A 230,686-nucleotide genomic window follows, 5' to 3' on the forward strand; every position below is an offset into this window, starting at 1 on the left:
CACGGCACGCAGGCGGTGGATGGCAAACATCTCATATGGTGTTTTCTTTTCCAGTGCATCCAGTGCATTGATTTTTTCCAGTGCCTGCGTATATTGTTTGGCGTTCAGCAATTCCTGAATCTCATTGAGCGGCTTGCCCATTTCAGCGCGTACGGTTTGCTGTTTGGCGGCATCTGCAGGCGCAGCTGCCTGTGCTTGCGCGGTATCAGCGGTGACGGTAGAGAAGCCAGATCCGAAGGCTGCCAGCATCATGGCGGCGAACAGGTAAGAGATTTTTTTCATGAATGATCCAGATAAAAAAATGAAATTGCCGCATTAGGATGAGTACGACACAATGAAACACCTGCCGGGACCAGGCAAACTGGCAGGCTGGCATCGTCTCGCCAATTCATGCCGGAAAGTCTTTGCATCAGTCCTTTTCCGTTCTAATCCCGTTCACAGTGAAGCTGCGGAATTTCGCATTATAGCCGAGCATGAGCCAGCATTACCATTTGCACCCTGTGTCTACAACGGTGCTGACCGCCAATGGGATGACAGCCAATAAGCCCAGGCCCGAAAAGGCTTTCAGACATTCCTTCTTTTCAGCCCTTTTGGCTCCTTCACCCAGGCGCTTTTCCAGCGTGTCGCTGCGCCGGTGGCTGGCTTGCATCTGCTCTATCTCCCCGGGTTTGCGCTGACGGTCCATCGCCAGTGCGGAACTACGCAAGGCATCCAGATCAAGGCTGGGGGTATTGTTATTATTGTCAGTATTGCCCTGGTCAGTTTCAACAACCGGGGGCGGCGTGGTGGCCGGGCTGCTTGAAGGGCCTTTAGCTTCCGGTGTTTGCCGGGTATTGCGTGCAGCAGGCGGCTTGGCGAGTGTGGTAATCGTAACAACTTTGGCCGGTGGAGTGTCCGTGACCGGTGGCTTGGGGCGTGGCGGCATAATGTTCAGCACATCCAGATAGGCCACCACATCATCTCTGGTGTGTGCTCTGCCATACAAACCGGGATGGCGAATGGCTTGCCATAATGCTAAATGCATCAGCATGATCAACAGCAGCGTCAGCACATGCTTGCGCCCGGGTTTTGCCGATGCTGTCAAAAATTGCATAATGCTCCTTTGCTGGTTGCGACTACGCCTCGGACAAGCTGAGCTTGTTAAAAGTTCATCTCTTGTTCCTAAGCGTGGCTCACGCGATGTTGTACCAGGATCCAGGGTTTTACTACGACGGTCCAAAGTTGCCTGTCCTGTTCCAACCATTCGCTGGCCTGCGCATCGCTGACCCTGGCCAGTTGCCCACTGTTGAGAAGGGTCGCAATCTGTTCGGCACGGTCTTCAGCCATGTGCAGGGCGACCTCGACCAGATCCAGTTCGCCCGCCACCACCAGCACGGTGCCACCGGCAAAATGGCGTAATAGCTCGCTCCATGGAAAGCTGGCGGTTTCGAGATTGATTTTCGTGCGTAGATGATCGTTGTTCGACATAAATGATGTAGTTGAAATAAATAGGACTTACGCAAAACCGCCCCAGCTGCGTTGCAGCTCCCGCATTTAGTAAGATTCGGTACTAAAGTACTGTCTGCGTCGCTGACGGTGTAGTCGGTGTTTCAGACAACATGTTGTCTGCCGACGAAACGAACCTCCCCTGCAAGGGAGGTTTCCAAAAAGCGATAGGTGCAGTCGGGGTTTCAGGCAACATGTTGCCTGCCGACGAAACGAACCTCCCCTGCAAGGGAGGTTTCCAAAAAGCGATAGCCTTGCCGGGACAATTTTGCGTAAGTCCTATTATTGATGTGTGCCCTTTGACGCACTGCTTTGTTTCCATATCTCATACTCTGCCAGCGCTTTTTGGCTACTGCTGCCATACCAGGCATAACCGTTGCGGCGTTCAAGGGAAATCTCCATCACGTCGTCGTGTAAAGTCAGGTCACGGTCACCAAAAAGAGCTTTCCCATCGATCAGGCTGGTGTAGCGCGGCCATAACAAAGGGGCGCCTGGCTGTGTTAGCAGCAACTTGCCTTGTGTTGTTGCCCGCCATGACCTGTCCCGGATGGCATTCAACTTGAGCCAGGTGATACCGGCCTCAATGGCGTCGATGACTGGCGGTGCAGGATGTTCAATTTTCATCAAATATTCCAGCACGTTTGCACTTTCGGCACTGGATAAGGCAGCAGGCTCGTAGTTGCGTGCCCCAGTAGCCTGCAACGACAAGGGCTCATATTGTTGTGCCCACACGGTAAGCTTGCCGTTAACCACCACCTGCGTTTTCAGGATGCAGTCGATCGCTCGTTGCAATGCCTGCCCGGCCATGGCCCGCACATCTGGGGTAACAAAGACAAAATCACCTTTTTCTTTGACGACATCAGAAAGTAACTGGACGACGTTGATCATCGCGTTATCGTTATAGGTAATTGCATCGTGGTAGCCGCCCTGCAGAGGGTAAACTTGGGGCCAGCCACCATTAGGAAACTGGGCATTGAAGATATAGTTCAGACCGCGCAAAATACTGCTGCGATAGATATTGCCTGATGCACCAGTATCTTGAGCTGCTACGCGCGCAAGGAAATAAATTTCGGTAGTCGTCGCATCATTGTCAAATGTACCAACCCAGCCCCAGGCCATATCGTCAGGGTATTTTTTGTCCTGTGTCGCCACGAAATGCTGACCAGGTTGGCGCAGATCACCGTTGCGCATCATGTTTTTGCTCCAGCCGCCAGCAGGTGTCTGAAAGCTCACAATGACATCTGCGACATGATGGGCTTCTTTCGTGGCATACCAGACATCGCGCTGCTTAAGCGGCATGCTCTTGTCACTGGAGCCAGATTCCAGTACTACTGCAACCGTGTGGGGGGCATTGTTTTTTTCGGCTTCGAGAAATGCCTTGTCTGCTGCCATCAATGCGCGTGACCGGGCGAGGTAGCCTTGCCATTCGGGTTTGTCTGCGACACTGTTCTCAGTGATTGCCCTGGCTGGAACAGTCTGCCCGACGATTGCCGAATGGGCAGGCAAGCCAGGCACTACAATAGTCAACGCACTGATCAGAGCAATGGCCTTCAGAGGCATAACAGGTTTCCTTGTAAAACAAGACAATTTGTCACCAGCGCCATAGCAGGGGGAACTGGAGACGCTTATTTTACCTAAGCTTGCTCATTGCTTGACGTATAGTTGCAGGTGTTGGTATGTTTTTTTGGATTTCTTGAATTTCCTTGAGGATGGCAATGTAGCGCACTTGTTTACTAGAACTCATTTCATAAATAGGGGTGAGTGCGAGCAAGGCGATTCGGGATGCAGTGCAAGGCGTGACGCGTAGCCAAGGCTCGTGCCTTGGCAAGCGCAATGTCACCACCTTGCGCTGCAATGCGCCCGCGAAGTGTAAATGCGGTCAGCTCCCGAAGGGTTTGCCTCATAACGCGTGCTGGACTGCGTTGGACTCGTTGTCAATAGACCCGCTATTGACTGCCTCGTCCGCCTTGCCAGCCCGCGTTATGAGGCAAACGCATCTCATCCCTATTTATGAAATGAGTTCTAAGAGCACGTTTAAGTTAGTCTGCAAATTGATTTATACAAATATAGGGCTTACGCAAATAGATCAATAATGCTATTTTCTTGTTTAAGTTGCAAAAACACTTCAAGATGAAGTAGTGTAGGTATAGCGGAAAAATCGCACGAAAAATTCTGATCGATGCCAAATGAGATGACATGACATTAAGACGACAATTACTTATTGCAATTTCAGTCATATTTTTTGCTGTATTCATAGGCCTGCAAATCCTGTCGGTGCTGACCACCAAAGATTATCTGCAACAGCAGTTGGCATCTCATGCGCAAGATGCGGCAACCGCCTTGTCGCGGCCGCTGGAAGATGCCATGGCAAAAAATGACCAGACCCTGGCAGACATACAGATCACGACCCTGTTTGATCGCGGCTATTACAAAAAAATAATGGTGCTGGATCCGGCTGGCAAGGTCATCATCAGTAAAGAACTTCCCGCCAACAAAGAAAAAGTGCCGACCTGGATGCCGGTGCTGTTTGATTTGCAAACGCCTCCCGGCGAAGCCTTTATTTCATCCGGCTGGCGTCAACTGGGCAAGGTGGTGGTCATCAGCCATCCTGCCTATGCCTATGAATACCTGTGGCGGTCCATGCAGGAAATGGCGCTGTGGATGTTTGTCATGTACCTCATCATCTGGGGGCTGACGGTGGTGTTGTTGCGTATCATCCTGAGCCCGCTGGAAAAAATTGAAGAAGTCGCCATCGCCATCCAGGAAAAACGTTTTCAACGCATTGAGGTGCTGCCACAGGCGCGTGAATTACAGCGTGTGGTAATTGCCATGAACCATATGTCGGACCGTATCTCTGCCTTGCTTGATGAAGAAATCGCCAAGGCCGAAACCTATCGTCGTGATGCCTTTATGGATAAGGTCAGTGGCTTGGAAAACCGCCACGGTTTTGATCTGCGTTTCAATCACCTACTGTCAGAAGACGGGCGCTTCGATACCGCAGTGATCTTTGTGCTGGAATTTGATGGCCTGAAAGAATTCAATCACCAATACGGTTACCAGCAGGGCGATGCGTTGCTGGCGGACGTGTCTACCGTAGTACGGGAGGTCGTCAGCAAATATGCCAACATCGTGGGGCGCATAGGTGGTACCTCGATTGCTGCCGTCTGTATCGATGTTGACGAAAAAGGGATAGGCCAACTGGTCGATGTATTGCAATACCGCCTGAACCAGGTATTGCTGCGCGCATCCAGGCAAGTCAGCCTGGCGGCGGGGGCGGTGGTCTTTGGTCTTGCGCATACCCGTACCGATATTTTTTCGCGTGCTGATCTGGCCATAGAAACCATGCGCCAGTCCGGCACCGGGCAAATCAGTGTGGTTCATCTGGAAGAAAGCGAAACCCAAATCGCCGGTTCACATGGCTGGCGCATCCTGATCCGCAACGCACTGGCAGAAAACCGCTGGGTATTGTTTGCGCAACCTGTCATGCGTCTGCAATTGCGCCAGTTAGTACACCACGAAGTATTTTCCCGCCTGCTTGATACCCAGGGCAACCTGGTTCCTGCGAATAAATTCCTGCCCATGGCCTTGCGTCATCAACTGATGCCGGAAATTGATCAGGCCGTCATCACCCTGATCATCGACATGCTGCTGACACCCAATCCGGCATTCAAGCATATCGCCGTCAACGTGTCGCTACAATCGATGGAAAGCCAGGATTTCTGTGACTGGTTGCTGGCACGTTTAAAATTTTCACCCGAACTGGCAGGCCGTCTGTCGGTGGAAATCAGCGAATTCGGTTGTGCCAGAGATCATGCCGTCACCAAAAAATTTGTAGCACTGCTGCGTGAGGCCGGCATCCGTTTTGGGGTGGACCATTTTGGTCTTGACCCACATGCCTTGAACGTCATCCGCGAAATCCCGCCCGATTACATCAAGCTCGATGGCGGTTTGATACAGCAGATTGCCAGCAATGAAAGCAGCCACGCCCACCTGCGCGCCATCATCAAATTCGCCCAGTCCATGGGCATACCGTTGATCGCACAAAATGTAGAAAGCGAAGAATCGCTGCAATTGCTGATGACAGACCAGATCGATTGCGGCCAGGGTTTTTACTTTGGCGTGCCGGAAAAAATAGTAGTGAGCAAGCCGGACTGATCAATATCGGAAGAAGTATAAAAGCGCAGATGCAGGTGGATACATTGGATACCTGAATGTACGTACTGCTGTCCGGCCCAATGTATTGGGCAAAATAGTGACTCATAAATCCCCTCCCTTTCAAGGGGATGGCGTCGGGGTTTCACAAAGCATGCTTTGCGAATTCCCAGACATTCCTCTCGAAGGGAAAAGAGCTTGAAACACTTTTTCCAACGTAAGTATTACATGCGCTTTTCTTTGTCCATCTTGTCTATCATGTCCTTCCATAAACGCACGGTGGATGCACCACCCTTGCGTGCACCGCCACTGGCCAGCCACAGGTCTTCATCATTGAAGCTGTAGACCGGTACCAGGTCGCTGCGGGCCGATGCCAGCTGGATGTCATCCACCAGATTATCCATGATCCATGGCTCTGCTGTGGGCGTAGGGTAGTACGCCAGCACCATGTGGGTTTCGCCTATGCGTATCGCCCTGACATAGGTGATACGCAGCCTGTCCACAGGCACGCCCAGGTCTTTCAGCGTCATGTATTTGGCGATGGCATAGTCTTCACAGTCCCCGCCCCACGAGGCCACAAATTCTGCCGGGGTGGCCCAGTAATCGGCTACGCCCCAGTGTTCCTGGTCGCTGACATAGGGTACGCGATTATAAAAATCATTTACCTGGCGCAGCACCGGCATTTCATACTTGCCGTCGCTGGAGGCTGCAATGTTCCTGGCAAAGTCTTTGCCTGCTGCCGCGCTGATCTTGCGTACTGCATTTTGCATTTGTGTCAGGCGTCGTGGACCCTCAGCGCCAAAGCGCTTGTTCATCGATTCCAGTAAACCATACGAAAAATCCACCAGGCCGGAAAGTGCAACGGGGCTGGCGAAGGCAAGCAGGATACTGAAAACCAGGGCAATTTTTGCTACCGTACTTCGCATGTGCAAGTGATCCGGGCAACTGAACAGTGAGTCAGGATGCTGGCATATTCGTCTTTTCCCAGGCTTGCATGGCATCCCTCCTTTGCGTGTTAGTGTATCTGTTTATGGCAATAGCCTGATAGCAATCGTGCATATAAACATTGTTAAACAGCATACAATTCAACATTGCAGCAGCCCAAATGCACTACACCGATAGTAAAAAGGAAACCTCCATGTCAGTCAGACCACCCGTCCGCATCGATTTGCGCAGCGATACCGTTACCCGCCCCAGCAATGCTATGCGTGCCGTCATGCATACCGCCGAAGTCGGCGATGACGTGTATGGTGACGACCCCACCGTCAACCGCCTGCAAGCCTATGCCGCTGAACGCTTTGGCTATGCCGCCGCGCTATTTGCCCCGTCGGGTACACAAACCAATCTGCTGGCCTTGCTGGCGCATTGCGGGCGCGGTGATGAATACATCGTCGGGCAAGAAGCCCATACCTACAAATACGAAGGCGGTGGTGCCGCAGTCCTGGGTAGCATACAGCCGCAACCATTGAACAATCAGGCAGACGGCAGCATTGCCCTTGGCGACATTGCTGCTGCGATCAAGCCCGATGATTTTCATTTTGCCCGCAGTCGTTTGCTGGCGCTGGAAAATACCATTGGTGGCCGCGTGCTGCCACCCGCCTATGTACAAGCTGCCACAAGCCTGGCCCATGAACGTGGTCTAGCTACCCATCTGGATGGCGCACGCATCTGCAATGCTGCCGTCAAACTGGGTGTTGAGTTGAATGAGGTCGTGGCCGGTTTTGATAGCGTCTCGGTCTGCCTGTCCAAGGGGCTGGGTGCACCGGTCGGTTCGGTGTTATGTGGTGACAAGGATTTCATCAAAAGTGCGCTGCGCTGGCGCAAGATGCTGGGTGGCGGCATGCGTCAGGCGGGTGGTCTGGCAGCAGCAGGTCTGTATGCGCTGGAAAATAATATCCAGCGTCTGGCAGAAGACCATGCCAACGCACAAAGACTGGCTGCTGGTCTGCAACAGATCGCCGTCTTGCAGGTGCAGACACCCCAGACCAACATCCTGTATGCCGACATCCCCGCAGCCGCCTGCGCCGGGCTGGAAACGCATTTGCTGGCACAAGGCATACTGGCCCGTGTAACCCCGCACATGCGCATGGTCACCCATCTGGATGTATCCAGCGCAGATATTGATGAAGTCATTGCCGCCTTTCAGACTTACTTTGCAAGCTGGAAGGCGGCAAGCGACTAAGAGGCTAAGAAACTAAGCGACTAAATATCAGTCAGTATTAAAAATCGGGCTGTAGATGATGACGCGGTCAATACTGACCGTGGTCTGATCATCGCTGACTGCCAAGTTTTCAACGCAAGGCATACTCGCCATGTCCTGGCCCAGATTGCCTTGCGGATGCGCGACTTTGGCAACGATGTTAAACAGGCTGACGCTTTGACTCAGCGATGCCTGACCGGGGTTTTCCAGGCAAAAATAAGCGATATTCTGTTCTTGCGCTTGCCCGCCACCATCTGTTAGCTGCATGGGAAAACTGACACTGATCTTGTTGGCTATATTCAGTATGGTCTGGGTCCAGGTTTGTGTCGTTGCATCATAGACGATGCGACAGACCAGGATATCACCAGGCCGGACCGCCATGCGCGGCCCGCCAAAACAGCCAAACACCGGGCTGTCGGCATTTTCGGTATTCACATACTGGCCAGAAATCCACCATCCGCTTTCAGGCAATTGCGTAGGGTTGGGCGCGCATGAGGTGCTGTGCACACTGCAGTAAGTCAGCACTGGTTGCAATACACCACGGCCTACCGGTGCGAAATGCTCACCACCCGGCTGCAAGCCCGGCCAGATAAAGAGCACACCTTTGTCACTGGTAGCAAAGGGCACCTGCATGCTGGCCTGTAAAGAAACCCAGCCATTGCCCTGTGGTGCGCAAAGGCTGACTATGCGGCCTTTGGGGGCCGGTTTTTCATATACATCGGCACCTGCTTCGGTACCCAATACCGGTTTGCCAGAAAAAAATACCACGTCGCCCGCGTGCAAAATTCTTTGCCTGGCCAGTATCGTGAAATGCTTTACATAAAAAAAGAAAGTGATGCGGTCATTGTCGGCGGCAAATGCCTTGGCCTCGGCCAGGGTCATGCAGGGTTTGCGACATACTTCCTGTGTCCAGTCGGCCTCGTCATGCATGACCATGCCGGGAATTTTTACCCACTGCAGGCCAGCTTCTTCCTTGTAAAAATTGAAGGGCTTCCTGGCTTCCGGTATGGCGATGTCCCTGTCTGTTTTTCTCATTATCGGTCCTCTGCCTGACAGGCAGGCGATTGCTGGATCAGGTCGGCGTGTCTGATTTGATTTCTACGCTGCCATCACTCTTTCTGCGTCTGTCACTACTGACACGGCTGTTTTGCAAAATCCGTGACGGGTCCTGGCGACGGTCTGATTTTCTTCTGTCGAAACGTGGTTGTGTGTCACCAAATATTTCGCGCAGTTTGCTGGTATCGGCGGCATTGTCATCATCGGTCGGCGAACTTTGTCCAAACAGATGAGCCTGCAGCCTTAGCAGCGGCGGCAAGCGATCCTGGAAACCGGTGAAATCGCCGTAAGGATCGGCTTTCATGAGCATGTCTACAGTCGTGATTTTCTGCGCGAATTTCATGTCTGACTCCTGTTTCTAAGTTAAGACTTCCACCTGTCCCTGGTCCAGTCCATCATCAAGGCTGGCTGGCCGCTTTACTGAACATAGTCAAAATCCGTGCCAGCAAAAAAAGTGTGATATCGGGGCTTTGGGCGCTGGTTTACGCGTGTTGTTGCGTAAAAAGCCGCTATTTACATGTCAACGCAGCGTTTATCTACATGTAAATATCAATCACAAGCCACGGCTTGCCGCATCAACCCCAGGTTCAACAGATCAACCGCGCTCTTGCCTGGCCTGGCAGGCTTTTTTGCAACGCGCCTGGTGGATTGATTGGTCAGGTGATTCGTGGCCGCATTCGTGGCTGCATTAGTGACTGGACTCGTGACGTGATTAGCCACAGGCTGTGCCGGGCGGGTGACTTTTTCTTCATCCTTGACCAGACCGATAGTGGTAGACCAGGCCTTGTCTTTCGATGCCCAGGTGGTGGCCCACAGGTAAGGTTTTTCCATGATGGAAGGTGCAGGTTCTGGCTGCGAGCGCAGGCGTATGCGGGTTGAGGTGTGGATAGCTGCCGCCCATGCAGCCTGTGGATCATGGGTGGGCAGGCACATGGCGACCGTGCCGGTGCTGATACGGGTGCGGCCCAGGTAATGTGGCGCACGCTCTACGTTCTTTTGTATCAGGGCACTACGGGTTTCGTGGTAATACACATCATCCATCAGCAAACGCATGGCGATTTTACGTGCCAGCCTGGCCTTCAGCGTCATTCTGCTTAACAGGATAAACAGAATAAACAGCAGTACATTGGATAAAATCCATAACATTTCAGTTGGTAACATTTTCTCTCTCCCCAAATTGCAGGCCATCATCGCCTGCCGTATGTGGTGATAATTGCAAGCAGCGTGCCAGCTGCTTTCTACTGGGAGAGCAGGTATTTGTGATTGCAGGTTGACATGTCAAGCACACAAATTTACATTGAGGCTTTACATATGCTGTACACATGATGACCGATACCGATTACACGCTGACCTCGCCCCTCTCCAGGCTGTCTGACAATGCGTCAGCCTTGCTGGGCCTGACGGTTGTCTGGCATCCAGACAGCCAGCGCATAGGCGAACAGTTTATTGCCAGCAACCCTGATGGCCTGGTCGAAGTCAGCCGTTTCCTGCCCCTGTTCCGTCATCCGGCCAAAGAAGGCCTGGCCCTGGGCTATGGTGGCATTTCGCGTGACCCCGTACGCATTACGCGTGACGGCAATGACGGCATCGTCATCACACCGCCCGCCAGCCGCATGGTGGTGGAAGTCAATGGCACAGAAATCACCGCCCCGGTAGCGTTAAGCCGTGAACAGATCGAAGCGGGCGTCATCCTTGGTCTGGGGCGGGCCATCCTGATCTGCCTGCACTGGATGCGCTGCCTGCCCAAACACAATCCTGCCCACGGCTTTGTCGGCGTCGGCAGTGCTGCTATCGTCGCCCGCGACCAGATACGCCAGGTGGCCGGTACAGAGTTGCCCGTGCTGTTATTGGGTGAAACCGGCACCGGCAAAGAAATCGCCGCCCGCGCCATCCATGCCTACAGCAAGCGCGCCAATGCACAACTGGTCAGTGTCAACATGGCCGCATTGAACGAAGCTCTGGCCGCTGCCGATTTGTTTGGTGCTGTCAAAGGTGCCTACACCGGCGCACAAAATGCCCGCAAAGGCCTGTTTGCCGAGGCAGAAGGGGCAACACTCTTCCTCGATGAAATCGGCAATACCCCGGCCAGCATCCAGCCCATGCTGTTGCGCGTGCTGGAAAGCGGCGATTACCGGCCACTGGGTGCACAGAACGACCAAAAGTCCAGCGCCCGCCTGATCGCCGCGACCGACCAGGACCTGTACAGCGAAGGCTTCAACCAGGCCCTGCTGCGCCGCCTGGAAAGCTTCATCATCCACCTGCCACCCTTGCGTGCCAGGCGTGAAGATATAGGCGTGCTGCTGCTGCATCTGCTCAGCACCAGCAAAATGCCGAATGACCTGGGTACCAATCTGCCGGTGGCACTGGTCAGCGAATTTGCCAACTACGACTGGCCAGGCAATATCCGCCAGTTGTCGCACGTCTTGCGCCGCGCCTTGCTGGCCCTGCAGCTGGGCGAGGTGCCACAATTGGCCAGCCTGGTCAAAACCACCCACAAGCCTGCATCAGCAGGCGCAGAGCAAGCCACCATCACCGCCGACAGCAAAATCCCGCTGCCCGTCGTCCCGCGCAAGAAATTGACCGAACTCGGCGAAGACGATGTCTTGCGCGCCATGGAAAACAATGACTGGTATATACAGGGTGCCGCGCAAGAGCTGGGTATCTCACGCCCGTCGATGTACAAGCTGCTCGACAGCCACAGCCAGATACGCCGCGCCGAACAGATACCCATGGAAGAAATTCGCCAGACACTGGAAACCAGCGCTGGCGATATTGAAGCATGCGCCGCGTTATTGAAAACGCCTAGTGAGGCGTTGCGGCGGTATTTGAAGGTGGTGGGGGGGTAGGGGATATCAGCCGCCAGATTCAACATCTACTTCAGGACCACCCGCTACGCTCAAAATTTCGTTGTCGGTCAGAATACGCATTTCGTGTTCTTGGCCAGATTGATGTTGTTTGATTTCGACTTCGGATGTGTTTAATTCAGTGGTTTTCATGGATTTCCTTAACAATATGGATAAATGCAAAAAATTTCATGGATTTTGGTATGGCGTTTATTGCTTTAGCTCTGAGTTTATTAACCAGTGCCAGATTCAACATCTACTTCAGGTCCACCTGCCACGCTCAACACTTCGCTTTCAGTCAGCATACGTATCTCCATCTGCTGATCTGATGGATGCTGATTGATATCTGTATTGGACTTGTTCAATGTTGAATGGCTGTATTCGTTCCCGGCATTTTTCATATAGGTTCTTTCACTTAATCGTATATCGTTATGCGCTGTTGGGCTTGATTGCTCAAGCCCATGTTCCGGGCACTTGATAACTAGCCGCCGGTACCCGATTCAACGTCTACTTCAGGTCCGCCAGCAACAACCAAAACTTCACAGTCGGTCAGAACACGCATTTCCAGTTCTTGAGCGGATTGATGCAGCGCGTTTTCAACATCAGATTTGTTCATAGACGTAGTGATCTCTGTATTTCTCATGAATTTTCCTTTTGACATGAGTCGTTAATTGATAAGGACTGAACTTGAGCCAGGGCTAACGACGATTGTTAGCCACCACCCTGTGACTCTACATCCACTTCAGGTCCGCCAGCCACACCCAGCACTTCACTATCAGTCAGCACACGCATTTCCAGTTTTTGACCGGATTGATGCTGTGCGCTGTCAACATCGAATTTATTCAAGGATGTAGTGATTTCTGCATTTTTCATGGATTTTCCTTTGGGTATGAACCGCTAATTGATTACGACTGAGCGTGGATTGTGACTAATGAACCACCTCTTAACCGCCACCACCTTGTGACTCAACATCAACCTCAGGCCCACCACCCACGTTCAATATTTCACTATCAGTCAGCATACGCATTTCGATTTCCTGATCTGAGGGGCGCTGATTGATACCGGTATCAGATTTGTTCAATGTTGAATGACTGCATGTATTTCCAGTATTTTTCATATTGGCACTTTCAATAAATCGCATATCAATATAATTTATTTGGCTTGATTTTTCATGCCGATGTTATTAACGCTTGATAGTTTAGCCGCCACTACCAGATTCAACGTCTACTTCAGGTCCGCCAGCCACACCAAGCACTTCATGATCTGACAGAACGCGCATCGTGCTTACGGCGCTTGCGTCTTGAATATGGGTTTGGGATATAAGGGTTGATTCCTTGATTTGCGAAATCGATGTTTCGCCAGAGATATGATGCATTCTTCCTCCAGTATGTTGAGAGAATTCATCTTTCAGGGTTGCAATTCATGTGTCAGGAACACGATGGTTTGCCCGAATAAAGATATAGTCAAAGAATGTGAATTGCAAGTGCATTCATACATTTTTTATTTGATGATCTTTGCGGTATATTGTCAGTCTTACTTTGTTGACAGATTAAGGCGGGCAAAAATTATATGCCTGGCTTTGATGATTCTTCTTCGCGATTTTATGAAACCCAAGGCATGAGCAAACTGTTCCGCAAAGAAGCGCTCGACCATCAGTCGCAGCGGTATCATGGTGCGATACTGTTGACCCGTACCTGGTCGTATCCAGTGCTCAGTCTGTTTTTGTTCAGCCTGATTGTGCTGATCGTTATCTTTTCGCTGTTTTTTGGTTTTACCCGCAAAGAAACTGTCAGTGGCATGGTGGTGCCGGATCAAGGCTTGTACAGATTGGCGACGCCGCAGTCTGGTATCGTATCCATCATCCATGTCAAAGAAGGACAAGAAGTGCAGGCGGGTGATGCCCTGTTCACACTTTCGGGCGAGCGCAATAACGGTCACACTGACACGCAGGCATCGATCAAGCAAAGCCTGCAAGCGCGCATTGCGCAATTCAATCAAGAGCTTGATCAATTACAGCAACAAACAAAAAACAAACGCATGGACATGGATGGTCGCTATGCAAAGCTGCAAGCCAGTTTGCTGCATGTCGATAACGAACTGGTGTTACAACGCCGGCGTGTGCAATTGGTGCGTGATATATCAAACCGTATGGCCGACCTGGGTAAGTCGGGTAATGTGTCCAAAGTGGCGCTCAATGAAAAAGCAGCGGATGTGATAGAGCAAGAATCACGTCTGGCCAGTATAGAGCTGGAACAACTGGCCCTGCAACGTGAGGTCGCCACGCTGTCCGCCAGTCGGCTTGATCTGCCTTTACAGGCGGAGCGTGATGCATCACAACTCAAGCGCAATATCGAAGAGCTACAACAGCAAGTTACAGAAAGCGAAGCACGGCGGCAGCTGGTGATACGGGCAGACCAGCCTGGCCGTGTTGCCGGTATTGTTGTTAATCGTGGCCAGTCTGTGTTTGCTGACCAGCGCCTGGCAAACCTCATGCCTGCTGGCAGCAAGCTGGAAGTGGAATTGTATGCGCCCACCCGCGCTGCTGGCTTTGTCCGCCCCGGTACTGAAGTCATGCTGCGTTACGATGCTTTTCCTTACCAAAAATTTGGACAGTTTCGTGGTGTGGTCAAAGAAGTATCTATTGCCACCATTGCTTTGGATGATGTGCAGATAGGTATCAACAATTCAGTCCGGCAGGTGGCATCATCAGGCGGAGGTGAGCCTGTATATCGCTTGCGTGTGCAGCTTGACAGTACACAGGTACAAGCCTTTGGTCGTGATTATCAGCTCAAGCCAGGCATGCAACTGGCAGCAACATTAGTGCTGGAACATCGCACCCTGGCGCAATGGGTGCTTGAGCCTTTGTACGGCATGGCGAGCCAGTTATGAAATTTGGGCTTACACAAAAGTGTCGTGGATGCCTTACAGCATTTGCTTACGTTCTTCAAACGAACGTAGCCTTCAGACTGTCTTGCATCAATTTGCGACAGACCATGGAAGAAAGTGTTGAATGGATAGACTAGGACTACGTCGCCAACTCCCCGTATTTTTACAGACAGAAGCCACAGAGTGCGGTTTGTGCAGTGTGGCCATGGTAGCGAATTACCATGGTTATCTGACCGACCTGGCGACACTGCGCTTGCGATTCTCAATTTCCCGTAAAGGCGCAACCCTGCAAAGCCTGATCAGGATAGCCCGTGGCCTGAAGCTGGAAAGCCGTCCCTTAAAACTGGAATTGAACCATCTGTCGCAATTGCAATTACCTTGCATCCTGCATTGGGACATGGACCATTTTGTGGTGTTGAAATCCGTGTCGGCAAAAGAAGTGGTGATCCACGACCCCGCCATAGGCTTGCGCCGCTTTAGTTTGGATGAATTTTCCAAACATTTTACTGGCGTGGCGCTGGAACTAAGTCCGGCCAGCGACTTTGCACCGGCCACCAACAAACTGCAATTTACGCTGCGCAGCCTGATGGGGCGTATTACTGGTTTAAAGCGCGGCTTAAGCCAGATATTTTTACTGGCAATTGCGCTGGAATTTGTCTCGATAGCCTTGCCCTTTTATTTACAGTGGGTGGTTGATCATGCACTGGTGTCCATAGATCGCGATTTATTAAGCACCCTGGCACTGGGTTTTGGTTTGCTGGTGTTGATACAGTCTGCAATTAGTGCCGTGCGCAGTTGGTTTGTAGTGGCGCTCAGTACCCGGCTCAATTTCCAGTGGATGGGCAATGTCTTTGCCCATCTGGTTAAGCTACCGTTGGAGTTTTTTGAAAAAAGACATATCGGTAATATTCTTTCCCGTTTCGGTTCTATCACCACCATACAAAAAACACTGACGACAGGCTTTGTACAGGCGCTGGTGGATGGTGTCATGGTCATAGGCACTTTTAGCATGATGCTGTTTTACAGCCGCAGCTTGGCCTTGGTGGCTACGGCTGCCGTGTTGCTGTATGCCCTGATGCGCTGGAGTGTCTATAACGCTTTGCGAACAGCAACGGCGGAGCAGATTATTCACGCTGCCAAGCAGACTACGCATTTTCTGGAAACCGCTGGTGGTATACAAAGCGTGCGTCTGTTTGGCAAAGGCGAACAGCGACGTGCAGGCTGGTTGAATATTCTGGCAGAACAATTTAATGCAGATTTACGCATACAGCGTATTCGTGTCAGTTACGAAACGGCTCAAACCCTGTTGTTCGGTCTGGAAAGGGTAATCATTGTGTGGTTAGCTGCCCGTGCCGTGATGGACAATACTTTTACGGTAGGTATGTTGCTGGCTTTTATTGCTTACCGTGACCAGTTTTCTACCCGCCTGGCAGCCTTGATAGACAAAGTCATCGAATTCATGATGTTGAGCCTGCATGGTGAAAGAGTAGCTGATATCGTCATGGCAGAAACCGAACTGACCACGCAAGACCATGATCATGAACTGGATTTAAGCAAGGTCAAGCCCAGCATACAAATGCGCGATGTGTCTTTTCGCTATTCACCTACCGAACCGAATGTGATTGAAAATATCAATCTCAGCATAGCGGCGGGTGAATGCATTGCCATTACTGGCGTATCGGGGTGTGGCAAGACTACTCTGGTAAAGGTTATGCTGGGTTTGCTCACTCCCACGCAAGGCGAGGTCTTGCTGGATGGTGTACCCATCAAGCGCCTGGGTTTAAGCAATTACCGCGACATGATAGGCACCGTCATGCAGGAAGACCGTATGTTTTCGGGTTCTATTGCCGACAACATCTGCTTTTTTGACCCGCTGCCAGATTGGGATCGTATACACCACTGCGCCCAATTGGCAGCAGTGCATGATGAAATTACCGCCATGCCCATGGGTTATTACACCATCACCGGCGACAGTGGTATAGGCATCAGTGGCGGGCAAAAACAAAGGATATTACTGGCCCGCGCCCTTTACCGCCAGCCACGCATACTGGTATTGGATGAAGCTACCAGTCAACTGGATGTGGCAAACGAACGCAGTGTGAACGCGACCGTGACTGACCTGGGCTTGACCCGCATTATCGTCGCTCACAGGCCGGAGACGATAGCGATGGCGGATAGGGTGGTGGTGATTAAGACAGGGCGGTTAACAGATGAGCTTCTATAGAACCGTTCGGGTGAGCAAAGTAAATGAAAGAAGACATTCAACGAATTTGAAAGTAAAACATAGCCAAATTTGATTTGGCTATGTTTTTTTGCATCGTGTTCCGAAGTTTATGAATTACAAGAAAAAGATACTCATTTAGGAAATGACGTCTCTTTCTTCATATAAATTTCAACCACCGTTACCTGATTCAACATCTACTTCTGGTCCACCTGCAACGGCAAGAATTTCTTCGTTTGTCAAAACACGCATAGCTTGCTGGCTTTGCATATCGGAGTCATTATTTAAGGTGGCTGATAATGAAATCATTTTTGATATGGCTTGGTTTTGCATATAGTTCTCCTTGAAATAAATATCGTAAAAAACTGAATTTTTGCTGACACCCCGCTAATACTTAGCCGCCATTGCCCGTTTCAATATCCACTTCTGGGCCTCCAGCAACAGCGAGAATTTCTTCGTTCGTCAAGGTGTGCATATCTTGTTCATTATGCGCTTCGGAGTCATTATTTAATGATACCGTTATGTTTGATGCAATCAAATCTTTCATCTTATTTCCTTGAATGAGAAATTCCTTATATATGAATATTAAGGAATGCAGTGAACGGTTTCAACACTTTTCAACGCACAAAGATATGTACTGCATATCGGATGCTTGCGCAAAAAAAATCAACCTCCACCAATCTCAACATCAACTTCTGGGTCTGGCAGATAGAAAAATTCTGAACTTACTATGTTGCCAGAAGAGTCTTTGAAATCAGCTGAAAATGAGATCGTAAACCCCCAAAAACCAATACTGTCATCAGTCATGGTCATAGTTACGCCGTCAACTGGGCATGCTGTTACTGATGTACCAACTACGTTAGGTTGACCGTTGGGCTGCTCACCTTTACAAATTGCGATAAAAGCGCTGGCAGTAACTGTTACGGTATCTTGGGGATTGGTAGGCGTACCCGAAAAAGCGAAAGTTATAGTATCGCCAACGCAGAGGTAGCGGTGAGTTGTAGTGGTATTTATAGGGAGCGGGGGAGAGAATTTACCTGTCGCTGAAATAGTAGCCCGGCTTTGTGGGTTCCCCTGATTAAAGTAGGTCGTGAAGGTGTAATTTACTGGTGGGACTGGATCACTCATATTTAAACTTTCAATTAGTTAAACTAAACAAAAAGCATGTGTTTCCATGCTTGCCGCTTCAATAATCTTACACTACTGATTAAAGAATCCTTTGTATTGAAAATTCATCTGCAAAAACTGTTCCAGCCTATTTTGATTGATCATTAGTTATTTTTGTATAGCGATAATCGCGTCTTAAATTCAGTAAGTCAGGTTCAGATTCCAGTGCTTTCATTGAATAACCGAATTCAATGGCCTTACCTATCTCTTTAAGTGCTTCATCTCTTTGATTCAACAACTCATATGCTAAACCAACTCGAAAATGGACATTGGCATCTTTAGGCCCTAGTTTTAGCGCACGTTGTATGTACTCGTTCGCTTTAACCTTGTCGCCAACTCTGGCAGAATACAAGCCAAAACGTGAAACAAGCGCCACATCATTTGGTAGTGCTTGCAAGCGGGGGGCAAGTAATTCAAGTGCTTTTTCGTAAGCTTTTTGTGCCTCAACTTCTCGTCCTGGAATCCAGCGTAAACTGTCGCCTAGATTGGCCCATCCCAAATATTTGGCAGGATTACCTTTGTTGGGAGCAACTGCAAGCTCAAATGCTTCCGCGGCTCCAATGTAGTCACGTTTCTTGAAAAGTGCTGCCCCCAAACTTGAATACAGTAGAGCACTTGGCCGAATTAATAGTCCTTGTTGGAGAATTTGCATTCCTTCATCATTGCGATTTTGTTTGACTAAAGCATTGTTCAAATTTGCATACGCGATTACAGAGTCAGGTTGGATTTTTATACTCAATCTAAAGTAGTGTTCTGCTTCTGGGAAATTTCCTTGCTCAAAATATGCAACTCCCATTTCTTCGGCGAACAGTCTCTCATGAGGAAATTTTTCTAACCCTAGTAATGCATATTTGGTGGCATCTTGATAATGCTTCATAAATATTAATACTTTGATTTTTCCATAAAATGCGAAAATATTATCTGGGTCAAAAGTTAGCGCTTTTTCGTAGCTTGCTAATGCGGAATCATTTTTCCCAGACTGTACTAATACTCTTGCTAAAGCAATGTGACTCATTGCTAATTTATTGTTGAGCTTCAGAGCTTGTTGCGCACTTGCATCCGCTTTTTGTAACAAGACGTCATCTTGTTTGTCACTGTCATAGCGATAGGTATAAATGATCGACAAGCAAGCGACAGCACCGGCGTTTTCAGGATTGTGCTTCAATATAGTTCTAAAATTTAATTCCGCTACATCAAGACTGCCTGGCCTATCAAACTGCTTTAGAGCCTCCAATCCTTGTCTCATCGTCAATGATTCAGAGTATGGCTTCAACGAAATCTTGTTAATTTCAAGATAAGGCGCAGCCTGCCATGCTCCGTAACCTAGCGCTAAGATGGCAGTCAATAACAAGACTGCAAGCTTGGGTTTGCTGAGCTTTTGCCAGCCTTTGCCTGAGGCAGCAGGCTGGCTATTTACTACTGCCGTCTTAACTGCCATCACACTAAGCAAAGGCCGCAGTTTTTCACTTACCTCCTGCATGCTTCCCAAGCGCTTTTCAACCTGTTTCGCTGTCATCGCCAGCACCAGCTTGATCAGTGCGGGATTGGTATTGGCGGGGAATTCCCAGGTGTCGGAATTGGACTGCATCAGTGCTGCGGCCAGGGCCAGGCCGCTGGCGTTGGCGAAGGGGCGGGTGCCGCTGATGATTTCGTACAGGATCACGCCCAGGGCGTAGATGTCGCTCTGGGCATTGGCGGCGGCGCCCATCATGCGTTCTGGTGCCATGTAGGCGATGGTGCCCTGGGGGTCTACCTGGCTTAATGATGTGGTGGCCTGTACGTCGGCCTGCGATGCCAGGCCAAAGTCAAGGATGCGTACTCTGCCGTCTGGTTCCACCATCAGGTTGGATGGTTTCAGGTCGCCGTGGATGAGACCGGATGCATGTGCTTCCTGCATCGCTTCGGCCACCTGGTTGATGATGTTGATGGCTTGCTGTTCACTGACTTTTTCTTGTTGCAGCAATTGTTTCAGGGTGTGGCCGGGTACCAGTTCCATGACGATGGACTGGCTGTTGTCTTCTTCTTCAATTGCAAATACTTTGACAAATGCAGGGTGTTTCAGGGAGGCGGCAAGGCGTGCTTCTTTGATCAGGCTGGCGGGTTGGGCCATGCCTTCCAATGCTTTCAGCTGTTTGATGGCAACAGGGCGGCACAGCTTGGTATCCCAGGCTTCGTGGACTTGGCCAAAGCCGCCTTCACCAAGGCGTTGTTTAAATTCGTAATGCCTTAAGGTTGTGCTGTCCTGATTGGTATTTTGCATTGGTTTCTTGCATGGTTATTATTTTTTGCCGCATATTGTTCTAAGCAGCTATCCAACTACGCAAGATAGTTGCTAGTCGTAACAAGTTGTAACGGCAATACTGTAGAGAACTTTATTACAAAACTGTGTACTCATGGTGACAAGCAAAGATATTTTATATGTAAATGACATGTCAACAGCCAGGTATTTACATGTAATCGGGCATCAATTGTGAATTGAATAGTTTGCATACAATAATAATATGTATTTTACTAATGCAACATGCTTAAAAGCGTAGAACAATTGCTACGTGGGCTGTGCAGGTCAGTTTCAATCAGGTTTGATGATATTGACTTGCCCTTTTAGCATGCTCACAAGTTCTGTTTCAAACTGATCTGCCCATTTTTGTTTGATGCTGATCGTGATAGTGGCGGATTCGGTATAAACCAATTGCTGTACGGTGGCGGCAAATTTATCGCTCAGGCGGCGTACATGCGATTCATCGGCATAGGCACAGATGATATCCCACTCAACTACATATTCGACTTCTATCAGTTCTGCATTTTTGAAGGCGTCTGATATGGCCTGGCCATAAGCGCGGGTCAGGCCGCCAGCCCCCAGTTTGGTACCGCCCCAGTAGCGCACGACCACGGCCAGGACGTTGGTGACATCCTTGTGCACCAGTACGTTGTACATGGGTTTGGCGGCAGTGCCTGAAGGTTCGCCATCGTCATCGAGGCCAGAATCGCCGGTGCAGACCAATGCCCAGCAGACGTGTACGGCATCTGGATGCTGTGCGCGTATGCTGACCAGTTGCTGGCGTGCTTCGGCACGGCTGTTGAGCGGATAGAGCTGTCCCAGAAAACGGCTTTTCTTGATTTCGATTTCGGCAAAAGCGGGAGCAGCAAGCTGATACATGGATGGTCTGGTGGGGCAAAGTCGCTATTTTGGCGGCTTATTGAAGCTGGGTATACATAAAATGCTTGTGAGGCGTTGCGGCACGGCTGATGAGGTTCCCTTTCTTTCCGGGAATGGCGTAGGGAAGGGATGGGTTTCGCGGGATTACGCTGTAAGCAAATTGCCATGAAAATTCATTCCATCCAGGCTTGCTCATTGCACAGCTTGCAGGCTGTCCGGATTCTGTCGATACAAATGAACCCCGGGATTGAATATGCAGGGTCTATACGCCCTTGCTGCCAGTATCCAGCTACCTGGATACATGGGCAAAGCTGCAGCATGTCACCAGAAGACCGGCAGGGTCATTTGACACACATGACAACTGCCTGGCCCTGAGTGACTCTGAGCTGAGTGACACCACATACGGTAGCAGGCTTATTGGGCCTATTGAGCTTATTGGATCACGAAGTTTTCAAAGAACACGTCGGTCACGCCGTCATGCTCTTTCAGGTCCAGGGTTTTGTTGACGCCGTCCTTGATTTCTTCCATCAACTGATGCTTGCCCTCCAGGCTTTGCAATTGTTCGCTGTCTTTGCTGCTTAGTAGCAGGATCAGGGTGTGCCTGACCTTGGGCATGAGCATTTTGATTTTGTCATTGACTTCGGCATTGGCAATTTGCAGCGCCAGGCTGAGTTGCAGATAACGTTCTGTTGTCGATAGATTGACAACGAATGCCTCCAGTTTGGCTGTAGGCGCGCCGCTGGATGCACTGGCTTCCTTGCCGCCCGAATTGGCAGAGGCCGACCCTGCCATCATGCCAAGTGCAAGACAGAGGGCGAAGATGATTGCGGATTTTTTTCCCATTAGGTGTAATCTTTTATTAGATAAAATTGCCTGGCCTGATAATTTGCTAACAGCCGATGAGCGTTAGCTTAGCGCATCTTGCCGGAACACACTGTTAAAGAAACTTACTCAGCCAGGACTTACGCAGAACTGCCCAAGCTGTGTTGTCCATTATGACGGCCAGATGTGAAAAAGCCGGTTTCAAGTATTCTTGAAACCGGCTTATGCAAAAAACAGGCCCGATTTGAGACATTCAGCCCAGTTTCTTCCTGCTTACGCCCTCATTTACACAGCCAGGGGTTTGTAACGGATACGTTTTGGCTTGGCACCTTCTTCACCCAGACGTTTTTTCTTGTCGGCTTCATATTCCTGATAGTTACCATCAAAGAAGCTGACTTGCGAATTGCCTTCAAACGCCAGAATGTGGGTGGCGATACGGTCAAGGAACCAGCGATCATGTGAAATCACCATGACGCTGCCGGCAAATTCGAGCAAGGCATCTTCCAGCGCACGCAGGGTTTCCACGTCCAGATCGTTTGATGGTTCATCCAGCAGCAAGACATTGCCGCCTTGCAGCAGGGTTTTGGCCAGATGCAGGCGGCCACGTTCACCACCAGACAGGTTGCCAACGATCTTTTGCTGGTCTCCGCCTTTGAAGTTGAAGCGGCCCAGATAAGCGCGAGAAGGCATTTCAAAACGACCTACTGTCAAAATGTCGGCGCCATTGGCCACGTCTTCAAACACGGTCTTGGTATTGCCGAGGTCTTCACGTGACTGGTCCACCAGCGAAATCTTGGCAGTCTGGCCCAGCACGACTTCGCCGCTGTCCGGTGTTTCCAGACCCTTGATCATTTTGAACAAAGTCGATTTACCGGCACCGTTAGGGCCGATGATGCCGACAATCGCGCCAGGAGGAATCTTGAAGCTCAGGTTGTCGATCAGCAGACGGTCGCCAAAGGCTTTGCTGGCGTTCTTGAATTCGATGACTTCATTGCCCAGACGCTCGGCCACAGGGATGAAAATCTCCTGGGTTTCATTGCGCTTCTGGTATTCATGCTCGCTCATTTCATTGAAGCGGGCCAGACGTGCCTTGCTCTTGGCCTGACGCGCTTTCGGGTTCTGGCGTGACCATTCCAGTTCTTTTTGCAGGGCTTTCTGGCGTGCGGATTCGGTCGCTTCTTCTTGCTTCAGACGGGCTTGTTTCTGATCCAGCCAGGAAGAGTAATTACCTTTCCATGGGATGCCGTGGCCACGGTCCAGCTCCAGTATCCATTCAGCAGCATTGTCAAGGAAGTAGCGATCATGGGTAATCGCCACCACGGTGCCAGGGAAACGCAACAAAAACTGTTCCAGCCAGTCGACCGATTCAGCATCCAGATGGTTGGTTGGTTCGTCGAGCAAGAGCATGTCAGGCTTGGACAGCAACAATTGGCACAGGGCGACACGGCGTTTTTCACCGCCGGACAAAACGCCTATCTTGGCATCCCATGGTGGCAGGCGCAGCGCATCGGCAGCCATTTCCAATTGCAGTTCTACGTTGTCGCCGGAGGATGTGGAGATAATCGCTTCCAGACGTGCCTGCTCGTTGGCCAGCGCATCAAAGTCGGCGTTTTCTTCGGCATAGGCGGCATACACTTCTTCTAGCTTGGCCTTGGCTTCAAACACCTCGCCCAGGGCAGATTCAACTGCCTGGCGTACGGTTTGTTCCGGATCAAGCTGTGGTTCTTGCGGCAGATAGCCAATGTTCAGGTTGGGCATGGGTACGGCTTCGCCCTGTATGTCCTTGTCTATGCCTGCCATGATTTTCAGCAGGGAAGACTTGCCTGACCCGTTCAGACCCAGCACGCCAATTTTGGCACCCGGGAAGAAGGACAGGGAAATATCTTTCAGAATTTGACGCTTCGGCGGGACGATTTTGCCGACGCGATTCATGGTGTAGACGTAATTGGCCATTTTTCTTGATTTTTCATAGGGAATAAGAATGCCTGCAAGGATACCTCATGCAGGCGGGTGTCGTCATATTTTGCCAGATTTATGTGTCAGTGCTTGCAAGGCCGGTGCTGCGGCAATCAGATTTTGTGCCCTGCACCAAAGTTGATGTATCTCAAGACCCTGCTAATAGTGTGGATTTACACTTTATTCATCACTGTTGATAAAGGAAATGAAAATGAAGAAGCTAGTAATCGCACTCACCCTGGCAGCAATCGGCTTTACGGCAACCCAGGCAATGGCTCAAGAACAGAGCCCATGGCAAGTGCGTGCCCGTGTCGTTAACATCAGCCCTGCAAATAGTTCTGACCCTGTCGGTGGCGCTGGTGCCGCTGATCGTATTACTGTCAGCAGCAAAGAAATCCCCGAAGTCGATATCACGTATTTCTTCACACCAAACTGGTCTGCTGAACTGATACTGACTTACCCGCAAAAGCATGACGTGATGCTGGATGGCGCCGTTATCGGTACATTTAAACATTTGCCACCTACGCTGACTGCACAATACCATTTCGCACCTGACGCAAAAGTCAGTCCCTATGTTGGCGCTGGTGTGAACTACACCCGTATTTCTGACGTGAACCTGCTCAAAGGCGCAGGCGGTCTGGAAAACAGCAGTTTTGGTCTGGCAATACAGGCCGGCGTCGATTTCAAACTGGATAAAAACTGGTCCCTGAATCTGGACGTGAAAAAAGTACAGATACGCAGTGACGTCACCATCAGTGGCGCCAAGGTCAGCGCGGTCAAGATTGATCCCTGGCTGGTTGGCGTTGGTGTCGGTTATCGTTTCTAAAAGAAGGCAGAGCTAACGAATAAAGCACTGAATGTCGTGTTTTCCCCTTCCAGCCCGGGAGGGGATTTTTTATTGGGCGACGGCATTACCGTTTTGTCTCTTCTCCTGACATAGCTGCTATGCGATTTTGGCTAATTCGGCCATCCTGCCAATTGCGCTAACTGTGCAAATTCGCACACCAGCGTTCGGCAGCGAACAAATTCCCCTCTCTTTTTGACATCCTGCTTTGCCTGAAATAAGTCCAGGTCATTGATTTTAAATGACTTATTCATTGTGTTCGCGACGGGCACAGAGCTTGCAAACCTGATCTGGCAATTTAACCCATCAGGTTTCGATATGGATCAGGCTATCAGTCAGGGCACACTACTACAGCGTCGGCGCAAGATGATCTTGCTGATTCTTGCCGGGCTCATTGTTGTGATGCTTGCAGCCTGGATGTTGAACCGTGTCGTCAGCCCCGGTGTCAGCCTGGGTGAAATTCGGGTAGCACAAGTGCGCGTCGGCGCGGTTGACAATACCATCAATGCATCCGGCGTCGTCATACCGGTACATGAAGAGCAATTGTCCAGCCCGAACCAGTCGCGCATCAGCAAGGTTATCGCCAAGGCCGGGCAGCAAGTACGTGCCGGTGAATTGTTGATGGTGCTGGATGATCACACCATACGTCTGGCGATTGATAATTTGCGTGAACAGATTTCGCAGCAGCAAATTCGCGAACAGGTGCTGGCCATGGAAATGGATGCAGGCCTGAAAAAAATTGCCAGTGAAATCGAACTGATGGAACTGGATTTACAAAGTAACCAGGTCAAACTGGCGCGTTACCAGAAACTGGGGCCGGTAGGCATTACCTCGGCAGTTGATTTGCAGGCAGCAGAACTGGCCGTCAAACGCAATGAAGTGCAATTGCGCCAGCATAAAGAAACCCTGACAGATACGCGGCGTACCACCAGCAGCAATATTGAAGCAGCACGCCTGCAAAAATCCATCTTCCAGAAACAGATGGAATTGCAGCAAAGATTACTGGAACAAACCCAGGTCAAAGCCCCCTTCGATGGCTTGCTGACCTGGCTGCTGGCGGAAGAAGGGGCAAGCCTGAACACCGGGCAACTGATCGCCAAGGTATCTGAACTCAGCAATTTCAAGGTGGAAGCCACGGTATCCGACTTTTATGCACGCTATCTGAACGCCGGGCAGAAGGTCCGGGTTGAATACAGTGGCCAGATACTGAATGGCGAGGTGCAGACCATCTTGCCAGAAATACAGAATGGCACCGTGAAGCTGATCGTCACGCTGGCACAGCCGAATCATCCGGCACTCAGGCACCGGCTAAGGGTAGAGGCCAATATCATCACCGAACAAAAAGCCCGCAGCCTGATTGTTGACAGTGGCCCGGCCATCAATGGCAAGGGACGGCAGGATGTGTACATGCTGGAAGCAGGCAGGGCCGTGCGCAAGAGTGTAGAAATTGGCCTGGGCGACAGCAAGGTGGTGGAAGTAGTGCAGGGTGCCAAAGCAGGTGACCAACTGGTGATTTCCGATGTCAGCCAGTTCCGGCATCTGGAAAGTTTCAGGGTCACTCAGTAGGCATTCGCGTATTGGCGATGAAAACGCAAACAGAATCATCAATCAGAGGACGATGTAATGATCAAATTGGACAATATCAGCAAGACTTATCAGACCGATAAAGTGGAAACCCTGGCCTTGCGGAATATTAATCTGCATGTCAAAAAAGGCGAATTTGTTTCCATCATGGGCCCCAGTGGCTGCGGTAAGAGTACGCTGCTGAACCTGATCGGCCTGCTGGACCGGCCAGGCTCAGGAAAAATCGCCATCGAAGGCCATGAAATGAAAGTCTGGCGCGATAAAGAACTGGCTAGCCTGCGCAATCGTACCTTCGGTTTTATTTTTCAGAGTTTTCATCTGATCAATGACCTGCGTGTGATCGACAATGTGGAATTGCCCTTGCTGTACCGCTCATGCAGTGCCAAAGAGCGCCGTCGTCTGGCCGGGGAAGCCCTGGCAAGAGTCGGCTTGAGTGCCCGCATGGATCATTATCCCAATCAGTTGTCGGGTGGACAGCAGCAAAGGGTGGCGATTGCCCGCGCCATGGTGGGCCGTCCCAGTGTCTTGCTGGCGGATGAGCCTACCGGCAACCTGGATAGCCAGATGGGTGCCGAAGTCATGGATATCCTGCTCAAGCTCAGCGATGAAGGTACGACCGTGGTCATGGTGACGCATGATGAACGTCAGGCCAGACAGGGCGGTCGCATCATCAGGGTATTTGATGGCCAACTGGTGGCTTAGGAGCAGACGCCATGTTAAAGAATTATTTTCAGATTGCCTGCAAGGTGTATATGCGGCGCAAGCTGTTCACCGCCATCAACCTGCTGTGTATTGTATTGACCATGGTGGTGTTGCTGGTCGTGACGGCGATGTTGCAAACGGCTTTTTACCCTGTCGGTGTAGAGGGCAAGAGCGAGCGCTTCCTGCAAATTAACACCATGACACAGGTTACCAAGGATACCTCGATTAAAGGCCGGCTGGGCTATAAGGTGATAGACCAGTACATGCGAAAAATGAAGACCGTAGAAAAAGTCGCCGCAGTGACCCAGACGCAATCGGTATCCGTGTACCAGCAAGACCGGGCGAATGAATTCATGCTGCGCCGTACCGATGCCGAATACTGGCAGATACTGGATTTCAAAGTGCTGTCGGGGCGGGTACTGAATGACGATGATGTGAAGCAGGGGCGTTTTGTAGCCCTGGTCAACGCATCGACTGCGAGGAAATTGTTTGAGAAGGATGCAGCCACAGGCCAGAAAATCAATGTCGGTGGACAGCAGTTTGAGATCATCGGTGTCGTCGAGGATGAATTGCATTTGAATTCACTGGCAGAGATCTGGGTGCCGGTAACGACTTTTCCGACATCGGAATACCGCGACCAATATCGCGGTGATTTCAGTGTCTTGCTGATGGGTAAGAGTGCGGCGGATCTTCCTTTGATCCAGGATGAATTGCAGCAGGTCGTGAAACAGATCAATGCCGATGACCCAGCACATTGGGAACATACTTATTTATGGGCAGATGGCAAGCTGGATTTCTTTGCACGGACCATATTGAATCATGACGAAGTACCTGATTCAGGTGCGGTTCAACTGGTCAGCGGCATTTTGCTGGCGATGCTGTTGTTCATGCTGTTGCCGGCCCTGAACCTGGTTAACCTGAATTCGGGCCGCATCATGGAAAGGGCTGCGGAAATTGGCGTGCGCAAGGCCTTTGGGGCAAGCAATGGTGAACTGGTGGCGCAATTCGTCATGGAAAATATGTTGCTGTGCCTGTTTGGCGGGGTACTGGGCATCATCCTTACCAAGCTGACGCTGGTCTGGCTCAGCAGTTCCGGCATTGTTCCTTATATGAAGGTGGATTTGAGTTTCATGGTGCTTTTCTACGGCTTTGTTTTGTCACTGGTATTTGGTGTGTTATCCGGCGTGATACCGGCATGGAAAATGTCGCGTCTTGACCCTGTGCTTGCCCTGAAAGGAGCACCATGATGTTTTCCCATCTTTTGAAACCGATCTGGAAACGCAAGTTCAAAAACCTGTTGTTAAGCCTGGAGATTTTGCTGGCTTTCTTTGTGGTCTTCGGCCTGGTATTGATGAGTGTGCGCTATACCCAGCTGTATCATTTACCTTTAGGTTTTGCGTCTGACAATGTATGGTCCGTTCGCATGATGAGTGTGGGTGAAGCTGGCAAAAAAAATGATACGGCAACTGCAGAGAATTTCCAGCGCAGCCTGGCGGCCTTGCCCGAGATCGAGAGACTGGCCTACTTCAATTATTCACCGTATAGCAATTCCACCTGGAGTTCGGCGGTATATATGCCTGAAACCAAATTGCGGTTCAAGATCAATGTCATGGAAATGACGGATGACGGCCCTGGCGTATTGAATATGAAGTTGTTGGAAGGACGCTGGTTTTCAGCCGAAGATGAAGGCAAGGCTGAAAGAGCCGTTGTCATCAATAAGAAACTGGCAATGGAGATGTTTCCTGGGAAGAGCGCCCTGGGTCAAACCATTTATGATGGTGAACCCAGCTCCCAGGGTGCACAGTTATTGCGTGTTACCGGTGTATTTGAAGCCTTTCGCAATAAAGGTGAATTCATGGCGCCGACCAGCTTTGCCATCATGCGCCATTCCATTAATTCTTCCAAAGACAGGATGGAGTTTGCATTATTAAAAGTCAAGCCCGGTACGTCGCGTGCTTTTGAAGCAAAACTGAACCAGCAACTGAAATTGATACGCAATGACTGGAGTTATAGAATTGCACCGCTGGCAGATATGCGCAGAGCGAAACTGACTGAAGACACCATTCCCTTGATGATACTGGCGGTGATGGCTGCCTTTTTGCTGATCATGGTGGCATTTGGCCTGTTCGGCGTGCTTTGGCAAAATACCACGCAGCGCATACCTGAAATTGGCTTGCGTCGCGCGGTGGGGGCTAGTAGTGGCGATATTTATCGGCAAATCATGAGCGAACAATTGCTTCTTAGTTCGATCGCCATGCTGGTGGGCCTGATATTCCTGATACAGTTGCCGCTTACGGGGGTATTGGGCGAAGCTGCCAACTGGCCGGTGTTTATTGTGGCCTGCCTGATTTCCATGGCGGTCATTTATGTTATTTCCCTGCTTTGCTCGCTATATCCTGCCTGGCGTGCCAGCCGCTTAAGCCCTACGGAAGCACTGCATTATGAATAAGTTTAGCCTCTCACTTGACGACAACAGGCGACAACATGTCCTGAAGCGTCTAAGGACGTTTAAGATAGGCAGACTCTCAACCGATCAAAATTAGCCGTTACAGAAAACAGCATGCCAGAAGTGACACCTTTATCCCGTATCCTGATTATTGATGACGACAGTTCGGTACTGGTGTCGCTGGCCCTGCTGTTGAAGCAGGCTGGTTATGCCAGCATCAGTTGTGACGAACCACAACAGGCCATGCAGATTCTGGCGACACAGGATATTGCACTGGTGCTGCAAGACATGAATTTTTCTTTGCAGACCAGCGGTGAAGAAGGTCTGTCCCTGCTGGCTGACATCAAACAACTGTATCCGGCTTTGCCGGTGTTGCTGATGACGGCCTGGGGTTCGATTGCGCTGGCCGTACGTGGCGTCAAACAGGGGGCCGCCGATTTTTTTACCAAGCCCTGGGACAATACCCAATTACTGGAATTGATACGCACTACGCTCGATCTGGTGCCGGTGACAGCAGTCGGCAAGACAAACCGTCAGACGCTGGATAGCCAGTTCGATTTTGCCGACATTATTGGTGAACACCCGGAATTGCTGAAAGTGCTGGCGACCATAGGGCGTGTCGCCAGGACCGGTGCCTCGGTGCTGATATTGGGTGAGAGCGGTACCGGCAAAGAATTGATTGCCGATGCGATACACCGTAACAGCCCGCGTGCAAGCAAGCCCATCGTCAAGGTGAATATGGGCGCTGTTACGACTTCCCTGTTTGAAAGTGAAATGTTTGGCCATGTCAGGGGCGCATTTACCGATGCCAAAAGTGATCGCAAGGGACATATCGCCATGGCGCACCATGGCAGTCTGTTTCTCGATGAAATAGGTGAAATGAACCGTAATGACCAGGTGAAGCTGCTGCGAGTGCTGCAAAATCAAAGCTATCAGGCGGTTGGCGCCAGCAAGACCGAGCAGGCAGATGTACGCATCATTTCCGCCACCAACCGGGAACTGGCGGAACTGGTGGCGAGTGGCGATTTTCGTGAAGACCTTTATTACCGCCTGAACCTGATCACGATACGCCTGCCACCCTTGCGCGAACGTCGTACCGATATCCCGCTGCTGGCACATCGCCTGCTGGCCCGGCTGGTGCGCAGCTATGGCATGCAGGTGGTCAGCCTGGCGCCCTCTGCACTGAGCTGGCTGGCGGCGCGTGCCTGGCCAGGCAATATACGGCAGCTTAAACAATGTCTGGAACGTACTTTGCTGCTGGTGGACAAACCCTTGCTGGAACAAAGCGATTTTGTCTTTGCAGAGCAACATGAAGAAGCGCAGGAACAGGGTTTTCGCATTGATGGCATGACCCTGGAACAGGTTGAAAAGATAATGATAGAAAAGGCCATGGAGCAGCATCAGGGAAATATCACGCATGTCGCCAAAGCCCTGGGCCTGAGCCGCTTTTCTTTATACCGGCGGCTGGAAAAACATCAGATCGCCACCAGCGAAACCGATGATGATGGCGGGGCAGGCTGATGAGTTTGCGAAGACGCCTGCTGGCTTACCTGTTAGTTGTGCATACGGTGTTTCTGGCGCTTGCCTTTCATTCTTATCTGGCGGAACCATTGCTGCTGGTCTGCATTGAGGCTGGCTTGCTACTTAGCCTGACGCTGGGTATCTACCTTGTGAAGACCGCATTGCAGCCTTTGGAATTTGCCCATCAGTTTCATGAATTGCTGCAGGATGAAAATTACGCAGCGCGCCTGCGCAGTGGCAGCAATACCGAAGTTAACCAGCTGGTGCAATTGTTCAACCACATGCTGGAAGCCCTGTATCTGGAACGCCTGAAACTGGGCGAACAGCGAGGTTTCCTGGACAGGCTGCTGGAAGCCACGCCTACCGCTGTCGTGGTATTTGATTTTGACCAGCATATCAGTTTGATGAATGCCAGTGCCCAGCGCCTGTTGGGACTGTCTGATGTGGAAGGCCATAGTCTGCAACAACTTTTGAACAACAGTCAGACACCGCAAGGGATAGCATGGGCGGTCACGCTGGACAGTCTGGCCGTTGGCGAAACAACGGTCTATAGCGATATCGAAGGTCGCCGATATCGTTGCCAGAAAAATCAATTCATAGACCGTGGCTTCCGGCGTGATTTTTTGTTGGTCGATGAAATTACTGCAGAGCTGGCCAGTTCAGAAAAAGCCACTTATGAAAAACTGATACGCGTGCTGGCCCATGAGGTGAATAACACCGTTGCCGCCACTGGCTCGGTTTTGGAATCCCTGTTGTTTTATACCAGCCAACTGGCGAGTGAAGACAGCGCAGATTTTTGTACGGCGATTACCGCAGTAAAAAAACGCAATGGCAATCTGGGTGAATTCATAGAACGTTTTACCCGTGTCGTCAAAATGCCTGAACCAGAATTGAAGCCGCATGACCTGGCTGCCATGCTGGATGGTGTTATGTATCTGTATCGCCAGCAATGTAGTGAACTGGGTATCAGTTTTACCTGGATACAGCGTAATCAATTACCTGCGCTGATGCTGGATGCGCATTTAATGGAACAAGCCTTGCTGAACATCGTCAAAAATGCGATCGAGGCAGTAGAAGCTGCCATCCGTGCAGGGTCTGTCCTTGCTGGTCAGCCAGAACAGACCTATGTGCATATTGCCCTGAGTCATGATGCGGTCGCCCAAACCGTGCAATTGTCCATCATCGATTCTGCTGGTTTGCTGGCGGATGTACCGCATGGGCAATTATTCACCCCCTTCTTCACCACCAAGAAAGGCGGGCAGGGGATAGGCCTGATGTTTGTGCGTGAAGTGCTGAACCGGCATGGCTTCAGCCATAAGCTGAGCAGCAACCAAAAAGGCCAAACCTGCTTCGATATCGTGATGGCGGTTGCGCGCTGATGGTCGGATGCAGCCTTGGCGACGGACGGTAAAATAGGCTTTATGGCCTGTCTGTCATACGCAAAAAATACGCAAAAAATCCAGACGACCTATAATCTAGCTCCATTTTGCTCACTTATTGGAGATCTCTCATGTCTATTTCTATGTATGCCGCCTCTGTTCCTGTCATTAACCAGATGCTGGACAGTCTGAGTGATGTGCTGAAAAAGGCGGAAGATCACGCAACAGCCAAGAATATTCCCGCAGAAAACTATCTGCAGGCGCGTTTGTTCCCTGACATGTTAGCCCTGGTACGCCAGGTGCAGATCGCTGCCGATTTTGCCAAGGGCGTAACTGGCCGTCTGGCACAGGCAGAATTGCCAGCCTATGAAGATACTGAAACAAGTTTTGCTGACTTGCAGGCACGTATCGCCAAGACCAAGGCGTTTATTGCTACTCTGGATGCTGCTCAGTTTGAAGGCAGCGAAGGCCGCAATATTGTCCTGCGCCCTGGTACTCCGAAAGAACAGACATTTTCTGGCCAGGCCTATCTGCTGAACTATGGCTTGCCACAATTTTTCTTCCATGTCACTACTGCTTACGCCATCTTGCGTCATAACGGCATTGAAATCGGCAAGAAAGATTTCATGGGCCTGCGTTGATTTGAGCTTATGAAGGACCCTGGTGCTTTGATTAATTCATGATTAATTCATGATTTATGCATCAATGATCCAGCGAATGGCGTCCTGATATAAAAAGCTGGCATGGAGTGATCCATACCAGCTTTTTTGTTGCAATGCAGGCTTGCTGGCGAATGCAGCAAATTAATGCAGCAAATTGAAATAAGCCAATGCCGCAGCGGCGGCAAGACATAGCAGCAGTGCCAGTGTGTAGGACGGGGCATTGCTGTGGGTATTGCTGGTTTGGGCGATGCTGTGGCGGTTTTTGCCACGACCCAGGTCGCCAGCGAGTTTTTTCTTGTTGAAATCATCGGTAAACAAATCGATGATGGCGGCAGAGTCCAGTTTCAGCAATTTTGCATAGGCACGTATAAAGCCCCGGATGATGGCTGCTTCTGGCAGCAGTGCATAGTCATCTTTCTCAAGAGCATTGATCTGGCGCGGTGCCATCTTCAATTGCGCCGACACCTGTTCCACCGACAGACCCAGTGCGTTGCGGGCAGCAGCCAGTTTTGCACCTGGTGAAGCGGCCAGCCTTTGGCTCTCGGCATCGTTTAATTCGACAGCGATGGGTTGCCCAAGCCGGGATTCTATCAATTCCTGATATTGAAATGCGCCCGTGGCTTCAGGCAGGGGCTGCACAGTTGTTTCAGAATCTTTCATTACCGTGCCTTTTGTGAAAACGGGGTGCTGATTGCATAGTGGGGTTTTCTGTCTGGAGTCTCTGTACCGAGCCTGTTCGCAGTGCCTCATATAAAAAACGATAACATCATTCCCTGGCTGGAATTGCTCAGTTTACTTGAGCAATTGAGCCTCGAAGATCGGTTTGTATACTTAAAATGAGCTCAAAACGCGCTCAAAATGTACTCAAAGCGCGCCGGATTCGCCAGGCACAGATGTTCAATGGCGTATTTAAGCGCACTTTATAGCACTAAACATGCCAGCGTTGCTACTAAGCATTTTTCTAAATTTCTAAAATGAAAATTGAGATGGCGCCAGTCGCTGATTTAAAGATAATCGGGTAAGCTGCTGTAAACGTGGCAAGATTTCAATCTGTTTCAGAATTGTTGCTTTAAATGCAAATCATTTGTCCTGCCTGCAAGGGTATTTATTTGGGGCCAAATGATGAAAAAGCTGTTTTTTTAATATACGTGAAATATAAAAGCGTCATCGTAAGATTATCTCAAACTGCCTGCTCAGGATACTTATTTTCAGGCGTCACAAAATGGTTTTGGAGTGCCACTAATGATCAAAATAGCAGTTGTTTCCTACAACAATGAAGCACCCGCCACATCGATTTTTGCAGTATTTGGTACCGAACAAGAAACAATAGGGCGCAATGAAGAAAATTTTCTGAGTTTGCCTGATCCCAGGCACTTTGTTTCGCGTACCCAGGCCAAGGTATGGAGTACCGGGGGCAAGCACTTTCTTCACAACCTTAGTCTGGCAAACCCGATTCTGGTCAACGGCAAGGAAATCCAGGCAGAATTCGACCATGAAATTCATGATGGTGATGAGATACAGATAGGTCTGTATGCGTTGCAGGCAGAAACAATTGCCGAGATTCAGGAAGAAGATGTAGTTTCTTCCTTGTCCGCAATTGCTGAGGTGGCTGAGGTAGCTCAGGTAGCAGAAACAGAGGTCAATCCGGCAGTAGCTGACAATCTGGCACCCGGAGCGCAAACGGAAGAGCTGAAGCCAAATATCTCGTCGCCAGCCCGGACACCGTCCGGGAAACTGCTGCCTGATGTGCCGCTGCCGCAGTTTTTGCAGCGACCTGCTGATGCAGCGGAAGTTGCGGGCCAGCCCGGTGTACCGGTGACAGTCAGTGAATCACCTGCACCAGCGGTACAGACAGCGACTCCAGCCAAGCCCCAGGCTGCTCCCCGGGCAGAAAATAACAAGCCGCCAGCCAGCAATGCCGAGTTGATGCAGGCATTTTTGAATGGCGCCGGCCTTGCTGAGCTGAGTATCTCGTCGGGCCTGACGGTCGAGTTGATGGACACCCTGGGTAAGCTGATGGCCAGTTCGGTTCAGGGGGCCATGGACGAGCTGTCTCAGCGTGCACTTCTCAAGCGAGAAGTGAAAGCAGAAGTAACGATGGTTGTCTTAAGGGAAAATAATCCTTTAAAATTTTTCCCTGACAGTAAAACCGTGCTGACCCAGATGCTGCGTAAAAAGATGCCGGGCTTCATGGCACCAGCCGAAGCCATGGAAGATGCGTTTTTTGATATTCGTGCGCATCAGATGGGAGTGGCTGCTGGCACCCATGCAGTGACGGAGGCAATCCTCGAGGCTTTGCAGCCTTCCAGCGTGGAACAGCATCTGAACGCACCAGGTTTACTGGAGCAAGCCATGCCTGCACGTCGCAAAGCGGCATTGTGGGATCAGTTCAATACTTTGTTTGAAACCATCTACGCGGGCAGGAAAGATGAGTTTCAGGCTTTGTTTGGCAAAGAATTTTTAACGGCATACGAGAAGGAAGTTGAAAGAGCGGAAGCCAGTCATCTGACTTTCTAAGTAAGTACACACTTTACAACCATGCCCATGCATCTGGACACAGCGCAGATCACTGCGATAGGTAACAGGACTACGAATGAAGATGCGCTGGCCAGCGCCCTGCAAGACGACATCGTCTGCTTTGTTATGGCTGATGGTACAGGTGGGCATGTTGGCGGTGAGCTGGCAGCCCAGCTGGCGACCGATGCCATCATAGAAAAATTTCTCCAGGAAGCTTCGTTTAGCGCCCGTGCCTTGCGCTCTTACCTGGACTGGGCCACCGTGAAAGTGGCGCAGGGCAAACAGGAACATGTCAATCAGCGGCAGATGAGCACCACCATAGCCGCCATATTGATAGATCAGAGCAATCGCTGCGCTTTGTGGGCGCATCTGGGCGACACCCGGATTTACCAGTTTCGCCAGGGCAGAATCAAGACTGTCTCCAAAGACCATAGCCAGGCGCAGATGATGGTGGATGCCGGCTTTGCCGATTATGCACAGATACGTCGTCATCCCAGACGCAATGTGTTGTTCGCTGCGATTGGTTCGGAAGGAGGTTTTGCCGCTGAAGTGACTGCCGAAGCCATGGAATTGCAGCAGGGAGATGCTTTTTTGCTATGCACAGACGGTTTTTGGGAATGGGTTTATGAGCATGAAATGGAATATTGTCTGGCTGCATCAAAGACGAGTGATGAATGGTTAAGTAAAATGAACGCCATTGCAGAAAAAAATATTAATACGTCAAAAGCTGTTAACAGGGATAATTTCTCGGCTTTTGCTATTTGCTTGCATGACAATCCAGTGGGAAAATGATGGCCGGATCAGGGTGCAGCATGTGTACCTGTTCCTGCTGTGGTCCGCCCGGATACCTGAGTCATCATTGTGTGACCGTGTTTTGAACAATAGCAGCGCATATCAACATTACCTCTCCGAGTAAGCCTTGAACACAGAAAACATACTCGCTAACGAAGCACCAGTGGCATTGCATGCCGGTACCGAGAATTGCCTCGTTGCCGGCACGCGGCTGAATGACTTTGAAATTACCGGGGTATTGGGTGAGGGCGGCTTCGGAATCGTGTATCTGGCATTTGATCATTCCCTGCAACGCACGGTTGCCATCAAGGAATACATGCCCGGTGCCCTGGCTGGACGGGCGGCGGATACCAGTGTGGTGGTCAGGTCTGAACGTCACAAATCCACTTTTGATGCAGGTTTGAAGAGTTTTATCAATGAAGCGCGCTTGCTGGCGCAATTTGATCATCCCTCCCTGGTCAAGGTTTACCGCTTCTGGGAAGAAAACAAAACTGCTTACATGGTCATGCGTTATTACGATGGCCATACCTTGAAGGACATTGTCAATAAACGCCCGCAACTGGTGACGGAAGCCTGGCTACGTTTTATTTTCAAGCAGATACTGGAAGCACTTGATACCCTGTACAAATCCAAAATTCTGCACCGGGACATTTCACCAGACAATATCATCGTACAAAAGAATGGCGTGGCCGTTTTGCTGGATTTTGGTTCTGCCCGCCAGATCATTGGTGACATGACCCATGGCATGACCGTGATACTGAAGCCTGGCTATGCGCCGGTAGAACAGTATTCGGATGAAACCGATATGCCGCAGGGCGCTTTTACCGATATTTATGCGCTGGCAGCCGTGATGTATTTCGCCATCATGAAAACACCGCCACCGATGTCAGTAGCGCGAGTAGTCAAGGATTCGCTGGTGCCGCTGCAGGATGGCGAGCGCTCTGGATTCAGCACAAAATTCCTTAAAGGGGTCGATCAGGCCCTTGCCATACAACCGCAAGACAGGCCGCAATCGATTGATGAATTCCGCATTCTGCTGGGCATCAGCTCTTTTGCTTCCACCCGCAAATCACGTAAAAGCAAGCCCGAACATGGCGGTGATATGCCAGCATCACCCGCTGGTACGCCATCCGAAAAAGTCGTGACACTGGGAAAATCCAAGACTGCTGCCAAATCAGCTGTCACGGATGAAGTAACCGAAGCCGGGGTGATGACCCAGGTGAAATCCCACACCAAACTGTTGGTGGCTGGTGGTGTCGTGGTCGCGCTGCTGATTGCAGTGCTGACGATCACCTTGCGTAGTGGCCCGCCCCCACAGGCAGTACCTGCGCTCGCCAGCAAAACCGCGACGCCACCGGCTACAGCCAAAAAGGATGAAGCTACAGCTCTTGCAACGCCTGCTTCAGTTGCAATCGCTGCACTACCGACTGTTGCTGCACCAGCGGCAACCAGTGTGGCAGCGGCCAGCCCGGCACCCCTGTCCGCCCGGGAAGTACAGGAAAAGCAGGCATGGGACAAGTTGAAAGATGACGCCAGTGCCACGCCTGAGGCGATTAATGCATTTTTGCAGCAATTCCCGAACGGCAAGTTGACTGACGTAGCGCAATTGCGCCTGAAGGAAGCCAATAAGGCGGCAGCAGCCAAGGCCGCCAGCATGCAAGAAAAAGCAGCCGGCAAACTGACAGTCAAACTGGCTATCAGACCATGGGGGACGGTATTTGTTGATGGTATACAGCAAGGCGCCAGCCCACCGTTGAAACAATTGAGTCTGACTGCTGGCAAGCATAAGATCAGGGTGACGAACCCTGGCTTTCCTGATCTGGTTACCGAGATCGACGGCAGCAAGACGAATTCTGCTGCCATCGAACATGAGTTCAACAGTAAATAAATCCGGATAAAGATGAAGAAATTAATTCAACAGGTGTATATGACTGGCCTGGTGCTGGCATGTACGGCATTGCTGGGATGCGAGACTGCACCGCAGCAGGCACCGGCGCCCAAGCCTGCGGCCAAGCAAAAAGAAACGATAGTCACCCCGCCGTCACCGCCAGCAGATACGACACCGGCACCACCACCGGTCGCACCGGATGTCCAGGCCATGAAGGATGGCCTGGCTTTGTATGATGCCGGTGATTACAACGGTGCCATCAAAAGACTGGGATCGCCGGATATCTGGAATGGGCATAACAAGGATTTACAGGTGAACGCGCTGAAGATCATGGCATTCAGTTATTGCGTGACTTCCAGAGCGCAATTGTGCCGCCAGCAGTTTGATCGGGCACTGAAGCTGGATCCGACTTTTAATCTGTCACCTGGCGAAATCGGTCACCCTATCTGGGGCCCGGTATTTCTGAAGTCCAAGAACGCCATCAAGAAGAAGTAATCTTCCAGGCAGACGGTTTGAGTTGAAGACTTGCCTTGTATTGTCTCAAGCGGTCTGCCAGTTTCCCTCAGTTTTCAATGATCGCCAAATGGCGCATCGACGGCATGACTTTGCCCTGTGAACCAGCGCGGGCCCTGTTCCGTCATGTAGAAATGATCTTCCAGACGGATGCCAAATTCTCCCTCTATGCAGATCATGGGTTCATTGCTGAAACACATGCCGGCAGCCAGTGGGCGCTGATTGCCTTTGACCAGATAAGTCCATTCATGGATATCCAGACCGATGCCGTGGCCAGTGCGGTGCGGCAGGCCGGGTAACTGGTAATCGGGGCCAAAACCGGCGGCGGCCAATACCTTTCTGGCGGCTACATCAACCTGTTCACAGGGTACACCGGTCTGTGCCGCATCAAATGCAGCTGCCTGCGCGGTTTTTTCCAGTTCCCAGATATCGCGCTGGCGCTGGCTGGGCTTGCCGAATACATAGCTGCGGGTAATGTCGGAGTTGTAGGCATGCAGTTTGCAGCCGGTGTCGATCAGTACCATGTCGCCTTCGCGCAGGAATTGCTCGCCATCCGGGCCATGCGGCATGGCCGTAGCGGCACCAAAGCTGACGATGCAAAAAGTCGATGCACTGCCACCGTAGGCCCGGTGGGCCTGGTCGATAAACTGTGCAACTTCAAAAGAAGAAATGCCTTCATGCAAAATTCTGGCAGCCTTTTTTTGCACTTCCAGCGTGATGTTCTTCACCGCCTGCATGATGGCCAGCTCCGCCGCCGATTTGTGCATGCGGCATTCTGCCGTGATCGTGCTGGCGTTGATGATACGTGCCAAAGGCAGTGCATTGCGCAAGCCATCGAAGACAAAGAAGGGGGCTGCCTCATCCAGGGCGACGACATCGCTTTTGCAATGCAGGTCTTGCAGGCAGGTTTTAATCAGCAGACAGGGATCTTCTTCTTCCTGCCACAAACGGATATCGGCACCGGCACCCAGGGTTTCGCGCAGTTTGGATTCTTCAAAGCCGGGACAGACATAGATCAGCCTGGCATCCGGCGTCAGGATGGCGGCAGTCAGGCGTTCACTGGGATACCAGCGCAGGCCGGTAAAATAATACAGGCTGCTACCTGCTGGCAGGATCAGCGCATCGACCGCGTTGTCCTGCATCAGCCGGGCAGCTTTTTCCACGCGCGCACGGCGTTCCGCCGTACTGATGGGCTGCACGCTGCTGGTGTCAGCCTGTATGCCTGCCAATTCTTTGGCGGCTGTCGAACCGCCTATACCTGATGTCATGCTCATACTCCGTAGTAGCCAAAACGAGTGGACCGTTACAGTCCCTTAGCGGCAAGAGCTTAGTATATACAGCGACACGGGTCTTGCTGATTTACCCGTGCAGGCATGACGAAATTGGCATAGCAGGAAAGACGTGAAACTTGTTGCAAAATCAAGATAACCCGGCGTTCCCGGCAGAGCGACGTAACAACGCCAGGCCAGGTCAACACACCCTAGTTCCGCAACAGCCTCTTAGTAGCTGGCTGCCTTGGCTTTTCTTGGGATGGGCACAAAATCAAACTGCCATTTCACTGGCGGCGTCTGGTCACTGACTTTGATGGTCTGCACCAGCGGCTGTTTGACGCTACCCATGTTCGGATGCCAGGCCCTGATTTCGTAGTTGCCATCCGGCAGTTGATCCAGGCTGGTGGTGCCGGCCTGTTCAGTCTTGGCGAAGTAGGGGGTATCCACTGCCAGCACATAGGCGCGCATCCAGTTATGCAGCAGGCAGTAGACAATCACGATGCCGGGTTTGTCGAACATCACCGGCGGTGGTACCACACCGCGTTCATAGGTTTTGATTTCAAATTCCTTAGCGGCAGAGAAAGATTTCACATGATGTTCCATCTTGTCGTAGTTGGGGAATTTGACTTGCGTACCGACCCTGATCACCGTTACATACGGCGAAAACTGCATATCGCTTTGCGAAATCGTGGCTGTTTCGGCTTTGCCTGCTGGCGGCAGGGGTGTTCCTATGGGCGTGGCATACACGACCACGTCGGCCATGGCCGCGCCATTCTTGTCCACCGCCTGCACACTCACTTTGGCGGCCAATGCAAGGGAAGGCAAACCAGTGGCCAACGTGCAGGCCAGCATCAGTGGTCCGAGCTTACGCGCAGAGATGGATGACAACAAGTTTTTCATCGTGATTTTCTGTCCTGATTTATGTCCTGATAAATGCATCATCTTATTTGGTGACGATAGGTCGTTGCATAGGGGCCAGTTTGGCGATCAGCCGGTTCTGGACTGAAGATGGGACATTGTGTTTTTCCATGGCGATCTGCAAATCTTCGGCCAGTGCATTGAAGTGGGCATTGGTAACCTGCATGTCCTTGTGCGATTCTGCCATGCTGCGGCCACTGTATTTGCAAGGGCCACCGCTCAATTCGCAAAATTGTTCGGTGAGCAATTGTGCCAGTCTTTCGGTATCGGTGTCTTTGAACGCCTTGTTGATACGTGGATCTTCCAGCACGATGGCGACGAAGGAATTGACGAAGGTATTGATGCCTTGTTTGGCGCCCAAGCTTTGATACAGTTCATCGCTGGTGGATTGGCTTTGGGCATGCACAGACAGGCTGGCCAGCAGGAACAAGCCACATACGGCTTTGCTGAAACGGGAGATGGAAATCATGGTATTCGCTTTCGATGGTTTTTTAGTAGATATCTGCAAGTGTCGTGTCCAGAAAACAGGCGCTTAAAATCCGGCCTGTACTGACAGATACCAGCCACGCTGATTTTTGGGATTGAACACCGTGATGTCACCCAGCGTCGCATAGGCAGCGGTTACCGATACATTCTTGGTCGGGAACCAGGCTACAAAGACATCGTAATAATCCTTCTCATTGTCCACGCCCAGATTGCGCGGTTTCATGCGGTATTCGGCACCGACGGCCAGTTTGCGGTTGATGAGGTAGGCGACCGAAGTTTCCAGTTTGGCCTGATAACTATCTTTCTTGTCACCGCCAAAACCCAGTATGCCCATTTGATTGGCCTTGGTCATGCGCACTGTGCCGTTCAGCAGCAGGCTTTGTTCCAGCAATATCTTGGTGGCTGATACATAGTAATCAACACCACGGTCATCCTTGGCACCCAGTTGTTTGACATTGGTCACACCCAGCGCGCCCAGGCCGCCTATACCCTTGTTGCGTTTGGCCATGGCACCGACGGCGATTTGTGGCATCCAGCTATCCTGGTCGTACACAGCATCACCGGCGACCTTGACCTTGATACCGAAAATATCCTGTTTGATATTGAGTGCATTCAGTGGTGCGAGGCTACCGGTAAATTCCTGAGTCGCCAGGGATAATTCCACACGGTCAGCAATACCGACGGCAACACCGTAGGTTTTCAGGCTGTAATCCTGGGTATTCACCTGGGTCAGATGGGCATTGGCACCGTAACTGTCACGCGTGCCATAGCCAGTGATCAATGCCCAGGGAGTCAGTCCGCCACCACCAGCACCTTCAAGCTGGCTGACACCACCGGTAGCTGTCAGCTTGCCCATATCCGGTTTCAACATGTCTTGTGCCAGGCCGGTTTGCGACCATGCGGTGCAACTGCCAAACACGACAGTTGCCAAGATTTTTTTGGTAGTTTGCATCATGCTTCCTCTGTTTTATTTCGTTTTAGTTTGCTACAAGTCGCTTTTTTACCTGGAAAATTCCAGGCACCTGCTGCTTGTACGGTGTAAATCGAAAATCGGATTCAGATCAGATGCAAAATATCTAGAACTCATTTCATAAATAGGGGTGAGATGCGTTTGCCTCATAACGTGGGCTGGCAAGGCGGACGAGGCAGTCAATAGCGGTGCTATTGATAACGAGTCCAACGCAGTCCAGTACGCTTTATGAGGCAAACCCTTCGGGAGCTGGCGATTCGGGCGCATTGCAGCGTTGTGCCGCTTGCTAAGGCACCAGCCTTAGCTGCGCGTCACGCCTTGCACTGCATCCCGAATCGCCTTGCTCGCACTCATCCCTATTGATGAAATGAGTTCTTAAATTATTGTGGTTTGGGCTTGGGAAAGACGATGTCTTTTTTCATGGGAGACAGTTTGGCCATGAGCTTGTTTTGCGTGGAGGATGCAACGGCCAGTTTGTCCATGGCGATTTGCAAATCTTCGGCCAGCGCATAGAACTGGGCGGCGTTGATGCCCAGGTTTTCATGCACCACTTTCATGTCATCGCCAGTGTATTTGCAGGGGCCGCCACTGATGACGCAAAACTGTTCTTTGAGCAATTTGGCAAGCCGTGGCATATCGGTGTCCTTGAAAGAGGCTTTGATACGTTCATCCTGCATGACTTCAACCAGCATTTCATCCACGATCTTGCTGATGCCGGGTTCATTGCCCAGTGCCTGAAACAGGCTGTCTGGTGCAGTTTGTGCCATTGCCTGGCCGCTACATGCGAGTACCAGACACATGGCGATTGTGGTGTGACGTAATTTCATAGGTGTCTCCTGCTTATTTGTCAACTAAGTGTCGACTAATTACCGACCTGCAGCGACAGATACCATCCGCGCTGGGTTTTGGGATTGAAGACGGTAATATCTCCCAGATTGACATATGCGAGGGTCAGCGAAAATTCCTTGCTCGGGAACCAGGCAAGGAAGGCATCATAATAGGCTTTTTCGTTATCCACCCCAAGATTGCGCGGTTTGCCACGATATTCGACGCCGCCAACCAGCTTGCGGTTGAACAGATAAGCCACAGATATTTCTGGCTGCAACTGATACTGATTGCGTTTATCGCCACCAAAACCCAGCAAGCCCATCTGATTCGCCTTGGTCAGGCGCAGGGTACCATTTACCAACAGACTTTGATCCAGATAAAGCTTGGTGGCTGACACATAATAATCAATGCCGTGGTCATCAATAGCGCCCAATTGCTTGACGTTGGTGACCCCCAGTGCTTCCAGACCTTTGACAGCATGGTCGCGTTTGAACATGACGCCGACGGCAACTTGCGGTTGCCAGGTATCCTGGCCGCTGACCAGATCACCGGCAATCTTGAGTTTGATACCCAGCGTATCCTGGTTCAGTTCCAGCTTGTCGAGCGGTGCCTGGCTACCGGTGAATTTTTGAGTGGACAAGGACATTTCCAGGCGATCGGCAATTCCTACGGCAACACCGGCAGTCCGCAAGCGGTAATCCTGGGTGCTGATCTGGGTGATATGTGCATTCACACCATAGCTGTCTTCGCTGCCGTAACCAGTAATCGTGGCCCAGGGAGCCAGGCCACCACCACCTGCACCTTCGACCTGTTTGACGCCGCCGGTTGCCAGCAAGCGACCTTTGTCTGGTAAAGGCAGCTCTCGTGCAGAGGCGTAAGCAGATGTCAGCAGCATGCATGCTGCCATCAGTCCAGGGGCAAAATTCAGGGGAGTGTGCTTATTCAACATGGCAATGTCTCTTGTGCGCCGGGCGTCTTCAGTTAAACCAGAGAAAACTTCTATCGCGTTAATCATCAGCAAGATGTTGATGACAGGAACTTATTGCCAGCATACAACAGAACAAACCAGGATTAAACGCAAGTATCAACGTTTAACAAACAGAGTACCTGCGCCACTGCTGGCATCACGTCCCGGTGATTTCATTTTTGCATGTGCTTTGGCTTGCCCTTGAATGGCAAGCTGTTGCAAGTCAGCCTGTTCCTGAGCACCAGGCAACATGGCGAGTTGAGAGAATAAATTCTGTGCCAGGTGATAATCACGGCGATCCAGTGCAATATCGGCCAGCACACTGATGGTCAGGGCATAGTTGCGCGAATTGGTCAGCGTGGCCAGTTGTTCCAGCGATTCGTGCAGCATCTGTTCGGCTGCGTCCAGCGAACCCATTTTGCGCAGGGTATCGCCGATCTGCATCAGGCAGTTACCTATATTAGGCGACCAGCCTGCAGGTTTTGCCAGTTTCAATGCCTTTTGCTGCCATTCAAGAGCCGCTTCATAATTACTCATTTTGCTATAGGTGTACCCTATATTCGCCGCAGTCAGGATGCCACGGCGGATTTGCCCGGACTGCAGGCATAGCCGGTATGCCTTGTCCAGAAATACGATGGAATCGTCAAGCTCTTCGTTCAGACCGGCATATAAACCCAGGAAATCATTCATCAGCGCACCCAGTGCCGGATGCACATCTTTGGGTGGGTTTCTGACATCAAAATGACGGTCAAAATAGGATTTTGCCAGTTTGTGGTCACGCAAGACTGCGATGCGTGCCAGCGCTGCAGCGGTGCATTGACGGCGCAGTACATCATCAACCTTGCTGGCTTCGTCTATGGAAATGGCCATTTCGATGTCGCATTCCACATGCTTGCCCTGGTCGGAATAAATGAAGCCCAGCAAACGATGGGCATCGCTCAGACATATGGCATCCAGGTGTACTTCGGGATGTCTGAGTATGGCTTGCACGATGCCGGCCGCAGCGTCCAGATCGGCGTGCAGCCAGCGTTCTTCCGCGCGTATCAATTGCAGGCGCAGATATACCAGTGCCTTGTCGGCTTCCGAGCGACTGGATTTGTTGAGCAGTATGCTTACCTGATTACACAGGCCGAGTGCCTGGCGACTGTCGCGCTGTCGCAGGCCCCACGCCAGTGCCAGCATATCGTCCAGTTGTTCTTGCGCCACCATGTCGGCCAAACGCTGCTCTAACTGTTTAACTTCGCTATCGGTGGCGTATAAGTCCATAGTATGCTGCTTGCCCTGAGAGATTTTCTCTGGTAGGAAGCGATTCAATTGTTAAAATAAATGAATGAAAAAGTGAGCATTGATGTCAATCTTGTCTCGCGAACTACCACAATACGCAAGATTTAATTCCTGTGCTGCCGCAGAAGTTGGTTTTAACAATTTTTAACGGTATATACTGAAAAGCTTGATTTTTTCAGCCCCGAAAATCGAAATCAAGGCAGTATCCTGTTTTTGCAGTGTTGCGCATTTCCTTAATTCTTTCCTGAACTTGATATTGTCGTTTTTGAGCCCGAGTATGAGTCGTTCGTCGTTGCGTCGTGAATTGGTGATACCGATTACCGTGCTGGTGATCGGTGTGTCCGCTGCCATAGGTTGGGTCTCGATGAAGGCCGGGACGGATGCCGTGTATACCCTGACGCAGCGTATCCTGGTCGACATGGTGAACCGCATCAATCATGCGACAGAAAAACATCTGGACGGCGCGCTGATTGCGCTTGAATCGGTAGCACCCAGCGCCGGCAATGTGCCCAGGGAACAGGCTTTTTCCACTGACATGAAGGTGCTGGAAGAAAAATTCTGGGCGGCCAGCGGCCTGTTCATGGATGTCAATAATTATGTCTATTTTGGCGGTAGTGATGGCCGCTTTGTCGGCGTTTACCGTATCTCCAACGGCATGGTGCAATTGTTCTGGCGCGAGCCGGAATGGAACAAGCGGCTTGTCTACCGCGTCGGGCATGTTGGTGATCGTGCGGAATTACTGCGCAGTGATGCCTTCGATCCGCGATTGAGGCCGTGGTATCAGGCTGCCCGAGGATCGGAAAAACCCGTCTGGTCAAAGATCTATAATAATTTTTCCTTCCATTACCCTACCATCACCCTGGCCAAGGCGGTCTACCAAAAGAATCACGAATTTGCCGGTGTGGTGGCGACTGACCTCACGCTCAAGGAGCTATCCAACTTTTTGCGCAAGCTGGAAATCAGCAAGAATAGTGTGGCCTATATCGTCGATGCAGATGGTTATATCGTCGCTACTTCAGGCCAGGAAATACCGGAAAGAACAGTGAATGGCGTGCCGGAACGTATGCGTGCCATCGACATGAAGACACCGCTCATCAACCAGACTTTCCACAAGCTTGGAAATGCCACTGCGCTGACATCCGGCACGCAATCCATGGAACTCGGCTTAGGCACGGTAGATGTAGCTGTTTCACCTCTGGGTAACCGTCAGGGCTTGAACTGGCAGACGGTGGTGGCGGTGCCACGTTCGGATTTCATGAGCAGCATCAACCAGGGTTTTTTGCAGAGTATGGTGATTGCTTTTGCCTGCATCATCTTTGCATTGACCATAGGGTTGACGATAGTCGAGCGTGTGGTTCGGGATATCCGCAAGCTGACTGCTGCCGCAGAAAAATTCGGTAATGGCGAGCCCATGCCCAGTCTGCGCATTACCCGCACGGATGAAATTGGCAAGCTGGCACAGACCTTTACCGAAATGGAAAACAAGTTGCGCTTTGATAAGCTGACTCAGGTTGCCAATCGTGAATCACTGTTCGCCCAGATCAATTACCTGCAAAAGCAGGCTTTGGAACACCCGGGGAGGGTGGAAGGATTTACGTTGCTGTTTGTGGATCTTGACCGTTTTAAATCCATCAACGATAACCATGGGCACGATGCCGGTGACAAGGCATTGGTGATTATCGCGGCACGCCTGCGTTCAGCCGTACGCGATACGGATGAAGTCGCCAGATATGGCGGCGATGAATTTGTGTTGCTGCTCAGAGACACCAGGAATTCCATCGACATCAATAATATGGTGGAGAAAATTTGCAGCATCGTTGAACAGCCGATCGCACTGGACGATGTCATCGTCAGTGTCGGTGTTTCCATAGGCTGGGCCAGCTTCCCGGAAGATGGGGACGACTATGTGCGGCTGATCAAGATTGCCGATAGCCGTATGTACAATCGCAAGCGTGACCGGAAACTAGCGCAGTCTGTGCATCTGGTGTGATGCTGGACCGCCATGGCGGTATCAGGATGGCGGATTATTTTGCTGCCATTTTTCCAGCCATGCAGGCAAATCGGTCGAGGGCATGGGTTTGCTGATGAAATAACCCTGGGCCTGATCGCAACCCAATTCTTTCAGCAGGGCCATGACTTCGGTGTTTTCCACCCCTTCTGCTACCACCCGCAAACTCATATTGTGGCCAAGATCAATGGTGGATTTGACGATTTTGGTGTCATCAATATCTTTTTCCATTTTCAAGACAAAAGACTTGTCGATCTTGAGTTCATTGACCGGCAAACGTTTCAGATAGGCCAGCGAAGAGTAGCCGGTACCAAAATCGTCAATCGACAAATCCAGGCCCATGGCATGCAGACGATCCAGGGTGTGAAAGGCGCGGACTGGGTCATCCATGATGGCGCTCTCAGTAATTTCCAGGCAAAAGGAAGACGCATCCACCTGATGTTGTTGCAGGATATGAGCGAACTTGATGGGAAGATCCTGATCCATCAAATCCCTGGTGGAGATATTCACGGATATCTTCAGGTGCAGGCCCTGGCTATTCCAGAGGCTGCAAACGCGCGCAGCCTCATTCATGATCCAGTGCGTCAACTGGCGAATAAATCCGGTCTGTTCGGCGAAAGGGATGAACTGGTCGGGGAAGATAAAGCCACGCTCGGGGTGTATCCAGCGCACCAGTGCTTCCACCGCGATGACCTGGCCGTTATTCAGCCCGACCTTGGGTTGCACATACATGCGAAATGCCTGTTGTTCCAGCGCCGCCCGCAATTCACTCAGCAATGACAGGCTTTTCTGGCTGCTTTTATCAATATCCGGCGAGTAAATGACGGCGCCGCTTTTTCTCTGCTTGGCTGCGTACATGGCGACTTCGACCCGGCTCAACAGGTTCTGGGCATCGCTGGCATGTTCAGGAAAACCAGCGATACCTACACCGGCACCCAGGTCCACGGTCTGGTCTTCGATGGAAATCGGTTTTTCCAGCGCGCGCAAAATCCGGTCAGCCAGATTTTGTGCTTCTTCTTTTGTCGCATTTGGCAACAGGATGGCGAATTCATCACCGCCCAGGCGGGCGGGCTTGGTGCCGCCGCTACCCAGTTCATCTGACAGGCGAATGGCGACTTGATTTAACAGGACATCGCCAAAGCGATGCCCCATGACGTCATTCACATGCTTGAAACGGTCCAGATCCATCATCAGCACGTAACAGGATTTTTCATGCGAGCGGGCCATGACGATGGCTTCTTCCAGCATCTCTGTGAACAGGGCGCGGTTCGGCAGGTTGGTCAGGGTATCCCAGTACGCCATCCGCCTGATTTCCTTTTCACGCTGGGCGATGCCGTCACGCATGGTGGTGAAAGTGCGTGCAAGATCACCAATTTCATCTTTCTGTTTGACATCGATGGTCGCGGTATAGTCACCTGCACCCAGACGCCTGGCTGTTTCAGCCAGTTGCGTGACCGGGCCGGTAATGCGGCGTGCGGTAATGGCACTGAAGACGCTGGCGATGATGGCACCGAAGATCGTCAGTACCAGCAAATTCAGCTGTAGTTTCTTGTACGGTGCAACCGCCTGGCTGATAGACAGTTGCAGCACGGCGATGGTACTGACCTGTTCATTCTGTGCCAGTTGCATGATGCGGGTACTGTACTGGTCCTCATCGATCTGGATATTCGGCAGATAACTGACTTTTTTCTCTGGCGGTGGTATCAGTTGTGTCAGTTCAGCAGCCTGTTCATCACTGAGCGTGGATACATTCGATATCCAGCCACTATTTCCAGTCGCTTTTTTTTCTGCTGTCAACAGACTGATCTGCATCAGCGACAGCTCATGCATGTCGCTGACCAGGGTCTTGCCTATGGGAATAGCCATCACGACCCAACTGATCGTCACCGGTGCTTCAATCGGCACCACCACCATTTGATAAGGCTTGCCATCGACGATGGTGGTACTGGCTGCACTGCCTGATTTTTCTGCAGTTTGTATGAGCGCAGCAACAGATTGTTGCAGACTATGGCTTAGATCGTCACTGGCAGCAGTACTGGAAGATGCGGTGATTCTTCTATCCAGACCAACCAGCATGGTCAGGTCAGAGCCTATGCGTTTGCCGTGATTCGACAGGGTAGAGACGATGGTTTCTGTGTCATGCGTGCCTATCGCTTCACGGAAAGCATATTCCTTGGCAAGGACGATGGCACCCTGTATCAGTTTTTGGGCATTTTGATCCAGCAGGCGCAGCAGGATTTTTTCATTCAGCTTCAGGCTTTCTTCGATAGCATTGCGGGCATTGCTGTCTATGGTATTGCGAATGACAAAAAAACCGGCCAGTTGCAAGGTCAGCAGCAGACCGATGAACAGGGTGACGACACGGCTTTCCAGGCTATGCAAACGCATGAATTATCCTCAATGTACGCATGTAAACAATAATGTTGTTGATGTTTGCCGATATGTCCAGGCATGGCAAGCAACTGGGAACAGTGAACATGTCAACACGATCTGATTATCCTGCTTTGTAATTGAGTTTGACAATCACCGGTGTTGCGCTGCCATCAACTTGCAGGCTCTGTTCCTGAATCGCCGCACCGGACGCCTGTTTGGGGTGCCATACTTTCAACACATATTTACCGGATGGGATGGTCGTCAGGCGTGCTGTACCGCTGGCATCGGTCTTCGCAAAATAGGGGGTATCGACAATATGGATATAGGCCACCATCTGGTCATGGATATTGCAGCCCACCACCACTGTGCCAGCCTTGTCAAACACGACGGGTGCCGCCGGTTTGCCTGAATACAACTTGAGTTCAAAGGGCTTGGCCGGTGAAAACGAATAGGCATGGTGCCTGACCGTATCATTATTCGGGAAAGAGACCGAGGTACCAGTCTGTACCACTGTCACCAGAGGCATGAACTTTCTATCTTTTTGCTGGATTTCTGCCGTGGCCGATTTGGCAAGCTGTGGTCCGGTCGTCAACTCGGCATATACCACCGCATCCTGCACGGCCTGTCCACTGCTGTCGGTAACCTGGATAAGCGAAGCTGCTGCTGCCGGCCCCGCCAGCACTGCACTCATGGCACCCAGGCAGATCATGCCGGAGCAGAAAAAGAAGGTCTGTTTGTCTCGCATGATCTGCACCTTGCCAAAAAAATATGGTTGAAATGATGTCACCGTATATTACTGTAGTTCTGCGTATCACAGAATGCCAGTTGTGATTCGCCATGCCAGTCGCTGATCATTTTTACCCATGGCAAGATTGTTTGCAGATAATCAGGTGACGGTGCGCCTTGACTTGTTATACTATTGTAAAACGGCAATGTGTGTATGGCCGGTACTGACTTCGTACGTAGAACTCATTTCATAAATAGGGATGAGTGCGAGCAAGGCGATTCGGGATGCAGTGCAAGCGTTGTCGGGCAGCTAAGGCTGGCGCAATGTGACAACCTCGCGCAGCAATGCGCCCGAATCGGTAGCTCCCGGAGGGTTTGCCTCATAACGCGTGCTGGACGGCGTTGGACTCGTTATCAATAGCACCGCTATTGATTGCCTCGTCCGCCTTGCCAGCACGTGTTATGAGGCAAACGCATCTCACCCCTATTTATGAAATGAGTTCTAGTGTTAATGCTGTAAGGTGCAGGAATACGGGGCATGGAATCAATCATTAAACATCTGGTAGAAATTACCGGACATCGCGATCATGACTTACTGAATATTTCAGTGATTACGGCTTTGCGTCAATTGACCAATGCAGAGTCTGCACGTGTATTGGATGTCGTTTCCGTTGGCCATCAAGTCTTTATCAAACCCCAGATTACCATCCACGAAGGTTCGGTGGCCATGGCCGACGAATCGCACACGACGCCAACGGCGAACGATTCGATAGAGCATTATCCCCAGTTAAAAGAAGGCATTGCCCGGCAACAGCCTGTCATTGAACATCTGATCGAGGGCGGCAGGATAGTCTGGCTGCCGATCTGGATTAACGACAAGCTGCAGACCTGCCTGGAAATCTACAAGCCGGCTAACTACACAGCGAATGCCATGGAAGTGGTAAATGGCATGCTGATTGTGTACAGAAACTTTCAGAACCTGCTTGATTACAGTGAACGTGATTCGCTGACCGGTTTGCTGAACCGCAAGACCTTCGATGATAATTTTTCCAAGGTATTGCGCAATAGTGCACTGCAACAGCAAGCCAGTTCGGAAGCCGAACGCGAGGAAGAAGAGCGTCGTCGGCATGAACCAGAACGTCAGCACTGGCTGGCGGTGCTGGATATCGATCACTTCAAGCGCGTCAATGACCAGTTCGGTCATCTGTACGGGGACGAAGTCCTGATTCTGATTGCCAATCTGTTACGTAGTTCTTTCCGCCCTTCAGACCGCCTGTTCCGTTTTGGTGGTGAGGAATTTGTGATTTTATTGCGTTCGACATCGCAAGAAGATGCGCAGATGATCTTTGACCGATTCCGCCAGAATGTGGAGCTGCATCATTTTCCGCAGGTGGGTACCGTGACTATCAGCATAGGTTATGCACGTATAGATCCGTTCGAGCCTGCTGTTGCTATTGTCGGTCGCGCCGACCAGGCTCTGTATTTCGCCAAAACCAATGGCCGTAACCGCACCTGTTATTACGATGCACTGGTCACCAGCGGTGATTTGCAGACGGAAGTATCCAACGATACCGCCGAATTTTTCTAAGAACCTGTTCAAGAATCTATTTGTACAGCAGTGTCAGCTGACAGCCTGTTCGGTGCTTTTCTTGTGCGCACTGGTCAGCACGATGACACTGCCAAGAATGATACTCATCGCCAGCATGGCCCGCATGGACAGATGTTCTCCGCCAAACGCCACACCCAGAGCTACTGCAATGACAGGGTTGACATAGGCATAGCTGGCGGCCAGCCCGGCAGGGACCTTGGACAACAGATACATATACGCCGTAAATGCCAGCAATGAACCCGCAACCACCAGATACGCCCAGGCCGCAACCGCATTGAAGGTGATTTCGCCAGTCAGTTGCTCACCGCGGAACAGACTGACCAGAAACAGGAACAGACCGCCCACCAGCATTTCACTGGCAAAGCCCATACCGCCAGCAGCCATCTTGAGTTTCTTTTGCGACAGGATGGAACCTATATCCCAGCACAGTATGGCACCCAGCAAAAACAGTATGCCCAGCGGTTTGGCGGAAAACTGACCGTCCGAAGCCAGCAGCATGGCGCCGATAAAGCCGCAGACTATGCCCAGCCATTCGCGCCTTTTTGGCCAGTCACCGAACAGGCCAGACAGGCCGGACAGTATCATTGGTGAGCAGGCGATGAACACTGCAGTCAGACCCGATGAGACATATTGCTGCGCTACAGCAGTCAGGCCGGTGCCGCCACCCAGCATCAGGATGCCGACGATGCCGCCGTCCCGCCATTCACGCAAGGTCGGATTGGGCGCACCACGCCATTTTTGCCAAATATATAATATCGCACCGGCTACCAGAAAGCGCGTGCCTATCATCATGAAGGGCGGGAAGGCTGTCAGCGCGACCTGAATGGCGAAATAGGTGGAACCCCAGACGATATAGACGGTGAGCAGGGCAAACAGGACTTGGCGGGGCAGGTGGCGCATGAATTTCTCTTGAATAATGAATTGTCGCTCATCAGTGTATGTCAGTGAGATGTGATTTTGAATGGATAAACAAAGGTAAATCAGGTACATTTCTTTTAATCTCACAGAAAAAAGAGGTTTTTACCATGAAGCTGGAACTGGACCTGATGGACGGCAAGATCCTTGAGATTTTGCAGGCGGATGCCAGGGTTACGCTGGCCGAAATCGGCCGTCGCATCCATTTAAGTCAGCCCGCCGTGGCTGAAAGGGTAAAGCGCATGGAGGCGGCGAATGTCATCACTGGCTATCACGCCCGCGTCAATCCTGAAGCTCTGGGTTACGGGATTACTGCCTTTGTCCGCATTGCCAGCCGCGCGACCGATACGCCGGTACTGAAAATTGCCGAGCAAGTGCCGGAAGTCATTGAATGCCACGCGATTACCGGCGAAGATTGCGTCATCGTGAAAGTGGTTGCCCCGTCGGTACGTGAACTGGAACGTGTGATCACCAGTCTGGCGCGTTGTGGTGTGACATCGACTTCGCTGATCCTGTCGTCATCGATAGAACGCAGGGCGATCAAGCCTGTTGAATAGAAAAAGGGAACTGCGGGAAAAATGGAACTGCGCCAATTACGCTATTTTGTTGCCATCGTCGATCATGGCTCGCTGTCACGCGCTGCACGTGTACTGCATATCGTGCAGCCAGCCCTGACCCAGCAATTGCAACAACTGGAAGAAGAACTGGGGGCCATGCTCTTGCACCGCTCCGCCCAGGGCATGCAGGCCACCGATGCCGGCAAGGTATTTTACGAACATGCGCAGGCGATATTGAAACAGGTCAGCGACGCCAGGTCAGCGGTGGCACAGTCCACCGACAAGCCACGCGGCACAGTGGCTCTGGGCATACCGCAAAGCGCATCGGGGGCACTGGCGTTTCCGCTGCTGAAGGCGGTGCGGGCAGCTTACCCGGATATCGTGTTTCAACTGACAGAAGAACTGACCGGCAACCTGACCGAGCAGTTGCGGTCGGGACGGCTGAACCTGGCCATCCTGTTTGACGACGGGCAATTGGGCGGCTTTGCCACCAAACCCCTGGTCGAAGAAGAGATGATGTATATCACCCGCAGTGATTCGCAATTTGCCTGCAAGCGCAAATCCATTACCCTGGCGCAGGCCCTGAAAGCGACCCTGATACTGCCCAGTATCCAGCACGGAGTGCGGCCACGCATAGAGCAGGTGGTACGGCAGCAGGGTAAAAGCATAGAACAGGTGATCGACATTACTTCCATCGCGATTTTGAAATCAGCTCTGCTGGCGGATATGGGGGCCACGATCTTGCCGGTTTCCCCCATGCTGGCTGAAATCGAAAGAGGCGAGATGCGCGCCTGCCCCATTAGTGATGTGCAGCTTTCACGTACGGTTACCCTGTGTGCCTCCAAAAACATCCCGCTGACGAATGCCGCCATGGCAGTAGAAAAACTGGTGCTGGAATTGACCCGTGAATTAAGCCAGAGCGGCAAATGGCTGGGAACCAGAAACCTGGTGTCTGCCTGATATGCGCCATCAGCGATTCTGGAAGAAAATCAAACTGCCTCTGCTGGCCGGCTGGATATTGTTCTGGTTATTGATGATAGCGGTAGCAGTGCAGGACCATTTGAAGAGTGGCGGCAAACATATCTGGGAACCGATCTTCTGGGAAAGCTCATCTGCCTTCGTCGGTACGGCCCTGCTACTGCTGCAAAGACGCAAGCTGACTGACAGTATTTTGTTGCAGACGCCCGCGAAATGGTTTTGGCGACAGATTTTGCCGCTGCCGCTGATCAGCATTGCATTTGTCGTCCTCATTTACAGCCTGCGCCATCTGGTGTATGCCTTGCTGGGGCTGAGCTATAGCCATGCTGGCTGGGGCCAGGTGCTGGTGTATGAATGCAGCAAGATTTTCCTGTTCTTTGGCATATTCTATGTCGTCATCTTTGGCTTGCAAGCCTATGCATCGCTGCTGGAAGAAAAAGAAAATGCAGAAAAGGCCCAGGCTCTGTTGCGAGAGGCGCAGTTGCACAGGCTGACGCAACAAATGCAGCCGCATTTTTTGTTCAATGTGCTCAACACCATTTCATCCCTGATGTATACCGATGTCAAACTGGCCGATACCGCCCTGAGCCAGATTGCGGAACTTTTGCGTGCCAGCCTCGATCTGGGGCAGCAGCCGGAAACCGGATTGCGGCATGAGCTTGAGTTATTACATGCCTATGCGCGGCTCATGAGTCTGCGTTTTATCAACAGGGTAGAACTCAGCTGGGACATTGCCGACGATGTGCAGACTTGCCGGGTGCCGGTGATGAGCCTGCAAACCCTGCTGGAAAACAGCTTCAAGCATACGGTGGAAAAGCGTACGCAACTGACGCGCATCCATATCAGCGCCCGCGGCGAGCAGGGGCAACTGGTATTGCGTATCCAGGATGATGCTGGCTGCCTGACAGAAAAAGAAGATGGCAGCGGTGTCGGCATCAGCAATTTGCGTCAGCGCCTGCAAGTGCTGTATGCGGACAGGGCCAGCCTGACTTTAAGCGCCCTGATGCCCGCCGGTGTCATGACAGAACTGCGCTTGCCACTCTGAGACTACTTTGAGCACAGAATAGGACACCATGAAAATTCTCATCGTTGATGACGAAGCCTATGCCAGGGACAAGCTCAGACGGCTGGTAGCCGAGCATGTGGCCGGTGCCAGCGTGACCGAAGCCAGGGATGGCAGGGAAGCGCTGGACAGTATTGCGAAGCATAAGCCCGAACTGGTTTTCCTCGACATACAGATGCCGGAGCTGGACGGCATCAGCGTTGCCAGTCAGTTGACAGTACCCTTGCCACTGATCGTGTTCGTGACGGCGTATGACCAGTTCGCCTTACAGGCTTTCGATGCAAATGCCATCGACTATTTGCTCAAACCCTATGATGAAGCACGCTTCCTGCGTGCCATGCACAGAGTGGAAGAACGCAGATCAACGGCCAGAAAGACTGGCGCTGAGCAGCATTTGCTGTTGAGCGAAAAAGGCCGCGTCCTGGTCATTAAACTGGCTGACATTGTGCACGTGGAAGCGGCCGACAATTATGTGTTGATCTGTACCGCACAAGAACAGCATATGATGCGCCAGACCTTGTCCGGCCTGCACGAACGTCTGGGACACAGCTTTGTGCGTTGCCATCGCCGTCATATCGTACGTGTGGATCAGATCATCCAGGTATTGCCCGCGCAAAAGGGGGATGCCGAATTATTGCTGCGCAATGGACTCAGCCTGCCCTGTAGCCGCCAGTACAGGGAGGATGTGGTCCAGCAACTCGGCAGCATGTGTTGACAGATATCCCTGCTTTTGTCCAGTTCGCCCCGGCCAGCATCCAGTTGGTCCCATTTTCCTCGCGCGCAGGCGGGCCGCACTTTAATCTGGTCGTGTGTTCATAACGATGCCAATGCCACCATCATGCCGATCTCATCCACATCTGCCACCAGCTTGCCGTCGCAACGCCTGTACTTTCTTGACTGGGTCCGTATCATTGCCTTCTTCCTGCTGATCCTGTATCACGTCGGCATGTATTACGTGGAATGGGGCTGGCATGTCAAAAGTCCGCACGCCAGCTCCACCATACAGCCGCTGATGATGCTGACCAGTCCATGGCGTCTGAGTCTGCTGTTTTTTATTTCTGGTGTAGCATCGTCATTCATGCTGGAGAAAATCCGTCCGGGACAATTCCTGCGCAGCCGCAGCATCCGCCTTTTGCTGCCTTTGATCTTTGGCATGCTGGTGGTGGTGCCACCGCAAGCGTATCTGGAGGTGGTGGAAAAACTCGCCTATGCCGGCGGTTATGGCGATTTCATGCAATTGTATGTGCATGGCTATCATGGTTTCAAGATAGAGGGCAAGACTCTGGACCTGCCAACATGGAACCACCTGTGGTTTGTTGCCTATCTGTGGGTCTACAGTGTCTTGCTGTGGCTATGGCTGGCGGTCAAGCCAGCCTGGTTTCAGGCAGCCCGCACATGGCTGGAACAGCAGATGAAGGGCTGGCGCATACTGGTTTTGCCGATTGCGTATCTGGCCCTGGTACGCATGGCTTTATTGAGCAGCTTTCCGTCGAATCATGGCCTGGTTGCCGACTGGTATAACCATGCCAGCTATTTGTTTGTATTTGTGTTTGGCGCATTGATCGCTAATTCCACCACATTCTGGCAAGAGCTGGCAGCCGTGCGCTGGCTGGCACTGAGACTGGTCGCAGGCAGCTGGGTCTTGCTTATCGTTTATTTTGATCTGGCTACCGACGATATTCCAAAATGGCTGCTGATGGCACAGCGACTGGTATGGGTTTGCATGGCCTGGTCAGCGATCATCGCGGCATGTGCCTATGCGCGCCAGTACCTGAACTTTGACAGCCCGGCCCGGCGTTATCTGACACAGGCAGTGTTCCCCGTCTACATCCTGCATCAGACCTATATCGTCATCATGGCACATAGCCTGAAGCCGCTCGCCTTGCCTGCACTGAGCGAAGGTATCTTTTTGATTGCCTTGACGGCGCTGAGCTGTTTCCTCAGTTATGAAATCATACGCCGCGTGTTTTTCTTACGTCCCCTGTTTGGACTTGATATGGGTACTGTTTACAAACCCAGATCACTCAGCCCTGGGTGATTGTCTGGCCGGCGTCCCTGTGACCAGTGAAACAGGCGCTGGTCTGCGTCGATGCGCACATCATTGATGCTGGCCAGGCGTCTGTGCATCAGGCCGTTGTCGGCGAACTCCCAGTTTTCATTACCATAGGAACGTGTCCAATTACCGTCATGGTCACAACTTTCGTAGGCAAAGCGCACGGCGATACGGTTTTCGCGGAATGCCCATAATTCCTTGATCAGGCGGTATTCACGTTCTGCCGCCCATTTGCGTTGCAAAAATTCCCGGACTTCCTCGCGGCCTGTGGGGAATGCATGGCGATTGCGCCAGATCGTATCCACTGTATAGGCGAGGACGACACGGTCAGGATCACGGCTGTTCCAGGCATCTTCTGCCAGGCGTACTTTCTGTATGGCCGTTTCCAGTGTGAAGGGAGGGAAGGGTGGGCGTGCTTCTTCTTGTATGTTGTTCATCGGCTATTGATGTTGAAAGAACTGATTGAACCCTCCAATCTACGCAATATCGTTTGTAGACAGAATACGCATCACATACAATTGACTATTGTAAAAAGTGGAATAATCACCGGATGCGTCTATGGATAAACTGCATTTGATGACGGTGTTCGTTGCCGTTGCAGAAGAAGAGGGCTTTGCGGCTGCTGCGCGTCGCCTGGCAATGTCGCCACCGGCTGTGACCCGTGCCATTGCCGCACTAGAAGCCAGGCTGGGTGTCAAACTGCTGAATCGCAGTACGCGTTATGTCAGGGTGACGGAAGCAGGCCAGCGCTATATGGATGACGCACGACGCATCATTGCCGAAGTCGATGCGGCAGATGAAGCCACGGCCGGCATCAATGCCGAACCACGTGGTCACCTGACGGTGACGGCACCTGTGCTGTTTGGAAAAATGTTTGTGATGCCCGGCATCGTCGATTATCTGCAACGCTATCCGGCGATGGATGTGTCTGCCCTGTTTCTGGACCGGGTGGTGAATTTGCTGGAAGAGGGCGTCGATGTTGGCATACGCATAGGCGAATTACCCGATTCGAGCATGAAAGCCATACGTGTGGGCCAGATACGGCGCGTTTTATGTGCATCGCCAGCCTACCTTGCAAAGGCTGGCCAGCCACAGCATCCCGATCAATTGCGTGACCACTGCATGATTGCAGCATCAAGTGTGACGCCCATGATTGAGTGGCGTTTCAGCCATCAGGGACAGAACATGGCATTCAAGTTCAAGCCACGCCTGACCGTTAGCAGCATTGATGCAGCGATTGAAGCCAATCTGGCCGGGCTGGGTATCAGTCGGCTGTTGTCATATCAGGTGAATGCCTTGTTCAACACCGGGCAGTTGATACGCCTGCTGCCTGACTACGAAACAGCGCCCCTGCCGGTGCACGTGGTGCACAGGGAAAGCCGCTATGCATCCACCAGGGTCAGGAGCTTTGTTGATCTTATCGTGGCGCAGTTGCGGGAAAAAGTGGAGATACACTAATTTCAGTCATGCCGCGTGCGATGGAAATTTAATATACTGGCGATACTTTAATCATAGAAAAGAATCAAGTGGCGACCATCAAGGATGTAGCCCGCCTGGCGGGAGTAGGTCTGGGAACGGCTTCGCGTGTGGTGAGCGGCAAAGGTTCAGTCTCATTAAAGACACAGGAAAAAGTCAGGAAAGCCATCGCCGAACTGGATTTTCGTCCTTCGCATGCTGCGCGCTCCCTGTTGTCCGGTAATTCGCAAATGATAGGGGTGTATATCCCTGTACTCAAGGGCACCTTTTATATGCCCATCCTGCAAGCTATCGATACCGAACTGCGCGCTGCCGGTCTGCACATGGTGGTGGCTTTTGGTGTGAGTGGCGTTGACGAGCACCGTCAGGGTGTCGAAGGTATAAAGTTTTTGATGGAGCGCGGATGCGATGGCCTGATTGTCATGAGCAATGTCTTGAATGACGATGATTTTTCCACGCTAGGCCCCAAGCATGCACAACTGGTGATGCTGAATCATCATTCGGAACAATTTGCTGCACAGTGTTTTATTGCAGATCATGTGCTGGGTGGCGTATTGGCAGCAAAGGCCTTGCTTGCACACCAGCATAAAAAGATCGCTGTTATCGCTGGCCCCTCTGCGGCGGCAGACAATGTAGACCGCATCAATGGATTTTTGGGTGAGCTGACTCGTGCCGGTATCGATACGGCAGACATGTGGATAGCGGAAAGTGATTTTTCACCGGAAGGTGGCTGGAATGCAGCCAGGGAACTGGTTAATTCCAGCTATCCGTTCACCGCCCTGTTCTGTGCCAATGATGAAATGGCGCTGGGTGCGCTTTCCTATTTCCAGCAGGCCGGTATTGCCGTGCCACGCGATGTTTCGGTGATAGGTTATGACGACACCACTGGTGCCGCCTTTGCTGCGCCGCCACTGAGCTCGGTACGTATTCCCTGGCATGACGTCACCCTGAATGCCCTGAATGAATTGCTGAATCGTTGTTATGGTTGGACGCGTCCGGTCAACCGCGACTTTCAGGTTTCCGTTACCCTGCGTGCATCTCTGGCCAAGCGCCGTAAAGCTGCTTAAGGCTTATGAACCGATGTCATGGTGCGTATTGACATCATGCGACAGCAGTCAGGACATTCTCATTGACAAAAGAAACGCCAGCCAGCACTATCTTCTCAAACCAAAATGGGAAGCTTTCCAAAAATAAGGCATCGCTTAAAAAACCATCGCTCCATCATCAATAAAGAGACAAGGCGTATCGACAGATATGTTTAAAAACAAAGAGCACATCATGATGAAAATAAAGGCCCACAGTTGTACCCGCACCCTTACCCGCATTCATAACTGCATCCACGCCATTGCCCTGGGATCTGCCCTGACGCTGGCATGCAGCGCAGGCAGCCTGAGTATGGCTGCGACGGAGCTGCCCCAGCAAAACGGCCCTGCCAGCATGTCCGCCAGCAACCTGGCTGCCTGGCCAGCTATTCAGAGTGCCATCCGCAAAGACCCGGCGATGGAAACGAGGATAGCAGCCATCGTCGCCGGCATGACTCTGGAACAAAAGATAGGACAGATGACGCAGCCGGAAATCAAGTCGATTACACCGGATGATGTGCGTCAGTATTATCTTGGCTCAGTCCTTAATGGCGGCGGCAGTTGGCCCGACCGCAATAACAAACACGGTACCGCGGCTGACTGGGTAGCCCTGGCTGATCAATACCATGCAGCATCCATGGCGACCGACATGACAGTCAGGATACCCGTCATCTGGGGTATCGATGCCATACATGGACATAGCAATGTGTATGGTGCCACCCTGTTTCCACACAATATTGGTCTGGGGGCGGCGCATAATCCGCAACTGGCAGGGCAGATAGGTCGCGCCATGGGCAAGGCAGTTCGTGCCACCGGCATTGCCTGGGTGTTTGGCCCTACCCTGGCCGTGGTGCGCGATGACCGGTGGGGGCGCACTTATGAAAGTTTTTCTGAAGATAGCGCGCTGGTGCGCCAGTATGCGGGTGAATATGTCAAAGGTTTGCAGGGTGCTTTCAATGATGATGGCAATGTCGTGGCGACAGCCAAGCACTTCATGGGGGATGGCGGCACCGATCAGGGCAAGGACAGGGGCATCAACCTGTCGACCAATGCGCAGATGCTCAATATCCATGCGCAGGGGTATATGACCGCGCTGGCAGCAGGAGCACAAACAGTGATGGCGTCCTTCCACAGCTGGAACGACCAGGCAGCCGGTGCCAGCTACGGCAAGATACATGGCAGCAAGGCCCTGTTGACCGATGTGTTGAAAGAAAAAATGGGTTTTGACGGCTTTGTCATCAGCGACTGGGATGCCATAGGCGAAGTGCCCGGTTGCCGTACCGATAGCTGCCCGCAGGCTATCAATGCGGGTGTTGACATGATCATGGTGCCGGATGCGTGGAAGGCTTTTATTGCCAATACCATCGCCCAGGTCAGGGCTGGTGACATACCCATGGCCAGGATAGATGATGCGGTGACGCGCATCATCCGCGTCAAATTGCGTGCCGGCTTGTTTGGCAAAAAACCGTCTGAAAATAGCTACGCCGGCAAACAGGATGCGCTGGAGGACCGTCCACTGGCAAGGCAGGCAGTGCGTGAATCCCTGGTCTTGCTGAAGAACGATGCCTCAGTTTTGCCACTGGCCCGTAATGTGAAGAGTAACCGAAAAATCCTGGTCGTCGGTAAAACTGCCGATAATATTGGCAACCAGACCGGCGGCTGGTCGCTGACCTGGCAGGGTACAGATAATAGTAATGCCGACTTTCCGAATGCTGATTCGATATTGGCCGGCATCCGCGATGCGGTTGGCGCTGCCAATGTAGATTTCAGCATCGATGCCAGTGGTGTGGATGTCAGCCGCTATGATGCCGTGATTGCCGTCATTGGTGAAACACCGTATGCAGAAATGTTCGGTGATATCGGCCCTGCCGGCAGCCTGCGTCACAGCAGTCGTTTCCCTGAAGACCTGGCTGTCTTGCAGGCGGTGGCTGGCAAGGGCAAACCGGTGGTGACGGTGTTTGTGTCTGGCCGCCCTTTGTATGTGAATGATTTGCTGAACCTGTCTGACAGTTTTGTTGCTGCCTGGTTACCGGGCACAGAAGGCAAGGGGGTGGCTGATGTTTTGTTTCGGGCTGAGGATGGTACCGTAGCGCATGACTTCAAGGGGACGCTGTCATTTTCCTGGCCCAGGTCCGTGTGCCAGACCAGTTTGAATTTTGATGAACCCAATTACTCACCCTTGTTCAAAATTGGGTATGGTCTGAACTACTCCGGCACAGCCAAAATTGTTAAACGTGGAAAGCTAGGAAAGCTGGATAGCAAATATCCATCTGGTGGTTGTGGCGTGACAAACGCTTATCCGGTCTTCAACCAGGCTGACCGTGCGACTTATCCTCTGTATGTCATCAGTGGCAATGAGCAACAGGCAGTAGGTGCAGATTTGAACCGTATCCTTACCATGCCTGGCATCAGCGTACAGACATCCCAAGTGAATACCCAGCAGGACGCCAAGCTGCTGACCTGGAGCGGTGTAGCAAAAATAGGAGCACAGGTAGAAGCAAGGGTAGAAGCACGTGCGACCAGCGGCAAAGCCATACCTGCCTATGCCAGCAAGGATGGCGCACTGACATTCGATACCATGGTCGTGACAGCACCTGCCAGCAGCGTCAGTCTTTCCATGCATTGTGGCAAGGCGTGCGAGGCAAGTCTGGATATGACAGATACTTTCAGACGACTGGCGGGCAAGAAAGAAAAACAGACCATCAAGATTCCACTGTCCTGTTTTATCGCCAAGGGTATCAAGCTGGAAAACATCGATATTCCTTTCAGCCTCAGTACTTCGGCGGCGTTCAGTCTTGCCGTCACGAATATACAAGTCGTCGGCGGTGCGGCAAAAGACCAGGATGCATTGACATGTGCCGAGTTGAAATGAAATTGATGTGAAATTGAATTCAATTGAATTGAAGCAATAAGTTCATGCAAGTCAAATCAGGGCTATCATTTTTTATGATAGCCCTATTTTAATTCCATATTTTCCATGCCGGCGTATTCGCCCTACACTGTGAACACAGCAGATTTCAAAGGAAGTCGAAGAAGCGCTGCAGCGAAATTTCGAAAGCTTCTTTTGATGTCTCTTTGATTCGATATGAATGAACGTGCAGGCTTGGCAGTTTGTTATCGGGTAATGCCATGACAGAATGCATGATGTCTTGACATCGAATTTTGTATCGAATTCGAATAAAATGGTAGTTATCACTACCAACGCAACGAGAGCCTATCTCTGATACCTCGCTATAGGCTCTGAGCAAAATTGTGTCTTACCGGATACAACGCATGCTCCTTGCGATCTAAATCACAAATTTTGGAGCCACCTTATGTCATCCGACACCACCCTGGAGTCTGCTGGACTCTCGTCCCTGCCGTTCGAAAAAAATACTACAAAAACAGGTAATACAGCCCCTGCAAGCGCAGGCATCGATGCACTCGAAGCCAGTCAGATCACCAGTCCCCCGCAATTGAATGATGTGCAACTCGACGATAAATATACGTCGAACAGTGGCACCATCTTCCTGTCCGGCATACAAGCCCTGGTTCGCCTGCCCATGATGCAGCGCCAGCGTGATCTTGCTGCCGGGTTGAATACGGCGGGATTCATATCCGGCTATCGTGGTTCCCCTTTGGGTGGTCTGGATGAAACATTGTGGAAAACCAAAAAACTGCTGGAGCAAAACCATGTGCAGTTCGTGCCCGGCGTCAATGAAGACCTGGCAGCGACTGCAGTCTGGGGCTCGCAAACGGTAGACCTCATAGGCCCGGCTAAATACGATGGTGTATTTGGCATGTGGTATGGCAAAGGCCCTGGCGTCGATCGTAGTGCTGACGTATTCAAGCACATGAACCATGCAGGCACATCCAGGCACGGTGGCGTCTTGCTGGTGGCCGGTGATGACCATGGTGCCTATTCATCAACGCTGCCGCATCAGTCTGACCATATTTTCTCTGCCTGCATGATCCCCATGCTGTATCCCAGCAATGTGCAGGAATATCTGGACCTGGGCCTGCATGCCTGGGCCATGTCGCGCTTTTCTGGCTGTGCCGTTGGTTTCAAGGCGCTGGCAGATACCGTGGAATCCACCTCGTCGGTGGATGCCGATCCTTTCCGTCTGCAAATCACCATCCCGCAAGACTTTGTCATGCCCGAAGGTGGTCTGAACACCCGTTTATCTTTGGATACCCTGGGCATCCAGGCACGCAAGCAGGAAGCCCTGATGCAGGATTACAAAATCTATGCAGCCCTGGCTTATGCACGCGCCAACAAACTCAATCATGTGACTATAGACAGCCCGACTGCACGTCTGGGCATTGTCGCCTCTGGCAAGTCTTACCTCGATGTACTGGAAGCGCTGGAAGAACTGGGCATCGATGAAAAGTTCGCTGCCGAGATAGGCATACGCCTGTTCAAGGTATCCATGCCCTGGCCGCTGGAGCCGGACGGCGTGCGTGAATTCGCCCAGGGTCTGGATGAAATCCTGGTGGTCGAAGAAAAACGCCAGATGGTGGAGTACCAGCTTAAAGAACAACTGTATAACTGGCGCGACGATGTGCGCCCGCGCGTCATCGGCAAGTTCGATGAAAAAGGCGAATGGGTACACCCACGCGGTGAATGGCTGCTGACTTCGAAAGCCGATTTCTCGGTGGCACAGATTGCCCGCGTGATTTCTTCACGCATTGCCCGCTTTCATACCAGCGACCTCATCAAGGCACGCCTTGCATTTCTTGAAGCCAAGGATGTCGTGCTCAGCAAGCAGGTCAATACACCGGCACGCCCTGCATACTATTGCTCGGGTTGCCCGCACAATACCTCGACCAAGGTGCCGGAAGGCAGCCTGGCATTGGCTGGTATCGGTTGCCACGTCATGGCAACGGCGATTTACCCTGAATTCAATAAACTGACTACCCACATGGGCGGCGAAGGCGCACCGTGGATAGGGCAGGCCGCATTTTCGACTTTGCCGCATGTGTTCCAGAACCTCGGTGACGGTACTTATTTCCATTCTGGTTATCTGGCGATACGTGCTGCGGTGGCGGCCAAGGTCAATATCACCTACAAGATTCTGTATAACGATGCGGTAGCGATGACGGGTGGGCAACCCGTAGATGGCATCATCAGCGTACCAATGATGGCGCAACAGATGGCCGCAGAAGGCGTAAAGCGCATTGCCCTGGTGACTGAGGATTTGTCACGTTACACGGATCGTTCCAACTTGCCCGGCTTCCTGACCCTGCATGACCGCAAGGACATGGATGCCGTGCAACGTGAATTACGCGAGATACCTGGCGCGACCGTTCTTATTTACGACCAGACCTGCGCCGCCGAGAAGCGTCGTCGTCGCAAAAAAGGTGAATTCCCTGACCCCAATCAGCGTATGTTCATCAATGAAGCTGTCTGCGAAGGCTGTGGTGACTGCGGTGTGCAATCCAACTGTACGTCCATCATGCCGGTGGAAACAGAATTTGGCCGCAAGCGCAGCATAGATCAGTCGTCGTGCAACAAGGACTATTCCTGCGTTAAGGGTTTCTGCCCCAGCTTTGTCACGGTAGAAGGTGGCAAGCTGGTCAGGTCCAAAACCGGTACGGCAAAGACGGATGATTTCGGTGCCTTGCCTGATCCCGTATTGCCCGTCTGTGAAAGCTCATACAACATCTTGCTGAACGGCATAGGTGGTACCGGCGTCATCACCGTCGGTGCCTTGCTGGGCATGGCCGCACATCTGGAAGGCAAGGGCGCGTCTGTACTCGATATGACAGGCATGTCGCAAAAAAATGGCTCGGTGACTTCGCATATACGCATCGTCAACCAGGCGGGTAAATTGCGTGCACAGCGTATTGCGACCGGTGAAGCTGATCTTATACTGGGCTGCGATATTCTGACTGCCGGTGCCCATGACGCGATTTCCAAAATGCGTGCAGGCCGTACCCGTGCTGTCATCAACACCCATGAACAACCGACCGGCCCGTTTGCCAAAAATCCTGACTGGCAATTCCCGCTGGAATCGGTAGAGCACCTGATTTCTGAATCAGTCGGTGGCAATGTTGATTTCATCAATGCGACCAAACTGGCCACCGCCTTGATGGGCGACTCTATCGCCACCAATTTGTTCATGCTCGGCTTTGCTTATCAAAAGGGTGCAATACCGGTATCTGAAACAGCTTTGTTACGCGCGATAGAACTGAATGGCGTGGCGATCGAGGCCAACAAGAAAGCCTTCCTCTGGGGCCGCCGTGCTGCCGTGGATTTTGCCCGTGTCGAAAAAATCGCCATCCCTGGCCAGCCTGTCGTCATCCAGATGCCGCAAAGCCTGGATACGCTCGTCAAACGTCGCATTGCAGTATTGACGGATTACCAGAATGCCGCCTACGCCCAACAATATGCTGATCTGGTCGACAAGGTGCGCAAGGCAGAATCTGTATTGAATGCCGGTAACAAGTTCAGCATGGCAGTTGCCAAATACGCCTTCAAGCTCATGGCCTACAAGGATGAGTATGAAGTCGCACGTCTGTATACCAATGGTGATTTCACCGCAAAACTGAAGCAACAGTTTGAAGGCGATTTCAGCCTGAAATTCAATCTGGCTCCACCCATCTTCTCGCAGAAAGACGGGCAAGGGCATCTGGTCAAGGCGCAATACGGTTCCTGGGTCTGGCAGGCATTCAAGCTGCTGGCCAAACTCAAGGGCTTGCGTGGGACGGCACTGGATATTTTTGGTCGCACAGACGAACGCAAGGCTGAACGCGCTCTCATCGTTGAATACCGCGTACTGATGGAAAAACTGGCTGCCGGACTGAATGCGGATAATCTGGAGCAGGCGATTGCACTGGCCAGTTTGCCCGAGAAAATCCGTGGTTATGGTCATGTCAAAGAAAAGGCCATGCAGGCGTATCATGCAGAAAAAGCAGCTTTGCTGAATCCGCAAAAAACAACAGTCATCAAGGAAGTGACACGCGTGGCGTGATCCTGTTGATGGCATTGTGGCAAGGCCGACATGTTTGTCTGCCTTGCCTGACCGGTAAAACCAGTTTGCAGGCGGATTTTCTGTTGTGGACTTCACTGATATTAAGTACCCAGTATCCATGAGGCTTTCAAGACATTTTACTGCTGCAAGCCGCACGTAGTCGGGGTTTGCCGATTCACATAATCATATTGACGTTTACGTTAACGTCATATAACTTAGCTTAACCCAAACGCAGTGAGAATTTGCTAAAGAGCAATAGTCATTGTGATAAAACAAGACCGATGAGGAAGACATGACTGACCTGTCCGTTGCCCAGAACCTGACTGAATACAAACCTGCCAACAAAGTGCGCTTTGTGACTGCGGCTTCCCTTTTTGATGGGCACGATGCCTCGATCAACATCATGCGTCGCATCCTGATGGCGAATGGCGCAGAAGTGATCCATCTGGGCCATAACCGTTCGGTAGAAGAGATAGTCACTGCGGCCCTGCAGGAAGATGCCCAGGGTATTGCCATTTCCAGTTACCAGGGTGGCCATGTTGAATACTTCAAATACATGATAGACCTGCTCAGGCAACGTGGCGGTGCGCATATCAAGGTATTTGGCGGCGGCGGTGGTGTCATCGTGCCCGAAGAAATAGCCGACCTGCACGCTTATGGCGTGACCCGTATTTTCAGCCCCGAAGATGGTCAGCGCATGGGCCTGGTGGGCATGATACTGTCGATGATACAGGCTTGTGACAGTGACCTGTCCGGTTACGCACCGACCGCACTGAGCGTATTACAGGATGGCGATATCGCCGACAAACATCGTCCACTTGCACAATTGATTACCGCACTGGAAAACGACAAAGTTGCGCCAGAGTTGCGTACACAGTTGATCGATGCGGCCAAAGACTGCAAGGTACCGACCCTGGGTATTACCGGGACCGGTGGCGCTGGTAAATCTTCGCTGACAGACGAGCTGATACGCCGCATACGACTGGATCAGGATGATGAATTGAGCATTGCCCTGATATCCATCGACCCTTCACGCCGCAAATCAGGTGGTGCTTTGCTGGGTGACCGCATACGCATGAACGCCATTAACCCGTGGAAGGGCAAGCTCAAGGTTTTCATGCGTTCACTGGCAACCCGTGAAGCCGGTTCAGAAATTTCTCAGGCCTTGCCAGATGTCATCGCTGCCTGCAAGGTCGCCGGTTTTGATCTGGTGATTGTCGAGACTTCAGGCATAGGCCAGGGTGATGCGGCGATTGTGCCGCATGTGGATGTATCGATGTATGTCATGACACCAGAATTTGGTGCCGCATCGCAGTTGGAAAAAATCGATATGCTGGACTTTGCCGATTTTGTTGCCATCAATAAGTTCGACCGCAAAGGTGCACAGGATGCCCTGCGCGATGTCGCCAAACAATACCAGCGCAACCGCGAATTGTGGAGCCAGAAGCCGGACCAGATGCCGGTCTACGGTACCCAGGCATCACGCTTCAATGATGATGGCGTCACGGCCCTGTATCAGGGTATTTTGCCAGCACTGGTGCAGCGTGGCTTGCAGGCCAAGCCCAGCAAACTGACGGCTATTGACGTCAAATTTTCCAGCGGCAAGAATGTCATCGTGCCACCAGCACGCAGCCGTTACCTGGCCGAGATTGCGGATACGGTACGTGCCTATCACAAGAACACAGGCAAGCAGGTCTTGATTGCCCGTGAACGCCAGCAACTGCAAGAAAGCAAACGCATGCTGTCAGCCGTTGGTAAATCGGCCGATTTTGATGAACTGATTACCGAACGCGAACACCATCTGGATGGCGAATCCAAAAAACTTATCAACATGTGGCCCGACATGCAGGCTGCGTATGCAGGCGATGAATATGTCGTCAAGATTCGCGACAAGGAAATCCGTACCCGCCTGGTACAGCAATCCCTGTCTGGCACAAAGATACGCAAGGTGGCTTTGCCGCGCTTTGTCGATCACGGTGAAATCCTGCGCTGGCTGATGCTGGAAAACGTGCCTGGCTCTTTCCCTTTCACGGCCGGTGTATTCGCCTTCAAACGCGAGGGTGAAGACCCAACCCGCATGTTTGCCGGTGAGGGAGACCCTTTCCGTACCAATCGCCGTTTCAAGCTGGTGTCGCAAGGCATGGATGCGAAACGCCTGTCGACTGCTTTTGACTCTGTGACACTGTACGGTGCAGACCCGGCCATACGCCCTGATATTTACGGCAAGGTCGGCAATTCTGGTGTGTCCGTCGCGACGCTGGAAGACATGAAGGTCTTGTACGACGGTTTTGATCTGTGCGATCCGGCTACATCGGTATCCATGACCATCAATGGCCCGGCACCGACCATACTGGCCTTCTTCATGAACACCGCCATCGACCAGCAGATGGATAAATTCCGTGCCGATAACAAGCGTGAACCGACGGCGGATGAATCCGCCAAGATACGTGCCTGGGTATTGCAGAATGTGCGCGGCACGGTACAGGCAGATATCCTGAAAGAAGACCAGGGTCAGAATACCTGTATTTTCTCGACAGAATTCTCGCTGAAGGTCATGGGCGACATCCAGGAATATTTCGTCCATCATCAGGTGCGCAATTTCTATTCCGTCTCAATCAGCGGCTACCATATTGCCGAAGCGGGCGCGAATCCGATTTCACAACTGGCGTTCACGCTGTCAAATGGTTTCACTTTTGTTGAAGCCTATCTGGCACGTGGCATGCACATTGATGACTTTGCAGCCAACCTGTCCTTCTTCTTCAGCAATGGCATGGACCCTGAATACACGGTATTGGGTCGCGTGGCCCGCCGTATCTGGGCGGTGGCCATGCGTGACAAATATGCGGCAAATGACCGTAGCCAAAAACTCAAATACCATATCCAGACCAGTGGCCGCTCACTACATGCACAAGAGATAGACTTCAACGATATCCGCACCACACTGCAAGCCTTGATTGCGATCTACGATAACTGCAACAGCCTGCATACCAATGCCTATGATGAAGCAATCACTACGCCGACTGATGAATCAGTGCGTCGTGCCCTGGCGATCCAGCTCATCATCAACCGTGAATGGGGTCTGGCGAAGAATGAAAACCCTATCCAGGGCAGCTTCATCATCGAAGAACTGACTGACTTGGTAGAAGAAGCCGTCATGCAAGAATTCGAGCGTATCGCCGAACGCGGTGGTGTACTGGGTGCCATGGAAACCGGCTATCAGCGCGGCAAGATACAGGAAGAATCCATGCACTACGAACACCTGAAACATGATGGCACCCTGCCCATCGTCGGTGTCAATACCTTCCGTAATCCAAAAGCCAATGACACACCGCAAAAGATAGAACTGGCGCGTTCGACTGAAGAAGAAAAACAATCGCAGTTGCAACGCCTTGCGGATTTCCATGGCCGTCATGCGGATGTGGCTCCGAAGGTGCTGGCTGCCTTGCAACAGGCGGCTATCAATAATGAGAATGTGTTTGACAGATTGATGGAGGCGGCACGGGTTTGTTCGTTGGGGCAGATTACGACTGCACTTTTCGAGGTAGGTGGACAGTACAGACGCAACATGTGATGTGTGTCACGCTGATAAATCCAATTAGCGGGCGCATAGCTGCGTTGCAAATGCTCGCAATACCGACGTATTGCTGCGCTTTGCGCCTTGCTCTGCATCCCGCGAATTGAATTTCTCAGCGTGCCACGTACGGCTTCGGTAGAAATATAGCAAATTAATGAGCGCATCGCTGCGTTGGTTCTGTACTGAAGCCCGCTGAATGAATTTCTCAGCGTGTCATGTGCCGTGACGGTAGGGTGCGCCACGCGCACCGATTTTCTTGAACACATATCGATTGTATAAAATGGAGAACGGTGCGCGCGGCGCACCCTACTAGATCTGCGTTGTGTCCCGAAAAATGAATTTCTCAGCGTGTCATGTGCGGTTGTGGTGGGCGGCGCTGCGCGCGCCATTTGTCCCGGATTTTTCGGGACTTTCTTTTTCTGCGCTAGGCTGAGGGATTATTGCTAGAATGCCATATTGCTGCCCTGGCTTAATTTCTTTCGTGTGCGGCCGGAACTGTTAATTTGGAGTTTTACCATGCGTGCCTTATTCATACTGTTAGCTTGCGGCGTCATTTGTGCCTGTGGCAAGGCCAAGGAAGCCACGCCGGAGCCGGAGGCACCGCCACCGATCAAGATCATGGAAGACCAGCGCAAGCAACTGGAAAAAGCCAAGCAGGTGGAAGATACCGTGCAAAAAGCTGCTGATGCACAGAGAGATGTCATTGAAGTGCAGACCGGTGGTCAACCTGCAAAGAAGGCAGATAAATAAGTTTTAACAGACTGACTACCGAAATGGCAGGCTTTTCGCTGGCATGGCGGTAGTCGGTTTTTGCCGGGCTTGCCCGAGCTATACGTTTCTATCCCTCCTGCTTCCCGCATTTTTACTTGTTGATTGCGTCAGCAAGGTCTGGTCTTGCATGACCAGTATTTCAAAAACTTGAATCTCTGATCTTGCATTCCTGTTCAATAAATCTCATTATTCCTTTGATACTTGTCAGGCGCACATCCATAGTAAGTACTATTGATCTTGACCGCCGCAAGCACACGATTTTCAACAGGAGCAGACATCATGCAGAAAATTACCCCTTTCCTTTGGTTTGACCAGCAGGCTGAAGAGGCTGCGTTGTTTTACACGGGCATTTTCAAGGACTCTGAAGTCGTGAGCATTTCCCGTTATGGGGATGGAGCGCCGATGCCGAAGGGGACGGTCATGACAGCAAAGTTTATCCTGGAAGGGCAGGAATTTGTGGCATTGAATGGCGGCCCGCATTTCACGTTCAATCCTGCCATTTCATTTGTGGTGAATTGTGATTCACAACAGGAAGTCGATTACTACTGGGAAAAACTGCTGGATGGTGGCACCGAGAGCCAGTGTGCCTGGTTGACTGACCGCTTTGGTGTTTCCTGGCAAATCGTACCGCAGGCATTGATCAGGTATCTGAACGATCCCGATCCAGTCAAGGCCCAGCGCGTCATGATGGCGATGATGCAGATGATAAAGATCGATATTGCCACCCTGGACCGTGCCTATCAGGGGCTCTGAGGGTAGGGTCTGATAGTGGCTATGACCCGACCAGTTCGGCGAATTGGCAAGTACAGGTAAAATGCATGTGTGACATGTCACTACTTCATATCGGGAGACGCCCATGCAAACCAAAAAACTCTTGCTGACTTTATTTGAATACAAGGCCTGGGCGAATCAGGACCTGTTCCGCCTGATGGCCAGTGTCTCTGTCGATACATATGCGCGTGAAATGCATGATGCGATACGCATCCTGAATCATATCCATGTTGTCGACCAGATATTTGCTGCCAATCTGCAATCGCAATCTCACGGGTTTACCGCACTGAATACGCCAGATACACCTGCCCTGGATGACTTGCATCAGCGGGTCAGCAAGACTGATCAATGGTTTCTGGATTACCTGGGCCAACAGCCGGAAGCCAGTTTCGGTGAAGAGATTCATTTCACTTTTGTCGATGGCAAGCCAGGCATGATGTCGCGCGGCGAAATGCTGTTGCATGTGGCGACCCATGGCAACTATCACCGGGGTGCCGTCGGTCGCATCCTGTTCCAGATCGGCGTGCAGCCACCCAGAGATACCATGACGGTGTATTTGCACCAGACTGCCCGGATATCAACTTGACCCCGACCAATAGCCTGACCAATATACGTCTGGCGACCGGAGCAGACGCGGCGCAACTGCAGGACATTTATCGTCACTGCATTGTCGAAGCACCCTGGCAGGTACGCCCGGCGGAGGCGATTCCCGATTTTTCTGCCATCTCGCGTGATGAAGTGATCTGGGTCGCGGTAGATGCACAGGATCAGGTATTGGCCTTGCTTGCAGTGCAGCAAGAACGTGCGTATATCCACCATCTGTATGTACATCCGCGTGCGCAAGGTCGGGGCCTGGGCCGTGCGCTGCTGGTTTTTTTGCAGACGCACATGGCGTTCCCCTGGCGTTTGAAATGCGTGCTCAACAACAAGGCTGGCATGGCTTTTTACCAGCGCCTCGGTTGGCTGGAGCTGCAGCAGGGGCACGGTGCAGATGGCCTGTTTGTCTTGCTGGAATGCAGTGGACTCGATCCCGGCTGATCATGGCCAGGCATGTCTTGTACTTTATGCATCCAGTCGATAACGATCAGGATTTCGCGCTTGTGGTCTGTGCAGGTTTGATGAATACTGGAACTTGTGTTTGAATGACCGTGCTCAACACGCCGGACGGGGTAATTTTTTGCCTTGTTCTGATCTTTGTTCTTACCCCTGTCCTTACCTCTGTCCTTACCTGTATCGGGAATGCGCATGCCAGGCAAAGTCGAAGTTTCCAGAGAAGCTTTATACCGTGCCATGATAGAGCAGGCACTGGATGCCTTGCTGGTGCTGGATGACGACCGTTTCATCGACTGCAACCTGAGTGCCGAAACCATGTTTGGTCTGCCGCGCGACCAGTTGCTGGATAGCTCTCCCGTCATCCTTTCTGCCAGAAACCAGCCGGATGGCCGTGATTCCCTTAGCGCTGCCAATAACTATATTGCGCTCGCCAAAACCGGTGTCCCGCAACGCTTTGAATGGCTGTCACGCAAACCGGATGGCGAATTGTTCACGACCGAAGTCTGTCTCAGCCTGCTGGATGAAGCCGGACATCAATATGTGATCGCCGTGGTGCGTGATATTTCAAAGCGTCGCAAGGCTGAACAGGAAGGGCGCCGGCAGAATGAAAAACTGCGGGTATTGCTGGAAAATTTTCCGGGCGGAGTTTCCCTGATTGATGAATCCTTGCGAATGGTCACCTGGAATGCAGAATTATTACGCATGCTGGATTTGCCGCCAGAACTGTTCGATGGCAAACAACCACTGGCACGTGATGTGTACCAGGCCAATATCAAGCGTGGTGAATATGGCGAATTCAGCCAGGGCGATGATGCAGACAAGCTGAACCGGCTGATGAGTATCATACAGGGTAAGGATGCCTATACGTATGAGCGGGTCAGGTCGGATGGCAGCGTCATTGAAGTCCGTGGTGTACCGGTGGAGGGGGGCGGTTTTGTCACCACCTGTATTGACGTGACCGCGAGGCGCAAGATTGAAATCGAGTTCCACAAACAATCCCTGTTCTTGAAAGCGGTACTTGATCATATGCCGCAAGGCTTGAGCGTATTTGACGACAGGCTCAAACTCTATCTGTGGAACCAGGGTTTCCTGGATGTGCTGGATTACCATCCGGATTCGATCTACCAGGGTGTTCCCTTTGAAGACTTGTTGCGCATCATGGCTGAACGTGGCGAATATGGTGAAGGCGATACCGATGAATTGATACAGCGTCGCCTGCAACTGGCCCAGCAATTTCAGCCGCACCAGTTTGAACGCGTGCGCCCAAACGCCCATACCCATCTGGTACAGGGCAAGCCCATTCATGAAGATGGCAAACTCAAGGGCTTTGTCACCACCTACACCGATATCACCGAACTCAAGAAGGTGGAGCAAGCCTTGTCAGATGCCAATGCCCTGCTGGAAAAAAACGTGGCTGAACGCACACTGGAATTGCGTCATACACAGGATGACCTGATACGTAGCGAAAAACTGGCTGCACTGGGTTCACTGGTCGCCGGTGTTGCACATGAACTCAACACCCCGATTGGCAATAGCCTGCTGACCGCCAATACCCTGAAGGCAAAGACCCAGGAATTTGTACAGAAATTTACTGACGGCGGCTTACGCCGTTCTGAACTGAATGCCTATCTGGAAGCTGCACAGCAGGCATCGGCACTGATAGAACATGGCCTGAAAAGCGCGGCAGATCTGGTCGCCAGCTTCAAGCAGGTTGCGGTTGATCAGGCTAGTTCCAAGCGACGCCGCTTCCAGGTAGACAAGGTATGTCATGACGTGATTGCCACCATGATGGCAAAAATCCGGCAGGCCGGTCTGACTATCCAGATGGATATACCAGTGCATATAGAAATGGACAGCTATCCCGGTCCCTTTGAACAGGTAATAGGTAACCTGGTCGATAATGCCATCCTTCATGCGTTCGAAGGCAGGAGCAGCGGGCAGATCTGGATAAGCGCACGCATGTGCGGCGAAGCAGCGCTGGAAGTGCGCTTTCGCGACGACGGCGTCGGCATTCCCAGGGATAACCTGAATCGTATTTTCGATCCTTTTTTTACCACCAAACTGGGGCAGGGCGGCAGTGGTCTGGGCCTGAACATTGTCTACAATATCGTCACCGGCTTGCTGGGCGGGCAGATACATATAGAAAGTGAAGTGCAGGCTGGTTCCAGTTTTATCATGCAATTACCTTTGCTGGCACCGGCTTCAGAGGTGGACTGACAAGCTGGTATTGCCGGAACGTGCGCTGTGATCGGGTATACTGCCCGCTTTCTAGCCCGTAAGATGAAAGTGTTTATGTCCAGCCTTCCCGCCTGTCCATTGTGTACTCTGGAAAATACCTACCCTGATGCCGACAATTATGTCTGTGCCGATTGTGGCCATGAATGGCCCGTGCAGGCGGCCGCCAGTGCAGATGACAGTGATGAGCGCATCGTCAAGGATTCCAATGGTAATGTGCTGGCCGATGGCGATGCGGTGGTACTGATCAAGGACCTGAAGGTCAAGGGTTCTTCCACCACCCTGAAAATGGGTACCAAGGTCAAGAGCATACGGTTGGTGGGTGGTGATCATGAAGTCGATTGCAAGATGGATGCCGGCAGCTTCATGTTGAAAGCCTGTTATCTGAAAAAAGTTTAACATCAAAAAAAAGTTTAACTGGAGTAGTGCATGCGCCATATCCTGGTCTACGGTGATTCTCTGTCCTGGGGCCTGATTCCCACCACCCGCAAGCGTCTGGCTTTTGAAGAGCGCTGGCCAGGTGTGCTGGAGATAGGCTTGAACAGTGCCGAGCACCATGTACGTGTGGTGGAAGATTGCCTGAACGGGCGACGTACGGTATGGGATGATCCTTTCAAACCCGGTCGTAATGGCGCTCAGGGTTTGGCTCAGCGCATAGAAAGCCTGACGCCGCTGTCACTGGTGGTGGTCATGCTGGGCATGAACGATTTTCAGTCCATGCATCAGAATAACGCATGGATGTCATCGCAAGGCCTGGCTGTGATCATCAACACCATACGTCAGGCGCCGGTAGAACCTGGCATGCAGATACCACCTGTCCTGATCGTCGTACCACCTTCGCCGGGCACACCCAGAGGTGCAATAGCGCCCAAATTTATCGGCTGCGAGCAAAAAAGCCAGGGGCTGGCAGATGCCTATAAAGAAGTGGCAGCGACCAATGCCTGTCATTTTTTCGACGCTGGCAGTGTCGTGACTTGCAGCGAATATGATGGCGTGCACCTCGATGCAGATCAGCATCTGATACTGGGATGGGAACTGGTCGACGTGGTTTCTTCGTTGCTCAAATAAGCTGGCGGCATGAATCCTGACTATTGCGCCATACATCGCGGTACTGTTCGCTAGTGCCAGCACCAGCGCAGCATCAGATGAAATGAATTTGTCCGTCGCTGATACCTATTAATGCAATGGCGGCATTGATGTCGGTTGCTGTCACGGCAGAGGCTATGGCGATGCCATTCGTGATGGATGCCTCGGGTGTCAGGTAGTTCAGTCCCCATTCAACAGCAAACTGATTGGCAACCTTGATCTTGTTGTCCAGTAAATCCACCACCCAGCCCCAGGTCGCATCACCCTTGAAGGCGCGGGCACCTGCCAGTACCGCAGTCACCATCGACCCCCGGCTTTGCAAACCGGTATTGAGTTCATTCAGCCAGTATTGCAGGCCGGCGCTATCTGCCCCGCCTACTCTGCCCATCGCATTTTTATAGATGGTATTGATAAAGTCGGTATTGCTGAGATTGGCGCTGTAGCCGGTCTGTGCCGGAAACTGGGCAGCAGCCAGGAAAAATGCATCACCTATCTGCTTGAACGACATGCCGGATTTGTACTGGGTGACCCAGTAATCCAGTCCGTCGGCGTCCGGCACGCGGTTGAAATAGGCGACATACAATTCTTCCAGCGACTGCAGATCGGATGTCTTGATCGTATGGGCATTGTCATACACGGTCGTGTTGACGATATAGTCGGAAAACTGGATTTTTTCCACACTATGCGTAGCCCAGTAGGCATTGTTCTGGTAGCCCAGCAAGACTGTGCTGCCGGTGATCTGGCTGATGAAATAGCTACTGCCCTTGCCCAGTGATCCATTGACTTGCAGGGTATCGGTGCCGGCACCGCCATCGATATAATCGAAACGCGTGGTATCCGGTGTGCTGAGTGAAATGGTGTTATTGCTGCCATCGAGCTGGACAATACTGTTACTGCCGGTCAGCACGGTGCTCACGCCGCTTACATTGAAGACGGACTTGTCCAGCGTCGTGTTTTCTACCTGCTGCGTGCTGATCAGATTCTTGCGGATGTAGCCGGTACTGTCTATCGTCGTCAGGCTCATGCTGGCACCGGTTTTGTAGGCACCGGTGGCATAGGCATCAAAATAATTCTTGTCGGTGGTGTTGACGGTTGTGCCGTTGATTTTCCAGGTATAGCCCAGCAGGCTGCTGTCGGGTACCACCGGCTGGTAAATGCCGGGGATGCTCGTACTCAATGACAGATAGTCACCGATAGACTGATAGTATTTCAGCGCGAAGGCTTCTTTTTCGGGGGCGCTGAATGGCTTGTTCAGATGATTCATCTTGGAATCCTGCGTGGCACGCCAGATTCCGGTGTCGCGGTAATAACCGCCTTGATAAGTGCCGACGACACCCAGTTCGCCATCGTTATAGCCTAACCAGGCGGACCATGGGATGCGGCTCAGTGAGTCCGTCACATGCGGGCTGGCCAAAAAGCCGGGGTCGGTCAGCGGATAATTGCTGGCGATGGAGGTATCCACATATTCATCCTGCAGACCGGCATAGCTGTGGCCGATCTCATGCAGGACCACTTCTGCCGACGAGATATTACCGGCCGATGCCCAGGCGATAGAGCCGCCAGCACCACCATACAAGGCGGTGTTGACCAAGACCACGGTCAGTTCATGCGCATCGCTGGCGACAGCGTCAGACACAAAATTGGTGACCTTGCCAAAATCACCGTATAGCAGGCGGCCATCGCTGCCATGCTGGGTAGCGTCAAAATAGGTATTGACGCTGATATTATTGTTGGGCTGGTCGGTACCCGATTGCGCCGAAGCCACAAAAATGGCACTGGCATTGAACAGGTTCTTGTAGGCAGAAAACGGCGCATTCAGACGGGTATTGGCGTCCCCCAGCATATTGTTGAGGAAGTTCTTGGCATCCGCCAGGAACTTGTCTCTTTCAGCCGCCGTGTAGCCTTCGGCCACAAACACGATATCGACACGATTTTTGCTGGGCCCGGTATTCAATAGAGTGGTGACGTCAGCCATGCGATATATGCCTTGTAGATAAAATAAAAAAACCGGGCTTACAGGATGCGCTAATCGCGCTTCGCAATGATGCTGCCAGGCCGCATTTTGTTGTGAATGTTTATTGGTATAACCCAGGTTTTAACTGAACACAATACCGGCAATAGTTGGTAACACTTCCGCGTTGCACTTCCGCATTACGCTTACTGTTAACACTTCAATCCGGCATGTCACACAAATTGCACCTGCAGGCACAGACTGGCGTTGGCGGAGCAGGTGGAATGGGCATTATGATACAAGTCTGACCACAAGAGGTGGCGTGTCGTTAATAAACATCGCGGCGGTAGAGATGCTGCTCGGTCATTTGTTCCAGACGTTCGGCACCAAGGATGATGTTCAGGGTGGCATGTACTTCTTCTGCCATGCCTTGCAGGCTGCCACAGACCAGGATGGCAGTACCCTGGTCTACCCAGGACAGGATCTCGCCTGCCTGTTCCAGCATGGCATGCTGGACATAACGACGTTCTTCCTGATCGCGCGAAAAGCACAGGTCCAGTCTGGATAACACGCCTGTCTGTTGCCAGGCCTGGATTTCATTGCGATGAAAATAATCATGCGCCTGCTGTCTTTCGCCGAAAAACAGCCAGTTGCGCAACTGATGTCTGGCAGCACGCGCCTTGATGTGGGCGCGCAGGCCAGCCAGGCCGGTCCCGTTGCCGATCAGGATGAGAGGGATATCCTGCGCCGGTGTATGGAAGTTACGGTTTTCGCGCAGGCGCAGGCCCAGGGTTTGCCCTACCTGTGCATATTCCGTCAACCAGCCCGAGCCTATGCCCAGACTGCCATCCGGGCGGCGCATCTGGCGCACCAGCAATTCCAGCTTGCCGTCTGCGGGGATGGATGAAATCGAATATTCGCGGTGCGGCAAAGGGCCGGTGGTGGTCTGGTCCTGTGTACCTGCCGTATTGGCTTGATAGGCTGGTGGATGCTGCGGTTCAATTTCTGCAATGTCACCGGCTGCCCATATGAGTTCGCCATTGGCAGGGCGACAGGCGATGCGATAGGCCGGGCCACCCAGGCTACCGGGGTTCAGTAATTCGCGCTCGGTCAGTATCCAGTCCTGATAGCCGGGTTTGCTCCAGTCTGACATTTCAGTATGGCCGCTGATGACGCCCAGATAATGTTGCCAGTGGCGCAAGGCACCTTCATCGCCATTGTCGACTTCTATCAGGTCGAACAGGCATTGTGCCTGTTGCTGGCGCAGCCAATGCGCGAGACGGTGACCGAAAGCGCAGAACTGCTGATAGTGGCGGTCACCCAGTGCCAGCACAGAAAAACTCAGATGCGATAAATCCAGCGTCTGGTTCATCAGGCGGCGGGTAAAGGCAGCCGCATTGTCGGGGGCATCGCCTTCGCCGGTAGTACTGACCACAAACAGCATGCGCTGCGCCTTTTGCAACTGGGCTGGCTGGATGGCACCCAGCGCGCAGACGGCGATGCCCATCCCGGCCTTTTGCAGATGCATGGCCGTTTTAATGGCGATCTGTTCGGCATAGCCGGTCTGGCTGGCATAGGTGATCAGGATGCTGTCCTGATCATGACGCTGTAATTCAGCAGGAAAACCTTGCATGGACCGGGACTGACTATCCTTGTGTTTCAGTCCTGTCCAAACGCAAAAGCTGAGGTAGCCGACCAATAGCAAGCCCGCAGACAGGTCGCGCTGCACGGCACCGTGCCAGAAAAAACTCAGGATAAACAGGATAGTGAACGCCAGGCACAGTATGCCAGTCAGGCGCAGGGAGGGAAGTCGCATCGCAGCTCAATCAGTCATTCAATGAGTCATTCAATCAGTCAGTCATTCGCTTAGTCCAGCATTGCTGTCAGGGCGGCACTCATTTTCTCTTCCAGATGTGTCCCATTGCGTTGCAGGAACAGGGCGGCAATATGATGCTGATTGGCATAGGCCAGGCCATCTTCGCTGCCTAGTACGGTCAGGGCCGTGGCCAGCGCATCGGCAACCATGCATTGGGGATGCAATACGGTGACCGAAGCCAGCTCATTGGTCACCGGGTAGCCGGTGCGCGGGTCCAGCGTATGTGCATAACGCTGGCCATCCTGCTCAAAGTACTGGCGGTAATCGCCTGAGGTGGCAACGGACAATTCATGCAGTGCCACCATGTATTCTTTCTTTGGTTCGCTGGCCTGCATGTCGCCGGGGCTTTCGATGGCAACCCACCATGGTGACATATCCGCCTTCATGCCCAGGCCGCGCAATTCGCCGCCCAGTTCTACCAGATAGCTGCTGATGGACAGGGATTCAAGAAAGCGTGCCACCTGATCGACGGCAAAACCCTTGGCAATCGACGACAGGTCCAGCGCAATGCCGCCCGGTTGCAGCAAGCGGTGCTTGATATGGTCCAGCTCCAGCGCTTTCCAGTTACCGGCCTCCATGGCTGTTTGAATCTGTGACGGTTCTGGTGCCGTCGCACGTTTGCCGGTCGGGCCAAAGCCCCACAGATCAACCAGCTTGCCCGCCGTGATGTCGAAGGCACCGGCAGTCTGTTGTGACAGGTACAGGCTGTAGTCGACGACCTTGAAAAATTCACCAGGCAGTTGTTGCCAACTGCCTGCGTGTGCGCGGTTGTACACGCACAGATCAGATGCCGGGTCCCAGGTACTCATCTGCATGACGACCTGATCCAGCACCCGCTGTATGCCCGCTTGTATTCCAGCTTCCAGCACTGCATGTTCGTGCTTGCCATCTGACAGCAACTGGACATGCCAGCTGGTTCCCATGGATGCACCAGTCAGCGTCAGGTTTTGTGCCCCGGCTGCAGGTGCAGATGGTTCAGATGCTTCCAGAGGAATAAAAACACGACGCATGGTACGGATGGCTTTACAGATTATTGTGGCAAGACTTCCAGTGTAGCCACATAACTGGCGACCCTGACCTTGGCAGGTGCCTTGACCTGTTTGTCATCTTTCAGTTCTGCTTCCAGCCAGTACAGGCCAGCGCTTGCCCAGGTAATGCTGAATTTGCCGTCCTTGTCGGTGACAAAGGTTTTTTCATCCAGCTTTTGACGGTAGCGTACACCACCAGCGATCACGGTCACGTTGACATTGGCGGCTGGTTTGCCATCCAGCAACAGACGGAACTGTGCTGTTTCACCTGCCACCAGGTCATTCGGATGCGTAATGCCGCTCAGTTCCAGCCCGCTACCGCTGATATCCATTGCCTTGCCACCGGGTTTGCCATTGGTGACGAAAGTTTCAACACGGCCACTGCGTTGCGTGACTTGCAGTTCTTCTGCATTTGCCGGTACTTCCTTGGCAAATGCTTCTGCCGTGCCGCGCCAGCGTTTGACCTTGCCTTCTTCTTTATAGCTGGCCATCAGGCCTTCATTCACGAAGCCGATTTTATAGCTGCCGACCTGGCTCAGTTTCACATCAAAACTGCTACGGAACTTGCCGGTGCTGGCGTTTTCCGGTTTCTGTGCAGTGCCGTCCGGCGCTGTAATAAACAGGTTGTCCAGCTTCAGGGCGTTGTGATCAAAAACGAAGACATCAGTCGCAGCGGCGGCGTCGATCGTTACCCATGGCGTATTACCTGCCACCACAGTGGAAGACGGTACCAGGAAAGCGCGGTGTGCCTGGGCAGAGAAAGCGACGCATGCCAGTGCCGAGAGGAGGGCGATTTTTTTGAAAGTTTTCATTATTATCCTTGAGCCTGATTTATTTGATGGTCACAGCAATGGCACCCAGTTCATGACTGCCCTGGGCCTTGAGGTTTTGTTCACCCTTGGCTTGCCACTGGAATGGCACTTTGACGACTTCACGGCCACCGCCTTCACGTGCTGCTTCGACGATCAACTGGTAATCACCCGCTGGCAAATTGGCCAGCACACCCTTGTTGCCGGCAAAGCTCAGGGTTTGTTCACCCGTGGTGCGGGTTGCGCCACTGAGGCCATCGACAGGCATCTGCAATTCGCGGCCACTGCGACGCCACCATTGACGCAAGTCCTTCAGCCATTTCGTGCCTTCATTGTCGCGTTTTTTCATGTCGTACCAGACTGACAGGTTGCCGGCAAAAGTCTGGTCTGGTTTTTCCAGCCAGATGGCGACATAGGGCTTGTGGTATTCCGCCACTTTCAGGGCAGGTACTTCCACTTTCAGAGTCAGGTCGGCCGCAACGGCATTCATGGCCTGAGCGCCGAGCAGGCTGGAGATAGCAAACGGGAGCAAATTACGCATGGGTGAACAACCTTATGATGAACAATCAATAAATAAACTAAAGATAAACTCAGGATGAAACTAATGGATAAACATCAGGGCAAGCAAAAACGGTGCGACCAGGCCAAATACCACCAGCGGCCAGGTACTCGGACGTTTGCTGGCATGCATTTTCAGCAGGAATAATCCGGTCACGCAAAAAATCAGGCAAGCGACGGCAAATGCATCGATAAACCAGTTCCAGGCAGTGCCGGTATTGCGGCCCTTGTGCAGATCATTGAAATAGGCAATCCAGCCACGGCTGGTCAACTCATATTCGATATCGCCGGTATCGAGTGCAATGCGCATCCAGGCATCACCACCAGGGCGGGGCAGGCCGACATACACTTCTTCTGGTGACCATTCTGGTACTTGCCCGTTGACCTGAATATCCAGCTCATGGCCCAGCCAGTCTGTCACCGGGGTGGGCAGCAAGGCATCGTCAGTGTTTTTCAGGGCCAGCAATTGATCCAGCAAGGCCGATGGCAATTGCCCGTTCTTCTTGCTGATTACCGGATGCGCCTCAATCTGGGCAGAATGGTTCAGCGTAATGCCAGTGGCGGCAAACAGCAGCATGGCAACCAGGCACATGGCGGAACTGATCCAGTGCCACTGATGCAGATGACGCAGCCAGAAGGCCCGTTTTTGTTGTAGTGGCAATGGATCGGAACTGGTTGGCTGCATGTCGTAAATCTAAGTAAATCCAAAAAAGCAAAAAATAAAGCGTATGGCTGCTTATTCTAAATGATAATTATTCTCAATTGTACATGAGTCAGCTTTCGCAGAACAGGATGAATTGTACTTTTTTGTATCTTGCCAGAATTAAAAGTGCATTAAAGGTCTGACAAAAACTCGACAAAAACCCGGCGGCTACGGGTTTAATCCGTGTTTGCCAACTACCTGGTAAGTATCTGGCACGGGGCGGAGCGGTCCCGCGTGATAAAATTTTCAGGATATTCACTTTCTCTCTACACCATGAACGTCGTCATTCTCGCTGCCGGTATGGGCAAACGCATGCAGTCTTCTCTGCCCAAGGTCTTGCATGGTCTGGCTGGCAAGCCCTTGCTGTCGCATGTTATCGACACGGCACGCCAGCTGCACGCCAGCAATATCTGCGTTATCTATGGACATGGCGGTGAGCAAGTGCCAACTGCTGTGGCTGCCGATGACTTGCGTTTTGCCCGCCAGGAACCACAACTGGGTACCGGCCATGCCGTGGCGCAGGCAATCCCAGTACTGGATGACAGCGTACCCACGCTGGTTCTGTACGGTGATGTGCCGCTGACCACCCCCGCCAGCCTGGCACGCCTGGTTGCCGCTGCCGGTAACGACAAACTGGGCATCCTGACAGCACACATGGCTGACCCTACTGGTCTGGGACGTATCGTCAGGGAAAATGGCAATGGAAACATCGTGCGCATTGTCGAACAAAAAGATGCGAATGAGGCAGAGCGCCAGATTACCGAAATCAATACCGGCATCATGCTGGCACCGACCGTGCAGTTGAAATCCTGGCTGGGTCAGTTGTCGAATAATAATGCGCAGGGTGAATATTACCTGACCGACATCGTCGCCTTGGCAGTTGCCAGCGGTGTCGAAGTGGTATCGGCACAACCGGATGCCATCTGGGAAACCCTGGGTGTCAACAGCAAGGTGCAACTAGCCGAACTGGAAAGAACCCATCAACTGAATATCGCCCGCCAGTTACTGGAACAGGGTGTGACCCTGTTTGATCCGGCGCGCATTGATGTACGTGGCCATTTGCAATGCGGGCGTGATGTCAGCATCGATGTTGGTTGTGTGTTTATTGGTGATGTCGTGCTGGAAGAGGGGGTCAGCATAGGGCCTCACTGTGTCATTCAGAATGCACGCATCGCGGCAGGCGCGGTGATCAAGGCGTTTTGTCATATTGAAGGGGCAATCGTTGGCCCCACATCACAGATAGGGCCGTATGCGCGTTTGCGCCCCGGTGCAGAATTGGCCGAAGATGTGCACATCGGCAATTTCGTTGAAGTCAAAAATAGCCAGGTCGCGGCGCACAGCAAGGCCAATCACCTGGCATATATAGGCGACGCCACCATAGGCAGCCGTGTGAACATCGGCGCCGGTACCATCACCTGCAATTATGATGGCGTCAACAAAAGCCGTACCATCATCGAGGATGATGCTTTCATCGGCAGCGATTCCCAACTGGTGGCGCCAGTGCGGGTGGGCAAGGGCGCGACGCTGGGTGCTGGTACTACCCTGACCAAGGATGCACCGGCCGGCAAACTGACGGTATCCCGCCCCAAGCAATTGACGATTGATTCCTGGCAAAGACCAGTAAAAATCAAGAAATAAAGTCTTGCGACCTGTGTGCTTGCGGTCTTGATGGATGCTGACCGCAAGCTCAGGGTATATTTTCATTGGCATTGATCAGGACAAGTGATCAGGACAGTTTCTGCAACAGTTCAGTCGCGCTGCGTGATTGCGGCGCATTGTTTTTTACGATTTCTGTCAAAAACTTTCTGGCATCATCTGCACGTTGCTGTTCCATCGCCAGTGTGGCGGCACGCAACCATACGGCACCACGGAAGTTCAGGTCAGTCTGGGAAAACTGCTGGGCGCCCAGCACTTCATTCAACAATTGTTCGCCTTGCTGCTTGCGGTTCATGATGCGTGGTACGGCCAGGAAAGTGCTGGCAGCGACAAAACGTACTTCCAGCGCAACCGGTACCGAACCATGCATGGCCTGGCTGTTGCCAGCCAGTTGCAATGCCTGTTCCACCATGGCGGTGCCATCTTCCAGCGCTGTCGTTTTTTCTCCTTTTGCTATTTTCTCCAGCGAGGATTTGGCCGTCGCTGCGCCTGCATACGACATCAGCAAAGGGTTGCCCGGTTCTTGTTTCAGCAAATTGTTAAAGCTGCTGGCGGCATGTTGGCTGGCTTGTCGCGCGGCATCAATTTCTGCCTGGCCGACGGAATTGACGTAATCCTGATTCAACCAGGTGCTGACGGCATTGGCAACATATTGATCGTGGCTGATTCCTGATTCGGGGCCGGAGCCGGGGCTGGCTATCAGTTGCTTTACCGCAGCACGAAATTCTGTTTCAGAAAAAGCCATGGCATTGCTGGCAGAAAAGATTGCCATGCTGGCTACCAACACCAGTTTTTTGGTGGTGATGTGATTGAGGACAGATGTGATTTTGTTCATGACGGACTCCATTTTTCAAGTGTGTTTCGGGGTTGTTGGGTGACTGCAGGGACAGATTAAGACGCAGGGACACAGACCACCACCGCAATGAGATCAAGCGCTGGAAAATGGTGTGAAAGCAGCCAAAACCGGCGCGAGCGGAATGGGAAATCTGGTACCTACCTGCAAATAATTCATGCTGCAAAGAGGCTTTTTTGCAACAGCATATCGCCCGGCAAGGGGGAAAGCCCGGCATAGAAAGGCAACTGAAAGCTTCCATTCCTTACCCTGTATACAGGGCGTATTGAACTGTTTGTATTCACATCACAGGTCAGCACGACCTGGACTACATGACGCGCATGTCGTCTGCAAAATAAAATTTCTAAAGGAGAACAGCAATGAAAAAGCTACTCGGCGCCGCAACGCTGGTATGCATGGCAAGTGCAGCACATGCACAATCAAGTGTGACTGTATATGGTCTGATTGATGCCAATATCACTTACAACAACAATGCTGATGCAAATAAAAACAGCCAGTTCAAACTCAATAGTGGTGGCATGAATACATCGCGCTTTGGCCTGCGCGGTAGTGAAGATCTGGGCAATGGCCTGAAAGCCATCATGCAGCTGGAAGGCGGCGTCTTGCTGGATACCGGCGCATCCGATGGTGACATCTTTGGCCGTCAGGCGAATGTGGGTTTGCAGGGTGATTTTGGTCGTATTGTTGCTGGTCGCTCATACAGCACCACCTATGATTTCATTTTGCCATTTGACCCTATGGGCTATGCGCCGCAGTATTCCTGGGCAACTTCTGCCGGTGCCACGGGCAACCGCAAAGACGGCATGCTGACTGGTGTTTCCAATCTGCTCAAATACCAGTTTGATGGCAAGGGTTTCAAACTGGGAGCAACCTATGGTTTTGGTGAAGTCGCTGGCAATACGTCAGGCAACGCCAAATACATCCTGGCTGCCAGTGCATTTGATGGTCCATGGGCTGCCGTCATCACTTACGAACAAAACAATAGCTCACCGATAGCCAACGGCTCTTACGACCAGGCCAAGGTATTGCATCTGGGCGGCACCTATGATCTGGGTGATGCCAAGCTGTTTGTCGGTTACCGCAATTTCAAGAAAACCCTGGCTACCGGCGCAGCCGATCAGCGTAGTGATACCCTGTGGCTGGGTGCCAATTATGCAGTGGCTCCGGCATGGACACTGACAGGTGTGTACTACTATCAGGACATCAAGAATGTAGCGCCAGGTGCAGATGCTGACCCGGGTTTGCTGGTATTGCGTGCCCGGTATGCGCTGTCGAAACGTACTGACATCTATGTTGCCACCGGCTATGCCAAGGCCAGCAATAACAAGCTGACAGGTGTATCACGTGATGATGCCGGTTTTGCGACCAACCAGTCGTCAGCGACGGTAGGTATTCAACACCGCTTCTGATCGATTCTGATCGTTTCTGATCAAGTCGTGCGGTAGAAAACTGAATGGCCTGAGTTGCGATTGCAGCTCAGGCCATTTTTGCTTCTGAAATTGTTTGTTCATGACCCTAATGCGGCCTGACTTCTTTCTTCAGGGCCGCCATCGCCATTTTTTCAACCAGGCCTGGTGCAATCAGTTTCAGCCAGCGTCCCAGTTTGCCCTTGAAGGTCATGACCACTTCGCGGTCGCCGCGTTCATAGCCGCGTATGATCAGGGCGGCGCATTCTTCTATCGACATGGCGTCGTCTTCTTTCAGACCACTGCTGCCAGCAGCTTCGCCTGCGGCGTTATAACCGTGATAGCGGATCTGGGTGGCAACTACGCCAGGGTAAGCCAGCGTGACCCTGACGCCCGAACCTCTTAGTTCTGCACGCAGGCTTTCAAAAAAACCGACCATGGCAAATTTGCTGGAACTGTACGCCGTGCGGCCTGGTACACCGATCAGGCCAGCCAGCGAAGAAACGGCAACGATGGAACCACGGGATTTTTTCAGGTAAGGCAGTGCCGCATGCGTGCACCAGATACTGCCCCAGAAATTGATACGCATCAGTTCCTGGTACCAGCCCAGGTTATCTACCTCTTCAAACAGCGCCTGTGCAGATTTACCGGCATTGTTGATCAGCACGTCTATGCTGCCAAACTGTTCGACGGCAGCTTCAATCAACTGGCGGCAATTCGATTCCATGCCGACATCGGTTTTCACCACCAGCGATACGGCACCGAATGCCTTGCATTCGGCAGCCACTTTTTTCAAGGCATCCTCATTCCGTGCGGCCAGCACCAGTGCCAGCCTGGCGCCATGGGTACGCGCCAACTGACGCGCCATTTCTGCACCTATACCATCAGAACTGCCGGTGATGATGACGACCTTGTGTTTTCCATTCATGTTTTATAACTTTCATCCATGCGATCCAGTTTGCGTATCAGGGATGGCCATACAAACGCGCCACCCAATCCACCCGTCTGCACACGCATGGCTTCAGACACCCCTTTGACGATCAAGGGATTGACGTGAACCAGTTCACCCCCAGCCTGCGCTGCCAGTTGTATCTGGCAGGTAGCTTCGAAGGTGTACATCGACAGGAAGGCATCGGCGATCGATTTGCCCACTGTCAACAAGCCATGATTGCGCAACATCAGAAAGTTAGCCTGTCCCATGTCAGCTTGCAAGCGCGGTTTTTCATCTTCCCTGAAAGCAACGCCCTCATAATCATGATAAGCCAGCGATGCCAGCACAAAAGTCGATTGCTGCGACAGCGGCAGCACCCCGCATTTTTGTGCGCTGACAGCCACCCCGGCGCGGGTATGCGTATGCAATACGCATTGCACATCTTCACGTGCGGCATGCACGGCGCTGTGGATCACAAAGCCTGCCGGGTTCACCGGAAAAGGTGAATCAATCACCTTATTGCACTGCTGATCCACCTTCACCAGAGAGGATGCCGTGATTTCATCAAACATCAGGCCATACGGGTTGATCAGGAAATGATGTTCAGGGCCGGGGATACGGGCACTGATATGGGTGAATACCAGATCGCTCCAGCCGTAGGCGGCGACCAGGCGGTAACAGGCGGCCAGATCGACGCGCAATTGCCATTCTTCTGCGCTGACCTGATCCTTGATTGAGGCTATGTTCATGCTATCTCCAGTGTTGTTTTTTTGGTCAACTTGCTTTGCTTATTTGCTGACGGGTTCGCTGATGGCGGTTTTGTAGATCGTGTTACGTGGCCTGCTGAATAACTGTTTCAGCATCGGTTCAAATTCCACCAGTGGAAAAGTTTCTGCGTGCGCATCAAATGAAGGGTTATCGTACAAAGCGCAAAATTCTGCCGTGCGTTCAAAGTGGGGATGCTGACGGAATTGCTCGCGCATATCCCTGTCCATGCCGATGTGGTGGAAGAAATAATGTCCCTGGAAGATGCCATGGTTTTGCACCATCCACAGATTGTCTTCAGTGACAAAGGGCTTCAGGATGGCTGCCGCAATATCCGGATGGTTGAAAGAACCCAGGGTATCGCCAATATCATGCAGCAGCGCGCAGCATACATATTCATCATCACGGCCATCGCGCAAGGCACGGGTGGCTGTTTGTAATGAATGGGTGAACCGGTCTACCGGGAAACCGCCGTAATCACCTTCCAGCAGACGCAAATGCTTGATGACGCGATCTGGCAGGTTTTGCGCAAATTGCATGAATTCGCCACCGATGACTTGCCAGTCTTCTTTGCTGCTGTCCTCCATGCGGACAAATTGGGCATGATGTTGCATGTGACTGTCTCCTCAGTAAATGCTTGTCGGCATACCTTACAACGCTGTTCTTATCTTAAACTGTCAAATATTTTACAATTGGACATTTACATAATTCTGTCCTGATTTTAATTTGATACCTATGCTAACCATGACCCCTGACGACAGTACCATGCACATCCTGCTGGGTGATCCCTGGTTTGCTGCCCTGCCTGCGCGGGATCGCAAGGCTATGGTAGCCGCAGGCGAGCATTTGCGCTTGCGGCCTGGTGAAATGCTGTTTCGCCAGGGGGATATGCCCAGCGGTTTTTATGCTGTCATCAGCGGCAGTATCAAGATGTCGACGCTGAGCGCAGGCGGGCGCGAAGCCATACTCATCATTCTGGATGCCGCTACCTGGTTTGGTGAAATTTCATTGATCGATGGCGAACCACGTACCCATGATGCAACCGCACTGGATGAAGTCGAGTTGCTGGTCTTGCCACCGGCTATCTTTACCGTCCTCATGCAAAGAACAGTCTTTGCCACAGCCATTGCACAAATGCTGGCACGACGCATACGCCTGTTATACGGTATCGTGGAAGATGGCGGCTTGCGATCGGTCAGGGCCAGGGTGGCACGTCGCCTGTTATTGCTGGCAGATGTCGCCAACCGTCAGCAGGGCGAGAATGCCCTGGTCAAGGTCACGCAGGAATCGCTGGCGATGATGCTGGGTATAACGCGCCAGACCCTGTCGAAAGAATTACAGTTTTTCAGCCAGAATGCCTTGATCAGGCTGGCTTATGGCAAGATAGAAATACGATCGGAAAGCAGGCTGGCCAGTTTATGCGACAAAGATTAATTTTGTTAAATTTTCTTGAGTGAAATGTTTCTTTGCGAAAAACGGCGTTCTGGTCTATTGTAGACAAACTCCTTGTTTCAGGCGGGCTGTGATGAATTTCCTGACAAAATGGCATGGCATGCGCTTATTCGGTGGCTTTCTTTGCCTGCTGTTGAGCAGTATGGCAGTGCAGGTGCACGCTGCCTGTTCGCGTGTCATCAATGCCCCCGTTGCCGCGCAGGGGCATAGCGTCATAGTTAGCGGCGACAGCATCACCGGCATTTATCCCGATATTTTTAAAGGTCTTGCTTCCAGGGAAACCTGTCAGTTTCATTTTTCTGCCGTACCCAGGGCCAGGCTGGAACTGCAGTTTGAAAACGGCCAGGCAGATATCCTCTTTCCCGCCATTCGCACCAACCGTCGTGATGAGCATGGCATTTTCGTGCCCCTGATCTATACGCGTGCCACCCTGATATCGATACAGTCAGCGCGCACGGTCATACACAGCCAGCAAGAACTGCTGGACCAAAAGAACCTGAAAGTGGCGCTGGTACGTGGCTATGACTACGGCGAAGCCTATCAGGCCATTTCGGCTGAGCTTGGCCGTCAGGGCAGACTGATCCTGGAAACCGATGCCGTTTCCGTAGCACGGGTGTTGAAGGCCGGTGTGGCCGATATAACCATCATGGCCCCATACATTTTTGCCGGTGCCGTGCAGGCCGATGCCAGGGTCGATGATTTATCCGAAAAATTACGCTTTGAAGCCATCCCCGAATTGCCCTGGGGCGATAGCGGTGTCTACCTGTCCAAAAAATCGCTGACCCAGGAAGACCGCAATGCCTTGCAGGATATGATGGAACGTGCAGCGCGTTCAGGCATGGTGTGGAAAGGGTTTTTACGCTATTACAAGCCAGAGGTATTGAAAGAAGGGAACCGTCCTCGCTAGACGGCAGCCATGACGGATGGCTGTTTTTTGATATGCACTGCAGATGAAATAAGTGGGCAACATACCAATGGGTTTTGACAGGAATACGGCGCTACTGCGCATCTTGTTGTTCTGTAGCTTCAGTGCCGTGGGCCTACAGGCCCTGGCGGCCTGTTCACGCCTGATCACTGTACCGGTGGCAGCCACAGGGCGTAGCGTCATGATCAATGGCGAACAGATTGATGGCATTTACCCGGACATATTACGTAACCTGAATGAGGCTTGCAAATTCACCTTGACCGCCGTACCCAGGGCAAGAATGGAATTGATGTTTGAAACCGGGCGGGCCGACCTGCTCATCCCTGCCAGCAGAACCCCAAAACGTGATGAACATGGCATTTTCATTCCCATGATCTATAACAGGGCCACCCTCATTTCTGTGGACAGCAACCGCCCCATCATTACGTCAGCACAAGATCTGCTGGATAAAAAAGACCTGAAAGTGACACTGGTGCGCGGTTTTGACTATGGCCCGGCCTACCAGGACCTGATCAGGGAACTAAACAAGCAGGGCCGCCTGTTCTTTGATGCTGATCCGCTATCCGTTGCCCGCCTGCTAAAGGCTGGTATTGCCGATATCACCATCATGGCACCTTCAATACTTGCCGGTGCCATGATGGACGATGCGCGCGTGCAGGACATGCTCGACAAGCTGCGCTTTGAACCTATCCCCGAATTACCCTGGGGTGATAGCGGCGCCTATATTTCAAAAAAATCATTAAACAATGAAGACAGGGCCGCATTGAAAGACTTGCTGGAACAAGTTGCCAAATCCGGCACAGTCTGGAAAGGCTTCTTGCGTTATTACCCCGCCAACGTCTTGAAAGAAAGCATACGCCCGCGCTGATAAGGTCTTACAGGGCAATGCCGGTTTCAAACTTGCTACGCAAGATAGAAAAGAAACTGCGCACATTACGCACATTGGCATGTGTGGCAAACAGGCGGTGCGCCAGTGCATGGTAAGCAGCCATATCCGCTACTTGTATCACCAGTACAAAATCTGGCCCGGGCGATATCCGGTAGCATTGTTGCACGGCGATTTCCTGCGCCACCAGTTGTTCAAACTCCAGCAGTTTTTCTGTCGCCTGATGATCAAGCGTGATTTCCACAATCGCCGTCAGACCTGCTCCCAGCCTGGCAGTATCCAGTATCGCCACCTGGCGGGCAATAATGCCCTCGTCAGTCAGCCGCTTGACGCGACGCAGACAGGTTGGCGGTGACGCATGCACCCGCAAGGCCAGTTCATGATTGGTCAGGGATGCATCCTTTTGCAATTGTTGCAAGATACGCTTATCCAGCTCATCGATGATAAACATGTGACTAATTATTTCTTAAAATACCGATAAATGAAATAATAGTTCAAATAAGAAATTGATGTTCTTTAAATTTCAATAATGATTAAATTTTGAAAGAAAACATCATGCCATCTGCTTTAGCATGAACACATATCAATTCTTTTATCAGAGGTCACCATGTGCGGTATCGTCGGCGCAGTTGCTCAACGCAATATCACCCCCGTCTTGCTCGAAGGCTTGAAACGGCTTGAATACCGTGGCTATGACTCTTGCGGCGTCGCCCTGCATGTAGATGGCCACCTGCAACGCTCACGCAGCACGTCCCGCGTGGCCGATTTGCAGGCACAGATAGACCAGTCCGGCCTCGCCGGTTTCACCGGCATCGCCCACACCCGCTGGGCCACCCATGGCGCACCATCTTCATCGAATGCCCACCCGCATTTTTCACGTGACCGCATTGCCCTCGTGCACAACGGCATCATAGAAAACCATGAAGAACTGCGCGCAGAACTAACACAGGCTGGTTATGTATTTGAAAGCCAGACCGACACCGAAGTCATCGCCCACCTGATAGACCACCTGTATAGCGGTGATTTGTTCGACACCGTGCAAATCGCCATCAAGCGTTTGACAGGCGCATTTGCCATCGCCGTATTTTGCCGCGACGAACCACACCGCGTCGTTGGCGCACGCCAGGGGTCCCCATTGATCGTTGGCGTCGGCCAGGGCGAAAATTTTCTCGCATCCGACGCCATGGCGCTCGCTGGCACCACCGACCAAATCATCTATCTCGAAGAAGGCGACGTGGTAGACCTGCAATTGCAAAAAGTATGGATAGTCGATAGTGAAGGCAAATCCGTCCAGCGCGAAGTAAAAACCGTACACGCCCATAGCGGCGCAGCAGAGCTGGGCCCTTACCGTCACTACATGCAAAAAGAAATCTTCGAGCAGCCACGCGCCATTGCCGACACGCTGGAAGGTGTCATCAGCATCATGCCCGAACTGTTTGGTGACGGTGCCTACAAAGTTTTCAAGCAGATAGACTCGGTCTTGATACTCGCCTGCGGCACCAGCTATTACGCCGGCCTGACGGCCAAATACTGGATAGAAGCAATCGCCAAAATCCCAGTCAATGTAGAAATCGCCAGCGAATACCGCTACCGCGAAAGCGTGCCCAACCCCAATTCACTGGTCGTCACGATATCGCAAAGTGGCGAGACGGCAGACACCCTGGCCGCGTTGAAACATGCACGCAGTCTGGGCATGCTGCACACCCTGACCGTCTGCAACGTCGCCACCAGCGCCATGGTGCGCGAATGCGCCTTGTCATACATCACCCATGCCGGTGTAGAAGTAGGTGTCGCATCGACAAAGGCTTTCACCACACAACTGGCAGCACTCTTCCTGCTGGCGCTGTCACTCGCACAAAGCAAAGGCCGCCTCAGCGAAACTGACGAAGCAGAACACATACGCGCCCTGCGCCACCTGCCCGTCGCCATCAGCGCCGTGCTGGCGCTGGAACCACAAATCATTTCCTGGGCAGAAGAATTCGCCCGTAAAGAAAACGCACTCTTCCTCGGCCGCGGCCTGCACTACCCCATCGCCCTCGAAGGCGCATTAAAACTCAAAGAGATTTCCTACATCCACGCCGAAGCTTACCCGGCAGGTGAACTCAAGCACGGCCCCCTGGCCCTGGTCACCAAGGAAATGCCGGTGGTGACCGTCGCCCCCAACGATACCCTGATAGAAAAACTCAAATCCAACATGCAGGAAGTCCGCGCCCGCGGCGGTGAACTCTACGTCTTCGCCGACGCCGACTCCCGCATCACCTCCAGCGAAGGCGTACACGTTATACGTCTGCCAGAACACTACGGGCAGTTGTCACCAATATTGCACGTAGTGCCACTGCAATTGCTGGCGTATCACACGGCATTGGCACGGGGGACGGATGTGGATAAACCGAGAAATCTTGCCAAAAGCGTCACGGTTGAATAATGTATGATGAATGCCATTATCACTAGCGAAAATAAAGTTGGCTGAATCGCTTACTCCCTAAGCTACGCGAACTGGTAGAGTTGCACCAGTAATGTAAAGTGCTTGACCGCCGACAGGCTGCTGTTAGCCATAAGCCGTCAGTCAAATGTACTTAAAAACCATTTAACTTATGTACGAAGTTGAAATTATCCGATTCCAGCCGGTGCACATAAAGCAGGAGTTCTCGTTTTCCAGCGCAGTTGAAGCGACAAAAGTGGCTCTGGAGCTTGACGATGAAACCTCGTTTATTGTTATTGCGGATATTCGTGGCAATGCATGTTGGGGGGAATTTCTCGTGTGGCGCTCTGAAGGACGTGCTCTGGTAAGGCTTAACGAGCATAGAGAACACTTTGCGTCATATCGAGACATATCTGCTATTCAAACGAGCGACGTCAGCTTCCTAGATGACGACGGTTCTGTATTCGATATACCACTCGCTAACACGGTTAGTGTTGAATCAGCCAAGGAGGCATTATTGCATTGGCTTCTTACAGGGGAGGCAACAATTGCTTTGCTTTGGTCATAGAATGGCTTTCGGCGGATTGCAGACAGTGAAACGACGCAATGAATTTCAACGCAAATAGTTGATATTAGCGCGCTCTGAAGTTGCTTGTTGTGACCGCCCTTGTCGGTATGTTCGGAAAATAATTTGTCTACATGTTCGCCGGCGGCATTGATGAAGCAGTGCCCCATATGCTGGTATCGGTGCAATGGCGCAGTCGCTGAGGGCGGTTACCCGTGGACACCTTAATTCAATGGCGGATTCACTGTGCTTGAGCTTCCTTCAAAAGAAGACGCCATCGCCGAGCTGCACGTCTTGGCAAAGCTTGCAACTGTGATCTGGAGCTTAGGGTATTTGGGATTGATAGAGCCTTGAGGTCGGAGTGTTGGCGTACATTTGGCTGGCATTATGAAATGCTTGCTTCGGGACAGTGAATTCAAGACCCCTAGCCCTGGTCACCAAGGAAATGCCTATGGTGACAGCCATCCCCAACGGCACTCTGATAGAAAAACTCAAGTCCCACATGCAGGAAATCCACGCTCACGGTGGCGAATTCTATGTCTTCGCTGACGCCGACTCCTGCATCACCTCCAGCGAAGGCGCACACGTCAGCCGCCTACCAGAGTATTACGGCCAACGGTCACCGGTCACCGATATTGCACGTGGTGTCGCTGTAATTGTTGGCTTACCAAACTGCGCTGGCAAGGGGGATTGATATGGATAGCGGAGTTTAGCTAAGAGTGTGACGGTGAAGTAGGTGGGGGCTGGGAATCAGCGAAAAAATTAAAGCTCTCTGAGCAAAGAAAGTTAAAGGAAACTAACTTTTAAGCTGGTAGCGCTATACTGCATAAGAAACTAGCTGCGAATTTAAATTAATTTGCATCAAAAATCAGTCCGACATACCATAATAAAACGAAGTGACTTACACGTGAGTTTAGTGATATGGCGAAATTACAATGGTTATGCCACATCAATTTATTGTAAATAAGTAAATAAAAGGCATTGCATCAATTTTAATATTGTGTTATTGTTAATTGCGTGCCTATTAATAGTATAAATTATTTAGAGGTATTGTGAACTCATTAAAGATCACACCCATTGGCGGCTCACACGCAATTGAGACTATGGCTATTGGTGTCGAATGGATAATACCTTTGTCAGATGCGGATCTCGAGCATCTTTTGGCAGTCTATAAAAATTCAGAATTTATTGTTGAATTCTTGCCGTCGTTTTCACATGTGCGGTCATTTGTGCTTCAGATGACGGATGTACATACTGGTTTTATACCCGAAAATCGTTCTGGCGGTTTTGATATTAGGCGATTTGATACCAATGGTACCGTTTTGTGGTCAATTTCAGTTCGACCTGACTATATTTCATGTAATTGCATGGATTACGAAAGGTGGGCGACTGTTAAGCCAAAGACAATTGATTTATTGGAGCCATTTGTATCAGCTATCCTAAATAAAGGTACGCAAATTCAAGCCGTTGGATTGCAATATCATGATGCATTCAAAATAGCTGATAAGGTCAGTCCCGAAGTACTATCAACTTTATTTCGGAGGAAATCCAGTTGGGTTCCTGAACATCTTTTTGATATGCCTTCTATATGGCATGTGCATCAGGGTTGGTTTTCTATCAGTCCTAAGAAAAGACGAATCTTAAATAACGTAAAATTGGAGTTATTGGATCAGTCCCCAGATTACATGGCTCGGATAATTGGTCAGCATCGTGTTTTTTCTTTAACCCATGATGGCAAGGAATCACATCCTATTGAACTTCAGGATTTATCGCAAGTATTGGATTTTTTGCATCTTCAAAATAAGAACGCTTTACGCGCCCTTCTTACTGATCAGATGCTAGAACGTATTGGTTTTGACTTGACGGAGGAAAAGTGAATACTAATCAGTTTAGGCAAATTTCTTATATCACATCTCTAGATGTCGAAGTACCTGCCGCAGAATCGAAAATAGATTACAGATCAGATCTTGTATTTTTTTTTAGGAAGCAGATTCGAGATAAGTTTCGGCATTTTGTGGAAACAAATAGCAAACACCAATATGTCTCGACACCACCCAGTGTGAATAATTTAGACATTCAAGTGTTAGAAAAATATCGAAAATTTTTTACAACAATCGAAAAATACAGAGCTTGTGCAAGTGGTTGGAGAAGCGCAAATTCTGTTGGGCCATCGGATAGTCAGGTTGATAGCGCAGTATTGGCGATAGCAAATCTAATATTGATTGGTATAGATGCACCTAATGCAATGCTTTTGGACGATGGCACTATAGGTGCATATTGGAGGACAGGGCAAAAATATGTGAGCATAGATTTTGATGCCGATGGTGAGTACCCTTGGGCTGGAACGGATGGTGAAAAATATTGGTCTGGTATTTGGAAATCTGCCGGAACCTTTCCCCAGTCGTTGCATGCTGAACTAGAAGAAAGTGATTCCTAAATTTAATAAACAAGTAAATAATGTGCGATTTACTTTTGAGTGCAGATGTCCAAGGCCCGACAAGGGTTCAATATTTTATTCAAAATGATCCCGATGGTGCATGTCAAGGACATAAGATATCTTCATGCTCTCCTGGGCCGGTTAAAGATGAAGAAATGCTTGCTCGAAGCATCGATTTCCCGTTAAGAGAAGACCCGGCTTCAGGACTAAATGACAGTCTGTTTCAAGACGCTTTTACTATTGGCGCATCTACTCAACGAATTGATGACGATTGGGATAAATCAAAAAGTGTGGTACATGCTCGTTATGAAGAGCGTGCACGTCGTCGTCGCTCGGGTGAGGATGGGCGGAGTGCAAATCCGGATTGGCTATACGTTGGATCAGTGCTTTTTTTGGCAAGTGAATTACGAGAGTCACAACTTGATGCCGTTCAGCGAGCTGGTCGCATTCGAATCTATGATACTGCCCATTCGAGTGATGATCCTTTTCATGCTGATGTTATGGTTAGTGCTGATGACCTTCAAACAAATAAACAGCTTCGCAAATTACTTAGAGTAATTCTGATGACAAAAGCTTGTAAGCGCGGTTTATTTGTTTCCCCCAGTCTTGCACCTGATGATCAAAGACTTAAAAATATTAAAATTGAGCTACGTTAGTTTAAAGAAGTTTTATCAAACTTTCTGTTGAAAGTAGTTCGTTCAAATGAGAACCATTGTAGGTTGGTTTCACTATTGATTGATTCAATCTCGGAGCTATGTTTCAGATAACAGATGTGCAAAGTTTTTGTACATACTTCTTCATGTTATTAGATAGGTCTTTGTTAAAATTAAAGATTTACTTGATAACAAAAATACGTTTAGGTTACTTAATTTATCATGCTTCATTTTAAGGTAAGGCATTGACCTGTTACGAAGAAACAAGTCGCATTATTTAAGTGAGTTTCAGAAAAAATCAACTGACCTAACCAACTCACATTTTTGCTCTTTCCAAAAAAGACGGATAATACCGCCTACACGATTTTGAACTCTCTTTTGGAACTCCCCCATGGAAATTAAGGTTAACTTTCTCGATAAGCTTCGTCTTGAAGCCAAGTTCGATGATTTTACGGTGGTGGCTGATCAGCCTATCCGTTATAAGGGGGATGGTTCTGCGCCTGGTCCTTTTGATTACTTTTTGGCTTCGTCCGCCTTGTGTGCGGCTTATTTTGTGAAGCTTTATTGCAATACGCGCAATATACCTACTGAAAATATACGGCTGTCGCAGAATAATATTGTTGATCCTGAAAACCGTTACGCGCAGATTTTCAAGATACAGGTGGAGTTGCCTGCGGATATTTCTGCCAAAGACCGTGAAGGTATCTTGCGTTCCATCGACCGTTGCACGGTCAAGAAAGTGGTGCAGGCGGGGCCGGAGTTTGTGATTGAAGAGGTCGAGAACCTGGATGCGGATGCGCAGGCTTTGCTGACCTTGAATCCTACTGCGGATGCGGCTACCTATATCCTGGGCAAGGATTTGCCGCTGGAACAGACCATTGCGAATATGTCTGGCTTGCTGGCGGGGCTGGGTATCAAGATTGAGATTGCGTCGTGGCGCAATATTATTCCTAATGTGTGGTCGCTGCATATCCGTGATGCGCATTCGCCCATGTGTTTTACCAATGGCAAGGGCGCGACAAAAGAAAGCGCGCTGGCGTCGGCCCTGGGTGAGTATATCGAGCGCCTGAGCTGCAACCATTTTTATGCGGGTTCGTTCTGGGGTGAAGACATCGCCAACGCGGCCTTTGTGCATTATCCGGAAGAGCGCTGGTTCAAGCCCGGCAAAAAAGATGCGCTGCCGAAGGACATACTGGATGAGTATAGTCTGGAGATTTATAACCCCGATGGCGAGCTGCGTGGCGCGCATTTGGTGGATACCAATTCTGGCAATACAGAGCGCGGTATCTGTTCGTTGCCTTATGTGCGTCAGTCAGATGGCGAGGTCGTGTATTTTCCATCCAACCTGATCGAAAATCTGTTCGCCAGCAATGGCATGAGTGCCGGTAATACACTGGCCGAAGCGCAGGTGCAATGTCTGTCTGAAATTTTTGAACGTGCCGTCAAACGCGAAATCCTCGAAGGTGAGATGACCTTGCCGGATGTGCCACAAGAAGTGCTGGCGAAATATCCTGGCATTCTGGCGGGCATACAGGGGCTGGAAGAGCAGGGCTTCCCGGTGCTGGTGAAGGATGCATCGCTGGGTGGTCAATATCCTGTCATGTGCGTGACTCTGATGAATCCGCGCACTGGTGGTGTGTTTGCTTCTTTCGGCGCACACCCCAGCCTGGAGGTGGCGCTGGAACGTAGCCTGACAGAATTGCTGCAAGGCCGCAGTTTTGAAGGCCTTAATGATTTGCCGCAGCCTACCTTTGTCAGCAATGCGGTGACTGAGCCAAACAATTTTGTTGAGCACTTCATTGATTCAAGCGGTGTGGTGTCGTGGCGCTTCTTTAGTGCCAAGGCGGATTATGAATTTGTTGATTGGGATTTTTCTGCGCAGGGCAAAGGTGACAAAGCCAGCTCTAACGCCGATGAAGCCGCGACCTTGTTCGGCATACTCAAGGAAATAGGCAAAGAAGTTTACATGGCGGTGTACGACCACCTGGGCGCTACCGCTTGCCGTATTCTGGTGCCGGGATATTCTGAAGTGTATCCGGTGGAAGACCTGATCTGGGATAACACCAACAAGGCCCTGCTGTTCCGCGCGGATATCCTGAATCTGCATACGCTGGATGACGAGCAACTGGAGGATCTGCTTGATCGTCTGGAGAATAATGAGCTGGACGAGTACAGCGACATCGCCACCCTGATAGGCATCGAATTTGACGAGAACACGATCTGGGGCCAGCTCACCGTTGTGGAATTGAAGCTGTTGATCAACCTCGCCTTGCAGCAATTTGAAGAAGCAAAAGAGCTGGTCGAAACCTTTTTGCAGTACAACGACAACACGGTTGATCGCGGTTTGTTCTATCAAGCCCTGAATGTGGTGTTGGAAGTCACGCTGGATGACGATCTGGAACTAGATGATTACCTGGCTAACTTCCGTCGCATGTTTGGTGATGCGCGCATGGATGCGGTATTGGGATCAGTCGACGGCAGCGTACGCTTCTATGGCTTGACACCAACCAGCATGAAACTGGAAGGCCTGGACAGACACCAGCGCCTGATCGACAGCTACAAGAAATTACATGTGGCGCGAAGCAAAGCGACTACATCCAGCTAAGCTAATGGGCTATGACTCTCCATAGCGCCATTCGATTTGCCATCAGCAGCAGAAAACTGTTTTCTGATGATGCCTATGTCATAAAGCTGGTGTACCTGCTGATAAACACTGACGACAGGCGCTAAACTGTTTTGAAATGGAATTTGGTGAGCGTATCAACGCTCACCAGTAATTCTGGGAGAGCTTGTACAGGTGTTTTTAAAGGCTGTTTGACCGCGTTGGAATGCGATACTTTGTAAGTTTTCTGTAACAGAAAAATCAATTTGTGTCTTACAAGTTTGTCATAAATGACCGGAGCGGTAATACCACTTTCGTTTTTGTACAAAATTTTGTCAGATTCAGGGTTTATATTGATATCTTGCGGCCATTTTTTGTCACCAGATTTGCTGGCTATTGTTAGTGGTATTAGCGCTGTACTCCTATCGTCGTATTTGGATGCGCGGTAATACACGATCTCTTTCCTCTCTATTTTATTTGCAGGCAATATGAAGTGCTGATTTCCTTCATCGTTGCCATGATTGCAAATGAATTTACGTCCGAAATTCAATTTCATTTCAAGCTTCCTCTTTGAATAAAAATGGGGCGGTGTCTTATTGCACGCGTGGGATATGTGTCATTGAATAATGACGTCAGCGAAATGAAAAATTCTGCATTTCGCATCGCTATCTTTTATTCAGTGTGGTGATTGAAGGATGTTGGAACTGACCAAATCTGTCAGTTCACTGACAAAATTTGAGATGAACCATGCTTCATTTCAGGGAGAATTGATTGTGCTCCCGGCGTGTTGCATATCTGCTCTGGCTGGCTTGCAAGCCGCATGGGGACTGGATATTGTGGCGCTTCGACAAACAAAGACACCCACTGTTAGGCCATTTTCTTTTTTTGAATTCATCGCATTACAGGCAGTTCATTATTCGTGCGCATCCAAAAGCATGCGCCATGAATTTCAAAAGATGTCGCACACAAGCTCCATCAAAAATGACTAACGTATAACCAGGAGTTCTTACGTGAAAAAACTATCTGCCCGCATGACGACCGTCTGTCTGGCGTCATCTCTACTCTGTCTGCAACTGGCAGGCTGCGGTGGTTCCAGCAGTGCTGATTCTGCCGCCCAGAATGCTGCCGGCAATACGCCCATGGCGGCGCCCCCGCAAGCAACACCTGCTGCAGAAACCGTGCTGACACCTGTCAGTGCTACTGCCAGTTCCATGGAACGTGGCGACCTGTCTGCTGCTGCGGCAATCGATCATAACGACAACACGCGCTGGGGTAGTGGTTTTACCGATGACCAGTATCTGACACTGGATTTCGGCAAAACAGAAACCATCACCCGCGTACGCATACAGTGGGAAAATGCCCATGCCTTGCAATACCTGTTGCAGGTGTCGGACAATAATGCAGACTGGACCACGATCAAGACGGTAGATAACAGCCAGGGCGGTATTGAAGACCTGACCGATCTGAACGGCAAGGGTCGTTACCTGCGCATGAAGGGCATCAAACGCTCGACGCAGTACGGGTATTCGATTTTTGAAATCCAGGCTTTTTCTGGTACGCCAGTGGTGTCACAACCGGGCACTGATCCTACGCAACCAACACAGCCCAGCCAGCCAAGTCAGCCTGGCCAGGTCGATCTGAGCAAGCCTGGTGTGGCGGTCAAACCTGTGGCAGCAAGCTCTTCCGCAGTAGAAAACCAGGCCATGTCGGCCGCCATGGCGATTGATGGAAAAATGAATACGCGCTGGGGCAGTACGTCTGAAGACGGTGCGTGGATACAGTTTGATTTTGGTACCAAGACACCAGTAGGCTATATGAAGCTGGTCTGGGAAAACGCCTATGGCAAAGAATATGCATTGCGTGTGTCGGATGATGGCCAGACCTGGTCACAATTGCGCTACGTCAGCGGCGGCAAGGGCGGCACGGAAGAGTTCTTTAATCTTGGTGCCAATGCCCGCTATATACGCCTGCAAGGTGTGGCCCGTGCTACACAATACGGGTATTCGCTGTTTGAAGTTGAATTCAAGTCGCCAGGCAGTGACAACACTATAGCTGACGCGACTACATCAGCACTGAAATTTCCGGCCAGTGGCAGTGCGTGGGCAGCCTTGCCTGCTGTTGCCGAACCGCTAGAAACACTGCAGTTCACACTGCCTGACGGCACACTGGTGACGCGCTTTGGTGCTCGTGGCCTGGCCCGTCATGGTCGTGAACGTGGCGAAGAATGGAATGAAATTGGTTATGGCCCGAACGAAACCGTCGATGCCGCAACAGGGCTGCCGGTTGATAAGGGGCCAGGCAATTACCTGACCTTTGTTGCCCAATACTTCAAGAACCGCACCTGGGGTTTTGAGATACTCGACAATAGTCGCGTAGCAGGTGTGACCAAGCCAACGCTAACCGTCAATCAATACAATACCGTGGACTTTTTACCTGGCGGTGTCGCTTTCTTCCGTGGCTTTGACCGCGTAGGTGTGACGGGTTATGGCTGGATGAATCCGGGTGAACTGGTCGACCGCAATGTCGCCATCTGCAAGCCGGTTCCTTATCCGGCCAATGGCAAACTGGCGAGCGCTGATGGTGTCAACGGTGCCTGTACCTTGCGCGTCAAGGATTATCCAGGGCATGACGATCTGGATGCAAATGGCTTCCCCAATGGCAAAAATATTCCGGCCCGCCCACTGGTTGTCGGTGATGTGATTGAAGTGTCGCCGTCGATGTTCTCGACGCCGGACGGCATGGCTGCCAAAGGGGATAGCGGTGGTGTGCGCTATTACTCAGCCGAATGGATTTATGTGGTGGGTTCCGGATTGAAACCATGGTATGGCGTGCAACCACGTCTGAATTCTGTGCCTTTGCCGGAAGAGACCTTGTCTGGTGGTCAGGGTTCGGTGTCTTACAACTATTCAGACAATGGTCTGTTCATGTTCCAGCAACCGCACAACAATGCGGGTATGCAAAACATCCAGCGCTTTGTTGAAGGCCGTCGTTTGGTGCATACCAACTTCACCACTGGTGATCATAACGAACCGGGCAATGATCGTTACCAGCAGGCTGTTGGCTTGCAGGGGCCGCGTTTCAACCAGTCCGCCTGTATTGCCTGTCACGTCAACAATGGTCGCAGTGTGGCTCCAACCGCAACCAACCAGCGTCTGGACAGCATGTCGGTACGGGTAGCAGCGTTGAATGCAGCAGGGCAGCAGTTGCCACATCCGCAGTATGGCAGCGTGGTACAGATGAATGCATTTTCGACGTCTGGCGTGCCACAAAACTGGGGCACCAATGTCAACGTGGCCGGATTTGAAACCACTTCAGGCAAGCTGTCAGATGGCACGGTGGTTGAATTGCGCAAGCCAACACTGGCTTTCGAAGGTGCAGTACCGGCAATCTATTCCTTGCGCGCTGCTCAGCCGATGATAGGCATGGGCTTGCTCGAAGCAATACCGGAAGCAGACATCCTGGCCCGTGCACGCACCGCACCAGATGCAGATGGTGTCAAGGGTGTGGCCAACTTTGTGTTTGAACCTGAAACAGGCACGGTGCGCCTGGGTCGTTTTGGCTGGAAGGCATCCAAGGCAACCCTGCGTCACCAGACAGCGGCTGCACTGTTGGCGGATATGGGGGTGACTTCTGCACCTTATCCTAACCGCAGTTGCACGACTGACCCTGCCGGTTGCGCAGCAGCGCCACGTCAGCTGGGTATATCGGAAGCCGATCTGCAATCGATCTCGCGCTATCTGGCGCTGGTGGGTGTGCCTGCGCAACGCAGTATCCCCAGTGGCTTCCCCAAAGGTGTAGCACCGCTGGATGAGCACCGTGTCGACGCGCAACAGGTAAGTGCCGGTGCCAAGCTGTTCCAGGGTATGCGCTGTGCGTCTTGCCACACGGCAGAGATGAAGACAGGCTCTGGCCATCTGTTTGCAGAGTTGCGCAACCAGACCATACGCCCTTATACCGATTTGCTGCTGCATGACATGGGCGCAGGTCTGGCCGACAAGCTGGTTGAAGGTCAGGCACAGGGCAACATGTGGCGTACTTCACCGCTGTGGGGTATCGGTTATACCGACAAGGTCATGGGCAATAGCAGCAAGGTCGGCTACCTGCATGACGGTCGTGCCCGTAACCTGACTGAAGCGATTATGTGGCATGGTGGCGAAGCGGATAAAGCACGTCAACGCTTCCAGGATCTGTCCAAAGCGGATCGCGAGGCAGTACTGGCTTTCCTGAGATCTTTGTAAAATCCTGGTACTGAGTGGGCTGTCAAAGCCCACCAGCATTGCTTTTTAAAACGGCTGCTGAATAGATACATGTTCAGCAGCCGTTTTTTTTTGCAGACAGGTACTCTGGCACTATGCGTGCGCGACCGTACCTGCACGGGCTTACGCTGGCTGAGCTTAGCAAAAGCGCTTGCTATTTCTGCTCAACAAAATCAAGCGATATTTCGCTCAGATAAGGCTGGGCCTGGATTACCGCGGCCAGGTTGGATTTGATTTTTTGTTCGCCAAGAATGGCCTTGGGCGTATTTTTACCAGGATGTAGCTGGAAGCGGAAATGCGGCGTGCAATCACTGGATGGCTTTGAAAAAGTGCCCTCATTGAAACTGGTGACGTGGCCGCCGTAATCCCAGCCAAAGCCATACAGGGTGAACGGCTTGCCGTTTTGTTTTTCAACAGCCTGGATAGAATCGAGTATCTTCAAACCCTGATAAGTCCACTGGCTTTTCTCAATATTGATATTGACGGAAACAAGGCGAGTCATTGCGTCATCATCAAAAAACACTTCTACCCTGTAGGGCTTCATCAAGTTTTGTGGATAAAGGACCAGTACTTTTTGTGTGCTTCCTTCCGCGCCATCTATTTCCTGCACCGTGGTGTTTCCTGGATAGCGTTTCTTCAGGCTCTGTGCAGTATCGCCTTTCTTTACCGGGTTTTGGCAGGAAAGTGCCAGATCAGACGGAGCAGCAGGTTTATCCGCTGCGTAAGCACTCGGTGAGCTGGCAAGCGCGATGGCTGCACATAATAAAACAGCTGGTTTCAATGAAGAATTCATGGTGTTTATTTCTCGAAAAATGGATCACATGATGCGGTCGGCTTGCCCTTCATTAAGGCTTATCAGATATTTCAGGTACAGCAATCTGGCAAGGCAGTAAAATTCTGCTTAAATGCCACCTTGGGCATGATCCCTGATATACGAAAGGTAGATGGATGATATGCCTGTTTCGCGTTTCTGTGAACCAGACTAAAGTTCAGGTCGCTGGCTATAAATTGCGGAGGCGTTCGGTGAAGAGCGCTCTGTGATAATACGTCCTAAAACAGGTAGTTTTGCTCGCACTCATTCTTATTGACGCAATGCGTTATAAGGGCCGGTATTTGCTCAACTTGATAAATGTGGCGTTATGCGCTACACTATTTTTATGATTAAATCGTTCTCTCACAAGGGCTTGCAGCTGTTTTTTGAGACTGGCACCAAGTCGGGGATACAGGCACATCACGCTGGCAAGCTAAGATTGCAACTGGCAGCCTTGCACCAAGCCGCCAAGCCAGAAGATCTCAATGCCCCAAGTTGGCGACTGCATGCACTGAAGGGCAACTTGCAAGGCCACTGGTCGCTGACAGTGAATGGCAACTGGCGTCTGACCTTCAGATTTGAAGACACTGATGTGATTCTGGTTGATTATCAAGACTATCATTAGGAGTAAACGATGCTGACCCAATTTAATCCACCGCACCCAGGTGAGTTGTTGCAGGAGTACATAGAGGGCCGCTCTGTGACAGAAGTTGCGCGACATTTGGGGGTAGACCGTACTACCTTGTCGCGTTTGTTGCATGGTAAAAGTGATCTGTCTGCTGATATGGCCTTGCGCTTCGAAGCCGCACTCGGCACCAGCGCCAGTATGTGGTTAGGTATGCAAAGAGACTATGACTTATGGCAGGCAAGGCAGCAAAAGCGTCCCGTTATTAAACGGTTCGCAGAAATGGCTGCATGATCACAGCAAAAGAGTCGAGTCTTGCAACGACGGTAATGCGCCTTCGCGCTGCCACAGAGATACCAGTATTCATATGCGAAACATGCTTGACTGTGATGCGTTTTAACGCACCGTGCTGGTAGACGAAAAATATAAGATCTGAAAGCTCACCACAGAGACACTGAGGCACAGAGAAGTGCTGGAGGCCGCAAATTTATTCCTGCTTTTGCGGTGAAATTCCCGGCGTAGGGTGCGCTCCGCGCACCGTCCCCCTTGTTCAAATTTTGAAGAGACAAGGCTTTGTGCGTAGCAACTTGGCACATGCAGTGAAAGATGGTGCGCTCAGCGCACCGGGACTATACGCCACCTTGCAATGAATCAACCTGCGAGACTGTTGTCATCACGAGGGATTCACTCCCCCGCATCCAGATACCCAAACACTGCTCGTCGCACCCGCTTGCGCAAATTGGCGGCGCTGGCGGGGGATTCTGAACCTGCGCGCGTACCCGCCGCATCAACCATGCCCTTGATGATACCCATTAAGTCGGCCATGACTTCTGTATCGCTTGCACCTTCTGGCATATCGGCCTGAGAGAGTATGTCGTGCACGGTTTTGTGCAGGCGGGTGGACTGGCGTTTGAGGTCTTCGGCTACTGGCAGGCGTAGCTCTTCTGCATCCAGTATTTTTGCCAGCGCCGGTCTTTTTAGCTGGTGGGTGATGGCGACATCGATCAAGTCTTCCAGTGCCTTGCGGCCGCCTTGCTCAAGGTCTATTTTTTCTGCGTCTTCGACAAGTGCCGTGGTCTGTTCCAGTATCAGGGCCCTGCTGATGGCATCTTTAGAGGGGAAGTACTGGTAGAGCGAGCCTATGCTGACGCCGGCCTTTCTTGCCACCGCATTGGTGGAGCAGGCACTCAGCCCTTCAGTTTCGAGAATGTGAGCAGCAGCTTGCAGAATCGCTTCTACGGTCGCCACAGAGCGGGCTTGCGTGGGGCTTTTACGAGGGGCCAGCGGGGTAGCGGCTTTGCTGATGGGCTTGGGCATGAATGCGAGTTTATAAAATGAGCGATAGCTCATATTATATCTCTACTTTATTGAACTTAACGAACTTAACGAACTTAAGGAAAGCAAACAATCATGCAAACACAAAACCACCATCAACAAAAAAACGATCAACAAAAAAGCGATCAACAATTGCTGGATGACACCGTAGTCGCCGTGCGCCAGGCAGCAGACTTGTTACTCCAGCGTTTCAAGCCTGATGCACGTCCTGCTGACCTGCCGCAGTTGATCAAGATGATAGAAGACAATGACACTGCCGTCACCGGGCAACTGCGTGCGTCCTTGCTGGCACTGCGGCCCGGTGCGCAATGGCTGGACGATGAAAAGTCCAGCGGCCCGCTGCCTGCGGGCGAATGGTGGGTCGCTGACCCGGCAGAAGGCAATGTCAATCATATCCACGGCACGACTGAATGGGCAGTGACAGCAACACTGGTGCGTGACAATGTGCCTGTGCTGACGGTTGTTGCAGAACCGCTGGCGGCAAAGCTTTACACGGCAGTGCTTGGCGGTGGTGCATATCTGAACGGCCAGCCCCTGCGTGTATCGCAAAAACCCAGCCTGGCGGCTGCCCTGGTCAGCACTGGCCAGGCGACGCCGGGTGAAGGCAAGCTGGCTTACAGCAAGATAGGCCAGTCTGTCACGGTCATGCTGGAACACGCACTGCTGGTACGCATGGCAGTACCTGCCACCATGCAACTGGTGCAAGTCGCTACCGGGCAACTGGATGCATTCTGGCAGCATGGCAATGTCTTGTCTGGCCTGGTCAGCGGTGCCTTGTTGGTGACTGAAGCTGGAGGCCAGGTCACAGACTGGACGGGTAAGCCATGGACTTTATCCAGCCCCAATTTTATTGCCAGCGCACCTGTCATGAATGGCCAGTTGGTAGCAGTTCTGAAAAACATCTAAACAAAACCCAGGACTTACACAAAATTGTCCCAGCAAGGCCATGCTTTAGGAAACCACCTTTGCAAGGATGGTTCGTTACGTCGGCAAACAATATATTGTCTGAAACCCCGCCTCCACCGTAGCGACGAAGACAGTACGAATAGTACGGCTAGGCGCTGCAACGCAGTTGGGGCGGTTTTGTGTAGGTCCGACAAGAAAAGAGAATGAATATGAAAGAGTACGCAGTCGTCGGTGCCAGCAGCGGCACAGGATTAGCCATTACCCGTTTGCTGGCAAGTCAGGGCCACACCGTGCGTGCCATTGCACGCAAGCCACCCGCAGCAACAGAATTTATCAAGCCTGTCGTTGCCGATGTGGGCAAGCCGGAAGCCATTGCCGCAGCACTGGCGGGTGAACTGGAAGCAGTATTTTTTACGGTAGATATCCACAAGGCATTTGCGTCAAAACAGCTGATACGCTCGGTGATGTTTGATGGTTTCGTGAATGTGCTGAATGGTGTACATCGTCACACAAAACCACCACGCATTATCCTGCTCTCGGTCATGGGGCCGGGCAAGCCATCACTGACCTGGCTTCTGTTAAATCTGGCAAAGCGCGGCATGCAAAAGAATATCGTGGACAGGGAACAGGCACTTGTCGATAGCGGCCTGCCGTATGTGATCTTGCGTGCACCGCGCCTGGTTGATGTATTAGAAAATGAAATTGAAACGACCAGACCAGCAACAGCCGCCATGTTATCTGCCCAGGCTAATCACCGCCTCGACATGAAGCGCACGTTAGCAAGGCCTGACCTGGCTGCTGCCATGGTCGCCGCCGCAGCATTAGCACCAGAAAACAGCGTGTGGGATGTGTATGGTGATAACGCCGGGCCAGTGCCCGCATGGGTTTTTTAAAAACCACCGCAACGGGCAAATCAAATTCTGGCAATGGTCCTGTGCATGAGATTATCAATGGTAAGCATGCAAACATCCGTAGATCCTTTGTTTTGCGGAACTTTCTCAGACAGAGACGGCCTGACAATGGCCTGACACGCATTACCAGGCAAGCACTACCCATGCGCAGGCCGTTTCAATTCCTGCTGCAAAAACGGCCTGAAAACTTCCATTGACAGATTAGCCATGAATAAAATACTGCCTGCCCTTGCCCTGTCTTTTTCGCAACTCGCCATGGTGCAGGCCGCATCTGTGAACACAGGGCCCATAACCGTAGCGCCGGTGCCACAGATAGAAGCAGCGCGCGACAGAGTATTTCGCGGTGTCATCAAGCTGCAGGTAGATGCGTCGGATACCGTGCACAAGATCATCCGTGTACGGCAAACCATACCGGTGCAAAAAAGTGGTGCCATGGTCTTGCTGTATCCCGAATGGGAAACAGCCAGCCATGCAGCAACGCAATCGGTGGCCGACCTGGCAGGTTTGATCATCATGGCAGGTGATACCAGACTGGAATGGCAACGTGATGCGGTGAACCCATTTGCCTTTCATATCTCGGTGCCAAAAAATGTGCCTGAACTCAGACTTGAATTTCAGGTACTGCCTGCAAGTCGCGGTTTGTCGCCAGATATATTGAAGTTGCAATGGTCCAAACTTGCGCTGTATCCGGCAGGCTGGTACCTGCGTAATATCGCGAGCAATGCATCCCTTACCTTGCCCAGGGATTTTCAGTTCGCCACTTCGCTTGATAGTGATATGGTTGACGGCAATCAAGTCAGTTTCAAGCAAACCAGTTTTGAAAAATTGATGGATGCTCCCGTGTATGCAGGGCGATATTTCAAGCGGGTAGAACTGACGACTGCTGGCGCCAAAGTGCCAGTACGCCTGAACCTGGTGGGGGATTCGGAAGCAGCGCTTGCCATTACTCCGGATTTTTTAAGCAAATATCAAACGATGGTGACGGCTATGCCCAGGCTGTTCCGGGGGGAGCCTTATCCACATTTTGATTTTCTGGTGAGCTTATCGGATGTGGTATTTTCTGGCGGTGGGGCAGAACATTCGGAATCGACCGAGATCAATCTGCCCGCTGATTTCTTTGGCAACCCCGACGCACAATTACGCATTGCCAGCCTGCATCCGCATGAATATGCACATGCCTGGAATGGGCGCTTCCGCCAGCCTGCCGATTTATGGACGCCCAATCTGAACATGCCCATGCGCGGCAGCCTGCTGTGGATGTATGAAGGACAGACAGAATTCTGGGGGCGCATATTGACGTCGCACCTGGGCTTCATGACGCGCCAGCAAAGCCTGGATGCACTGGCGATGGATGCGGCATTTGTCAGCGCCCGCGTCGGCAGGCAATGGAAGTCGCTGCAAGACAGCACCATTGATCCCATTTATATGGCAGGTGGAAAATCTTCAGTGCGCTGGCGTGACTGGCAACGGCGTGAAGATTATTATGTCGAAGGCGTGATGCTGTGGCTGGATGTAGAAATGCTGATGCGCGAACGCACATCCGGCAAAAAAGGGCTGGCCGATTTTGCGGGCAGTTTCTTTGGTGGCAGCAAGGCAAACAGTGTTGTCAGCACCTATACCTTCGCCGATATCTGCAAAGGATTGAATCATATTGTGCCCTATGACTGGGCTGCCTATTTCACTACCCGCCTGCAGGCGCACGATGCCAGTCATGCACTTGATGGCCTGACACGCAGCGGCTACCGTCTGATTTACACGGATGAGCCTACAGACTATTTCACGAAGATGGAAGTCGACACAGGTGCGACCGATTTTTCTCAATCACTGGGGTTCACGGTCAACAGCAAAGGCATAGTCAGCAGCGTGAGCTGGGAAGGACCGGCTTTCCGCGCCGGTATCAGCCTGGGCGCGCGTTTGCTGAATGTCGGCAAAGAAGCCTACTCGGATACCGTGTTGAAGCAGGTAATCAAGGCGGCAGCGGTATCAAAGGAAGCGATAGAACTGACTTTCATGGCAGATGGCAAAACCCGTACCGTCAGTATCAACTACACGGGTTCGCTACGCTATCCGCGTCTGGAACGCATTCCTGGTACGGTAGACCGGCTGGAGAGTTTGCTGACCTTACCCGTGCATATTGGTGGATGAATACTGTGAACAGCAGGTTGGGGCGCATATCCCCGGCAATCAAAACAAGTCAGGTGTCATGTTCTTCAACAGCATAAGCAAGTCGTATCGCCTCCGCCAGTGCCAGGCAGGCGGCACTTGCCCCGTGGGCAGGCAAGCGCAGGCTGATGGCAAATTCATCCAGTAAGGGTAAACCTGCTTCTGAACCAAGTATGTCCAGCCCGGGCGGCACTGTCGATGGCAGCAAGGCAGTCACTGCCAGGTCTGCCTGCACGGTGGCGGTAATGGCTTCTATACTGGGATAATCGACAACATTGCGCCATTCTATGCCGGCTCTGGCCAGTTCCCGCATGACCGTGGGTTTGAATACACAGGTTTCTGACACCAGGCAGAGGGGTAATGGCCGTTTTTGCCAGGCGATGCCATCCCGCCTGGCTACCCAGACTGGTCTTTCCATCGCCAATAGTTCACCCCTGGCATGGGTAGCAGGTTCTTCAATGATGGCCAGGTCCAGCAGGCCGCTGTCAAAGCTCTTCGTTAATTCGGTGGATGAACCTGCCATCAGAGATATTTCTACCGATGGGTAGGCTTTGACAAACGAAGGCAAGATGTTCGGCAAATGCATGACCATCAGATCGTGCGGTACTCCCATGCGTACGGTGCCCGTCACTTCTGTGATTGTCAGCGCTGACAGGATCTCATCATTCATTTCTACCAGAGTGCGTACCTTGATCAACAAGCGTTCGCCTTCAACCGTCAGATACACACCACTCTTGCCTCTATCCAGAACACGCCGGTCCAGCATTTGTTCCAGCCGTTTGATCTGCTGACTGACCGCGCCCTGCGTCATGTGCAGCCTTTGCGCAGCAAAGGTCATGCTGCCGGTCTCGGCTACATGTAAGAATGTCCTCAGCAATCCTATGTCGAGATTTTTCATGGCTGGGATCAGTTAACAGATTTCGAAATGTAGAGCACACATAAATACGTGGCTCTGAGATATTGACAGTCATTTATAGTAAGCCCTATCTGTTATTTTGTCTTTGCAGGCCTATCCTTTAAGATAATAATCAATCAAGAATGAAGAGCAATATGGGAATACTCACGAGTTCAATGCGACGGAAACATTAAATCGCGTGCCCGTTGTCGCTCTGCTTCAACGGGGAAAGACTTGATCAGGAGTTCCTGTGTTTGAATAACGCGTTCAGAAAAATTAAGCTGGTGATTCTGATTGATCTGGCCGGCAGCATTCAGGTAGCTGGTCAGCCGGTTTGCCAGTTGTGGCCCTGTGCCAGCCCAATTGCTGAAACTGCGAATTGCCTTGCCTAACACCCATTGCATGTATAGGTCATGACGCAATTCATCGCTTTTGTTGGACCAACTTGGTGGACGGGGAGCGCCTGTTTGCTCGTCAGATGAGGGCATGTCAGGCGTTTTCTCTTGCCTCGATGTGTCTTTTAGTTGTGTCAATTCATTTAATATCTGCGTTAACTGCGCATCATCATTCTGATACCACGCATGCACGACTACCTCACCCAGAAAGCCGAGTCGCAGGCGATCTCGCTGATCACGCCAGGTGCTGATACGTCGTATATCTTGCAAGCTGATATCTTTACCGTTACCGCTGAAATTATGCGCTGCAAGTAAGTCGTCGTGCGCCTTCATGTAGGCCTGATAGTGTTCGACGATGATGATTGCTTCCGTATAGGCAGTCGGTGGCAACATACTTTTGAGGTGGCTGCGCAATGCACTTGCACGGTCTGGCGAAACTTGTTCCAGCAAGAAAAAATTGATGATGTCCAGTAGCGCACTATTGACGACGAGTTGTTGATTTTCTGTTGCCAGCCCGGTAGGCAACAAGCGACTGTCAATCGCAGAAAAATTCGCAGAAAATGCAATTTCTGCAGTATTACCTGACGGCGCCATCTGACCCGGACCAAAGACCATGCTGGACAGGTTTGGCTTTGCACGTATCGGTGCAATGTCTTCCGGCTCATCCTGCCAGAAATAGCGTATCAATAGCAAAACCATGACTAGCGCAATGGTGACAGGGACATTTATTCCGTAGTGTTTCTTGGCTTGTTCTTTGAGTGAAGTCGACATGCGAGTGAGTATAAATTACCGGTTTGATCGATATGGGCATGGGCTGGAATGCGGTATCCAGCCCATACCCCGGAAAAAATTTTATACAAAAACCTGATGCAAAAAATACGGCAGCGACTTAGAAGACAGATGTGGGAACCCAGGCGTCAGAGCCAGCCAGGAAATTGTTTGGCTGGTACTGCGTGGTCTGGGAAGACGTGAGGTAGACGGTATATTTTTCACGTTTTTTTGCAGTGAAACCTGCGGCACCAGGTCCGGAAGATCCGTATTCCGCAAAGTACGATGTTGGCAAATTGTTGGTGGACCCTGGGGTAAATTCAATCATTCCTGCTGCATTGATTGGTGCCTGTATATTTGTGTTGATGAATATATTCGATGCCAATGCACCCCATGGGCGACCCAGGAAAGCATTCGTCAGACCGGTCTGCGGATTGCTGGAAATGGTGCTGTTATAAAAAACATAGCCACTAAGGTAATTCGTGAAATGTCTGTTTTGCGCAGTAATGGTGACTTCTCCGCCCAGGCTTCCATGTTGGTCAGCAACGATAACGCAATTATCAAAGACAGCGGCGCCATCACCAAAAATGAAATCGACATTGCCCTCGATGGTTACACCGTAAAAGTAAGAGCGGGCTGGAGTGCAGGTCGTGGAAGAACAACCCAGGCTGCCGACATACAGGGTATCCTGCCGGCCTATCAGGCGTACATTGCGCAGTACGGATTTATCAGATGCGAGATACAGTGCAAGTGCCTGTGTTTCAGCGTTCCCATCCTGCGTGTACGTGTTTTGTATGGTGATATTGTTGGCAAAAAAACCTGCGCCTGTGACGATGACTGTTGATGAACCCTTGTCGCCTACAGTTCCGCCGCTGCCGTTGGATTTTTGCGCCCAATAGCTTTGGGTAATAACGGTAGAGCTAGCATGTGCGCCCTGGCCCACCAGGCGTACATTGGGTTTGGTAATCGTCACCTGTTCGGTGTAGGTTCCGGCTGTCACATCGATTTCACCACCGTTGGACGGCAATGCGTTGACGGCGGCCTGAATGGTCGTGTAATGACCTGCACCTGTACCACCAACGGTTACTTTCGTAATGGCATTGCTTGCCGCACTGTTCAATAATAATGCGACGGTCAACGCAATTTTCCATGCGCTATTTTTATGTTTCATATTGTCTCCTTGTGCCGGGACACGATGATCGTATCCCGGCTATTGCCGTGATCTAAGGTCACTGCTTTATGTGCTTTATGTGCTTTTGGGTCAGATGTCTGTTCACCCACTCGATTGAGCAAGATTAAATTGAGCGGGAGGAAGAATTCAGAACGTGCAGCTGGGAACAGCGCCACTCATCGTAAAGTTACTGGTAGTAACGCCCGTGCCGGATGGAACATCATTCGAACTATCGAGTCCGACATTGGCATACTGGTCACCACTTTGTGCAGTCGCGTCCAGATTGACATGTGCCAGATAAGCATTGACCGGAAAGCTGGCGTTGCGGCCAGCTATGCGGGTATAGGCGCCAGATACGGATGAAGTTGCATAGGCACCATTGACAACAATGTTTGACAGCGATGGTGTACCGCCAGAGACAGGGCATGCATGGTAGTTGGTATCCATGATAACCAGATGTTTTGCGCCAGTAATACAGGTATTGACATAACTAACCTTGCTGACCGTCAAAGCACAGGGGCCGGTTTTGATGTTGATGGCATTGGCGTTGGCTGATGTGGTTCCGGAAAGGTCCGCGCCGTACACATAGTTATTTTTGAACAGGATATTTGAGACGGTATTTTTGTATATGCTACCGATGGAAAGCCCGTGCGTGCCGTAAAGCTGGCTATTTCTGACAGTGATGTTTGAGGCATCACCAGAGTTGGTTTTGACTGCAATGCCATCATCCCCGGCTTCAATGGAAGAATTTGCGACCGTTGCATTGGTGAGACTGTCAATATCAATACCGTCAGCATTGGTGCGGGTCGATGGTGTGCGTATTGTCAGCTTCCATGCGGTGAAACCATTGCCGCCCTCGACATACAGATTCGGGAAAACGGATTCCTTGATGGTGACGTTGTAGACAGTAAAGTTCGTAATGTTTTTGGCTTGCACCAGGCGCGCACTGCCACTGAGAATATCGCCACGCCCGTCAACGACACCCGGCCCCATCAACGAAGCATTGCTGCCATTGAACAAGATGAATTGCGCGTTGCTGGCATAGCTATTATTTCCATACAAGGTTACGCCGGAATTAATGACCAGCGCTGCGCCATTGACGTTCAGGCTATTGCTGTAGAAAGCATTGTTTGAGCCTGATGCCGCGAGTACCACGCTTTTCCCCGTTCCAGCACAACTGTCCAGGGCATTTTGCAAACGTGTTGTGTCGTCAGTGGATGGTGGGGACGCGCGTTGCGAGCTGGTAAATTTGGCCGGGATCGTGGTGCAAACACCTGGATAGGTCGGTTCGGTTACTGTGCGGCTGTCGCCAGTGGCCAGAGTTTGTGCCCCAGCAGAGGCAGAAAATATGAGTAATGTTGCGGTTAAGGCATGGCAACGAATTGCATTGATTGCAGTCATAAAAGTCCCCTAATAAAATATTATGATTATGTAATTTTTTGGATTAAACTGATATTGGCTGGGCCAAATGAAAATTGGTCCAACCAATACCAGTTCACGTTATAGGTATTTCTTTTCCCTTTGTCAAGGAAAGTCATGTCGCTGTTAACGCGGAAAAGACACAAAGGCCTGGGATGTAAAGAAAATAATATATTTAATTAAAACAAATTCTCAAAGGCAGCGGCTGCATTGTGGAGGGGAGATTTGAGTAGTGTCGGGGCCTGTTGGTTTGTCTTGCTGGCGTGCGGTCTTTGTGTCGCGAAAATCATGCATCCTGAAGTCATGCGTTGTTTGCTGGCTGCAAAACCTTGGTATCCCTGTGCTGAGAATTTTCATTGCCGCATTCAGGCGATTCATGCATTAGAGTTTGTAATGCATTGCATTATGAATATTCGATTTATTAATGCTTGATGTCTGGCTATAGTGAACGAATAAACTTTGCCGAATGAAAGCCATGAAATTAATTTCTCTACTTACTCTTGCAAGCAGCATGACGATGGCCAGTGTCGCTGCTGCGTCGCTTCCGTCGCCAGTTGATTTTCAATCGCATTACCTGAGCACTGCCGAGGACAAGCTGGCCATCGAGCATTTGCTCAACAGCTATACCACGTCAGTCAGTAACGGCGATGGCAAGACCTTCGCTACATTGCTGCTGGATGAAAAAGTACCGTTCATGGCAGTGCGCGGTGTGCCTGATATTGTTAACAAAGGCGATGCGCTGGATACTCGTCGCTATGCAGATTTTCGTGAGGGTGTCTTTGGTAGCGGACGCAAGCTGGAACAGGCATTCTTCAATGTGAAAATCAATCAGGACGGTGCACTCGCACAAGTGTCACTGGATTTTATTACCAAAGAGGCAGGCACACAAAAAGGGGGCTTTGGCTGGAAACTGCTGCACCTGCTGAAGGTCAACGGTCACTGGAAAATAGCCAGCGAGTTTTATACGGTAAGAGCGCTGCCTGTTGAATAAGCCTGCATCAAACCAGAATTGCGCAGCGACATAGGCTGGTAATTCAGGTGCAAATAAAAATGGTGGATAGCCAGACAGCTATCCACCGTTTTTTGACTAGAAAATGCGCAGATTAATTAAAACACCGTTTCGGCGATATTCTGATGCTCCAGCACGGCGCGCAGGGTATTGCCCGTACTGCGTTGTTGATCCTGTTTGCCGGCAAATTCACATTCGCTCATGCCGTTCAACAGTTCTGCATCACGTCCGCTGAACAATGGGCAGCGCGGGAACAGTTCTGCCACCCAGTCAACAAAGGCGCGTACCTTGGGTGATAAATGCCGGTTGGCCAGATACACGACAGAGATAGGCATGGGCGCTGGCGTCCATTGCGGCAATACCTCACGCAGTGCGCCCGATTGCAGATGCGGCATCAGCATGAAACGTGGCGCCTGTATCAGGCCAAAGCCCTTGATGGCGCAATCGATATAGGCTTCAGAATCATTTACAGAAATCTTGCCATTGACGGTGACATCTATGGTTTTGCCATCGACGATGAAATCCCAGTCCAGATTACGGCCCGTGCGGCTGGAAAAATAATGCACGGCCTGATGGTGCTGCAAATCATCTATGGTTTGCGGTTCGCCATGGGTATCCAGATAATCGGGGGCGGCACAGGTGATGCTCTGGAAGGTGCCTATACGTCTGGCGATCATGCTGGAATCCTGAAGTTCACCCACCCGTATCACACAGTCAACGGCTTCCTGCACCATGTCCACCATACGGTCACCCATACCCATGACCAGTTTGATGTCGGGGTAGCGTGAATAAAATTCGCAGACTTGCGGCAGCAATATCAGTTTGCCTATCGAGGTAGGTACATCAATGCGCAATTGGCCTTTCGGCCCGCGTGCCACATTCTGGAACGAGGCTTCGGTTTCATCCACATCCGCCAGGATGCGCACGCAGCGCTCATAGTAGGCGGCTCCATCCGGCGTCAGGCTCAGGCGGCGCGTGGTCCGGTTCAGCAGGCGCACCTGCAACAGACTCTCCAGGTTCTGGATGGTCGTGGTCACGGTCGTGCGTGGCAAGCCCAGACTGTCTGCGGCCCTGGTGAAGCTGTTTGAATCCACCACCCGGGTGAATACCTGCATTGCTTGAAAGCGGTCCATTATTGATTCCCTTCATGACGCCGGAGATGACATTTGATAAAGCTTAGACGCGTTGAGTGATTTTTAAGTGTAGCCAGTATAAATGCATTTTGGGCTCTGATTAGTCGACCTGGTGGAATAGTGATGTTGGATTATCGGTGTTTATCCCGAAACGGGTAGCGCCTACTATTCGTTCCAATCCTCAATCCCTGGAGCGGATATCCGCGACGACATGATGAACGCAACAAGTACCATTGCCCGAAAAACAAGAAGCAAGATCACCAAAACGGCTGAACCAGCTTTGCATATAAGCAATTTTCTTATCCCTGGCCCGCTGGGCTCCATCCCTGTGCGCCTGTACCGGCCACAAGGTGATGCAGTCTTGCCCGTGGTGCTGTATTTCCATGGCGGTGGCTTCATCAGCGGGTCGCTGCATGACGCCGATGTGCCGGCACGCTTCATTGCCAGAAACAGCAATGCCCTGGTCTTGTCGGTTGATTATGCACTGGCACCGGCCAAACCTTTTCCCGCTGCGCCGGAAGATGCTTATGCAGCCATGGTTTGGGTGGGCAAGAATGCCGCCAGCATCCATGCCGATGCCAGCCGTCTGGCTGTCGCCGGCGATGATGCCGGTGGCAACCTGGCTACCTGCCTGACCCTGATTGCCCGCGACCGCAATGCCCCACCGATACTGGCCCAGGCCCTGATCGGTCCCATGCTTGATCCCAGCATGACACGTCTGGGTGACGCAAAACAACTGGAATCCGATATGACACCGCAGGAATGTGCGAATTGTTATCGCCAGTATCTGCCTATGTCTTTGCAAAGGTTGCATCCGTATGCAGCGCCGCTGGAATCGCGTCGCCTGGGTGGTTTGTCCCCGGCCTTCATCGCCACGGCTGAGCATGATGTCTTGCATGTAGAAGCAGAAAAATATGCGACAGCGCTGATCGCGGTCGGCGTGCCCACCCAGGTGGCCCGCTTTGCCGGTGTCAAGCATGCGTCACTACGTGAACATGCGCCCGTGCTGGTGGAAGTGGCCGAATTCCTGCGCCGCCGCCTGGCCACGCCCTCTGAATTGAAACAGCCAGTTTTTGAATCCACAGACGAGCAAGACCATGCCTGACAACACACCAGCAGAATGTAAAGAACACAGCCACCCGCGTATCCACTATCCGCTATCTACTATCCACGAGGAATATCATGTCTAATCCAGCCAATACCATCACTTCATCTGTCAAACGCAGTTCTTTGTCCATCGCCATCAGTACCGCCATTGTTCTTTTGATCGCAGGGGCTGGCACCGTAGGCGCAATCCGGGTTCAGGCCAGCAATACCGACGCGAAAGGCGCACCACCGGCAACGACCGTTGATGTCGCCGAAGTCGTCAGCCGCAATATCGTTGACTGGCAAAGTTATTCCGGCAAACTGGAAGCCGTCGACAGGGTAGAGATACGCCCGCTGGTTGGTGGCACGCTGACAGCCGTACATTTCAAAGATGGCAGTCTGGTCAAGAAAGGTGATTTGTTATTCACCATAGACCCGCGTCCGTATGCTGCTGAAGTCGCCAGATTCCAGGCGCAACTGGCCGCCGCCGAGGCACGCGCTGCCTATACAGGTTCTGATGTGGCACGTGGTGAAAGACTGTTGGGTGAGAACGCTATCGCCCGCCGTGACTTTGAAGAAAAACAGAATGCTTCGCGTGAAGCTGCCGCTAATGTACTGGCGGCACAGGCAGCGTTAAAAACCGCAAAACTGAATCTTGAATATACACAAATCACCGCACCTGTTGCTGGCCGTATTTCGCGTGCCGAAGTTACTGTGGGTAATGTCATTGCCGTCGGCGCCAGCTCACCAGCTTTGAGTACGCTGGTTTCCGTCTCGCAGGTGTATGCATCTTTTGATGTGGATGAACAAAGCTTTTTGAAATACGTCAACCCGGCGCAAGCGAAAAATACCCAGGTACCAGTCTTCCTTGGTCTGGCCAATGAAGAAGGTTATTCCCGCCAGGGCAAGGTAACTTCCATCGATAACCGCGTTGATACCTCATCCGGGACCATACGCGTGCGTGCAGTGTTTGATAACCAGGATGGCTTGTTGCTGCCTGGCCTGTATGCCCGTATTCGCCTTGGTGGCGGTGCGCCGCATGCAGCATTGATGATAGATGAAAAAGCAGTAGGCACAGACCAAAGCAAGCGCTTCGTGCTGGCAGTGGATAAGGACAATCACACCGCTTACCGCGAAGTACGTCTGGGCACCAGGCAGGAAGATTTGCTGATCGTGGAATCTGGCCTGAAAGCGGGCGAACGCATTGTCGTCAATGGTCTGCAACGCACACGTCCCGGTGACACCATCACGCCGAACATGGTATCGATGAGTAAAGTGGCCACTGCGCCCGCTGGATCTCCTGAATCTGCTGCACCCGAGACGGCTGCCACAGCAGAAAAAACTGCTGCCAAAAAATCTTGATCGTCACGTAAAAATATATAGACAACGAAATCTATCATGAATATTTCAAAATTCTTTATCGACCGCCCCATCTTCGCCGGGGTGCTGTCGGTAATTATCCTGCTGGCCGGTGCGCTGGCCATGTTCCAGTTACCCATCTCGGAATATCCCGAGGTGGTGCCGCCTTCTGTCGTGGTGCGGGCGCAATATCCTGGCGCCAACCCCAAGGTGATTGCAGAAACCGTGGCTTCTCCTTTGGAAGAATCCATCAACGGCGTGGAAAACATGCTGTACATGCAGTCACAGGCAAATAGTGACGGCAACCTGACTGTTACCGTCAACTTCAAGTTGGGTGTAGATCCCGACAAGGCGCAGCAACTGGTGCAGAACCGTGTTTCGCAAGCCTTGCCACGCCTGCCTGCTGATGTGCAACGTCTGGGTGTAACGACCATCAAGAGTTCACCTGCACTGACCATGGTGGTGCATCTGATTTCACCGGATGACCGCTATGACATGACTTACCTGCGCAACTATGCGGTGCTGAATGTCAAAGACCGTCTGGCGCGTATCAAGGGTGTCGGTGAGGTTGGCTTGTTTGGCTCGGGCAATTACGCCATGCGCGTCTGGCTGGATCCGCAAAAAGTGTCGCAGCGTGGCCTGACTGCCTCTGATGTGGTGAATTCCATACGCGAACAAAACGTGCAGGTGGCGGCGGGTGTCATCGGTGCATCACCGAATGTGCCGGGTACGCCCTTGCAATTCAATGTGAATGCGCAAGGCCGTTTGAAATCAGAAGCAGAATTTGCCGAGATCATACTTAAGACTTCTGCCGATGGTGCAGTCACCCGTCTGGCGGACGTGGCGCGCATAGAGCTGGATGCATCTGAATATGGCTTGCGTTCCCTGCTCGACAATAAACCGGCAGTAGCGATACCTATCTTCCAGGCACCTGGCGCGAATGCGCTGGATGTATCTGATCAGGTGCGTGCGGCAATGAAAGAATTGTCGGCAGACTTTCCAAGCTCGGTGCAATACAAGATCGTGTATGACCCGACGCAATTCGTGCGTTCCAGTATCCATGCAGTGGTCGAGACCTTGCTGGAAGCGATTGCGCTGGTGGTGCTGGTGGTCATCGTATTTTTGCAAACCTGGCGTGCTTCGCTGATCCCGCTGCTGGCCGTGCCGGTTTCCATCGTCGGTACTTTCTCGCTGATGCTGGGCTTTGGCTATTCCATCAATGCCTTGTCACTGTTTGGCATGGTGCTGGCCATCGGCATCGTCGTCGATGATGCGATTGTGGTGGTGGAAAATGTCGAAAGAAATATCTCGGCTGGTTTGTCACCAAAAGAAGCAACGTACCGCGCCATGCGTGAAGTCAGCGGCCCTATCATTGCTATCGCCCTGACGCTGGTTGCGGTATTCGTACCACTGGCTTTCATGACAGGTCTGACCGGGCAGTTCTACAAACAGTTTGCGATGACGATTGCTATTTCGACTGTGATCTCGGCCTTCAACTCGCTGACCCTCTCACCAGCTCTGGCTGCGATTTTGCTCAAAGGCCATGATGAAAAACCGGACTGGCTGACCAAGGTCATGAACCGCCTGTTTGGACGCTTCTTCAATGCCTTCAACCGCATGTTCAATCGTGGTTCTGAAAAGTATTCGAAAGGTGTGGCTGGCGTCATTTCCCGCAAGGCTTCCAGCATGGTGGTGTACGTGGTATTGCTGGCAGCAGCCGTGGGTATTTCATATATCGTGCCGGGTGGCTTTGTGCCGGGGCAAGACAAGCAATACCTGATCAGCTTTACGCAATTGCCCAATGGTGCAACGCTGGACCGTACAGAAAAAGTCATACGCGATATGTCGGCCATTGCCTTGAAAGAACCGGGTGTGGAAAGTGCAGTTGCCTTCCCTGGCTTGTCCATCAATGGCTTCACCAATAGTTCCAGCGCCGGTATTGTTTTTGTGACGCTGAAACCCTTTGAAGAACGCCGCAGCAAGGAACTGGCAGCCGATGCAATTGCAGGCAAGCTGAACCAGAAATATTTCGGCATCAAGGATGCTTTCATCGCCGTCTTTCCGCCACCACCTGTGATGGGCCTGGGCACGGTTGGCGGCTTCAAGATGCAGATAGAAGACAAGGGTGCGCTGGGTTATGCTGAACTGGATGCCGCAACACAGGCTTTTATTGCTGCTGCCAGAACAGCGCCAGAACTGGGACCCATGTTTTCCAGTTACCAGATCAATGTGCCGCAACTGGATGTCAATCTCGATCGCGTCAAGGCCAAGCAACTTGGTGTACCGGTGACTGATGTGTTTGACACCATGCAGATCTACCTTGGTTCTCTGTATGTGAATGACTTCAACCGTTTTGGCCGTGTGTATCAGGTACGTGCCCAGGCAGATGCACCTTACCGTGCCAAACCTGAAGACATACTGCAACTGAAAACCCGCAATACCGCTGGTGAAATGGTGCCGCTGTCTTCCCTCGTTAAGGTGACGCCCAGCTTTGGCCCTGAAATGGTGGTGCGTTATAACGGCTACACCGCGGCGGATATCAATGGTGGCCCAGCCCCCGGTTATTCATCGAATCAGGCACAGGCTGCGGCAGAGCGTATTGCTGCCAAGACCCTGCCTGCCGGTATCAAGTTTGAATGGACTGATCTGACTTACCAGCAAATCCTGGCGGGCAATGCCGGTGTCTGGGTATTCCCTATCAGCGTCTTGCTGGTGTTCCTGGTATTGGCGGCGCAGTATGAAAGCCTGACCTTGCCACTGGCCGTCATCATGATCGTGCCCATGAGTTTGCTGGCGGCTTTGACCGGCGTCTGGCTGACAGGTGGTGACAATAACATCTTCACCCAGATCGGTCTCATGGTACTGGTGGGGCTATCGGCCAAGAATGCGATTCTGATTGTGGAATTTGCGCGGGAGCTTGAACTGCAGGGCAGCACGCCTTTGCAGGCCGCGATAGATGCCAGCCGTTTGCGTCTGCGTCCTATCCTGATGACATCCATCGCCTTCATCATGGGTGTGGTGCCACTGGTGATTTCCAGCGGCCCAGGTTCTGAGATGCGGCATGCGATGGGTGTAGCGGTGTTCTTCGGCATGCTGGGTGTGACCCTGTTTGGCCTGTTCCTGACACCGGTGTTTTATGTATTGCTGCGTACTCTTGCAGGTGGCCGCAAGCTGCATTCTGCGGTGGTGCATGAAGCACCAGCAGTTGCACATGACCACACGCATGAGCACGCTACTGTTAAAGTTTGAGAGAGCATGATGATAAATACAATCAAACCCCTGAAATCTGCTTCATCTCTGTTGATGCTGTTAATGGTGCTGGCTGGCTGTTCAGTTGCACCGACTTATCAGAAAGCGGAAGTGACAACTCCCTCTGCCTATAAAGAAGTGCAGGCAAGCAGCAACTCGAGCAACTGGAAAGAAGCACAACCTTCAGAAGAAGTTGCTCGTGGCGACTGGTGGAAAATCTTTGCAGACGATAGCCTGAATGAGATGGAGGTTCAGGCCATGGCGGCCAACCAGAACCTCAAAGCCGCTGCTGCACGTCTGAAACAGTCACGCGCCTTGCGGCAGGATGCACGTGCTGGTCTGTTCCCGCAAGTGAATGCGGGCCTCGGTGCTAACCGTGGGCGTGCTGCACCGGCGTCCCAGGGTTTGCCTGACAATACCAGGATGCCTACCAGCACGACTTACAATGCCCAGCTTGGTGCATCGTATGAGCTGGATCTGTTTGGTCGCGTGGCTTCCAGCATAGATGCCGCAACGGCAGATACGCAAAAGAACGAAGCCCTGTTCCAATCCGTGCAACTGGCCTTGCAAGCCGATGTGGCGCAAGCTTACTTTTTGCTGCGGGAACTGGATGCAGAACAGGCTTTATATGCCGCCACGGTAGAGCTGCGCTCGAAAACCCTGAAGCTGGTACAAACCCGCTTTAATGAAGGCGATATCAGCGAGCTCGATCTGGCACGCGCTAAAGCAGAACTGGCAACGGCACAGTCTGAATCGCTGGGTCTGGCACGCAGCCGTGCGGTGGCAGAACATGCACTGGCAGTCTTGCTGGGCAAGACACCGGCAGAATTCAATTTCTTGCCACGGCCTTTGTCGCGCATCGCTGTCAACATCCCGGCAGGTTTGCCATCGACCTTGCTGGAACGTCGCCCCGATATTGCGGCAGCAGAACGCAGCATGGCTGCCGCCAATGCCCGTATCGGTGTGGCACGTTCAGCCTTTTTCCCAAGACTGGATATCACTGGTTCCGCCGGTTATGAATCAGCCAGCCTTGGTGATTTATTGAACTGGAGCAGTCGTACTTTCCTTCTGGGGCCTTTGTTGTCCATGCCCCTGTTTGACGGTGGCCGTCGCCAGGCCAGTGTGGACAGGGCAGGGGCAGTCTATGAAGAAGATGTCGCCAACTATCGCCAGACGGTGCTGAATGCCTTCAGGGAAGTGGAAGATAACCTGGCCGACTTGCGCATACTGCGTGACCAGACCCAGGCGCAAGACAATGCGGTACAGGCGGCAGAGCGTGCCGCCAAACTATCACATGTGCAATACCGCGAAGGCTCGGTCAGTTACCTGAATGTGATTGATGCAGACCGTACGGTATTGCAGCAACAGCGCATCGCCGCACAACTGGATGGTGCGCGTGCCAAATCGGCAGTGAGTTTGATACGTGCCATAGGCGGTGGCTGGGATAGTCGTCACCTATCAGAAACTACAGGCACTAAAGACAGCACAGACACGGTTACCACCAGTGATGCAGGTACCAGGACCCACATGGCGAAAGCCGATTAACCTTCCCTTCGACCAGAGTGTATTCTGGTTTTTACAGCGCACCTGTATTGGTATCAATGCAGAGTGCGCTTTTTTTTAGCTATTGCTGACTAATAATTGACCGGATAATCCTTGGGAAACTTGCGTCCACCAAAGGCTTTCTTTTGCGTCCAGTCCAGCGGCGCAGTGGTCCAGTAAGAATCCGTTTCAGGCAGGCCCAGCGCAAGAAAGCCTTCGGATGCCAGATACATGCTGCCGTTGTTGGAATACCAGTCACCCAGTTCTGGTTGATGGCCGACAAAACCTATGGTCAGGAAACCATCGCTGGTGAAATTGCTGGGCTCGGTCCAGACCGCCTTGTGAACTGCCTGCATGGCGGCGCGCACCTGGCCTTCTGGCAGGCTGGGGGGCAGTTGTTTGCGCCAGGCTAACAGCCCCAGCGGCTGGAATGCTGCTGTCCTGTAGGTAAGCGAGCGACCGATGGGCGGATAACTTCCTTCCGGCGATATGAAACGTTCCAGATGTTCACTATAACGCTGCATGCGTTTCAGGGCCTGCGCCTGCAAGTCTGCCGGTTTGGCGTTCCAGAATGGCCCTTTGAACTTGACCAGCACTTCCAGCACTTCATACAGCATGGGGTACATCACGAAGGAATTGTAATAATCGAAGTGAAAGGCTTCGCCATCCTTGATCCAGCCATCACCGATATACCATTCATTGATTTTACGGATGGCGACATTCATGCGCATGGGGTCGTACTCTTCACCTATCGACATCAGCCAGGCTTCGTTCATCGCTGCGAACAGCATCCAGTTGATGTAGGGTGGTTCTATCCTGCGCAGGCCTTTGATCTCATTGATGATGCGCTGTTTGGTGACGCTGTCCAACGGTTCCCACAATGCCTTGGGAGCACGCATCAGGGCATTGGTGAAATAGGCTGAATCCACCAGTGCCTGGCCGTGGCCTTTCCATAACAGATAATCCGGGCTCTTTGGGTCTACCGAATGCGCATAGCTTTGCAAGGCCATTTGTTGCAGGCGCTTGCGTGTACGGCCTTCGGGTGTATTGTCTTCTGGCAGAGCCAGCCACGGGGCTGCACCGGCGATCAGGCGACCAAAGCATTCCAGGTAGGCGACCTGCTTGTCGCGACCATCCCAGGTCGGACTAAGCTCCAACTGAAACTTCTTTTGCAATTCGCCTTTTGCCATGGCCGACAACACCGGCTCTGCCATTTTTTGCAACAAGCCTGCCATATAGGCACGGTCGTTGGCATTGTCAGGCAAGGTGGCAGCCTGCACTTGTGTGCCGCTACCCAGCAAGCCGCTCACAGCAGAGCCTGCTACCACTGCACGCATAAAATGTCGTCGTTCCATGTCTTCCTCTTGTTATGGTTGTGCGTATTTATTTATTTTTTAAGCCTAATCCTGAGTCACCAGCGTATCAGCGACATACACACGATAATGTTTGATGCGTCCGGTGACATTGTCAGCACCCTGGCGCGGCGTATAGCGTATTCCGGCCACCTCGACTTGTTTACCCAGATCAAGAATCAATCTGTGCGGGTGGCTACCGAATGGTGGCTTGCCGCTGTAGGCAGAGTGCCAGTGATCGGTGATCTGTCCATTGATGGCATTCAAGGCCGAGCCGTCTTCCTTGTTTGCTTCTTCGCTGCTGACGTAGGCGATGGTCCAGCTTGACTGATTGAGTGTCTTGCCGTCGGCACCCAGCAAAGCCAGCTCCGCCACTGATGCAAACTGTTTTCCATCGAAGGCATCCAGCGATTCCAGGCACAACTGGCGTCCGCGTACCGGTTTGTCGAAACGTACATCTTGTGTGGCGCTGCCCGGCAGAAATTGCCCTTCATGCGCAGGTGTCAGGCCATCCAGTTTGGGCTTTGCTGTATTCGATGGGCGGGGCAGGTCGCGTTCGGGATGCAGTTGATCGAGTATGGGTGTGCTCAGCCCGGCAATGCGTGCGCTTTGTGGTCCGGTCAGGTCCAGCACCACCACTTCATTGCGACCAGGTTTGATCCATGGACCCGGCAGGTACATGGTCTGGGTTGGCCCTATGCTCCAGTACCGCCCCAGACAACGGCCATTGACCCATACCACGCCCTGACCCCAGGTCGACATGTCGAGGAAGGTGTCACCACTGGAGCTGACATCAAAACTGCCGCGCCAGAATGCCGGGCCTGCCGAACCTGCTGATCCAACATGACCTTGTGGACGCCCCGGCTTCCAGGCCAGTGGTGGCAGCTTGCCATCGGCATCGAAATCGATGGCGCGGATTTCCCAGTTTTCCAGAGCCTGCCGCTGACCATTTTTTGGCTTGAAACTGACAGGGCCGTGCAAGCCTTTCCTGTCGTGGATTTCTACCCCAAAATTCACCCGGGCGATGGTGTACAACAGAATGTCCACCGTGACAGGTTTGCTGCGCGCCGCCAGCTCAACCCGAAAACGATTGTGGCGGGTATCCATGGTGCCAGCCTGTTTGCCATTTACATAGACCCAGGCCAGGTCACGTACCTTGGCCGCTTCCAGTACGCCTGCCGGGCCAGCGGGCAGTGTGACGCGGTAGGCCACCAGGCCACGGCTGATGTCGTACTGTTCTATCGGCTGTGGTGATGCCGTCTTGATGACACGTGGCGGCAGGTTGGCAAACACGCTGGCAGATTCTTTCAGCGCAAAGGCGGCAATCTCTATCACAGACATGCGCGGCGGTACCGGTGGCAAGCTTTCACCTTCGGCCAGAAAGGGTTGAATACCATCGCGATATGCTTTGAACTTGTCGCCTGTCCATCCTGCTTCGCCTATAGGGGCGTCGTAATCATAGCTGCTGGTATCGGGACGGAAGGGGCGGTCGCAACCACCCCATAAACCAAAGGTGGTACCGCCATGCGCCATGTACAGACTGAACGAACCATTGGCTTTCAGCATGGTCTGGATATCGGCAACCGCCTTGCTGGCATCGCCACGGCGGTGTGGCGCACCCCAGGTATCGAACCAGCCTGAATAAAATTCCCCGCACATCAGTGGACCCTGCTGTACCGAGGCGAGTGCCTTGAACCCGGCCAGGGGTTGGCTGCCAAAATTGGCGACCGAAAACAGTTCGGGGATGTGTGACTTGACGACCGCATTGGTCGGATTGCATTGAAACAGGGGCACGTCGAATTTTGCGTCAAGCAAAGCCTGGCGCATCACGCGCATGTATTCCAGGTCTTCGCCAAAGAAGCCATATTCGTTTTCTACCTGCACCATCAAAATCGGACCCCCCTGAGTAATCTGCATAGGCGCCAGTACGCGGCCCACTTCATGCATCCAGCGGCGTGCCGGTTGTACGTAAGCATCGTCACGCGTGCGCAGGAAATTGTCTTTGGGGTGTTTGAGCAGCCACCACGGCAAGCCACCCATTTCCCATTCTGCACAGGCATAGGGGCCAGGGCGCAGGATGACCCACAAACCTTCCTGCTGGGCGATACGGCAGAATTCGGCAGCGTCGCGCTGGCCGCTCCAGTCATATTGTCCTTCGCGCCATTCGTGATAATTCCAGAACAGGTAGGCGCACACGGTGTTCAAACCCATGGCCTTGATGGCTTGCAGCCGGTGTCGCCAGTATTCACGCGGCACGCGGGCGAAATGTAATTCGCCACAACGGATTTGCAGGCGCTTGCCATCGAGTAAAAAATCGTTCTGACCTATCTGAAAACGCGATGATTCTGCTGCCTGTACCTTGCCTGCAAGTGGAAAGAGCAAGCTGCCAACGGCTGCTGCTGCACCCTGGATAAGACGTCTGCGCGGATGATATGTGGTCATGATGTGAATGAAAGTACGTGAAGATGATCAGCGTTGTTACGCCATCATCTCTGGATAAAAACAAAGGCAGCTTGTAGGGCAACCTTTGGTGAAACGCCCAGGACAGGAGAGGCAAACCTGGACGGAATAAACGATACCACTACAGCGCATCATCAGGCGCCGGATTGGCAGGCATCGCCGCTAATGATCAATAAACCTGATCATTTCGGCCGCCGCCAGCAAGAAAGCACCGACGCCGAAGGATGTAGATGAATTCTGGTCTATGGTTTGCCCCGGTATGGCACGTTCACCAATAGGCTGTACGTAGCCGATCTTGCCGCCCGGCTGTAGCGCGACTGTACTCAGGTAGTGCCAGCTCTTTGTGACTACCGGTGTGTATTCTGCTTTATCAAGGTAGCCATGGTTCATACCCCACAGGTATCCGTAGGTAAAAAATGCGGTGCCGCTGGTTTCCCTGCCTGGTGCCTGAGCCGGGTCCAGCAGGCTGCGGGTCCAGTAACCTTCTTCCTGCTGCAATGGTTTCAGGGCTTTGGCCATACCCTGGAAGCGTTGCACGAACAGAGCATGGCTGGGATGGCTTGCAGGCAGGTCGGCCAGTACTTTCGCCAGGCCGGCAAATACCCAGCCATCACCACGTGCCCAGAAGTCCTTGCCGCCATTTGCGCTCTTGTGTTTGGGGTAGAGATATTTGGCATCGCGGTAATACAGATTGCTTTCCTGATCGAACATCAACTGGTCGGCAAACAGAAAATATTCCTGAAGCTTGTCCAGGTAGCGACGGTCACCGGTGACTTTGTACAGTTTGGTCATGACCGGCATGACCATGTACAGACCATCGACCCACCACCAGTAGTCATTGTTTGGCGTACTCATCTGGTATTCCATGACTTCGCGCGCTCGTGCTATCTTGCGCGGGTCTTTGCTGGCATCCAGATTGTAAAGGTCGATATACGTCTGGTAACTGACTTGCCAGTCGCCAAACATCACATGTTCATCGGTCTCGCCATAGTTGTATTTCCAGCTGGCCTTGATATCCGAATTGGCAGAGCGCCAGCGATTGTGTTCTGCCCATGCAGTCGAGTAATCACGGTAGGCAGGGTTGCCTGTCAATGCATAGGCTTCCATATTGCCGGTGTGATAGGTGGCGATGTCCCAGAATGGCGATTGTGCAGGTGGATTGTTGCGCTGCCAATAGCCGTTGGCCAGATTCAGCGCTGCCATCACTTCGGCCCTGCTGGTAGCAGGTATGCTGGCTGACTGTTTGACTGGTACCGTGCTGCAAGCACCTGCCATCAGCGCCAGACCTACCATCGCAGCCTGCAAATATAGACGTCTCGTCATAGGTGGTGATCTTTCGTCGTGATCTTTGTTGAAACTGGAAGGTAGCGGCGGAAAGGAAAAATGCCTGTCCGCCTTGTGCCACTGCTTGCTGCATTCGTAGTGACAATCAATGCTGAATGCAGCGAAGCAACCAGGATGTTTATATTTTTCCGCGTATGCCTATCTTGATGGTGCGGCCATCGTACTTGGCATAATCCATGCGCGTTTTCTGTCCATCACCATAGCGACCGGTGGCATCTTCGAAGTAGTCATAGGCCAGGGTGTTAGACAGGTTGAGTGCATCTATGCGCAGCTCGAACGACTCGCTCAGCTTGTAGCTGATATTGGCGTCCATATAGCCACGGGCAGCGCGCCAGCGTATCAGGTCATTGCCGGTATTGGTCGGATTGTCACCATGCAGCGATCTGCCCTTGTAGTTGTATGACAGTCGCAATGCCAGTGGTCCTTTTTCGTAATAGCCGGTGACGCTGTAGGCATATTTCGGTACGGAATTGACTTCAATCTCTTTGCCCGCATTGGTGATCCACTTGGCGCTATTAAATGGATTGATGTGTGTATAGCTGGCGAGTGCACCAAAGCCCCGGTACTGTTCTGGCAGGAAATCGAATGCTTGCTGGTAAGCGACTTCGAAACCCTTGAGTGTCTGCTGGCCAGCGTTGCTATAACTGCGCAATACCATAGGCAGGTTAGGGTCGACTTTACCCTGCGCGTTCTGGAAAATTGCGCCCAGTGAAGTATCCGGCAGGCCCAGTGCGCCGAAGGTGGTGTTGGTTGTGCTGGCTACTGTCGCATCGGACAAATCTTTCTTGAACAGGGCGAGCGACAACAGGCTGCCTGGCCGGAAATACCATTCCAGGCTGGTGTCCAGGTTCTTCGATTTTTGTGGCAGCAGATTAGGATTGCCAGCGGTTGCCGTATTGTCGAAAGGGTTGGGAATAACAGTCTGGGCGGCGATGATGGACAGCGATGCACGGCTGATTGTTTTGCCGTAAGAAACGCGCCACATCAGATTATCGGTCAGGTCCAGAGCAGCGCTGACGGCTGGCAAGACATTGCTGTAAGAACCGTTTTCCGTATTTGGCAGATAGGTGCCACCAGTACCGGTCTTTTTGAAATTGTCGATGTTGGTGTCGGTGGTTGAATAGCGTACGCCTGCATTGATGCGCAGTTCATGCTCCATGATCTGACCCTTGAAGTCGGATTGTACATACGCAGTCGATACTTTTTCTTTGGCTGTGAAACTTTGTGCCGGCGTGAAACTGGCTTCCGAGTTATAGGTCAGCGGATTGAAATTCGCATAGGTATAGCCACGGGTGAAGCTGGACCAGGCTTGCGGCCAGCCTGCGCCGATGTCGAGATTGTCTATCGGCAGATTCGGCACCATGCCGCTGCGCAGGCTGGCTATCCCCAGCGCGTTCAACTGGGTGGTGGCAGCCGCTGTACCATTGCGCTTGTTGATGCCTTTCGTTGTTTCAACCAGGGTCAGACCGGCTTTCAGATGACCTTTCCAGTCACCAGGCAGACCATAGTCCCAATCCGCAGCAATACGTGCCTGCTTGCCCTTGTCAGTTTCACGGGTCAGGCTGGTGCCGATACCGAAGCCGGAATAATTATTCGGGTCGGTATAACTGCTGGTTGAAGACATCGATGGATAAACGTGGTCAGACCCATAACCGATCGTCGAGGTGATACCGTACATATTGCCACTCAGGGTATCCTGGTAGCTGAGAGCCTTGCTTTGGTTAAAACTGACCTGGCCGCTGAACACCAGGTCTTTGCTGGCTTCCCATGAACCGTTCAATGCGGTATAGCCAAAGGTGGTTTCATCGTCGCTGTAGGTAACGCCATTACTGAGTACCGTGTTGCCAAAAGTACCTGTCATCAGGTTGGTTGCCGGATCAATCCTGATATCCATAGGCACCAGACCAGTGTGACCAGCCTGGCCGGCGGCAGCTGCACGGTTGTTGGTAAGGCTGTTGCGTATCAACAGGCCGAATGTGATTTCATCACGCTTGTTTTTCAGATTGGAATACATCGTATCCAGGCTCAGATTCAGGCCGCCGCTTTTGTACTGGAGTGAAGAAACCAGACCATCACGCGAACGTTCGTTGCGGGAACCATAAAAGCGATAGATACGCGGCAGATAGGCATTGTCGACATCGGAACGCGAATAACCGCTGAGGTTGGCACGCGGATCATCATAATCCAGCGCCATGGCAAAGAAGCCCTTGGTCGGTGATTGGCTGCCATAAAATGAATTGTTGTAACCGCCGGTCGCTTCGAAACCGGAACGGTTATTGACACCGCCAGAATGCGATCCACCGATCAGGAAGCCCCAGTTACCCCAGGTATTGGAGTACAGGCCAAAGCCGTTTGGGTCAACATGCTTGGACATGGTGTTATATGCGCCCGATACGCCATAGCGTATGGCTTGTTTCGGATTGTCGAATGGCCGAGGTGTCTGCAAGTCGACCACGCCGCCCAGACCGCCTTCGGTCAGCTCGGCCAGTGGCGATTTGTAGAAATCGACACGCCCGAACAGTTCAGACGCAAACACGTCGTAATTGAAACCACGTGCGGCAGTGCCGATAGTGCTGGTCGAGGTCGTGTTGACGGGTGCGCCGTTGAGAGTGGTGACTGAGTATTCGGTCGGCAAACCACGGATAGAGATGCGCTGGCCTTCGCCTGAACTTTCATCGCGGTTCAGAATGACGCCGGGAACACGTTGCAGCGATTCTGCCACGTTCGCTTCCGGGAACTTGCCGATATCTTCAGCCACGATGGAGTCACGCGTGCCTATCGCCTTGGCTTTCAGGTTGAGCGCCTTTTGCAGACTGGAGCGAAATCCGGTCACGACCACGGTTTCAGCTTCTGCTGGCTGGGCTGGCACATCAGTTTTGACCGGGTTGGCCTGTGCGCCTGCGGCAGACGCTTCTTGCGCGGTGGCTTCAGCGCCATAAAAGGCCGCCAGGGCGAGTGGTAGCACGGTGGCTAAAATTTTCTTTTTCACTATGGTCTCCGTTGAATTACAGACAGTCTTAAAGGCTGCATGATGTAAATACAGCACGGGGACGCTCAATCTGGCGACTTGTATTCCGCACTGCTTTAAGTTTTCAGTAATGTGTTTCAGTAATCGCTTATTCATCACATCAACGGGTGGTATTTCAGCCTGATTGAGTGATATGGTTACGTTACCACATGAAATGCTAATGTACAAAGTCAGCTATTCGGGTGTATGGCGGTATATGTTAAGTCTTTGATTTTAAACATTAAAAAATAGTTAAAATGAGGTGAAATGATGTGGTATCGTTACCACATGCAGAAAATTAAACCAACAATAATCAATTATTTGATTGTTGTTGGCGGTGGCGGCTTTTTCGCCACTTTTATTGTTCTTGAGGAAATTTTCTCATGCCTTTGCAGGTGAAAATACTGGCCCTGTATTGCCGCTTGCGGGACAATTCTGCTCGTCAGCCTGGCGTGAAACCGGCAAGGCCGGACAACAACTGTCCGGCCCTCTAATTTTTGGAAGATCAATGCGCAAAGTAAGCAAGTTAAGTGAAGTAGCCAAGATTGCCGGGGTGTCACCGATTACCGCTTCGCGTGCCATCCGTGGTGTTGGCTATGTGTCAGAAGAAGCCCGCGCACGTATCATGGAAGCCGCAACCCAGCTTAATTACACACCGGATATGCTGGCGCGCCGTATGCGCGGTGATAAAAGCAATCTGATCGGCGTGTTTGTCAACAACTATGGTTCTTTGGTGCTGCATGAAATTATCAAGGCCATCACCCAGGAAGCACGGCGCAAGGGCTTCGACCTGATTGTCTTCAATGCGGAAAGGTTTGATCGCCCCGGTCGTATCGAAACCAGCAATATGCTGAGCCAGTTGTGCGATGGGCTCTTGTTGCTGTTGCCAAACGCCAGCGACAGTTACCTGGATCTGATAGACAAGCAGGGTTTTCCCTGTGTGCTGGTCAATTTTGATGCCAGGCAAATGAATATGCCCATTGTCGTGGCAGAAAACCGCAATGGCGCACGCACGGCTGTTGAACACCTGTTGGCGCTGGGGCATCGGCGCATCGGTTTCGTCGCCGGTACCGCTGGCACAGGTCAAAGTGCCGAGCGTGAAAAAGGCTATGTGGATGCGATGCAGGCAGCCGGTCTGTCTGTTGATACGGCGCTGATCGTGCAGGGGCAATTCATGCAGTCAGGCGGGTATTCGGCGACTGAAATCCTGTTGTCACTCGCGGTTCCGCCTACGGCCATATTTTGTGCCAATGATGAAATGGCGTTCGGTGCCATTGATGCGATCAACAGCAAGGGATTGAAGGTGCCTGATGATGTGTCGGTCGTCGGTTTTGACGATATTCCAACGGCAAGTTATGTCTTTCCGACCCTGACCACCATGCGCCAGCCCTTTGCTGAAATGGCCAACCGTGCTGTCAGCGAAGTGGTGGAGATTATCCAGGGCAGGGAAATCAAAGCGGCGAAGATTGCGTTTCCTATGGATATGGTCATCAGAAATTCCACTGCGCCGCTAAAGAAATCTGCGCAATCTGTTTCATAAGTGACTACGGACCAGCATGCGTGACAGCGTACATCTGACCGCAGGGGATATGCCCGGCATCAGGGATAGTCCGCGCTATAGTGCAGGGACTTTGCACTATACGAAATTCGGCTTGCTCGCTGCCATATTGTGGTTGCTGGTGGGCGAGCTGGGCATTGCAATGCGCGAGCGTTCTGCCCTGCCCAGCGGGCTGGAGTTTCTGCGGCTGAATGCAGCCTCGGATACCACTACCTCATTGCTGATATCGACAGTGCCAGCGGTTCTGAGCCTGTTACTGTTACCACTGATAGGCTACCATTCTGACCGTCTGCGCACACGCTGGGGCAGGCGGCGTCCCTTCCTGATGGCTATCGCGCCAATTGGTGCAGCAGCAGTGATCGGCCTGGCGCTGTCTTCCGATATGGGGCTATGGACGCATGAGCAACTTGCCAGTCTGTCGCCCGGTGTCCGTATTTGTAATCTGGCGTATTTCTGTGTGTTCTGGACCATCTTTGAATGCACCGCCATCACCACCTTCGCCCTGTTCACCGGTCTGGTGAATGATGTCATGCCACACCGTTTTCTTGGCAGATTCTATGCCGGTTTTCGTATCGTCGGCCTGAGCATAGGCATAGCCTTCAACAGCTTTGTATTTGCCCTGACTGAAAACTATCTGCGTGAAATATTACTCACTGTCGGCCTGGTTTTTGGCGGTTCAGTGTTGCTGATGTGCGTGATGGTAAAAGAAGGTAACTATCCGGATGAAGTGGATACAGACAATGCAAAGCGTGCATCATTTTTTGTGCCGCGCACGCATATCCTGGAATGTTTTTCTCGCCCCTTCTTTCTGTGGGCTGTTGCTGCCTTCATGCTGGCCAGCATGACCTTCAGTCCCTTTCATACCTTCTGCCAGTTCTATGCCGGTACGCTGGGTATTTCCAAGACTACTTTGGGTACCTTGACGGCGTATTCGTATGGAGTGTCGATCTTTCTTGCATTTGGAATAGGCTGGCTGGTTGACCGTTATGGTGCCATCCTGATTTCTGCCATCATGATGAGTCTGTATTTTGTGGTAGCGGCGACGGGCTATCTGTGGCTGGACGGTGAGCAGAACTTTCGCATTTTTTATGTCGCCCATGTGGTTGTCTCTGGTGCGTATTACACGGCAGCAGCGTCCATGCCCATGGCCTTGTTTCCCAGTGCACAATTTGTCCGATATAACTCAAGCAAAGATGTCATGGTCACGCTTGCGATCATCCTGGGAAGCAGCATACAAGGCCCGGCACTGGATTTTTCAGGACATAATTATCACCTGACACTCTTGAGTGCGACTCTGTTTTCATTGCTGTGCGTCATGTGCCTGGCACGCCTGCATACACGTAAGCCCCATGGCTACTGATAGGCGCGTCACAAAGCGTAACAGTAAGAATGCCCGATTTTCAATATCATGCTGCGATGACCCTTGCCCATACATGGGCGACTATTTCGCATCCGCATGATGACAAAAAATACTATTCTTTTGCAGGCAACCGAGTTGAGCTTTGCCTACCCGGGGCAGGCCCTGTTCAACAACTGGTCTGGTGAGATCACTCCGGGCGTTACCCTGATATACGGTGGCGATGGCCGTGGCAAGACCAGTTTGCTGCAATTGCTGGCTGGAGTGTTACCTGTGCAGAAAGGGCAGTTGCAGATACAGGGTGCTTACCTGCACACAGAGCCGGATGTCTATCGTAATCAGATCTTCTGGGTGGACCCGGCGACGGAGGATTTTGACCAGATGACAGTGATGGAGTATTTCACTTCCCTGCACAAACAGTACCCGCTGTTTGATGAAACACTGCTGGAAAACGTCATCGAAGGGCTGGGACTGACGCCGCATGTCGATAAAAAACTGTTCATGTTATCGACCGGCAGCAAACGCAAGGTCTGGCTGGCGGCAGCCTTTGCTGCTGGTGCCACCATCAATTTGCTCGACGATCCTTTTGCTGCACTGGACAAGACATCGATCAACTTTGTGGTGAAGATGCTTACCCAGTTTGCACAACATTCAGCCCAGGCCTGGGTCATTACCATGTACCAGGTGCCCCAGGGTGTGCCGCTGGCGGGTCTGATCGACCTGGGAGACTGACAGTCCAGATCAGGGTGCAGTCTGACGAACTGCATTTGGGTAACTGACAATCAGGCTCAGTGGCTGTGCCCCGGTTTGTTTGATGCCGACTGTGGCACCCTTGTATAAATACGCAGCCATGCCTGGTTTCAGGGGCTGGGTCGTACCGTCAGAATTCACGATACCTTCACCAGAAAGCACGTAATAGACCTCGTCATGGTCTATGCGGTGCAGACCAATTTCTGCCTTGGGATGCAGTACGCGTTTCCTGAATTCCATACTGCGCGGTGCCGGTGCGGCATCACTGATGCGGTAAGCAGTGGACATGCCTATGGCACCATGGGGTGGTGGTTCATCGCGTTTTACATCTTCTTCATTTACGACGACCATGGGGCGAGCAGGGTCTGTTGGTGCCGCAATACAAAATCCTGCGCAGGTGAAAAGCAAACTGCAAATGAGTGTGGTGGATATCTTCATCTCTTCCTCTGTGTGGCCGGGCATCAAAAATACATGCAGTAAAAACGAAAGCAAAAAAACGATGGTGCCGATCATACGTCAAACCTGCCTCGAAAACGCTGTTTGCCGGACATGATGGCTAATCCATGGTGGCTGATCCATGATGATTAATCTATACACACATTAATTATTCCCGTGACAACAGTATTGCAATAATGATAAATTAATGTCTATTGCATAACTTGTTAGGGTGTATTCATGCCTGCTCCAACTGCGCTCAGACTTCAGGTTCGCTTGCTTTCCGCTTTGTTCATGGGCCTGGCTGGCAAGGCTGGCATGGCGGCTGACGTGTCGGTAGATATAGCAATAGATATAGCTACGCCGCCGGTAGTGGAAATCATAGGCACCACACCTTTGCCTGATCTGGGGCTGGCCAGGGAGCAGATTCCTGCTGCGGTCCAGACTGCCACTAGCCGTGACATGGCCAGGAGCGGTGCCCTGAATTTTTCTGATTTTCTCAATCGCAGCCTGGGCAGCGTGCACGTCAATGACGTGCAGGGCAATCCTTTCATGAATGATGTGAATTACCGGGGTTATACCGCCTCACCCTTGCTGGGTACGCCACAAGGCTTGTCAGTCTATATGGATGGGGTACGCCTGAACCAGCCTTTTGGAGACGTCGTGATGTGGGACCTGATCCCCAAAGACGCTATTTCTTCACTGACCCTGATGTCTGGTGCCAACCCTCTGTTTGGTCTGAACACCCTGGGCGGTGCCCTGTCCCTGCAAACCAAGGATGGCCTGCATGATGCCGGTACCGCAGTGGAAATCGGTGCAGGGCGCTATGGCCGGCGCTCTCTGGGTCTGGAGCATGGCGGCACCAATGAGCGCGGGCTGGATTGGTTCATGGTGGCACATGCTTATCAGGAAGACGGATGGCGCGATGATTCACCATCCAGTCTGGGTCAATTCTTTGGCAAGCTGGGCTGGCATGACAGCAAAACCGGCCTGAAGCTCAGTTATGCATGGGCCGGCAGCAAAATGACGGGCAATGGCTCGCAGGAACAGCAGTTGCTGGCCAATAACTATGCCAGCGTCTATACCAAACCGGATGTGACGCGCAACCACGCCGGTTTTGTCAATCTGGAAGCTAAATCCAGCCTCAGCGAGCATGTCCTGCTGGCTGGCAATGTGTATTACCGCAACACCCGCACGGCCACCATCAATGGTGATCTGAATGAAGATGCACTTGGTGAATCTGCGTATTACACCGGGCAGGCGGCAGACAAGGCCTGGTTGCTGGCGCATGGCTACAGCCCGGTCGTTGAAAGCAGCAACAGCAGGACCAGCACCACCAACGCCTTCCCCGTCTGGCGTTGTATTGCCCAGGCAGGTACGAACACCGAACCCAATGAAAAATGTACCGGCCTGATCACAAACACGAATACCCATCAGCAAAACTATGGTGTCAGCGCTCAGCTCAGTTTCCAGAGCAAGGCCGCCGGGTATGGCAATCAGTTCGTCGTCGGCGCAGGCTATGACGCCAGCCGTACCCGTTTCTCGCAGGCCAGCCAGTTCGGCTATCTGAATGCCGATCGCAGCATTAGCCCTGTCAATGCCTATGCAGACGGTACCCAGAATTCAGAAAATGCCTTTGACCAGCGCGTCAATTTGAGTGGGCAGACTACAACCTGGAGCCTGTCTGGCAGCGACACCCTGTCATTGGATGATCGCTGGCATATTACGGCGTCTGGTCGTTATAACAGTACAGCATTGAAAAATACTGACAGGCTTTACCCCTATAACAACGCTACTACCCAGGGTGGACAGCGGGGTTCGCTGGATGGTGATCATACTTTCCGGCGTTTCAATCCTGCTCTTGGCATCAGCTTTACGCCAGATACCGCCATCAATGCCTACCTGGGTTATAGCGAAAGCAGTCGCGCACCCACCTCAATAGAACTGGGTTGTGCTGATCCGGATTTCGGCTGCCGTTTGCCCAATTCCATGGCTGGCGATCCGGCATTGAAGCAGGTCGTGTCCAAAACCTGGGAGGCTGGACTGCGTGGCAAATTGCCGGGCAAACTGGTAGACAAAATGGCTTGGAATGTTGGTGTATTCCGTGGTGATAATCTGGATGACATCCTCTTTGTTGCCAATTCTGCGGCGACTGGCTACTTCAAGAATTTCGGCCAGACCAGGCGGCAGGGGCTGGAAGCGGGTATCTCTGGTGAGCTGGATAACGCCTCCTTCGGATTGAATTACACCTGGATGAAGGCGACCTACCAGAGTAGCGATAGTCTGGGGGCGCAGTACAACAGCGCGGCCAATGCCAGTGGCAACATCACTGTCAAACCCGGCGACCAGATACCGTTGATACCCCAACAGATTTTCAAGGCGCACGCCAATTACGAATTCGATACACGCTATTCTGCCGGCATTGAATTGCTTGCCGTAGGAAAAAGTTTTTTGCGGGGCAATGAAAATAACGCCCATGTTGCCGATGGCATCAACAAGCTGGGCTCTGGCAGCATGCCGGGTTACACCGTCGTCAATCTGTCTGGCAGCTACCGGCCCACTGCACAGTTGAAGTTATTGATCAACATCAGCAATCTGTTTGATCAGCGCTATTACACCGCTGGCCAGCTGGGGCCGCATGCCATCACTGCCAATGGCGGCTACAGCAATTCCGACGCCAAAGGTACCAACTTCTACACCCCCAGCGCACCACGCATGATCTGGGTGGGTTTGCGCTATAGCCTGGGGGCAACTGCCAGGGATTGAAGTCTGGCATCATGTTTTACCTGACTTTCCGTGCGTGTTAAATTATCATGGAAAGTCTGTCATCATCCTTGATGCCATCAGGCCAAACATGAAATCGCGCGTCAGTACACCTGCTGAAGATACAAGACAGAATGCGTTTGCACAGGATAAACCCTTGCAACAATTCGCCAATCCCCTGGGGTTTGTGGATCAGCGCCCCGAAGCCATTGCACAGCGCAAGCGGCAGGAAATGGCGGACAATAGTCCACAGGCAATGCAACTCAAGACCTACCAGGCCATGATGGATGCCAGGTCGGCACTTACCTTGCAGATGGCTGGCGGTGGAAACCCTGTGGTTCAGCGTGCCGCGGCAAAGATCACGTACGATGATGATGATAGTCGTAGTGCCAAACTCAAAGGTCACAGCGATAAAGCCGGTGTGGCCAATATAAAGAGAACCAGTGTCAGTTTTGAAACCGGGCGGCTAACTACCTCCAAGGAGACCGTTGGTCTTTCCATGAAAGCCTATCCTCTGGGGCCGGATCATCCCCAGGGAGGCGAACCAAACCCTTTTGTTGCAAAAAACCATTTCAGCAAGCACATGAAAAAAAATGGCGTCAATATTCGCGGACATTTATTGAATGGCGATCTGGGCGGCCCGGGATCGGAGCAGAATCTTTTCCCTATCACGGCACAAGCCAATTCGCATCACTACCAATATATAGAAAAGCGGGCCAAGTATTGGATCAATGATTTGAAAAGCTGGCTCAGGTACGAAGTCAAGGTGACCGGCAGGGATGACGCAAAAGGAATCGCCGATTTTGAATGTGAGCTGGCACCGGTTGACGTAGATGGCAACGACACCCAATGGCTGAGAAAGCTGAAAGTGCATTCCGAGCCGGATGCATCGGCCAGTGTGGCAAGTGAAAGCGATCTTGATAATAAAAAAGCCGCCATGAGTGACGACACCAATTTTACTGATGACGATATCGAATATTCGGAAGGCAAGACACCGGTTGGCTACAGACCGATAGAACAGGACGTGGAAGAGCGCATGCGTGTCGATGCAGGCAAGAGCACCCTGGGTATGACCACGCTGGTCTGGAATTTGAAACAATTGTCTATTGGTGAAGACAGTGCCGAAGAAATACAGAGCTATATCGATTCAGGGGATGAAGCGGTGTTCCAGAATAATAATAAAGGTGCATGGAACAAATGGGTCAAGAAAATCAATGAAGAGTATTGATGACTGGCACCGGAGACAGGATTGCTCATGCATCCGGTGTACCTCATGAAGCGGGCTGGGTTGTTTGTATCAATCCGTATCAATAAAATTCAGCCACTTAGCCACTTAGCCACTTAGCCACTTAGCCACTTAGTCACTTAGCCATTCAGTATTTTCATGCCTTCGGCGGTATAACGGGTGCCGGCTGCTGCATCCATGGGGAACAAGAGATTCAGTTCTTCCAGGTCACTGGCCGTCAGCTTGACTGACAGCGCCTTGCTGTTTTCTTCCAGGTAGGTTCTGCGTTTGGTGCCTGGAATAGGTACGATATCATCACCCTGTGCCAGCACCCAGGCCAGGGCCAGTTGTGATGGCGTGCAGTCATAACGCGTGGCAAGCTGTCTTACCTTGTCTACCAGCAGCAGATTCTTGCTGAAATTATCCCCCTGAAAACGCGGGCTATTGCGACGATAATCATCTTCCGCAAACTGGTCTGGCCGGGTGATCGCACCTGTCAGAAAGCCACGGCCCAAAGGACTGTAAGGCACAAAACCCACACCCAGTTTGCGACACATGGCCAGCACACCCTGTTCCGGGTCACGGGTCCACAGTGAATATTCGTTTTGCAGGGCGGTAATCGCATGCACTTTGTGTGCGCGCTCCAATGTGACAGGTGATGCTTCGGACAAACCTATGTAACGGATCTTGCCCGCTTGCACCAGTTCTGCCAGCGCACCCACGGTTTCCTCTATCGGCGTATTGGGATCAATACGGTGCTGGTAATACAGGTCTATGGTCTCTATCCCCAGGCGTTTCAGACTGGCTTCTACCGATGCCCGTATATAGTCCGGGCGACCGCTGACACCGCGTTCGTGGATATTCGCCGGATTGCGTACGATGCCGAACTTGGTGGCGATAAAACATTGCTCGCGTTTGCCCTTGATTGCCTTGCCGACCAGTTCTTCATTGGTGTGTGGACCGTACACGTCTGCCGTGTCGAGAAAATTGATGCCCAGTTCCAGCGCACGGTGTATGGTGGCAATGGATTCGACGTCATCACGATGGGAATAAAATTCACTCATGCCCATGCAGCCCAGGCCGATGGCAGAAACCAGAGGGCCGTCAGCGCCCAGCCGGCGTGTTGGTATGTGGGTTGGTGTTTGTGTTGGTGTTTGGGCTGCTGATGTGTGTGCTGTGCTCATTCGTAACGTCCTCGGAAAATGATGGTTGCGTAACGACGTTCGCTGGCAATGCGGCTTCCATCCTGGCGTACATGGCAATCTTCTGGTGCAAGACCGTCAGATTGCTTTGCAGTTCAGCGAGCGTCTTTTCCACGGTACGGGTATGCTGTTGCAGCAAATCGTTCCGTGCTGACAGACTTTCTGGCGTATTCCCCAGCCTGCGCAATTCGGCATACCGCAGCATGTCGCGTATGGGCAGGCCAGTGGTGCGCAGCTTCAGCAAAAATTGTATCCAGAGGATATCTTCCTCGCGGTACAACCTGTGCTTGTTGTCCTGCCGCGTCACCGGGTCCAGCAAGCCTATGCGTTCGTAATAACGCAAGGTGTGAACAGTTAATCCGGTTACCGCAGCAGCTTGCTGTATGGTCAGATGTGTCGTCATGGCAAGGAGTGTAGAAGTTAGAGTGCGCTCTAAGTCAAGGCCATATTAGACCTTATTTTGATTTTATTCGTGCGCGGTGCCAAACCTTTGTCCAAGCACTTAAAAATATTTTTGTAATATTCGAAACACCGGTACGCCGATGCGATGACGCAGTTGTTTGAAGCCCTGCAATAACAGTATTGTCAGTCTCTCACGCAATGGACCTCACTGAATTTTTATTTTTAATCATCCAGGTACATCCGAACTATATTAATTTCCTCCTGTAATTTTTCCGCAGTCGTAATTGCTTCTGCCTTGGCCACAAGGAAATACAGCATACCGGTAGCTTCAGAACGGCGCTTACTTTCCGCATCGGCACTTGTCTGGGCTGATTGCGCCAATTCAGTCAACATTTGTTCCCATGAGATTTTTGTTTTTTTCAATATGCTTCGCAACTGACCGATGCCGCCAGGAAGTTTTTTTCCAATAAATCCCTCACCCTGACGGTCCCATTTGACGTCATTGATTAACAATTCGATTGCCGTGACTGTATCCTGTGCAGTAATTTTCGCGACTACTTTGACAGGTCGCTTTTCTTCTTTTAATTCTATACGGTGCTCCCTGGGTTTTTCCTTGACTACCTTACTTGACGGAGAAGAAATAACTAACTCTTGCTTTTCATCCTTTTTATCTCTTACGAGTATTTCTTCTTTTTTTGGTTTTTCTTTGGACGTAAGTTCTACCCGGGCTTTTTCAACTTCCGATACAAGATAATCTTGATATTTTTCTACTTTTTTTCCGGCACTACCATCTTTGAAACTGGCAGTTCCTCCATAGGTAGGAAGTTGTGTATCTTTGACTTTGTGCAATGTATTTACACGCGTAAACATTTCTTTGGCTTTTAATTTTGCCTCGTTTAATCCAAATTGCCCACCACTCATACGGGTTTCGAAAATACCACCTTTTCTGCGATTATCTCTCTTGTTCACAGAACTGTCGGTTTCGGGGGCGCGCACAGGTCCGACAGAATCAGCACCTATGGATTTTCCGCCAACAACAAAAGGTGCTTTGAATGATGTTGGGTTAAGATCCGCAACTTTAGTACCAGACTTCACTGATCTGTCAGTCTCATCAACGAGGGGATCTTCTGTGGTTGCGTCTTCTCCTCTCGCGCGTTGAAGTGCAACAGCCAGAATTTTATTTCGATAGCGGGTGTAGATTATTTTTTCTTCGTCAGACAGGGTCTTATCGACCAGATCTGAAATGGGTGTTTTCAAAAGCAAAGGGGTGAAATTTTTGATTGTTCCACCTGCAGGGACGCCACCTGATCCCACCCGAAGATATAGTGCCATAACCGCAAAAATACCTTTCAATCCAAGCAGTGGCACCTCTTTATCGCTACCCTCGCGTTCCCTCATGGCTTCTTCCATGAAGGCAGCGTCACGTACTGCCTCAATCAGGCATTTCTTGAAATGAATTCTCGCTGCATTTTGTCCATCATCTTCTTCTGTTTCTACCAATTCGCTTGATTGAGAATACAGGGCAAGCAAATCCGGGATTTTCTGTGTCTCTACGCCAATATTAACCTGCATGGAATAGGCCTTATCATCCATTTCATCCGGCTTTACACCTTTCGTGTTGATCGGTCCTGCATAATAATTACCACCTAGTAGTGCGCGTTCGGTAAAGCCCTTGGTCGCAGCGCGAACATCGCTGACATGCGCAAAAATATTATCCAGAACGGCAAACATTTCTTCTTCCGTTTCAACAGCGGGTTTGAAAATGTATTCAAGAATGTTGTTGGCAAATCCTTTCGCTGGTGTCGAAGCCACGAGCGGGTTTACCCGGCTATTGTGATCTGGTGAAATGACGAAACCTTTTCCAGTCACCATCTTTATATCTTTGTCCAGTACGGATTCAGCCTGTAATTTCGCGCGGTCTTCATCTTCTGGTGCTTTCAACATCGCTTGGTTCTTAGGTTCGTCCAATATACCTTGCCCATCTGCAATGATAGGAAACTCCAATTCCAGCCCCACTTTTCTTTGCAGCATATTTGCTTGAATATTTCCTGCCTGAGGTATTAGCGCTGGCCCTGCAACATTGCTTTCTGGTGTAGACAGGGCTTTTTGCCCCATCTGATCCGCTTCCTGTTCCAGCGTTGGATCATCATTCAGAGGAAGATTCTCCTTCATTTGCATGGTGGGTCGTACACGACCCTGAGCCTGTTGCACGACGTGCCAGGCTTCATGGGGCAAATGCTGTTCCTGACCTGGTGCTATGTGAATGTCGCTACCCTGCGCATACGCGTGAGCATGCAATTGTGACGGCTGTGCCGAGTTGTAATGCACCTTGACATGATCCATGCTCATGCCGGATAGCGACTCTATGCCAGACTTGAGCTGGTTTGGAAGACCGGTGCGATTCGGGCTGGTATGGCCAGTTCCTCTGTCTGGTGTGGACGCGGCCTGTAATTGTTTGATGCCCTGCAATTGCTTTGCTTGTGGGCTTGCATCAAGCATCGCTTGCATGGTTTTTAATTGCCTGGCCTGCTTGCTTCCCGCCGCTGCTTCTTTCAGTGCCATTTGTGCGGCCATCTGCGGACGTGCATCAACAAAACCGGTCGTGGCCAGTGTATGGGCTGGTATGACCTGGTTTTGCTGGCTTGCTTCTGCTGGAGTGGTATGCGCTTTCATTCGACCTTAGCCCTACTATTAAGTACGCAGCCAGCATTCTTGCTGTATTGAGATCACGGTGAGGATAAAGCAGTGATTGAGCATACTATTGAATTGCCAATAAGGCAATTGCAGAAAGTGTTATCTTCAGATATTTTGTTGCTTATTGGCAATATTGCTAATCTGGCGCGATTATTGCCCCATTGTCCTGTTTACTTTGATGAATTTAAAACTGAATAAATTTACTGACGGAAATACCATTCGTTCGACAGGACTGAATTTGACGTGACAAAGAATCGAAGTCTTGCGTATGCCCGTATGGCTTGACCATATCCGGGTTGAACATCTCAAATTTTAAGAAATCAATAAACATTTCACTATGACGACACTTTCCTTTCGCCAGTTTCTCTTACGTTCAAAGCGTTTTTTTATACCTATTGCAAGTGTGTGCAAATTAATCCTGAGATATTCCGGGAATATGATTCGACGCCAAATTCTTTTTCTTCACTCCTTTTTGAAAGAGGTCGTAAAAAAGAAATTTTTCCTCGATGGCTGGATAGGAAAATTACTACTTCTTGTGAGCACTCAATATTTTGTCGTTTCATGTTTTATCTGGGCGCATGACCATGCAGTAATGCGGTATTTGAACCTGTGTTTGGCACTTTCTCTTATCGGTGGTTCTTTGATAATGGCAATTCAAATCTACAATCGTTTTTGTGTGGAAGAGAACAAGTCCGATCTTGATTGTCGTAAACTGATCAATCGACAAAAGTTGTGGGCTGAGGTTTTTTCTGCAATCGCAATTATTGCCTTTATCGGCATGTATTTTCGTTTTGGCTATGAAGATGATAAAAACAATGTGGCTGTGAGATTTAAAAATCTGCAGAAAGTGCGTTTGATCACTTCCAAGGTGATGCCGCCTTCCTATTGCATTTCAAAATATTATCGCCAAACAGCATGTTTGGTAATTCAGAATGCCTTAACAAAAACTGGCGATGGGTTGCTGTATAGTAGCGAATCAGACGTACAGAATAATATTGGAACAGCCTTGTTTAACATGGGTATGTTGAGTAAAGCAGGAGAGAATTTTTCTGATCAGGATTGGGATTCCTTAAAACAGGCAGAAAAACTACTTTCAGATATACGGATGGACGAATCCTGGATCAATTTCAATTTCTCTCAACTGCAGTTCCTGCTCATGTTGTTTGCAGCATTTTCTGTTTCAAGAAAACTGTCAATTGCGGCATTCGATGCGACATCTAAACCGCATCAAATTATTAGCTGGAAAAGTATATTGGATCTCATAAAAAAGAAACGTACAGTTTGATGGCCTGTCTTGTAGCGTCGTGAATATGGACTGAGGATGCATTTCTGTTCATGGGTTCTGACAAGACCCTCATTTTTAATGGCATATTCAGGCAACGTAGTGACGACAGGCGTTTCAAATCTTATCAACTTTATTTCCAAACACCGCCACCAGAAAATCAATGAACAACTTCGTCCGCAAAGGCAGGTAGCGACGGGATGGGTACATCATCTGTATCAGTGCGCTGTTGCTGCTCTATTGGGCCACGAATTGCGCGATGAGTGTGACCCGCTCCATATGGAAGCTGGCAACAGACGACGCATGATGTCCATCTCCACCCATGACCGTATCGCCGGCACACCTGTCCGTGCCAAGGTGCTTGGCGAGTTTTTGCAGTATGCGCTCCAACATCCGGGTGTGGTATTCATGCGCAAGGACAAGATAGCTGAACTCGCGCATAGCTTGCCGGATGTACCGCACAAGTAAGATGCATCAGTGATGTATCTACTTATCCGCCTTTGGCACCCATACCCATGCCTTGTCACTGATCTTGACGGCCCTGGGTATGAGCTTGTTTTGATAGAACAGATCGGCAATTTCCTGCTGGCGATTCACTACCGCTGCGCTTACCGGCATGACGCCGTAGCGGCTGCGTTGTTGCCAGGTGTTGATCACATCCAGCGGCATGCCCAGTTGGGCCGCGATAATGCTGGCAAGCTGTTGTGGATTCTTGCTGGCCCAGGCACCGGTGGTGGCGAGTTCGCCCAGGATGATGTTCAAAGCCTGTGGATGTTTTTCTACCAGGCGGCGTGAAGCTTCGTAAAAACTGTTTGCTGGCAGCAAGCCCTGATGATCGGCCAGTACCCTGACCGGTAAACTGTGTTGTACTGATGCCAGATAAGGGTCCCATACTATCCAGGCATCGATATTGCCGCTGACAAAGGCAGCACGGGCATCTGCCGGCGACAGGTAGATGGCTTGTATGTCCTGCATACCCAGGCCAGCCTTGCGCAGGGCCGCCAGTATCAACAGGTTGGAACTGGAGCCCTTCTGGAAGGCGACTTTCTTTCCCTTCAGTTCAGCGACACTTTTGATGGGGGAATCTTTCGGTACCAGTATGGCTTCACAGGTGGGCGAGGATGGTTCCGCGCCGACATACAGCAAATCCACACCAGCGGCTTGGGCAAATATCGGTGGTGGTGCGCCGGTCAGGCCAAAGTCTACATTGCCGCTATTCAAGGCTTCCAGCAATTGCGGGCCGGCAGGAAATTCTATCCACTTGATTTGGAATTTTTGCGCTGCCAGAGCTTTTTCCAGCGTGCCTTGCGCTTTCAGCACGGATAGCAGGCCGCTGCCTTTTTGAAAGCCTATGCCGATCAGTCTGTCATCGGCAGCCTGTGCAAGCAGACTGAACAGCAAGCTGGTTTTCAGCAAAAGAAGTAAAACTAATTTTTTCATAAATCACTTTCTTGATGGTATCTTGAATTTGCATTCAGTTTGCATTGACTTTGCGTTGACTTTTTCTTCAGGGTTGTTTGATAGCTTCATGCGCTTTCGCGTTCCAGCAGTTCGCATTGCAAGAGGTTAAGGCGCTGTACGTTTTTACTTGCCGGTATTTCACCCAGGCTTTCGAGTATGCGCATGGCAGCAATTTCGCCTATCTCTTTTGCCGGTGGCCGTATGGTGGTCAGGCTGGGCAATAACATGGACGACATGGCATAGTCACCAAAACCGACAATCGCACATTGTTCGGGCATGCGTATACCTGCGCGTTGCCCTGCCAGAATCGCGGACGCTGCCAGGTTGTCATTGGCAAAGATGATGGCTTCGGCAGCATGGCGCTTGCGCATGGCGAGGGTTTCCATGGCCTGCTTGCCAGCGTCAAAAGGCGTGGCAGCGGTGGGTAAAAAGAACCAGGGTTCAAGGCCAGCTTCCCGCATGATATCGGCATAACCATCACGGCGATCTATGGCGCTTTCATCACCGGCCACGCTGTTCTGTGCAAAGGCGATGCGTTTGTAGCCTTTCTTTAACAGGTAGCGTGCAGCCTGTTGCCCGACTTCGTAATGCGAAAATCCTACCTGCATGTATTTGCGGCGCGGCTGGTAATCCCAGGTTTCCACCACCGGGATATTGGCTGTATTCAGCAATTGCACCGTGGCCCTGGTGTGGTATTGCCCGGTCACCACCAGCGCTGCCGGTGACCAGCCGAGGAAGGTGCGTACCGCTGCTTCTTCCTGTTCAACAGAAAAATAACTGGATGCCAGCAATAGCTGGTAACCATGCGCGCTCAGTACATCACTGAAGCTTTGTATCGTGTGTGCAAAGATCGGCCCCGAGATATTCGGTATCACCATGCCGACTATCCGCGCATGGGTAGACGCCAGCCCGCCTGCTGCCAGATTCGGCAGGTAGTTCAGGCTTTTTACGGCTGCGGCAATGCGCAGGCTGAGTGCCGCCGACACTTGCGCCGGTTGCTTGAAGTAGCGCGATACCGTGATGGAGCCGACACCTGCCGCCCGTGCCACATCATGGATGGTGGCGCGTCCTGATCCTCGGCGTTTTCGTGCTTCGCTTTCTTGTGTCATCTCTGCATATTTCCAAAAGACATATCGATGATTGTTTTAATTCTTTGACTGAACCCATCTGCATCACAGAAACTAAAAATGGTATCGGTACCATCGAATTCTAGCAGCGGCTGTTGTGTGAACGAAGTTGCATTTCTTTCGATGCTTATTACCAATTCAAATAAGAGTGTGTGCAACGGTCGTTAATCAAAGGATTTAGTATGAAAGTCAATACAAAGAATAAGTTTTCACAACAGCGGCGCTATCAGCAATGGGGCAGTGTGCTTGCCGGTGCCGCCATATCGATGGGTGCCGTCTCGGGTGTGGCTGTGGCTGAAGAAAGCAGTATCCGTCCGGCCGCTGATGAACAGGCGACGCTGCCCTCTGTCACCGTGACAGCAACGCGGCGTGAAGCTTCATTGCGTTCGGTGCCGATCGCCATATCGGTGCTGAATGGTGATCTGCTGGAACAGGCAAATCGCAATAGCATAGACAGCATTGTCGCCGAACTGCCCAGCGTGAATTTTCGCCAGCAGGGTGGCAACAAGGATTCGACCATTTTTGTGCGTGGCATAGGCACCATTTCGACATCGCCAGGTGTAGAGCCTACGGTATCCACGGTGGTGGATGGCGTGGTGTTTGCCCGTCCGGGTCAGGCCACGCTGGACTTGCTGGATATTGATCGCATCGAAGTATTGCGCGGTCCGCAAGGAACCCTGTTCGGCAAGAATGCGTCTTCCGGCGTGCTGAATATTATCAGCCGCAAACCAGGCAAAGAAACCACAGGCTTTGTCGATGCATCTTATTTTGAAGGCAATGAGAAACGCCTGCGTGCTGGCATTTCCGGCACCCTGTCACCAGAGTTGCTGAGTGCTTCCTTCACTGCGCTGGATAGTTCTTACGATGGCAACATCGATAACGTCAGCACGAAAAAGAAGGTGAATGGCTATGACCGTCAAGGTGCGCGTGCGAAGTTCTTGCTGACACCCAATAAAGATCTGGATGTCAGCGTCATTGCAGATTATCTGCGTTCCACCAGTTCGCCGACTTATGCGGTACTGCAATCCAGCAATACCGCTTTGCTGCAAGCCATCGCACCTGTGCAACCCGGCTTGAACAATCGTTCGGTAGTCTATGATCTGCCAAACGCCATCACTGATTTCAACAAGGGTTTGTCAGCGCAGGTAGACTGGCGCAACCAGGGCTATACCTGGACATCCATTACCGCTGCAAGACAATGGGATAACGAGCAGCGAACAACTACATCAGCCATCGGCAATAGTGCGGATGTGACACGTATCAATGCCGCTTTCCCCGCAACGCGTGATATCGGCACCTTGCACTTCCGGCAGTTTTCACAGGAACTACGTGTCGCATCGCCGAAAGATACGGCTTTTGAATATGTTGCCGGTGCCTATTACCTGCATGGAAAAGATGAAGAAACTTACCAGCGCATCGTTACCACCGCACCAGGTGCCATCAACTATGGCTATGCACCGTATAGCGTGAAGAGTGACAGTTATTCGCTGTTTGGTGAAGGCAATTACAAATTCAGCCCGCAATGGAAGGTCTTGACGGGTTTGCGCTGGACCCGTGATGAGCTGGCCTATGCACATGCACGTATTTCTACCCAGACAGTGGCCTTCCCTGGCGTGCAACCGGCGACGGCGAATGCCGGTTCCACCACAGAAAGTGCGTTTTCTGGTCGCGTCGGTCTGCAGTTTGATATCAGCAACGACATCAGCAGTTATGCCACACTGTCTCGCGGCTACAAGGGGCCTGCATACAATGTGTTTTTCAATATGCTGAATCGTGACACGCTGGCATTGAAACCTGAATTGTCAGATTCTTTTGAGATCGGCCTCAAGGCCTTGCTGCTGGATCGCAAACTGAGCATCAACCTGGCTGCCTTCCAAACCAACTACTCGAATTATCAGGCCAACTTCTATGACACCGTGGCCGGTGCCGTGGTAACCCGTTTGATTAATGCCGGTGACGTGTCTACCCGTGGGCTTGAACTGGAACTGGAAGCCAGGCCGATATCTCGTCTGAACCTGAGTGCTTCGCTGGCCTATGTGGATGCACGCATAGACCAGTTCAACTGCCCGGTGGCAGCGGCAGCATCCTGCTCTTTGAATGGCCAGACATTACCGTTTTCACCGAAGTGGAAGTCCTTTGCCCGCGCCAGCTATGTGGTACCACTGAGCAATGGCTTGCAGGTAGATCTGGCGACCGATTTCAGCTGGCAAAGCAAGGTGCAGTATGACTTGTTCCAGTCTGCAACCACGATACAAGGTAGCGTTGGTTTGTGGAATGCCAGTGTGGCACTGGCTGCACCAGAGAATGGCTGGCGTCTGGCCTTGATCGCAAAGAACCTGGGTGACAAATCGTATGCGACCAACCTGGTGAACGGCACCAATACGGTGACACGTGCAGTACCACGCGATGACCAGCGTTATTTCGGCGTCAACTTCAGAAAGGATTTCTGAAACCATGGCAACACGTCAATTGAAACTGGGCGCATTCCTGCTGCATAACGGCCATCATGTGGCTGCCTGGCGGCATCCGCAGGCCGATAGTGGTCGTGACCCATTTGCGCTATATAAAAAATTGGCACAGACGGCAGAGCGCGCCTGTTTTGATACGGTCTTCTTTGCCGACAGTGTTGCACTGACCAGCGGTGTCGGTGGGCTGGAACCCTTGACACTGCTGTCAGCACTGGCGGCAGTGACCGAGCATATCGGCCTGATCGGTACTGCCACCACCACCTATAACGAGCCCTATCACGTCGCCCGTAAATTTGCCTCGCTGGACCGCATCTCTGGCGGGCGTGCCGGCTGGAACCTGGTGACATCCGACAATGCCAGCGAGGCCGCGAATTTTGGCCGCAGCGACCATGTCGCCCATGGCGAACGCTACGCCAGGGCCAGGGAATTTCATCAGGTGGTGCAAGGTCTGTGGAATAGCTGGGAAGATGATGCCGTCCTGAATGACAAGGAAAAAGGCATACAGTTCGATGCAGATAAACTGCATGCCTTGAACCACAAGGGCGATCATTTTTCTGTTGCCGGGCCTTTGAATGTCAGCCGCAGTCCGCAAGGACAACCGGTGGTGGTGCAGGCCGGCGGTTCGGAAGCGGGCAAGAATCTGGCGGCAGAAACAGCGGATGTGGTGTTTACCGCACACCCCAACCTGGCATCTGCCCAGGCTTTTTACCGCGACCTGAAAAGTCGGGTGGTACATGCCGGGAGGCCAGCAGACAGTCTGAAGATCATGCCCGGTCTGTTCCCTGTGGTGGGAAGAACGCAGGAAGAAGCGCAAGAGAAATTCCAACTATTGCAAGACCTGGTTGTTCCGAAGGATGGTTTGGCGCTGCTGGGCCGTATGATAGGCAATTTTGATTTGTCGGCTTATCCGCTGGATGAACCCTTGCCAGAATTACCCCTGACCGACAATGGCCAGCAAAGCCGGCAAAAATTGCTGACCCAACTGGCGCAGGGTGAAAATCTGAGCATACGTGAACTGTATCTGCGCATCGCCGGTGGCCGTGGTCACTTTACGCTGATAGGCACACCAGAATTGATCGCTGACCAGATACAGTTATGGTTTGAAAACGAAGCCGCGGACGGTTTCAATGTCATGCCACCGTATCTGCCAGGCGGGCTGGAAGATTTTGCTGAACTGGTGGTGCCGGAATTGCAAAAGCGTGGCCTGTTCCGGCGCAGTTATGAAGGCAGGACCTTGCGTGACAACCTGGGGCTGGCCTTACCAAAAAAATAGTTTTCGCTGTTTTTTTCTGACGTATGCTGGCCACCGTGGCAGCATACCTCTTGATCTTGCCTGTTGATTTTGCAACTCCTGATGACAACCTTCATGATGATGATAAAACTGCGTACCTTGATTGCCACCTGCATTTTGCTTGCTCCCTGCTGGGTGAGCGCGCAGGATAACCGCATTGATCAGATACGGCCCGACGCCCCCGAACTGGCCGCCTATGGTCAGCACAGGGTGGGCATTACCAGCCTGAACCTGCTGAACCCCAGACAGGTCGATATCCTCAATAGCAAACCTGGTGGCGAAACGGTGTATTACGACCGCCCGCTGACGGTGGAAATCTGGTATCCCGCCACGTTGAAACCGCAGCAGGCACCAGGCGGCAAGTACCAGACCTATCTGCGCGACGGCAAGACAGAAATCAGCCTGAGCGGCCAGGCAGTGCGCGATGCAGCACCAGACAAACAGCATGGCCCATACCCGTTGCTGATCGTGTCGCATGGATATCCGGGTAATCGCTACCTGCTGAGCCATCTGACAGAAAACCTGGCCAGTAAAGGCTATGTGGTGGTCGCGATCGACCATACCGACAGTAATTACCATGATCTCAAGGCGTTTTCCAGCACTTTGCTGAACCGTTCGCTGGACCAGTTGTTTGTCCTGAACCAGATGGCAGCCCTGAACAAGGCCGATGCCAGCGCCAGGTTCAACGGACTGATCAATGCAGACAATACCGGCCTGATCGGTTATTCCATGGGCGGCTATGGCGTGGTGAATACCATCGGTGGCGGTTTGACAGCGGCCAGTGTGGACGGGGCTTTTGTGCCTAACCGTGCGCTGGCAGTCCGGCAGGCTGGCAATGCCGCCTATCTGGCATCGCAGGACAAGCGCATCAAGGCAGCAGTTGCATTTGCCCCCTGGGGCTGGAATGCAGGTCTGTGGGATGCGACAGGTTTATCTGCCATCCGTACCCCTGTCTTCTTTGTAGCGGGCAGCGTTGATGACATATCCGGTTATGCACCTGGTGTGCGCAATATCTATGAAAATAGTGTCAATGCCCGGCGTTATCTGCTGACCTTTGAGAATGCCAACCACAATGCCGGTGCCCCCATACCCGCTCCGAAGGAAGCCTGGCTACCTGTACCCAGCCTGAAGAAAATTCCGGCAGAAACCTATATCGATGCAGTTTGGGATAACAACAGGATGAACAATATCGCGCAACACTTTGTCACCGCTTTCCTGGCCAGATACCTGAAGAACGATAACAGCATGGATGCCTACCTGGATCTGACAGAGAATGCGCGGGATGGGAAATGGAGCGTAGATGAAAATGCACAACCCAAACCGGATCATACTTACTGGAAGGGTTTTCCTGCCCGTACAGCCGCAGGCCTGAAACTGGAAAAGAAATTGCCAGTAGCAGAAAGCCGTTAAGCTAAGCCCAGCACAGCCTCACTTATTCCCTTCCAATCCCTGACAACACGGCAATATTTGCCGTGTTGTTGCTTTAGACTTTAGTTCAACACGCCCTCATACCTGCAGTAATCTACAGTATTATTCCAATCAAATTTTTGCGCATATGCGACTGAAACCTGTGATCATGGTCATTGCGCTGGTCCTTAAACCTATAATCGTAAGCCGTCTATAGGGCAAATTCATGTCAGCTAGCAAAAAAGTGCTGCTGCCGGATAAAAAAATCAAGGAGATCACCTATGCTGAAGATCAGCCGCCCGTTGGTATTTACGTGGATATGTACGCTGGCACTGATGTCCAGTCATCTGGCGATTGCCGATACATCGACAGCGACGCTTGCCTCTGCACCTGCTCAGCTACCCATATCAATTGAAGCAATAGACAGGGTCTGGTCAGGGCATACGGTGCCGTTTGCCATGGCTACCAGCAAAGACCACCTTTATGTGGCTTACTATGACGCCAACCGTCAACTGACGGTGGCGCAGCGGCCATTGAATGCGCCCAGCCACTGGGTCTATCACAAGCTTGATACCTGGCTGGGCTGGGATAGCCATAATCTGATCGCGATGACACTGGATGCTTCTGGTGCAGTGCATATTGCCGCCAATATGCATGTAGACCCGTTGACCATGTTCCGTTCGGATACCACAGGCGATGTGCGTACCTTGCAGCGGGTGCCAAAAATGCTGGATGCAGCGCGAGAAAAAGCGATGACCTATCCGGTCTTCCTGAAAAATCATCAGGGGCAATTGATTTTCAAATACCGCGATGGCAGCAGTGGTCGTGGCAATGAAATTTATAACATCTATGACGAGAAATCACAAAGCTGGAAAGCCCTGACAAATAGCCCGCTGACCGATGGAGAAGGGCAGCGCAATGCCTATTTCATGGGACCGACCAAGGGGAAGGACGGTTATTTCCATGTTGCCTGGGTATGGCGTGAATCGCCAAGTGCCGAAACCAATCATGACCTGTCTTACGCAAAAAGCCGCGACCTTGTGCATTGGGAACGTGCCAATGGCAGCCCCCTGACATTGCCGATACGCCTGAAGCAGGCCGAGATTGTCGACCCCGTGCCTGTAAGCGGCGGCATGATCAATAACAATACAGTGCTGGGGTTTGATGAAGAAGGGCGCGCCATCATCACTTACCATAAATACGATGCCGCAGGGAATACGCAAATCTGGCTGGCGCGACATGAAAAGGCTGGCTGGAAACTGAAGCAGATCAGCGCCTGGACCAATTATCGCTGGGACTTTAAAGGGAATGGCTCGCTGAATTCTGAAATCTTTGTCGAAGGCGCCCGCCCAGGCAAGCCTGGGCAACTGCTGGTGGCCGTGACACGTCTTGGGCAAAGACTGGAATTCAGTGTCGATTCCAGAACCTTGGAAACTGTCACAGAAAACAAGCTGGCTGGTGTGGCAGAGATGTTTGCTACCTATTTCAAACCTGGGCCGGACATGCAGATCAATACCACTGAAACAAGCGACGCCAACGGCAGGGTATACCGTCTGGCATGGACAGCGCAGGCACCACATCGCGATTTGCCGCTGACGGAGATCGTACCTGCAACGGACTTGAAACTGTTTGTTTTTAACCCGGGAAAACCCTGAGAAAATCGGGGTTGAGAGCCTGGGCATTTGCTTGTTGCAGACAAATGCCCAGCTCGTTCTTCAATGCGGTATTTGAGTAGTCGAGCTTATTTTTTCGGCTCTGCAATAATATTTCCTTCCAGTCCGGCTTTCTTGCCGGGCTCGGCTTCCACCAGTACCGTCAGTTGCGCTGGCCCTTCGCCAGCGGGCAGGTCAACACTGAGATCACCCGTACCCAGTGAGGTTTTTGATCCCAGCAATTTCCCGTTCAGCCAGATTTCTGCCTTGCCGTTGATACGTGAAAACAGCAGGCGTGCCTTGCCGCTGCCCAGCCTCTTATCCTGGGTAAAATCGCTGCGGAACAGATGGAAGTGATTTGCTTTGTTATCACTCTCCTTGGTGCCGCTTTCCAGCAGAGGTGGCTGGCCCCAGTTCCAGGTATTCATATCATTGTCTGCCAGCGTCTGGTTGGGGTCTGGCCGTGTTGCATAAGGGGGCGAGATGCGCCAGTTTTGCAGGTACAGCACGGGGGCATCACTCACCGGGACAAAGGGCAGGCCCACCGTTTTTTGTACCGGTATGCGCACGCTGGCTGCTTGCAAGCCGGGTGCTGTAGCGGTGATCAACAATTCACCACTGCTGTCAAAATGACTTTGCACGATCAGTTGTGCCAGGCCATTAAACAGTCTGCGCGTCTTGCCTTTTTCATCTTCATGCGAATTGGGGTCACCGTTGCCATGGCCTATGGACTGACCGGCACCGGAGATGTCGAAGCTGACCTCGCTATTGTCTATCGGCACGGCACGGCCTTGTGCATCCAGCGCGCGTACAGTAACTGGCATGGCGTCACGCCCATCGCCTGCAAGTGATGCGCCGTCTGGCAGCAGTTCCAGCCTGACGGCCTTGCCGGTGGTTTCTACGCTGGTGCGTATTACTTCCTTGCCGCCTTTGTAGCCCAGTGCCTCCAGCTTGCCGGCTTCATAGGTGACCTTGAAGGTATTCATGCGATAAGGATCAACCTGTTGCTCGCCCAGTTCGCGGCCATTCAGCAAGAGCTTGATACGCTCCACATTGGCCATCACCATGACGCGGATTTCCTTGCCCTCCAGGCCCTGCCAGTTCCAGTGCGGGGCGATATGGATCAGCGGGCGATCCTTGATCCATTGCACCTGATGCATGTAGTAGGCTGTTTTGGGGAAACCGTTCAAATCCATGATACCGAATACCGAACTGACCGATGGCCATTCATTTGGCGTCGGTTCGCCACGGTAATCAAATCCGGTCCAGACAAATCCGCCGGCGACATACGGGCGGCTGTCTATGGCTTGCCAGGCATCGCGGTGGCTATTACCCCATTTGGCAAAGTCATCGTCATAACTGGCAATCAGGTTCCTGCTGTTATCTGTAGTGAATTCACCGCGTGTCATGAAGGCCGAGGTATCTTCCGCGCTGGTGAAGGGTTTGTTGGGATTGGCCTTGTGATAACGGTCATAATCCGGCACCTGATAATTGGCTCCAAGGACATCGACGGCATGCGATACATTCAGTGCAGTAAAAAAGCCGCCATTCATCGCGGCTGTTACCGGGCGGGTGTCATCCAGAGCTTTGACGGCAGCTGTCATGCGCCTTGCCATTTCATAGCCGATTTCGGTACCTTGCACCGGTTCTTCGTTGAATACTGACCACAGGATCACACCTGGGTGATGACGGTCACGCCGCACCATCCATTCCAGTTGCTTCATATAATCAGGCGAAGGATTGAAATTGCGATTTTCATCCATGACCAGAAAACCCATACGATCTATCATGTCCAGCACTTCGGGGGCTGGCGCATTGTGGGAAAAACGTATCGCATTGACGCCCAGTTCCTTGAGGCGTCGCAGGCGGTATTCCCAGATGGAATCCGGTACGGCCACACCGACCCCGGCATGGTCCTGATGCAGGCAAACGCCTTGCAGCTTGACATGCTGGTTATTGAGAAAGAAGCCTTGCTGGGCATCAAAACGTATGCTGCGAAAGCCCGTTTTAAGATGCACTTCATCAATTACCTTACTGTCTTGCAGCACCACGGTTTTAACGCTGTACAGTGCAGGTTTGTCCAGGGTCCAGCGTTCCGGCTGTTTGATTGTCACAGGCAAACTGGCGATGGTCTGCCTCAGCAAGGGGACGCGGACTGTTTGTGTCTTGCTGGCGACGACTTTATTGTCCGGGCTGACGACGGTGACTTCGACCCTGACGTCGGCGGCTTGCTTGCCGCTGTTATCCAGCGTTACTTCCACCGGGATTTGCCATTGTTTGTCATTCAGTTGCCTGGGTGTCGCATGTACACCGTCGGTGATGATGTGGACAGGATTTGATTTCAGTAACCATGCATGGCGATAGATGCCCGCACCTTCATACCACCAGCCTTCCATCTGCTCGGCATCGACTCGGATGGCGATGGTATTGCTGGCATCGCCATAACGCAGATAGGGGGTGATATCGATATTGCTAGCATTGTAGCCAGACCAGTTGCGGTGCACGATATTGCCGTTCACCCAGATGCTGGCATGGGTGGCAATGCCGTCAAACTGCAATTCAAAATAACGGCCACGTTCACTTTCATCCACCCGCAGATAACGGCGATACCAGGAAATACCACGTGGGCGATAACCTTGCGAGATATTCGCCTTGGGGTCAAATGGTCCTTCTACCGCCCAGTCATGCGGCAGATCCAGTTTTCGCCAGTCACTGTCATTGTAGCGGGTGCCCGCAGCACCCTGGGCATTGCCGGCTTTGGCATTGCCATAGGTCGCGCCGTGTCCCTTGATGTCCGGCATGGGGATATCACCCAGATGAAATAACCAGCCCCGGTCCAGCGACAAACGCTCACGTCCGCTATCGGCAAGGGCCAAAGATGAAAACAGGGATGAAAAAAGGACCAGAATGCTGATGGCATAAAGTTTCCATCCCTGCCTGACTGATGTGGTGATTGGTGTCATATTTTTTATAATGATTCTTATCCGTTGAAGCGGAATGATGATGAGCAGATTGATGATGGACAGATGAGGCGCAAGATATTTTATGAGAGTATGCGCGGGCTTGAAGCTGAGCGCGGAAACAATCAAGAAATTGACTGCTGGCTGTGGAAACAGAAAAAATCTCCGGCATGGCCGGAGATTTCTGCATAGCTTTCCCTCGTCAGGCTTACAGCATGTCCAAAGCATCAAAAGCAAATGCCGGACTCAGGTAAGTGGTGCCGCTTGAACCGGATACCACACTGATAGTCATGGTATTGGTGCCAGTCACAAAAGCACTGGCTGGAACACTGAAACTGTACATGGTGTTGTTGCCCCGGTAACTGCCTGTCGTCAGGCTGCGTGAATTAGGCTGGGTGGATGCGCCCTGTGCCGTTGCTGTCCATGCGTTGATTTTGATATTTGGCCGTCCACCAGCGTAGGCACCGGTTATACCTATCCTGACGGTATGATTTGCCACCTGGGCAGCGCTGAGGTTGAAGGTGACGGTAGTCGGGCTGTTCAGGTCTTTCCATTGCGCAGCCGGAAAGCTATTGGTTGCCGCACCGATGTTGTAGGTGACAGGCCCCCAACTGGCGTTACGTACGTCGGAAGGATGACGCACATTAAATGTCTGACCGTTTTTCAACTCTCTTGGTGTGCCGTCCCAGTCACCGATGCGCCATACCGCCGTATCTGCCGAAGGATCGCCCTGTATGGTGCGGGTATTCAGAGTGGTAGTACCGCCAGCGCTGACAGCTACTGTTTCTGTATACACAGCCAATTCGCCCTTGTAGACAGACATGGTGTAGGTGCCGGGTTTCATGCCCGACCGGACAAAGTTGCCGTTAGTCGTGCTGGCCGCTGTCCAGTATTGGGCGGTGGCATTCGCAAAGCCTACGGTGTACGCATAATTGCCATCCATGCCTGCCAGTCCGTTGCCGACCACTTTGCCGCGTCCGCTGGCGTCGATCCAACCAGACAGGTTATAACTGCCCATCCAGCTCATGTCGGGTATGGCTGGTGTCGCCCCGGTCGTGAACATGACAGCATAGGGGCCGTGGAAACCCATGCGGTCGGCTTCTGTCTGGTTGTGGCCAGAGTTCATGTAATTGTAGACTTCGGTATCGCCACCGGTCTGGTTTTGAATGTCGCGATAGAAAGGGCCGCCGGAGCTGCTCTCACGATTGCCGTAGACCATGAAGATGCCAATATTTGACCCCGTCACACCCCGTATAGACAGGTCAATAGCACGCTGATTGCCATAATATTTCGAACGGGTTTCACCGTTCGCCAGTCCAAAGATATCGGTACTTTCTATGGCGCCGGTGTTGTCGGCAATTCTTGATTCCGTCGGTACATTGGTCAGCACCGTGGAATTCAGGCGGGTGATCCAGCGTAATTCACCTACGCTGGGTTCGGCGGTGACATACGTCCCCATGTAGATATTGTTTTCATTCGCACGCACCAGCAGATAGTGGATCAGGGTAGACGTAGTCAGCGTGATTTTTGCCACCGAACCCGATACCGAGTAAGACACCGTGGCACCCAGGCCAGATGCAATATGCGAGCCCTTGGTCTGCGACTGTAATTCCGGGCCGTCATTGTATTTGATGGACGTGATGTTGCCGCCGTTTTCATCCACTTTAAATACCAGACCCGCACCGCTGGTCACGGTCAGAAAACCGCCACTATCGGTAACACCAAAAGCTGCAGGCGGCGGGCTGCCACCGGCACTTATTTTTCCTGCCAGGCTATTGCCGGCGTTTGCACTATCCTGTGAACCGCCGCCGCATGCGCTGGCCAGCATCGTTACCGCAAGGCTGACCAGAATGGTCCGCCAGTTGAATACACTCATGCTATCTCCTTGATATTGTTGTGAGAGGCCGCTGTAAATAGAAACTGACTCGATACTGACTCGATGCTGTTCTGACAGACACGTCAGGTGATGCATAGTAATGACACAGTAATGAGGTAGCTGACGGAACGATGCACCATTCTGTTTTCTTATAGCGGCTTGTGTGCTCAGGCGTTATGTATCGCCACTGACATCATAGATACCACTTTTTTTCATTCCATATCAATTGTATAAGCATGATCAAATAATCATTTTCCTGCTTGATTCAGGAGGGCATCAATTTTGATTGAAAATTGCTGGATTTCAGAGGAGAAAATACCAAAATGAACAGCGATACCGATGATGGGCGTCGAGTTGACGCTGGTCGTTGATGGCGCTAGCATTTATCCGTTGCCCATTGTTCAAATACCAGTCGCAGTTTGCTAGTGCGATGGGCGACGTGTGCTTTCCTCTGCACCACGGTTTTGACAGGTCTGGTTTGCACGCTGCAAACCTATGGTCTGCAAATACCTGAGTGTTGTTCACAGTCCACCAATTCCCTTTTTTCGGGATAGGCATGACGGCGATGTGATCAGGCATCTGCTTCATTGACAGCACAATTCTTCATGCTCCAAAGACGGAGCATATGGCCTTTCCCTATGCAGATAGACGGGAAGAGGGCGAGTTTTTTTCATCACTTTTACTTCAAGCAGACGGATGTGATTTCCCGTTTTTTTGTTATCGCTCAGCTATTTGATTGCTATATGAAAACAACATACGTCCAGCGAGAAAATCTATATAAATGAATTTTTTAAATCAAATAAGATCATCTTAAGCACTCAATATCGGGCGCAAAAAAATGCAATGACCAACAAATTGCATACTTAGAATAATCCAGGAGATAGCATGAAAACCGTATACAAGAAGGGTATAGGGCAAGACTTGTCGCGTACGTCGGACGTGACCGGAGTTGCAGCAAATGAGGTAGCAACTGAAGCAGCAAATAAGGTAGCAAGAGAGACCGCAACTGAAGGCCTGAAACTGAAACGTCTGAGCTATGCCATCGCGCTTGCCATGACTTCCATGATGGCCAATGATCTCGCCCTGGCGCAAGACAGCAAGCCGGCAACTACTCAGGGCAGCAAGGCCGTAGAACCTGCGACACCAGCGGCACCAGCTGCGCCAGCCAAGCCAGGCGAAAAATCCACAGACAATGAAGTATCCACCATTGTGGTGGTGGGGACACGTGCATCACAACAATCGGCCATCGATAGAAAGAAACATGCGACTACCGCACTGGATTCCATCGTTGCCGAAGATGTGGGTGCTTTCCCGGACAGGAATATAGGCGAGGCCATTTCCCGCATCTCAGGCATCTCGCTGGATCGTGGTGATTTTGGTGAAGGCGTCAGTGTGACCGTGCGTGGTAACGGGCCGGACCTGACCCGCGTGGAAATTGATGGACAGGCCGTGCAATCTGCCGGTGGTTCAGACATGAATGGCGGTGGCTTTGGCCGTGCGGTCGAGTTTCGCCAATTATCGTCCGACCTGATCAAGAGCGTGGACGTGGTCAAGGGATCGACTGCCGACATGACCGAAGGTGCTTTGGGCGGCGGTATCATCATCACCACACGTACCGGCCTGGATTTCAAGAAACCCTATGCGTCCCTGCGTCTGGCCACGACGCAAAATTCCATTAACAAGGAATGGACACCAGACATGAATCTGGTACTGGCCAATAAATATCTGGACGGTCGCCTGGGCGTCTTGTTGAATGTGTCGGCCTCCAGAATCACCAATGACGGCCATTCTTCACAGATATCCACGACTGGCATCGCAGGTTATGCGCGTTCCCTCGATTTTGATAATTCGCCCAACAAGACTTTTGCGTTTAACCCCAGCACGGTATCGACTACTGACCTGGCAGCAACCACGCCTATCGTGGCATCGCCATTGACTGCTGGTGGAGTCTTCAATTCAGAAACACCAATGAGCCTGGTCAACAAGTCTGCTGCGGCCAAAACCAAGGCGGACTGTTATGCGGCTTTCCCTGCGCTGACCAGTGCACAGTCTGCAGCGGTTAATGGAACCACCGCCAGAAACGCGGCCATTACGCAACGTACGTCCGAGCTGGAAACCTGTCTCAACCAGTGGAATGACTACACCCCATCACTGGTGCGTTTCATCGAAAAACGTCAGAAAGAAGAACGTAAGTCCTTTGACCTGCGCTTCGATTTCAAGGTCGACAATAATCTGTCTTTGTATGTCAAGGGCAGTGGTAACAGCCGCAAGGTAGAAGACAATTTCCTGACTTATGGTCTTGGCGGGTTGAACATCAATACAGCCAGCGTGTTGTCACCGACCTATCAGGGCGTCAGTTTTGTCGATTCCGCGACCGGTGTCCGTACTGCCGTGCCGGGTTCTGGCTACTATGTGTATGACAATATCAGTGGCCGTACCGGTTTGCCAGCGGCAGCGGGTGCTGTAGCCAATGTCATCCCCGGTTCTGTTGTGGTGGATGCCAACCATCACGTGACAAAATTCACGATCACGGATGGATCTGCCAGTACTGACCAGATACAAAACACCATGGAAACCAAGTCCACCTACCTGCAGGGTGGTGGGCTGTATAAAAACGACCGGTTCAAGGCAGAGTTTTTTATTGCCGATGCCAGGTCAGATTTTTCTCGTGCAGACAAACGCACCAGCTGGACCACACCTTATGGCGAAGCAACGCTGAGTGTTTTGCCTAACGGTCTCTGGACGTATGCTTTCCCGGCGACATCGACTTTTGATCAGGCCAATCCTGCGCAGTATTCCAATCTGAATGCAGCGACCTCGGCACGTGCAGCAGTGGCCGCGACGATCAATAATCCTGCCATACCGGCGTACACGATTGCACAGCAGCCTTTGCTGACGCAGGCACCACAAATATCGTATTCTCCAAAACTGATAGAAACCGGCGAGAAAACTGCCAAGCTGGATCTGACCTATAACACCACCGACAAATTGCCGTGGCTGACACAGATCAAGACAGGTTTCAATCTGCGCGACAGCAATGCATCCAGCTGGGGCGGCGGTGGCGCGACGATTCAATCGGCAATCGGTACATTTGGTACAGCCGGTTATGTGCCACCGGTTGTCTTGCCAACCAATAATCTGCGCGGCAGTTTTGTTGGCTGCGAAAATACACCAGGCTCCCTGGGTGCAGGCGGTGCGCCATGTAATTACGGTTATGTTCCAAATACCAATTTGTCGAACACCCAGTATGGAACAACAACACTGACCCAGGCCCAGTTCCTGGATGTAATTACGCAATCCATGATACCGGCGTCTTCGCAGTTTATGGCTGGTCTGCCAGATCGCCCTGCCAACCTGATCAATGGCTGGCGGCAGATTGATGTTGCCAAGGCTTTCGACTTGCTTGGTGTGCCTAACATGAACTTCAATTGCATGAAGTCCTGCAAGGCCAGCGACGGCAAGGTGTACGCTCAACCAGTGAGCCAGAACAGTGAAAAGACCAAATCAGGTTATTTCATGCTGGACTTTGAAAAGGATGAACTGCCTTTCGGCATGGAATTCGCAGCCAATTTCGGTGTACGTTATGTGAACACCGAAATTCATGCAACTGGCCAAATGTTCTTTACATCGATTACCAAGACAGCTTCATTTGACCCGGCTAATCCAACGGTTGCTACCGGTGTACAGAGCAGTACCCTGATGAAGAATACTTCACTCGACAGTAACACCACGGATATCCTGCCGATTTCCAATCTGTCGCTGTGGGTTATTCCGAATAAATTTGTGGTTCGTTACAATCATGCCAAAACAGTGGCACGTCCACCTATCGCCCGCCTGCTGCCAACAGGTACATGTACCTATGATGAACGTCGCGTAGGCAGCTTCGATCCTGACGGATCAGGTGCAGATATGGGTTGCACCGGCACCATTGGTAACCCGAACCTGAAGGCACAATCAAACATCAATCAGAACCTGAGTGCAGAATGGTATCCGAACAAGGATACGATGCTGAGTATCGGCGCCTTCAAGCAAACCGGCAAGATCGGCCCTGCGATTGCTGTCGGTAAATCGAACGTTGCCCTGTTCTCGGGTACCAGCGATATCGATCCTGTCACCGGCAAGAAACTGTCTGATTTTGAGTTTGGTTATTCCACCTGGGAAAATGGCCCGGCAACGACACGCAAGGGGATAGAGATAGGCGGCAAGCTGGCCTTTACTTTCCTGCCATGGTACTTCAAGTACACCGGTGTCGATTTCAACTATTCCAAATTGAAATCCTCTGATTCGATTTCCGTACGCGAACTGATCAGTGGTGATTCTCTGCCACCAACCCTGGAATCCAGCTACACCACCAATCTGTCCCTGTGGTATGACGATGGTGCTTTGAGTGCGCGTATTGCCTACCAGGCACGGGCCAATTACTTCACCTGTATCGCAGGTTGCGGTAATAATATTGCATCGACTTATACTTACCCGAACGATGGCGGTGGTTTCTACCGCACACCGTATAACCCGGGTGCACCTAACTTCAAGGATGCGACTGCATTTATTGATGCCAAGATCGGCTATCGCTTCAAGAATGGTCTGGAATTGTTTGCAGAAGCCCGTAATCTGGGCCTGGCAACCACGACCAGCAGCCAGGCGCAATATGCTTCCTTTGCTAACGGCATACCTAGTCTGAATGACTATGCGTATGCTGGTCGCAGGATCATGGTGGGCATCAATATGAGAAACTAAACCAGTACTGGTGTCGACAATGCAGGTTGGCTGTATGTATGAAATCAGCCAGCCTGCATTTCTGTTATTGCAAACTATATGTGCGGTTATTTTAATTAGTACAACGTTCGGGAACCTATGAAAATCACCATCAGATTGTGTTTGAGTGCAGCCATGCTGGGCTTGCCTGGTTTGCCCATGGCGCAGACACCGACGCAACAGATAGAGCCGATTTTTGTTCCCGATACGCCGATTACTGCGGTCACCATATTTGGCAGCCTGCCCAAGCGCCCTGGTACTGCAGTAAGGCGTCTTGACCGTAATTCGGCGGGTTCCTGTGCCTTCAGCTTTACGTCTTATCAAGATCAGATCATCGATGATTATCTTGATCATTTCGAAGGCCGTGGCCGTAGCACTGACAATACCAATATGGGTGCAGATGCACCTCCGGGCCTTGGCGACCGCACTGAAGGTTTTCTCGACAGCAGCCCGTATGGTTCGGCTGCCGGTGGTGAACGGCTGGTAACCCCGGCAGAAGACAGCACGCAGACCAGCGCTGGCTGTTCTCAGGCGGATAGAAATTTTGCTGCTGGCCGCAATTATATTGCCCGCAAGGACAAAACCCTGGACCTGGCGTTTGCCGCTTATGATGCAGGTGATTTTCCCAAGGCACTGGAAGCTTTCAAGACTTCGTATTCCGCAATTGGCTATGACGAAGCGGCCCTGATGTTGGGGAATATGTATTTCTATGGGCAAGGCGCACCGCGCGACACACGTCAGGCCATCACCTGGTATGACAAACTGGCGGACTCCCGTCTGAATCCGTCACAATACAGTCCATTTGATCCCAAAGACCCGGAACGGGCATCGTTGCGGGTGCAGGCACAGTTGCGGCTGGCGCGTATCTACATGGCTGGGTATGACGTTCCTAAAGATCCTGTCAAAGCCAGACAATGGTACAAGGCAGCGGCAGAGTTGAATTTTGTACCGGCCCGTTACGTACTGGCACGTTTTTACCAGAGCGGCTATGGCAGCAGCAAAGACATCCAGGAAGCGGTCAAGCTTTACACCAATGCCGCAGAATATGCGTATGTACCGGCACAATTGTCCCTGGCCAATCTTTATTACTATGGTGATGAAGTCAAACAGGATTTGCCGAGAGCATTTGCCTGGTACCAGCAGGCGGCCAAACAAAAAAAACCACAAGCCCTGTATGCATTGGCCCTGATGTTTGACCAGGGGCAGGGTGTTGCTGCTGACCCGGCTAAAGCCCTGGCCTTTTACAAGGAAGCTGCGGTTGCCGGACATCCTGATGCACAAAATTCTCTGGCCACCTATTTTTATACAGGCCAGATCGTCAGCAAGAATCTGCAGATAGCGCGTAATCTGTTTCAAAGTGCTGCCATGCAGAGCCAGCCGGATGCCATGGTGAATCTGGCGGCGATGTTGCTCAAGGGCGAAGGTGCCGCAGCTGACAAACCTCGCAATAGTGATGAAGATACCGTGAAAGCCTATGTCTGGCTGAAACTGGTTGCCAAACTGGGCCGTGCACCGGCTGCAAGTGCTGCCGAGAAGCTGGAGACACGTCTGTCAGATGCACAGAAGGCCCAGGCCAAACGCATCCTGACGCCCTGATATTGATTCGCCTGAGCGAATCCCGATTTTTATACGGCATGGAGACTCCTCCCTCCATGTCGTGTATCCCACGGCTTGTTATTGACAAGCCGTTTTTTCTTTTGACACCCACATCATCACTGATGCCGGGTGTTTCTGCATTTTTCAACTATGTAAAACTGAAAAGCTTCCTTGTGGTTTGCAGGCACAGTTTTTATGATCAGTGCAGATGAGATAAGTTCTGACCAACATAATAAGGATAGTTAGATGAAACTGGAAACCATCGCCGTTCACGGCGGCTACACCCCCGACCCGACCACACGTGCTGTTGCCGTGCCCATCTACCAGACGGTCGCCTATGCGTTTGATAATACCCAGCACGGTGCAGACCTGTTTGACCTGAAGGTGCAGGGAAATATTTATTCGCGCATCATGAACCCTACCAATGATGTGCTGGAAAAACGTGTGGCTGAACTGGAAGGCGGGATAGCCGGCCTGGCGCTGGCGTCCGGTCAGGCGGCGATTACCTATGCCATACAGACTATCGCCGAAGCGGGTGACAATATTGTTTCTGCTTCCACGCTGTATGGCGGCACCTACAATCTGTTTGCCCATACCTTGCCGCAGTTTGGCATAGAAACCCGTTTTGCCGATTACCGTGATCCAGAATCTTTTGCCAGTCTCATCGATGAAAAAACCAAGGCGGTATTTGTTGAATCCATCGGCAACCCCCTGGGCAATATCACCGATATCGAAGCGATTGCCGCAGTGGCACACCGTCATGGTGTGCCGCTGATTGTCGACAATACCGTGCCTTCTCCTTATCTGCTGCGCCCTATCGAGTTTGGCGCGGATATCGTCGTGCATTCCCTGACCAAGTATCTGGGCGGGCATGGCAATTCCATAGGCGGCATCATCGTTGATTCCGGCAAGTTCCCGTGGGCGGAACACAAGCAACGTTTCAAACGTCTGAATGAACCCGATGTGTCTTATCACGGCGTGGTGTATACCGAAGCACTGGGTCCGGCAGCCTATATCGGCCGTGCCCGTGTGGTGCCGCTGCGCAATACCGGTGCTGCACTGTCACCTTTTAATGCTTTCTTGATTTTGCAGGGAATAGAAACCCTGGCCCTGCGCCTGGACAGAATTACGGAAAACACCATCAAAATTGCGCGCTATCTTGACCAGCACACCAAGGTGAAATGGGTCAACTATGCCGGTTTGCCTGAACACCGGGATCACGCCCTGGCGCAAAAATACCTGGGTGGAAAACCGTCCGGCATCCTGACTTTTGGTCTCGATGGTGGCAGGGAAGCCGGTGGCCGCTTCCAGGATGCATTGCAGTTATTTACCCGTCTGGTGAATATTGGTGATGCTAAGTCGCTGGCCTGCCATCCTGCCAGCACCACGCACAGGCAGTTGAATCCGGAAGAACTGGCAAAAGCCGGTGTGACTGAAGATACCGTTCGCCTGTCCATCGGTATTGAGCATGTGGATGATCTGATCGCCGATCTGGAGCAGGCATTGGCAAGTGCCTGATCTTTGTGGTCAGGCAGTTTGAGAATGCATTTCAGCCGCTGAAATGCATTCTGCCAGTTTAGTTGTTGTCGTTCGCCACTGGTGCTGGTACCAGTGGCAGTTCGAAGAAGAATTTGCTGCCTACATCGATCGTTGATTCAAAGCCGATGCTGCCGCCCATTTTCTCGATGATGGTCTTGCAAATATTTAAACCCAGGCCAGTGCCGCCTTTTTTGCGGGTATTGGAACTGTCCACCTGGCTGAATTTCTGGAATATCTTGCTGTGGAAATGACTGGGAATGCCGCTGCCATAATCAGTGACAATGACCTTTACCTTGTCTGCCGTTTTTTCTACCGATACGACCACTTCGCCGCCCTTGTGAGAAAACTTGATGGCGTTTGACAGCAGGTTTGCCAGTACCTGTGCATAGCGGTCACGGTCAACATTCACATACAGTTCTGCATCATCACCGATGGCGCGCATACTGACGCCATACTGGTCCGAATACGACATATTGCCGCTGATAGCATCCTGTATCAGGGGCTGCAGGGCACTGACCTTGAAATCGAATTCCATCTTGCCTGAAGCGATTTTTTCCAGGTCCAGTATGTCATTGATCAGGTGTAGCAGACGGTCTGCATTGCGCATGGCCACTGTGGTCAGTTCCTTGGCCTTGTCCGGGATTTCACCTGCCACGCCGGCGGCCACCAGACGCAAGGCACCGTTGATCGAGGTCAGTGGTGTGCGCAATTCATGGCTGACCATGGACACAAATTCATTCATCATCATTTCCACTCGCTTGCGATCGGCAATGTCAAAGCTGATGGCATAAAAGCCTTCAACTTCGTCGCGGTCATTCACCGCAGGTACGTACACGGACTGGTAATAATAAGTGCGTTTATTGAGTTCGCCTGTTCCTTCAAAACTGGCACGTTGCCCTGCCAATACATTTTTCACATAGCCAGCCATAGGCTTATAAAACTCTTCCCCTACAACTTCACGCAGGGTTTTGCCTATCAGCTGTTCCGGCCTGACCCCGAATTCTGACGTGATGAAGGCGTTCACAAACACATATCTTTCTTCCAGATCCATGAAGGTGATGATGCAGGGCAGGTTATCGGTGATGGCCTGCAGACGGCTTTGGACATTGCGTTGCTGTTGCAACGCCAGCTCCAGTTCGCTGGCCTTCTGTTTGATTTCATGCGTGCGTTCGGCGACGGTGGTTTCCAGACTCTGGTTGGCGCTTTCCATATCAGCCAGGTGACGTTCTTCTTTTTCCACCATGTCGGCCAGGGTGACTGACAAAAGATGTGCCTCATGATAAGCATTGACGATAGGAATAGACGGCGTGACAGCAGTACCGCCACGCTTGAGCGAACGCTGTTCAATCGCGGTACTGAGTCTGATCAGTGATGCCGATGCCCGGCGTGCCAGCAACGCTGCTACCAGAGCCAGGATCAGCCCCAGCAAGCCACAGAACAAGAGAATTTCTTTTTCCAGATTGTGCAGGGCCGCCATGGCAATGTCTTTGGGCTGGCGTACCAGAATGCTCCATTGCAGGGCCGGGTAGTTGCGTGCCTGCCCGGTCAGGGCATAGCCGGTCAGGTAGAGTTTGCCATCTTCAAATGTTTCTTCGACTGTTCCAGTTTTACCCGAGCGCGATTGTGTCAGGCTGCTGGACTTGATTTTCTTTTCTTCCATGCCCTTGGGGCCAAGCAGTACCGTGCCGTCATCACGGACTATCATGATGTCAACATTGTATTGCTGATCTGCCGGGGCCAGTATGGTCTGGGCCAGCTTGCGCGCCCAGTTCCAGCTCAGGTGTACACCCAGTACCCCACGCAGGCTGCCATCAGCCCGACGGACAGGGATGGCAACATCCACAAAACGCCATGGGTCGGCGCTATACGGCAATAACTTTTGCAACAGCAGAGCCGGATGGTAGTCGCCAGCGTACAGCGCCTTTTTACCCTGCTGGAACCAGGGGCGCTGGCTGACATCCTGTCCCTCCAGCAAGCCCTTGCTGGATGCCAGAACCTTGCCGTCGGGGCTGGCCAGGCCTATCCAGGCATAATCGGTGAAATTGTTTTGCAGGCTGTCGAGGATGCGGCGTATTTCAGATGGGTCCTGCGCATCCCTGATCTGGCTTAATTGCGACAGCAATTGCACATCGCCTACTGATTTTTGCATGACCAGATCAATCTGGTCGCGCATTTGCCAGGAAAGCTGTTGCAGCCTTTGTTCAGCCTCTTTTTGCGCATAATTATTGGCAAAATGATCGACCAGCAGCAGGGCTGACAAGACGGTACACAAGACGACGGCACTGACGCCAAGTGTCAGCAGGGTGGCAAGCCGCGGGCGGGAAGTCGGTTTTAGTAAAGACATAAATGGGCACTTTATCTTGGGGCGTATCGCTGGAACTCATGCCATCCCTGTTTTTGCAATGAGTTCCTTCTGTTCGGGGCAGTCATTGTCATAAATTTAATAACCAGACTGACCTGTTGGATTTCCGTTTATTGCTCAGATGATACTCTCAAAATTTCTGCATTTGCTGGGCTTGTATGAAAACAAGCCAGTGTTTTCGTCGGCGATGGCAGTTTCCACAGTGATTCTTGATATCTGTTTTTCAGATAAATAACAACATTTTTATTCGTTTTGCGCCTTAGATAAATTCGGTACATTGAAACTCTGTTACGAACCAAATTCGTTTTTGTTGTTAGCCAGAGTATTTCATGACCGATTCTACATTTGCATCTACAGAGTTATCGTCTGCCAGCCAGGCGGACGAAACATCATCTTCGGGTAGCGAAGACCACGCACTGGCGAATGCCAGAGCAGTTGCGCAGGCAGCAGGCCTGGTGTTTTCCGGCAGTGTTGCGCCAACTGACGCCTGGCGTCTGGTACAGAGTAACCAGGCCATTCTGGTCGACGTGCGAACGGCGGAAGAACGCAAGTTTGTTGGCCATGTGGCCGACGCCGTCCACGTGCCCTGGGCCACCGGCACAGCCCTGACCCGTAACCCAAGATTCGTCAAGGAACTGGAAACCAAAGTCAAAGACAAGTCCAGAGTCGTCCTGCTGCTGTGTCGTAGCGGAAAACGCTCGACAGCCGCTGCTGAGGCTGCGGCCAAAGCAGGTTTCAGCAACATTTTCAATGTGGCAGAGGGCTTTGAAGGTGACTTGAATCCAGAGCAGCAACGCGGCCAGCTTGGTGGCTGGCGTTTTCACCAGTTACCGTGGATACAGGATTAAGGCGATGTCATCCGCTTCATTGTTATAAGAGAAGAAAGGTAAAGGCAGATGGTCAGCTTTACAGAAGAGACACCCGTACAGTCAGTAACGCCAGTCAGGGATCAGCGTGGCTCACTGTTTGGTATCGAGCAGGTAGTCAGTGAACTGGCCGCCGTCAGGCATGCATGGCGACGCCGTCAGCAACGTTCATCCGAACCGGGAGGGCGTGAATTGCCATCCCGTGATGCACTGGCAAAAATTATTTCCGATCTGCGTGGGGCATTGTTTCCCATGCGTCTGGGGCCGCCGGAATTGCGTCAGGAAAGCGAAGATTTCTATGTCGGCCATACGCTGGACACGGCACTGCATTCAATGCTGAGCCAGGTCAGGCTGGAACTCAGTTACACCTCGCGCTATTACGAGCAGGAAGACCTGCATATAGAAGACCGTGCCCTGCATATCGTGCGTGAATTTTCGCGCGCATTGCCAGCGATTCGCTCACTGCTGGATAGTGACGTGATTTCGGCTTACCAGGGTGATCCGGCAGCCCGGACTGTGGATGAAGTACTGCTCTGCTACCCCGGCATCCTGGCCATGATCCATCATCGCATCGCCCATCAGTTATACCAGTCTGGCGTGCCTTTGCTGGCGCGCATCGTGGCAGAAATAGCTCATGCACAAACCGGCATAGACATTCACCCTGGCGCCAGCATAGGTGCAGGGTTTTTCATCGACCATGGCACCGGTGTGGTGATAGGTGAAACCGCCATCATCGGCCAGCGCGTGCGTATTTACCAGGCGGTGACCCTGGGGGCCAAACGCTTCCCTACCGATGATGAAGGCAAATTGCAAAAAGGCTTGCCACGACACCCGGTGGTGGAGGACGACGTGGTCATTTATGCCGGTGCCACTGTACTGGGGCGAGTGACGCTGGGGCGCGGTGCCATCATCGGCGGCAATGTCTGGGTGACAAATGATGTGGCTGCCGGTTCCCACGTCAGTCAGGCCAGCCTGCGGCATGAACATGGAGCACTGCCATCCCCAGCCTTGTAGGCAGACCAGGCAGATCAGTCAGGCAGATTAGTAAGGCAGATTTTTTAACGACAGGCGTCAACCTGTTTTTTTGATGGGCTTGAAATTTTTATTCTTGAAGTTTTCATTTGTTCCGATTCACCGTATTTTTAAATGGAGTAAGCAATGACCGATGTGTCTCCCAGTAATTTCGCACTCAGTGACAACGCCGCCAGGCAGTTAGCGAATGCAACCAAAACCGTTCCTCAGTTATCCACCATTTCACCACGCTGGCTGGTGCATTTGCTGCAATGGCTGCCGGTAGAGGCAGGTATTTATCGCCTCAACAAAGTCAAAAATCCTAAAGATGTCCGGGTGGCCTGTTCCCAGCGTGACGAGTCTGAACTGCCACAGACTTTTGTCGATTATGACGAACAGCCACGTGAATACTTCCTCAATGCTGTGGCAACCGTGCTGGACGTACATACCCGTATTTCTGATCTGTACAGCAGCCCGCATGACCAGATCAAGGAACAACTGCGCCTGACGGTAGAAACCATCAAGGAACGTCAGGAAAGCGAACTCATCAACAATCCTGATTACGGCCTGTTGGCGAATGTGCATGATGATCAGCGTATTTCCACACTGACCGGTGCACCTACCCCTGATGATCTGGATGACCTGCTGACCAAAGTCTGGAAAGAGCCTGGTTTCTTCCTGGCCCATCCGCTGGCGATTGCTGCCTTTGGCCGTGAATGCACACGCCGTGGCGTGCCACCACCAACGGTGAGTTTGTTTGGTTCCCAATTCCTGACCTGGCGCGGTGTACCACTGGTACCTTCCGACAAACTGCCTATCGAAGACGGCAAAACCAAGATCATCCTGTTGCGCGTGGGTGAAAAGCGTCAGGGTGTGGTTGGCCTGTTCCAGCCGGGCCTGGCTGGCGAACAAAGCCCCGGTCTGTCGGTACGTTTCATGGGCATCAACCGCAATGCGATTGCCTCATATCTGATTTCCCTGTACTGCTCGCTGGCAGTCCTGACGGATGATGCGGTTGCTGTTCTGGATGACGTAGAGATCGGTAAGTACCATGACTATCCTGACACCTACAAGTAATACCGGCGCGGCAAATGCGGGTTTGCCGGATGAAGCCCTGCTGAATCGCATGGCATCAGAGTTTTTTGCTCTGGTGCCGGGCGCAGCGCAAGCTGCTGCGCAATTCCTGCCGGGTTTTTCGGAAGCTGGCAGTGCACCTGTAGCGTCTGTATCAGCACCAGGCCGTCTGTCTTCTGTCAGCGAATCTGGCAATCATTCTGGCAGTAATGCCGGTGCAGCGCTTACGCAGCCATCCACGCAGCCATCAATTTATGCCAGCGCCATTCCACAGAATGGTGGCAGCAGTGTCGCACCGTCACGTCCACAGGCGGGTGGTGCGCCTCTCTCAACACCGGCAGCATCGACGACGCCTTATTATTTTATTGGTGCCGACAATGGTTACCCGGTAGCCGATGGCAATCTGGATGGTCTCGCTGCGCAGGGAACAGGCCGGCAGGCAGATCAGACACTGGCACGCTCTTTTGGTCTGCCAGGGCAGGATCAGTTGCAGCAACTGCTGGGCGAGCTGTATCCGGCCAATACCCAGGCAGCTCCGGCGGCTGGGGCAGATGCAGATGCGCGTCCTGCGTATTATTTTCAGCAGGGTGAGCAGGATTACTGGGATACCGCACCCCGGGCGGCCAACCCCGCACTGGCTGCACCGTTTGATATCAATGCCGTGCGCCGTGATTTTCCCATCCTGGCAGAACGGGTGAATGGCAAGCAACTGGTCTGGTTTGACAATGCAGCGACGACCCAAAAACCACAGTCGGTGATAGACAGGCTCAGCTATTTTTATGAGCATGAAAATTCCAACATCCATCGCGCAGCGCATGAACTGGCAGCACGGGCTACAGACGCCTATGAAGGTGCACGCAGCAAGGTTGCAAAGTTTTTGGGCGCTGCATCGGTAGATGAAATCATCTTCGTGCGCGGTGCCACAGAAGCTATCAATCTGGTTGCCAATACCTTTGGTAAAAAGTTTATCGGTGCTGTTGATGAAATTATCGTGTCGCAGCTGGAACACCATGCCAACATCGTGCCATGGCAGCAACTGGCAGCCGAGAAGGGTGCGGTCATCCGCGTTATTCCTGTGGATGACAGTGGCCAGATCATTCTGGATGAATATCGCAAGTTGCTCAACAGCAAAACGCGACTGGTCGCAGTGACCCAGGTCTCGAATGCTTTGGGCACGATCACACCGGTGCAGGAAATCATTGCACTGGCGCATAGTGCCGGTGCCCGTGTGCTGATTGACGGCGCTCAGGCAGTGTCACACCTGCGTGTGAATGTGCAGGCCCTGGATGCCGATTTTTATGTGTTTTCAGGACACAAGGTATTCGGTCCTACCGGCATAGGTGTGGTGTATGGCAAGAAGGCATTGCTGGATCAGTTGCCGCCATGGCAGGGCGGTGGCAACATGATTGCTGACGTGACGTTTGAGCGTACGCAATATCAACCGGCACCGGCACGTTTTGAAGCCGGTACCGGCAATATTGCCGATGCAGTCGGTCTGGGTGCAGCGATTGATTATGTCGAACGCCTGGGACTGGAAAATATTGCTCTGTATGAACATGCCTTGCTGGAATACGCAACGCATGGTCTGAAGAGCATACCCGGTGTACGCCTGATAGGTACGGCCCATGAAAAGGCCAGTGTTGCTTCGTTTGTACTGGAAGGCTATCAGACCGAAGAAGTTGGCAAGGCACTCAATGAAGAGGGTATTGCCGTCCGTTCCGGTCACCACTGTGCGCAACCTATCCTGCGTCGCTTTGGTGTCGAGGCTACGGTACGTCCTTCTTTTGCGTTCTACAATACCTGCGAAGAAATTGATCGCCTGCTGGCAGTGGTACGTCGTCTGGCAAATCAAAAAAGGAATTGAAGCAAGGCAATTTGACACGCTGGTCATGCCAGGCCGATAAGCCTGGTATGCCAGCGTTTTTTTTCGCACCAACAACGAATAGTTGCTGAAATCGTGGACAGCACATACCTGCTGATGTTTGCTGTAAGGCGTTTGAAATTCCGCAGTGCAGCGCATATTCATATCTGAATTAATTCGCTTACTTTTTATCCTGCACACGGTATATTGAAGCTGTCTTTACCCCTAGAGGAATTTCAGGCTCGCGCAGTATGGCGAGCCATTTTTTAGAGACATTCAACTTCAGCATGAATAGTGACAGGATAAAAGCTGGCCTTCATATGGCAATGATATTGCTGGTTTCTGCCGCTTTTTATTTGCTGTGGCCCAGCCTGGCGGCTGCTGCGCCACGTGAGGAATCTGCATCAGGTATCGAGCAGCGGGTACAAAAACTCGCACAAGAATTGCATTGCCTGGTGTGCCGGAATCAGACGCTGGCAGATTCACATACAGAAATGGCGGTCAATCTGAAACAACAAATTCGCGAAAAAATTCAGCAAGGCCAGGATGAACAGCAGATTACTGATTTTCTGCTGACACGTTATGGCGATGTCGTGCGTTACCGGCCAACACTGAATGTACAAACTCTGTTGCTATGGAGCGGACCTTATCTATTGCTGCTGACCGGCCTGATCTGGTTGTTTGCAAGATTCAGATCTGCCAGTAGTCTGGATGATGGGCAAGAACCCGCAAGCATCGAAGTACAACATTATTCTGACCCCTTGTTGTGACGTTTTTGAGCGGCATGTCATGAATCCTGCGTGATGCATGTATAGGCACGTATAGGCGCGTATTGGAATGTACCATCATGCTTCGATACATGCCTTAATACATGGCTCAATTTATTCGTCTTATTCTTCTTTCAATGCGCGGTAATGGTCAGCCTGGGCCTTGCCGTCTACCGCATGGGTTTTGACATCTTTGGTAATGGGCAGCATCTGTGCATTCCAGTTTTCCCAGTCCTGTTTGAGTTTGGCGAATACTTGCGGATGCTTTTGCGCCAGATTTGCTCTTTCGCGCGGGTCATGCACCACATCGAACAGAAACTCATTGTCGGCAATTTTCAGATATTTCCAGTCGCCTGAACGGACTGCTTTTTGCTGGTTGGCTTTATAGCGCCAGTACAGTGTGCGCGGGTGTGCCGGCTGGTTAGCGATAAGATTTGGCAGCAGGTTGTCACCATCGCCGGGGTAGGCTGGGTCAGGTGCACCGCCAGCTGCAGCCAGCAAGGTGGGCAGCCAATCCATACTGATGGCTACCTGATTGCTGACTTGCCCCGGCTTGATTTTTTCTGGCCAGCGAACGATAGCAGGCACGCGTATGCCGCCTTCCAGCAGTTCAGTTTTTTGACCACTGAGTGGCCAGGTTTTGGAAAAACGCTCGCCACCATTGTCACTGGTGAAGACCACAATGGTATTGTCCGCCAGGCCCTGTTCGTCCAAACTTTTCAACACCCGCCCTATCGCAACATCCAGCGATACGACCATTTTTGCATAGGTTTCCAGGCTGCCGCCGTCGAGGTGGTACAGGCTTTTTATTTCACGCGACACTGCTTCATCTTCCGGTGCTTCCCATGGCCAATGTGGCGCGGTGAAATGCAGTGACAGGAAGAAGGCCTTGTCCCTGTTTTGCTGTTTCAGATAATCGACAGCCCGGTCTGCCAGCAAATCGGTGTAATAGCCGGTTTTGCTGACCGCCACCTCGCCTTCAAATAAACCATCTTTGGCGTCTGCGCCAACCCCGGTCTTGTGTGTGAAATAATCAATTGCCCCACCGTAGTTGCCAAAGAAAACATCGTATCCGCTTTTCAGCGGACTGAATTTGGGCAAGCTTCCCAGATGCCATTTGCCAAACAGGGCCGTGGCATATCCCTGTTTTTTCAATAATGAAGGCAGGGTCGGGTGCTCTGGCGGCAGGCCTATCGTGTCTGACGCGCCGGAGATCGGTTCTTCCAGCCCTCCGCGCAGCCGGTATTGGTAGCGTCCTGTGATCAGGCCAAAGCGGGTGGCCGAACAAACTGCCGAATTGGCATACGCCTGGGTAAATCGTAGCCCTTGCCTGGCCAATTGGTCAAGATGCGGGGTCTGAAAATCTGTCTGCCCATAAATACTGAGATCGGCATAGCCCAGGTCATCTGCCAAAATGAAGATGATGTTCGGCTTGGCTGGGGTTGTTGCCTTGGTACTGGCATTCCCGGCCGCTGCGGCGACACCGCTGATGGCTGAACCCAGCGACAGCGCAGACAGACTGCCGATTACTTGCCGGCGTTTCTTGTTGAAATGGGACATATGATTTGATTCAAATAATGTGTGGATATCTGGCGATCTGTTAACTGCCAACAGGTCGGGAGATAATAGCTGCTTGCCGGTATTGTAGGTTTGATGTGTGGATTGTTGTCAATAACTGGCAAGAATATGTTTGCATAAGCTCATGCGACTGTGCCATACAAACTGCAAAGCGAGTGCAGAGCTGTAGTTTCGCGTTACGGCAAACAAGCTGCCAGGATCATCAGTGCAGTCATCATCAGTGCAGTCATCATCAGTGCAGTCATCATCAGTGCAGCCATCAGAAATCAGGACTATGATGATGGATGCTGAAAGGATGCTGGCAGCACGCAGTATGCTCAAAGCCTGTAGTACCTGCCACGACAGCTACCATCCATTCAAATAAATCGATAATTCAGGAGAACAAGATGACACGCCAGACAGCAAATGATTTCAAGCCGGAAGTGCTGCGTTTATTTGATCAGTATGTACATGGCGTCATTGATCGCCGTGCTTTCTTGCAGTCAGCCAGCAAATATGCGGTTGGTGTGGTGACGGCAGAAACCATGTTGCAACAGCTTAGCCCGAATTTCGCCCAGGCCCAGCAAGTGCCAAAGACCGATGCACGGATACAGGCCAAATATGTTGAATATCCTTCACCACACGGTTCGGGTACCCTGCGCGGCTATCTGGTCACTCCTGCTGAAATCAAGGGAAAACTGCCCGCAGTGCTGGTGGTGCATGAAAACCGTGGCCTGAATCCGCATATCGAGGATATAGCGCGCCGCCTGGCGCTGGATGGTTTCATTGCCTTTGCCCCGGATGCGCTGGCATCGCTGGGTGGCTACCCTGGTGATGAAGAAAAGGCCCGTGAACTGTTTCCCAAGCTGGATCAGAACAAGATCCGTGCAGATTTTATTGAAGCCGCTGCAATACTGAAAAAACTGCCTGAAGCCAATGGCAAGGTAGGCGTGGTCGGCTTCTGTTATGGCGGTGGCATTGCCAACTTCCTGGCAACCAGAATCCCTGATCTGGCTGCTGCCGTACCTTACTATGGTGGCCAGCCAGGTGAAGAAGATGCGGCAAAAATCAAGGCGCCACTTTTGATCCATTATGCCGGTACGGATGAACGCGTCAATGCCGGATGGCCAAAATATGAAGCTGCGCTGACCAGGGCCGGTGTCAAGTATCAGGCATATGTCTACGCCGGTACCCAGCATGGCTTCAATAATGATACGACGCCACGGTACGACCAGGCAGCAGCAACATTGTCATGGCAGCGTACAGTCGAGTTTTTCAAAGCCAATCTGCGTGCCTGATAGTCTGCCAGTCGGGCAGTCGCTTGAAGTCGATAGCCGCTTTAAACCGATAGTCCCCTTAAACCGATTTCAGAATGAAATCGCTGGTGTCACGCAGTACAGCCTTCGTTTTTGTAGGGCTGTCCATCATGCGTGACAGCAGCAGGCCGCCTATCATTGATGCCAGCACGGCGTGTGCCTTGGCTTCCACTTCATCATTATCGACGCCTTCACGTTGCAACTGCGTGCTGATCAGTGCCAGCAGATTGTTCACACCCTGCTGTATGGTTTCCTTGCCTATGCCGTCTTGGCGTATGGCTTCCGGGCCCAGGGTGGCGATGGTGCAGCCAAGACCTGGGTTGTCGCTGTGGGCTTTGCTCAGATAAGTGTGTACCAGGGTGCTCAATGCCTCATCGTCGGGGGCAGCGGCGATTTTACGTCGCAGTTCAGTCTTGGTGGCTTCCAGCGCTGCTGCGCAGGCTTCGGCGATCAATGCTTCCTTGGATTCAAAGTGCTTGTAAAAGCCGCCATGGGTCAGGCCTGCTTCATTCATCAGATCCGCCACACCTATGCCATTGATGCCGCGTTCGCGATACAGACGTGCCGCTGTCTCGACAATGCGTTCTCTGGTTTGCGCAGCTTGTTCACGTGAAGTTCTCATGGCTTTATTCCGGTTGTGCGATCATGATCCGTGGACTGTATTGATGTCATTATCTAGAACTCATTTCATAAATAGGGATGAGTGCGAGCAAGGCGATTCGGGATGCAGTGCAAGGCGTGTCGCGTAGCTAAGGCTGGTGCCTTAGCAAGCGGCACAACGCTGCAATGCGCCCGAATCGCCAGCTCCCGGAGGGTTTGCCTCATAACGTGTGCTGGACTGCGTTGGACTCGTTGTCAATAGACCCGCTATTGACTGCCTCGTCCGCCTTGCCAGCCCACGTTATGAGGCAAACGCATCTCACCCCTATTTATGAAATGAGTTCTAGGCATGTCGCTGTATTTGACACAGGTTTCTATTTTAGATGATAATCGGCATCTATGAGATTATGTTTATCATCTAATTGAGGGAATTGGTATGAATGAGCCGGCAATGAAACAAAATGATGCCTCATCAGCAATGTCGGCATCTGCACTGCCATCGCAAGCACCTGCCAGGCCGACTATGGAAGCAGTGTTGCAAGCCCTGATCACACCACGCAGACAGGCGACCACTGACGATGACAAAATGGCATTGTCAGCCGCCAGACGTTTTGACCTTGACCATGCCGGGCAGGTGCTGGTGGCCTGGCGCTGGGGGCCAGACACTGTCCCTGCCGTGTTATTGCTGCATGGCTGGGAAAGCCGGGCCAGTCACATGGCAGCCTTTGTAGCACCGCTGCTACAGGCTGGTTATGGCGTCATTGCGCTTGATGGCCCGGCTCATGGCGAGTCACAGGGTGAACTTACCCATGTCGTCGATTATGGCAAGGCCGTGTTGGCGCTAGCTGCCCAGGTCGGGTCGTTGGCCGCCGTCATTGGCCACTCTGCCGGATCGGCCGCCAGCCTGTATGCCTATGCGCATGGCTTGCGCGTCGCCGCCAGCGTGCAGTTATGTGGCCCGGCTTCGCTTACCCGCGTGGTACAACGTACCGCCCGCATGGCAGGTCTGAATGCGGAAGAGGCGTATGCACTGGAACAGCAAATGGCTATGCACATAGGTGGCCCGCTTGCCAGTATGGACCTGTCGCAACTGCAATCAGGTTTTCAACATCCCGCGCTGATCCTGCACGACCCGGAAGACCGCGAAATGCCATACGAAGAAAGCCTGGCCCTGGCTGCCGCCTGGCCAAAAGCAAGATTACAGCCAGTTGCAGGGACAGGGCATAGACGCATCTTGCGTACTCCCACCGTGGTGGAAGCTGCTATCAGTTTCATTGTTGAACACGGTGCAACGATGGCATAGATGCATTTTTCTCGCAATGGGCTTGCATAGCCGGTCCCGGCTGGCTATGCTTGGGTGAGTTTACACTTCCAAATCAGGTATGCATGGTGGGAATGTCATTACCCCTGGTTCAACTGGCTTTCCTGGATCAGCTAAAAGGCTTCGTAGCAGTCGGCAGGCGCATGAGCATCACGCATGCGGCAGCCGACTTATGCCTGACGCAATCGGCAGTCAGTCGCCAGATACTGACACTGGAACAGCATCTGGGTGTGAAGTTGCTGACAAGGGGGCATCGTTCCATTGCCTTCACTGCCGAAGGCGAACGTCTGTTCCGCAGCGCTGATGTTGCCATCCGGCAGTTGCAGGATGTCATGGGTGAAATTGGCGCTGGCACCCAATCCCGGGCGGTGACCATCAGCGCCAGCATAGGTGTGACCGGTTTGTGGCTGCTGCCCAGACTGAATGCATTTCAAAAACTGCATCCGGGCATCGATATACGGCTCAGCGCCAGCAACAGGGTGGGGGATCTGAACAAGGAAGGCATTGATCTGGCGATACGCTATACCAATGCCAAACTTGCACCAGATAAGGCCGTGCGTCTGTTTGAAGAATCCATTGCGCCGGTTGCTCATCCTTCCCTGGCGATCAAGCCAAAAAAATCCGGCAAAATGACCGTGAAATGGCCCTTGCTGGAATTTGATGAAAGCCAAAAATCCTGGCTGTCCTGGCATGACTGGCTGGACAGGGACGCTATGCAGAACGCCAAAACCCACGGCATCCTGCGTTTTAATCAGTACGATCAGGTGATACAGGCCGCTATGGCCGGACAGGGTATTGCGCTGGGTCGGCTGGAACTGATACAGAATCTGCTGGATGACGGCAGGTTGCAGCAGTTGATGCCGGCCAGGACACAGGGTCAGGCCGGGCATGCCTACTGGCTATTGCAAGCGCATGAAACACCAGGCACCGAATGCCAGCAGGTCATGCAATGGCTGATGGCCGAAGCCAGTAAAACCAGGGAGTGGGTATTGCCTGTTACTTAAAATAACTCGGCTAGTTGAACTAGCTGAACCAGGCAATTAATCTAGCCACTTTGTGCCCGGCAGAACAACAACGCGTCATCCAAGCGGTCATTCCCCCAAAACATCTCGTCACCCACAAAAAAGCTTGGCGCGCCGAATATGCCTTTGGTCATGGCAGTTTCCGTCTGGCGGCGCAGTTTCAGTTTGTTTTCATCAGAGAGCGCCTGTTTCAGGATATCTGCCGCCGGTAGCTTCATGGCGACCAGTACCTCCGTCACTAATGCAGCATTATCGATCTCACGATCCTGGGCAAAATTTATTTGCATCATGCGCCGGCAATACTCGGCCATCCAGGGTTCTTCTGCACCGAGTACGGCCACCCGCAAGGGTAATATGGCAGAACGCGGAAAATTGCCCGGCTTCTTCCACGGCAAGTCGTATTTAAGGCATAACCTTTCCATATCCCGCCACACGTATTCGCCCTTGGCTTTTTGCAGCACAAAAGGTGAGGTCGTCCAGCCAAATGACTGAAACACGGGGCCAAGCAAAAAGGGTTGCCAGCGTACCCTGACTCTTGCTTTTTCTGCTTCCTGCTCTATCCGCATGACACTCAGATAACTGTAATTACTGCCAAACTCAAACCAAAAATCAATGACAGGCAAAGAGGCAATCGCTATATCCATGGCGCACCTTTCAGTAAGTGACCAGGCAGCGCAGTTCTATACTTTCGCGTGGTCTGGCGTGTGCTGGAATATGCGGATGATCAAATGCAGCGTGCGGCGTGAAACGGCTGCAGCCACTGAATTGCGAGTCATACTGTTTGAAGACCAGTGCTTCATGCGGTTCCATGCGCGAGAAATAAGACCAGCGGTGACGCGTCGCAAAATTGACCAGATAGATTTCTCCCGTCCGGTTGGGGTACCTCACATCGCAGGACACCAGGTCTTTTGGTTCTATCGTGCGCGCATCACAGACAGCCAGCGGTGTGTCCAGTACTGTATTGCGAATGGGGCGCCAGATATTCACGATACTGTAACGGCGTACCTGCGCCAGTTCTTTCACATCCTGAATCACCATGCCCAGGCGTTTCTTGCCAGAGGCTTCGGTATAGTCATTATGGATGCGGCCATTCGCCGCAGCCATGCCATTTGCTGCTCTTTTACCAAAAGACAGCGGCGTGTCCGATGTTTCGCGCTTGCGCAACAGATGGTCGAATACATAGGCTTTCCTGGCACCAGTGGCAGCCAGGGCCAGTTCCCGCGCTTCCTGGTAATACACAGAGCGAATTTCATTCAGATCCAAAAAGTCCTTCACAGAAGTCGCGGCATCCCACAACTCAAATCCTTCGAGTTCCAGTTGTGGCGCACTATCTGCCTGCCGGGCATCATGAATGCTGATGGAGCGTAAATCATAGTCGGCACTTTCCCAGGGAATTCCTGGTGGCGGCTGGAAAGTGTAGCTACATGGGCGTGTGTCTGACGGCATGACATAACTCATGCTGGCAATAACCGGGGCATCATCTGGCAATGATTCACCCTGGAACTGATACAAGTCTTGTGCTGTCTGGATAGACATGGAACCTCCAATAGTGGGAACATGAATGAAATACCTTCGGCGGCTACGGCCTTGTATTTCTTCACTGACTATTGAATCCCAGGTTTGTAGTGTACACAAACGACATTTCTGCATCTCTTGCATTCGCACAGAGAATGCGAAGATGTAGTTGGCTATCAGATTAAAGTGTAAACTTCCTCGTGCGGAATGATGCGTTGTTCAATATAGTTTTTAAATTTCATTATTGAGTGATATGTCTTTCGGTAAGCAGTTTTTGCCTGACTTCCATCAAAGCGAAGCCCAGTAAATTAAGCCCCTGCCATAGTTGCGGGTCTTTGCTTTCAGCATGATCCTGTGCCAGACCTATTCCCCAGATACGGTCTACAGGACTGGCTTCTACAAGAATACTGTCGCCGGTACCCAGCAAAAATTTCGCCAGGGCAGGGTGTCGCGAGAATTTTGCATAATTTGCCTCCACAACAACCTGAAAACGATGCTGCACCCAAGTATTCTCGTCATAGTCTGAGATTTTCCTGCCCAGATTTTTGGCGGCATCTGGCTGATCTGTAGCCAGTATCTTTTCCAGAATGGCGTGGTCGTTGAACAGTCTCGCCTTGCTTGCCATCATGTAATGTTCGGTTGTTGCATACTGAATGCCGTCTATGTGAAAGCTGGCAGGAAACCATTGGCTAAAACAGGATTTGTCTGTTGCTACACTTTTTTCCTGTGACCCCAAAAGTAAAGATAATCAAATTGCTTGCCGTCCTTCAGTTGCTGCAATAATTCTTCCAGGGTGTGGATATTCATTTTTATTCCTTGTGTATATTCCAGTTCATTACCCATGTGAGTTGTTCTGGCGTCTCTGGAGTTCTTGGCCAGCGATCTTTCTTTTCCATCTGTTGCCACAACAAATTCAGTTCTTTCAGTGCCGCACGACTATCTTTTCTGGCTTGTGCCAGATAACACGCGATGACCATGCCGGTACGGCCTATCCCACCATAGCAATGGACGTAGACTGCGCCCTGTTTTTCCAGTGCCTTGTTCAGGCTGCGCAGAATAGTGTGCATCTGCTTTGATGATGCCGGTATGCTTTTGTCTGGAATGGCAAAGCGTTCGTGCCTTACTTGCAAGCCACGCTGGTCTGCCAATGCCATGAGCTGATCAAGGTAAGGGACTAACTCCCCAGATTCGGTCAAATCAATGAAGTGTCTGACGCCACAATCCAGGAAATTTTCCAGCTTGCGCGCACTGATCGCGGGGTCGATGGCGCCAGGGTATTCACCTGCAAGCAAGTGTCCTGCTTGTACCCAGTAGGTATTCTCGTTTGGCCGCTTATGCATGGTCTGTGTTTTTTGTCAGGTATTGCGGCGGTACCGTATCGCATAACCATACGCCATTTGCAGACAAGAAAAATGTATGTCCGGCATCATGCATGTCTTTTGCGCGTACGGTCAGTATGACCGGCACACCATGGCGCGTCCCCACCGTTTTTGCCGTCTCCTGCTTCGCTGACAAATGCACATGATGCCTGGAGCCCGGACGCAGGCCTTCTTTCAAAATAGAGGCGATAAAACAGCTTGCCGTACCATGAAATAGAATTTCTGGCGGTGCTACTTCAGGCAAGGCCAGGTCAACCTTGACGGAATGTCCTTGATTTGCACGAATTTTCAGCCCGTCTTCGCTGATGGCAAAGCGTTGCTTGTCTGAGGTTTTCACGGCTTCTTCTATATCGTCCAGCTGGATGGACTTTCCATGCAAGCGAGCCTGTTCAATCAGCTTGCCGATACTTGTCCAGCCCTGTTCATCCAGCTCAATACCTATGGTCTCAGGCTGATGGCGTAAAATAAAGCTGAGAAATTTGCTGATGTCTTTTGTTGTAGTTTTCATTTTTATTGTCTATCTTTTTTTAGATTGGTATATCCAAATTCATTGGATACCCATCACTATAAAACACTTAGTTGTATAATTCAACTAAGAAAGTTGTAAATAAACACTAAGAATCGTTAAGCGTTATAATAAAAGTCTATAACACCGGGATAAATAAAATGGCCGTATCAAAAAAAGACAGTGAAGAGCAGGAATTTCTTCGTCAATACAATATCCATGATTACGACATCCCCCTGACGAGTGTGGATCTGGTCATTTTTACGATCAGGGATAATCTCTTACAGGTATTGCTGGTCAAGCGTGGTGATCATCCCTATAAAGGTAAATGGGCCTTGCCAGGCGGTTTTATCGATGTGCAGCGTGATACCAATCTGGATGCGACTGCCTTGAGAAAACTCAGGGAAAAAACAGGGGTGGAAGCACCTTATCTGGAACAGTTGCAAGGTTTTGGCAGTAAAGACCGTGACCCGCGCGGCTGGTCCAGCACCTTTGTGTATTTTGCCCTGATCTCGTCTGAAACTGTGGAATTGCGTCATGGTGCCGGAGCGGATGAAGCCGTCTGGTATCCGCTGGAGGGGCAGAATGCGCAGAAGCCAGTAGTGAAACTGGCATTTGATCACTCGGCCATTTTGGAACTTGCCTTGCAACGCCTGCGCAGCAAGGTTGAATATACCTCGCTTCCCGCCTATCTGTTACCGGCTGAATTTACACTTTCTGAATTGCAGCAAGTGTACGAAATTATTCTCGGCCGCCCGCTGGATAAAAGCTCTTTCAGAAAACGCATTAAGGAAGGTGATTTCCTGGATGAATTGCCTGGCCGGCAAAGGCTGGGCAGCAACCGGCCTGCGCAATTGTTTGCCGTACGTGCAGGGCTGGCATCTGCCAGTTTCAATCCTTTGAGCAGAGCCTGAATCTACATTCATTTTCTTGCACAACCCTTAGAAATACGACGGGCATTACCTGTAGCGGTGCTTCATCAATACGGATGCCGTTATAGTATTTTTACTTAGTTGTAAAATGAAACTAAGTGTTTTACAATGAACTCAGTTTCAGAAGAAAGGAACCTGTCATGAAACGCAATTTGCAACTTCTGGTCATTGATCCACAAAACGATTTCTGTGATTTGCCTCCGGCCTACCTGCCGTCTGCTGCGCAAGGGGGCGCAAGCGTGGTGCCTGCCTTGCCCGTACCCGGTGCCCATGACGACATGTTGCGTGTCGCCGGATTGATACGCACAGGCGCTGCGGGTTTGACGGGTATCAGCATTACCATGGATGCGCATCATCGCTATGACATTGCTCACCCTACATTCTGGATGACGGCGCAAGGTGGGGATGTGGCTCCATTTACCTCTATCTCTGCGGCGGCGGTACGTGCTGCCGAATTCCAGCCACGTCAGCCAACTGCCTTGCCGCGTGCACTTGCCTACCTGGATGCGCTGGAAGCCGAAGGACGCTATCAGTTGATGATCTGGCCTGTGCATTGCGAAATCGGCACATGGGGGCAGAATGTGCATGCGGATGTACGTGCAGCCTATAATGCCTGGGAAGAAAAGACGCTGTCGGTCGTGAGCAAGATCAGCAAGGGTTCCAATCCATGGACCGAGCATTATTCGGCAATCAGGGCAGAAGTGCCGGATGCCGGTGATCCGGATACGCAATTGAATCAGTCACTGATTCTTGAACTGAGCAAGGCTGACCGCGTGTATATCTGCGGCGAGGCAGGTAGCCATTGTGTGAAGGCGACCACAGAACATCTGGTCGAAAATTTTGCAGCGGCTGATTTGCATAAACTGGTCTTGCTGACAGATTGCATGAGCGCCGTCAGTGGCTTTGATGCCCAGTTTGAAGGCTTTGTGCGCGATATGGTTGCCAAAGGTGTGCAGATTGCCAAAATGGCTGATGTATTGCCTGAATTGTTGGCGAACGCAGCTGCCTGATTTGCAGGAGTTGCAAGGTGCAAGGTGCAAGGTGCAAGGTGCAAGGTGCAAGGTGCAAGGTGCAAGGTGCAAGGTTGCAAGGTAGACGACCGCGTCGCCAAAGACGATATTAAGATAGAGAAAAATATGAAACCCGTAGTACAGAGCTTGCTTGAAACGGACTTGTATAAATTCACCATGTGGCAGGCTTTATTGCATAGCCATCCCAATGCACAGACAGAATATGCTTTCGTCTGCCGCAACACACCCGCTTATCCGCTGGCAGAGTTAAAGGCTGATGTGGAGCGTGAACTCGATCATTTGTGCGCATTGAATTTGAATGAAGATGAACTCGATTATCTGCGCTCACTGCGGTTCATCAAAAGTGATTTTACTGACTTCCTGACGGTATTTCATTTCCAGCGAAAATTCATACGCGTCAGCATACTGGGCGATACGCTGGAGATTGTGGCTACCGGCCCGCAGGTGCATGTCATGGGGTTCGAAATTTATGTACTGCATATCGTCAATGAACTATATTTCCGCCGTTTGCAGACTGAACAGACCCTGACCGAAGCCAGAAGCAGGCTGGCAGCCAAGGTAGAACAATTGCGTAGCTTTGGCAAAGAAGCAGCCAGGACTCATCCCTTTGAATTTTTTGATTTTGGTTTGCGCCGGCGTTTTTCTGGCGCATGGCATGATGACGTGGTGGCCACGCTGGCACGTGAAGTACCTGAATTTTTCAAAGGCACGTCGAATGTCTATCTGGCCAAGAAATACAAGCTGGTACCGATAGGGACAATGGCGCATGAGTATTTGCAGTCTTACCAGTCCTTTGGTGTACGCCTGCGTGACTTTCAAAAAGCCGCGCTGGAAGACTGGGTACAGGAATACCGTGGCGATCTCGGCACCGCATTGACGGATGTGGTCGGTATGGATGCCTTCCTGGCCGACTTTGATTTGTACTTTGCCAAATTGTTTGATGGCCTGCGTCACGACTCTGGTGATCCGGTCGTCTGGGGTGAAAAGGCACTGGCGCATTATGCCAAACTGCGTATCGACGCCCATACCAAACGCCTGGTGTTTTCCGACGGGCTGGATCTGGCAACTGCCTTCAAGTTGTACCGGCACTTTGCAGATCGCACCATGACAGGTTTTGGCATAGGTACCAATCTGACCAATGACACTGGCATCAAAGCCCTGAATATCGTCATGAAGCTGAAATCCTGCAATGGGCAGCCGGTCGCCAAGCTATCCGATTCGGCTGGCAAGACTTTGTGTACGGATGAGACCTTTCTTGCCTATCTGCGTCAGGTTTTTCATCATCCCCTTATTTGAAGCAAGTTGAGTTCAGGATTATTACCATGTTGAAACTGGCAATTGCACAATTGAATTATACGGTGGGCGATTTCTCTGGTAATGCCGCTGCCATCATCAGCCACATGCAACAGGCGGCGGTGGGTAATGCCGATATCGCTGTATTCAGCGAACTCTGCGTCTGTGGTTATTATCCGGGCGACTTGCTGGAAGACAGCGCCTTTTTGCTCAGGGCTGAACAGGCACTCAGCAATATCATGCAGGCTTCCAGAGATTATCCTGCGCTGGTGAGCGTGATAGGTACGGTACGCAAAAACCGGGGGCGTGGCAAAGCGCTGCACAATGCCTTGCTGGCGATACGCAATGGTGAAATCGTTGCGGAATACTATAAACAGTTGTTGCCCACTTACGGTATTTTTGATGAACGCCGCCATTTTGAACCTGGCCAGGAAGTCGCCTGCACACTGGATGTTGCAGGTCATAAGTTGGGTTTCATGGTCTGTGAAGATGGCTGGAATGATGATGAGCAGGATTATCAGGTCAACCCATTCAATGCCCTGACGGCAGCAAAAGTTGATCTGGTGATCAGCATCAATGCCAGTCCGTCTGATATAGGCAAGCGTCAGCAAAGACATGCCATGTTTGCCAGGGCAGCAGCACATCATGCCTTGCCTTTGCTGTATGTGAACCAGGTTGGCGGGCAAGATCAACTGGTATTCGACGGCGCCTCATTTGCGCTGACGCCAGAACAGGGTCTGGTTTTTGAAGCGGCACGCTTCGAAGAAGATTTTCAGTTGCTGGGATTTGAAGCGGACCAATTCACCCGCATTGATGGCAAGGCCGTGGATAAGCCCGACAGTACAGGTTTGTCCGTGCCGGAATTCACCCGCCGCCAGATCGTCCTGGGTTTGCAGGACTATGCGCGTCGCTGTGGTTTCAAACAGGTCGTAGTGGGATCATCCGGCGGTATTGATTCTGCGCTGACTATTGCTTTGGCCGTGCAGGCACTGGGCGCAGAAAATGTGATTGCCATTACCATGCCTTCTGCTTATTCAAGCACGGGTTCGGTCTCGGATTCTGTCAAGCTATGCGACAACCTGCAAGTCAGATTGCTGACGCATCCGATACTGAGTCTGGTCGATCAATATGCCCAGGGTTTTGAGCAGGCATTTGCTACGCCTTTGAGAGGGCTGACGCAAGAAAATCTGCAGGCGCGCATACGTGGCACCATACTGATGGAATATTCGAATGCTTTTGGCGCACTCTTGCTGACTACTGGTAACAAGAGTGAAATATCGGTTGGTTACTGTACCCTGTATGGCGATACCAATGGTGGTCTGGGTTTGATTGGTGACCTGTACAAGACTGAAGTATATGCCCTGTCACAGCATATCAATCAGGCAGCGGGGCGCGAAATTATTCCGCAGGATGTATTGACCAAGCCGCCATCAGCCGAGCTGGCACCGGATCAGTTGGATACTGACAGCCTGCCACCTTATGAAGAGCTGGATGAAATGTTGAAATGGCATATCGAAGGCAAGCGCCTGCCCGCGCATGAATTTTCCCGCGCCCAGAGTTTTGTAGAACAATTGCAGCAGACAGAGGCAGGCGTGAAAAGCCTGAGCCGCATACTGGGCATGGTCGCACGCAATGAATACAAGCGTCGGCAGGCGCCGCCCATCATACGCGTGCGCGCCAGGGCGTTTGGCAGTGGCCGTCAGATGCCGATTGCCGCCAAATACAGCAATTAAGATCAACCAGAACCGTATTTAAAGAAGTTAACCATGCAAATCGATGTTGCGGTATTGATAGGACGCTTTCAACCCTTCCATAACGGGCATGCCACGCTCTTGCAACTGGCACTGGAAACTGCAGAAGAGGTGGTGATCGTACTTGGGTCATCCTTTCATGCGCGCAGTACCAAAAACCCTTTCACCTGGCAGGAAAGGGCAGACATGATCAATGCCACTCTGTCCCCGTCTGAGCGTGACAGGGTGTCGTATATCGCAGTGCGTGATTACTATGATGACGTGCGCTGGGCAGCGGCGATCAGGGGCAAAGTGGAGCAGCACTACCCCCATGCAAAACGGGTGGCGCTGATTGGGCATTTCAAGGATGCATCCAGTTATTACCTGAATCGTTTCCCGCAATGGCAACTGGTCGCGGCAGAACAATTGCTGGCGATTGATGCTACCGTCATCCGGCGCGTACTGTTTGAAGCTGAAGACATGCGCATATCGCTGGATGTGATTGCCCACTACCTGCCATTGAGCATACGTCAGTATCTGAAGGCCTGGAGTATTTTGCCGCATTATGCCGCACTGGTAAAAGAGCACGCGCAGTTAGTTGCCTATCAGGCAGCGTGGAAGACGGCACCTTATGCACCCATGTTTATCACCGTGGATGCGGTAGTCAAGGCTGCCGGGCATATCTTGCTGGTGCAGCGTGGCGGTTTTCCCGGCAAAGGCTTGTGGGCATTGCCGGGTGGTTTTCTTGATCAGAATGAACGCCTGTTCCAGGGCGCGATACGGGAATTGTTTGAAGAAACCAATCTGGCGGTATTGGCATCTACACTTGAACATTCTTTGGTAGATGTCAAAGTGTTTGATCATCCGGGCCGCAGCCTGCGTGGTCGTACCATTACCCATGCGCATTTCTTTGATTTGCAGACCGAACACCTGCCAGATATCCGCGCAGCCGATGATGCCGCCCAGGCCGCCTGGGTTGCCATTGATAAGCTGGAGGGGATGGAAGAATTATTCTTCGACGACCACTTCCACATTCTCGACCAGTTTTTGCTGTTGACAGCCAAATAAAAAAAGGCAGGATAAACCTGCCTGAACTGTTTAACTGGTGCGTCCTGCGTGTCTGGCTTATTTGTATTGTGGGCCAGTCAGTAAAAACCCGCCACCCTGATAAATGGTGGTGATGTCATCTGCTGGCGGATACTCGCCGGTTTCCGGGAACAGGTGGTTAAACTGGGTTGAATTGTCTTTGGCCTTGTAGCCAAGGTGGGCTGCTTTTCTGTTATCCCACCATTTGCCTGGATTATCCGATACGCCAAAGCTGATGGTATGGCCTACACGCTGTGCGAATACCGAGCAGCGCAGCATTTCAAACAAATCATCGTAACTGAAATACGTCACCAGCATACGGCGTGTGGTTGGAACCGGGAAGGATGAACCTATGCGTATGCAGACGGTTTCTATACCAAAGCGATCGTAGTAATAACGGGACAGCGATTCGCCAAAACACTTGCTGATACCGTACATGCCATCCGGCCTGGTAGGCATATCGGCATCGATATGGTCAGTGGTGCGATAGAAACCGACAGCATGATTGGAGCTGGCAAAAATCACGCGCTTGACCTTGCACTTGTGCACGGCTTCGTAAATATTGTAGGTACCCTGGATATTGGCATGCATGATGGATTCGAAATCGGCCTCGGTGGAAATGCCACCGAAATGCAGGACTACATCCACATCCTGCATCAGTGCCAGCACGGAAGCCTTGTCCGCCAGGTCGCAACGTACGATTTCTTCGCCTTCTCTGGCTTCGCCCATGTCGCTGATATCGCTAAGACGTACTACATTGGCCCAGGCCTTGATCCTGTCCCGCAATACCTGGCCAAGTCCACCAGCTGCGCCTGTCAGCAAGATGCGGTTAAATGGCTTTTCCGAGGATGTAGAATTCATGAAACTTCCTTCAAATTTTCAAAAAATAATCTGTGGTGCAAACCTGTATTACTAGACTTCATTAAGTATACAAGGAATACGTGTGCGATCAGGTAATTGGTGCCGGGTTGAACAGGACCAGTGCATTATGCAACTTCCAGTGTTCTGCCCAGGTTTTTTTACCGCTGGCAACATCGAGCATCATTTGAAATAATTCCCAGCCTACCTGTTCTATGGTGGCTTCGCCGCTAGCAATCTTGCCCGCGTTGATGTCCATCAGATCATGCCAGCGTCGTGCCAGGTCATCGCGCGTAGCGACTTTGATGACCGGCACTTCTGCCAGGCCATAAGGTGTGCCACGACCAGTGGTAAATATGTGCAGGTTCATGCCGGCTGCCACTTGCAAGGTGCCGCAGATAAAGTCGCTGGCCGGTGTTGCGGCGTAAATCAGGCCTTTTTGCTTGAGTTTTTCACCTGGGGACAAGACACCGGATATCGCGGCCGTGCCGGACTTGACGATGGAGCCCATGGCTTTTTCAACGATGTTCGACAAACCGCCTTTTTTATTGCCAGGCGTGGTGTTGGCGCTGCGGTCAACCCCGCCACGTTTCAGGTATTCGTCGTACCATTCCATTTCTCTGATCATGGCCGCTGCCACATCTGCATTGGCAGCACGCGAAGTCAGTTGGTCAATACCGTCACGCACTTCGGTGACTTCAGAAAACATGACGCTGGCACCAGCTCTGACCAGCAGATCCGTCGCAAAGCCGACCGCAGGATTGGCAGTCACGCCAGAAAATGCATCACTACCACCACATTGCACACCCACCACCAGATCGGCAGCAGGGCAGGGTTCGCGGCGACGTTTATTCAATTCAGTCAGTTGCGTTTCCGCAGTCGTCATGATGGATGCGATCATGCTCTGGAAGCCGACATGCACCTGGTCCTGCAGGCAGACCAGCGCCGGTTCACCACCGTTATTGTTGCTTTGTATGGGGATACTGCCCTTGGGGAAAAGTCTGGTGGGTTGCAATTTTTCGCAACCCAGGCTGACGACCATGGCCTGCCCACCAAAATTCGGGTTCAGGCTGATATTGCGTACCGTACGGATAGGGATGGCGGCATTCGGTGCGTCAATTGCCACGCCACAGCCATACGTATGTTCAAGGCCGACAACATCATCGACATTCGGAAACTTTGGCAGCAGTTCCTCCTTGATACGTTTGACGGCATGCTCAACCACGCCAGCCACACATTGTACGGTGGTGGTAATGGCCAGGATGTTGCGGGTGCCTACACTGCCATCGGCATTTCTGTAACCAAGGAAGGTATAGCCTTCCAGCGGTTCGGTTTTGGGAGCGGGGCGATTGGCGATGGGCAAATCCACCAGTTGCCGGGCATCTGGCATGCGTATCAGTGATTCTTCAACCCAGCTACCTTTTGGTATTGTTCTTACCGCAAAACCGATAGTGACGTTATAGCGCAGGATGGGTTGGCCTTCAGCGATATCCGTCAGTGCCACTTTATGGCCCTGCGGTACATTTTCAAGAAGTGTCAGGCCGTCAGGGAAAACCGTATTGGCAAGTAATCCGCCGTCATTGGCAATAATGGCAACGTTATCGTTGTCATGCATGCGTATATATAGCGGTGGCTTGGGGGTGGATGTACTCATTTTTTTCCCTTCTTACTTGCTTTTAGTCTTATAGGTATTACGTAAAACCGTCCCGGTTGCCTTGCAACTCATGGCCTTACTGTCCTTATTACTGGACCTTGACGCGACAATTTTGCGTCAGTTCCGTCTTGTTTTTGCAAATATTCTTCAATTGAAAATCATTTTTACAACATTTGGTCTAACCAAAATACGACAAACCTGATCTTTCTTTTGCCCTGCTTCCTGTCGTCTCATATTGCATTTTCGCTCATCTTGAAATCCTGATTTACCTATGAAAACAGGGTGAGGATGCGATAGCTTTCAAGATGAAGAAACATAATGTACGCACAGTTTTTACACTGCCAACTGTGGCGAGTATGCCACCAAATAAAAATTTTGGCTAGTCCACATTGCATATTTGGTCTGACCACATTAGAATGGCCTGACCGAATTGCTTTTTCATGGGCTGTTCATATTTCCCTGATCCAGACGAGATGAAAAAAAATTATTCGCACGGCGAATCTGTACCCCACGAACCGCGTCTGTATCGCGTGGTGGCAGACCGGATTCAGGCGTTGATCGCAGAGGAAAATATTTTGCCAGGAGAGCGCCTGCCGTCTGAGCGTGACCTGGCAACAAAATTAAGTGTCAGTCGCGCATCTTTGCGCGAAGCCCTGATCGCACTGGAGCTGGGCGAGGTAATCGAAGTACGTGGCGGCTCTGGAGTATATGTCAGTGAACTGCCTGAAGAGCAGCCGGATTTGCCCGAAGTAGGTCCGGGTCCGTTTGAAGTGCTGTCGGCACGCAGGCTGATTGAAGCTGAGATTGCAGCCATTGCAGCACGGGTCGCAACAGATGCAGCGATAGACGATATTTTGAAGGCAGTGCTGGAAATGGAAAAGCACCACGCCAATTATTCGAGTAATGAAAACGCGGACAGGAATTTTCACCTGTCCATAGCCAGGGCGACCGGCAATAGTGCGCTGGTCGGAACGATTGAATACCTGTGGAGTCAGCGGGGCCGGTTGTGGCACAAATTAAAGGAGCATTTTCAAACTGAAGAATTACGCCAGCAAACGCTGACAGATCACAGAAATATTCTGGAAGCAATTGCTTCGCATGATCCTGCAGCGGCCAGAAAGGCGATGCGGGCGCATTTAGAGAGAGTGACAAGAACTTTCTCACGCGGATAACAGCTAAAGCAAAGATCAACATTTGCAACTGTTGCCGAAGTAAGAAGAATTTTTGACCGGCTGTGACCTCGATGGTGCCTTGTGCCCCTCTTCGTCGCAGTGGCACGGGGCACGCGAGGTGTTCCATGTATTGTCCCACGCATGACGTGGGGGCAAGAATTTTATGTGAAAATCCGGAGGAGACTAGATAATGAAAGATGTAAAGAAAAATCACAGACCAGTATTTGTTTTGTCATCCATCGCCATGGCGGTGTTGACAGTGGTCAGCCAGGCACATGCTGAAGATGTACAAAGGGTGGAAGTAACAGGTTCATCCATCAAGCGCCTGGCATCAGAAGCATCCCTGCCGGTCACTATGGTGACGGGTGAAGAATTAGAAAAACGTGGCATGACCACACTGGCAGACTTAATGATGTCTCTGCCAGAATCGAGCTCACTGGCGCCTTCCAATGCCGGTTCCGGTACCAATATCAATTTGCGCGGTCTGGGTGTCAATCGTACGCTGGTACTGTTGAACGGTCGTCGTCTGGCCAATGAAGCGATTGCTGATGGTTACGCCAATCTGGACGTGATCCCTATGAGTGCGATCGCCAGGGTAGAGATCCTGCGTGACGGTGCATCTTCCATTTATGGTTCCGATGCGATTGGTGGCGTGGTCAACTTCATCACCAAACGTACTGTTGTTGGCAATTCTGTTTCTGCGCAATATGTCAAACCGCAACAAAGTGGTGGCGGTGATGAACAACGCCTGAGTGCCACTGTTGGTGTCGGTGATCTGCAAAAAGACGGCTGGAATCTGTACGCAACAGTGGATGCGCATCGCCGCAGCCGCTTGCTGGCTTCTGACCGCGCCGATCTCAGCACGACAGAAATCCTGACCAGCATAGGCCGTGCGCCTACACTGGGTAGCGGTGGCTATGCCATGCCTGCCAACTTCACGACAGCGACCAACAAAACTGCTGCCAATCCTTACTATGCAAGTGGTTGCCAGGGTCCTTACACTATTCAGGGCGCAAAAAACACCTGTATCCTGAATGCTGCCTATTATGGTACAGCGCTGTATGGTAATGAACAGGTTACTTTCTATGCCAAGGGCACCAAGAAATTCACTGATGACCATATCCTGACGGTGGATTACATGCGTGGCCAGGAATACATTCTGGGCACAAAAAATCCAACCACCAGCCTGGCAGCCAACGGCGTTAGCGCCTTGTTGCCTTCCACCAGCAAATGGTACCCAGGCGGTAGTGGCGGCGTACCTGCTGTCGCCGGCCTGAAAGGTGAGCCACTGACAGTGACATGGAGTGTCGCCGATCTGGCAGAAGCCGTGACCAAAGACGTACAGGTCAATCAGCGCGTCAGCGTGAATGACGAAGGCCGTATCGGCAACTGGGACTACAAACTCGGTTTCGTCTATGGCAATAGCCAACGTGACAATTACTATGAATCCGGCTATGTGAATGGTCCTGGCCTGCTGACTGGTCTCGCCAATGGCACGCTGAACCCTTTCGGTTTGCAGGATGCTGCCGGTAAAGCTTACCTGAAGAGCATTTCGGTTGACGGCGCATTGAATCGTCATTCCATCAGTACCTATACAGGTGTGGATCTGACAGCGTCTACTGAATTGATGACACTGGCTGGTGGTCCTTTGACACTGGCTCTGGGCACTGATTTCCATCGTGATACCACAGAAGATACCAAGACTGACATCACTTCTCTGGTTACTTATGCAGCTTCCGGCCCTTCCCATGGTCAGGGCGCACGTAATGTAGCGGCGGCATATGCAGAGATGGAAATCCCAGTCACCAAAGAATTGAACTTCAACCTTGCGGTACGTGACGATCATTTCAGTGATTTCGGCAACACCATCAATCCTAAGGCCAGCTTCCGCTATCAGCCTATGAAGAACCTGATGTTCCGTGGTTCTGCCAATACCGGTTTCCGTGCTCCGACACTGTTTGACCGTTATGGTTATCGCGTAGCAGGTGCGAATACCACGACAGCAGCAAAATGGGATGATCCGGTGCAATGTCCTGGCGGCACTCCTGGTGTAGCTGGTACAGGCAAGGCCTTGCCTGGTCTGGTAGCATCCGCTGTTTGTAATGTTGCCCTGCCACGTCAGACTGGTAGTAACGCTGATCTGATCCCGGAAAAATCCCGTGGTTTCACTCTGGGTGTCGTGACAGAACCAGTACAGAACCTGACTGTGTCTGCCGATTACTGGCATATCGAAATGAAGGACATGCTGGCTAACTTGCCAGAACAAGTGTACTTCCTGAACCCAACCAAATATGCTGATCTGTTTGTGCGTAATCCAGATGGTTCCCTGGCTTACATCAAAAACATCACCATGAATCTGGGCGGCCAAAAAGCTTCCGGTATCGATCTTGGCCTGGCGTATTCGATTCCTAAAACTGCAGTCGGTAACTTCAAGTTTGAACTGAATGGTACTTACCTGACACAGTTTGATAACCAACTGGAAAAAGACAGTGCGTATATTTCCAATATTGGTCGTTTCGGCGTAGCCAGCAATGGTACAACCAGCAGCTTGCCTATCATTACTTTCCGCTGGAAACACACGCTGACCATGTCCTGGAGCCAAGGTAACTGGACTTCACAACTGACTCAGAACTACAACACTGGTTACCATGATCAAAACCTGGTTGCAGCTGAATATTTCCGTGATATCGAGCCGTACCAGGTATGGAACTGGACAGCAAGCTACCGTGGTTTCAAAAATCTGACATTGTCAGCTGGTATCACCAATCTGGCCAATGCAAGACCACCGATCACTAACCACAGCGGTTACACCTATGGTTACCTGAGCAGTGCTGCTAGCCCAATAGGTCGCGCGTTCAATGCACGCATGACTTATAACTTCTAAAAAAGAGTTCCCCCCCACGCTAGCGCGTGGGGGGTGTGGAGCGATAATGCGAAACACCCTTTTGAACAGCGCGTTCTGTCTGACACAGATACAGCGCAGTCAGTTTTTACCAGCAGTAGCTACGACCATAGTCGTGCCCTTGAGTAGTCCAGTGAGCCGCAAATTCTATACTTGCCCATGCTCATGCCCATGTTGCATCCAGCAGTTTTCCCAGCCTTTGCGATCCCGCAAGCAAGAATTCCAGAAATTCCCATTGATTAAAAAAGCATCGTGCGGCCCTGTGCCCACCGCGACCAGACACGACTTGCTCCACTGATCCGATACGGATGACAGGGGATGCTTGCAGCCCCTGTTTTTTTGAATTTACCGACATAGAGAATGACATGAAACTGTTTTCCCGTTCCTTCATATTGACTGCGATCAGTGCCCTGGTTTTTGGCGCATACAGTACTGCCGCCAGCGCAGATAGCGCCAGCACCGACAAACCGGTGCGTATGATCCTGGTTGGCGATTCCACCATGGCACCGAATAGCGGCTACGGCGACGCTTTTTGCAAACGCTTCAAACCGGAAGTGACCTGTCTGAACCTTGCCAAAGGCGGACGCAGTTCCAGCAGTTACCGCGCAGAAGGATCATGGGACATCGTGCAGAATTTATTGAAGAACCGTGAACAGTTTAGCCAGACTTACGTGCTGATACAGTTTGGGCATAACGACCAGCCGGGCAAGCCTGGTCGCTCTACCGATCTGGCGACAGAGTTCCCGGTCAATATCGCTCGTTATGTGGATGATTTACAGGCAGCCGGTGCACAAGCCGTACTGGTGACACCACTGACACGCCGCACTTTCAAAGGCAGCCAATTACAAAACGACCTCAGGCCATGGGCAGAAGCCAGCATGACCGTTGCCGCCAACAAACATGTGCCGCTGCTGGACCTGAATGCAGACAGCTATCGTTCAGTGCAAGCCATGGGACAGGCCGAGGCCGATACCCTGGCAATGGCACCGCCACCACCAGCTACCACTGATACACCTGCGCCTGCATCAGTAACCGTGTCTGCACCGGTGTCTACACCTGCACCCGCATCGGCGAGTGCTCCCAGTGCCGACATCGTCAAAACCGAACGTGCCGGTGCAGCGCGTCCTTTGTTTGACCGCACCCATCTGGGTAGCAAAGGTGCGGCACATTTTTCTGCCATCGTCCTGACTGAACTGCTGCAAGCCGTGCCGGCACTGGATGCCAAAGTCAGCAAGGAAGCCCGTCCATGAATTTCTTTAAAACCCTGCCGGTAGTATCCGCTGCCCTGATGCTGCATGCCACACCTGCCAGTGCCCAGGACAGTCGCCAGGTCAAGGAACCGCAGACCCCGGTTATTTGTAGCGTACTGCCAGCCCAGCTTGAATCCGGCAAGGCAGAATCGACAGATGCCCGCGCACCGGATACCCGTCGCCTGCAAGCTGCGATTGATGCCTGCCAGTCGGGCCAGGCTGTCAGGCTGATCAGCCGTAATGGAAAAACTGCCTTCCTGTCTGGCGCCCTGCAATTGCGCAGCGGAGTTTCGATTGTACTGGATGCCGGTGTCACTGTATATACGTCGACCAATCCCAAAGATTTTGACCGGGGTAACGGCGCTTGCGGTACCAATGATGACAAGGGCAAGGGATGCAAGCCGTTTATCACCGCTGACCGCACGCAGGGCAGTGGTATTTATGGTGACGGCGTGATCGATGGACAGGGCGGTGAACGCATACTGGGCAAGGACGAATCCTGGTGGCAGATCGCCCGTCGTGCGCAAAAAGAAAACAATCGCCAGAATGTGCCCAGGCTGCTGGAAGTGACCCAGTCAGACAATTTCACCCTGCACCGCATCACGCTCAGGAATTCGCCTAATTTCCATGTGACATTGAATCAGGTGAATGGTTTTACTGCCTGGGGTGTGCGTATTGATACACCCGCCAATGCCAGGAATACGGATGGCATAGACCCGATTTCTTCGCGCAACATCACCATCGCCAACACGTATATCCGCACCGGTGACGATAATGTTGCCATCAAGGCTGGCAACAATGGCCCAACAGAAAACATCACCATACGCAACAGCCATTTTTATTCCGGCCATGGCATGTCCATAGGCAGTGAAACCAATGGCGGCGTCAGCAATGTGCTGGTGGATAATCTGAGCATGGATGGCACGACGTCCGGCTTGCGCATCAAGAGCGATGTCTCGCGCGGTGGGCTGGTGCAGAATATCAACTATCGCAATGTTTGCATACGCAATGTCAAGGCCCCGATAGATTTTGATACCCACTATGGCAAAGATGCCAGGGGATCACAGATACCGCAATACCGGGACATCAAACTGGAACATGTGCAGGTATTGACACCGGGCCGTATCATCCTGCAAGGTTATGATGCGAGCCACCCCATGACCGTGCGCCTGCAAGATGTCGTGATTGATGCCAGCAGTGCCATACAGCGTGAACACCTGCAGTTGTTGGGTGATGCGGGCGCTGCAGCGCAATCTGGTTTCAATGCAGAATCGGCCAATCCCAAACAATGCGACCAGGCATTTGCCGCCTTTCCTGACAACGTGGTGACGCTTAAAAGACCGCAACTGGATGCAGTAGCAGCCCAGCAGTTTTCTTATGCCGAAGTATTGAAATATGCCGGTATGCCGGGCAATGAAAAGGCTGATCCCTGGGACCCCTTGTCGGCACCGATTGCTGCCAATCCTGATCTGCTTCCTGATTACATCGTTGATGCCGGCGTTAAGGCAGATGATGTACACAGCTTCAATCGCGTACAGGATGCCGTCAGCCGTGCGATTGCCGATGCCGAAAAAAAAGCGGATAAGGGCAAGCGCATTTATATCCTCGTCAAACCCGGCACATACCGTGAGCTGGTGTATGTCCCAGCCGTCGATAGCCCTATCACCCTTTATGGTACGGATGCGGCAAAGACCAAAATCAGTGCCAATCTGGATGCCGCTGTGACTGGCAGCGTTTATCAGTCACGTTTTGCCAGCCAGTTCAACAAGACCCATGCCAGCATTACTGCCATGTATGAAAGCCTGAAAGACCGGCCTGCACTGGGCACGTTTGGTACAGGCGTATTGTGGGTCAAGAGTAAGAGTTTTGAAGCAAAGAACCTGACCATAGAAAACGCCTATAACAAAGACGTGGGCAATGCACGGGCTGACTGCCCGGCCGGTGTCTGCCCTGACGCCGGTGTGTATGCGCAGACCAAAATGGTGCATCACCAGGCGCTGGCAGTTATGCTTGATGGTGCGGATAAAACACATTTTGACGGCGTACGCATGCTGGGGTTCCAGGACACCCTGTACATGAGATCAGGTGCCAATGGCGAGACTGCCCGCTACTTCTTCAATCATGCGTATGTCGAAGGTGATGTTGATTTCATTTTCGGTGATGCGACCGCCTATTTCTACCAGTCTGAAATCAAGGCGCTGGGGGATCGCGGTAATGCCTACATGGCCGCACCCAGCACCAATATCAATTCCAGATATGGTTTTGTCTTTGACCATTGCCGTTTTACCCATGACGGTAGCGCCAATTCCCTGGCAGGCAAATTTTACCTGGCACGCCAGTGGTTCCATAACGAGCGTTGCACGCCATATGGTGTAGTGCCGGTTCCTGGTTATGACTGCCAGTTGGGGCAGGTCGACGTGTATGCAGCACCCAATGGAACCATCACCAAAAAGACCCTGGAATCAGTCGGCAAAATGGTGGTCATGAATTCTGTCATTGGTGCCCATATCCATCCATTGCAACCCTGGTCTGACTGGAACAAATATGGCACCTTGCCCTATCGCCCCGCTCAGTATTCTTCGGACGACTATTGGGCCAACCTGAAGGCCAGCAAGATTGATCCGGTCAAACAACTGGGTTATCCAGGGCCGATGACACCGATGCGTGTTTTCCTCGCAGAATTGAATAATACCGATGAATGAGCCTGGTGAGTACAGCAGGCCAAGATACTGGACAACTTAATGAACAGAGACACTATAATGAAAAAACACGCAACACAAACTGAAGGCACATCATCCCCCCGTCGGGATTTCATGAAGAAAATGTCATTGACAGGATTGTCGCTTGGCGCTGGTGCAGCTCTGCCGGTTGGGCAGGCGCTGGCTGCACCTTTGATAGAAGACCCATGGCTGAAAGCCCAGGCGATTGTTGATCGCCTGTCCGTGCCGCTCAAATTTCGTCAGGCTGATTACCGGATTACCGATTTTGGTGCGGTTACCTGTGAATTGAAAACCGTGAAAGCCTGGATTTCATTTGAAGCGCAGGATAATCTGCCGACGCCGGTGGCAAATTCCAAAGATATTTACCCCGCCATCACCGAAGCGATTGCCACCTGCCATAAGGCTGGTGGTGGCCGTGTTATTGTGCCGTCGGGTAACTGGTTTTGCGCTGGCCCTATCGTCTTGCTGTCGAATGTGAATGTGCATTTGCAGTCTGGCGCGCATATCTACTTCAGCAATAATCCCGAAGATTATGCCAAGTACGGTAATTTCGATTGCGGCCTGAATGGCAAGCTGACGATTTCACGCTGGCAAAGCAATGATTGCCTGAATTTTTCCCCCATGGTGTATGCCTATGCGCAAGACCATATCGCATTGACCGGTGATGACTGGACCAGCATACTCGATGGCCAGGGCGGTGTCCCCTTCGATGAAAGCGGCGATTGCTGGTGGACCTGGAAAGGCAAGCAAAAGACCATCAATTCGATAGGACAAGGTTCCACGCCCAATTACAAGAGTGGCAAGCGTTCTGAAAATACACCGAATGAACTGAATGCCGCATCTCTTGAGAAACTGGCACCACAGCTGGATGAAAAACAGCGCTTGCGTATCCAGGGGGAAGGCGATAAATGGCGCGCTGACGGTAGCTATCTGCCAGCCCTGTCCGAGGCCGGTGTGCCCCTGGGCAAGCGCATCTTTGGTCTGGGCCATAATCTGCGTCCACCGATGATACAGTTCATCGGCTGCACCAATGTGCTGATGCAGGGTTACCAGGTCAACAATACGCCATTCTGGCAGCATCACCCTGTGCATTGCCGCAACGTTGTCATCCGCAATGTCATGGCGAAAAGCCATGGCCCCAACAGCGATGGTTTTGATCCTGAAGCCTGCGACCACGTACTGATCGAATCCTGCACCTTTGATTCCGGTGATGACTGCATCGCCATCAAGGCTGGCAAAAATCTGGATACCCAGTATGGACCTTCGCAAAATATCGTGATTCAGAATTGCACTATGCAAAGCGGCCACGGCGCGGTGACGCTGGGCAGTGAAATGGCGGGCGGCATACAGAATGTCTACGCACAAAACCTGTTGTTTGAAAACATACACTGGGACACGGATCCGCTCAATACGGCGATTCGCCTGAAAACCAATATGAACCGTGGCGGCTACCTGAAGAATTTCTTTGTCCGCAATATCTCGATTCCGAATGGTGTGCAGACCAGTCCTTCATTCTACACATCCCTGCCAAATTCACCCATCCATTCAAAAACCGTGGCAACGGCAGCTGGTGCGGTTATTACCTTTGATTGTGATTATGCACCGGTAAGTGACAATGTCAGGACGCGCGCCCCTGTGGTTGATAATGTGCATATCTCGAATGTCAAAGTGGGCAACGTCGCCACCAAGAAAGGCAAGTTTTCCTGTTACCAGGCGATCGTGATTCTTGGCCCGGTGGCCTCGGACTACAACGGTGACGAGAAAAATCCGCTGGTGTTCCCGGTGACCAATGTCACCATCAGTGATTGTCAGTTCGGTACACCGGTAAACGCCGACAGCCCGCTGTATCTGTACAACGTCAAGGGTCTGGAACTGAAGAATGTGAAGATAGGCGACAAGCTGCATAACAGCATCCTGTCGGTCTAGATAAAAAAATGCCGCCGGGCGGTTATCTGCACGGCGGCACTCAAAGGCTAAGAACCTGTTCACTCTTACTGCGCGGGCGCAATCAGAGACCACGCGGGGCTCATGTGCTGCTCAAAATGCTCATGTACTGGAGTACATTCCGCTTTTTGCGCTGCGTTTTTGTTACACTTACCCCGCTGACGCCCGCTCGCTACAGATCGTGAACAGGTTCTAAGGGGTGATTGCAACAGGCGATATCGTTGTGACTGGCCTGATGTACAAAAATTCAGTTCAGGGTACTTGCAAAAGGGGTTTCCGGTACACCACATACGCCCGGGCGCACCAGTATTACACTGCCAGCCCATTGATCATGCTCGGCCTTGCCGGCACCAATGGATGTCACCAGCAGGGTATCCATATTCGCGCCGCCAAATGTACACATCGATGGTTTTGCCATCGGCAAAGGAATGGTTCTGTCCAGCCTGCCTGTTGGTGTGAAGCGCAACAGGCAACCACCATCATTACCGCATATCCAGTAACAGCCATCGACATCCATGGCTGCGCCATCGGGCCGTCCGGCTAATGGTTTCATATCCATGAACACACGTTGCCCATGCGGCACACCGTCGTCCACGTCGTAATCAAATGTCCAGATGGTCTGGCTGGCCGGATGCGAATCCGACAGGTACATGGTCTTGCCGTCCGGTGACCAGGCCAGGCCGTTTTGCGTCAGCAAATTACTGACGAAAGGTGTGGACAGGCCTTGTTGCTGTGAATAACGATACAGCAGGCCGATTGCCTTGGCGGCAGCCATGTCCATGAACATGGTGCCACTCCAGAACCGGCCCTGACGGTCGCAACGGCCATCATTGAAACGCATGCCTGTGCCCAGCGTATCCGGTGCTGCCAGATGGGTTTGCAGTGCTGCTGAGCCCGTGCCCAGATGCAGATTGAAAATGCCGCTTTCCATGCCGGCGATAAAATCACCATCGTCTTTTAGCGCGATGCAGGCGACCATTTCAGTCGTCTGCCATGAGCGCAGCTCACCAGAACCCGCATCCAGCTTCCAGATGGTTTTCGCCGGGATATCCACCCAGTACCAGGCCGCCTGTTGTGCATGCCACATCGGGCTTTCACCGACGGTACAACTGACCGCCGGTATGGCTTCCAGATCTGGAAACGGAGATGTGAGTTGAGCTGAATGCTGAGTCATGACGCGTGATTTTATAAGTCAGTGATTTCTTTATGGGTAGGCACCAGAAATTTCATCATGCTCCACGCCAGCAGATAAGCCACCGCGCAGAATGTAAACATGATGGTGTAACCAGTTTGTATATGGCCAAGGCTACCGTAGTAATCGAACAGCCAGCCGCCGATTTTTGAAACCAGCACGCCACCGATACCACCAGCCATACCGCCAATACCGACGATGGACGCAACCGATTTTTTCGGGAACATGTCAGACACCGTAGTGAATATATTCGCCGACCAGGCCTGATGGGCAGAAGTACCGACGCCGATCAACAGTACGGGTATCCATGGTCCCAGATAGCCCAGCGGTTGTGCCAGCAACACTACCAGCGGGAACAGGGCAATCACCAGCATCGCACGCATACGCCCATCATAGGCACTATAACCGCGCTTCATGAAATAGCTGGGGAACCAGCCGCCACCAATACTGCCTATCATGGTCATGCTATACAACACAGCCAGCGGTATGACGATGTCGGTTTTATGCATCTGGTACTGCGCTTCCAGATATTTCGGCAACCAGAACAGGAAAAACCACCAGATACCATCCGTCATGAACTTGCCGATGACGAATGCCCAGGTCTGTTTATACGACAACAGTTTCATCCATGAGATTTTCTTGCCTGGTGTGTCTTCAGTAGCGACCGGTTCAGCATGCTGAGTGTCGCTGCTATTGATATACGCCAGTTCGGCAGCGGACAGGTATTTCTGTTTTTCTGGTTTTTCATAGAACATGTTCCAGAAAATCATCCAGATAAAACCGATGGCACCGATGACGATGAAGGCAGTTTCCCAACCCCAGGTTGCTGCGATCCAAGGTACGGTCAGTGGTGCCAGGATGGCGCCGATATTCGCGCCAGAATTGAAAATGCCGGTCGCAAACGAACGTTCCTGTTTAGGGAAATATTCTGCGGTTGCCTTGATGGCGGCCGGGAAGTTACCCGCTTCACCAAAGGCCAGTACTGCGCGTGAAATCATGAAACCAGCGACAGAAACCGGAACGGCAGCCAGACCCAGTGCGGCAAAGGCATTGGCCACACCCTGACCTACAGCGATGGAATACGCATGCATGATCGCACCCAACGACCAGACCGCAATCGCCAGCAGATAGGCTTTCTTGGTACCGATCTTGTCGATCAGGCGACCGGCAAACAGCATGGAAATCGCATACACGAACTGGAATGCGGCAGTAATATTGGCATAGTCGGTATTCGTCCAGCCAAACTCTTTGGACAGATCAGGTGCCAGCAGGCTGAGTACCTGACGATCAAGATAATTGACAGTGGTGGCGAAAAATAACAGGGCACATATGGTCCACCGGTATTTGCCTACGGATTGCTGGCTCATCTGAGCGTCTCCTTGTAGTTGTTCATGATTGGCACATCTTGTTTGTGTGCTCGTGTGTACTTTTATACTTGTTACTTACCGGGCTGACCTGCAATGCAGGTCAGCCCGGTCTGGCATCATGCCAGGGTCAGTTTTCCATCTATCAAACGAGCCAGTTGCAGCGGATTGTTATCCTGCAATGCTGCCGGCAACAGGTCGGCAGGAATTGCTTGATAACACACAGGGCGCAAGAAGCGATCTATGGCCTTTGCGCCAACCGAGGTGCTGCGGCTGTCGGATGTGGCAGGGAACGGACCGCCGTGTACCATGGCATGCGCCACTTCAACACCGGTAGGGAAGCCGTTGAATAAAATACGGCCCGCTTTTCTTTCCAGACCTGGCAACAATTTCTTCGCCAGATCATGGTCTGCTGCAGTTGCATGTACGGTAGCCGTCAATTGGCCTTCCAGCGATTCCGATACTTGCAGGACTTCATTGAAGTCTTTGCACAGGATGGCAATCGAGGATGGACCAAAGACTTCTTCCTGCAGTGCTGCTGTCGTCAGGAAAGTACTGCCGCTGCAAACAGACAACACGGCTTGTGCCGCACATGGTGATTCTGCTGGCTGGCCTTTGCCGACCAGTGTCAGGTCAGCGATTTCTGCCAGATGGCTGCTGCCTTTGACATAGGCCTGGTGGATACCAGGTGTCAACATGGTCGAAGCCTGTTTTTTCTCCAGCGCTTGTCCGGCCAGTTCCAGGAAGCTGCGTGCAGCGTCGCTGTCAATGGCAATTACCAGACCAGGGTTGGTACAGAACTGACCGGCACCGAGTGTCAGTGAATCGACAAAGTTTTGTGCCAGCTGGGCTGTTTGTGTTTTCAAGGCATCATCCAGCAAGAAAACCGGATTGATACTGCTCATCTCTGCATACACAGGGATAGGTTCTTTTCTTTGGCTGGCTGTACGTACCAAAGCCAGACCGCCCGAGCGTGAACCAGTGAAGCCAACTGCCTTGATGGCAGGATGTCCAACCAGTTGTTGACCAACCTGGCTACCGGCACCGACCAGCATGGAGAATACGCCTTCAGGCAGACCGCAATCAGCGACTGCTTTTTGTATGACGCGACCAACCAGTTCCGCTGTACCCAGATGGGCATTATGGGCCTTGACGACGACCGGGCACCCGGCAGCCAGCGCCGATGCGGTATCGCCGCCTGCAACGGAAAATGCCAGCGGGAAATTGCTGGCACCAAATACTGCAACCGGGCCCAGCGCAATTTTGCGCAGGCGCAGATCTGGCCTTGGTGGTGCACGTTCCGGCAGAGCGGAATCAATCGTCGCATCGAGGAAGTAACCGTCGCGTACCACTTTGGCAAACAGGCGCAACTGATTGACTGTACGACCGCGTTCGCCTTCCAGACGTGCTACCGGCAGGCCGGTTTCTTGTGCTGCACGCTCGATCAGGACAGGGCCCAGATCCATGATGCCGGTCGCAATTGTTTCCAGGAAGCTGGCACGTTGTTCCAGACTGGTTTCGCGATAGGTATCAAATGCCTGACCTGCCAGATCGCAAGCTTGTTGAACATCGTCAGCGGTGGCGAAGCCGAAAACGGGTTCGATTTGCTGGTTGGTGGATGGATCGATGGCGTTGATGTTGCCAGCCAGGCCAAACACCGAATTTTTACCGATAAGCATTTTGCCGGTAATCTGCATTATGTTCTCCTTCTTTCCTGCATCAAATGCAGGGATGACAGCATGGTGTTAATGATGAGTTTTGTAAAACGCAAAAACGAAGCTGCGACAGCACCGGCTGCGCAGCTTCGTCTTTATACAGCTTATTGTGGACCTTGTTTCAGAATCAGTTTGAGCAGCATTTCATCTTCTGCTGCTGTCAGGTCTGTCAATGGTGCACGGACTGGACCGGCACTATGACCAACCAGACGGGCACCAGCCTTGACGATACTGACAGCATAACCGGATTTGCGATTGCGGATTTCCAGGTAAGGCAGGAAGAAGTCATCAATCAGGCGATTGACTGTAGTGCTGTCGTCCGCTGCAACGGCGTGGTAGAAGTCCATTGCCAGTTTTGGCATGAAATTGAATACGGCGGAAGAATAGACTGGAACACCCAGTGCTTTGTAAGCGGCTGCATAGACTTCAGCAGTAGGCAAGCCACCCAGGTAGCTGAAACGGTCGCCCATACGACGCCAGATGGAAACCATCAGTTCAATATCACCGATACCGTCTTTGAAACCGATCAGGTTAGGGCAACGTGCTGCCAGTATTTCCAGGGAATCAGCAGTCAGGCGGCAAATGCCACGGTTATAGACCACGACGCCAAAATCGACGGATGCGCAGACTTCTTCCACGTGACGGATCAGGCCGTCCTGGCTGGCTTCAGTCAGGTAATGTGGCAACAACAGGATACCGTGGGCACCAAGGCGCTGTGCTTCTTGCGCATAAGCGATTGCCTGACGGGTAGGGCCACCGGCACCAGCCAGGATAGGTACTTTGCCACGGCAGGTATCAACAGCAGTGCGGATCACGTCCGAATATTCATTGGCTGTCAAAGAAAAGAATTCGCCTGTGCCGCCAGCAGCAAACAGGGCGCTGGCACCGTAAGGAGCCAGCCATTCGAGGCGCTCAGCATAGGTTTTTGCATTGAAATCACCAGCCGCGTCAAAGTCGGTCAGTGGGAAAGAGAGCAGGCCAGAGGAAAGTATCTGTTTCAGATCTTGTGGGTTCATGATGTCTCCTGAATGTAGGTAGAGATAAGTGGAATAAGGATGAAAATCGGTTTGTAAGGTATTCGTCTTGCGTAATCTTTGGATGATTCTTGTTAGGATGTACGTCATCGTACAACTTAAAATCAAAGACTGCAAGCATCGTTTTTATTTATTGTGGTTTATTTTATTTATCGCGCCGGGTCACTTTTAAATGCACAGGGGCAGGCGGGGAAATGCTGGCCGGATTTGCCGTGACTACATTAATTACGATGCAGTTAACGTAGTTACGGCCAGGCAGTCATGTCTTGATATTGCTTATTTGATTACTTGTATGTATTGCTTATTTCGTTGCTTGTCTGTATTGCTCATTCAAGCTTTTGAAGATGCCGGCATCAGGTTGCCGGATTTTCAGCCTGACCAGAAGAGGCTTCTTCTTCCATGCGTAGTTGTGCCTGGCGCAGTCTTTCCCTGCTATTGCTCAGGTGGGTGCGCATGGCGGCGCGGGCTGCTTCCGGGTCTTTGCGCAGGATGGCGCTATAGATATCTTCATGCTCATGATTGACTTTATCTATATAACTACTGGTGGTGCCCAGATTCAGGGCCGCAGAATTGAGCCTCGCACGGGGGATGATGGTGGTGCCCAGATCACTGAGAATATCGACAAAATAGCGGTTCCCGGTTGCCTGGGCGATCAGCAGGTGGAAGCGTACATCGGCATTCACCGATTCCGTATCCCTGGTTTTTTTGGTCAGGATATCGTTCAGGGCGGTGGCCAGTTCCGCCAATTGCGCTTCCGTACGGCGTGATGCTGCCAGCCAGGCCGCTTCGGTTTCCAGGCTGATCCTCAGTTCCAGTATGTCGAGCACATCCCTGACCGTGATAATGGCTTCACGCGAAATCCCCAGGGTACTGCTGACTGGCTCAAGGATGAAGGTGCCTATGCCGTGTCGTGTCTGTACCAGCCCGGCTGCCTGCAAATGCGAAATCGCTTCACGCACCACAGTGCGGCTGACCCCATACAATTGCATGATGGCGGATTCGGTAGGAAGCTTTTCACCGGGTTTGAATACGGCATTTTTGATGTTGTTCGTAATGTTCTCAACCAGCCCTTGGGACAGACTCTTGTGACGCCTTACGCTAAGGGGGGAATTGGCTATTTGCTGAGTTTCCATTGTGGCAAGCTTACCTTACGAAGATGCACTGATTTTACATCAAGTCGCCATCATGATGTTGTATGATGACGTATCACTTACATAAATGACACTATTTGTGGTTTATTCGCATGTCATGCGACAAAGGGGCATGCCAGTGTAATGGTATTGGCCACTTGGCCGCTTTCGATTTCTTGCTGACAGCTGAGCCTGGTCCGGCAAAAACAAGTCCCGTTCATTCGAATCAATGATGCTGCCACGAAAAAAATGACAAAGCAATCATGACTTTCATGGGTAACGTAGACAAGGTGGACAATGTTGACAACGTGGATGGTAGATGACATTTGTCACCTGCAATTGCTGACACTTTGCTCTGATATGCAATGCCGCGATTGCCCATACTGTCACTCATGCGTGCGGCTCAGAGTACATAAGTTTGAACAAACAAGCTTGCACAACATTGACCTGGTCGCTGTTGAAAATACAACAGCACCTTTTATCTAGAATCTAGATTGGAAAATAACATGCCTTTCAATTCCGGCCCCGTTGCCACAGCGTTTGCTAATCGTCTCAAAGGTGCCATGGTGTATGCCGTCTTCGGCAGTTTCTGGATGGTCTTGTGGAATCAGCGCGCTTTTGCCGGCAACAACATGATCAATGCGGTTGTTGCCGCTGCAGGGCTGCTTATTTTGATGCTGGCGATGAACAGGTATCGTAGTTTCAAACCCGCACTTGAGGAAGAAAATGCAGCGCAAAAACAAAGCAGGATGCGTCGTTTTTATATCGTCAATGCAGTGCAGTGGGGTGCGCTTCTGGTCATCATCAATGTACTGAACAATATCGGTCTGGCAGCGTGGGTGACTCCGGCGGCCATAATGGTGATCGGCCTGCATTTCTTTCCGCTGGCGACGATATTTCAAAATCCCGGACATACGTTGATGGGGACAGTCATCTGCCTGTTTGCATGTGTCTTCCCGTTTGTATTGTCTGGTGGCCCGGCTGATCCCTATGCCTGTGCTGGCATGGCCCTGATCTTGTGGACAGGGGCGATACGCAACATAAGCAAGACTTTTCATGCTGCTCAGACCGTGTCGCAATAACATGGTACTGCCTGTGCAAGGCACAATCACGGGCTTGGCCCACAGCATGAGGGCCAGAGAGTGGTTTGCAATACGCCTGGCTTGTGGTCAAGCCCGCACAGCGTAGCAATGTCGCAGCGTCGCAGTGTCTGCGCGGTTTAGCGCAGCCTGCCTATATAGGTCTGGTCGACCATGGCGTTGTGGTCAGGCGGGGGCATGGGCACCTGCATGATACTGTCATCTTCCAGACTTGGGGCTTTGGGGCGTAATTTCTGGGCTGTGGACATGGAGGACAGCCTGGCCAGCAAAGGGCCTGCTGGCGGTGGTGCAACAAACAGGCCATCTTCACCAAAGTAGATGTCTTCCAGCTTCAGGCAGATTTCATGCAGGTCGTCGTTTGGCAAGCCCATCGACAGATCCAGCATTGCCCGGCAATAGGCCGGGTTGACGCGCATGTATTCAATGTCTGTCACGCGGCCAATTTGTCGCCGTAAAATCACGTGCAGACGTGCCATGAGGGAAAACGCGAGATTGTCTGACATGGCATTCTGGACTAAGGTACTGGTGCTCATAAGATATGCTCCCCGTGAAGTTCAAGATCAAGCCCTTCTCTTTCCTGCTCTTTAGTAACGCGCAAACCAATGGTCACTTTGACCAGCCATAAAATGACGGCAGTCACAGCGCCCGAATAAATCACCGTGACGATGACGCCAAAGGCCTGTGTGGCCAGACTGCCATCAGCACCGCCTATGCTCTTCAGCGCGAAGACACCAGTCAACAGCGCACCGACGATGCCACCAATGGCATGTACACCAAATACATCGAGCGAATCATCGTAGCCTCCCATGGATTTGAGCGAAGTGGCACCCCAGTAGCAGGCGACACCGGCAACTGCACCAATCGCCAGGGCACCGGTCAGGTCGACAAAACCCGAAGCCGGCGTGATCGCCACCAAACCAGCGACCGCACCGGAAACAATACCCAGTACAGAGGGTTTGCCACGACGCAGCCACTCCACGAGCATCCAGGCCAGTGCAGACATTGCAGTAGCCACCTGTGTCACCAGCATGGCCAGCCCGGCGCGGCCATCTGCTGCGCCGGCAGAGCCGGCATTGAAGCCGAACCAGCCCACCCACAGCAGGGACGCGCCAATGGCTGTCAGCAATAAATTATGTGGTGGCATCGGTTCCTTGCCAAACCCCAGGCGTGGCCCGACGATCAGTGCTGCCACCAGGCCAGACACACCGGCATTGATATGCACTACCGTGCCGCCGGCAAAGTCCAGCACGCCACGTGCCGCCAGCCAGCCTGCCGGTTCCCATACCCAGTGGGCAACCGGCACATATACCAGCAGTGACCAGAGGGTAATGAATAGCAGCAGGGCAGAAAATTTCATGCGTTCTGCAAAGGCACCAGTGATCAGGGCAGGCGTGATGATGGCAAACGTCATCTGGAACATCAGAAATACGCTTTCTGGTATTGTCGGTGCCAGTTGATGCACACTGAGCTGGCCAGCTTCCTTCAAAAAGCTCACGCCATGCAGCATGAACCTGTCCAGGCCACCCAGATACGGCGACCCCGCCGTGAATACCAGGCTGTAACCCAGCACCACCCACAAAACGGTAACGATGCAGGTGGTTGCCAGACTATGTGCCATTGTGCCCAGGGCATTCTTTTTGCGCACCATGCCGGTATAAAACAGGGCCAGGCCAGGGATGGTCATCAGTAATACCAATGCTGTCGAAGTCAGCATCCAGGCAGTGTCGCCAGCATTGATCTTATCTGCCGCAATCATGCCTGGCTTGGCCATTGCAGGTGGGGCCGCAACTGGGGTAACGGGTGCATCCGCTGCCACTGCAGGTGCTGTCGTTGCAGTAACCGAAGCCGCAGCCGCAGTTGCAGCGGGGGGCTCAGTTTGTGCATTGCAGGTGCCGCTGTACAGGGACAGGCTGAAAGAGAAAGAAAGCAATAAGCTGGAAAGTATGCGTATTTTCATCAAGCTAGCCTTTTCAAAAAACATCGTCAATGACACACAAGTATTGTTTGCGATGCAGCATTTTTCATGCCAAGGCTGATACCAGTGAATTTGAGCTTGCTGATGGCTATTTAGGGGAATTACCTAGCCGGTAATACCAGTGACGGCGCACGCATGCACCAAAATGTAAGCAAATATTACTGTGCAGCATGACTATGCACGGACAAGGTGCTAAGCATGTTTTCTCATGATTTCCCTTGCAGGTGCAGATATGCCTGCCCTGTTTTGCCTGCATCCATGAAAAACGCCGCTTAGCCCGGAGGCCAAAGCGGCGTTTTATACTTTGTACTTTGTATTCAGCTCAGCGGCTTATACGAGAACTTGTAGCGACAACTTGTAGCGACAACTTGTAGCGACAACTTATGCCGGCAAGGCAATCTGGTGATCGACACTGAACTGGTAATCGCGGAACACATGTTCAGCACTCAGCAATTCATAGGTGCCATCCGGCAATTTGCGGGTGGTGTCTTTCAGGCGATACGTCATTTGCCCACAAGTCCAGCAATTGAAATTGCGCATATGGGTGCACAGGCAAGTCTTGTCCATGACCGAGACTTTCTTGGCATCAGGGTGTGCTGCCACTTCACGGTTATAGGACGTGATATAGGCGCAGTTGCCATTGCCGTCCAGCAAGTAGCCATACGATTCACAGCCAGGGCGTATGCCATCGCCAATCGCTGGCGTGTTTTTCAGCATGCGCATGGGGTAGCCGGTAGGCGAGATATTGTTGACTTCGATATCGTTTTCACTGGCTTTGAAGTATTCCTGCTTCACACTGGCAGGCAAGCCGCATTCATTGGTAACGGTAAAGCGGGTCGCCACCTGCACGCCGGCAGCACCGTTTTCCATGAAAGACACGGCATCGCTGCCGGTGAAAATACCGCCAGCCGCAATCAACGGGATATCCAGGTTTTCTGCCTTCAGATACTGGACGATTTCGGTAATGATGGTTTGCAGATCGTATTCAGCCCAGTCCATGCCAAAGCCAAGATGACCGCCAGCCAGCGGGCCTTCAACGATGACATAGTCCGGCAGACGGTTCAGGCGGGAATTCTTGCGCAGGAATAATTGCAATGCACGCACTGAAGAAACGATGATGCCCAGTTTGGCATCGCGAAAGCGCGGATGATCAGCGATCAGGCCAAATGAGCCCAGGTGCAGGCCGGCGCTCATGGTGATGCCATCAATACCGGCATCCAGTGAAGATTCCAGGCGTACCTTCAGGGTTTCGCGTGGACCATTCATGGTCAGCTTTTCCATGCAATTGACAAAGATCATGCCTGTGCCCTGCTTGGCTTCCATGGTCTTGCCTATATGCAGGCGTGTGGCTTCGGCCAGTTGATCCAGGTTGAACTTGATGTCAGTTTTGTCGGAGTTGTTAATATTGTATTTGTAGAACTTGGTCTTTTCCTTGACAAAGCTGGTATCGAAACGACGATCAGAGACATCCTGCACCATGGCATCAGAAATATGGCCAATACCACCGAGACGTGCAGCAACCAGAGCCAGTTCAGCAGTGGAAATATCGACGCCCATGCCACCGATCATGATAGGAACCAGCTCATCTTTGCCCAGTTTCAGGCGGAAATCATCTACACGTTTCATTGTTATCCTTGACACATTTTGCTCAAAAGTAAATCACGCGATGCACATACTGCCAGACCAGATTGCTTATTTATTGCTTACTTATTGTTTATTTCTTGATTGTTTCGGCTTGCAATCCAGAAGACGAACGAGATTGTAAGCCAGCCCTTGCCCGCACAGGTAAAATTATATTCTGTACAGCGTTTAATTTCCTCGGCCCGTGTTTTATTTCTTGTTGTTTTGCCAGCGTAATTTGGCCCAGGCAGCGTGTTGGCCGGTATTCAGGAAGGTCCAGGCGACCAGGCGGCTCTCTTTATTACCCTGACTCATGATAATGGTTTTCTGATCACAGACTTTGACCTGCTTCAAGGCCGCGTTGATTGCAGGCAAATTGGCTGATTTCGATACCAGGCTGGAAAACCATAAAATTTTTGTGGGTATAGCCGCACTTTCTGCGATCATTTTCTTGATAAACGCCAGTTCCCCGCCTTCGCACCAGAGTTCGGCATCGTGGCCGCTGAAGTTCAGAACGGGCGTGGCCTGATCCAGCTTGCCGGTTTTTTTCAGGTTTTCCCACTTGCGCATGCTGCCAGCCTGTGCTTCTGCCGCAGAAGTATGGAAAGGCGGATTACACAGGCTGACATCAAACCATTCATCATCCGCAACTATGTTTTTGAACAGAGATTGCGCATAGCTCTGGTGACGTAGCTGTATCTGCGCGCCCAGGCCGGGATTACGGTCGAGTATGGCCCGGGCATTGGCCAGTGAGTCTGCATTGATATCGCTGGCACAAAATGACCAGCCATATTCACTGCAGCCTAATAATGGGTAAATGCAACTGGCACCCGTACCTATATCCAAAGCACATACCTGCCGGCCTTTGGGGATGCGCCCCTGATTGCTGCCAGCCAGCAAATCAGCCAGATAATGCAGATAATCGGCCCGGCCTGGCACTGGCGGGCAAAGATTGTCTGGCGGAATGTCCCAGTCACGTACGCCGTAGCTGCTTTGCAGCAGAGCCTTGTTCAGTAATTTGACTGCCAGCGGATCGGCAAAATCGACGGTGGTATCGCCAGCCGGATTGTGTGTCAGGCATTGCAGCAATGCCGGTTCGGCTTTGATCAGATCGGCGAAGTCATAGCGGCCCTGATGGCGATTGCGTGCATGCAGCAATTGCCCGGCAGTCTGCTTTCTGTTTTCCTTGTTGTTCTTGTCGCTCATGAAACCTGATCCACCCATTCGCAATGCTGGCCTGTGCTCAGGCAGGATGCCCGGCCCATATTTGATCTATATTTGACCTGTATTCGACCCGTATTGTCCCATGAAGGCCCGGTGCCTGTTCACTACAAAACGAAGCTAATTTATCTGAGGCCATGATCCGCAGCTCTATTTAAGTCAAGGGGCTTGTATGCCCGGCGTGAGGATGTAAAATTCCGTAAGTGTTTTATTTTTTTTGAAACACTATTGCTAAAATCTGCCCAAACAAACTTGGGCCCCCGCAGCAGGGGCGAACCAGTGCACCTCATTCGCGCCCATGGCAGAGCAGGCTTATGCAGGCTTATACCAGCGCTTGATGGAATGCCAAACCACGGGATAGATCAGGCATTGGCTGTCGCTTGCGGTGATTGAGTGCCTTGAACATCTTATTGAAAGGTATAAGAAATGAAGAAAATCGCTCTTGTCGGCAGCTTGTCTGCCATTGCTGTCCTGTCCGCCTGTTCGACCGCACCCGTCAAACATACAGCGGCCCCTGTCGCTCCGGTAACACAGGTAGTCAGCGTACCCGCCAACCTGAAAGCACCAGCCAGTGAAGTGCTGGCATTTCAAATGGCTGCAACTGGCGTACAGATTTATGAATGCAAGGCGAATAAGGGCGGCCCCAAAAAATTTGAATGGGTATTCCGCGCGCCTTTGGCAGAGTTATATGCCAGTCACGATGCAAACAGCGTGAAGCTGGGCAAGCACTATGAAGGCCCAACCTGGGAAGCGAATGACGGCAGCAAAGTCGTGGCAGAGGTCGTCGCCAAAAGTGAAAGCATGGATACCAATGCTATCCCCTGGTTATTGCTGAAAGCCAAATCCAGCTCAGACAGCGGCACATTTTCCGGTATTACCAGCGTACAGCGTGTGGTAACCGTCGGCGGCAAAGCGCCACTGACCGGTTGTTCAGACTTCCAACTGGGGGCAGAATCACGCACACCGTACAAAGCCACTTACTATTTTTTCAAGGCAAACTGATTGCCGGTTAGTGGACTGCTACAGCTCACTAGGGCAATTCAAAACGGTAGCCCACGCCATACACAGAGTGCAGGCATTCATTGCCTGGTAGCCTGCCCTGTATTTTTTTGCGTATGTTCTTGATATGCGTATCTACGGTTCTGTCATTGATGTCGCGCTGGTCTTCATGCGCAAAGTCCAGCAATTGCTGGCGTGAAAATACCCGCTCAGGGTGGCTGATGAATTCGGACAGCAGGCGAAATTCCACTGGTGTCAGGTTCAAAGGCTGGGCATCCACCAGTATGCGCAATTGCTGTTTGTCGATGAAGAAGCGGGATTGCCCGGCAGCAGACAGGCTAGCCATGCTGCGGCGCAAATGCACTCTGACGCGCGCCACCACCTCACGCGGACTAAAGGGTTTGCATACATAATCATCCGCGCCCGTATCCAGGCCCAGCAGGCGGTCTACTTCTTCCACCCTGGCGGTCAGCATGATGATGGGTACCTGGCTGAACTGGCGTACTTCCCGGCAGATGCTGATGCCATCGACTTCAGGCAACATCAGGTCGAGCAAGATCAGGTCAGGTTGCGATAGTCTGAGTTGTTCCAGCGCCAGCCTGCCATTTGCTTCATGGCTGACCTGATACCCGGCGGCCAGCAAATAATCCTTGAGCAGGGCAGCGATCTTCAGATCATCTTCAACGATGAGTATGCGGGTGCCGCTGTCCATATTATTTCCTTGCTTATTTCCTTGTTTATGTCCTATGTGTTCCTGGGACTGATGCAGGGTAATTGCAGGCTTATTTTTACTCCCCCCAGTAATGAAGCGGCAGCATGGATACGTCCACCATGTGCTTCAACAATCACTTTGCAAATCGCCAGCCCCAGACCACTGCCGCCACTGCTGCGGTTGCGTGCGCTGTCTGCGCGGTACAGGCGATCAAACAGCAAGGCATGGCTGCTGTCCGGGACACCCGGGGCGCTGTCTTCCAGGCTCAGTTCCAGCATCGCACCGTTACGTGCCAGTGTACACAAAATCATGCCACCGCTATCGGTATAACGTATGCTGTTTTCCAGCAAATTGCCCAGTACCTGGGTCAGGCGGCTACCATCGGCATTCACCCAGACAGGCAGCTCACCCAGATGACTTTCCAGGCGCAAGCCAGCCTGTTCCATGCGCAATGCAAAGCGTTGCAACATGTCTTGCAACAAAGGGCGCAAATCCATGGCCTGGAATTGATAATGCAAATCACCGGCATCGGCCAGGGTCAACTGCCGTATATCATCCACCAGCTTGTTCAGATGGCGCACTTCGGCGTGCAGGGATTCCAGTGCCGCCGGCGAGATATTGCGTATCCCATCGATCAGGGCTTCTATCTCACCCTGTATCACCGTCAGTGGAGTGCGCAGTTCATGTGAGATATCGGCCAGCATGCGGCTTCTTTGTGCCTCATTCCTTTCCAGGTTTTGCGCCATGATATTGATATCCTGCGCCAGATCACCCAGCTCATCCTGGCTGATGATGTCGGCCCTGGCCTGAAACTGCCCCTTGGAAATGCGTGCCGTTACTGCATGCAGGGATTTCAGTGGCCTTAGCAGATGCCTGGCCAGCCATAGTGAAAACCCGACCGCAACCAGTATCAGTGCACCTGCCAGCAGCAAGGTATGGCGTACCTGCACACTGACAAAGTCGATGGCGCTGGCATTGGATAGCTGACGTAAAGGTGCCAGTCGCAGCGTGCCCACTCTTTCCGGACCCAGCATGATGGCCTGCACGCTGCCCGGTGCATCGGCAGGGCCAATCAGTGCATGGCCATTTTTATCTATGAGTGACAGGCGTTGTCCGAACCGCATGGGGTCAACCGGTGGTCTTTGCTCTGGTGGCGTGCCGGTATCCCGTGTCGGTGGTGGCGGCGGTGGTGTTTCCCCGGACCTGACTGGCGGTGGTGGTGGCGGTCTGTCATCGTCTTCGGCTGCCTGACGCCGTCTGGGCGGAGGAGACTGTGGGTCTTCATTATCAGGGCGCGGCTTGCTGCGCAACTGATCCAGCAAATCCCGCATGGGGCGGCGATCTGCCTGGAAACGGTCAAAATTGCCGTATTGCCGGTAATCTTCGGCCAGCATGGTACTTAGCCTGACCAGGTCCTGTTTTTCCAGGTCGCTCAGATAGGCAATGAAGCCACTCTTCAGATTCTGACTGGTCACCCAGGCCAGCGTACCTATGCTGATGATCACGATGGCCGTGATGGCCAAGGCTAATTTGCGGGCTATGGTGAGACGCATGCGGTAAGAACCTTGCTGAGAATGGTATCAATTTGCCATATTGCCAGCCAATTATGGAGCAATCGTGAAGTAAACATGGTGTTCCGCGAATAAATATTTGATGTGGTTTTATTGTTTCCTGCGCCTGAAAAAGTCTCGTTATCTTCATTTTTTCTCCATATTCGGCCTTCATCCTGTATCCAGTCTCAGAACTTCGTGCAGAGAATGCCAGGCTTCTTGAGTAAAAAAATAACTGGAACTCATCCCTATTGGTGAAATGAGTTCTTAACTCGAAGGAGGACTTCAAATGAGATCTCATATAGTGTCAAACATAGTGTCAAACGCCGTGCTCAAGCTGCATGGCATTCAGCGCAGAGCGCAATTGCCGGTTGCCATGCTCCTGTTATTGAATCTGGCCGCATGCGGTGGCGATGCCGGAACTTCCATTGCAGGATCAACTGCCAGTCCGCAGGCCGTACCGCCCGTCAGTAGCGCAGCCGCACTGGCTGCCCCCGTCCCCCCTACCTCCCCTGCAGCAGCGCCAGTCGAACAGCCATCGCTGGTACCTATCGTCAATGGTGAAGGGGCAGCATTGACGGTATCGACCACCGGCAGCATAGACAAGGGCAATGCCTTCTTTAAAGCCTTTGGCAATGGCCGTAGTTGCGCCAGCTGTCACCAGGAAAGCCAGGGCTGGAGCATACGTCCTGATAATCTGCAGGACAGATTCACGCAAACCAATGGCAGCGATCCGGTTTTTGCCTTGAATGACGGTGCCAATTCTCCCAATGCCCTGACCGCTACCATAGATCAGAAACGCCTTGCCTATAGCATGTTGTTGACCAAGGGGCTTATCAGGGTGGGGCTGGCTGTTCCTGCCGATGCAGAATTTACCCTGGTCAAAGTCGACGATCCCTATGGTTATGCCAGCACCAAAGAGCTGTCGCTATTCCGTCGCCCCATGCCAACCACCAATCTGAAGTTTCTCAGTACCGTGATGTGGGATGCGCGTGAAACCTTCGCCGATGCGCGATCAAATCTGTGCATACGCAATAGTCGCCCCCTGCAATGTTTTGCAACTACCGACTTTGACCTGCTGCATCAGTCCAATAGCGCAGTGACTGGCCATGCGCAAGCTGCACAGGGGCTGACTGCTGCGGAACAGCGCAGCATCGTTGATTTTGAAAAAACCTTGTTCACTGCACAGATCACCAGCCTGGCTGCTGGTAATCTGACCGATGCCGGTGCCAAAGGTGGTCCGCTGGAACTGGCAAAGAACAATTTTTATTTCGGGATCAACGACATCGACGTAGGTGACTACGTCAGCGGTGCGTCATTTGACCGTAATGTCATGGCCATGTTCACCACATGGCGCGGGCTTGACCGGCCAACCCCACCTATCCCGCCGGCTCAGGGCCGCCCCGGGCAGCCAGGACAGCCACCTTCGGCTATCAACATTGCCAGGGCATCTGTCGCCAGGGGCGAGCAGATTTTCAATAACAAACCCTTCAATGTCACCGGTGTTGCCGGTTTCAATGGTGAATTACGCGTGGCTTTGCAAAGGGCGACCTGCACCAGTTGTCACAGCGTAGGTAATGTCGGTTCACATTCGGTGCCACGACTGTTCAACACCGGCGTATCCGATGCCAGCCTGCGCACACCGGATATGCCCCTGTACACGCTAAGGAATAAACTGACTGGTGAGGTCATGGAAACCACCGATCCCGGCAGGGCCATGAACACTGGCAAATGGCAGGACATCGGTCGCTTCAAGGTACCCAGTCTGCGCGCCATCGAAGCGCGTTCACCTTACTTCCATAACGGCGGTATGATAGAGCTGACCGACGTCGTAAAGTTCTATGACAAGCGTTTCAATATAGGATTGACGCCGCAGGAAATTATCGATTTGACAGAGTTTCTGAAGGTACTCTGAAACAGTTTTCTAGATGTAAAAAGAGCAGACCCTGAGTCTGCTCTTTTGTCTTGAGGGCAGAAGCTGCACAGCCCCTGCATCTTCGTGTGCATGTCCTGAATTAAGCAGCGTAAAAGCAGCGCCCACAAACATGCTGATAGCGCTCATTGCCACCGATATCAATCTGCTCGCCGGTTTTCATGCGCTTGCCGTTGGCATCAACACGAATGTTCATCGTCGCTTTTTTCCCGCAGCCGCAGATGTTTTTTAATTCTTCTATATCATCGGCCAGTGCCAGCAGATAAGCTGAGCCGGTAAAAGGTTCACCCAGAAAATCACTGCGCAAGCCATAACAGATCACCGGCACACCACGCACTTGCGCCAGTTGATGTAATTGCCTGACCTGGTCGGCGGACAAAAATTGTGCTTCATCCACCAGTACGCAACTGACCTTCGGTGCTTCCGCCAGAAAATCAAAATGCGTATCGAAAACTTCAGCCTGTCTTTGTGGGCCCAGGCGTGAAGTGACTTTGCCGGCGCCATAACGATTGTCTATGGCTGCCGTGTACAGATGGACTTTTTGTCCCTGTTCTTCATAGTTGTGGGCCACCTGTAAAAGTGCTGTGGATTTTCCTGCGTTCATTGCTGAATATCTGAAGTAGAGCTTGGCCATGCATGTTTCCTGTTGGTTCCTTAAAACTGTTACAAGTGTTGCTGGTGAGAACAGTCGGTTTGTTGTTGATTTTATTGAAGCAAAAAATTTTCGAAAAAAATTTGATCTCAGGGCCTTGAAACTATTTGGCTAAGCGCCATTTTCTACTCAGCAGATGCTCGAACATGAGGTTTGCTACAGCAGTCCCGAAGTAACCGTTTTAAAAAATAGTTTCCAAACATTTAATTTATATCGCTTCAATTTAAAAGGATATTATCATGCGCAATTTTGACTTCGCTCCCCTGTATCGTTCCGCTATCGGTTTTGACCGTCTGGCCCAGTTATTTGATGATGCTCAACGTGCTGAAACAGCACCCAGCTATCCCCCTTACAATATCGAACTGATTGCAGAAGATAAATATGCAATCACCATGGCAGTTGCAGGCTTTGACCGCAGTGAAATCGATATCGAATCTGAACGCGATACCCTGAAAATCGTCGGTCGCCGTCAAAAAGCCGAAGGCACACGCAACTTCCTGCACCGTGGCATTGCCTCGCGTGATTTCGAGCACCGTTTCCGCCTCGCCGATCACGTCAAAGTCATCAGTGCCCGTCTGGACAATGGCTTGCTGAATATCGAACTGGTGCGTGAAATTCCAGAAGCCCACAAACCTCGTCGCATTCTGATTGATGCTGATAACCTGCAACTGGTAGAGCCACAAAATCAGGCGCAAAACCAATTGCAACGTCAGGTCGCCTAAGTAATAAATTAAGCAATAAATTAAGCAATAAATTAAGCAATAAATTGGGCCCATGTATGCATGGGCTCAGTCGCCGAAAATGAAATAAAAAAGCATGGGCAAGCCCATGCTTTTTTACTTTCGTTTGCCTGCAATGCAAATGCCTTACTCCACAGCGTTATTTCATCTGATCAGCCGTACTTTGCTGTAGCTTGACTCTGGCAATCGCCAGGGTGGCTTCTGCCTGCAGATAAGCCTGATAAATTTCATCGGCATTGCGCTGGGCATTCAAGAGTTCCAGCATGGACGCAGCTCCTTTGCGATAGCTGGTACGCACACCCTGCAACAGGCGTTCGGAATCATCCAGTACGTGTTCCTTGTAGTTTTTGATATTTTGCAAGGCAGCCTGATATTGCAGATAGCTGCTCCTTACTTCGGTTTCTGCTTTTATCAGAGTTGAACGCAATTGCAGTTGCGCCTGTGTCAGCGCCGATTGTGCCTGGCTTAATTCACCGCTTTGTGTGCGTGAAAAAGGAATCGGAATCGTGACAGTCAGGCTGAGCGCGTTTGATCGTTCTGCCGGAGAATTCGTCACCATGCCGCTGGCATTCTGTATCGCGTTGACCCTGGGTGTATTCTTGATGCCAAGATTGACCACAGGATCAATCCAGCGATTGGCTTTTGCCAGTTCTATATTATCCTTCGCATTGTCACTGGCTGAGCGCGCTACCTGTACGTCTTCCCGTTTTTCCAGGGCTTGCCGGGTCAGGGTGGCCAGGTCTGTGGTCATCTCGTTTTGGCTGCCGCTGCAGTCGATTTTTTTGCCTGCAAAAATCTCTTGATAGCTTGTTCCGAGGAAATTTGATAACTGTGCTTCAGCATTGATGGTATCAGCACGGGCGCTGGTGACATCCATGGCAAAACGATCGGCTTCGACTTTTGACTGCACCAACTCCAGCTTGCCTAGATCACCGGTTTTAAAGCGTGTTTCATTCATCTTCACAATATCGCGCATGGCAAGCAGGCTGCTGTCCCGGCGTGCCAGCGACATCGCAGAACGGCAGGCTTCTATAAATGCGTTGGAGGCGTCGCTCAATAGTTGCCGCCGGTAGGCCGAGACACCGGCCTCGGTCAGGCGTACATTGCTTTCTGCGGCCTGTATCCTTGCACCTCTCTTGTTGGCGGTTTCCAGGGTAATGGCGATGCCTGCGGTGGACGTTGTGGCAGTATTGGGCTTGTTCGGGCCATACAATTCCTTGGAGTCGATGCCCGCCGTTAGTTGTGGATCTGGCCGTACACCGGCGATGGAAATACCAGCCCTGGCACTTGCTATAAGTTCTTGCTGCGCCTGTAAATCGAGGCTATTGTTTTCTACTGCAGCCAGGTATTGTTGCATGCTGACCGTCGCTGTCGGCGCAGTGACCTGTGCATGGGCAGGCAACTGCAGCAATAGTGGTAACAGTGGCAACAGCGGCAGCAGACCGCACATCAGCGGGAGGGCACGAGATTTTTGCTTCTTAAATTTTTGCATGATGATTCCTTACACTGCATCCGCGACGCTGGCATCATGGTGCGTGGCAGCTTTATTGTTTTTGTTTTCCATATATTTTTCTATCAGGTAGTAGAGACCTGGCAGCCATACCAGGGTCAGGCCGGTTGCCGTGATCAAACCACCCACCACGACAGTTGCCAGCGGGCGCTGCACGTCACTGCCCAGGCCGTGGGCGATGGCAGCGGGCAGCAATCCCAGCGCAGCAACGCTGGCGGTCATCAGTACTGGCCGAAAACGCTCGCGTGCGCCTTGCAGTACCACATCCCGTAATGACAATTTGCCTTCGGCACGCAGGCGATTCAGGTTCGACACCATCAAAATCCCATCCATCACGGCAACCCCAAACAGGGCGATAAAACCCACCGCGCTGGATACATTCAGCGTCATGCCGCGCAAATGCAGGGCGCACAAACCACCGATAGCACCCAGTGGCACGGCCATCAGTATCAGCGCCGGTTGGCGCAGGTTCCTGAATTGTCCAAACAGCAGAATGAACATCAAGGCCACTACAACAGGCAAAATCACCGCCAGTCTGGCCTGGGCCCGTTGCTGATTTTCAAACTGGCCACCCCAGGTAATCTGGAATTTGGAATGATCGTAGTTGACTTTGGCTTCCACCTGTTCCTTGGCATCATCGAGGAAAGAAGCAAGATCACGTCCTTTCAGCCCCAGCCCTACAGTCAGGTGGCGCTTGCCCATTTCCCGCGTGATGGTGCTCTCACCATCATCGAGACGTATGCTGGCTACCTGCGCCAATGGGATCCTGGCACCGCTGGAGGAGGTCAGCATCAGGTTGCCCAGGGCATCCGGGGTATTGCGGGATTCCTTGCTGAAGCGTACGCCTATGTCATAGTGACGTTCATCAATAAACAACTGGGCGATGGGTTTGCCACCTATGCCTGTGCCTATCAGGTCGGTGATATCAGCGACGTTGACGCCGTACCTGGCAGATGCTGCACGATCGACTTCGATGCGTATCTGCGGCAAAGGTGGTTCCTGTTCGATAATGACATTTTCTGCACCAGGTACGGCTTTCAGCGTGTTTTCCACTTCTTTGGCTATGCGGCGCGATTCCTTGAAATCATTACCATATACTTTGGCTACCAGGTCACTGTGGGCGCCGGCAAGCTTGTCCAGTACACCATCTATCATCGGTTGTGTGAAACCGACATGGGTGCCGGGCAGTTTCTCAAAGCGCTGCGCCATTTTTTCTATGAGTTCCTGCTTGCTCCAGCCAGATTGCCAGGTGTCATACGGATGCAGGGTGACGCTGACCTCGATGTGAGAAGGTGTCCATGGGTCCGTGCCTTCATCGTTGCGCCCCAGTTGCGTGACGATGGCGGACACTTCCTTGAACTCCATCGTAGCTTTTCTCAGTTCATCAGACATGCTGCCAGCCTTTTCCAGCGAGATACCTGGCGGCAAAGTGACCTGCAGCCAGATCGAACCCTCATCCAGGGTAGGCAAAAAATCACGGCCTATGCTGGCGCCCAGGCCCACGACGGCGGCAAAGGCAAATACAAATGCCGCAATCGTCAGGCGCGGTGAGTTGACGACTTTTTCCAGGACGGGTTTATAGATGGAAGCAAATTTTTCCAGCACCGGGTTATGGAATACCTTGCGCGGCTTTTTATACGCTTCATAGGCCAGGCCGGGTATCAGTACCAGCGACACCACCAGTGCACCGAACAGGGCAAAGCCTATCGCAAATGCCATTGGTGAAAACAATTTGTACTCTATGCGCTGAAACATGAACAGCGGCAGGTAGGCAGTGATAATCACGACCATGCCGAAAAAGATGGGTTTGCTGACCTGCAAGGCGGCTGTCATCACATCTTTGGCCGTCAGGGGTTTGCCGCCGTCTTCTTCAAACTTGCGCAGTATCTGCTCCATGACCACAATCGCACCATCCACCACGATACCGAAATCGATGGAACCGAGCGACAGCAAATTGGCCGGTATCTTGAAGTGGTGCATGAAGATGAATGCCGTCAGCAAAGACATGGGTATCGTCACCGCAACAATCAGCGCAGCACGCGGGCTACCAAGAAAAAGCAGCAACACCAGCGTCACCAGAACCATGCCTTCGAGCAGGGTTCTGCCTACCGTGTGCAGGGTGGCCTCCACCAGCATGGTGCGGTCCAGGTAAGGCACCACCTTGACATCCTTGGGCAAGACATTTTCATTCAAGTCCTTGACTGCGGCATGCACACCTTCCAGTACCTTGGATGGATTTTGGCCTTTCAGCAGTAAAGTGATGCCCTCTACCGTGTCAGGATTTTCATTCTTGCCGAGTATGCCACTGCGTTCCTGATTGCCGAGCTTGACTTCACCCAGGTCTTTCAGCAAGACCGGTACGCCATTTTTTTGCGTGATCATGATATTGCCCAGATCATCCAGGCCGCTGATCAGACCTATGCCGCGCACGACAAAACCTTGCTGTCCACGTGTCAGTATGCTGCCGCCAGCACTGGCGTTATTGGCATTGATGGCTTGCGTGATTTGCGCCAGACTCAGGTTGTATTTGCTGAGTTTTTCAGGTTCAAATTCCAGCTGGAACTGGGTGGTGATGCCACCAAAATTGGTGACATCGGCCACACCCGCCACCTGTTTCAGACGCGGTATCACTTTCCAGAACTGTAGCTCGGACAATTCACGCAGGTCACGGCTTTTGGATTCCAGCGTGTAGCGATATATCTCGCCTATGGGAGATGTCAGGGGATCAAGGCCGGGCTGCGCACCATAGGGCAGGGTAACGGCGCTGATACGCTCCTGCAAACGCTGGCGTGACCAGTAATCTTCAGTCCCATCCTGGAATACGACGGTGATCAGGGACAGACCGAAAGTGCTCTTGGAGCGCATCACATGCATGCCGGGCGTACCCATGATTTCGCGTTCCAGCGGTATTGTGATCTGCTTTTCAACTTCTTCAGCCGCCAGGCCGCTGACCTGTGTCACTACCTGTGACGTGGTATCGGCGATATCCGGATACGCTTCCAGCGGCAACTGATTCCAGCAGTAGATGCCATACATGGCGACCAGGATAAAGACCAGCCAGACGATGCCGCGCCGGGCGAAACTGACTTTGACGATATGTTCAATCATTGAGGAGCACTCCCTCTTTGACGACGATGCGTTCACCCGCTTTCAGGCCAGACAGGATTTCCAGTTTGTCGCCCACTTGCGCACCGGTCTTGACGATGCGTGGTTCAAACACCCAGGGTGTTTTTTCTACAAACACACGGGTATTGAAACCATTCTGTACCACGGCTGACGCAGGAATGGCCGGTGCCTGATGGGCTTGACCGCTGAGATTGACCTTCGCATACATGCCAGGTTTGAAACGTCCCGACTTGTTGTCAATGGCAATCCTGACCTTGACGCTGCGGGTATCTGCATCAATCACATCACCGACATAGCGTATCTTGCCTTCAAAGACTTCATTGTCATAGGCATTCAGGGTGATTTTGGCGGCCTGTCCGGCAAATACCAGTGGCAAGTCTTTCTCGGCGACACTGGCGGTCATCCAGACAGTGGACAAGTCAGCCACAGTCATCAGGGGCGCATTGGTGTCATTCCAGAAACCACCTTGTGCGGCGCTTAATTCAATGACACGTCCGGCTATTGGCGAACGTAACTGGTAGTGGTGACCGGCACCAGCATCCTTGCTGACACCAAGTTGCGCCAGCCGCGCTTTGGTGCGGCCCACTTCCGAGCTGGCCTGGGAATAATCTGCTTCTGCCTGTTCATAATCTTTACGTGCAGCAATCTCTGCGTCCACCAGATCTTTCTGGCGCTGCAAGTTGCGTTTTGCCAATAAAAGCGCACTTTGTGCCTTGCTGGCATCGCTGTAGGCCGTGGCAATATCGGCAGAATCTATGGAAAACAGTACGTCGCCTGCGTTGACTTTGTCGCCCAGACGTTTGTTCAACTGCAGTATGCGCCCGGCTACCGGGGGCACCACCTTGATCGACGTTGCCGCATCCAGCTCTATCGTGCCGGGAATGATGATGGCGCGTTCTACCGTTTGTTCAGTCACGGCAGCAACAGCGATCGATTTCCGTAGCGGCGATGTCTCAGGCAGGCGTATCCCTGCCGCTTCCCGGATCAGGGGTAGTTTGGCTTCGTCCGCCGCTTCTTTTTTGGATGCGGGTACCTCTGCCTTGTTGCAGCCAGACAGCAACATGCCCAGACAGACGGGGGCGAGCAGTACGCCCAGCGTATGCAGACTGAT

Annotated in this window: 183 protein-coding genes and 1 pseudogene (2 of these 184 running past the window's edge); 95 read left to right on the top strand and 89 right to left on the bottom strand. The window is 51.9% G+C overall.

The features are described 5' to 3' along the window. From H8L32_RS05095 to pelA, 4 genes are all read right to left on the bottom strand, one after another. A protein-coding gene (locus H8L32_RS05095; protein WP_186946075.1) for a tetratricopeptide repeat protein crosses the window boundary here: on the bottom strand, nucleotides 1-282 show its beginning. Its footprint begins 1,011 nt before the window's first position; the window shows 282 of its 1,293 coding nt (coding positions 1-282); its start codon is at nucleotides 280-282; the stop codon falls past the left edge of the window. Between the two features lie 202 nt (nucleotides 283-484). Next, nucleotides 485-1,093, bottom strand: coding sequence for a hypothetical protein (locus H8L32_RS05100; protein WP_186946076.1), 609 nt, complete (start codon nucleotides 1,091-1,093; stop codon nucleotides 485-487). Nucleotides 1,094-1,161: 68 nt separating this feature from the next. Continuing rightward, nucleotides 1,162-1,467, bottom strand: a complete 306-nt coding sequence (locus H8L32_RS05105; protein ID WP_186946077.1) for a DUF2288 domain-containing protein — start codon at nucleotides 1,465-1,467, stop codon at nucleotides 1,162-1,164. Between the two features lie 300 nt (nucleotides 1,468-1,767). Then, complete coding sequence (gene pelA, locus H8L32_RS05110) at nucleotides 1,768-3,045, bottom strand: pectate lyase (RefSeq protein ID WP_186946078.1); 1,278 nt, start codon at nucleotides 3,043-3,045, stop codon at nucleotides 1,768-1,770. A gap of 636 nt (nucleotides 3,046-3,681) precedes the next feature. Here pelA and H8L32_RS05115 point away from each other — a divergent pair. Next, nucleotides 3,682-5,640 carry a bifunctional diguanylate cyclase/phosphodiesterase gene (locus tag H8L32_RS05115; protein ID WP_186946079.1) on the top strand — a complete coding sequence of 653 codons (1,959 nt, stop codon included), beginning with the start codon at nucleotides 3,682-3,684 and terminating at the stop codon, nucleotides 5,638-5,640. 221 nt (nucleotides 5,641-5,861) lie between these two features. On the opposite strand, the gene H8L32_RS05120 is transcribed toward H8L32_RS05115, so the two are convergent. Then, nucleotides 5,862-6,563 (bottom strand): transglutaminase-like cysteine peptidase, encoded by a 702-nt coding sequence (locus tag H8L32_RS05120; protein WP_230412061.1) that lies wholly within the window; start codon nucleotides 6,561-6,563, stop codon nucleotides 5,862-5,864. A gap of 212 nt (nucleotides 6,564-6,775) precedes the next feature. Between H8L32_RS05120 and ltaE the strand changes: the two genes are divergently transcribed. After that, nucleotides 6,776-7,819 carry a low-specificity L-threonine aldolase gene (gene ltaE, locus H8L32_RS05125; RefSeq protein ID WP_186946080.1) on the top strand — a complete coding sequence of 348 codons (1,044 nt, stop codon included), beginning with the start codon at nucleotides 6,776-6,778 and terminating at the stop codon, nucleotides 7,817-7,819. A gap of 27 nt (nucleotides 7,820-7,846) precedes the next feature. Here the strand turns inward: ltaE and H8L32_RS05130 are convergent, their stop codons facing one another. The 3 genes from H8L32_RS05130 to H8L32_RS05140 all read right to left on the bottom strand — a co-directional run bounded on the left by H8L32_RS05130 (nucleotide 7,847) and on the right by H8L32_RS05140 (nucleotide 10,054). After that, the gene (locus tag H8L32_RS05130) at nucleotides 7,847-8,872 is read right to left on the bottom strand and encodes a hypothetical protein (RefSeq protein WP_186946081.1); all 1,026 of its coding nucleotides are present in this window, start codon (nucleotides 8,870-8,872) and stop codon (nucleotides 7,847-7,849) included. Between the two features lie 37 nt (nucleotides 8,873-8,909). Then, nucleotides 8,910-9,236: a hypothetical protein gene (locus tag H8L32_RS05135; protein ID WP_186946082.1), complete on the bottom strand. Its 327-nt coding sequence runs from the start codon at nucleotides 9,234-9,236 to the stop codon at nucleotides 8,910-8,912. A 206-nt stretch (nucleotides 9,237-9,442) separates the two neighbouring features. Beyond that, nucleotides 9,443-10,054: a hypothetical protein gene (locus H8L32_RS05140; RefSeq protein ID WP_186946083.1), complete on the bottom strand. Its 612-nt coding sequence runs from the start codon at nucleotides 10,052-10,054 to the stop codon at nucleotides 9,443-9,445. Between the two features lie 164 nt (nucleotides 10,055-10,218). Here H8L32_RS05140 and H8L32_RS05145 point away from each other — a divergent pair, with 164 nt between their 5' ends. Next, the gene (locus tag H8L32_RS05145) at nucleotides 10,219-11,739 is read left to right on the top strand and encodes a sigma-54-dependent transcriptional regulator (RefSeq protein WP_186946084.1); all 1,521 of its coding nucleotides are present in this window, start codon (nucleotides 10,219-10,221) and stop codon (nucleotides 11,737-11,739) included. 6 nt (nucleotides 11,740-11,745) lie between these two features. On the opposite strand, the gene H8L32_RS05150 is transcribed toward H8L32_RS05145, so the two are convergent. The 6 genes from H8L32_RS05150 to H8L32_RS05175 form a co-directional block, all read right to left on the bottom strand. Continuing rightward, entirely contained in the window at nucleotides 11,746-11,889 is a 144-nt protein-coding gene (locus tag H8L32_RS05150; RefSeq protein ID WP_186946085.1) for a hypothetical protein, read from the bottom strand. A gap of 80 nt (nucleotides 11,890-11,969) precedes the next feature. Further along, a complete protein-coding gene (locus H8L32_RS05155) occupies nucleotides 11,970-12,137 on the bottom strand; it encodes a hypothetical protein (RefSeq protein WP_186946086.1) in 168 nt (55 codons plus the stop codon). An 80-nt stretch (nucleotides 12,138-12,217) separates the two neighbouring features. Next, complete coding sequence (locus tag H8L32_RS05160) at nucleotides 12,218-12,379, bottom strand: hypothetical protein (RefSeq protein ID WP_186946087.1); 162 nt, start codon at nucleotides 12,377-12,379, stop codon at nucleotides 12,218-12,220. A 68-nt stretch (nucleotides 12,380-12,447) separates the two neighbouring features. Continuing rightward, nucleotides 12,448-12,609: a hypothetical protein gene (locus H8L32_RS05165; protein ID WP_186946088.1), complete on the bottom strand. Its 162-nt coding sequence runs from the start codon at nucleotides 12,607-12,609 to the stop codon at nucleotides 12,448-12,450. 70 nt (nucleotides 12,610-12,679) lie between these two features. After that, nucleotides 12,680-12,853 (bottom strand): hypothetical protein, encoded by a 174-nt coding sequence (locus H8L32_RS05170; RefSeq protein WP_186946089.1) that lies wholly within the window; start codon nucleotides 12,851-12,853, stop codon nucleotides 12,680-12,682. Between the two features lie 81 nt (nucleotides 12,854-12,934). Continuing rightward, nucleotides 12,935-13,111, bottom strand: coding sequence for a hypothetical protein (locus tag H8L32_RS05175; RefSeq protein ID WP_186946090.1), 177 nt, complete (start codon nucleotides 13,109-13,111; stop codon nucleotides 12,935-12,937). A 242-nt stretch (nucleotides 13,112-13,353) separates the two neighbouring features. Between H8L32_RS05175 and H8L32_RS05180 the strand changes: the two genes are divergently transcribed. After that, nucleotides 13,354-14,625 (top strand): HlyD family secretion protein, encoded by a 1,272-nt coding sequence (locus tag H8L32_RS05180; protein WP_186946091.1) that lies wholly within the window; start codon nucleotides 13,354-13,356, stop codon nucleotides 14,623-14,625. A gap of 121 nt (nucleotides 14,626-14,746) precedes the next feature. Beyond that, a complete protein-coding gene (locus H8L32_RS05185) occupies nucleotides 14,747-16,846 on the top strand; it encodes a peptidase domain-containing ABC transporter (RefSeq protein WP_186946092.1) in 2,100 nt (699 codons plus the stop codon). A 168-nt stretch (nucleotides 16,847-17,014) separates the two neighbouring features. On the opposite strand, the gene H8L32_RS05190 is transcribed toward H8L32_RS05185, so the two are convergent. The 7 genes from H8L32_RS05190 to ettA all read right to left on the bottom strand — a co-directional run bounded on the left by H8L32_RS05190 (nucleotide 17,015) and on the right by ettA (nucleotide 23,942). Beyond that, nucleotides 17,015-17,176 carry a hypothetical protein gene (locus H8L32_RS05190; RefSeq protein ID WP_186946093.1) on the bottom strand — a complete coding sequence of 54 codons (162 nt, stop codon included), beginning with the start codon at nucleotides 17,174-17,176 and terminating at the stop codon, nucleotides 17,015-17,017. 61 nt (nucleotides 17,177-17,237) lie between these two features. Beyond that, nucleotides 17,238-17,390 carry a hypothetical protein gene (locus H8L32_RS05195; protein WP_186946094.1) on the bottom strand — a complete coding sequence of 51 codons (153 nt, stop codon included), beginning with the start codon at nucleotides 17,388-17,390 and terminating at the stop codon, nucleotides 17,238-17,240. A 119-nt stretch (nucleotides 17,391-17,509) separates the two neighbouring features. Further along, a complete protein-coding gene (locus H8L32_RS05200; RefSeq protein WP_186946095.1) occupies nucleotides 17,510-17,971 on the bottom strand; it encodes a hypothetical protein in 462 nt (153 codons plus the stop codon). Nucleotides 17,972-18,098: 127 nt separating this feature from the next. Next, nucleotides 18,099-20,270, bottom strand: coding sequence for a serine/threonine-protein kinase (locus H8L32_RS05205; protein ID WP_186946096.1), 2,172 nt, complete (start codon nucleotides 20,268-20,270; stop codon nucleotides 18,099-18,101). A gap of 309 nt (nucleotides 20,271-20,579) precedes the next feature. Then, a complete protein-coding gene (locus H8L32_RS05210; protein ID WP_186946097.1) occupies nucleotides 20,580-21,167 on the bottom strand; it encodes an IMPACT family protein in 588 nt (195 codons plus the stop codon). A gap of 432 nt (nucleotides 21,168-21,599) precedes the next feature. Further along, nucleotides 21,600-22,010: a flagellar basal body-associated FliL family protein gene (locus H8L32_RS05215; protein ID WP_186946098.1), complete on the bottom strand. Its 411-nt coding sequence runs from the start codon at nucleotides 22,008-22,010 to the stop codon at nucleotides 21,600-21,602. 264 nt (nucleotides 22,011-22,274) lie between these two features. Beyond that, nucleotides 22,275-23,942 (bottom strand): energy-dependent translational throttle protein EttA, encoded by a 1,668-nt coding sequence (ettA, locus tag H8L32_RS05220; protein ID WP_186946099.1) that lies wholly within the window; start codon nucleotides 23,940-23,942, stop codon nucleotides 22,275-22,277. Nucleotides 23,943-24,156: 214 nt separating this feature from the next. Here ettA and H8L32_RS05225 point away from each other — a divergent pair, with 214 nt between their 5' ends. From H8L32_RS05225 to H8L32_RS05260, 8 genes are all read left to right on the top strand, one after another. Beyond that, nucleotides 24,157-24,771, top strand: coding sequence for an OmpW/AlkL family protein (locus H8L32_RS05225; protein ID WP_186946100.1), 615 nt, complete (start codon nucleotides 24,157-24,159; stop codon nucleotides 24,769-24,771). A 336-nt stretch (nucleotides 24,772-25,107) separates the two neighbouring features. Beyond that, nucleotides 25,108-26,355, top strand: coding sequence for an efflux RND transporter periplasmic adaptor subunit (locus H8L32_RS05230; protein WP_186946101.1), 1,248 nt, complete (start codon nucleotides 25,108-25,110; stop codon nucleotides 26,353-26,355). Nucleotides 26,356-26,412: 57 nt separating this feature from the next. Then, on the top strand, nucleotides 26,413-27,075 hold the full coding sequence (locus H8L32_RS05235; RefSeq protein ID WP_186946102.1) for an ABC transporter ATP-binding protein: 663 nt from the start codon (nucleotides 26,413-26,415) through the stop codon (nucleotides 27,073-27,075). A gap of 11 nt (nucleotides 27,076-27,086) precedes the next feature. Next, nucleotides 27,087-28,322: an ABC transporter permease gene (locus H8L32_RS05240; RefSeq protein ID WP_186946103.1), complete on the top strand. Its 1,236-nt coding sequence runs from the start codon at nucleotides 27,087-27,089 to the stop codon at nucleotides 28,320-28,322. Further along, nucleotides 28,322-29,524, top strand: a complete 1,203-nt coding sequence (locus H8L32_RS05245) for an ABC transporter permease (protein WP_186946104.1) — start codon at nucleotides 28,322-28,324, stop codon at nucleotides 29,522-29,524. Before H8L32_RS05240 ends, H8L32_RS05245 begins: the two co-directional genes overlap by 1 nt. A 111-nt stretch (nucleotides 29,525-29,635) precedes the next feature. Then, a complete protein-coding gene (locus tag H8L32_RS05250; protein WP_186946105.1) occupies nucleotides 29,636-31,042 on the top strand; it encodes a sigma-54-dependent transcriptional regulator in 1,407 nt (468 codons plus the stop codon). Further along, the gene (locus tag H8L32_RS05255) at nucleotides 31,042-32,421 is read left to right on the top strand and encodes a sensor histidine kinase (protein ID WP_186946106.1); all 1,380 of its coding nucleotides are present in this window, start codon (nucleotides 31,042-31,044) and stop codon (nucleotides 32,419-32,421) included. The genes H8L32_RS05250 and H8L32_RS05255 overlap by 1 nt, the downstream gene beginning before the upstream one ends. A 131-nt stretch (nucleotides 32,422-32,552) precedes the next feature. Further along, entirely contained in the window at nucleotides 32,553-33,062 is a 510-nt protein-coding gene (locus tag H8L32_RS05260) for a DUF1993 domain-containing protein (RefSeq protein ID WP_186946107.1), read from the top strand. 162 nt (nucleotides 33,063-33,224) lie between these two features. On the opposite strand, the gene H8L32_RS05265 is transcribed toward H8L32_RS05260, so the two are convergent. Then, complete coding sequence (locus H8L32_RS05265; RefSeq protein WP_186946108.1) at nucleotides 33,225-33,743, bottom strand: helix-turn-helix domain-containing protein; 519 nt, start codon at nucleotides 33,741-33,743, stop codon at nucleotides 33,225-33,227. A gap of 582 nt (nucleotides 33,744-34,325) precedes the next feature. Between H8L32_RS05265 and tagH the strand changes: the two genes are divergently transcribed. The 4 genes from tagH (at nucleotide 34,326) to H8L32_RS05285 (ending at nucleotide 38,775) form a co-directional block, all read left to right on the top strand. Beyond that, a complete protein-coding gene (gene tagH, locus H8L32_RS05270; protein WP_186946109.1) occupies nucleotides 34,326-35,600 on the top strand; it encodes a type VI secretion system-associated FHA domain protein TagH in 1,275 nt (424 codons plus the stop codon). 27 nt (nucleotides 35,601-35,627) lie between these two features. Then, complete coding sequence (locus tag H8L32_RS05275) at nucleotides 35,628-36,392, top strand: PP2C family protein-serine/threonine phosphatase (RefSeq protein ID WP_186946110.1); 765 nt, start codon at nucleotides 35,628-35,630, stop codon at nucleotides 36,390-36,392. A 127-nt stretch (nucleotides 36,393-36,519) separates the two neighbouring features. Beyond that, a complete protein-coding gene (locus H8L32_RS05280) occupies nucleotides 36,520-38,280 on the top strand; it encodes a serine/threonine protein kinase (RefSeq protein WP_186946111.1) in 1,761 nt (586 codons plus the stop codon). Nucleotides 38,281-38,292: 12 nt separating this feature from the next. Further along, nucleotides 38,293-38,775, top strand: coding sequence for a TssQ family T6SS-associated lipoprotein (locus H8L32_RS05285; protein WP_186946112.1), 483 nt, complete (start codon nucleotides 38,293-38,295; stop codon nucleotides 38,773-38,775). 74 nt (nucleotides 38,776-38,849) lie between these two features. On the opposite strand, the gene H8L32_RS05290 is transcribed toward H8L32_RS05285, so the two are convergent. From H8L32_RS05290 to H8L32_RS05320, 7 genes are all read right to left on the bottom strand, one after another. After that, nucleotides 38,850-40,061, bottom strand: coding sequence for a M24 family metallopeptidase (locus H8L32_RS05290; RefSeq protein ID WP_186946113.1), 1,212 nt, complete (start codon nucleotides 40,059-40,061; stop codon nucleotides 38,850-38,852). A 231-nt stretch (nucleotides 40,062-40,292) separates the two neighbouring features. Then, complete coding sequence (locus H8L32_RS05295) at nucleotides 40,293-40,964, bottom strand: cupredoxin domain-containing protein (protein ID WP_186946114.1); 672 nt, start codon at nucleotides 40,962-40,964, stop codon at nucleotides 40,293-40,295. Between the two features lie 43 nt (nucleotides 40,965-41,007). Continuing rightward, nucleotides 41,008-41,451, bottom strand: coding sequence for a group I truncated hemoglobin (locus H8L32_RS05300; RefSeq protein WP_186946115.1), 444 nt, complete (start codon nucleotides 41,449-41,451; stop codon nucleotides 41,008-41,010). Nucleotides 41,452-41,514: 63 nt separating this feature from the next. Beyond that, on the bottom strand, nucleotides 41,515-42,339 hold the full coding sequence (locus tag H8L32_RS05305) for a DUF3034 family protein (RefSeq protein WP_230412079.1): 825 nt from the start codon (nucleotides 42,337-42,339) through the stop codon (nucleotides 41,515-41,517). A gap of 479 nt (nucleotides 42,340-42,818) precedes the next feature. Next, nucleotides 42,819-43,265 (bottom strand): group I truncated hemoglobin, encoded by a 447-nt coding sequence (locus H8L32_RS05310; RefSeq protein ID WP_186946117.1) that lies wholly within the window; start codon nucleotides 43,263-43,265, stop codon nucleotides 42,819-42,821. A 35-nt stretch (nucleotides 43,266-43,300) separates the two neighbouring features. Next, nucleotides 43,301-44,173: a DUF3034 family protein gene (locus H8L32_RS05315; protein WP_230412080.1), complete on the bottom strand. Its 873-nt coding sequence runs from the start codon at nucleotides 44,171-44,173 to the stop codon at nucleotides 43,301-43,303. Between the two features lie 177 nt (nucleotides 44,174-44,350). Further along, entirely contained in the window at nucleotides 44,351-45,499 is a 1,149-nt protein-coding gene (locus H8L32_RS05320) for a tetratricopeptide repeat protein (protein ID WP_186946119.1), read from the bottom strand. A 295-nt stretch (nucleotides 45,500-45,794) separates the two neighbouring features. Between H8L32_RS05320 and H8L32_RS05325 the strand changes: the two genes are divergently transcribed. Next, nucleotides 45,795-47,507, top strand: coding sequence for a sensor domain-containing diguanylate cyclase (locus tag H8L32_RS05325; protein WP_186946120.1), 1,713 nt, complete (start codon nucleotides 45,795-45,797; stop codon nucleotides 47,505-47,507). Nucleotides 47,508-47,528: 21 nt separating this feature from the next. Here H8L32_RS05325 and H8L32_RS05330 read toward each other — a convergent pair whose 3' ends face one another. Both H8L32_RS05330 and H8L32_RS05335 read right to left on the bottom strand, forming a co-directional pair. Next, on the bottom strand, nucleotides 47,529-49,913 hold the full coding sequence (locus H8L32_RS05330) for a bifunctional diguanylate cyclase/phosphodiesterase (protein ID WP_186946121.1): 2,385 nt from the start codon (nucleotides 49,911-49,913) through the stop codon (nucleotides 47,529-47,531). Between the two features lie 106 nt (nucleotides 49,914-50,019). Next, nucleotides 50,020-50,643: a methylamine utilization protein gene (locus tag H8L32_RS05335; RefSeq protein WP_222619202.1), complete on the bottom strand. Its 624-nt coding sequence runs from the start codon at nucleotides 50,641-50,643 to the stop codon at nucleotides 50,020-50,022. A gap of 519 nt (nucleotides 50,644-51,162) precedes the next feature. On the opposite strand from H8L32_RS05335, the gene H8L32_RS05340 reads away from it, so the two are divergent. Beyond that, nucleotides 51,163-52,212, top strand: coding sequence for a GGDEF domain-containing protein (locus H8L32_RS05340; RefSeq protein ID WP_186946122.1), 1,050 nt, complete (start codon nucleotides 51,163-51,165; stop codon nucleotides 52,210-52,212). Between the two features lie 33 nt (nucleotides 52,213-52,245). Here the strand turns inward: H8L32_RS05340 and yedA are convergent, their stop codons facing one another. Beyond that, entirely contained in the window at nucleotides 52,246-53,133 is an 888-nt protein-coding gene (gene yedA / locus H8L32_RS05345; protein ID WP_186946123.1) for a drug/metabolite exporter YedA, read from the bottom strand. A gap of 125 nt (nucleotides 53,134-53,258) precedes the next feature. Here yedA and H8L32_RS05350 point away from each other — a divergent pair, with 125 nt between their 5' ends. The 5 genes from H8L32_RS05350 to H8L32_RS05370 all read left to right on the top strand — a co-directional run bounded on the left by H8L32_RS05350 (nucleotide 53,259) and on the right by H8L32_RS05370 (nucleotide 57,784). Further along, nucleotides 53,259-53,705: an Lrp/AsnC family transcriptional regulator gene (locus tag H8L32_RS05350; RefSeq protein ID WP_186946124.1), complete on the top strand. Its 447-nt coding sequence runs from the start codon at nucleotides 53,259-53,261 to the stop codon at nucleotides 53,703-53,705. A gap of 21 nt (nucleotides 53,706-53,726) precedes the next feature. After that, the gene (locus H8L32_RS05355; protein WP_186946125.1) at nucleotides 53,727-54,665 is read left to right on the top strand and encodes a LysR substrate-binding domain-containing protein; all 939 of its coding nucleotides are present in this window, start codon (nucleotides 53,727-53,729) and stop codon (nucleotides 54,663-54,665) included. 1 nt (nucleotide 54,666) lies between these two features. Then, nucleotides 54,667-55,728, top strand: a complete 1,062-nt coding sequence (locus tag H8L32_RS05360) for a sensor histidine kinase (protein ID WP_186946126.1) — start codon at nucleotides 54,667-54,669, stop codon at nucleotides 55,726-55,728. Nucleotides 55,729-55,756: 28 nt separating this feature from the next. Further along, on the top strand, nucleotides 55,757-56,461 hold the full coding sequence (locus H8L32_RS05365) for a LytR/AlgR family response regulator transcription factor (protein ID WP_186946127.1): 705 nt from the start codon (nucleotides 55,757-55,759) through the stop codon (nucleotides 56,459-56,461). A 123-nt stretch (nucleotides 56,462-56,584) separates the two neighbouring features. Further along, the gene (locus tag H8L32_RS05370) at nucleotides 56,585-57,784 is read left to right on the top strand and encodes an acyltransferase family protein (protein ID WP_186946128.1); all 1,200 of its coding nucleotides are present in this window, start codon (nucleotides 56,585-56,587) and stop codon (nucleotides 57,782-57,784) included. Here the strand turns inward: H8L32_RS05370 and H8L32_RS05375 are convergent. Beyond that, the gene (locus H8L32_RS05375) at nucleotides 57,754-58,236 is read right to left on the bottom strand and encodes a nuclear transport factor 2 family protein (RefSeq protein ID WP_186946129.1); all 483 of its coding nucleotides are present in this window, start codon (nucleotides 58,234-58,236) and stop codon (nucleotides 57,754-57,756) included. The two genes, H8L32_RS05370 and H8L32_RS05375, sit on opposite strands and share 31 nt — an antisense overlap. 121 nt (nucleotides 58,237-58,357) lie before the next feature. On the opposite strand from H8L32_RS05375, the gene H8L32_RS05380 reads away from it, so the two are divergent. From H8L32_RS05380 to H8L32_RS05435, 12 genes are all read left to right on the top strand, one after another. Beyond that, a complete protein-coding gene (locus H8L32_RS05380) occupies nucleotides 58,358-59,257 on the top strand; it encodes a LysR substrate-binding domain-containing protein (protein ID WP_186946130.1) in 900 nt (299 codons plus the stop codon). Between the two features lie 68 nt (nucleotides 59,258-59,325). Beyond that, complete coding sequence (locus H8L32_RS05385) at nucleotides 59,326-60,342, top strand: LacI family DNA-binding transcriptional regulator (protein ID WP_186946131.1); 1,017 nt, start codon at nucleotides 59,326-59,328, stop codon at nucleotides 60,340-60,342. Between the two features lie 211 nt (nucleotides 60,343-60,553). Continuing rightward, the gene (locus H8L32_RS05390) at nucleotides 60,554-63,229 is read left to right on the top strand and encodes a glycoside hydrolase family 3 protein (RefSeq protein WP_230412062.1); all 2,676 of its coding nucleotides are present in this window, start codon (nucleotides 60,554-60,556) and stop codon (nucleotides 63,227-63,229) included. Between the two features lie 442 nt (nucleotides 63,230-63,671). Next, nucleotides 63,672-67,310, top strand: coding sequence for an indolepyruvate ferredoxin oxidoreductase family protein (locus H8L32_RS05395; protein ID WP_186946132.1), 3,639 nt, complete (start codon nucleotides 63,672-63,674; stop codon nucleotides 67,308-67,310). Between the two features lie 292 nt (nucleotides 67,311-67,602). Then, nucleotides 67,603-70,881, top strand: a complete 3,279-nt coding sequence (gene icmF, locus H8L32_RS05400) for a fused isobutyryl-CoA mutase/GTPase IcmF (protein WP_186946133.1) — start codon at nucleotides 67,603-67,605, stop codon at nucleotides 70,879-70,881. A 519-nt stretch (nucleotides 70,882-71,400) separates the two neighbouring features. Next, nucleotides 71,401-71,634: a hypothetical protein gene (locus tag H8L32_RS05405; protein WP_186946134.1), complete on the top strand. Its 234-nt coding sequence runs from the start codon at nucleotides 71,401-71,403 to the stop codon at nucleotides 71,632-71,634. 300 nt (nucleotides 71,635-71,934) lie between these two features. Then, nucleotides 71,935-72,408, top strand: a complete 474-nt coding sequence (locus H8L32_RS05410; RefSeq protein WP_186946135.1) for a VOC family protein — start codon at nucleotides 71,935-71,937, stop codon at nucleotides 72,406-72,408. A gap of 103 nt (nucleotides 72,409-72,511) precedes the next feature. Further along, nucleotides 72,512-73,012 carry a DinB family protein gene (locus H8L32_RS05415; protein WP_186946136.1) on the top strand — a complete coding sequence of 167 codons (501 nt, stop codon included), beginning with the start codon at nucleotides 72,512-72,514 and terminating at the stop codon, nucleotides 73,010-73,012. Further along, the gene (locus tag H8L32_RS05420) at nucleotides 73,009-73,464 is read left to right on the top strand and encodes a GNAT family N-acetyltransferase (protein WP_186946137.1); all 456 of its coding nucleotides are present in this window, start codon (nucleotides 73,009-73,011) and stop codon (nucleotides 73,462-73,464) included. Before H8L32_RS05415 ends, H8L32_RS05420 begins: the two co-directional genes overlap by 4 nt. A 207-nt stretch (nucleotides 73,465-73,671) precedes the next feature. Beyond that, nucleotides 73,672-75,696: a PAS-domain containing protein gene (locus H8L32_RS05425; protein ID WP_186946138.1), complete on the top strand. Its 2,025-nt coding sequence runs from the start codon at nucleotides 73,672-73,674 to the stop codon at nucleotides 75,694-75,696. A gap of 75 nt (nucleotides 75,697-75,771) precedes the next feature. After that, complete coding sequence (locus H8L32_RS05430) at nucleotides 75,772-76,113, top strand: zinc ribbon domain-containing protein YjdM (RefSeq protein ID WP_186946139.1); 342 nt, start codon at nucleotides 75,772-75,774, stop codon at nucleotides 76,111-76,113. Nucleotides 76,114-76,143: 30 nt separating this feature from the next. Continuing rightward, nucleotides 76,144-76,782 (top strand): SGNH/GDSL hydrolase family protein, encoded by a 639-nt coding sequence (locus tag H8L32_RS05435; protein WP_186946140.1) that lies wholly within the window; start codon nucleotides 76,144-76,146, stop codon nucleotides 76,780-76,782. A gap of 73 nt (nucleotides 76,783-76,855) precedes the next feature. Here the strand turns inward: H8L32_RS05435 and H8L32_RS05440 are convergent, their stop codons facing one another. From H8L32_RS05440 to H8L32_RS05465, 6 genes are all read right to left on the bottom strand, one after another. After that, the gene (locus H8L32_RS05440; protein ID WP_186946141.1) at nucleotides 76,856-78,775 is read right to left on the bottom strand and encodes a M64 family metallopeptidase; all 1,920 of its coding nucleotides are present in this window, start codon (nucleotides 78,773-78,775) and stop codon (nucleotides 76,856-76,858) included. 304 nt (nucleotides 78,776-79,079) lie between these two features. Next, entirely contained in the window at nucleotides 79,080-80,567 is a 1,488-nt protein-coding gene (locus H8L32_RS05445) for a sulfite reductase subunit alpha (RefSeq protein ID WP_186946142.1), read from the bottom strand. Between the two features lie 50 nt (nucleotides 80,568-80,617). Then, nucleotides 80,618-81,637, bottom strand: a complete 1,020-nt coding sequence (locus tag H8L32_RS05450) for an FAD:protein FMN transferase (RefSeq protein WP_186946143.1) — start codon at nucleotides 81,635-81,637, stop codon at nucleotides 80,618-80,620. A gap of 20 nt (nucleotides 81,638-81,657) precedes the next feature. Further along, a complete protein-coding gene (locus H8L32_RS05455) occupies nucleotides 81,658-82,467 on the bottom strand; it encodes a DUF4198 domain-containing protein (protein ID WP_186946144.1) in 810 nt (269 codons plus the stop codon). Nucleotides 82,468-82,486: 19 nt separating this feature from the next. After that, nucleotides 82,487-83,005 carry a DUF2271 domain-containing protein gene (locus tag H8L32_RS05460; protein WP_186946145.1) on the bottom strand — a complete coding sequence of 173 codons (519 nt, stop codon included), beginning with the start codon at nucleotides 83,003-83,005 and terminating at the stop codon, nucleotides 82,487-82,489. Between the two features lie 60 nt (nucleotides 83,006-83,065). Beyond that, nucleotides 83,066-83,707 carry a PepSY-associated TM helix domain-containing protein gene (locus H8L32_RS05465; RefSeq protein ID WP_186946146.1) on the bottom strand — a complete coding sequence of 214 codons (642 nt, stop codon included), beginning with the start codon at nucleotides 83,705-83,707 and terminating at the stop codon, nucleotides 83,066-83,068. 291 nt (nucleotides 83,708-83,998) lie between these two features. Here H8L32_RS05465 and glmU point away from each other — a divergent pair, with 291 nt between their 5' ends. After that, a complete protein-coding gene (gene glmU, locus H8L32_RS05470) occupies nucleotides 83,999-85,363 on the top strand; it encodes a bifunctional UDP-N-acetylglucosamine diphosphorylase/glucosamine-1-phosphate N-acetyltransferase GlmU (protein WP_186946147.1) in 1,365 nt (454 codons plus the stop codon). Nucleotides 85,364-85,451: 88 nt separating this feature from the next. Here glmU and H8L32_RS05475 read toward each other — a convergent pair whose 3' ends face one another. Beyond that, nucleotides 85,452-86,216, bottom strand: coding sequence for a hypothetical protein (locus H8L32_RS05475; protein ID WP_186946148.1), 765 nt, complete (start codon nucleotides 86,214-86,216; stop codon nucleotides 85,452-85,454). 377 nt (nucleotides 86,217-86,593) lie between these two features. On the opposite strand from H8L32_RS05475, the gene H8L32_RS05480 reads away from it, so the two are divergent. Beyond that, nucleotides 86,594-87,643, top strand: a complete 1,050-nt coding sequence (locus H8L32_RS05480; protein ID WP_186946149.1) for a porin — start codon at nucleotides 86,594-86,596, stop codon at nucleotides 87,641-87,643. 106 nt (nucleotides 87,644-87,749) lie between these two features. On the opposite strand, the gene H8L32_RS05485 is transcribed toward H8L32_RS05480, so the two are convergent. Genes H8L32_RS05485 through H8L32_RS05495 form a run of 3 tightly spaced genes read right to left on the bottom strand, consistent with a single transcriptional unit; the run spans nucleotide 87,750 to nucleotide 89,950 of the window. After that, nucleotides 87,750-88,568: an SDR family oxidoreductase gene (locus H8L32_RS05485; RefSeq protein ID WP_186946150.1), complete on the bottom strand. Its 819-nt coding sequence runs from the start codon at nucleotides 88,566-88,568 to the stop codon at nucleotides 87,750-87,752. Further along, nucleotides 88,565-89,320 (bottom strand): class II aldolase/adducin family protein, encoded by a 756-nt coding sequence (locus H8L32_RS05490; RefSeq protein ID WP_186946151.1) that lies wholly within the window; start codon nucleotides 89,318-89,320, stop codon nucleotides 88,565-88,567. The genes H8L32_RS05485 and H8L32_RS05490 overlap by 4 nt, the downstream gene beginning before the upstream one ends. 39 nt (nucleotides 89,321-89,359) lie before the next feature. After that, nucleotides 89,360-89,950, bottom strand: a complete 591-nt coding sequence (locus H8L32_RS05495; RefSeq protein WP_186946152.1) for an HD domain-containing protein — start codon at nucleotides 89,948-89,950, stop codon at nucleotides 89,360-89,362. A 121-nt stretch (nucleotides 89,951-90,071) separates the two neighbouring features. Here H8L32_RS05495 and H8L32_RS05500 point away from each other — a divergent pair, with 121 nt between their 5' ends. From H8L32_RS05500 to H8L32_RS05510, 3 genes are all read left to right on the top strand, one after another. Beyond that, nucleotides 90,072-90,770, top strand: coding sequence for a Crp/Fnr family transcriptional regulator (locus H8L32_RS05500; protein WP_230412063.1), 699 nt, complete (start codon nucleotides 90,072-90,074; stop codon nucleotides 90,768-90,770). Between the two features lie 91 nt (nucleotides 90,771-90,861). After that, nucleotides 90,862-91,695: a substrate-binding periplasmic protein gene (locus H8L32_RS05505; RefSeq protein ID WP_230412064.1), complete on the top strand. Its 834-nt coding sequence runs from the start codon at nucleotides 90,862-90,864 to the stop codon at nucleotides 91,693-91,695. Between the two features lie 52 nt (nucleotides 91,696-91,747). Beyond that, a complete protein-coding gene (locus H8L32_RS05510) occupies nucleotides 91,748-92,581 on the top strand; it encodes a substrate-binding periplasmic protein (protein WP_329605155.1) in 834 nt (277 codons plus the stop codon). Nucleotides 92,582-92,588: 7 nt separating this feature from the next. Here H8L32_RS05510 and H8L32_RS05515 read toward each other — a convergent pair whose 3' ends face one another. Beyond that, a complete protein-coding gene (locus H8L32_RS05515; RefSeq protein WP_186946153.1) occupies nucleotides 92,589-93,050 on the bottom strand; it encodes an Lrp/AsnC family transcriptional regulator in 462 nt (153 codons plus the stop codon). Nucleotides 93,051-93,206: 156 nt separating this feature from the next. On the opposite strand from H8L32_RS05515, the gene glmS reads away from it, so the two are divergent. The 7 genes and pseudogenes from glmS (at nucleotide 93,207) to H8L32_RS05550 (ending at nucleotide 101,281) form a co-directional block, all read left to right on the top strand. Then, nucleotides 93,207-95,024, top strand: a complete 1,818-nt coding sequence (gene glmS, locus H8L32_RS05520; protein ID WP_186946154.1) for a glutamine--fructose-6-phosphate transaminase (isomerizing) — start codon at nucleotides 93,207-93,209, stop codon at nucleotides 95,022-95,024. Nucleotides 95,025-95,193: 169 nt separating this feature from the next. Continuing rightward, entirely contained in the window at nucleotides 95,194-95,589 is a 396-nt protein-coding gene (locus tag H8L32_RS05525) for a hypothetical protein (RefSeq protein ID WP_186946155.1), read from the top strand. 400 nt (nucleotides 95,590-95,989) lie between these two features. Then, nucleotides 95,990-96,322 (top strand): annotated as a pseudogene (locus H8L32_RS05530) (glutamine--fructose-6-phosphate transaminase (isomerizing)); the annotation flags it as partial. Between the two features lie 316 nt (nucleotides 96,323-96,638). Continuing rightward, the gene (locus H8L32_RS05535; protein WP_186946156.1) at nucleotides 96,639-97,463 is read left to right on the top strand and encodes a TIGR04255 family protein; all 825 of its coding nucleotides are present in this window, start codon (nucleotides 96,639-96,641) and stop codon (nucleotides 97,461-97,463) included. Continuing rightward, nucleotides 97,460-98,023 carry a hypothetical protein gene (locus H8L32_RS05540; RefSeq protein ID WP_186946157.1) on the top strand — a complete coding sequence of 188 codons (564 nt, stop codon included), beginning with the start codon at nucleotides 97,460-97,462 and terminating at the stop codon, nucleotides 98,021-98,023. The genes H8L32_RS05535 and H8L32_RS05540 overlap by 4 nt, the downstream gene beginning before the upstream one ends. A gap of 20 nt (nucleotides 98,024-98,043) precedes the next feature. Continuing rightward, nucleotides 98,044-98,679, top strand: a complete 636-nt coding sequence (locus H8L32_RS05545; RefSeq protein WP_186946158.1) for a hypothetical protein — start codon at nucleotides 98,044-98,046, stop codon at nucleotides 98,677-98,679. A gap of 388 nt (nucleotides 98,680-99,067) precedes the next feature. Then, nucleotides 99,068-101,281, top strand: coding sequence for an OsmC domain/YcaO domain-containing protein (locus H8L32_RS05550; protein ID WP_186946159.1), 2,214 nt, complete (start codon nucleotides 99,068-99,070; stop codon nucleotides 101,279-101,281). A 121-nt stretch (nucleotides 101,282-101,402) separates the two neighbouring features. On the opposite strand, the gene H8L32_RS05555 is transcribed toward H8L32_RS05550, so the two are convergent. Then, nucleotides 101,403-101,834, bottom strand: coding sequence for a hypothetical protein (locus H8L32_RS05555; protein ID WP_186946160.1), 432 nt, complete (start codon nucleotides 101,832-101,834; stop codon nucleotides 101,403-101,405). Nucleotides 101,835-102,417: 583 nt separating this feature from the next. Between H8L32_RS05555 and H8L32_RS05560 the strand changes: the two genes are divergently transcribed. Further along, nucleotides 102,418-105,516, top strand: a complete 3,099-nt coding sequence (locus tag H8L32_RS05560) for a di-heme oxidoredictase family protein (RefSeq protein ID WP_230412084.1) — start codon at nucleotides 102,418-102,420, stop codon at nucleotides 105,514-105,516. 172 nt (nucleotides 105,517-105,688) lie between these two features. Here the strand turns inward: H8L32_RS05560 and H8L32_RS05565 are convergent, their stop codons facing one another. Further along, nucleotides 105,689-106,327 carry a hypothetical protein gene (locus H8L32_RS05565; RefSeq protein WP_186946161.1) on the bottom strand — a complete coding sequence of 213 codons (639 nt, stop codon included), beginning with the start codon at nucleotides 106,325-106,327 and terminating at the stop codon, nucleotides 105,689-105,691. 364 nt (nucleotides 106,328-106,691) lie between these two features. Here H8L32_RS05565 and H8L32_RS05570 point away from each other — a divergent pair, with 364 nt between their 5' ends. After that, nucleotides 106,692-106,970 (top strand): type II toxin-antitoxin system RelE/ParE family toxin, encoded by a 279-nt coding sequence (locus H8L32_RS05570; RefSeq protein WP_186946162.1) that lies wholly within the window; start codon nucleotides 106,692-106,694, stop codon nucleotides 106,968-106,970. A gap of 9 nt (nucleotides 106,971-106,979) precedes the next feature. Then, nucleotides 106,980-107,264 carry a HigA family addiction module antitoxin gene (locus H8L32_RS05575; protein ID WP_186946163.1) on the top strand — a complete coding sequence of 95 codons (285 nt, stop codon included), beginning with the start codon at nucleotides 106,980-106,982 and terminating at the stop codon, nucleotides 107,262-107,264. Between the two features lie 390 nt (nucleotides 107,265-107,654). On the opposite strand, the gene H8L32_RS05580 is transcribed toward H8L32_RS05575, so the two are convergent. After that, nucleotides 107,655-108,320, bottom strand: a complete 666-nt coding sequence (locus H8L32_RS05580) for a TetR/AcrR family transcriptional regulator (RefSeq protein ID WP_186946164.1) — start codon at nucleotides 108,318-108,320, stop codon at nucleotides 107,655-107,657. 60 nt (nucleotides 108,321-108,380) lie between these two features. Here H8L32_RS05580 and H8L32_RS05585 point away from each other — a divergent pair, with 60 nt between their 5' ends. The 3 genes from H8L32_RS05585 to H8L32_RS05595 all read left to right on the top strand — a co-directional run bounded on the left by H8L32_RS05585 (nucleotide 108,381) and on the right by H8L32_RS05595 (nucleotide 112,267). Then, entirely contained in the window at nucleotides 108,381-109,211 is an 831-nt protein-coding gene (locus tag H8L32_RS05585) for an inositol monophosphatase family protein (RefSeq protein WP_186946165.1), read from the top strand. 209 nt (nucleotides 109,212-109,420) lie between these two features. Continuing rightward, nucleotides 109,421-110,104 (top strand): NAD(P)H-binding protein, encoded by a 684-nt coding sequence (locus H8L32_RS05590; RefSeq protein WP_186946166.1) that lies wholly within the window; start codon nucleotides 109,421-109,423, stop codon nucleotides 110,102-110,104. Between the two features lie 225 nt (nucleotides 110,105-110,329). Next, nucleotides 110,330-112,267: a M61 family metallopeptidase gene (locus H8L32_RS05595; protein WP_186946167.1), complete on the top strand. Its 1,938-nt coding sequence runs from the start codon at nucleotides 110,330-110,332 to the stop codon at nucleotides 112,265-112,267. 49 nt (nucleotides 112,268-112,316) lie between these two features. Here H8L32_RS05595 and H8L32_RS05600 read toward each other — a convergent pair whose 3' ends face one another. From H8L32_RS05600 to H8L32_RS05615, 4 genes are all read right to left on the bottom strand, one after another. After that, nucleotides 112,317-113,183: a LysR family transcriptional regulator gene (locus H8L32_RS05600; RefSeq protein WP_186946168.1), complete on the bottom strand. Its 867-nt coding sequence runs from the start codon at nucleotides 113,181-113,183 to the stop codon at nucleotides 112,317-112,319. 170 nt (nucleotides 113,184-113,353) lie between these two features. Further along, on the bottom strand, nucleotides 113,354-114,346 hold the full coding sequence (locus tag H8L32_RS05605) for a hypothetical protein (protein ID WP_186946169.1): 993 nt from the start codon (nucleotides 114,344-114,346) through the stop codon (nucleotides 113,354-113,356). 118 nt (nucleotides 114,347-114,464) lie between these two features. After that, nucleotides 114,465-115,514 (bottom strand): pectinesterase family protein, encoded by a 1,050-nt coding sequence (locus H8L32_RS05610; RefSeq protein ID WP_186946170.1) that lies wholly within the window; start codon nucleotides 115,512-115,514, stop codon nucleotides 114,465-114,467. A gap of 147 nt (nucleotides 115,515-115,661) precedes the next feature. Further along, the gene (locus H8L32_RS05615; RefSeq protein ID WP_186946171.1) at nucleotides 115,662-116,915 is read right to left on the bottom strand and encodes a glycosyl hydrolase family 28 protein; all 1,254 of its coding nucleotides are present in this window, start codon (nucleotides 116,913-116,915) and stop codon (nucleotides 115,662-115,664) included. Nucleotides 116,916-117,408: 493 nt separating this feature from the next. On the opposite strand from H8L32_RS05615, the gene H8L32_RS05620 reads away from it, so the two are divergent. Further along, complete coding sequence (locus H8L32_RS05620; RefSeq protein ID WP_186946172.1) at nucleotides 117,409-117,924, top strand: hypothetical protein; 516 nt, start codon at nucleotides 117,409-117,411, stop codon at nucleotides 117,922-117,924. Nucleotides 117,925-118,040: 116 nt separating this feature from the next. On the opposite strand, the gene H8L32_RS05625 is transcribed toward H8L32_RS05620, so the two are convergent. After that, nucleotides 118,041-119,075 (bottom strand): LysR family transcriptional regulator, encoded by a 1,035-nt coding sequence (locus H8L32_RS05625; protein ID WP_186946173.1) that lies wholly within the window; start codon nucleotides 119,073-119,075, stop codon nucleotides 118,041-118,043. 214 nt (nucleotides 119,076-119,289) lie between these two features. On the opposite strand from H8L32_RS05625, the gene H8L32_RS05630 reads away from it, so the two are divergent. From H8L32_RS05630 to H8L32_RS05645, 4 genes are all read left to right on the top strand, one after another. Next, nucleotides 119,290-120,180, top strand: coding sequence for an alpha/beta hydrolase (locus H8L32_RS05630; RefSeq protein WP_230412065.1), 891 nt, complete (start codon nucleotides 119,290-119,292; stop codon nucleotides 120,178-120,180). Between the two features lie 77 nt (nucleotides 120,181-120,257). Continuing rightward, on the top strand, nucleotides 120,258-121,523 hold the full coding sequence (locus H8L32_RS05635; RefSeq protein WP_186946175.1) for an efflux RND transporter periplasmic adaptor subunit: 1,266 nt from the start codon (nucleotides 120,258-120,260) through the stop codon (nucleotides 121,521-121,523). 36 nt (nucleotides 121,524-121,559) lie between these two features. Continuing rightward, nucleotides 121,560-124,769, top strand: a complete 3,210-nt coding sequence (locus H8L32_RS05640; protein ID WP_186946176.1) for an efflux RND transporter permease subunit — start codon at nucleotides 121,560-121,562, stop codon at nucleotides 124,767-124,769. 9 nt (nucleotides 124,770-124,778) lie between these two features. After that, the gene (locus H8L32_RS05645) at nucleotides 124,779-126,314 is read left to right on the top strand and encodes an efflux transporter outer membrane subunit (RefSeq protein WP_186946177.1); all 1,536 of its coding nucleotides are present in this window, start codon (nucleotides 124,779-124,781) and stop codon (nucleotides 126,312-126,314) included. Between the two features lie 89 nt (nucleotides 126,315-126,403). Here H8L32_RS05645 and H8L32_RS05650 read toward each other — a convergent pair whose 3' ends face one another. From H8L32_RS05650 to H8L32_RS05665, 4 genes are all read right to left on the bottom strand, one after another. Further along, nucleotides 126,404-127,666: a DUF2264 domain-containing protein gene (locus tag H8L32_RS05650; protein ID WP_186946178.1), complete on the bottom strand. Its 1,263-nt coding sequence runs from the start codon at nucleotides 127,664-127,666 to the stop codon at nucleotides 126,404-126,406. A 45-nt stretch (nucleotides 127,667-127,711) separates the two neighbouring features. Then, nucleotides 127,712-130,105 carry a beta-galactosidase gene (locus H8L32_RS05655; protein ID WP_186946179.1) on the bottom strand — a complete coding sequence of 798 codons (2,394 nt, stop codon included), beginning with the start codon at nucleotides 130,103-130,105 and terminating at the stop codon, nucleotides 127,712-127,714. Nucleotides 130,106-130,285: 180 nt separating this feature from the next. Next, nucleotides 130,286-131,446: a glycoside hydrolase family 88/105 protein gene (locus H8L32_RS05660; protein ID WP_222619204.1), complete on the bottom strand. Its 1,161-nt coding sequence runs from the start codon at nucleotides 131,444-131,446 to the stop codon at nucleotides 130,286-130,288. 139 nt (nucleotides 131,447-131,585) lie between these two features. Beyond that, nucleotides 131,586-134,456 carry a TonB-dependent receptor gene (locus tag H8L32_RS05665; protein WP_186946180.1) on the bottom strand — a complete coding sequence of 957 codons (2,871 nt, stop codon included), beginning with the start codon at nucleotides 134,454-134,456 and terminating at the stop codon, nucleotides 131,586-131,588. Between the two features lie 526 nt (nucleotides 134,457-134,982). Here H8L32_RS05665 and H8L32_RS05670 point away from each other — a divergent pair. The 3 genes from H8L32_RS05670 to H8L32_RS05680 all read left to right on the top strand — a co-directional run bounded on the left by H8L32_RS05670 (nucleotide 134,983) and on the right by H8L32_RS05680 (nucleotide 138,121). Next, nucleotides 134,983-136,014, top strand: a complete 1,032-nt coding sequence (locus tag H8L32_RS05670; protein WP_186946181.1) for a LacI family DNA-binding transcriptional regulator — start codon at nucleotides 134,983-134,985, stop codon at nucleotides 136,012-136,014. A gap of 16 nt (nucleotides 136,015-136,030) precedes the next feature. Beyond that, the gene (locus H8L32_RS05675; RefSeq protein WP_186946182.1) at nucleotides 136,031-137,392 is read left to right on the top strand and encodes an MFS transporter; all 1,362 of its coding nucleotides are present in this window, start codon (nucleotides 136,031-136,033) and stop codon (nucleotides 137,390-137,392) included. 99 nt (nucleotides 137,393-137,491) lie between these two features. Continuing rightward, nucleotides 137,492-138,121, top strand: a complete 630-nt coding sequence (locus tag H8L32_RS05680; protein WP_186946183.1) for an ABC transporter ATP-binding protein — start codon at nucleotides 137,492-137,494, stop codon at nucleotides 138,119-138,121. Between the two features lie 9 nt (nucleotides 138,122-138,130). Here H8L32_RS05680 and H8L32_RS05685 read toward each other — a convergent pair whose 3' ends face one another. Next, complete coding sequence (locus tag H8L32_RS05685) at nucleotides 138,131-138,490, bottom strand: cupin domain-containing protein (RefSeq protein WP_186946184.1); 360 nt, start codon at nucleotides 138,488-138,490, stop codon at nucleotides 138,131-138,133. Nucleotides 138,491-138,814: 324 nt separating this feature from the next. On the opposite strand from H8L32_RS05685, the gene H8L32_RS05690 reads away from it, so the two are divergent. Beyond that, the gene (locus H8L32_RS05690) at nucleotides 138,815-141,340 is read left to right on the top strand and encodes a TonB-dependent receptor (protein WP_230412066.1); all 2,526 of its coding nucleotides are present in this window, start codon (nucleotides 138,815-138,817) and stop codon (nucleotides 141,338-141,340) included. An 88-nt stretch (nucleotides 141,341-141,428) separates the two neighbouring features. Next, the gene (locus tag H8L32_RS05695) at nucleotides 141,429-142,565 is read left to right on the top strand and encodes a DNA/RNA non-specific endonuclease (RefSeq protein ID WP_186946185.1); all 1,137 of its coding nucleotides are present in this window, start codon (nucleotides 141,429-141,431) and stop codon (nucleotides 142,563-142,565) included. Between the two features lie 137 nt (nucleotides 142,566-142,702). On the opposite strand, the gene H8L32_RS05700 is transcribed toward H8L32_RS05695, so the two are convergent. The 3 genes from H8L32_RS05700 to H8L32_RS05710 all read right to left on the bottom strand — a co-directional run bounded on the left by H8L32_RS05700 (nucleotide 142,703) and on the right by H8L32_RS05710 (nucleotide 146,839). Next, nucleotides 142,703-143,746 (bottom strand): aldo/keto reductase, encoded by a 1,044-nt coding sequence (locus H8L32_RS05700; protein WP_222619209.1) that lies wholly within the window; start codon nucleotides 143,744-143,746, stop codon nucleotides 142,703-142,705. Further along, entirely contained in the window at nucleotides 143,667-144,167 is a 501-nt protein-coding gene (locus H8L32_RS05705; protein ID WP_186946186.1) for a MerR family transcriptional regulator, read from the bottom strand. The genes H8L32_RS05700 and H8L32_RS05705 overlap by 80 nt, the downstream gene beginning before the upstream one ends. Nucleotides 144,168-144,388: 221 nt before the next feature. After that, entirely contained in the window at nucleotides 144,389-146,839 is a 2,451-nt protein-coding gene (locus H8L32_RS05710; RefSeq protein WP_222619210.1) for an eCIS core domain-containing protein, read from the bottom strand. 358 nt (nucleotides 146,840-147,197) lie between these two features. On the opposite strand from H8L32_RS05710, the gene H8L32_RS05720 reads away from it, so the two are divergent. After that, nucleotides 147,198-148,145 carry a hypothetical protein gene (locus tag H8L32_RS05720; protein ID WP_186946188.1) on the top strand — a complete coding sequence of 316 codons (948 nt, stop codon included), beginning with the start codon at nucleotides 147,198-147,200 and terminating at the stop codon, nucleotides 148,143-148,145. A gap of 78 nt (nucleotides 148,146-148,223) precedes the next feature. Then, nucleotides 148,224-148,610 carry a polysaccharide deacetylase family protein gene (locus H8L32_RS05725; protein WP_222619211.1) on the top strand — a complete coding sequence of 129 codons (387 nt, stop codon included), beginning with the start codon at nucleotides 148,224-148,226 and terminating at the stop codon, nucleotides 148,608-148,610. A gap of 18 nt (nucleotides 148,611-148,628) precedes the next feature. On the opposite strand, the gene H8L32_RS05730 is transcribed toward H8L32_RS05725, so the two are convergent. After that, on the bottom strand, nucleotides 148,629-149,582 hold the full coding sequence (locus tag H8L32_RS05730; RefSeq protein ID WP_186946190.1) for a sulfonate ABC transporter substrate-binding protein: 954 nt from the start codon (nucleotides 149,580-149,582) through the stop codon (nucleotides 148,629-148,631). Nucleotides 149,583-149,668: 86 nt separating this feature from the next. Beyond that, nucleotides 149,669-150,712, bottom strand: coding sequence for a LacI family DNA-binding transcriptional regulator (locus tag H8L32_RS05735; protein ID WP_186946191.1), 1,044 nt, complete (start codon nucleotides 150,710-150,712; stop codon nucleotides 149,669-149,671). Nucleotides 150,713-150,912: 200 nt separating this feature from the next. On the opposite strand from H8L32_RS05735, the gene H8L32_RS05740 reads away from it, so the two are divergent. From H8L32_RS05740 to H8L32_RS05755, 4 genes are all read left to right on the top strand, one after another. After that, nucleotides 150,913-153,180, top strand: coding sequence for a TonB-dependent receptor (locus tag H8L32_RS05740; protein ID WP_230412067.1), 2,268 nt, complete (start codon nucleotides 150,913-150,915; stop codon nucleotides 153,178-153,180). Between the two features lie 4 nt (nucleotides 153,181-153,184). Beyond that, the gene (locus tag H8L32_RS05745) at nucleotides 153,185-154,471 is read left to right on the top strand and encodes an LLM class flavin-dependent oxidoreductase (RefSeq protein ID WP_186946192.1); all 1,287 of its coding nucleotides are present in this window, start codon (nucleotides 153,185-153,187) and stop codon (nucleotides 154,469-154,471) included. A gap of 93 nt (nucleotides 154,472-154,564) precedes the next feature. Continuing rightward, the gene (locus H8L32_RS05750; protein WP_222619212.1) at nucleotides 154,565-155,899 is read left to right on the top strand and encodes an alpha/beta hydrolase family protein; all 1,335 of its coding nucleotides are present in this window, start codon (nucleotides 154,565-154,567) and stop codon (nucleotides 155,897-155,899) included. Between the two features lie 278 nt (nucleotides 155,900-156,177). Further along, nucleotides 156,178-157,551, top strand: coding sequence for a BNR repeat-containing protein (locus H8L32_RS05755; protein WP_222619213.1), 1,374 nt, complete (start codon nucleotides 156,178-156,180; stop codon nucleotides 157,549-157,551). Nucleotides 157,552-157,637: 86 nt separating this feature from the next. On the opposite strand, the gene galA is transcribed toward H8L32_RS05755, so the two are convergent. Further along, on the bottom strand, nucleotides 157,638-160,511 hold the full coding sequence (gene galA / locus H8L32_RS05760) for a beta-galactosidase GalA (RefSeq protein ID WP_186946193.1): 2,874 nt from the start codon (nucleotides 160,509-160,511) through the stop codon (nucleotides 157,638-157,640). 205 nt (nucleotides 160,512-160,716) lie between these two features. After that, a complete protein-coding gene (locus tag H8L32_RS05765; RefSeq protein WP_222619215.1) occupies nucleotides 160,717-162,384 on the bottom strand; it encodes a rhamnogalacturonan lyase B N-terminal domain-containing protein in 1,668 nt (555 codons plus the stop codon). Between the two features lie 885 nt (nucleotides 162,385-163,269). On the opposite strand from H8L32_RS05765, the gene H8L32_RS05770 reads away from it, so the two are divergent. The 3 genes from H8L32_RS05770 (at nucleotide 163,270) to H8L32_RS05780 (ending at nucleotide 170,253) form a co-directional block, all read left to right on the top strand. Beyond that, nucleotides 163,270-167,121 (top strand): TonB-dependent receptor, encoded by a 3,852-nt coding sequence (locus H8L32_RS05770; protein ID WP_230412068.1) that lies wholly within the window; start codon nucleotides 163,270-163,272, stop codon nucleotides 167,119-167,121. A gap of 117 nt (nucleotides 167,122-167,238) precedes the next feature. Next, entirely contained in the window at nucleotides 167,239-168,735 is a 1,497-nt protein-coding gene (locus tag H8L32_RS05775; protein ID WP_186946194.1) for a tetratricopeptide repeat protein, read from the top strand. A 246-nt stretch (nucleotides 168,736-168,981) separates the two neighbouring features. Further along, nucleotides 168,982-170,253 (top strand): O-acetylhomoserine aminocarboxypropyltransferase/cysteine synthase family protein, encoded by a 1,272-nt coding sequence (locus H8L32_RS05780; RefSeq protein ID WP_186946195.1) that lies wholly within the window; start codon nucleotides 168,982-168,984, stop codon nucleotides 170,251-170,253. 58 nt (nucleotides 170,254-170,311) lie between these two features. Here H8L32_RS05780 and H8L32_RS05785 read toward each other — a convergent pair whose 3' ends face one another. Next, nucleotides 170,312-172,618, bottom strand: a complete 2,307-nt coding sequence (locus tag H8L32_RS05785) for a sensor histidine kinase (protein WP_186946196.1) — start codon at nucleotides 172,616-172,618, stop codon at nucleotides 170,312-170,314. A gap of 347 nt (nucleotides 172,619-172,965) precedes the next feature. On the opposite strand from H8L32_RS05785, the gene H8L32_RS05790 reads away from it, so the two are divergent. The 5 genes from H8L32_RS05790 to H8L32_RS05810 all read left to right on the top strand — a co-directional run bounded on the left by H8L32_RS05790 (nucleotide 172,966) and on the right by H8L32_RS05810 (nucleotide 178,218). Then, complete coding sequence (locus H8L32_RS05790; protein WP_186946197.1) at nucleotides 172,966-173,484, top strand: rhodanese-like domain-containing protein; 519 nt, start codon at nucleotides 172,966-172,968, stop codon at nucleotides 173,482-173,484. 48 nt (nucleotides 173,485-173,532) lie between these two features. After that, complete coding sequence (epsC, locus tag H8L32_RS05795; protein ID WP_186946198.1) at nucleotides 173,533-174,516, top strand: serine O-acetyltransferase EpsC; 984 nt, start codon at nucleotides 173,533-173,535, stop codon at nucleotides 174,514-174,516. A gap of 144 nt (nucleotides 174,517-174,660) precedes the next feature. Next, nucleotides 174,661-175,590, top strand: coding sequence for a family 2A encapsulin nanocompartment shell protein (locus H8L32_RS05800; protein WP_186946199.1), 930 nt, complete (start codon nucleotides 174,661-174,663; stop codon nucleotides 175,588-175,590). Next, nucleotides 175,565-177,451, top strand: a complete 1,887-nt coding sequence (locus H8L32_RS05805) for a family 2A encapsulin nanocompartment cargo protein cysteine desulfurase (RefSeq protein WP_186946200.1) — start codon at nucleotides 175,565-175,567, stop codon at nucleotides 177,449-177,451. The genes H8L32_RS05800 and H8L32_RS05805 overlap by 26 nt, the downstream gene beginning before the upstream one ends. A gap of 317 nt (nucleotides 177,452-177,768) precedes the next feature. Continuing rightward, nucleotides 177,769-178,218 carry a cytochrome c-type biogenesis protein gene (locus tag H8L32_RS05810; protein WP_186946201.1) on the top strand — a complete coding sequence of 150 codons (450 nt, stop codon included), beginning with the start codon at nucleotides 177,769-177,771 and terminating at the stop codon, nucleotides 178,216-178,218. A 120-nt stretch (nucleotides 178,219-178,338) separates the two neighbouring features. Here H8L32_RS05810 and H8L32_RS05815 read toward each other — a convergent pair whose 3' ends face one another. Further along, nucleotides 178,339-179,775, bottom strand: a complete 1,437-nt coding sequence (locus H8L32_RS05815) for a sulfatase family protein (RefSeq protein WP_186946202.1) — start codon at nucleotides 179,773-179,775, stop codon at nucleotides 178,339-178,341. Between the two features lie 404 nt (nucleotides 179,776-180,179). Between H8L32_RS05815 and H8L32_RS05820 the strand changes: the two genes are divergently transcribed. Beyond that, entirely contained in the window at nucleotides 180,180-181,070 is an 891-nt protein-coding gene (locus H8L32_RS05820; protein ID WP_186946203.1) for a dienelactone hydrolase family protein, read from the top strand. Nucleotides 181,071-181,128: 58 nt separating this feature from the next. Here H8L32_RS05820 and H8L32_RS05825 read toward each other — a convergent pair whose 3' ends face one another. After that, nucleotides 181,129-181,710: a TetR/AcrR family transcriptional regulator gene (locus tag H8L32_RS05825; RefSeq protein ID WP_186946204.1), complete on the bottom strand. Its 582-nt coding sequence runs from the start codon at nucleotides 181,708-181,710 to the stop codon at nucleotides 181,129-181,131. A 414-nt stretch (nucleotides 181,711-182,124) separates the two neighbouring features. Between H8L32_RS05825 and H8L32_RS05830 the strand changes: the two genes are divergently transcribed. Both H8L32_RS05830 and H8L32_RS05835 read left to right on the top strand, forming a co-directional pair. After that, on the top strand, nucleotides 182,125-182,991 hold the full coding sequence (locus H8L32_RS05830) for an alpha/beta hydrolase (protein WP_186946205.1): 867 nt from the start codon (nucleotides 182,125-182,127) through the stop codon (nucleotides 182,989-182,991). A gap of 92 nt (nucleotides 182,992-183,083) precedes the next feature. Beyond that, entirely contained in the window at nucleotides 183,084-184,013 is a 930-nt protein-coding gene (locus H8L32_RS05835) for a LysR substrate-binding domain-containing protein (protein ID WP_186946206.1), read from the top strand. 41 nt (nucleotides 184,014-184,054) lie between these two features. Here H8L32_RS05835 and H8L32_RS05840 read toward each other — a convergent pair whose 3' ends face one another. The 5 genes from H8L32_RS05840 to H8L32_RS05860 all read right to left on the bottom strand — a co-directional run bounded on the left by H8L32_RS05840 (nucleotide 184,055) and on the right by H8L32_RS05860 (nucleotide 187,433). Further along, the gene (locus tag H8L32_RS05840; protein ID WP_186946207.1) at nucleotides 184,055-184,675 is read right to left on the bottom strand and encodes a 2-hydroxychromene-2-carboxylate isomerase; all 621 of its coding nucleotides are present in this window, start codon (nucleotides 184,673-184,675) and stop codon (nucleotides 184,055-184,057) included. Between the two features lie 10 nt (nucleotides 184,676-184,685). Next, nucleotides 184,686-185,567: a CmcJ/NvfI family oxidoreductase gene (locus H8L32_RS05845; protein ID WP_230412069.1), complete on the bottom strand. Its 882-nt coding sequence runs from the start codon at nucleotides 185,565-185,567 to the stop codon at nucleotides 184,686-184,688. A 220-nt stretch (nucleotides 185,568-185,787) separates the two neighbouring features. Further along, entirely contained in the window at nucleotides 185,788-186,282 is a 495-nt protein-coding gene (locus H8L32_RS05850; protein WP_230412070.1) for an NADAR family protein, read from the bottom strand. Nucleotides 186,283-186,355: 73 nt separating this feature from the next. Beyond that, nucleotides 186,356-186,886 carry a protein-tyrosine phosphatase family protein gene (locus tag H8L32_RS05855; protein ID WP_186946208.1) on the bottom strand — a complete coding sequence of 177 codons (531 nt, stop codon included), beginning with the start codon at nucleotides 186,884-186,886 and terminating at the stop codon, nucleotides 186,356-186,358. Then, entirely contained in the window at nucleotides 186,879-187,433 is a 555-nt protein-coding gene (locus tag H8L32_RS05860) for an RNA 2'-phosphotransferase (RefSeq protein WP_186946209.1), read from the bottom strand. The genes H8L32_RS05855 and H8L32_RS05860 overlap by 8 nt, the downstream gene beginning before the upstream one ends. 158 nt (nucleotides 187,434-187,591) lie before the next feature. On the opposite strand from H8L32_RS05860, the gene H8L32_RS05865 reads away from it, so the two are divergent. The 5 genes from H8L32_RS05865 to H8L32_RS05885 all read left to right on the top strand — a co-directional run bounded on the left by H8L32_RS05865 (nucleotide 187,592) and on the right by H8L32_RS05885 (nucleotide 193,484). After that, nucleotides 187,592-188,344: an NUDIX hydrolase gene (locus H8L32_RS05865; protein WP_186946210.1), complete on the top strand. Its 753-nt coding sequence runs from the start codon at nucleotides 187,592-187,594 to the stop codon at nucleotides 188,342-188,344. Between the two features lie 158 nt (nucleotides 188,345-188,502). Further along, the gene (locus H8L32_RS05870; protein WP_186946211.1) at nucleotides 188,503-189,372 is read left to right on the top strand and encodes a cysteine hydrolase family protein; all 870 of its coding nucleotides are present in this window, start codon (nucleotides 188,503-188,505) and stop codon (nucleotides 189,370-189,372) included. 126 nt (nucleotides 189,373-189,498) lie between these two features. Beyond that, nucleotides 189,499-190,689, top strand: a complete 1,191-nt coding sequence (gene pncB, locus H8L32_RS05875) for a nicotinate phosphoribosyltransferase (RefSeq protein ID WP_186946212.1) — start codon at nucleotides 189,499-189,501, stop codon at nucleotides 190,687-190,689. Nucleotides 190,690-190,715: 26 nt separating this feature from the next. Next, nucleotides 190,716-192,419, top strand: coding sequence for an NAD+ synthase (locus tag H8L32_RS05880; RefSeq protein WP_186946213.1), 1,704 nt, complete (start codon nucleotides 190,716-190,718; stop codon nucleotides 192,417-192,419). A 33-nt stretch (nucleotides 192,420-192,452) separates the two neighbouring features. After that, nucleotides 192,453-193,484, top strand: coding sequence for a bifunctional nicotinamide-nucleotide adenylyltransferase/Nudix hydroxylase (locus H8L32_RS05885; protein ID WP_186946214.1), 1,032 nt, complete (start codon nucleotides 192,453-192,455; stop codon nucleotides 193,482-193,484). A gap of 57 nt (nucleotides 193,485-193,541) precedes the next feature. Here the strand turns inward: H8L32_RS05885 and H8L32_RS05890 are convergent, their stop codons facing one another. Together H8L32_RS05890 and garD are read right to left on the bottom strand one after the other, a co-directional pair. Beyond that, nucleotides 193,542-194,363, bottom strand: a complete 822-nt coding sequence (locus tag H8L32_RS05890) for an NAD-dependent epimerase/dehydratase family protein (protein WP_186946215.1) — start codon at nucleotides 194,361-194,363, stop codon at nucleotides 193,542-193,544. 88 nt (nucleotides 194,364-194,451) lie between these two features. Then, the gene (gene garD, locus H8L32_RS05895) at nucleotides 194,452-196,014 is read right to left on the bottom strand and encodes a galactarate dehydratase (protein WP_186946216.1); all 1,563 of its coding nucleotides are present in this window, start codon (nucleotides 196,012-196,014) and stop codon (nucleotides 194,452-194,454) included. Between the two features lie 473 nt (nucleotides 196,015-196,487). Between garD and H8L32_RS05900 the strand changes: the two genes are divergently transcribed. From H8L32_RS05900 to H8L32_RS05920, 5 genes are all read left to right on the top strand, one after another. Next, on the top strand, nucleotides 196,488-197,186 hold the full coding sequence (locus tag H8L32_RS05900; RefSeq protein ID WP_186946217.1) for a FadR/GntR family transcriptional regulator: 699 nt from the start codon (nucleotides 196,488-196,490) through the stop codon (nucleotides 197,184-197,186). 190 nt (nucleotides 197,187-197,376) lie between these two features. Beyond that, the gene (locus tag H8L32_RS05905; protein ID WP_186946218.1) at nucleotides 197,377-200,070 is read left to right on the top strand and encodes a TonB-dependent receptor plug domain-containing protein; all 2,694 of its coding nucleotides are present in this window, start codon (nucleotides 197,377-197,379) and stop codon (nucleotides 200,068-200,070) included. Between the two features lie 383 nt (nucleotides 200,071-200,453). Further along, nucleotides 200,454-201,338 carry a rhamnogalacturonan acetylesterase gene (locus H8L32_RS05910; RefSeq protein ID WP_186946219.1) on the top strand — a complete coding sequence of 295 codons (885 nt, stop codon included), beginning with the start codon at nucleotides 200,454-200,456 and terminating at the stop codon, nucleotides 201,336-201,338. After that, the gene (locus tag H8L32_RS05915) at nucleotides 201,335-204,040 is read left to right on the top strand and encodes a pectinesterase family protein (protein WP_186946220.1); all 2,706 of its coding nucleotides are present in this window, start codon (nucleotides 201,335-201,337) and stop codon (nucleotides 204,038-204,040) included. Before H8L32_RS05910 ends, H8L32_RS05915 begins: the two co-directional genes overlap by 4 nt. A 57-nt stretch (nucleotides 204,041-204,097) precedes the next feature. Next, a complete protein-coding gene (locus H8L32_RS05920; protein ID WP_186946221.1) occupies nucleotides 204,098-205,984 on the top strand; it encodes a glycoside hydrolase family 28 protein in 1,887 nt (628 codons plus the stop codon). Between the two features lie 265 nt (nucleotides 205,985-206,249). Here H8L32_RS05920 and H8L32_RS05925 read toward each other — a convergent pair whose 3' ends face one another. From H8L32_RS05925 to H8L32_RS05945, 5 genes are all read right to left on the bottom strand, one after another. After that, entirely contained in the window at nucleotides 206,250-207,176 is a 927-nt protein-coding gene (locus tag H8L32_RS05925) for an SMP-30/gluconolactonase/LRE family protein (RefSeq protein WP_186946222.1), read from the bottom strand. A gap of 11 nt (nucleotides 207,177-207,187) precedes the next feature. Beyond that, complete coding sequence (locus tag H8L32_RS05930) at nucleotides 207,188-208,561, bottom strand: MFS transporter (protein ID WP_186946223.1); 1,374 nt, start codon at nucleotides 208,559-208,561, stop codon at nucleotides 207,188-207,190. Nucleotides 208,562-208,677: 116 nt separating this feature from the next. Continuing rightward, entirely contained in the window at nucleotides 208,678-210,255 is a 1,578-nt protein-coding gene (locus H8L32_RS05935; protein ID WP_186946224.1) for an aldehyde dehydrogenase (NADP(+)), read from the bottom strand. Between the two features lie 122 nt (nucleotides 210,256-210,377). Further along, a complete protein-coding gene (gene kdgD, locus H8L32_RS05940; RefSeq protein ID WP_186946225.1) occupies nucleotides 210,378-211,289 on the bottom strand; it encodes a 5-dehydro-4-deoxyglucarate dehydratase in 912 nt (303 codons plus the stop codon). Between the two features lie 371 nt (nucleotides 211,290-211,660). After that, complete coding sequence (locus tag H8L32_RS05945) at nucleotides 211,661-212,440, bottom strand: FadR/GntR family transcriptional regulator (protein WP_186946226.1); 780 nt, start codon at nucleotides 212,438-212,440, stop codon at nucleotides 211,661-211,663. A 503-nt stretch (nucleotides 212,441-212,943) separates the two neighbouring features. Here H8L32_RS05945 and H8L32_RS05950 point away from each other — a divergent pair. Continuing rightward, a complete protein-coding gene (locus H8L32_RS05950) occupies nucleotides 212,944-213,519 on the top strand; it encodes a hypothetical protein (protein ID WP_186946227.1) in 576 nt (191 codons plus the stop codon). Between the two features lie 137 nt (nucleotides 213,520-213,656). Here H8L32_RS05950 and H8L32_RS05955 read toward each other — a convergent pair whose 3' ends face one another. From H8L32_RS05955 to rlmF, 4 genes are all read right to left on the bottom strand, one after another. Then, nucleotides 213,657-214,070: a hypothetical protein gene (locus tag H8L32_RS05955; protein WP_186946228.1), complete on the bottom strand. Its 414-nt coding sequence runs from the start codon at nucleotides 214,068-214,070 to the stop codon at nucleotides 213,657-213,659. After that, nucleotides 214,067-215,494 (bottom strand): ammonium transporter, encoded by a 1,428-nt coding sequence (locus tag H8L32_RS05960; protein WP_222619217.1) that lies wholly within the window; start codon nucleotides 215,492-215,494, stop codon nucleotides 214,067-214,069. Before H8L32_RS05960 ends, H8L32_RS05955 begins: the two co-directional genes overlap by 4 nt. A gap of 399 nt (nucleotides 215,495-215,893) precedes the next feature. Continuing rightward, nucleotides 215,894-217,138, bottom strand: a complete 1,245-nt coding sequence (locus H8L32_RS05965) for a nitronate monooxygenase (protein WP_186946230.1) — start codon at nucleotides 217,136-217,138, stop codon at nucleotides 215,894-215,896. A 204-nt stretch (nucleotides 217,139-217,342) separates the two neighbouring features. Further along, nucleotides 217,343-218,338 carry a 23S rRNA (adenine(1618)-N(6))-methyltransferase RlmF gene (gene rlmF / locus H8L32_RS05970; protein WP_186946231.1) on the bottom strand — a complete coding sequence of 332 codons (996 nt, stop codon included), beginning with the start codon at nucleotides 218,336-218,338 and terminating at the stop codon, nucleotides 217,343-217,345. A 441-nt stretch (nucleotides 218,339-218,779) separates the two neighbouring features. Between rlmF and H8L32_RS05975 the strand changes: the two genes are divergently transcribed. Next, a complete protein-coding gene (locus tag H8L32_RS05975) occupies nucleotides 218,780-219,355 on the top strand; it encodes a DUF3455 domain-containing protein (RefSeq protein ID WP_186946232.1) in 576 nt (191 codons plus the stop codon). Between the two features lie 28 nt (nucleotides 219,356-219,383). Here H8L32_RS05975 and H8L32_RS05980 read toward each other — a convergent pair whose 3' ends face one another. Continuing rightward, a complete protein-coding gene (locus H8L32_RS05980) occupies nucleotides 219,384-220,064 on the bottom strand; it encodes a response regulator (RefSeq protein WP_186946233.1) in 681 nt (226 codons plus the stop codon). Between the two features lie 32 nt (nucleotides 220,065-220,096). After that, entirely contained in the window at nucleotides 220,097-221,617 is a 1,521-nt protein-coding gene (locus H8L32_RS05985) for an ATP-binding protein (RefSeq protein ID WP_186946234.1), read from the bottom strand. A gap of 286 nt (nucleotides 221,618-221,903) precedes the next feature. Here H8L32_RS05985 and H8L32_RS05990 point away from each other — a divergent pair, with 286 nt between their 5' ends. Next, nucleotides 221,904-223,529 (top strand): cytochrome C, encoded by a 1,626-nt coding sequence (locus H8L32_RS05990; protein ID WP_230412071.1) that lies wholly within the window; start codon nucleotides 221,904-221,906, stop codon nucleotides 223,527-223,529. 100 nt (nucleotides 223,530-223,629) lie between these two features. Here H8L32_RS05990 and H8L32_RS05995 read toward each other — a convergent pair whose 3' ends face one another. Beyond that, entirely contained in the window at nucleotides 223,630-224,181 is a 552-nt protein-coding gene (locus H8L32_RS05995; protein WP_186946235.1) for a thymidine kinase, read from the bottom strand. Nucleotides 224,182-224,438: 257 nt separating this feature from the next. On the opposite strand from H8L32_RS05995, the gene H8L32_RS06000 reads away from it, so the two are divergent. Then, nucleotides 224,439-224,921: an Hsp20 family protein gene (locus tag H8L32_RS06000; protein WP_186946236.1), complete on the top strand. Its 483-nt coding sequence runs from the start codon at nucleotides 224,439-224,441 to the stop codon at nucleotides 224,919-224,921. Between the two features lie 157 nt (nucleotides 224,922-225,078). On the opposite strand, the gene H8L32_RS06005 is transcribed toward H8L32_RS06000, so the two are convergent. The 3 genes in view from H8L32_RS06005 to H8L32_RS06015 are tightly spaced (at most 9 nt apart) and all read right to left on the bottom strand, a layout consistent with a single transcriptional unit that may run on beyond the window. Continuing rightward, complete coding sequence (locus tag H8L32_RS06005; protein WP_186946237.1) at nucleotides 225,079-226,431, bottom strand: TolC family protein; 1,353 nt, start codon at nucleotides 226,429-226,431, stop codon at nucleotides 225,079-225,081. A 9-nt stretch (nucleotides 226,432-226,440) separates the two neighbouring features. Further along, nucleotides 226,441-229,557: an efflux RND transporter permease subunit gene (locus tag H8L32_RS06010; protein ID WP_186946238.1), complete on the bottom strand. Its 3,117-nt coding sequence runs from the start codon at nucleotides 229,555-229,557 to the stop codon at nucleotides 226,441-226,443. Next, nucleotides 229,550-230,686, bottom strand: the 3' portion of a protein-coding gene (locus tag H8L32_RS06015) for an efflux RND transporter periplasmic adaptor subunit (RefSeq protein WP_186946239.1). Its footprint extends 15 nt past the window's final position; 1,137 of the gene's 1,152 nt are visible here — the last part of the coding sequence; its start codon lies beyond the right edge, outside the window; its stop codon occupies nucleotides 229,550-229,552. The genes H8L32_RS06010 and H8L32_RS06015 overlap by 8 nt, the downstream gene beginning before the upstream one ends.

The organism is Undibacterium hunanense, from assembly GCF_014284335.1.
Lineage (GTDB): Bacteria > Pseudomonadota > Gammaproteobacteria > Burkholderiales > Burkholderiaceae_D > Undibacterium > Undibacterium hunanense.

Bases quoted from the DNA above. Each gene is read 5' to 3' on its own strand.
- H8L32_RS05100 (WP_186946076.1), bottom strand. From the start codon at position 1,093: ATGCAATTTTTGACAGCATCGGCAAAACCCGGGCGCAAGCATGTGCTG.
- H8L32_RS05105 (WP_186946077.1), bottom strand. From the start codon at position 1,467: ATGTCGAACAACGATCATCTACGCACGAAAATCAATCTCGAAACCGCC.
- pelA (WP_186946078.1), bottom strand. From the start codon at position 3,045: ATGCCTCTGAAGGCCATTGCTCTGATCAGTGCGTTGACTATTGTAGTG.
- H8L32_RS05115 (WP_186946079.1), top strand. From the start codon at position 3,682: ATGACATTAAGACGACAATTACTTATTGCAATTTCAGTCATATTTTTT.
- H8L32_RS05120 (WP_230412061.1), bottom strand. From the start codon at position 6,563: ATGCGAAGTACGGTAGCAAAAATTGCCCTGGTTTTCAGTATCCTGCTT.
- ltaE (WP_186946080.1), top strand. From the start codon at position 6,776: ATGTCAGTCAGACCACCCGTCCGCATCGATTTGCGCAGCGATACCGTT.
- H8L32_RS05130 (WP_186946081.1), bottom strand. From the start codon at position 8,872: ATGAGAAAAACAGACAGGGACATCGCCATACCGGAAGCCAGGAAGCCC.
- H8L32_RS05135 (WP_186946082.1), bottom strand. From the start codon at position 9,236: ATGAAATTCGCGCAGAAAATCACGACTGTAGACATGCTCATGAAAGCC.
- H8L32_RS05140 (WP_186946083.1), bottom strand. From the start codon at position 10,054: ATGTTACCAACTGAAATGTTATGGATTTTATCCAATGTACTGCTGTTT.
- H8L32_RS05145 (WP_186946084.1), top strand. From the start codon at position 10,219: ATGACCGATACCGATTACACGCTGACCTCGCCCCTCTCCAGGCTGTCT.
- H8L32_RS05150 (WP_186946085.1), bottom strand. From the start codon at position 11,889: ATGAAAACCACTGAATTAAACACATCCGAAGTCGAAATCAAACAACAT.
- H8L32_RS05155 (WP_186946086.1), bottom strand. From the start codon at position 12,137: ATGAAAAATGCCGGGAACGAATACAGCCATTCAACATTGAACAAGTCC.
- H8L32_RS05160 (WP_186946087.1), bottom strand. From the start codon at position 12,379: ATGAGAAATACAGAGATCACTACGTCTATGAACAAATCTGATGTTGAA.
- H8L32_RS05165 (WP_186946088.1), bottom strand. From the start codon at position 12,609: ATGAAAAATGCAGAAATCACTACATCCTTGAATAAATTCGATGTTGAC.
- H8L32_RS05170 (WP_186946089.1), bottom strand. From the start codon at position 12,853: ATGAAAAATACTGGAAATACATGCAGTCATTCAACATTGAACAAATCT.
- H8L32_RS05175 (WP_186946090.1), bottom strand. From the start codon at position 13,111: ATGCATCATATCTCTGGCGAAACATCGATTTCGCAAATCAAGGAATCA.
- H8L32_RS05180 (WP_186946091.1), top strand. From the start codon at position 13,354: ATGAGCAAACTGTTCCGCAAAGAAGCGCTCGACCATCAGTCGCAGCGG.
- H8L32_RS05185 (WP_186946092.1), top strand. From the start codon at position 14,747: ATGGATAGACTAGGACTACGTCGCCAACTCCCCGTATTTTTACAGACA.
- H8L32_RS05190 (WP_186946093.1), bottom strand. From the start codon at position 17,176: ATGCAAAACCAAGCCATATCAAAAATGATTTCATTATCAGCCACCTTA.
- H8L32_RS05195 (WP_186946094.1), bottom strand. From the start codon at position 17,390: ATGAAAGATTTGATTGCATCAAACATAACGGTATCATTAAATAATGAC.
- H8L32_RS05200 (WP_186946095.1), bottom strand. From the start codon at position 17,971: ATGAGTGATCCAGTCCCACCAGTAAATTACACCTTCACGACCTACTTT.
- H8L32_RS05205 (WP_186946096.1), bottom strand. From the start codon at position 20,270: ATGCAAAATACCAATCAGGACAGCACAACCTTAAGGCATTACGAATTT.
- H8L32_RS05210 (WP_186946097.1), bottom strand. From the start codon at position 21,167: ATGTATCAGCTTGCTGCTCCCGCTTTTGCCGAAATCGAAATCAAGAAA.
- H8L32_RS05215 (WP_186946098.1), bottom strand. From the start codon at position 22,010: ATGGGAAAAAAATCCGCAATCATCTTCGCCCTCTGTCTTGCACTTGGC.
- ettA (WP_186946099.1), bottom strand. From the start codon at position 23,942: ATGGCCAATTACGTCTACACCATGAATCGCGTCGGCAAAATCGTCCCG.
- H8L32_RS05225 (WP_186946100.1), top strand. From the start codon at position 24,157: ATGAAGAAGCTAGTAATCGCACTCACCCTGGCAGCAATCGGCTTTACG.
- H8L32_RS05230 (WP_186946101.1), top strand. From the start codon at position 25,108: ATGGATCAGGCTATCAGTCAGGGCACACTACTACAGCGTCGGCGCAAG.
- H8L32_RS05235 (WP_186946102.1), top strand. From the start codon at position 26,413: ATGATCAAATTGGACAATATCAGCAAGACTTATCAGACCGATAAAGTG.
- H8L32_RS05240 (WP_186946103.1), top strand. From the start codon at position 27,087: ATGTTAAAGAATTATTTTCAGATTGCCTGCAAGGTGTATATGCGGCGC.
- H8L32_RS05245 (WP_186946104.1), top strand. From the start codon at position 28,322: ATGTTTTCCCATCTTTTGAAACCGATCTGGAAACGCAAGTTCAAAAAC.
- H8L32_RS05250 (WP_186946105.1), top strand. From the start codon at position 29,636: ATGCCAGAAGTGACACCTTTATCCCGTATCCTGATTATTGATGACGAC.
- H8L32_RS05255 (WP_186946106.1), top strand. From the start codon at position 31,042: ATGAGTTTGCGAAGACGCCTGCTGGCTTACCTGTTAGTTGTGCATACG.
- H8L32_RS05260 (WP_186946107.1), top strand. From the start codon at position 32,553: ATGTCTATTTCTATGTATGCCGCCTCTGTTCCTGTCATTAACCAGATG.
- H8L32_RS05265 (WP_186946108.1), bottom strand. From the start codon at position 33,743: ATGAAAGATTCTGAAACAACTGTGCAGCCCCTGCCTGAAGCCACGGGC.
- tagH (WP_186946109.1), top strand. From the start codon at position 34,326: ATGATCAAAATAGCAGTTGTTTCCTACAACAATGAAGCACCCGCCACA.
- H8L32_RS05275 (WP_186946110.1), top strand. From the start codon at position 35,628: ATGCATCTGGACACAGCGCAGATCACTGCGATAGGTAACAGGACTACG.
- H8L32_RS05285 (WP_186946112.1), top strand. From the start codon at position 38,293: ATGAAGAAATTAATTCAACAGGTGTATATGACTGGCCTGGTGCTGGCA.
- H8L32_RS05290 (WP_186946113.1), bottom strand. From the start codon at position 40,061: ATGACATCAGGTATAGGCGGTTCGACAGCCGCCAAAGAATTGGCAGGC.
- H8L32_RS05295 (WP_186946114.1), bottom strand. From the start codon at position 40,964: ATGAAAAACTTGTTGTCATCCATCTCTGCGCGTAAGCTCGGACCACTG.
- H8L32_RS05300 (WP_186946115.1), bottom strand. From the start codon at position 41,451: ATGATTTCCATCTCCCGTTTCAGCAAAGCCGTATGTGGCTTGTTCCTG.
- H8L32_RS05305 (WP_230412079.1), bottom strand. From the start codon at position 42,339: ATGTTGAAACCGGATATGGGCAAGCTGACAGCTACCGGTGGTGTCAGC.
- H8L32_RS05310 (WP_186946117.1), bottom strand. From the start codon at position 43,265: ATGAAATTACGTCACACCACAATCGCCATGTGTCTGGTACTCGCATGT.
- H8L32_RS05315 (WP_230412080.1), bottom strand. From the start codon at position 44,173: ATGGCAGCATGCATGCTGCTGACATCTGCTTACGCCTCTGCACGAGAG.
- H8L32_RS05320 (WP_186946119.1), bottom strand. From the start codon at position 45,499: ATGGACTTATACGCCACCGATAGCGAAGTTAAACAGTTAGAGCAGCGT.
- H8L32_RS05325 (WP_186946120.1), top strand. From the start codon at position 45,795: ATGAGTCGTTCGTCGTTGCGTCGTGAATTGGTGATACCGATTACCGTG.
- H8L32_RS05330 (WP_186946121.1), bottom strand. From the start codon at position 49,913: ATGCGTTTGCATAGCCTGGAAAGCCGTGTCGTCACCCTGTTCATCGGT.
- H8L32_RS05335 (WP_222619202.1), bottom strand. From the start codon at position 50,643: ATGCGAGACAAACAGACCTTCTTTTTCTGCTCCGGCATGATCTGCCTG.
- H8L32_RS05340 (WP_186946122.1), top strand. From the start codon at position 51,163: ATGGAATCAATCATTAAACATCTGGTAGAAATTACCGGACATCGCGAT.
- yedA (WP_186946123.1), bottom strand. From the start codon at position 53,133: ATGCGCCACCTGCCCCGCCAAGTCCTGTTTGCCCTGCTCACCGTCTAT.
- H8L32_RS05350 (WP_186946124.1), top strand. From the start codon at position 53,259: ATGAAGCTGGAACTGGACCTGATGGACGGCAAGATCCTTGAGATTTTG.
- H8L32_RS05355 (WP_186946125.1), top strand. From the start codon at position 53,727: ATGGAACTGCGCCAATTACGCTATTTTGTTGCCATCGTCGATCATGGC.
- H8L32_RS05360 (WP_186946126.1), top strand. From the start codon at position 54,667: ATGCGCCATCAGCGATTCTGGAAGAAAATCAAACTGCCTCTGCTGGCC.
- H8L32_RS05365 (WP_186946127.1), top strand. From the start codon at position 55,757: ATGAAAATTCTCATCGTTGATGACGAAGCCTATGCCAGGGACAAGCTC.
- H8L32_RS05370 (WP_186946128.1), top strand. From the start codon at position 56,585: ATGCCGATCTCATCCACATCTGCCACCAGCTTGCCGTCGCAACGCCTG.
- H8L32_RS05375 (WP_186946129.1), bottom strand. From the start codon at position 58,236: ATGAACAACATACAAGAAGAAGCACGCCCACCCTTCCCTCCCTTCACA.
- H8L32_RS05380 (WP_186946130.1), top strand. From the start codon at position 58,358: ATGGATAAACTGCATTTGATGACGGTGTTCGTTGCCGTTGCAGAAGAA.
- H8L32_RS05390 (WP_230412062.1), top strand. From the start codon at position 60,554: ATGATGAAAATAAAGGCCCACAGTTGTACCCGCACCCTTACCCGCATT.
- H8L32_RS05395 (WP_186946132.1), top strand. From the start codon at position 63,672: ATGTCATCCGACACCACCCTGGAGTCTGCTGGACTCTCGTCCCTGCCG.
- icmF (WP_186946133.1), top strand. From the start codon at position 67,603: ATGACTGACCTGTCCGTTGCCCAGAACCTGACTGAATACAAACCTGCC.
- H8L32_RS05405 (WP_186946134.1), top strand. From the start codon at position 71,401: ATGCGTGCCTTATTCATACTGTTAGCTTGCGGCGTCATTTGTGCCTGT.
- H8L32_RS05410 (WP_186946135.1), top strand. From the start codon at position 71,935: ATGCAGAAAATTACCCCTTTCCTTTGGTTTGACCAGCAGGCTGAAGAG.
- H8L32_RS05415 (WP_186946136.1), top strand. From the start codon at position 72,512: ATGCAAACCAAAAAACTCTTGCTGACTTTATTTGAATACAAGGCCTGG.
- H8L32_RS05425 (WP_186946138.1), top strand. From the start codon at position 73,672: ATGCCAGGCAAAGTCGAAGTTTCCAGAGAAGCTTTATACCGTGCCATG.
- H8L32_RS05430 (WP_186946139.1), top strand. From the start codon at position 75,772: ATGTCCAGCCTTCCCGCCTGTCCATTGTGTACTCTGGAAAATACCTAC.
- H8L32_RS05435 (WP_186946140.1), top strand. From the start codon at position 76,144: ATGCGCCATATCCTGGTCTACGGTGATTCTCTGTCCTGGGGCCTGATT.
- H8L32_RS05440 (WP_186946141.1), bottom strand. From the start codon at position 78,775: ATGGCTGACGTCACCACTCTATTGAATACCGGGCCCAGCAAAAATCGT.
- H8L32_RS05445 (WP_186946142.1), bottom strand. From the start codon at position 80,567: ATGCGACTTCCCTCCCTGCGCCTGACTGGCATACTGTGCCTGGCGTTC.
- H8L32_RS05450 (WP_186946143.1), bottom strand. From the start codon at position 81,637: ATGCGTCGTGTTTTTATTCCTCTGGAAGCATCTGAACCATCTGCACCT.
- H8L32_RS05455 (WP_186946144.1), bottom strand. From the start codon at position 82,467: ATGAAAACTTTCAAAAAAATCGCCCTCCTCTCGGCACTGGCATGCGTC.
- H8L32_RS05460 (WP_186946145.1), bottom strand. From the start codon at position 83,005: ATGCGTAATTTGCTCCCGTTTGCTATCTCCAGCCTGCTCGGCGCTCAG.
- H8L32_RS05465 (WP_186946146.1), bottom strand. From the start codon at position 83,707: ATGCAGCCAACCAGTTCCGATCCATTGCCACTACAACAAAAACGGGCC.
- glmU (WP_186946147.1), top strand. From the start codon at position 83,999: ATGAACGTCGTCATTCTCGCTGCCGGTATGGGCAAACGCATGCAGTCT.
- H8L32_RS05475 (WP_186946148.1), bottom strand. From the start codon at position 86,216: ATGAACAAAATCACATCTGTCCTCAATCACATCACCACCAAAAAACTG.
- H8L32_RS05480 (WP_186946149.1), top strand. From the start codon at position 86,594: ATGAAAAAGCTACTCGGCGCCGCAACGCTGGTATGCATGGCAAGTGCA.
- H8L32_RS05485 (WP_186946150.1), bottom strand. From the start codon at position 88,568: ATGAATGGAAAACACAAGGTCGTCATCATCACCGGCAGTTCTGATGGT.
- H8L32_RS05490 (WP_186946151.1), bottom strand. From the start codon at position 89,320: ATGAACATAGCCTCAATCAAGGATCAGGTCAGCGCAGAAGAATGGCAA.
- H8L32_RS05495 (WP_186946152.1), bottom strand. From the start codon at position 89,950: ATGCAACATCATGCCCAATTTGTCCGCATGGAGGACAGCAGCAAAGAA.
- H8L32_RS05500 (WP_230412063.1), top strand. From the start codon at position 90,072: ATGCTAACCATGACCCCTGACGACAGTACCATGCACATCCTGCTGGGT.
- H8L32_RS05505 (WP_230412064.1), top strand. From the start codon at position 90,862: ATGAATTTCCTGACAAAATGGCATGGCATGCGCTTATTCGGTGGCTTT.
- H8L32_RS05515 (WP_186946153.1), bottom strand. From the start codon at position 93,050: ATGTTTATCATCGATGAGCTGGATAAGCGTATCTTGCAACAATTGCAA.
- glmS (WP_186946154.1), top strand. From the start codon at position 93,207: ATGTGCGGTATCGTCGGCGCAGTTGCTCAACGCAATATCACCCCCGTC.
- H8L32_RS05525 (WP_186946155.1), top strand. From the start codon at position 95,194: ATGTACGAAGTTGAAATTATCCGATTCCAGCCGGTGCACATAAAGCAG.
- H8L32_RS05545 (WP_186946158.1), top strand. From the start codon at position 98,044: ATGTGCGATTTACTTTTGAGTGCAGATGTCCAAGGCCCGACAAGGGTT.
- H8L32_RS05550 (WP_186946159.1), top strand. From the start codon at position 99,068: ATGGAAATTAAGGTTAACTTTCTCGATAAGCTTCGTCTTGAAGCCAAG.
- H8L32_RS05555 (WP_186946160.1), bottom strand. From the start codon at position 101,834: ATGAAATTGAATTTCGGACGTAAATTCATTTGCAATCATGGCAACGAT.
- H8L32_RS05560 (WP_230412084.1), top strand. From the start codon at position 102,418: ATGGCGGCGCCCCCGCAAGCAACACCTGCTGCAGAAACCGTGCTGACA.
- H8L32_RS05565 (WP_186946161.1), bottom strand. From the start codon at position 106,327: ATGAATTCTTCATTGAAACCAGCTGTTTTATTATGTGCAGCCATCGCG.
- H8L32_RS05570 (WP_186946162.1), top strand. From the start codon at position 106,692: ATGATTAAATCGTTCTCTCACAAGGGCTTGCAGCTGTTTTTTGAGACT.
- H8L32_RS05575 (WP_186946163.1), top strand. From the start codon at position 106,980: ATGCTGACCCAATTTAATCCACCGCACCCAGGTGAGTTGTTGCAGGAG.
- H8L32_RS05580 (WP_186946164.1), bottom strand. From the start codon at position 108,320: ATGAGCTATCGCTCATTTTATAAACTCGCATTCATGCCCAAGCCCATC.
- H8L32_RS05585 (WP_186946165.1), top strand. From the start codon at position 108,381: ATGCAAACACAAAACCACCATCAACAAAAAAACGATCAACAAAAAAGC.
- H8L32_RS05590 (WP_186946166.1), top strand. From the start codon at position 109,421: ATGAAAGAGTACGCAGTCGTCGGTGCCAGCAGCGGCACAGGATTAGCC.
- H8L32_RS05595 (WP_186946167.1), top strand. From the start codon at position 110,330: ATGAATAAAATACTGCCTGCCCTTGCCCTGTCTTTTTCGCAACTCGCC.
- H8L32_RS05600 (WP_186946168.1), bottom strand. From the start codon at position 113,183: ATGAAAAATCTCGACATAGGATTGCTGAGGACATTCTTACATGTAGCC.
- H8L32_RS05605 (WP_186946169.1), bottom strand. From the start codon at position 114,346: ATGTCGACTTCACTCAAAGAACAAGCCAAGAAACACTACGGAATAAAT.
- H8L32_RS05610 (WP_186946170.1), bottom strand. From the start codon at position 115,514: ATGAAACATAAAAATAGCGCATGGAAAATTGCGTTGACCGTCGCATTA.
- H8L32_RS05615 (WP_186946171.1), bottom strand. From the start codon at position 116,915: ATGACTGCAATCAATGCAATTCGTTGCCATGCCTTAACCGCAACATTA.
- H8L32_RS05620 (WP_186946172.1), top strand. From the start codon at position 117,409: ATGAAATTAATTTCTCTACTTACTCTTGCAAGCAGCATGACGATGGCC.
- H8L32_RS05625 (WP_186946173.1), bottom strand. From the start codon at position 119,075: ATGGACCGCTTTCAAGCAATGCAGGTATTCACCCGGGTGGTGGATTCA.
- H8L32_RS05630 (WP_230412065.1), top strand. From the start codon at position 119,290: ATGAACGCAACAAGTACCATTGCCCGAAAAACAAGAAGCAAGATCACC.
- H8L32_RS05635 (WP_186946175.1), top strand. From the start codon at position 120,258: ATGTCTAATCCAGCCAATACCATCACTTCATCTGTCAAACGCAGTTCT.
- H8L32_RS05640 (WP_186946176.1), top strand. From the start codon at position 121,560: ATGAATATTTCAAAATTCTTTATCGACCGCCCCATCTTCGCCGGGGTG.
- H8L32_RS05645 (WP_186946177.1), top strand. From the start codon at position 124,779: ATGATAAATACAATCAAACCCCTGAAATCTGCTTCATCTCTGTTGATG.
- H8L32_RS05650 (WP_186946178.1), bottom strand. From the start codon at position 127,666: ATGGAACGACGACATTTTATGCGTGCAGTGGTAGCAGGCTCTGCTGTG.
- H8L32_RS05655 (WP_186946179.1), bottom strand. From the start codon at position 130,105: ATGACCACATATCATCCGCGCAGACGTCTTATCCAGGGTGCAGCAGCA.
- H8L32_RS05660 (WP_222619204.1), bottom strand. From the start codon at position 131,446: ATGACGAGACGTCTATATTTGCAGGCTGCGATGGTAGGTCTGGCGCTG.
- H8L32_RS05670 (WP_186946181.1), top strand. From the start codon at position 134,983: ATGCGCAAAGTAAGCAAGTTAAGTGAAGTAGCCAAGATTGCCGGGGTG.
- H8L32_RS05675 (WP_186946182.1), top strand. From the start codon at position 136,031: ATGCGTGACAGCGTACATCTGACCGCAGGGGATATGCCCGGCATCAGG.
- H8L32_RS05680 (WP_186946183.1), top strand. From the start codon at position 137,492: ATGACAAAAAATACTATTCTTTTGCAGGCAACCGAGTTGAGCTTTGCC.
- H8L32_RS05685 (WP_186946184.1), bottom strand. From the start codon at position 138,490: ATGGTCGTCGTAAATGAAGAAGATGTAAAACGCGATGAACCACCACCC.
- H8L32_RS05690 (WP_230412066.1), top strand. From the start codon at position 138,815: ATGCCTGCTCCAACTGCGCTCAGACTTCAGGTTCGCTTGCTTTCCGCT.
- H8L32_RS05695 (WP_186946185.1), top strand. From the start codon at position 141,429: ATGAAATCGCGCGTCAGTACACCTGCTGAAGATACAAGACAGAATGCG.
- H8L32_RS05700 (WP_222619209.1), bottom strand. From the start codon at position 143,746: ATGAGCACAGCACACACATCAGCAGCCCAAACACCAACACAAACACCA.
- H8L32_RS05705 (WP_186946186.1), bottom strand. From the start codon at position 144,167: ATGACGACACATCTGACCATACAGCAAGCTGCTGCGGTAACCGGATTA.
- H8L32_RS05710 (WP_222619210.1), bottom strand. From the start codon at position 146,839: ATGAAAGCGCATACCACTCCAGCAGAAGCAAGCCAGCAAAACCAGGTC.
- H8L32_RS05720 (WP_186946188.1), top strand. From the start codon at position 147,198: ATGACGACACTTTCCTTTCGCCAGTTTCTCTTACGTTCAAAGCGTTTT.
- H8L32_RS05725 (WP_222619211.1), top strand. From the start codon at position 148,224: ATGGCATATTCAGGCAACGTAGTGACGACAGGCGTTTCAAATCTTATC.
- H8L32_RS05730 (WP_186946190.1), bottom strand. From the start codon at position 149,582: ATGAAAAAATTAGTTTTACTTCTTTTGCTGAAAACCAGCTTGCTGTTC.
- H8L32_RS05735 (WP_186946191.1), bottom strand. From the start codon at position 150,712: ATGACACAAGAAAGCGAAGCACGAAAACGCCGAGGATCAGGACGCGCC.
- H8L32_RS05740 (WP_230412067.1), top strand. From the start codon at position 150,913: ATGAAAGTCAATACAAAGAATAAGTTTTCACAACAGCGGCGCTATCAG.
- H8L32_RS05745 (WP_186946192.1), top strand. From the start codon at position 153,185: ATGGCAACACGTCAATTGAAACTGGGCGCATTCCTGCTGCATAACGGC.
- H8L32_RS05750 (WP_222619212.1), top strand. From the start codon at position 154,565: ATGATGATGATAAAACTGCGTACCTTGATTGCCACCTGCATTTTGCTT.
- H8L32_RS05755 (WP_222619213.1), top strand. From the start codon at position 156,178: ATGCTGAAGATCAGCCGCCCGTTGGTATTTACGTGGATATGTACGCTG.
- galA (WP_186946193.1), bottom strand. From the start codon at position 160,511: ATGACACCAATCACCACATCAGTCAGGCAGGGATGGAAACTTTATGCC.
- H8L32_RS05765 (WP_222619215.1), bottom strand. From the start codon at position 162,384: ATGAGTGTATTCAACTGGCGGACCATTCTGGTCAGCCTTGCGGTAACG.
- H8L32_RS05770 (WP_230412068.1), top strand. From the start codon at position 163,270: ATGAAAACCGTATACAAGAAGGGTATAGGGCAAGACTTGTCGCGTACG.
- H8L32_RS05775 (WP_186946194.1), top strand. From the start codon at position 167,239: ATGAAAATCACCATCAGATTGTGTTTGAGTGCAGCCATGCTGGGCTTG.
- H8L32_RS05780 (WP_186946195.1), top strand. From the start codon at position 168,982: ATGAAACTGGAAACCATCGCCGTTCACGGCGGCTACACCCCCGACCCG.
- H8L32_RS05785 (WP_186946196.1), bottom strand. From the start codon at position 172,618: ATGTCTTTACTAAAACCGACTTCCCGCCCGCGGCTTGCCACCCTGCTG.
- H8L32_RS05790 (WP_186946197.1), top strand. From the start codon at position 172,966: ATGACCGATTCTACATTTGCATCTACAGAGTTATCGTCTGCCAGCCAG.
- epsC (WP_186946198.1), top strand. From the start codon at position 173,533: ATGGTCAGCTTTACAGAAGAGACACCCGTACAGTCAGTAACGCCAGTC.
- H8L32_RS05800 (WP_186946199.1), top strand. From the start codon at position 174,661: ATGACCGATGTGTCTCCCAGTAATTTCGCACTCAGTGACAACGCCGCC.
- H8L32_RS05805 (WP_186946200.1), top strand. From the start codon at position 175,565: ATGACTATCCTGACACCTACAAGTAATACCGGCGCGGCAAATGCGGGT.
- H8L32_RS05810 (WP_186946201.1), top strand. From the start codon at position 177,769: ATGGCAATGATATTGCTGGTTTCTGCCGCTTTTTATTTGCTGTGGCCC.
- H8L32_RS05815 (WP_186946202.1), bottom strand. From the start codon at position 179,775: ATGTCCCATTTCAACAAGAAACGCCGGCAAGTAATCGGCAGTCTGTCT.
- H8L32_RS05820 (WP_186946203.1), top strand. From the start codon at position 180,180: ATGACACGCCAGACAGCAAATGATTTCAAGCCGGAAGTGCTGCGTTTA.
- H8L32_RS05825 (WP_186946204.1), bottom strand. From the start codon at position 181,710: ATGAGAACTTCACGTGAACAAGCTGCGCAAACCAGAGAACGCATTGTC.
- H8L32_RS05830 (WP_186946205.1), top strand. From the start codon at position 182,125: ATGAATGAGCCGGCAATGAAACAAAATGATGCCTCATCAGCAATGTCG.
- H8L32_RS05835 (WP_186946206.1), top strand. From the start codon at position 183,084: ATGTCATTACCCCTGGTTCAACTGGCTTTCCTGGATCAGCTAAAAGGC.
- H8L32_RS05840 (WP_186946207.1), bottom strand. From the start codon at position 184,675: ATGGATATAGCGATTGCCTCTTTGCCTGTCATTGATTTTTGGTTTGAG.
- H8L32_RS05845 (WP_230412069.1), bottom strand. From the start codon at position 185,567: ATGTCTATCCAGACAGCACAAGACTTGTATCAGTTCCAGGGTGAATCA.
- H8L32_RS05855 (WP_186946208.1), bottom strand. From the start codon at position 186,886: ATGCATAAGCGGCCAAACGAGAATACCTACTGGGTACAAGCAGGACAC.
- H8L32_RS05860 (WP_186946209.1), bottom strand. From the start codon at position 187,433: ATGAAAACTACAACAAAAGACATCAGCAAATTTCTCAGCTTTATTTTA.
- H8L32_RS05865 (WP_186946210.1), top strand. From the start codon at position 187,592: ATGGCCGTATCAAAAAAAGACAGTGAAGAGCAGGAATTTCTTCGTCAA.
- H8L32_RS05870 (WP_186946211.1), top strand. From the start codon at position 188,503: ATGAAACGCAATTTGCAACTTCTGGTCATTGATCCACAAAACGATTTC.
- pncB (WP_186946212.1), top strand. From the start codon at position 189,499: ATGAAACCCGTAGTACAGAGCTTGCTTGAAACGGACTTGTATAAATTC.
- H8L32_RS05880 (WP_186946213.1), top strand. From the start codon at position 190,716: ATGTTGAAACTGGCAATTGCACAATTGAATTATACGGTGGGCGATTTC.
- H8L32_RS05885 (WP_186946214.1), top strand. From the start codon at position 192,453: ATGCAAATCGATGTTGCGGTATTGATAGGACGCTTTCAACCCTTCCAT.
- H8L32_RS05890 (WP_186946215.1), bottom strand. From the start codon at position 194,363: ATGAATTCTACATCCTCGGAAAAGCCATTTAACCGCATCTTGCTGACA.
- garD (WP_186946216.1), bottom strand. From the start codon at position 196,014: ATGAGTACATCCACCCCCAAGCCACCGCTATATATACGCATGCATGAC.
- H8L32_RS05900 (WP_186946217.1), top strand. From the start codon at position 196,488: ATGAAAAAAAATTATTCGCACGGCGAATCTGTACCCCACGAACCGCGT.
- H8L32_RS05905 (WP_186946218.1), top strand. From the start codon at position 197,377: ATGAAAGATGTAAAGAAAAATCACAGACCAGTATTTGTTTTGTCATCC.
- H8L32_RS05910 (WP_186946219.1), top strand. From the start codon at position 200,454: ATGAAACTGTTTTCCCGTTCCTTCATATTGACTGCGATCAGTGCCCTG.
- H8L32_RS05915 (WP_186946220.1), top strand. From the start codon at position 201,335: ATGAATTTCTTTAAAACCCTGCCGGTAGTATCCGCTGCCCTGATGCTG.
- H8L32_RS05920 (WP_186946221.1), top strand. From the start codon at position 204,098: ATGAAAAAACACGCAACACAAACTGAAGGCACATCATCCCCCCGTCGG.
- H8L32_RS05925 (WP_186946222.1), bottom strand. From the start codon at position 207,176: ATGACTCAGCATTCAGCTCAACTCACATCTCCGTTTCCAGATCTGGAA.
- H8L32_RS05930 (WP_186946223.1), bottom strand. From the start codon at position 208,561: ATGAGCCAGCAATCCGTAGGCAAATACCGGTGGACCATATGTGCCCTG.
- H8L32_RS05935 (WP_186946224.1), bottom strand. From the start codon at position 210,255: ATGCAGATTACCGGCAAAATGCTTATCGGTAAAAATTCGGTGTTTGGC.
- kdgD (WP_186946225.1), bottom strand. From the start codon at position 211,289: ATGAACCCACAAGATCTGAAACAGATACTTTCCTCTGGCCTGCTCTCT.
- H8L32_RS05945 (WP_186946226.1), bottom strand. From the start codon at position 212,440: ATGGAAACTCAGCAAATAGCCAATTCCCCCCTTAGCGTAAGGCGTCAC.
- H8L32_RS05950 (WP_186946227.1), top strand. From the start codon at position 212,944: ATGCCTTTCAATTCCGGCCCCGTTGCCACAGCGTTTGCTAATCGTCTC.
- H8L32_RS05955 (WP_186946228.1), bottom strand. From the start codon at position 214,070: ATGAGCACCAGTACCTTAGTCCAGAATGCCATGTCAGACAATCTCGCG.
- H8L32_RS05960 (WP_222619217.1), bottom strand. From the start codon at position 215,494: ATGAAAATACGCATACTTTCCAGCTTATTGCTTTCTTTCTCTTTCAGC.
- H8L32_RS05965 (WP_186946230.1), bottom strand. From the start codon at position 217,138: ATGAAACGTGTAGATGATTTCCGCCTGAAACTGGGCAAAGATGAGCTG.
- rlmF (WP_186946231.1), bottom strand. From the start codon at position 218,338: ATGAGCGACAAGAACAACAAGGAAAACAGAAAGCAGACTGCCGGGCAA.
- H8L32_RS05975 (WP_186946232.1), top strand. From the start codon at position 218,780: ATGAAGAAAATCGCTCTTGTCGGCAGCTTGTCTGCCATTGCTGTCCTG.
- H8L32_RS05980 (WP_186946233.1), bottom strand. From the start codon at position 220,064: ATGGACAGCGGCACCCGCATACTCATCGTTGAAGATGATCTGAAGATC.
- H8L32_RS05985 (WP_186946234.1), bottom strand. From the start codon at position 221,617: ATGCGTCTCACCATAGCCCGCAAATTAGCCTTGGCCATCACGGCCATC.
- H8L32_RS05990 (WP_230412071.1), top strand. From the start codon at position 221,904: ATGAGATCTCATATAGTGTCAAACATAGTGTCAAACGCCGTGCTCAAG.
- H8L32_RS05995 (WP_186946235.1), bottom strand. From the start codon at position 224,181: ATGGCCAAGCTCTACTTCAGATATTCAGCAATGAACGCAGGAAAATCC.
- H8L32_RS06000 (WP_186946236.1), top strand. From the start codon at position 224,439: ATGCGCAATTTTGACTTCGCTCCCCTGTATCGTTCCGCTATCGGTTTT.
- H8L32_RS06005 (WP_186946237.1), bottom strand. From the start codon at position 226,431: ATGCAAAAATTTAAGAAGCAAAAATCTCGTGCCCTCCCGCTGATGTGC.
- H8L32_RS06010 (WP_186946238.1), bottom strand. From the start codon at position 229,557: ATGATTGAACATATCGTCAAAGTCAGTTTCGCCCGGCGCGGCATCGTC.